At 36.2% G+C, this 230,686-nt stretch carries 210 protein-coding genes and 1 other RNA gene (2 of these 211 cut by a window edge); 86 read left to right on the forward strand and 125 right to left on the reverse strand.

Going from position 1 to position 230,686, the window contains the following annotated elements; translation table 11 throughout:
- From AC0L5Q_RS10620 to AC0L5Q_RS10630, 3 genes are all read left to right on the forward strand, one after another.
- Window positions 1-339 carry the 3' portion of a CvfB family protein gene (locus tag AC0L5Q_RS10620; protein ID WP_473607545.1) on the forward strand. 492 nt of this gene lie to the left of the window's left edge, so 339 of the gene's 831 nt are visible here — the last part of the coding sequence; its start codon lies beyond the left edge, outside the window; the stop codon is at window positions 337-339.
- A gap of 33 nt (window positions 340-372) precedes the next feature.
- Entirely contained in the window at window positions 373-1,278 is a 906-nt protein-coding gene (locus AC0L5Q_RS10625) for a mechanosensitive ion channel family protein (RefSeq protein ID WP_473607549.1), read from the forward strand.
- Between the two features lie 150 nt (window positions 1,279-1,428).
- The gene (locus AC0L5Q_RS10630) at window positions 1,429-2,751 is read left to right on the forward strand and encodes an IS4 family transposase (protein ID WP_473607552.1); all 1,323 of its coding nucleotides are present in this window, start codon (window positions 1,429-1,431) and stop codon (window positions 2,749-2,751) included.
- Window positions 2,752-2,803: 52 nt separating this feature from the next.
- Here the strand turns inward: AC0L5Q_RS10630 and tldD are convergent, their stop codons facing one another.
- The 31 genes from tldD to AC0L5Q_RS10785 all read right to left on the reverse strand — a co-directional run bounded on the left by tldD (window position 2,804) and on the right by AC0L5Q_RS10785 (window position 34,152).
- Window positions 2,804-4,243, reverse strand: a complete 1,440-nt coding sequence (gene tldD, locus AC0L5Q_RS10635) for a metalloprotease TldD (protein WP_473607555.1) — start codon at window positions 4,241-4,243, stop codon at window positions 2,804-2,806.
- The gene (locus tag AC0L5Q_RS10640) at window positions 4,236-5,105 is read right to left on the reverse strand and encodes a carbon-nitrogen hydrolase family protein (RefSeq protein WP_473607557.1); all 870 of its coding nucleotides are present in this window, start codon (window positions 5,103-5,105) and stop codon (window positions 4,236-4,238) included. The genes tldD and AC0L5Q_RS10640 overlap by 8 nt, the downstream gene beginning before the upstream one ends.
- Window positions 5,098-9,123, reverse strand: coding sequence for a YhdP family protein (locus tag AC0L5Q_RS10645; RefSeq protein ID WP_473607561.1), 4,026 nt, complete (start codon window positions 9,121-9,123; stop codon window positions 5,098-5,100). The genes AC0L5Q_RS10640 and AC0L5Q_RS10645 overlap by 8 nt, the downstream gene beginning before the upstream one ends.
- Before the next feature lie 345 nt (window positions 9,124-9,468).
- On the reverse strand, window positions 9,469-10,947 hold the full coding sequence (gene rng, locus AC0L5Q_RS10650) for a ribonuclease G (RefSeq protein ID WP_473607565.1): 1,479 nt from the start codon (window positions 10,945-10,947) through the stop codon (window positions 9,469-9,471).
- On the reverse strand, window positions 10,944-11,558 hold the full coding sequence (locus tag AC0L5Q_RS10655) for a Maf family protein (protein WP_473607567.1): 615 nt from the start codon (window positions 11,556-11,558) through the stop codon (window positions 10,944-10,946). Before AC0L5Q_RS10655 ends, rng begins: the two co-directional genes overlap by 4 nt.
- Window positions 11,559-11,581: 23 nt before the next feature.
- Window positions 11,582-12,061 carry a rod shape-determining protein MreD gene (gene mreD, locus AC0L5Q_RS10660; protein WP_473607572.1) on the reverse strand — a complete coding sequence of 160 codons (480 nt, stop codon included), beginning with the start codon at window positions 12,059-12,061 and terminating at the stop codon, window positions 11,582-11,584.
- Window positions 12,061-12,921: a rod shape-determining protein MreC gene (gene mreC / locus AC0L5Q_RS10665; RefSeq protein WP_473607576.1), complete on the reverse strand. Its 861-nt coding sequence runs from the start codon at window positions 12,919-12,921 to the stop codon at window positions 12,061-12,063. The genes mreD and mreC overlap by 1 nt, the downstream gene beginning before the upstream one ends.
- Window positions 12,922-12,982: 61 nt before the next feature.
- Entirely contained in the window at window positions 12,983-14,026 is a 1,044-nt protein-coding gene (locus tag AC0L5Q_RS10670) for a rod shape-determining protein (protein ID WP_473607579.1), read from the reverse strand.
- 322 nt (window positions 14,027-14,348) lie between these two features.
- A complete protein-coding gene (locus tag AC0L5Q_RS10675; protein ID WP_473607582.1) occupies window positions 14,349-14,783 on the reverse strand; it encodes a pilus assembly PilX family protein in 435 nt (144 codons plus the stop codon).
- Window positions 14,773-15,654 (reverse strand): PilW family protein, encoded by an 882-nt coding sequence (locus tag AC0L5Q_RS10680; RefSeq protein WP_473607586.1) that lies wholly within the window; start codon window positions 15,652-15,654, stop codon window positions 14,773-14,775. Before AC0L5Q_RS10680 ends, AC0L5Q_RS10675 begins: the two co-directional genes overlap by 11 nt.
- Complete coding sequence (locus tag AC0L5Q_RS10685; RefSeq protein WP_473607590.1) at window positions 15,654-16,223, reverse strand: prepilin-type N-terminal cleavage/methylation domain-containing protein; 570 nt, start codon at window positions 16,221-16,223, stop codon at window positions 15,654-15,656. Before AC0L5Q_RS10685 ends, AC0L5Q_RS10680 begins: the two co-directional genes overlap by 1 nt.
- Window positions 16,213-16,743, reverse strand: a complete 531-nt coding sequence (locus AC0L5Q_RS10690; RefSeq protein ID WP_473607594.1) for a type II secretion system protein — start codon at window positions 16,741-16,743, stop codon at window positions 16,213-16,215. Before AC0L5Q_RS10690 ends, AC0L5Q_RS10685 begins: the two co-directional genes overlap by 11 nt.
- Window positions 16,744-16,895: 152 nt before the next feature.
- Window positions 16,896-17,423 (reverse strand): prepilin-type N-terminal cleavage/methylation domain-containing protein, encoded by a 528-nt coding sequence (locus AC0L5Q_RS10695; protein ID WP_473607598.1) that lies wholly within the window; start codon window positions 17,421-17,423, stop codon window positions 16,896-16,898.
- Window positions 17,424-17,456: 33 nt separating this feature from the next.
- The gene (locus tag AC0L5Q_RS10700; protein WP_473607601.1) at window positions 17,457-18,080 is read right to left on the reverse strand and encodes a prepilin-type N-terminal cleavage/methylation domain-containing protein; all 624 of its coding nucleotides are present in this window, start codon (window positions 18,078-18,080) and stop codon (window positions 17,457-17,459) included.
- Between the two features lie 103 nt (window positions 18,081-18,183).
- A complete protein-coding gene (locus AC0L5Q_RS10705; protein ID WP_473607605.1) occupies window positions 18,184-18,684 on the reverse strand; it encodes a hypothetical protein in 501 nt (166 codons plus the stop codon).
- Between the two features lie 36 nt (window positions 18,685-18,720).
- On the reverse strand, window positions 18,721-19,959 hold the full coding sequence (locus AC0L5Q_RS10710; protein ID WP_473607609.1) for a type II secretion system F family protein: 1,239 nt from the start codon (window positions 19,957-19,959) through the stop codon (window positions 18,721-18,723).
- 8 nt (window positions 19,960-19,967) lie between these two features.
- Window positions 19,968-21,683 carry a GspE/PulE family protein gene (locus AC0L5Q_RS10715; protein ID WP_473607613.1) on the reverse strand — a complete coding sequence of 572 codons (1,716 nt, stop codon included), beginning with the start codon at window positions 21,681-21,683 and terminating at the stop codon, window positions 19,968-19,970.
- 2 nt (window positions 21,684-21,685) lie between these two features.
- Window positions 21,686-22,888 carry a tetratricopeptide repeat protein gene (locus AC0L5Q_RS10720; protein WP_473607617.1) on the reverse strand — a complete coding sequence of 401 codons (1,203 nt, stop codon included), beginning with the start codon at window positions 22,886-22,888 and terminating at the stop codon, window positions 21,686-21,688.
- The gene (locus AC0L5Q_RS10725) at window positions 22,885-23,787 is read right to left on the reverse strand and encodes an ExeA family protein (protein ID WP_473607621.1); all 903 of its coding nucleotides are present in this window, start codon (window positions 23,785-23,787) and stop codon (window positions 22,885-22,887) included. Before AC0L5Q_RS10725 ends, AC0L5Q_RS10720 begins: the two co-directional genes overlap by 4 nt.
- Window positions 23,788-23,789: 2 nt before the next feature.
- Window positions 23,790-25,511 carry a pilus (MSHA type) biogenesis protein MshL gene (gene mshL, locus AC0L5Q_RS10730; RefSeq protein ID WP_473607625.1) on the reverse strand — a complete coding sequence of 574 codons (1,722 nt, stop codon included), beginning with the start codon at window positions 25,509-25,511 and terminating at the stop codon, window positions 23,790-23,792.
- Between the two features lie 20 nt (window positions 25,512-25,531).
- A complete protein-coding gene (locus AC0L5Q_RS10735) occupies window positions 25,532-25,843 on the reverse strand; it encodes a hypothetical protein (RefSeq protein WP_473607629.1) in 312 nt (103 codons plus the stop codon).
- Entirely contained in the window at window positions 25,836-26,543 is a 708-nt protein-coding gene (locus AC0L5Q_RS10740) for a hypothetical protein (protein ID WP_473607632.1), read from the reverse strand. Before AC0L5Q_RS10740 ends, AC0L5Q_RS10735 begins: the two co-directional genes overlap by 8 nt.
- A complete protein-coding gene (locus AC0L5Q_RS10745; protein ID WP_473607636.1) occupies window positions 26,536-27,159 on the reverse strand; it encodes a PilN domain-containing protein in 624 nt (207 codons plus the stop codon). The genes AC0L5Q_RS10740 and AC0L5Q_RS10745 overlap by 8 nt, the downstream gene beginning before the upstream one ends.
- The gene (locus AC0L5Q_RS10750) at window positions 27,156-28,055 is read right to left on the reverse strand and encodes a hypothetical protein (RefSeq protein ID WP_473607640.1); all 900 of its coding nucleotides are present in this window, start codon (window positions 28,053-28,055) and stop codon (window positions 27,156-27,158) included. The genes AC0L5Q_RS10745 and AC0L5Q_RS10750 overlap by 4 nt, the downstream gene beginning before the upstream one ends.
- Window positions 28,056-28,415: 360 nt before the next feature.
- Window positions 28,416-28,868, reverse strand: coding sequence for a 50S ribosomal protein L9 (gene rplI, locus AC0L5Q_RS10755; RefSeq protein ID WP_473607644.1), 453 nt, complete (start codon window positions 28,866-28,868; stop codon window positions 28,416-28,418).
- Window positions 28,869-28,888: 20 nt separating this feature from the next.
- Window positions 28,889-29,116 (reverse strand): 30S ribosomal protein S18, encoded by a 228-nt coding sequence (gene rpsR / locus AC0L5Q_RS10760; protein ID WP_076417170.1) that lies wholly within the window; start codon window positions 29,114-29,116, stop codon window positions 28,889-28,891.
- A 9-nt stretch (window positions 29,117-29,125) separates the two neighbouring features.
- Window positions 29,126-29,446, reverse strand: a complete 321-nt coding sequence (gene priB / locus AC0L5Q_RS10765) for a primosomal replication protein N (protein ID WP_473607650.1) — start codon at window positions 29,444-29,446, stop codon at window positions 29,126-29,128.
- Between the two features lie 6 nt (window positions 29,447-29,452).
- A complete protein-coding gene (gene rpsF / locus AC0L5Q_RS10770) occupies window positions 29,453-29,863 on the reverse strand; it encodes a 30S ribosomal protein S6 (RefSeq protein WP_473607653.1) in 411 nt (136 codons plus the stop codon).
- Between the two features lie 339 nt (window positions 29,864-30,202).
- The gene (gene rlmB / locus AC0L5Q_RS10775) at window positions 30,203-30,964 is read right to left on the reverse strand and encodes a 23S rRNA (guanosine(2251)-2'-O)-methyltransferase RlmB (RefSeq protein ID WP_473607657.1); all 762 of its coding nucleotides are present in this window, start codon (window positions 30,962-30,964) and stop codon (window positions 30,203-30,205) included.
- 59 nt (window positions 30,965-31,023) lie between these two features.
- Window positions 31,024-33,432, reverse strand: a complete 2,409-nt coding sequence (gene rnr / locus AC0L5Q_RS10780; RefSeq protein WP_473607659.1) for a ribonuclease R — start codon at window positions 33,430-33,432, stop codon at window positions 31,024-31,026.
- Between the two features lie 102 nt (window positions 33,433-33,534).
- Window positions 33,535-34,152 (reverse strand): tetratricopeptide repeat protein, encoded by a 618-nt coding sequence (locus AC0L5Q_RS10785; protein WP_473607663.1) that lies wholly within the window; start codon window positions 34,150-34,152, stop codon window positions 33,535-33,537.
- Window positions 34,153-34,372: 220 nt separating this feature from the next.
- Between AC0L5Q_RS10785 and AC0L5Q_RS10790 the strand changes: the two genes are divergently transcribed.
- On the forward strand, window positions 34,373-35,389 hold the full coding sequence (locus AC0L5Q_RS10790) for a DUF484 family protein (protein ID WP_473607667.1): 1,017 nt from the start codon (window positions 34,373-34,375) through the stop codon (window positions 35,387-35,389).
- Between the two features lie 89 nt (window positions 35,390-35,478).
- On the opposite strand, the gene AC0L5Q_RS10795 is transcribed toward AC0L5Q_RS10790, so the two are convergent.
- The 3 genes from AC0L5Q_RS10795 to AC0L5Q_RS10805 form a co-directional block, all read right to left on the reverse strand.
- On the reverse strand, window positions 35,479-36,876 hold the full coding sequence (locus AC0L5Q_RS10795) for a M20/M25/M40 family metallo-hydrolase (protein ID WP_473607671.1): 1,398 nt from the start codon (window positions 36,874-36,876) through the stop codon (window positions 35,479-35,481).
- A 496-nt stretch (window positions 36,877-37,372) separates the two neighbouring features.
- On the reverse strand, window positions 37,373-37,714 hold the full coding sequence (gene erpA / locus AC0L5Q_RS10800) for an iron-sulfur cluster insertion protein ErpA (protein ID WP_076417178.1): 342 nt from the start codon (window positions 37,712-37,714) through the stop codon (window positions 37,373-37,375).
- A 54-nt stretch (window positions 37,715-37,768) separates the two neighbouring features.
- Window positions 37,769-38,524 (reverse strand): DUF6776 family protein, encoded by a 756-nt coding sequence (locus AC0L5Q_RS10805; protein ID WP_473607678.1) that lies wholly within the window; start codon window positions 38,522-38,524, stop codon window positions 37,769-37,771.
- A gap of 195 nt (window positions 38,525-38,719) precedes the next feature.
- Between AC0L5Q_RS10805 and AC0L5Q_RS10810 the strand changes: the two genes are divergently transcribed.
- The 4 genes from AC0L5Q_RS10810 (at window position 38,720) to hemL (ending at window position 43,215) form a co-directional block, all read left to right on the forward strand.
- A complete protein-coding gene (locus tag AC0L5Q_RS10810; protein ID WP_473607683.1) occupies window positions 38,720-40,345 on the forward strand; it encodes a chloride channel protein in 1,626 nt (541 codons plus the stop codon).
- Complete coding sequence (locus tag AC0L5Q_RS10815; protein ID WP_473607688.1) at window positions 40,345-40,776, forward strand: CopD family protein; 432 nt, start codon at window positions 40,345-40,347, stop codon at window positions 40,774-40,776. The genes AC0L5Q_RS10810 and AC0L5Q_RS10815 overlap by 1 nt, the downstream gene beginning before the upstream one ends.
- A 131-nt stretch (window positions 40,777-40,907) precedes the next feature.
- Complete coding sequence (locus tag AC0L5Q_RS10820) at window positions 40,908-41,915, forward strand: aspartate carbamoyltransferase (protein WP_473607692.1); 1,008 nt, start codon at window positions 40,908-40,910, stop codon at window positions 41,913-41,915.
- A 16-nt stretch (window positions 41,916-41,931) separates the two neighbouring features.
- Window positions 41,932-43,215, forward strand: coding sequence for a glutamate-1-semialdehyde 2,1-aminomutase (hemL, locus tag AC0L5Q_RS10825; protein ID WP_473607694.1), 1,284 nt, complete (start codon window positions 41,932-41,934; stop codon window positions 43,213-43,215).
- A 129-nt stretch (window positions 43,216-43,344) separates the two neighbouring features.
- On the opposite strand, the gene AC0L5Q_RS10830 is transcribed toward hemL, so the two are convergent.
- Window positions 43,345-43,758, reverse strand: coding sequence for a hypothetical protein (locus tag AC0L5Q_RS10830; RefSeq protein ID WP_473607697.1), 414 nt, complete (start codon window positions 43,756-43,758; stop codon window positions 43,345-43,347).
- A gap of 356 nt (window positions 43,759-44,114) precedes the next feature.
- Window positions 44,115-46,445 carry a penicillin-binding protein 1B gene (gene mrcB / locus AC0L5Q_RS10835; RefSeq protein ID WP_473607701.1) on the reverse strand — a complete coding sequence of 777 codons (2,331 nt, stop codon included), beginning with the start codon at window positions 46,443-46,445 and terminating at the stop codon, window positions 44,115-44,117.
- 144 nt (window positions 46,446-46,589) lie between these two features.
- On the opposite strand from mrcB, the gene miaA reads away from it, so the two are divergent.
- Window positions 46,590-47,495, forward strand: coding sequence for a tRNA (adenosine(37)-N6)-dimethylallyltransferase MiaA (miaA, locus tag AC0L5Q_RS10840; RefSeq protein WP_473607704.1), 906 nt, complete (start codon window positions 46,590-46,592; stop codon window positions 47,493-47,495).
- Between the two features lie 6 nt (window positions 47,496-47,501).
- Here the strand turns inward: miaA and hrpB are convergent, their stop codons facing one another.
- Complete coding sequence (gene hrpB / locus AC0L5Q_RS10845; RefSeq protein WP_473607707.1) at window positions 47,502-50,162, reverse strand: ATP-dependent helicase HrpB; 2,661 nt, start codon at window positions 50,160-50,162, stop codon at window positions 47,502-47,504.
- A 257-nt stretch (window positions 50,163-50,419) separates the two neighbouring features.
- Between hrpB and AC0L5Q_RS10850 the strand changes: the two genes are divergently transcribed.
- The 11 genes from AC0L5Q_RS10850 (at window position 50,420) to panC (ending at window position 62,999) form a co-directional block, all read left to right on the forward strand.
- Window positions 50,420-51,085 carry an RNA polymerase sigma factor gene (locus AC0L5Q_RS10850; RefSeq protein WP_473607712.1) on the forward strand — a complete coding sequence of 222 codons (666 nt, stop codon included), beginning with the start codon at window positions 50,420-50,422 and terminating at the stop codon, window positions 51,083-51,085.
- Window positions 51,086-51,104: 19 nt separating this feature from the next.
- Window positions 51,105-52,157 (forward strand): FecR family protein, encoded by a 1,053-nt coding sequence (locus AC0L5Q_RS10855; RefSeq protein ID WP_473607715.1) that lies wholly within the window; start codon window positions 51,105-51,107, stop codon window positions 52,155-52,157.
- Between the two features lie 237 nt (window positions 52,158-52,394).
- Window positions 52,395-54,884 (forward strand): TonB-dependent receptor, encoded by a 2,490-nt coding sequence (locus tag AC0L5Q_RS10860; RefSeq protein ID WP_473607720.1) that lies wholly within the window; start codon window positions 52,395-52,397, stop codon window positions 54,882-54,884.
- A 167-nt stretch (window positions 54,885-55,051) separates the two neighbouring features.
- Window positions 55,052-56,536: a purple acid phosphatase family protein gene (locus AC0L5Q_RS10865; RefSeq protein WP_473607724.1), complete on the forward strand. Its 1,485-nt coding sequence runs from the start codon at window positions 55,052-55,054 to the stop codon at window positions 56,534-56,536.
- A gap of 256 nt (window positions 56,537-56,792) precedes the next feature.
- On the forward strand, window positions 56,793-57,473 hold the full coding sequence (sfsA, locus tag AC0L5Q_RS10870; RefSeq protein WP_473607728.1) for a DNA/RNA nuclease SfsA: 681 nt from the start codon (window positions 56,793-56,795) through the stop codon (window positions 57,471-57,473).
- A gap of 393 nt (window positions 57,474-57,866) precedes the next feature.
- Window positions 57,867-58,313, forward strand: coding sequence for an RNA polymerase-binding protein DksA (gene dksA, locus AC0L5Q_RS10875; protein ID WP_473607732.1), 447 nt, complete (start codon window positions 57,867-57,869; stop codon window positions 58,311-58,313).
- 38 nt (window positions 58,314-58,351) lie between these two features.
- A complete protein-coding gene (gluQRS, locus tag AC0L5Q_RS10880; RefSeq protein ID WP_473607736.1) occupies window positions 58,352-59,251 on the forward strand; it encodes a tRNA glutamyl-Q(34) synthetase GluQRS in 900 nt (299 codons plus the stop codon).
- 124 nt (window positions 59,252-59,375) lie between these two features.
- Complete coding sequence (gene pcnB, locus AC0L5Q_RS10885) at window positions 59,376-60,803, forward strand: polynucleotide adenylyltransferase PcnB (protein ID WP_473618288.1); 1,428 nt, start codon at window positions 59,376-59,378, stop codon at window positions 60,801-60,803.
- A complete protein-coding gene (gene folK, locus AC0L5Q_RS10890; RefSeq protein WP_473607739.1) occupies window positions 60,804-61,295 on the forward strand; it encodes a 2-amino-4-hydroxy-6-hydroxymethyldihydropteridine diphosphokinase in 492 nt (163 codons plus the stop codon). It abuts the gene before it with no gap.
- Window positions 61,296-61,337: 42 nt separating this feature from the next.
- Window positions 61,338-62,132, forward strand: coding sequence for a 3-methyl-2-oxobutanoate hydroxymethyltransferase (panB, locus tag AC0L5Q_RS10895; protein WP_473607742.1), 795 nt, complete (start codon window positions 61,338-61,340; stop codon window positions 62,130-62,132).
- A 12-nt stretch (window positions 62,133-62,144) separates the two neighbouring features.
- Window positions 62,145-62,999 carry a pantoate--beta-alanine ligase gene (gene panC / locus AC0L5Q_RS10900; RefSeq protein WP_473607746.1) on the forward strand — a complete coding sequence of 285 codons (855 nt, stop codon included), beginning with the start codon at window positions 62,145-62,147 and terminating at the stop codon, window positions 62,997-62,999.
- A gap of 455 nt (window positions 63,000-63,454) precedes the next feature.
- Here panC and AC0L5Q_RS10905 read toward each other — a convergent pair whose 3' ends face one another.
- From AC0L5Q_RS10905 to AC0L5Q_RS10930, 6 genes are all read right to left on the reverse strand, one after another.
- The gene (locus tag AC0L5Q_RS10905) at window positions 63,455-63,604 is read right to left on the reverse strand and encodes a hypothetical protein (RefSeq protein ID WP_473607750.1); all 150 of its coding nucleotides are present in this window, start codon (window positions 63,602-63,604) and stop codon (window positions 63,455-63,457) included.
- A gap of 248 nt (window positions 63,605-63,852) precedes the next feature.
- A complete protein-coding gene (panP, locus tag AC0L5Q_RS10910) occupies window positions 63,853-65,484 on the reverse strand; it encodes a pyridoxal-dependent aspartate 1-decarboxylase PanP (protein ID WP_473607754.1) in 1,632 nt (543 codons plus the stop codon).
- Between the two features lie 423 nt (window positions 65,485-65,907).
- Window positions 65,908-66,603, reverse strand: a complete 696-nt coding sequence (gene trmB, locus AC0L5Q_RS10915; RefSeq protein ID WP_473607758.1) for a tRNA (guanine(46)-N(7))-methyltransferase TrmB — start codon at window positions 66,601-66,603, stop codon at window positions 65,908-65,910.
- A 15-nt stretch (window positions 66,604-66,618) separates the two neighbouring features.
- Window positions 66,619-67,392, reverse strand: coding sequence for an ABC transporter permease (locus AC0L5Q_RS10920; RefSeq protein ID WP_473607762.1), 774 nt, complete (start codon window positions 67,390-67,392; stop codon window positions 66,619-66,621).
- A gap of 1 nt (window position 67,393) precedes the next feature.
- Entirely contained in the window at window positions 67,394-68,341 is a 948-nt protein-coding gene (locus AC0L5Q_RS10925; protein ID WP_473607765.1) for an ABC transporter ATP-binding protein, read from the reverse strand.
- Window positions 68,342-68,417: 76 nt separating this feature from the next.
- Complete coding sequence (locus AC0L5Q_RS10930) at window positions 68,418-68,750, reverse strand: DUF2956 domain-containing protein (protein ID WP_473607768.1); 333 nt, start codon at window positions 68,748-68,750, stop codon at window positions 68,418-68,420.
- Between the two features lie 131 nt (window positions 68,751-68,881).
- Here AC0L5Q_RS10930 and AC0L5Q_RS10935 point away from each other — a divergent pair, with 131 nt between their 5' ends.
- Both AC0L5Q_RS10935 and AC0L5Q_RS10940 read left to right on the forward strand, forming a co-directional pair.
- Window positions 68,882-69,511 (forward strand): dUTP diphosphatase, encoded by a 630-nt coding sequence (locus AC0L5Q_RS10935; protein ID WP_473607772.1) that lies wholly within the window; start codon window positions 68,882-68,884, stop codon window positions 69,509-69,511.
- Window positions 69,512-69,707: 196 nt separating this feature from the next.
- The gene (locus AC0L5Q_RS10940) at window positions 69,708-70,364 is read left to right on the forward strand and encodes a response regulator (protein WP_473618289.1); all 657 of its coding nucleotides are present in this window, start codon (window positions 69,708-69,710) and stop codon (window positions 70,362-70,364) included.
- A 24-nt stretch (window positions 70,365-70,388) separates the two neighbouring features.
- Here the strand turns inward: AC0L5Q_RS10940 and AC0L5Q_RS10945 are convergent, their stop codons facing one another.
- The 10 genes from AC0L5Q_RS10945 to AC0L5Q_RS10990 form a co-directional block, all read right to left on the reverse strand.
- Entirely contained in the window at window positions 70,389-73,826 is a 3,438-nt protein-coding gene (locus AC0L5Q_RS10945) for a hybrid sensor histidine kinase/response regulator (RefSeq protein WP_473607776.1), read from the reverse strand.
- 129 nt (window positions 73,827-73,955) lie between these two features.
- A complete protein-coding gene (locus tag AC0L5Q_RS10950) occupies window positions 73,956-74,396 on the reverse strand; it encodes a hypothetical protein (protein ID WP_473607780.1) in 441 nt (146 codons plus the stop codon).
- A gap of 99 nt (window positions 74,397-74,495) precedes the next feature.
- Complete coding sequence (locus AC0L5Q_RS10955; protein ID WP_473607784.1) at window positions 74,496-76,235, reverse strand: sodium:solute symporter family protein; 1,740 nt, start codon at window positions 76,233-76,235, stop codon at window positions 74,496-74,498.
- Window positions 76,235-76,486: a DUF4212 domain-containing protein gene (locus AC0L5Q_RS10960; protein WP_473618290.1), complete on the reverse strand. Its 252-nt coding sequence runs from the start codon at window positions 76,484-76,486 to the stop codon at window positions 76,235-76,237. Before AC0L5Q_RS10960 ends, AC0L5Q_RS10955 begins: the two co-directional genes overlap by 1 nt.
- A gap of 427 nt (window positions 76,487-76,913) precedes the next feature.
- On the reverse strand, window positions 76,914-77,804 hold the full coding sequence (gene cyoE / locus AC0L5Q_RS10965; protein ID WP_473607786.1) for a heme o synthase: 891 nt from the start codon (window positions 77,802-77,804) through the stop codon (window positions 76,914-76,916).
- Window positions 77,805-77,940: 136 nt separating this feature from the next.
- Window positions 77,941-78,285, reverse strand: coding sequence for a cytochrome o ubiquinol oxidase subunit IV (gene cyoD, locus AC0L5Q_RS10970; RefSeq protein ID WP_473607790.1), 345 nt, complete (start codon window positions 78,283-78,285; stop codon window positions 77,941-77,943).
- The gene (gene cyoC / locus AC0L5Q_RS10975; RefSeq protein WP_473607793.1) at window positions 78,285-78,923 is read right to left on the reverse strand and encodes a cytochrome o ubiquinol oxidase subunit III; all 639 of its coding nucleotides are present in this window, start codon (window positions 78,921-78,923) and stop codon (window positions 78,285-78,287) included. Before cyoC ends, cyoD begins: the two co-directional genes overlap by 1 nt.
- Window positions 78,920-80,908, reverse strand: a complete 1,989-nt coding sequence (gene cyoB, locus AC0L5Q_RS10980; RefSeq protein ID WP_473607797.1) for a cytochrome o ubiquinol oxidase subunit I — start codon at window positions 80,906-80,908, stop codon at window positions 78,920-78,922. The genes cyoC and cyoB overlap by 4 nt, the downstream gene beginning before the upstream one ends.
- Window positions 80,909-80,910: 2 nt before the next feature.
- Window positions 80,911-81,885 (reverse strand): ubiquinol oxidase subunit II, encoded by a 975-nt coding sequence (gene cyoA / locus AC0L5Q_RS10985; protein ID WP_473607800.1) that lies wholly within the window; start codon window positions 81,883-81,885, stop codon window positions 80,911-80,913.
- A 294-nt stretch (window positions 81,886-82,179) separates the two neighbouring features.
- Window positions 82,180-82,593, reverse strand: coding sequence for a hypothetical protein (locus tag AC0L5Q_RS10990; protein WP_473607804.1), 414 nt, complete (start codon window positions 82,591-82,593; stop codon window positions 82,180-82,182).
- 504 nt (window positions 82,594-83,097) lie between these two features.
- Here AC0L5Q_RS10990 and AC0L5Q_RS10995 point away from each other — a divergent pair.
- The 4 genes from AC0L5Q_RS10995 (at window position 83,098) to AC0L5Q_RS11010 (ending at window position 88,906) form a co-directional block, all read left to right on the forward strand.
- Window positions 83,098-84,942: a putative nucleotidyltransferase substrate binding domain-containing protein gene (locus AC0L5Q_RS10995; protein WP_473607807.1), complete on the forward strand. Its 1,845-nt coding sequence runs from the start codon at window positions 83,098-83,100 to the stop codon at window positions 84,940-84,942.
- Window positions 84,943-84,954: 12 nt separating this feature from the next.
- On the forward strand, window positions 84,955-85,644 hold the full coding sequence (locus AC0L5Q_RS11000) for an exonuclease domain-containing protein (protein ID WP_473607809.1): 690 nt from the start codon (window positions 84,955-84,957) through the stop codon (window positions 85,642-85,644).
- Between the two features lie 154 nt (window positions 85,645-85,798).
- Entirely contained in the window at window positions 85,799-87,697 is a 1,899-nt protein-coding gene (gene acs, locus AC0L5Q_RS11005) for an acetate--CoA ligase (RefSeq protein WP_473607813.1), read from the forward strand.
- A 144-nt stretch (window positions 87,698-87,841) separates the two neighbouring features.
- Window positions 87,842-88,906: a DcaP family trimeric outer membrane transporter gene (locus AC0L5Q_RS11010; RefSeq protein ID WP_473607816.1), complete on the forward strand. Its 1,065-nt coding sequence runs from the start codon at window positions 87,842-87,844 to the stop codon at window positions 88,904-88,906.
- Window positions 88,907-89,026: 120 nt separating this feature from the next.
- Here the strand turns inward: AC0L5Q_RS11010 and AC0L5Q_RS11015 are convergent, their stop codons facing one another.
- On the reverse strand, window positions 89,027-89,662 hold the full coding sequence (locus AC0L5Q_RS11015) for a hypothetical protein (RefSeq protein ID WP_473607819.1): 636 nt from the start codon (window positions 89,660-89,662) through the stop codon (window positions 89,027-89,029).
- A gap of 165 nt (window positions 89,663-89,827) precedes the next feature.
- Between AC0L5Q_RS11015 and AC0L5Q_RS11020 the strand changes: the two genes are divergently transcribed.
- The 5 genes from AC0L5Q_RS11020 (at window position 89,828) to AC0L5Q_RS11040 (ending at window position 94,610) form a co-directional block, all read left to right on the forward strand.
- Window positions 89,828-90,493 (forward strand): DUF2726 domain-containing protein, encoded by a 666-nt coding sequence (locus AC0L5Q_RS11020; protein WP_473607822.1) that lies wholly within the window; start codon window positions 89,828-89,830, stop codon window positions 90,491-90,493.
- Window positions 90,494-90,696: 203 nt separating this feature from the next.
- Window positions 90,697-91,422, forward strand: coding sequence for a 5'-methylthioadenosine/S-adenosylhomocysteine nucleosidase (gene mtnN / locus AC0L5Q_RS11025; protein ID WP_473607825.1), 726 nt, complete (start codon window positions 90,697-90,699; stop codon window positions 91,420-91,422).
- Between the two features lie 122 nt (window positions 91,423-91,544).
- On the forward strand, window positions 91,545-92,408 hold the full coding sequence (locus AC0L5Q_RS11030) for a cobalamin biosynthesis protein CobD/CbiB (protein WP_473607829.1): 864 nt from the start codon (window positions 91,545-91,547) through the stop codon (window positions 92,406-92,408).
- A 401-nt stretch (window positions 92,409-92,809) separates the two neighbouring features.
- Window positions 92,810-94,060: a glycoside hydrolase family 16 protein gene (locus tag AC0L5Q_RS11035; RefSeq protein ID WP_473607831.1), complete on the forward strand. Its 1,251-nt coding sequence runs from the start codon at window positions 92,810-92,812 to the stop codon at window positions 94,058-94,060.
- Window positions 94,061-94,214: 154 nt separating this feature from the next.
- The gene (locus AC0L5Q_RS11040) at window positions 94,215-94,610 is read left to right on the forward strand and encodes a rhodanese-like domain-containing protein (RefSeq protein ID WP_473607835.1); all 396 of its coding nucleotides are present in this window, start codon (window positions 94,215-94,217) and stop codon (window positions 94,608-94,610) included.
- Window positions 94,611-94,673: 63 nt separating this feature from the next.
- Here the strand turns inward: AC0L5Q_RS11040 and AC0L5Q_RS11045 are convergent, their stop codons facing one another.
- Window positions 94,674-95,264 (reverse strand): outer membrane beta-barrel protein, encoded by a 591-nt coding sequence (locus AC0L5Q_RS11045; protein WP_473607839.1) that lies wholly within the window; start codon window positions 95,262-95,264, stop codon window positions 94,674-94,676.
- A 391-nt stretch (window positions 95,265-95,655) separates the two neighbouring features.
- Here AC0L5Q_RS11045 and AC0L5Q_RS11050 point away from each other — a divergent pair, with 391 nt between their 5' ends.
- Genes AC0L5Q_RS11050 through AC0L5Q_RS11060 form a run of 3 tightly spaced genes read left to right on the forward strand, consistent with a single transcriptional unit; the run spans window position 95,656 to window position 99,751 of the window.
- Window positions 95,656-96,105, forward strand: coding sequence for a hypothetical protein (locus AC0L5Q_RS11050; RefSeq protein ID WP_473607842.1), 450 nt, complete (start codon window positions 95,656-95,658; stop codon window positions 96,103-96,105).
- Window positions 96,083-97,282: a hypothetical protein gene (locus tag AC0L5Q_RS11055; protein WP_473607846.1), complete on the forward strand. Its 1,200-nt coding sequence runs from the start codon at window positions 96,083-96,085 to the stop codon at window positions 97,280-97,282. The genes AC0L5Q_RS11050 and AC0L5Q_RS11055 overlap by 23 nt, the downstream gene beginning before the upstream one ends.
- A gap of 48 nt (window positions 97,283-97,330) precedes the next feature.
- Window positions 97,331-99,751 (forward strand): putative bifunctional diguanylate cyclase/phosphodiesterase, encoded by a 2,421-nt coding sequence (locus tag AC0L5Q_RS11060; RefSeq protein WP_473607850.1) that lies wholly within the window; start codon window positions 97,331-97,333, stop codon window positions 99,749-99,751.
- A gap of 142 nt (window positions 99,752-99,893) precedes the next feature.
- On the opposite strand, the gene AC0L5Q_RS11065 is transcribed toward AC0L5Q_RS11060, so the two are convergent.
- The gene (locus AC0L5Q_RS11065) at window positions 99,894-100,499 is read right to left on the reverse strand and encodes a nitroreductase family protein (protein WP_473607853.1); all 606 of its coding nucleotides are present in this window, start codon (window positions 100,497-100,499) and stop codon (window positions 99,894-99,896) included.
- Between the two features lie 127 nt (window positions 100,500-100,626).
- On the opposite strand from AC0L5Q_RS11065, the gene AC0L5Q_RS11070 reads away from it, so the two are divergent.
- Complete coding sequence (locus AC0L5Q_RS11070; RefSeq protein WP_473607857.1) at window positions 100,627-101,523, forward strand: LysR family transcriptional regulator; 897 nt, start codon at window positions 100,627-100,629, stop codon at window positions 101,521-101,523.
- 7 nt (window positions 101,524-101,530) lie between these two features.
- Here the strand turns inward: AC0L5Q_RS11070 and AC0L5Q_RS11075 are convergent, their stop codons facing one another.
- A complete protein-coding gene (locus AC0L5Q_RS11075; protein WP_473607860.1) occupies window positions 101,531-101,854 on the reverse strand; it encodes a ribonuclease E inhibitor RraB in 324 nt (107 codons plus the stop codon).
- 93 nt (window positions 101,855-101,947) lie between these two features.
- Window positions 101,948-102,520: a TetR/AcrR family transcriptional regulator gene (locus AC0L5Q_RS11080; RefSeq protein WP_473607864.1), complete on the reverse strand. Its 573-nt coding sequence runs from the start codon at window positions 102,518-102,520 to the stop codon at window positions 101,948-101,950.
- Between the two features lie 135 nt (window positions 102,521-102,655).
- Here AC0L5Q_RS11080 and AC0L5Q_RS11085 point away from each other — a divergent pair, with 135 nt between their 5' ends.
- Complete coding sequence (locus tag AC0L5Q_RS11085; protein ID WP_473607868.1) at window positions 102,656-103,300, forward strand: peroxiredoxin-like family protein; 645 nt, start codon at window positions 102,656-102,658, stop codon at window positions 103,298-103,300.
- Between the two features lie 172 nt (window positions 103,301-103,472).
- Window positions 103,473-104,678 carry a hypothetical protein gene (locus tag AC0L5Q_RS11090; RefSeq protein ID WP_473607872.1) on the forward strand — a complete coding sequence of 402 codons (1,206 nt, stop codon included), beginning with the start codon at window positions 103,473-103,475 and terminating at the stop codon, window positions 104,676-104,678.
- Between the two features lie 260 nt (window positions 104,679-104,938).
- Here the strand turns inward: AC0L5Q_RS11090 and AC0L5Q_RS11095 are convergent, their stop codons facing one another.
- Entirely contained in the window at window positions 104,939-106,450 is a 1,512-nt protein-coding gene (locus AC0L5Q_RS11095) for a tryptophan halogenase family protein (RefSeq protein ID WP_473607876.1), read from the reverse strand.
- Window positions 106,451-106,569: 119 nt separating this feature from the next.
- Complete coding sequence (locus tag AC0L5Q_RS11100) at window positions 106,570-109,428, reverse strand: TonB-dependent receptor (protein WP_473607880.1); 2,859 nt, start codon at window positions 109,426-109,428, stop codon at window positions 106,570-106,572.
- A 480-nt stretch (window positions 109,429-109,908) separates the two neighbouring features.
- Here AC0L5Q_RS11100 and pulA point away from each other — a divergent pair, with 480 nt between their 5' ends.
- Window positions 109,909-112,686: a pullulanase-type alpha-1,6-glucosidase gene (gene pulA, locus AC0L5Q_RS11105; RefSeq protein ID WP_473607884.1), complete on the forward strand. Its 2,778-nt coding sequence runs from the start codon at window positions 109,909-109,911 to the stop codon at window positions 112,684-112,686.
- Window positions 112,687-112,976: 290 nt separating this feature from the next.
- On the opposite strand, the gene AC0L5Q_RS11110 is transcribed toward pulA, so the two are convergent.
- From AC0L5Q_RS11110 to AC0L5Q_RS11130, 5 genes are all read right to left on the reverse strand, one after another.
- A complete protein-coding gene (locus AC0L5Q_RS11110; protein ID WP_473607888.1) occupies window positions 112,977-113,657 on the reverse strand; it encodes a Fe2+-dependent dioxygenase in 681 nt (226 codons plus the stop codon).
- A 14-nt stretch (window positions 113,658-113,671) separates the two neighbouring features.
- Window positions 113,672-116,020 carry a TonB-dependent receptor gene (locus tag AC0L5Q_RS11115; protein ID WP_473607892.1) on the reverse strand — a complete coding sequence of 783 codons (2,349 nt, stop codon included), beginning with the start codon at window positions 116,018-116,020 and terminating at the stop codon, window positions 113,672-113,674.
- A gap of 388 nt (window positions 116,021-116,408) precedes the next feature.
- Entirely contained in the window at window positions 116,409-117,161 is a 753-nt protein-coding gene (locus AC0L5Q_RS11120) for a winged helix-turn-helix domain-containing protein (protein ID WP_473607895.1), read from the reverse strand.
- Between the two features lie 20 nt (window positions 117,162-117,181).
- The gene (locus tag AC0L5Q_RS11125) at window positions 117,182-118,690 is read right to left on the reverse strand and encodes a hypothetical protein (RefSeq protein WP_473607898.1); all 1,509 of its coding nucleotides are present in this window, start codon (window positions 118,688-118,690) and stop codon (window positions 117,182-117,184) included.
- 441 nt (window positions 118,691-119,131) lie between these two features.
- Window positions 119,132-120,091 carry a LysR family transcriptional regulator gene (locus AC0L5Q_RS11130; protein WP_473607902.1) on the reverse strand — a complete coding sequence of 320 codons (960 nt, stop codon included), beginning with the start codon at window positions 120,089-120,091 and terminating at the stop codon, window positions 119,132-119,134.
- A gap of 137 nt (window positions 120,092-120,228) precedes the next feature.
- Here AC0L5Q_RS11130 and AC0L5Q_RS11135 point away from each other — a divergent pair, with 137 nt between their 5' ends.
- From AC0L5Q_RS11135 to AC0L5Q_RS11150, 4 genes are all read left to right on the forward strand, one after another.
- A complete protein-coding gene (locus AC0L5Q_RS11135; RefSeq protein ID WP_473607905.1) occupies window positions 120,229-121,161 on the forward strand; it encodes a sodium-dependent bicarbonate transport family permease in 933 nt (310 codons plus the stop codon).
- 53 nt (window positions 121,162-121,214) lie between these two features.
- Complete coding sequence (ppc, locus tag AC0L5Q_RS11140; protein ID WP_473607908.1) at window positions 121,215-123,776, forward strand: phosphoenolpyruvate carboxylase; 2,562 nt, start codon at window positions 121,215-121,217, stop codon at window positions 123,774-123,776.
- A 119-nt stretch (window positions 123,777-123,895) separates the two neighbouring features.
- A complete protein-coding gene (locus AC0L5Q_RS11145) occupies window positions 123,896-125,644 on the forward strand; it encodes a CHASE domain-containing protein (protein ID WP_473607912.1) in 1,749 nt (582 codons plus the stop codon).
- A gap of 42 nt (window positions 125,645-125,686) precedes the next feature.
- Window positions 125,687-126,112 (forward strand): response regulator, encoded by a 426-nt coding sequence (locus AC0L5Q_RS11150; protein WP_473607915.1) that lies wholly within the window; start codon window positions 125,687-125,689, stop codon window positions 126,110-126,112.
- Window positions 126,113-126,146: 34 nt separating this feature from the next.
- On the opposite strand, the gene AC0L5Q_RS11155 is transcribed toward AC0L5Q_RS11150, so the two are convergent.
- Window positions 126,147-126,599: a hypothetical protein gene (locus tag AC0L5Q_RS11155; protein WP_473607918.1), complete on the reverse strand. Its 453-nt coding sequence runs from the start codon at window positions 126,597-126,599 to the stop codon at window positions 126,147-126,149.
- Between the two features lie 39 nt (window positions 126,600-126,638).
- Window positions 126,639-127,289 carry a class I SAM-dependent methyltransferase gene (locus AC0L5Q_RS11160; protein WP_473618291.1) on the reverse strand — a complete coding sequence of 217 codons (651 nt, stop codon included), beginning with the start codon at window positions 127,287-127,289 and terminating at the stop codon, window positions 126,639-126,641.
- A gap of 426 nt (window positions 127,290-127,715) precedes the next feature.
- Here AC0L5Q_RS11160 and AC0L5Q_RS11165 point away from each other — a divergent pair, with 426 nt between their 5' ends.
- Window positions 127,716-127,883 (forward strand): hypothetical protein, encoded by a 168-nt coding sequence (locus AC0L5Q_RS11165; protein WP_473607922.1) that lies wholly within the window; start codon window positions 127,716-127,718, stop codon window positions 127,881-127,883.
- Between the two features lie 167 nt (window positions 127,884-128,050).
- Here AC0L5Q_RS11165 and AC0L5Q_RS11170 read toward each other — a convergent pair whose 3' ends face one another.
- Window positions 128,051-130,330, reverse strand: a complete 2,280-nt coding sequence (locus AC0L5Q_RS11170) for an FAD-dependent oxidoreductase (RefSeq protein WP_473607925.1) — start codon at window positions 130,328-130,330, stop codon at window positions 128,051-128,053.
- 578 nt (window positions 130,331-130,908) lie between these two features.
- Here AC0L5Q_RS11170 and AC0L5Q_RS11175 point away from each other — a divergent pair.
- Together AC0L5Q_RS11175 and AC0L5Q_RS11180 are read left to right on the forward strand one after the other, a co-directional pair.
- On the forward strand, window positions 130,909-131,682 hold the full coding sequence (locus AC0L5Q_RS11175; protein ID WP_473607929.1) for a helix-turn-helix domain-containing protein: 774 nt from the start codon (window positions 130,909-130,911) through the stop codon (window positions 131,680-131,682).
- 666 nt (window positions 131,683-132,348) lie between these two features.
- On the forward strand, window positions 132,349-132,555 hold the full coding sequence (locus tag AC0L5Q_RS11180) for a cold-shock protein (protein ID WP_077341181.1): 207 nt from the start codon (window positions 132,349-132,351) through the stop codon (window positions 132,553-132,555).
- A 573-nt stretch (window positions 132,556-133,128) separates the two neighbouring features.
- On the opposite strand, the gene AC0L5Q_RS11185 is transcribed toward AC0L5Q_RS11180, so the two are convergent.
- Window positions 133,129-133,671 (reverse strand): type II secretion system protein, encoded by a 543-nt coding sequence (locus AC0L5Q_RS11185; RefSeq protein ID WP_473607936.1) that lies wholly within the window; start codon window positions 133,669-133,671, stop codon window positions 133,129-133,131.
- 191 nt (window positions 133,672-133,862) lie between these two features.
- On the opposite strand from AC0L5Q_RS11185, the gene AC0L5Q_RS11190 reads away from it, so the two are divergent.
- Genes AC0L5Q_RS11190 through AC0L5Q_RS11200 form a run of 3 tightly spaced genes read left to right on the forward strand, consistent with a single transcriptional unit; the run spans window position 133,863 to window position 139,022 of the window.
- A complete protein-coding gene (locus AC0L5Q_RS11190) occupies window positions 133,863-136,952 on the forward strand; it encodes a response regulator (RefSeq protein WP_473607939.1) in 3,090 nt (1,029 codons plus the stop codon).
- An 11-nt stretch (window positions 136,953-136,963) separates the two neighbouring features.
- Window positions 136,964-137,362, forward strand: coding sequence for a response regulator (locus AC0L5Q_RS11195; protein WP_473607941.1), 399 nt, complete (start codon window positions 136,964-136,966; stop codon window positions 137,360-137,362).
- Window positions 137,352-139,022, forward strand: a complete 1,671-nt coding sequence (locus AC0L5Q_RS11200) for a diguanylate cyclase (protein WP_473607945.1) — start codon at window positions 137,352-137,354, stop codon at window positions 139,020-139,022. The genes AC0L5Q_RS11195 and AC0L5Q_RS11200 overlap by 11 nt, the downstream gene beginning before the upstream one ends.
- A gap of 92 nt (window positions 139,023-139,114) precedes the next feature.
- Here the strand turns inward: AC0L5Q_RS11200 and AC0L5Q_RS11205 are convergent, their stop codons facing one another.
- Together AC0L5Q_RS11205 and AC0L5Q_RS11210 are read right to left on the reverse strand one after the other, a co-directional pair.
- The gene (locus tag AC0L5Q_RS11205; protein WP_473607949.1) at window positions 139,115-139,387 is read right to left on the reverse strand and encodes a TMEM165/GDT1 family protein; all 273 of its coding nucleotides are present in this window, start codon (window positions 139,385-139,387) and stop codon (window positions 139,115-139,117) included.
- 146 nt (window positions 139,388-139,533) lie between these two features.
- On the reverse strand, window positions 139,534-141,483 hold the full coding sequence (locus AC0L5Q_RS11210; RefSeq protein WP_473607950.1) for a BCCT family transporter: 1,950 nt from the start codon (window positions 141,481-141,483) through the stop codon (window positions 139,534-139,536).
- Between the two features lie 240 nt (window positions 141,484-141,723).
- Between AC0L5Q_RS11210 and AC0L5Q_RS11215 the strand changes: the two genes are divergently transcribed.
- From AC0L5Q_RS11215 to AC0L5Q_RS11235, 5 genes are all read left to right on the forward strand, one after another.
- The gene (locus tag AC0L5Q_RS11215; RefSeq protein ID WP_473607955.1) at window positions 141,724-144,411 is read left to right on the forward strand and encodes a TonB-dependent receptor; all 2,688 of its coding nucleotides are present in this window, start codon (window positions 141,724-141,726) and stop codon (window positions 144,409-144,411) included.
- 145 nt (window positions 144,412-144,556) lie between these two features.
- Entirely contained in the window at window positions 144,557-146,551 is a 1,995-nt protein-coding gene (locus tag AC0L5Q_RS11220) for a tetratricopeptide repeat-containing sulfotransferase family protein (protein WP_473607959.1), read from the forward strand.
- A gap of 222 nt (window positions 146,552-146,773) precedes the next feature.
- Complete coding sequence (locus AC0L5Q_RS11225; protein ID WP_473607964.1) at window positions 146,774-148,864, forward strand: putative bifunctional diguanylate cyclase/phosphodiesterase; 2,091 nt, start codon at window positions 146,774-146,776, stop codon at window positions 148,862-148,864.
- 225 nt (window positions 148,865-149,089) lie between these two features.
- Window positions 149,090-151,447 (forward strand): TonB-dependent receptor, encoded by a 2,358-nt coding sequence (locus AC0L5Q_RS11230; RefSeq protein WP_473607967.1) that lies wholly within the window; start codon window positions 149,090-149,092, stop codon window positions 151,445-151,447.
- A gap of 45 nt (window positions 151,448-151,492) precedes the next feature.
- On the forward strand, window positions 151,493-152,779 hold the full coding sequence (locus AC0L5Q_RS11235) for a hypothetical protein (RefSeq protein ID WP_473607971.1): 1,287 nt from the start codon (window positions 151,493-151,495) through the stop codon (window positions 152,777-152,779).
- 194 nt (window positions 152,780-152,973) lie between these two features.
- On the opposite strand, the gene AC0L5Q_RS11240 is transcribed toward AC0L5Q_RS11235, so the two are convergent.
- From AC0L5Q_RS11240 to AC0L5Q_RS11250, 3 genes are read right to left on the reverse strand one after another with little or no spacing between them, the layout of a single operon-like run.
- Window positions 152,974-153,729 carry a 3-keto-disaccharide hydrolase gene (locus AC0L5Q_RS11240; RefSeq protein ID WP_473607974.1) on the reverse strand — a complete coding sequence of 252 codons (756 nt, stop codon included), beginning with the start codon at window positions 153,727-153,729 and terminating at the stop codon, window positions 152,974-152,976.
- Window positions 153,730-153,731: 2 nt separating this feature from the next.
- Window positions 153,732-155,276 (reverse strand): DUF7133 domain-containing protein, encoded by a 1,545-nt coding sequence (locus AC0L5Q_RS11245; RefSeq protein ID WP_473607978.1) that lies wholly within the window; start codon window positions 155,274-155,276, stop codon window positions 153,732-153,734.
- Complete coding sequence (locus AC0L5Q_RS11250) at window positions 155,273-156,184, reverse strand: c-type cytochrome (protein WP_473607982.1); 912 nt, start codon at window positions 156,182-156,184, stop codon at window positions 155,273-155,275. The genes AC0L5Q_RS11245 and AC0L5Q_RS11250 overlap by 4 nt, the downstream gene beginning before the upstream one ends.
- A gap of 213 nt (window positions 156,185-156,397) precedes the next feature.
- Between AC0L5Q_RS11250 and AC0L5Q_RS11255 the strand changes: the two genes are divergently transcribed.
- On the forward strand, window positions 156,398-157,708 hold the full coding sequence (locus tag AC0L5Q_RS11255) for a helix-turn-helix domain-containing protein (RefSeq protein WP_473607984.1): 1,311 nt from the start codon (window positions 156,398-156,400) through the stop codon (window positions 157,706-157,708).
- 163 nt (window positions 157,709-157,871) lie between these two features.
- On the opposite strand, the gene rnpB is transcribed toward AC0L5Q_RS11255, so the two are convergent.
- Both rnpB and rsmI read right to left on the reverse strand, forming a co-directional pair.
- An RNA gene (gene rnpB / locus AC0L5Q_RS11260) (RNase P RNA component class A) lies at window positions 157,872-158,255 on the reverse strand.
- Window positions 158,256-158,312: 57 nt separating this feature from the next.
- Window positions 158,313-159,161: a 16S rRNA (cytidine(1402)-2'-O)-methyltransferase gene (gene rsmI / locus AC0L5Q_RS11265; protein ID WP_473607988.1), complete on the reverse strand. Its 849-nt coding sequence runs from the start codon at window positions 159,159-159,161 to the stop codon at window positions 158,313-158,315.
- 137 nt (window positions 159,162-159,298) lie between these two features.
- On the opposite strand from rsmI, the gene AC0L5Q_RS11270 reads away from it, so the two are divergent.
- The 4 genes from AC0L5Q_RS11270 to AC0L5Q_RS11285 are packed head-to-tail and all read left to right on the forward strand — an operon-like array spanning window position 159,299 to window position 162,635.
- Window positions 159,299-161,089, forward strand: coding sequence for a penicillin-binding protein activator (locus AC0L5Q_RS11270; protein ID WP_473607992.1), 1,791 nt, complete (start codon window positions 159,299-159,301; stop codon window positions 161,087-161,089).
- Window positions 161,058-161,450 (forward strand): YraN family protein, encoded by a 393-nt coding sequence (locus tag AC0L5Q_RS11275; protein ID WP_473607996.1) that lies wholly within the window; start codon window positions 161,058-161,060, stop codon window positions 161,448-161,450. Before AC0L5Q_RS11270 ends, AC0L5Q_RS11275 begins: the two co-directional genes overlap by 32 nt.
- A 23-nt stretch (window positions 161,451-161,473) precedes the next feature.
- Window positions 161,474-162,064, forward strand: coding sequence for a phosphoheptose isomerase (locus AC0L5Q_RS11280; protein WP_076417250.1), 591 nt, complete (start codon window positions 161,474-161,476; stop codon window positions 162,062-162,064).
- A gap of 1 nt (window position 162,065) precedes the next feature.
- Window positions 162,066-162,635 carry a BON domain-containing protein gene (locus AC0L5Q_RS11285; protein ID WP_473608003.1) on the forward strand — a complete coding sequence of 190 codons (570 nt, stop codon included), beginning with the start codon at window positions 162,066-162,068 and terminating at the stop codon, window positions 162,633-162,635.
- A gap of 70 nt (window positions 162,636-162,705) precedes the next feature.
- Here the strand turns inward: AC0L5Q_RS11285 and AC0L5Q_RS11290 are convergent, their stop codons facing one another.
- From AC0L5Q_RS11290 to zapE, 8 genes are all read right to left on the reverse strand, one after another.
- Window positions 162,706-163,146: a ClpXP protease specificity-enhancing factor gene (locus AC0L5Q_RS11290; protein ID WP_286133224.1), complete on the reverse strand. Its 441-nt coding sequence runs from the start codon at window positions 163,144-163,146 to the stop codon at window positions 162,706-162,708.
- Window positions 163,146-163,787 carry a stringent starvation protein SspA gene (gene sspA / locus AC0L5Q_RS11295; protein ID WP_473608009.1) on the reverse strand — a complete coding sequence of 214 codons (642 nt, stop codon included), beginning with the start codon at window positions 163,785-163,787 and terminating at the stop codon, window positions 163,146-163,148. The genes AC0L5Q_RS11290 and sspA overlap by 1 nt, the downstream gene beginning before the upstream one ends.
- Before the next feature lie 85 nt (window positions 163,788-163,872).
- Window positions 163,873-164,571 (reverse strand): cytochrome c1, encoded by a 699-nt coding sequence (locus AC0L5Q_RS11300; RefSeq protein WP_473608013.1) that lies wholly within the window; start codon window positions 164,569-164,571, stop codon window positions 163,873-163,875.
- Window positions 164,571-165,833, reverse strand: a complete 1,263-nt coding sequence (locus AC0L5Q_RS11305; protein WP_473608016.1) for a cytochrome b — start codon at window positions 165,831-165,833, stop codon at window positions 164,571-164,573. The genes AC0L5Q_RS11300 and AC0L5Q_RS11305 overlap by 1 nt, the downstream gene beginning before the upstream one ends.
- Entirely contained in the window at window positions 165,833-166,423 is a 591-nt protein-coding gene (gene petA, locus AC0L5Q_RS11310) for a ubiquinol-cytochrome c reductase iron-sulfur subunit (RefSeq protein ID WP_473608020.1), read from the reverse strand. Before petA ends, AC0L5Q_RS11305 begins: the two co-directional genes overlap by 1 nt.
- A 302-nt stretch (window positions 166,424-166,725) precedes the next feature.
- A complete protein-coding gene (gene rpsI, locus AC0L5Q_RS11315) occupies window positions 166,726-167,118 on the reverse strand; it encodes a 30S ribosomal protein S9 (protein ID WP_077342589.1) in 393 nt (130 codons plus the stop codon).
- Window positions 167,119-167,121: 3 nt separating this feature from the next.
- Entirely contained in the window at window positions 167,122-167,550 is a 429-nt protein-coding gene (rplM, locus tag AC0L5Q_RS11320; protein WP_473608026.1) for a 50S ribosomal protein L13, read from the reverse strand.
- 200 nt (window positions 167,551-167,750) lie between these two features.
- Window positions 167,751-168,866 carry a cell division protein ZapE gene (gene zapE / locus AC0L5Q_RS11325; RefSeq protein WP_473608029.1) on the reverse strand — a complete coding sequence of 372 codons (1,116 nt, stop codon included), beginning with the start codon at window positions 168,864-168,866 and terminating at the stop codon, window positions 167,751-167,753.
- A gap of 206 nt (window positions 168,867-169,072) precedes the next feature.
- Between zapE and AC0L5Q_RS11330 the strand changes: the two genes are divergently transcribed.
- Both AC0L5Q_RS11330 and AC0L5Q_RS11335 read left to right on the forward strand, forming a co-directional pair.
- Window positions 169,073-169,549 carry a Z-ring associated ZapG family protein gene (locus tag AC0L5Q_RS11330; RefSeq protein ID WP_473608034.1) on the forward strand — a complete coding sequence of 159 codons (477 nt, stop codon included), beginning with the start codon at window positions 169,073-169,075 and terminating at the stop codon, window positions 169,547-169,549.
- A gap of 71 nt (window positions 169,550-169,620) precedes the next feature.
- A complete protein-coding gene (locus AC0L5Q_RS11335) occupies window positions 169,621-170,982 on the forward strand; it encodes a Do family serine endopeptidase (protein WP_473608038.1) in 1,362 nt (453 codons plus the stop codon).
- Window positions 170,983-171,101: 119 nt separating this feature from the next.
- Here AC0L5Q_RS11335 and hemE read toward each other — a convergent pair whose 3' ends face one another.
- Window positions 171,102-172,169: a uroporphyrinogen decarboxylase gene (gene hemE / locus AC0L5Q_RS11340; RefSeq protein ID WP_473608042.1), complete on the reverse strand. Its 1,068-nt coding sequence runs from the start codon at window positions 172,167-172,169 to the stop codon at window positions 171,102-171,104.
- Between the two features lie 818 nt (window positions 172,170-172,987).
- On the opposite strand from hemE, the gene AC0L5Q_RS11345 reads away from it, so the two are divergent.
- Entirely contained in the window at window positions 172,988-173,467 is a 480-nt protein-coding gene (locus AC0L5Q_RS11345) for an LEA/WHy family protein (protein WP_473608046.1), read from the forward strand.
- Window positions 173,468-173,485: 18 nt separating this feature from the next.
- On the opposite strand, the gene AC0L5Q_RS11350 is transcribed toward AC0L5Q_RS11345, so the two are convergent.
- Window positions 173,486-175,549 (reverse strand): alkaline phosphatase D family protein, encoded by a 2,064-nt coding sequence (locus AC0L5Q_RS11350; RefSeq protein ID WP_473608051.1) that lies wholly within the window; start codon window positions 175,547-175,549, stop codon window positions 173,486-173,488.
- A 151-nt stretch (window positions 175,550-175,700) separates the two neighbouring features.
- On the opposite strand from AC0L5Q_RS11350, the gene AC0L5Q_RS11355 reads away from it, so the two are divergent.
- Both AC0L5Q_RS11355 and rsd read left to right on the forward strand, forming a co-directional pair.
- Complete coding sequence (locus AC0L5Q_RS11355; protein ID WP_473608055.1) at window positions 175,701-176,606, forward strand: S1/P1 nuclease; 906 nt, start codon at window positions 175,701-175,703, stop codon at window positions 176,604-176,606.
- A 106-nt stretch (window positions 176,607-176,712) separates the two neighbouring features.
- A complete protein-coding gene (rsd, locus tag AC0L5Q_RS11360; protein ID WP_473608058.1) occupies window positions 176,713-177,174 on the forward strand; it encodes a sigma D regulator in 462 nt (153 codons plus the stop codon).
- A gap of 126 nt (window positions 177,175-177,300) precedes the next feature.
- Here the strand turns inward: rsd and fkpA are convergent, their stop codons facing one another.
- On the reverse strand, window positions 177,301-178,053 hold the full coding sequence (gene fkpA, locus AC0L5Q_RS11365) for an FKBP-type peptidyl-prolyl cis-trans isomerase (protein ID WP_473608063.1): 753 nt from the start codon (window positions 178,051-178,053) through the stop codon (window positions 177,301-177,303).
- A gap of 164 nt (window positions 178,054-178,217) precedes the next feature.
- Here fkpA and AC0L5Q_RS11370 point away from each other — a divergent pair, with 164 nt between their 5' ends.
- Window positions 178,218-179,159: a WD40 repeat domain-containing protein gene (locus tag AC0L5Q_RS11370; protein ID WP_473608067.1), complete on the forward strand. Its 942-nt coding sequence runs from the start codon at window positions 178,218-178,220 to the stop codon at window positions 179,157-179,159.
- Window positions 179,144-179,383, forward strand: coding sequence for a SlyX family protein (locus AC0L5Q_RS11375; RefSeq protein ID WP_473608071.1), 240 nt, complete (start codon window positions 179,144-179,146; stop codon window positions 179,381-179,383). The genes AC0L5Q_RS11370 and AC0L5Q_RS11375 overlap by 16 nt, the downstream gene beginning before the upstream one ends.
- 6 nt (window positions 179,384-179,389) lie before the next feature.
- Here AC0L5Q_RS11375 and AC0L5Q_RS11380 read toward each other — a convergent pair whose 3' ends face one another.
- Entirely contained in the window at window positions 179,390-179,584 is a 195-nt protein-coding gene (locus AC0L5Q_RS11380; RefSeq protein ID WP_281253028.1) for a YheV family putative zinc ribbon protein, read from the reverse strand.
- A gap of 112 nt (window positions 179,585-179,696) precedes the next feature.
- On the opposite strand from AC0L5Q_RS11380, the gene AC0L5Q_RS11385 reads away from it, so the two are divergent.
- The 5 genes from AC0L5Q_RS11385 to AC0L5Q_RS11405 all read left to right on the forward strand — a co-directional run bounded on the left by AC0L5Q_RS11385 (window position 179,697) and on the right by AC0L5Q_RS11405 (window position 184,387).
- Window positions 179,697-181,616, forward strand: coding sequence for an ATP-binding cassette domain-containing protein (locus AC0L5Q_RS11385; RefSeq protein WP_473608077.1), 1,920 nt, complete (start codon window positions 179,697-179,699; stop codon window positions 181,614-181,616).
- A 152-nt stretch (window positions 181,617-181,768) separates the two neighbouring features.
- A complete protein-coding gene (locus tag AC0L5Q_RS11390) occupies window positions 181,769-182,509 on the forward strand; it encodes a tetratricopeptide repeat protein (protein ID WP_473608081.1) in 741 nt (246 codons plus the stop codon).
- Window positions 182,510-182,651: 142 nt separating this feature from the next.
- Window positions 182,652-182,780: a DUF3149 domain-containing protein gene (locus AC0L5Q_RS11395; RefSeq protein WP_076417271.1), complete on the forward strand. Its 129-nt coding sequence runs from the start codon at window positions 182,652-182,654 to the stop codon at window positions 182,778-182,780.
- A 393-nt stretch (window positions 182,781-183,173) separates the two neighbouring features.
- On the forward strand, window positions 183,174-184,154 hold the full coding sequence (locus tag AC0L5Q_RS11400) for a hydrolase (protein ID WP_473608088.1): 981 nt from the start codon (window positions 183,174-183,176) through the stop codon (window positions 184,152-184,154).
- Window positions 184,151-184,387: a YheU family protein gene (locus tag AC0L5Q_RS11405; protein WP_473608092.1), complete on the forward strand. Its 237-nt coding sequence runs from the start codon at window positions 184,151-184,153 to the stop codon at window positions 184,385-184,387. Before AC0L5Q_RS11400 ends, AC0L5Q_RS11405 begins: the two co-directional genes overlap by 4 nt.
- Window positions 184,388-184,415: 28 nt before the next feature.
- On the opposite strand, the gene cysQ is transcribed toward AC0L5Q_RS11405, so the two are convergent.
- Window positions 184,416-185,237 (reverse strand): 3'(2'),5'-bisphosphate nucleotidase CysQ, encoded by an 822-nt coding sequence (gene cysQ / locus AC0L5Q_RS11410; protein WP_473608096.1) that lies wholly within the window; start codon window positions 185,235-185,237, stop codon window positions 184,416-184,418.
- Window positions 185,230-185,784, reverse strand: coding sequence for an ADP compounds hydrolase NudE (gene nudE / locus AC0L5Q_RS11415; protein WP_473608100.1), 555 nt, complete (start codon window positions 185,782-185,784; stop codon window positions 185,230-185,232). The genes cysQ and nudE overlap by 8 nt, the downstream gene beginning before the upstream one ends.
- Window positions 185,785-185,881: 97 nt before the next feature.
- Here nudE and yrfG point away from each other — a divergent pair, with 97 nt between their 5' ends.
- Window positions 185,882-186,571 carry a GMP/IMP nucleotidase gene (yrfG, locus tag AC0L5Q_RS11420; protein WP_473608105.1) on the forward strand — a complete coding sequence of 230 codons (690 nt, stop codon included), beginning with the start codon at window positions 185,882-185,884 and terminating at the stop codon, window positions 186,569-186,571.
- Here the strand turns inward: yrfG and AC0L5Q_RS11425 are convergent.
- From AC0L5Q_RS11425 to gspC, 12 genes are read right to left on the reverse strand one after another with little or no spacing between them, the layout of a single operon-like run.
- The gene (locus AC0L5Q_RS11425) at window positions 186,568-187,311 is read right to left on the reverse strand and encodes a type II secretion system protein N (protein WP_473608109.1); all 744 of its coding nucleotides are present in this window, start codon (window positions 187,309-187,311) and stop codon (window positions 186,568-186,570) included. The two genes, yrfG and AC0L5Q_RS11425, sit on opposite strands and share 4 nt — an antisense overlap.
- The gene (gene gspM / locus AC0L5Q_RS11430) at window positions 187,311-187,781 is read right to left on the reverse strand and encodes a type II secretion system protein GspM (protein ID WP_473608112.1); all 471 of its coding nucleotides are present in this window, start codon (window positions 187,779-187,781) and stop codon (window positions 187,311-187,313) included. Before gspM ends, AC0L5Q_RS11425 begins: the two co-directional genes overlap by 1 nt.
- A complete protein-coding gene (gene gspL, locus AC0L5Q_RS11435) occupies window positions 187,781-189,061 on the reverse strand; it encodes a type II secretion system protein GspL (RefSeq protein WP_473608116.1) in 1,281 nt (426 codons plus the stop codon). Before gspL ends, gspM begins: the two co-directional genes overlap by 1 nt.
- Window positions 189,061-190,071 (reverse strand): type II secretion system minor pseudopilin GspK, encoded by a 1,011-nt coding sequence (gspK, locus tag AC0L5Q_RS11440; RefSeq protein WP_473608119.1) that lies wholly within the window; start codon window positions 190,069-190,071, stop codon window positions 189,061-189,063. Before gspK ends, gspL begins: the two co-directional genes overlap by 1 nt.
- 7 nt (window positions 190,072-190,078) lie before the next feature.
- Window positions 190,079-190,711 (reverse strand): type II secretion system minor pseudopilin GspJ, encoded by a 633-nt coding sequence (gene gspJ, locus AC0L5Q_RS11445; RefSeq protein ID WP_473608123.1) that lies wholly within the window; start codon window positions 190,709-190,711, stop codon window positions 190,079-190,081.
- The gene (gspI, locus tag AC0L5Q_RS11450; protein WP_473608127.1) at window positions 190,711-191,115 is read right to left on the reverse strand and encodes a type II secretion system minor pseudopilin GspI; all 405 of its coding nucleotides are present in this window, start codon (window positions 191,113-191,115) and stop codon (window positions 190,711-190,713) included. Before gspI ends, gspJ begins: the two co-directional genes overlap by 1 nt.
- Entirely contained in the window at window positions 191,108-191,728 is a 621-nt protein-coding gene (gene gspH, locus AC0L5Q_RS11455; protein WP_473608131.1) for a type II secretion system minor pseudopilin GspH, read from the reverse strand. Before gspH ends, gspI begins: the two co-directional genes overlap by 8 nt.
- Before the next feature lie 22 nt (window positions 191,729-191,750).
- On the reverse strand, window positions 191,751-192,206 hold the full coding sequence (gspG, locus tag AC0L5Q_RS11460) for a type II secretion system major pseudopilin GspG (protein WP_473608135.1): 456 nt from the start codon (window positions 192,204-192,206) through the stop codon (window positions 191,751-191,753).
- Window positions 192,207-192,261: 55 nt separating this feature from the next.
- Complete coding sequence (gspF, locus tag AC0L5Q_RS11465; protein ID WP_473608139.1) at window positions 192,262-193,485, reverse strand: type II secretion system inner membrane protein GspF; 1,224 nt, start codon at window positions 193,483-193,485, stop codon at window positions 192,262-192,264.
- A gap of 14 nt (window positions 193,486-193,499) precedes the next feature.
- Entirely contained in the window at window positions 193,500-195,029 is a 1,530-nt protein-coding gene (gene gspE / locus AC0L5Q_RS11470; RefSeq protein WP_473608141.1) for a type II secretion system ATPase GspE, read from the reverse strand.
- 2 nt (window positions 195,030-195,031) lie between these two features.
- Window positions 195,032-197,140: a type II secretion system secretin GspD gene (gspD, locus tag AC0L5Q_RS11475; protein ID WP_473608144.1), complete on the reverse strand. Its 2,109-nt coding sequence runs from the start codon at window positions 197,138-197,140 to the stop codon at window positions 195,032-195,034.
- A 44-nt stretch (window positions 197,141-197,184) separates the two neighbouring features.
- Window positions 197,185-198,144 carry a type II secretion system protein GspC gene (gene gspC, locus AC0L5Q_RS11480; protein ID WP_473608148.1) on the reverse strand — a complete coding sequence of 320 codons (960 nt, stop codon included), beginning with the start codon at window positions 198,142-198,144 and terminating at the stop codon, window positions 197,185-197,187.
- Window positions 198,145-198,347: 203 nt separating this feature from the next.
- Between gspC and hslR the strand changes: the two genes are divergently transcribed.
- Together hslR and hslO are read left to right on the forward strand one after the other, a co-directional pair.
- A complete protein-coding gene (gene hslR, locus AC0L5Q_RS11485) occupies window positions 198,348-198,755 on the forward strand; it encodes a ribosome-associated heat shock protein Hsp15 (RefSeq protein ID WP_473608151.1) in 408 nt (135 codons plus the stop codon).
- A 3-nt stretch (window positions 198,756-198,758) separates the two neighbouring features.
- Complete coding sequence (gene hslO, locus AC0L5Q_RS11490; RefSeq protein WP_473608155.1) at window positions 198,759-199,628, forward strand: Hsp33 family molecular chaperone HslO; 870 nt, start codon at window positions 198,759-198,761, stop codon at window positions 199,626-199,628.
- A 71-nt stretch (window positions 199,629-199,699) separates the two neighbouring features.
- Here hslO and AC0L5Q_RS11495 read toward each other — a convergent pair whose 3' ends face one another.
- A complete protein-coding gene (locus AC0L5Q_RS11495; RefSeq protein ID WP_077342532.1) occupies window positions 199,700-200,440 on the reverse strand; it encodes a TIGR04219 family outer membrane beta-barrel protein in 741 nt (246 codons plus the stop codon).
- Between the two features lie 11 nt (window positions 200,441-200,451).
- Complete coding sequence (locus AC0L5Q_RS11500; RefSeq protein ID WP_473608162.1) at window positions 200,452-201,444, reverse strand: DUF2333 family protein; 993 nt, start codon at window positions 201,442-201,444, stop codon at window positions 200,452-200,454.
- 167 nt (window positions 201,445-201,611) lie between these two features.
- Here AC0L5Q_RS11500 and AC0L5Q_RS11505 point away from each other — a divergent pair, with 167 nt between their 5' ends.
- Window positions 201,612-202,340 carry an enoyl-CoA hydratase-related protein gene (locus AC0L5Q_RS11505; RefSeq protein ID WP_473608165.1) on the forward strand — a complete coding sequence of 243 codons (729 nt, stop codon included), beginning with the start codon at window positions 201,612-201,614 and terminating at the stop codon, window positions 202,338-202,340.
- A 66-nt stretch (window positions 202,341-202,406) separates the two neighbouring features.
- On the opposite strand, the gene AC0L5Q_RS11510 is transcribed toward AC0L5Q_RS11505, so the two are convergent.
- The 4 genes from AC0L5Q_RS11510 to dusA all read right to left on the reverse strand — a co-directional run bounded on the left by AC0L5Q_RS11510 (window position 202,407) and on the right by dusA (window position 205,249).
- The gene (locus AC0L5Q_RS11510; protein ID WP_473608170.1) at window positions 202,407-202,754 is read right to left on the reverse strand and encodes a hypothetical protein; all 348 of its coding nucleotides are present in this window, start codon (window positions 202,752-202,754) and stop codon (window positions 202,407-202,409) included.
- Window positions 202,755-202,801: 47 nt separating this feature from the next.
- A complete protein-coding gene (locus AC0L5Q_RS11515) occupies window positions 202,802-203,011 on the reverse strand; it encodes a PspC domain-containing protein (RefSeq protein ID WP_077342524.1) in 210 nt (69 codons plus the stop codon).
- A gap of 154 nt (window positions 203,012-203,165) precedes the next feature.
- Window positions 203,166-203,828, reverse strand: coding sequence for a phage shock protein PspA (pspA, locus tag AC0L5Q_RS11520; RefSeq protein WP_473608176.1), 663 nt, complete (start codon window positions 203,826-203,828; stop codon window positions 203,166-203,168).
- A 404-nt stretch (window positions 203,829-204,232) separates the two neighbouring features.
- On the reverse strand, window positions 204,233-205,249 hold the full coding sequence (dusA, locus tag AC0L5Q_RS11525) for a tRNA dihydrouridine(20/20a) synthase DusA (protein ID WP_473608180.1): 1,017 nt from the start codon (window positions 205,247-205,249) through the stop codon (window positions 204,233-204,235).
- Between the two features lie 110 nt (window positions 205,250-205,359).
- Here dusA and AC0L5Q_RS11530 point away from each other — a divergent pair, with 110 nt between their 5' ends.
- Window positions 205,360-206,427, forward strand: coding sequence for a tyrosine-type recombinase/integrase (locus AC0L5Q_RS11530; protein WP_473608184.1), 1,068 nt, complete (start codon window positions 205,360-205,362; stop codon window positions 206,425-206,427).
- 47 nt (window positions 206,428-206,474) lie between these two features.
- Window positions 206,475-206,921, forward strand: coding sequence for a hypothetical protein (locus AC0L5Q_RS11535; protein WP_473608188.1), 447 nt, complete (start codon window positions 206,475-206,477; stop codon window positions 206,919-206,921).
- Between the two features lie 251 nt (window positions 206,922-207,172).
- On the opposite strand, the gene AC0L5Q_RS11540 is transcribed toward AC0L5Q_RS11535, so the two are convergent.
- The 10 genes from AC0L5Q_RS11540 to AC0L5Q_RS11585 all read right to left on the reverse strand — a co-directional run bounded on the left by AC0L5Q_RS11540 (window position 207,173) and on the right by AC0L5Q_RS11585 (window position 213,698).
- A complete protein-coding gene (locus AC0L5Q_RS11540; RefSeq protein WP_473608192.1) occupies window positions 207,173-208,540 on the reverse strand; it encodes a zonular occludens toxin family protein in 1,368 nt (455 codons plus the stop codon).
- Window positions 208,540-208,956, reverse strand: a complete 417-nt coding sequence (locus AC0L5Q_RS11545) for a DUF2523 family protein (protein ID WP_473608195.1) — start codon at window positions 208,954-208,956, stop codon at window positions 208,540-208,542. Before AC0L5Q_RS11545 ends, AC0L5Q_RS11540 begins: the two co-directional genes overlap by 1 nt.
- Window positions 208,953-210,572, reverse strand: a complete 1,620-nt coding sequence (locus AC0L5Q_RS11550; RefSeq protein ID WP_473608198.1) for a hypothetical protein — start codon at window positions 210,570-210,572, stop codon at window positions 208,953-208,955. Before AC0L5Q_RS11550 ends, AC0L5Q_RS11545 begins: the two co-directional genes overlap by 4 nt.
- 138 nt (window positions 210,573-210,710) lie before the next feature.
- Complete coding sequence (locus tag AC0L5Q_RS11555) at window positions 210,711-210,935, reverse strand: hypothetical protein (protein ID WP_473608203.1); 225 nt, start codon at window positions 210,933-210,935, stop codon at window positions 210,711-210,713.
- 30 nt (window positions 210,936-210,965) lie between these two features.
- The gene (locus tag AC0L5Q_RS11560; RefSeq protein WP_473608206.1) at window positions 210,966-211,325 is read right to left on the reverse strand and encodes a hypothetical protein; all 360 of its coding nucleotides are present in this window, start codon (window positions 211,323-211,325) and stop codon (window positions 210,966-210,968) included.
- Window positions 211,322-211,522 (reverse strand): hypothetical protein, encoded by a 201-nt coding sequence (locus AC0L5Q_RS11565; protein ID WP_473608210.1) that lies wholly within the window; start codon window positions 211,520-211,522, stop codon window positions 211,322-211,324. The genes AC0L5Q_RS11560 and AC0L5Q_RS11565 overlap by 4 nt, the downstream gene beginning before the upstream one ends.
- A 3-nt stretch (window positions 211,523-211,525) precedes the next feature.
- Window positions 211,526-211,855: a DNA-binding protein gene (locus AC0L5Q_RS11570; RefSeq protein WP_473608214.1), complete on the reverse strand. Its 330-nt coding sequence runs from the start codon at window positions 211,853-211,855 to the stop codon at window positions 211,526-211,528.
- A gap of 16 nt (window positions 211,856-211,871) precedes the next feature.
- Window positions 211,872-213,245: a replication initiation factor domain-containing protein gene (locus AC0L5Q_RS11575; protein WP_473608217.1), complete on the reverse strand. Its 1,374-nt coding sequence runs from the start codon at window positions 213,243-213,245 to the stop codon at window positions 211,872-211,874.
- Complete coding sequence (locus tag AC0L5Q_RS11580) at window positions 213,235-213,438, reverse strand: hypothetical protein (RefSeq protein ID WP_473608220.1); 204 nt, start codon at window positions 213,436-213,438, stop codon at window positions 213,235-213,237. The genes AC0L5Q_RS11575 and AC0L5Q_RS11580 overlap by 11 nt, the downstream gene beginning before the upstream one ends.
- Before the next feature lie 2 nt (window positions 213,439-213,440).
- Entirely contained in the window at window positions 213,441-213,698 is a 258-nt protein-coding gene (locus AC0L5Q_RS11585) for a pyocin activator PrtN family protein (protein ID WP_473608224.1), read from the reverse strand.
- A 69-nt stretch (window positions 213,699-213,767) separates the two neighbouring features.
- Here AC0L5Q_RS11585 and AC0L5Q_RS11590 point away from each other — a divergent pair, with 69 nt between their 5' ends.
- Together AC0L5Q_RS11590 and AC0L5Q_RS11595 are read left to right on the forward strand one after the other, a co-directional pair.
- The gene (locus AC0L5Q_RS11590; RefSeq protein WP_473608227.1) at window positions 213,768-214,472 is read left to right on the forward strand and encodes an XRE family transcriptional regulator; all 705 of its coding nucleotides are present in this window, start codon (window positions 213,768-213,770) and stop codon (window positions 214,470-214,472) included.
- Between the two features lie 118 nt (window positions 214,473-214,590).
- A complete protein-coding gene (locus AC0L5Q_RS11595; RefSeq protein ID WP_473608231.1) occupies window positions 214,591-215,310 on the forward strand; it encodes a DNA-methyltransferase in 720 nt (239 codons plus the stop codon).
- Here the strand turns inward: AC0L5Q_RS11595 and AC0L5Q_RS11600 are convergent.
- The 3 genes from AC0L5Q_RS11600 to AC0L5Q_RS11610 form a co-directional block, all read right to left on the reverse strand.
- On the reverse strand, window positions 215,303-216,562 hold the full coding sequence (locus tag AC0L5Q_RS11600) for a DUF6575 domain-containing protein (protein WP_473608235.1): 1,260 nt from the start codon (window positions 216,560-216,562) through the stop codon (window positions 215,303-215,305). The genes AC0L5Q_RS11595 and AC0L5Q_RS11600 overlap by 8 nt on opposite strands.
- Window positions 216,559-216,951 (reverse strand): hypothetical protein, encoded by a 393-nt coding sequence (locus AC0L5Q_RS11605; protein WP_473608238.1) that lies wholly within the window; start codon window positions 216,949-216,951, stop codon window positions 216,559-216,561. The genes AC0L5Q_RS11600 and AC0L5Q_RS11605 overlap by 4 nt, the downstream gene beginning before the upstream one ends.
- Before the next feature lie 463 nt (window positions 216,952-217,414).
- Window positions 217,415-217,837 (reverse strand): rhodanese-like domain-containing protein, encoded by a 423-nt coding sequence (locus tag AC0L5Q_RS11610; protein ID WP_473608243.1) that lies wholly within the window; start codon window positions 217,835-217,837, stop codon window positions 217,415-217,417.
- A gap of 278 nt (window positions 217,838-218,115) precedes the next feature.
- Here AC0L5Q_RS11610 and AC0L5Q_RS11615 point away from each other — a divergent pair, with 278 nt between their 5' ends.
- Entirely contained in the window at window positions 218,116-218,985 is an 870-nt protein-coding gene (locus AC0L5Q_RS11615) for a LysR family transcriptional regulator (RefSeq protein WP_473608247.1), read from the forward strand.
- 138 nt (window positions 218,986-219,123) lie between these two features.
- Here AC0L5Q_RS11615 and AC0L5Q_RS11620 read toward each other — a convergent pair whose 3' ends face one another.
- On the reverse strand, window positions 219,124-219,831 hold the full coding sequence (locus AC0L5Q_RS11620) for a choice-of-anchor E domain-containing protein (protein ID WP_473608252.1): 708 nt from the start codon (window positions 219,829-219,831) through the stop codon (window positions 219,124-219,126).
- Window positions 219,832-220,384: 553 nt separating this feature from the next.
- On the opposite strand from AC0L5Q_RS11620, the gene zur reads away from it, so the two are divergent.
- From zur to AC0L5Q_RS11645, 5 genes are all read left to right on the forward strand, one after another.
- On the forward strand, window positions 220,385-220,819 hold the full coding sequence (gene zur / locus AC0L5Q_RS11625) for a zinc uptake transcriptional repressor Zur (protein ID WP_473608256.1): 435 nt from the start codon (window positions 220,385-220,387) through the stop codon (window positions 220,817-220,819).
- 172 nt (window positions 220,820-220,991) lie between these two features.
- Window positions 220,992-223,361, forward strand: a complete 2,370-nt coding sequence (locus AC0L5Q_RS11630; protein ID WP_473608259.1) for a M1 family metallopeptidase — start codon at window positions 220,992-220,994, stop codon at window positions 223,359-223,361.
- A gap of 3 nt (window positions 223,362-223,364) precedes the next feature.
- A complete protein-coding gene (locus AC0L5Q_RS11635; protein WP_473608262.1) occupies window positions 223,365-223,865 on the forward strand; it encodes a DUF6702 family protein in 501 nt (166 codons plus the stop codon).
- 77 nt (window positions 223,866-223,942) lie between these two features.
- Window positions 223,943-224,407 carry a chemotaxis protein CheX gene (locus AC0L5Q_RS11640; protein WP_473608266.1) on the forward strand — a complete coding sequence of 155 codons (465 nt, stop codon included), beginning with the start codon at window positions 223,943-223,945 and terminating at the stop codon, window positions 224,405-224,407.
- 85 nt (window positions 224,408-224,492) lie between these two features.
- The gene (locus AC0L5Q_RS11645; RefSeq protein WP_473608270.1) at window positions 224,493-224,912 is read left to right on the forward strand and encodes a secondary thiamine-phosphate synthase enzyme YjbQ; all 420 of its coding nucleotides are present in this window, start codon (window positions 224,493-224,495) and stop codon (window positions 224,910-224,912) included.
- Window positions 224,913-224,942: 30 nt separating this feature from the next.
- Here the strand turns inward: AC0L5Q_RS11645 and alr are convergent, their stop codons facing one another.
- The 3 genes from alr to rpmE form a co-directional block, all read right to left on the reverse strand.
- Window positions 224,943-226,028 carry an alanine racemase gene (gene alr, locus AC0L5Q_RS11650; protein ID WP_473618292.1) on the reverse strand — a complete coding sequence of 362 codons (1,086 nt, stop codon included), beginning with the start codon at window positions 226,026-226,028 and terminating at the stop codon, window positions 224,943-224,945.
- Window positions 226,029-226,058: 30 nt separating this feature from the next.
- Window positions 226,059-227,477, reverse strand: a complete 1,419-nt coding sequence (gene dnaB / locus AC0L5Q_RS11655; RefSeq protein WP_473608273.1) for a replicative DNA helicase — start codon at window positions 227,475-227,477, stop codon at window positions 226,059-226,061.
- Between the two features lie 194 nt (window positions 227,478-227,671).
- Window positions 227,672-227,884, reverse strand: a complete 213-nt coding sequence (gene rpmE / locus AC0L5Q_RS11660; RefSeq protein ID WP_077342498.1) for a 50S ribosomal protein L31 — start codon at window positions 227,882-227,884, stop codon at window positions 227,672-227,674.
- A 253-nt stretch (window positions 227,885-228,137) separates the two neighbouring features.
- Between rpmE and priA the strand changes: the two genes are divergently transcribed.
- The gene (gene priA / locus AC0L5Q_RS11665; RefSeq protein ID WP_473608278.1) at window positions 228,138-230,354 is read left to right on the forward strand and encodes a primosomal protein N'; all 2,217 of its coding nucleotides are present in this window, start codon (window positions 228,138-228,140) and stop codon (window positions 230,352-230,354) included.
- 129 nt (window positions 230,355-230,483) lie between these two features.
- On the forward strand, window positions 230,484-230,686 hold the beginning of the coding sequence (locus AC0L5Q_RS11670) for an SPOR domain-containing protein (RefSeq protein WP_473608281.1). It continues 355 nt past the right edge of the window; 203 of the gene's 558 nt are visible here — the first part of the coding sequence; it begins with the start codon at window positions 230,484-230,486; its stop codon lies off the right edge, out of view.

The following is a 230,686-nucleotide window of genomic DNA, read 5'->3' on the forward strand; positions in this document are numbered from 1 at the left end:
ATTAATAATTTACATTGGGGTTTATTGTACGATAACGAAATTTTTCAGCCATTAAGAATTGGTAAAAAAATTACCGGTTATATCAAACAAGTACGTGAAGATGAACGTATTGATTTAAGCTTATCTCGTCCTGGCGAAGGCAAAGTAAAAGACTTTAGCCAAAAGCTTTTAGATTATATTGCTGAGCATAATGGTATAAGCCCGTTACACGATAAAAGCGCCCCTGAAGACATTCAAAAAGCATTGGGCGTCAGTAAAAAAACCTTTAAAGCAACCGTAGGTAATTTACTTAAAAAAGGTAAAGTAAAAATTACACCTGAAGGCATAACCCTTATTTAAATAGACCCCTAGTAACTGAAATAGACATAAATAATGACAGAACAAGTAACCGATACAGCAAGCACATCACAAAAAGTGGTAGAAGTTATTAATCCCGCTAATTTATTAAAAAATGAAATAGATCAAATGGCGCATATTTATCAAATCGTCATTGATTTCTTTACGAATTATAGCTTCCAAATAGTGGGCGCTATCATCATTTTTATTATCGGCTATATTTTAGCGGGTAAAGTAGCAGGCATGCTTTTACGCGTGTGCGAACGTCATAATCTTGATGTAACACTAAGCCGTTTTATTGCGAATAGTAGCCGTATGATACTTGTACTCATGATTGCTATTATCGCCTTAGGTAAATTAGGTATAAGTGTTACACCATTTATAGCCGCTATTGGTGCTGTGTCTTTAGGTGCAGGATTAGCGTTACAAGGTTTACTATCAAATTATGCAGCTGGGTTTAATATTATTATTACGCGCCCTTTTGTAGTTGGCGATACCATTATTGTAAAAGGTGTTACAGGCGTTGTTAAAGAAGTACTGCTCGCGCATACCATTATTTATGATGAAGATAATGTAAGAATAACGATCCCTAACAAACATATTGTAGGCGAAATATTACAAAACTCGCTTCATGATTCGTTATTAGAATTAAACGTAGGCATTGCCTATAGCGAAAATCCTATTGAAGTTATTGAGTTACTAAATAAAGTCATTTTATCTACAGGTGTCGTGAGTGAAACACGTGAACCACAAATAGGGATTGATGAATTTGCCGATAGCGCTATTAATATTTCTATTCGTTTATGGACACCTACAGTCAACTTATACACAGCCAAGTTTACCGCTTACAAAGCTATTTACTTAGCCCTTGATGAAGCTAACATTCAAATACCGTTCCCACAACGCGATGTTCATATGATTCAACCTGAAACTAAGGTTTAAGGCTTACCTAAAGTTGTTTTGTATTAAAATAATTCATTAAAAAAGGCGCTTTGGCGTAATGCCGATCAGTTAAGAAATGTTTAACGATCCATTGACCGATCTTCTGGTTAGTATATAAAGGCTTCTGAATTTATTCAGGAGCCTTTTCTTTTGCAACTCTCTACCGCCTTATCACAAGTTTCACAAAATAGTTTTACTGAATTTACAGGATTAAGTGAATTATTAGACCCAAGCATCGTTGATGAAGCGTTGGCTCAGTCAGGTATTGCGACCATAAGGAAGCGCAAGCTTCCTATGGAGCAAATGGTGTGGGCTGTTATTGGTATGGCTTTATTTCGTAAAATGTCTATCCGCCAATTAGTTAATCAGCTTGATATCATTCTACCTAACGGTGACCCCTATGTTGCACCTAGTGCCGTAACACAAGCAAGAAAGAAACTTGGTCATAAAGCAATAGAATCTATTTTTAATAAAACACAATCGCTATGGCATGAGGAGTCTACTCACCCAACATGGTGTGGGTTGACACTATTAGGTGTTGATGGCGTTGTATGGCGAACACCTGACTCAAAAGAAAATAATGAATATTTTGCACGTACAGGAAACTCTCATGGCAAGGCAAGTTACCCCCAAGTGCGCATGGTATGCCAGATGGAATTAACAAGTCATTTATTAACACAAAGTGCTTTTGATAGTGTTGATATTAACGAAATGAAATTAGCTGGCTCGCTAGTTGAAACAACACCAGATCATAGCTTGACACTATTTGATAGAGGCTTCTACTCGCTTGGATTACTTTATCGTTGGCAATCCACGGGAATATCACGTCATTGGCTGATACCGCTAAAAAAGAACGTACAATATGACATTGTTCGTTCATTAGGACGCCAAGATAAAATAGTTCGTTTAACCGCCTGTCCCCAAGCACGAAAGAAGTTTCCTGAATTACCTGAATCAATTGAAGCTCGATTAGTATCGAGAAAGGTTAATGGTAAAGCGTGCGAAGTGTTAACGTCTATGACGGATGCAATGAAGTTTCCTGTCGCTGATATTGTCGATTTATACGGACATCGGTGGGAGATAGAACTTGGTTTTAGAGAAATGAAGCAGTCACTACTTGATAGCCAATTTACCTTGCGTAGTAATCAACCTGAGCTTATAAAACAAGAGTTGTGGGGGATATTACTCGCTTATAATCTGATCCGTTATCAAATGGTATTAATGGCGAAGTCACTCGATTCAATACATCCAAACCAATTAAGTTTTCATGGTGCTTCAATGCACATAATTTATCAACTGACTATGTTGCCATTTTGTTCGCCAGGAAATGTGTCAAAATTTGTTATGGATATAACCAAAAGTGCCAAACAGTTTGTATTGCCAGCACGTAGAGAGCGGAGTTATCCGCGAGAATTGAAGTGTTCTAAGAATAGGTACCCTGTTAAAAAAAGAAATGCCGCTCACCTTAAGTGAACGGCATTACGCTTTGGCGCCTTTTTGTTATCTATAACTCAAGTTAATCGTATTACTGAGTTCCACCAACTGTCATTTCATCAACCTTTAATGTAGGTTGACCAACACCAACGGGTATACTTTGTCCGTCTTTACCACACACACCAACACCTGCATCAATAGCTAAGTCATTACCTACCATACTCACTTTCTTCATAGCTTCTGGTCCACTACCTATTAACGTTGCGCCTTTAACAGGAGAAGTAATTTCACCATTTTCAATTAAGTAAGCTTCTGAGCTGGTAAATACAAATTTACCTGAAGTAATATCTACTTGTCCGCCAGCAAAGTGTGGTGCATAAATCCCTCTTTTAACTGACTTAATAATATCTTTTGGATCATGCTCTCCGGCAAGCATATAAGTATTTGTCATTCTAGGCATAGGTAAGTGAGCGTATGACTCTCTTCGTCCGTTACCAGTAGGTTTAACACCCATGAGTGATGCATTATGCTTGTCTTGCATGTAACCTTTTAAAATGCCCTTTTCAATAAGCACATTATACTGACCTGGTGTACCCTCATCATCTATGTTGATAGATCCACGGCGATTAGCCATCGTGCCATCATCAACAATAGTACAATGCTCAGATGCTACTTTCTGTCCTACTTTGCCAGAAAATGCTGACGATCCTTTACGGTTAAAATCACCTTCTAAACCATGACCAACTGCTTCATGTAATAATACGCCCGGCCAACCTGCACCTAATACCACAGGGAAGTTTCCAGCTGGTGCTTCTAATGCTACAAGGTTAACTAAAGCTTGGCGTACGGCTTCTTCAGCATAATTTAAGTATCTAGCTTGTTTCCCTTCCACTTCAAAAAAGTAGCTATAATCGGTTCTTGCTCCGCCGCCAGAACTTGCTCGTTCGCGCTTACCGTTGTCTTCAACCAACACAGAGCAGTTAAGACGAATTAATGGGCGAATATCGGTTGCATAAGTACCGTCTGTTGCTGCAACAAGAATTTTTTCAAACACACCAGACAAGCTAACAATAACTTGTTTTACACGTTGGTCAATTGAACGCGCATGGGCTTCAACTTCGTGCAATAAATTGATTTTTTGCTCTTGCCCTAAGCTATCTAAAGGATCTACACCTAGATAAATTTCAGGTTGAGTTTGACGGCTAAAGGCTTTTACTGAGCCGCTTTGTTCTGCTTTAGTAATGCCTTTTGCGGCATCAGCTGCTTTTGTAAGAGCAGCGGGTGAAATATCATCAGAATAAGCAAAACCTGTTTTTTCACCTGAAATAGCTCTAACACCTACACCACGCTCTATATTGTAAGAACCTTCTTTTACAATACCGTCTTCTAACATCCAAGATTCGTGTCGACTTGATTGAAAGTATAAATCGGCAAAATCAACGTTTCGTTGCACCATGTTATGTAATGTTTGATTTAAAAAATCGGTGTCTATTTGGCTATCTGCCAAGAGCTCGCGCTCAATATTATTCATATGGGGTCAACTTAGATGTAAATTTATTATGTTCGGTTACTGGCATAGCTTGTCGCACTTTTGCCAGCGCTTCTGGTGAATAGGTTGTGGTAATTACGCCCTCACCATCAGGTGCACACGCTTGAATTTCACCCCAAGGTGAAATAATCATACTGTGCCCCCATGTTTCTCTTCCGTTTTCATGTGTACCTTGCTGACCTGCAGCAATAATATACACTTGATTTTCAATTGCTCTCGCTTGTAACAAGGCTTGCCAATGTGCTTTACCTGTAGTGGCAGTAAAAGCACTCGGCACAGTAATAATATCAGCGCCCAGTAATCTTAATTGGCGATATAATTCAGGAAAACGTAAATCATAGCAAATACTTAAACCAATATTAGCGTTTTTAGTTGCAGCAATGCTTAGTTTATCACCACCTTGAGTATGTGTTGACTCTAAATATTGCTTTTGACCATCGCTAACTTTCGCATCAAATAAATGGATTTTATCGTAACGTTGAATAAGCTCTCCTTCTGGAGAAAAGACCAAACAAGAGTTAGTGAATTTTTCGCTACTGCTGTTTTGCTTTTTGTTGTCCGAAATATCATTATCAACTAGCAGGGGTAAACTGCCAGCAACAAGACAAACATGATATTTTTTAGCTAAAGCTGATAAGCCATTTACGGCAAAGTTACTAATGTGATTTTCTTTAGCAAGGTTTAATTGATCTTTCTCTGTACCACCAAAAAACAAACAACATTCAGGTAATACCACAATATGCTCATCTGACTCAGGTAAGGCTTTAAGAAAAGCGTCAATTGTATTTAAATTATTTTCTACATTAGGTTTGGAGCATAACTGTATAGCTGACAAACTAACCATCTATTTCACTCTTTTTTGGTAATTCGCTCGATTCGGAATTGTTGTTTTGTGTTTCACTTGTAGGAGTAACGATAACATCTTCAACTATTTGAGGTGGTGTTGTTTTTCCAACACTGATATTGCGAGTTTTACGATTTACGTCTTTAAAAATAGGTTGAGACATGTTGCCTGTTAATTCAAAGTTCATTTCGTAATACACTTTTGAGGTGATCACTTCTTCAAGCGCAATACCCGCTAAAAATGCAACAGGGTTTAATGTAGCTATCCACGCAAGCGCTGGTAAGCTGGAAGTAACATTAGGTTTATAAGACATACGAAGATCAAGTAACTCTTTGCCTAAATCGGTATTTCCTTTAACTTCTAAATCTCCTGCTGCACCTTTCATAAACAAATTGTCGGTATACATAATACCGTCTTTGAGCTGAAAATCCCCGCTAATACTGCTGTAGAACATACCATCAGAAAAAATATCTCTAAAATCGAAGCTTAGTTTTCGTACCAATGATTGCAAACTCAATACCGAGAAAACCCTTGCTTGATCAGGTACTTCCGCTAAATAGCCATCGTCTAATTTTGCATTAAACTGGCCATTTAATTTGGCAACATCAAACTCGTAAGGACTTGCTTGCCAATTAAAAGCAAACTCGCTACGTAAACCACTGTCTTTAATTGTTGGAGTATAGCCAAGCTTTTCGGTTTCTTGTTCAAGATCTTTTGTATCAATAAAACCAGTAAAGCTACTTGTATCTATACCGTTTTTTTGACTCCAAGCCCCGTTTAACTCGATAGCAAATTTATCTCTTGATGCCTCAAATTTATTCAATAAAATTTGGTTTTCGCTATTTCGCTCAATAGCAAAGCTCACTTTGCCTAAATCTATATTATCAATAATACAGCTACCACACTGAAGCATCAGTGGAGGTAATTGTGTATACATTTTTTGGTTAAATAAATTGGCGTCTTGTTGCTCTGCTTGCAGTGTATCTTCAGAAGTTAGACTAGCTGCATCAAGGTTATCATCAGGTTCTTCTTTAGTGAGTTTAGCTAAGTGAATAAAGTCAGCATTTACCTCTATGCCTTTTTCAGCTATATCATTATGAATAGTGACCTGAGTTCTGACTTCTTTAGAATTAATATCGAGTAACCAAGACGTTTCATTACTATCTAAGTTAAAAATCATACTAGATAAAGAATAATCACCGTAAAGTAACGAACCTATTTCCCCTCTTATGCGCTCAGGTTTTTCTAATAAAGGCACTTTTTGAGGTTTACTATTATCGCTAACAGTATTCGCTACATTACCGGTTAATTTAATATCATCAGATGTATTAATCGATTCTATAATGTCAAAAATAAAAGGTTGCCACTCCTCAACATCAGCTTGAGCTAACTTAGTCGTGATATGAAAACCTTGAGTAGGTAAAAGCATTTCTTCAGCACCTAATACTAAATGCGCCTTTGAAAAAGAAATATTGTCATGATTAAGTACACCATAAAACTGCAACTGTTCGCCAACTGAAGCATTAATCGTCGTATTATATGTTTGACCTGTTACATGAGTTTTTAGCGCAAGCACTTCCCCTGCTTTTTTTGTATAAGGCGAAGGTAAATTAAGTTCTGTTTTATCTAAAGTTGAATTAATATCCAAATCATAAGTAAACCCACCTTCATGGTACATGTTTAGCGATAACAAGCCTTGCCACGCCAAATTACCCGAACCATATTCCTGCAAGACTTCAGGTAATTGTTTTAACCATTCTTTACTTTCCCAATTAGCTTCAAGACTAATATTGGTATCAAAAAACATAGCTTTATCTTTTGCATTAACGTCTAACTTTAAAGGCATACCACGCCACAACAAGGTTACGTTGTCAGCATTTATTTTATCGTTGTTATAGGCTAACTGGCCATTAACTTGAGTAAATAACATATTAGGTGTTTGTAAGTTAACGGTATTGTTTTTGAATTTAACCGTCCCTTTTGCCACCGCATTTTCAGGTTTATTTAAAGGTAAATCTAATGAAAACTCTCCTGAAATAGGTTTACTTATTACTAGTCGGTTTAAAGTATTGCCTACCGTTTTCTTAAGGGGACTTTTATTCATTAAACGAGTCACTAACCCCGGATTTGTTTGATTAAACGCGGCCTTTACCTTTAATACTTGTTCGTGTGATAAATCTTCAATTTGGGCTGTTACGCCTTTAACATCAATCCCATCTAAATCCCCTTTACGACCTGTAATGAGCATACTGTTATTATTAAAAGTTAGATTGGCATTAAAGTTTTTAATTGCGGGCCAGTAAGGATCAAACTTAAACTCGGCCTCACTTAATTCAGCATCTACATTAAAAACACCTTCATTGTTTTTAAAAGGAAACTTATTAAGAGGACCATTAAATAGCACTTGCGCTTGATCAATCTTGCCATTAACAATTGCTCCATTAAGATAATTAACTAAATCTTCTCCCATTAAAATATTCGGAAAATAATGATTCGCTAATTCAGCTTTACCATTAATAATACTGGCTAAAAGCGACATTTTGGTGTCTTCTTCTGGGGTTTTATCAACACTTATAGCCGCTGATAATGTTAGTTCATCTGAGGAAAACTCAATATTATCACTTTCTAGGTTCCATGCTCCTTCCCCAAAGTTAAACATTAAGTCGGTAGAAAGTACGCTATAAGGAATAGGTTTAATAAAATGTTCAGCAAAATCAAGTGCACCATTTTCAGACAGTAAACTCAGCTGAGTAGTATTGTTTTTAAAAACAAGTTCGCCATTTATATTTGAAACACCAGGAATTCCAACAAAGGGATGAGTCGTTATTCCTTTAATGTCTGCGACAACAGCTTGATTATTTTTTGACACCTGTAAAAATAGATCTTTAATAACGCCTACAGGGCTTGTTTGTTCTAATAATTGAGCAACATTTTTGTCGCTAGTAAATAAGGGCGCAATATCAGTTAACCCTTCGATACTCAAATCACTGATATAACCGCTTAAAATACCAGATACTTTTGAAAATTGAAGTTGAGTAGGTTGCCAAGACTTTTTATTAGTAATAAAAGTTAACGGGCTAGAAAGAATATTAAAGGCTTTCAAACCTTTATTATCTTGCTCTTTAACAAAGCGCGTTAATATTTGCCCTTGGTTAACACTAAAAAATTGATGCTGCTTACTATGAGTCCAACTGATTTCGTTATTGCCTAACGACACTTGTAATTCTGTAGGGAATCCATTATCAATGGTTAACCATCCATCAAAATTAATAGCTGAATGCGTGTCTTTATTATCGATAGCAAAAATAGTATCTAACCAAGGTGTTATATTTAACTGATTCGCTTGTAAGTACACTTGCCCATCAAGTTCTTCAATTTCGTCACCATGTAGATCTAATATCACTTTAATATTGTTAGAGGTTAGTCCATCAACAATAACGTAGCCTTTACCTCTATGGCTATCGCCTTCGTTTAGCCAATCAAGTTGATTGATAAGTAACAATTTTTCCGTTTGACTGGTTTGAAAAACAATTTGGCTATTCAATAAAGAAAATCTACCGATCCTATCTAAAAAGATTTCGGCTATTCGAGCAACAAGGGGAGCATCTTTATCTTCGTTTTTTGTTTTTGCTGAAGTGTTAAAATTTTTAATAAAAACTTGAGCACCATCGAGGGTTACATCTTGGGTGATAATTCGACCTTTAGCTAGGCTTTGCCAAAAATCTAAATGCACATGAATTTTATCGATGAAGATATCTGTAGACTGGGTTTCGAGCAGACTGACTTGTTTTATTACGATAGACGGACCCAGTTTTTCCCAGTCCATACTAAGTTCACCAATGGTTATTTGGCTATCATTAGTGGTGTTAATTAAATTTTGAACGTGCTCTCTATAATTATGTGCATAAGGTAATAACAAGCGAAAAGCACTAATTAATACAGCAAAAAGCACCAACAAAATGGCAATGCTTTTATAAACTCTGTTTAACCAACGGTTAATGACGCGAGAAGTACTCATTAATTTTTACAATATCACTTATTAATTAAATCATTATATACCCGTAACCATTCAAGATGCAGGTTTCAGTGGGAACTAAAAACAATTTAGGCGAGGCATTAAGTTTATGTCATGGTTATTCCCTTACTAAAGTTAATAACGCTGCATACATTGTTTTTAGACCCATCGAAGAAGCACTTGAGCAAAATCACTTCTTCGTTAATGCTTTTTATAAGGGAGCGACCATTATTACAAAGCATTGCCTTGAATTGATATCGCTCAAGTGCTCTGAAATAGCCTCTTGATTGGTAACGGGTATAAACCTGAACGTGTAACGGATTAATTCATTTCAATTAACCCAAAAACCTACATCATCACAACATCAAACTGTTCTTGATTATACATAAGTTCTGTTTGTATTTTAATGTCTTTACCAATAAAGACTTCAAGCTCAGCTAAATTATGATATTCATCATTAATTAACGCTTCGCTTACCGCTTTAGATGCATAAACAATAAATTTATCCGCATCATGCGCTCTGTTGACTCGCACTATTTCTCGTAATATTTCATAACATACACTTTCGCATGTTTTTAAATGACCACGTCCTGCACATACGGAACATTCGCCACATAAAATATGTTCAAGGCTTTCTCGTGTTCGCTTACGGGTCATTTCAACTAGGCCTAAAGCAGAAAAGCCACTGATGCTAAACTTAACGTTATCTTTCGCCATGGCGTGTTCTAAACTTGTTAATACACGACGTTGATGGTCTTTATCATTCATGTCGATAAAATCAACAATAATAATGCCACCTAAGTTTCTTAATCGTAACTGTCTTGCTATAGATTGCGTTGCTTCAATGTTGGTATTAAATATTGTTTCTTCGAGATTACGATGCCCTACAAAAGCTCCTGTATTAATATCAATTGTAGTCATAGCTTCAGTTTGATCAATAATTAAATAACCACCTGACTTCAAGTTGATTCTACGATGCAGCGCTCTTTGTATTTCGTTTTCAACATCAAACAGATCAAAAATAGGACGTTCGCCTGGATAGTACTCAAGTCCATGACTCAAATTAGGTGCAAACTCTTCAGTAAATTCAACAACTTGATCATAGGTTAATTTTGAATCAATGCGAATGCGCTCAAGATCAGTTCCAACAAAGTCTCTTAACACTCTAAAAATCAATGATAAATCTTGATATATTGCGGTTTTAGTTACTTTTCTTTTTTTTCTTTTTATAACTTTAGACCATACTCTACGTAAAAATTCAGCATCTTGCTTTAATTCTTGTTCGTCGGCACCTTCGGCAGCCGTTCTGACAATAAAACCATGCTCTTCATCGCAAAATGGCGAAATGATACGTTTTAGTCGGTTACGTTCTTTATCATCTTCAATACGTTGTGAAATACCAGCACGAGCAGCATTAGGCATTAAAACTAAATAGCGTGCAGCTATGGTAATATCTGTGGTTAATCTTGCCCCTTTCGTACCTAAAGGATCTTTCACCACTTGTACCATTAAATATTGACCTTCTCGTACTAAGGTTCGAATGTCAGGCACTTGATCATTTGACGAATCTTTTGTCGATTCATCTTCATTGAGAATAAGTTTAGAGTTAATATCGGAAGCATGAAGAAAAGCAGCTTTGTCTAAGCTAATGTCAACAAAAGCGGCTTGCATACCAGGTAATACTCTGATGATTTTTCCTAGGTAAATGTTACCCACAATGCCACGTTTTGCTTCGCGCTCTACATGCACTTCTTGTAGTGTGCCATTCTCAATTAACGCAACCCGAGTTTCGCTAGGTGTTACATTAACCAGTAATTCACCGCTCATAAATTTTCCTTCGAGTTAAGTTGTATTGGCGTATTAACCCCAAATTTTGAAAGTAATTGCGCAGTCTCGAACAAAGGTAAACCAACAACGGCTGAATAACTACCCATTATTTTAGTTACAAACTGCCCTGCAATTCCTTGAATACCGTAAGAACCTGCTTTATCTTGAGGTTCGCCCGTTTCCCAGTATCGCGTGATTTCGTCTAATGTAAGTGTTTTAAATGTAACTTCTGTTGTCACGACTTCAGATAAAACTCTATCTTTATCTATTACCGCTATAGATGTTAACACTTGATGAGTCTGTCCAGATAACATTTGCAGCTGAGCTATGCATTCATCGAGGTTAGCGGGCTTGCCTAAAATACAATGGTTATAAACCACACTAGTATCGGAACCAAGTACAACGACATCATTATTTTGAGGTGCCCCAATAGAGTGATACGTAACTTGTGCCTTTTCAATCGCTAATCTTTGTACGTAATCAACCGCACTTTCATTTTCTTTAATATCTTCATTGATATTGGCAGGTTTACAGGAAAAGACATAACCAATTTGAGCAAGTAACTCTTGCCTACGGGGCGATTGTGAAGCTAAAACCAAAGATAATGTCATAAAAATGCTTTTTTAATATAGGATTATTTAATTTGAAAATGCCGACGTATTTTTCTTAATAATAGCAATGCCCAAGGCCACAAAATAATAGTGGTAATTACAGGGTATAAATAACTAGGTAAAAACACCACGTCGCTTATAAAGCGCTGCATCCAAAAGACAAGCAAATGATATAAAGCGGCAAGTACTCCAACAATAATAGATTGTTGCCAAATAGAAAAGTTTCTAATTTTCTGAAAGTTTTCAGCAATAATAAAAACAGATATAGCTAAGGCTGCAGCATGCACACCCAATATAGAACCTAACAATACATCGAGTATGAAACCAATAACCCATGCAGTAATAACATTAACACGAGACGGTAATGCCAAACACCAGTAAATTAACACCACTAAAACCCAATCAGGTCGAAAAGCATCAACACTTAATGGCATAGGAATAATGGTTGCTATTAACGCTAACAATAAGGTTAATAAAATAATAATACCATTATGAGCTAACACTATTGTTGCTCCTCTTCATGAACAATAGGCTTAACATTCTTTGTGTTGGGCCATAAGAGTAACAAATAGCGTAAACGATCTATTTTTGCTACAGGTTCACTAATTACTTGAGCAAAAGCTCTTGATTCATCTTGATTAACTTTCAATATGGTTGAAACAGGATAACCTTCAGGGTATTTACCACCTAAACCTGAAGTCACTAGTACATCTCCAGGTACAACATCAGTACTATGCGGAACAAAGTTATTCACGAGCCTATCTATTTGCCCAGTACCTGTGGCAATCATTCTGATACCATTACGACTTACTCTTACTGGCACAGCATGAGTAACATCAGTAATCAAAATAACTCGACTACTTATTGTACCTACATGTTGAATTTGTCCTACAATACCTTGGTCATCTAAAACTGCTTGCCCTTCATAAACGCCATCATTCGCGCCTCTGTTAATCACTATTTGGTGAGTATAAGGATCACTATCAACAGCGATAACTTCTGCTACCATCTTCTTCGTTTCTTCACGTAAAGGAGAGGATAATAAAGAGCGTAGTCGATTATTTTCTTTTTCCAGATCAGAAAGATGCATTAACTGTTCGTGTAAAAGCAATTCATTAACTTTATAACTTTGATTTTGTTCGATTAAATCTTGGCGTGAGGTAAGGTTTTCAGCCGTCCAAATCATCATTCGTTTTGGTGCTGTCGCTAAGTACTGTAGTGGGCTTACAAAAGATTGAAGGTAGCCTCGAGCGGTTTCAAAACTGCCTATATGGTGGTCAAAAAAAATTAAAAGCACAGAACAAAACAGCACCAACAAGAGTCGGTGCTGTGCAGACGGGCCGTGTTTAAATATTGGGCTCATAAATATAGCTTTATTATTATCTAATGCTGCTTAATATTAAGGGGCTAGAATAATATAAATATTATTCGTAAGAAAATAAATCACCGCCGTGCATATCAATCATTTCTAATGCTTTTCCGCCGCCACGTGCAACACATGTTAGAGGATCATCAGCAACAACCACAGGAATACCTGTTTCTTCCATTAACAAACGGTCTAGATCTTTTAATAAAGCCCCGCCGCCTGTTAGTACCATACCTCTTTCTGAGATATCTGATGCTAATTCAGGTGGTGATTGCTCTAAGGCAACCATAATAGCACTTACAATTCCTGTTAAAGGCTCTTGTAGTGCTTCTAAAATTTCATTGCTGTTTAAGGTAAAACTACGTGGAACGCCTTCAGCTAAGTTGCGGCCTCTAACTTCTATTTCAATTAACTCTTCACCTGGGTAAGCTGAGCCAATTTCGTGTTTAATGCGCTCAGCCGTTGCTTCACCAATTAAGCTACCAAAATTACGACGTACGTAGTTGATAATAGCTTCATCAAATTTATCACCACCAATACGAACTGACGATGAATAAACAACACCATTTAGAGAAATAATACCAACTTCTGTCGTACCACCACCTATATCAACAACCATAGAGCCAGTAGCTTCTGATACAGGCATACCCGCACCAATTGCCGCAGCCATAGGTTCGTCGATTAAATACACTTCACGAGCACCAGCGCCTTCTGCTGACTCTTTAATTGCTCTACGCTCAACTTGTGTTGAACCACATGGAACACAAACCAGAACTCTTGGGCTTGGACGTAAAAAGTTATTACTGTGAATTTGTTTTATAAAATATTGCAACATCTTTTCAGTTACAAAGAAATTTGCAATAACTCCGTCTTTCATTGGACGAATAGCTTCTATATTACCAGGTGTTCTTCCTAGCATTTGTTTTGCAGCAGCACCTACTGCAGCAACACTTTTTGATCCACCGGATCTATCTTGTCTAATCGCAACAACTGACGGCTCGTTTAGCACGATGCCCTGATCTTTAACATATATCAGCGTGTTAGCTGTTCCCAGGTCTATTGATAAATCATTAGAAAACATGCCGCGTAATTTTTTAAACATACGATGAAAATGTCCTTTACAAATCGCATAAGAAAATACTTATGCCGTATTTACGTTTGTATTTTTAAACTCATATAAACATAAACAAATAGAATTAAATTTTTAGCTGCTAATCATACCGCAGTATAAGAGAAAGTGTCTTACCTTTTGTGAAAAAAACAGTATATTTTTACTTTTTTATAATATTTAAAAAGAGCTAGAGCTAAAACGGTAAAGATGATGTTTAAAAAGAGGAAGATAGTTACTATTTTTCACATCACATGTTAGATAAATCAAATTAGGTTAAATAATTGTTTTATGATTAGAACGATTAAAACCCAAATTAATTCATACTTTTCGCTTGTACTTCAACGACTCTAGAAGTCACCTCACCGTTGATTTCACATTGTCCTGTGCTGGTGATAGTAAAATAACTTACATTGTCATGTTTTACTTCTAAACAATCAACTTCCACTGAGCAGTAATCTAAACCTTCAATATTAGCCAAAGAAAAAGTATCGCCGATAGTACACATAGTACTATCTAGTCCAGTATTTAATGGAAAAAGTTGTTGTAATTTCCGTTGTGCACCTGTTTGTGCAGCATTATAGGCTCGAGTACCTAGCACTTCATAAGCGTAAGTTTCTTCATTAGTCGTCATCATTCTAAGTAAAGCGGCTCCAAGTAAAGACATAACCACTAAAATAAAAATAGCTAGAACGAGTGAGCTACCTTTCTGTGTATTTTTAGCTATTAAAAATTTTTGTTTAAGGAGCATTAGGAATATGAACCTCACTATTGAAAACAACAACTTCTTCGTTTTTGTTAAATCTTAACTTGATTAACGCTGTCGCATTTCTAAATTGGGTTGCTTGCGATACCTTAAAAGGAAAGTCATTACCTGAAAAATTCGTGGGGGTATAAGATAAATCTTCAGCCATTAATACACCGTCATCCCTAAATACAGCTATAGCACTGCTTAAATTATTTTGATCATTAGGATTGTCACCAACAAAACGTTTTAATTCATCTCCCTGTACACAATAACTCACTTTTGTATCAATAAAATATAATCTAGCTGTTGGTGAATCCGTAGGAAATGAAACATCATTAGTAAAGTTGATATCCCATCGGTTATTTGTTGGCGGAGTAACATGCGTAGTATTGTCGATAGTCGCATTTTCTAATGTTCTTATTCTTATATTTTGATATACATGATTGAGGCTAGTAGGATAAACCGCTACGCGATAATCAACTAAACCATTTAAAGCACTTGTATTAAAATCAACAACTGACAATGTTTTAGCTGTTTCATTTTCACTTTCCGTTGGAATATCTAAATAATTGGCTGTTGTTAAAATAGGAACATACTCAATACATTGAATATTAGTCAGATTGCCCGATTGATCTGTTAACGTAACTCTCACACTATTAGGTAAAGCAGTTCTTAATTCTCTATTTAATCGCTCTATCGCAAATCGGGCAGTAGCAACAATTTCAGAACGGTTTTTTACATCTACAAATATTTGAGAGCCTAACTTGAGGAAGCCGCTGATCCCTACCGATAATATGCCTAATAAAACAATAACAATAACTAATTCTACAAGCGTAAAACCTTTATCACCTTTATTGCTTAATAAGTACTTCATTAAAAGTTAGCCTTGTAACTTGCAAACGTTACCGATTCACCCTCAGCACTCGTAACAGTAACTTGGATCAACTTTGCGATGTTGTTCGTTGTATCGCACACACCGTCATAGTTACTATCGTTACAAACAAAAACATTCACACTAAAACCTATATATAACGAATCTAAATCTGCATCGTTATTATCATTAAGTGAATCTTCAACAATGGAATAATTATTATAGTCATCAACATCATTGTATAAGCTTCTATTGGTTTCTCCAGCATCAGAACCTAGGTCATTATTAGCAGTACACGTATCGATAGCGCCGTCTAAATCAGTATCTTTCCCCTCACCGCAACGATTCATTCCGCCCATCATATCTGAGTGTTCATCAAAAGCTTTACCCATAATTTCATTCATCATCGCTTGCCCTAGTTCTGCGGCTCTAACTTGATGAATTTGAACCGCACTTTGCGTTGCGGTAGGTAATATCATGGTAAAAATAATAGAAAAAGATAATGATAGAACCACAATACCAATAACAAGTTCTATTAAAGTAAAGCCTGAAGCTTTGCGATTAAATAGCATGAATATAACCTTGTGATTCGATTCTAACGGTAAGCGTATCACTACCTATAATTGTTATATTACAAGGGGGACTACAATTAGCAGGTATGCCATTTGAGTCGAAAATAAAAGAGTTACCCGTCATTCCTGATGTTACAAAAGTCACGTTATGATCTTCATCAATTTTAACGTCTAAATCATTTAAGGCTTGGTCATTGGCGTTTTTTTTGTTAACAGCGCAACTTCCTCCTACTGTCAAAAGTTTTGTTGAGACAATGACGGTATGACAAGCATTTCCTCCCACACTGGTTTGCTGCATCGCTCGTAATTGAATACTACGTAAAGTGGCAATAACTTCAGCTTGATAGGTATGCTCTTCAAAACCATCTGAACCGAACATTTTAGGGGCAACGGTAACAGCTAAAATACCCATAAGAACAATAACCAGCACCAACTCAATTATTGTAAAACCTCGCCCAGCTTTATAACTAAAGCTAGCTAAATGTTTACTTTTTAGTAGAGAATGCGTTTTATTATTCATTATAAAAGAGTACTTCAGTAGTTTTTAAAACACTATTAGTAGAATAGTACATAAATTATCATTTAAGATCAGCTAACTAATTTATTGTGTATCAACAGATAAAAAAAATGGAGAGCTAAAGCTCTCCATTATAAGATTGATTTTATCAAAAATTAACAACCATCTGGAATTACATCAATCACTGGTTTTATGTTAGAAGAGGAGCTTTCGTTATATATAACATAACAATTTTTAGCAATCGCTTGAGCAGTTGTTAAATCAGATGCTTCACGTGGGTACCATACAACAACACCATCAGTTCCTGTCGTTCCACTAGTGGCAATTGCAAATGGAGAAGTTGAAGTTACAACATCAACATCTAATATTTCTCCCCATGTAGCAGCTTCATTATTTGGCCAACCATTAGTTACACCAACATTATTAGTACCACCATTAACATTTAGATCTGCTTGTCCTACTTTCTCTCCTGCAATTAAAGCTTTAGCGTGAACAAGAGTAGTTGCACTTTCAACAGAAGCTCTAACAGCCTGAAAAGTAGAAGCTTTTGCATCACCCGTTAAATCAATAAATTTAGGTGCTGCGGTCGCGGCTAAAATACCTAAAATAACAATAACAACCACTAATTCAATGAGTGTAAAACCTTTTTGAGTATTCAGAGGTGATTTATTAATTTTTTTCATAAGATTACCTAAAGTTAATGTGCTAAATAAGGGTTAAATGTTTATATAAACTATAATTTGACTCGTTGCTGGTCGGTAAGTAAAGCTATTACCTACGCCTGTTAATGTGCCTGTTGGTGCAAGAAAGTCACCTGATGCATTTTTGTTTAACGTTTCTTTTAAAAAGTAATGACATAATGTAGTCGCTCCAGAACCTGAAGTCGTAGTGTAATAATCCATACCATTGGTATTGTTTAATACACTAATATCACTCGTTAACCCTGGTGGTTGTTGTAAAATACTATTCCATATATCAACACAATTACTTGCACCAAACCCACCACCTAAAGTTGCTCCATCATTATCACCTGTTAAAGATGCAACAATATAACCACCACGAATACCGTTGGCTTTATTTTCAGTGGTTAATAATACATCCGTGCCGTCATAATCAATAACGTTTCTATTAGTTGCGTCTGTAGGGCGTGCTTCGGCTTCCCATTGTGCACGCGCAAGGGATACACCTGTTGCAAACCCACCAGCCATACCTTCAATATTAGCTTGTTTTGCTTGGTCAGTTAAATTAATAAATTTTGGAATAGCGGTGACCGCTAAAAAACCCAAAATAACAACCACTATCACTAATTCTATTAGCGTAAAACCCGACTGTTTTCTCATAACAACACCATAACTTTCAAGATTATATTAATTGTAACAAGCATTTAGTTACAACACTACGTTACCTTAAAGTGAAACACTCTTACTTTCAACAACAAATAGTTTAAGGGTTAACGTTTTTTAATGATATTTGGCTTACTTTGCCATTTTCTGAACTGTATTCAAAATATTCACCTGACGGTAATTCAAAACGACAAACACGACCAACAACAATGTTGGCTGTTCTTATCTCCACTGCTGACACCGGGGAGTTCATAAAGTACATAGGCCCCATAATGACAGTTTTCCAAATATTGGCACAAGCATTTTCATTGTCTAAAGTATCAATCCAGCCACGTCGATTAACATGTATACGCTGGTTTTCTTGAGATAGCGATAAAACGATGTAATCAGGCTGTTTATCCATAAACCACTGTGCGTGCACTGCTGTAACTTTAGTAGAAAAATTTTGGGCTAAACGACTATAAGCAACCTCAGTAAATTTTTCTTCTTGCTTAAAAAACGAAACTATAAAACTCATCATTAATAGCGCTAATACTAAAACTATTATCACCATTTCAACTAATGATCTTTCTTTTTTATCAGACGCCTTAGGATTAAACATAACGTATAATTCAATTATTCGTTAATAAATTCATTATTATTTACCTTGAAATGCGGACATCATGTCCCACATTGGCGTGAAAATACCTAATGCTAATATAAGCACCATACCCGCAACAATTGATATCATTATAGGTTCAATTTTAGCGGTTAAATTACCTAGCTCGTAATCTACTTCACGTTCGTAGTATTCACCCACCTCTTCTAATAGTTCGTCAACTCTTCCCGTTTCTTCACCTACAGCCACCATTTGTAATACTAGAGAAGTAAACAACTTACTGGCCACTGCTGATCTAAGTAAGCTTTCACCACTTTCAATAGACTTCCGCATAGTGAGAATTTTTTCTTTCATGTAACTGTTATCAACGGCATCTGAAACTAAGTTTAGCCCCGATGTCATCGGTACACCTGCTCTTAATACTATAGCAAAGCTGTGGGAAAACCTTGAAAGAATAGAACGCTCAATAATACTGCCAACTATAGGTAAGTTCACTTTTCTTTTATCCCACCAATAGCGCCCTTTATCGGTTCTAACGTAATTACGTATAGCAAAGAAAGCAAATACACAACCAATCAACATATGAGGCCAAAACTCTAAGAAAAAATTTGAACTCGCAATAAGTATTTTAGTCGCTGCTGGTAAATCGGCACCTAATTTTGTAAACATATCAGCAAAGGTTGGAACAACAAATATGTTCAATATAACCATAGCGATAACGATAGCGCCAAGTACAAAAGATGGATAACGTAACGCTGTTTTTATTCGTTTTCGAGTTTCTTGTTCTCGGTCAAAATAACTCGCTAATTTAGCAAAAGCATCGTCTAATTTACCGGTATTTTCACCTACATGTATTAAAGAAACAAACAAAGGAGGAAATATTTTAGGGTACTGATTTAGCGCGGTTGATAGTGTATAACCACCTTCTAACTGACTTGAAACCCCAATCAAGGCTTCTTTTAATTTAACTGATGTCGTTGACTCAGCCATACCATTAATAGCTCGTAATATAGGTACGCCAGAACGCATTAGTGCATACATTTGACGACAAAAAATAATCAAGTCGTCTAATGTAACTAGAGCAAAACCTAACAGCTCGTTAATATCTATTTGAGCTAAATTGCTGTCTTTTTGATCACCTTTTAACGCTTCAATAGAAATGGGTATAATTTGTTGGCGAGAAAGTTGCTCTGCTGCCGCAGCCGAATTACTAGCTTCTAACTTTCCTTTAATTTGAGAGCCTTTGGTATCTCGTCCAATATAACTATACGCTGCCATTTTATTTATTACCCTGTAACGTCAACCGTTTCAACTAAGCGGAGTACTTCTTCTATACTTGTAATACCTTGAGTAGCATAATCAAATGCCGCTACGGCTAATGGCCTAAATGTAGGGTTAGCTTTGGCAAGCTTAGCAAACTCTTCAGGATCATCTCTTTTAAGTGCCGCCATCATGCCTTCATTCATTTCAAGTAATTCAAAAACACCAATTCGGCCTTTATATCCTGTATATTGACATGTTTGACAACCTTTACCTTGCTTAAATCGATGCGATGTTATCCCTTCACCCATCAAGTTTGTTAACCACAATTTTTCTTGGCTATTCGGTTCATGATCTATTGCACAACTCCCACAAACTTTTCTTACAAGTCGCTGAGCAATAACAGCCCTGAGCGAGCTACCTACTAAAAATCCAGCAGCCCCCATATCAATTAAACGAAGTGCACTCGTTATAGCGTCATTGGTATGTAGTGTTGATAACACCAAATGCCCCGTTAATGCGCCTCGTAAACCAATTTCAACCGTTTCTTTATCACGCATCTCACCAATCATAATAATATCGGGATCTTGACGTAATGCCGTTCTTAGCACTGAGGAAAAGGTAAGATTAATTTTACTGTTTACTTGAACTTGATTAACCCGTGGTAAACGATATTCGACAGGATCTTCTGCGGTAATAATTTTTTTGCTTGATTGATTTAATTCACTTAACGCTGCATATAAAGTCGTTGTTTTACCACTACCTGTAGGTCCTGTAACCAAAACCATACCATGTGGACGACTAATTTGATGGCGTATTCTTGCCACTAAATCGCTAGGCATACCTGTTTCATCTAAGGTAAGTAAGCCTTCAGTTTGATCAAGTAAACGCATAACAACAGATTCGCCATGCTGAACGGGCATGGTTGACATACGAACATCTACATTATGTCCACTAATTTGCAAATTAAAACGACCATCTTGAGGTAAGCGCTTTTCAGAAATATCTAGCCCTGCCATTAGCTTTAAACGTAACACCATAGCCGATGCAATTTTATTTTCTTTAAGAATATTTTCTTGTAAAACACCATCAATACGCTGACGAATACGGAGTTGATTTTCATCAGGTTCTATATGTATATCTGAAGCGCGCATTTGAATGGCATCTTCGAATACTGATTGTAATAATTTACCAACGGTTGCATCACCGCCCTCATCGCCAAATGAAGAGCCCAAGTCAAAATCAGCCGTTTGGTCGTATTCTTCTTCTAATTGACTTGCAAAAGACTCTATATCCGCTGTTTTTCGATACAAACCATCAAAAGCCTCAAAGAGTTGCGACTCCATAACAACAGCAAGTTTTAACTGCTTAGGGGCAAGCATTTGCTCAAGTTGATCTAAGCCGCCTAAGTCAGCAGGATCACTCATGCCAATAAGAACAGCATCACCTTGGTCTTCAATTATTAATGCTCTTAGGCGCCTTGCATGTACTTCAGGTAATAATGAGGCCACTTCTGAAGGTATGCGCCTTTGGCTAATATCAAGAAATGGCACACCAAGTTGTTGAGCTAAAAATTCGAGTAATTGCCTTTCACCAATATAGCCTAGCTCGATTAGCGTATCACCTAGCTTGCGTCCTGTAGATTTTTGACTATTTAATGCCTGCATTAACTGTTCGTTAGTTACAATGTGTTCATGCACTAACAAATCACCTAACCGCATTTTTAATTTAGGTGCTGCCATTATTATTCTCCTAACTCTGTCATTCTTTGTCTGATAAATTGCGCTGAATTACTAGATAAGCTTCCTTTAGACAAAGCCATTCTATATGCTGTTTTTGCTTCTTCAAATTGGCTATTTCGATCTAGAGCTACAGCTAATCCCATCCACCACTTACCTTTATAGTCTTCTATAGTGGTAAGTTGCTTATAAGCTAAAATAACACTGTTTACGTTTCCTAAAGATTGCGCAGTATTGGCTAATAACAGTTGATACTCTACGTTCTGTACAGTAGAAAAGTCATTTAATACATTAAATGCTTCTTTGCTGTTATTTTGACTAATTAAAATTCTGGCTTTCATCAGCCTGAAATCAATATCGTCAGGGTATATGTTCATGCCTTGTGATAATAAATTTAGTGCAGGCCTATAAAGTCTACGACCAAACCATAAAGCGGCTAATTGCTTGCGTGCGCCTTTATTTTCAGGCTGAATAAGTAAAATATCTTCAAACAAGCGCTCCGCTATAGGTATTTCATTATCAATTATAGCTCGTTCAGCTTTTTTCAGTTTATTTTGTACAACACGTTCGGGCGATAATTTACTTCTAGAAATACTAAGAGATGATTTTATTTCTGGTTCTTGAGTTACTTCAGCTTTCAAGTTTTCTTCTAAAATCTCAGGTTCCATCATATCATCAAGTGGTGTAACTACCGTATTGCTGTATTCCACAGTTTGCAGGTTTTGAGCTTGTTGACTACTTACTTTAGTTATCGTCTTAGGTTGTTCAATATTATTTTCGTGGACTAATATGAGTTGCTTATTTGTTACCGGACTTATAACTTTAATGGATTGTTGTTGCTCAGTAATTTGATGAATTGTAGGTGTGTTTTCTTTTTTAAATTCTGATATTGCTTCGACGGGCTGATTTTCTAATATTTGCTTAGTATTAACAGGTGTTTCAATTGTTGATTGATCATTCGAAGCATTTGTATTAGAAGAGTTATTACTCGTCACATTTACAGATGTTTTAAGCGCTTTATTTTCAGAATACAAATTCCATGTATAAATGCCCAATACATTAACAACAATAATAAGAAGAGCAATAAGCGCTATTTTAATAGCAGATAAGGGCTTATTATTTCCATAGCTAGTATCAAAGCGACTATTACCTGTCGATTGCTCATTTCGTTGTTCAAGCTCTTTTAGCATTTGATTAATAACACTCATCCTTGGAAACTCCAATAGAAATAAGCACCAACGAACAAAGTAACTAAAATGACACTTGTAAAAATCCATCGAAAATCAATTATGGGTAATTGTGTATCTTCGGTGTCTTTTATTGCGGCTTTTAAATGGCTTGTATTAATTTGAAAGTGTCCTTGACCATATGTGAGCATAAGCATTTTGTGGCATAAAATATTAACTAATCTTGGAATACCTTGAGTTGCTTTGGATATTTTTTTACAAAGACTAGTGTTAAATAATAAGGCACCTTTATAACCCGCTGTTTTTAAACGATGTTCAATGTAACGCTCAACTTCAGTGCTTGTCATTGCCCTTAACTTATAAGAAAAGGTGATCCGTTGCCTTAGTTGACGAAAATTAGTTTGGCTCAATCGTTCATCTAGTTCTGGTTGTGCGAACAACACAACCTGTAAAAGCTTTCTTGTTTCTGTTTCAAGGTTGGTAAATAATCGAAGAGCCTCTAAACTTTCTTCAGGTAAAGCTTGCGCTTCATCTAATATAAGTACAACCGAACGACCTTCTTTGTGTAAATCAATGAGCTTTTGTTGAATACGCTGTGTCAGTAGCTGAACCGACATTCGTTGTGCTTGTTTTACACCTAGTTCAATAGCTACAGCCCTTCTTAATTCATCTGGCTTTAAATAGGGGTTGGGAATATAAGCAGTAACAAAGTGTTTAGGTATTTCGTTTAATAATTTTCGGCATAACAAAGTTTTCCCTGTACCAACTTCACCAATGACTTTAATGAAACCCTCACCTGTTTGCAAAGCCGTAATCAGCACTGCTAAAGCCTCGTTATGAGGCTCTAGTCCTAAAAAAAAATGCGTATTTGGTGTCAGCGTAAAAGGTAATTCGCGTAAGCCAAAGTGGTACAAGTACATTTTTACTGTTCGCTAGTTGTGTTTTCAACTTCTTCAGGAAACCATTGCTTTAATAATGCTCTTGCGTCTTGTAATTGTGTTTTCCAGGTATTTTGATCAACAACAATCGGCTTAAGCATGATAATAAGTTCTTTCTTTTGGGTACTTTCCGTTTTACTTTTAAACAACTCACCAAATAAAGGAATGTCACCAAGTAGCGGGGTTTTAGATTCTTGATCAACCTTACGAGATTCAATCAAACCACCAATAACAACTATCTCTCCCGACTTAGCGCGAATAATGGTATCTGATTCACGAACGCTACTTTGCGCTAATGGTAATGAAAAGTTTTCATCGCCTAAACGTATCGTTTTAGTTTGCTCGTCGGTAATAGTAACTGACGGATGAACATGTAAAATAACTTCTCCATTTTTATCTATTTGCGCGGTAACATCTAATGCAATCCCAGAGAAAAAAGGCGTTAATTGAATTTCAGGAGTTGTTGTAGTTGCGGTGCCTGTAGTAGTAGTACTTGAAATTTCAGTAACAAAATACTCATCTTCACCTACTTTAATTACAGCTTTTTGATTATTTGTTGCTGTAATTCTAGGACTAGATAATATTTGGACATTACCTTGTGTCGAAAGTAAATCTATAACACCTGAAAAATCAGCATTTTTAAAACTAAGACCGGTTAATCCTCCCACAGATGCCGAAATAACATTACCCACAAGATTTCCTGTAGTTTGAAAATTAATATCTGTAGAGCCAACATGACCTAAAACATTTTCCCACTTAACCCCTTGTTGATAATCATCGTTAAGCGTAACTTCCATTATTTTTGCTTCAATAATAACTTGTCTACGTAAATGTTCTTGTGAATCAGATAAGAATTTTCTAACTGATGCTATTTCATTGGGTAATGCGCGTACGGTAACCAAGCCCGCTTGAGGAGAAACAATAACAGAGCGACCTTCACCACCTTCAGCCTTAACACCAATTAAAGAAGATAAATTTTCTTTTAATTCTTCCCAATAGTTAGATTCATTACTTGTGTAGATATTTGTGCCGCTACTACCATTACTGTTCTGGCTATTTTGATCATTATTATTTTGATTATTTGAATTACCAGAGTTTCGATTAGAGCTACCACTCGAGCGATTTCCTGAAGACCCTCCAGAATTTGGATCGTTTTCTGATACACCACCAGAATTAACCCGAGTGCTAGAAGATCCCCCTCGCTTAACAAAAAGGTAATCTAAAGGAATAGTTTCAGTACGCATACCTGCCGCATACACTTGAATAACATTTCCTTGGCGACGGATATCATAACCATACAATTCTGCTATAACATTAAGAGTTTCTTGAATAGTTACCTCTTTTAAATTCAATGTTATAGAGCCAGATACATCTGGATGTACTGCAATACTATAAGAAGAGTCTTCTACCAAGGCAGCAAAAAAGTCTTGCGCTTTTACATCACTAGCAGCAATTTCTAATCGCTTTTCAGCCAATAAACCATTTTTAGCCGTTTGTATGCTTTGTTGCATTAATTCTTGTTGAACAGCGTTAGGTAATTGAGTTAACGGCTTAGGAGTTTTGGGTTTTGTTGATTCTTCAATGGCTTTATCTAACTCATTATTAACAACTGTTGGTTGGTCAGGCACCGTTTGACAACCCACTACAGCGAGAGATAAAAAAGAAATTACACAGCTATTTATTAGACTCAATTTTGATAGTTTCATATGATTATTTCTTTTCATTATTATTTAGTTACAACATTAGAAAACATAGACAGCTTTAAACGTTCGTCGTCAGATCGTAATATAACACTTGAGGAGTTTACTGTGATTAACTCATGCTCTCCAATATAATCACCTACTTTCATAAGCTTACCACTTATAATTGCAGATTTATTTTTACTACTATAGATAATGGTTTCAAGCACTAGGCCCTTTTTAATATTTTCAATGCCTGCACTATTCGATATTGACAATGGTTTTGTAGGATCAACATCTTGCGCATAGTTATGAAGAGAAAATACCGATAACAATATGATTAATATAAATTTATACACCAATAAATTCCTCATTAGTACTTAAACTATACATCTCAATTTCTAATTCGCCCAATGGATATTTTTTAATTTTATATCTAAAATCTTTCCAAAAAAACTTCCATGGCATAGCCTCTAATTGTGATAAATAGTCACGTAATTGAAAATATTTACCCGTTAATTTTAATCGAATACCATGCTGGTATAGGTTTATATTCCCTTCAACTGTATCGGTGCTAGCTAATTTAGGTTCTTCTTTTGTATTTTTTTCATCATCGGCTAAATCTCCCTCTTCTCCCATTAAAGGCCTAGCACCTAGTAATTCGAATGAGATAAGTGAAACGCCTTTTTGAACTTTAAGCATATCAATCAATGCAAATCTCATTTGAATAGGATCAATGAGTTCTGAAGTTAATAACAATAGTTTATCGTCTATCTGTTTTAGCTGTTTCTCGTAAGCAGATATTTGTGTATTTAATGCTACATTAGGATCTTTAGCTAAAGCCTCTTCATAAATTGAAATAGAAGATCGAATCGATTTATTTTCTATTACTAGACTCGCTGATTGTTCTTTAATATTTTGGGTTTTTGCTAAGCTCGGATCAAGAAACAAGCTAAACGAAATAAAAACAACCGCAACTAATCCCGTAATTAAAATTAAGTATTGCTCTCTAGAACTGATATTTTGAAACTTATCTGAATACTCTTGCCATTTACTCATAAGAAAAGTCCTCAAGATTCACTTTAGAACTTACAGCAAATTGAATTTGTTGTTTTTCGTTTTCTTGCATAACAAAATTAATAAACTTTTTACCCGATAAAAAAGTAGAATTTTCAAAGCCAGCCAACCAAGAAGGAACTGCTTGAGGATTTTTAGTAACACCAGCAAAGGTCATATCGTCGTTATTAATTTGTACAATAGACAAACTAATACCTTTATGATGATTTTCAGATAATTCGGTCATTGATTGAGCAAAACCTGCAACCCGAGTTTTACTGGTATCGGTGAGTTCTGCATGCAATTGTGTTTTATTATTTAAAATTAACGCGAGTAAATCTATTTTTTCTTTCAGTCTATTATTCGGTTTATGAGCTTCTAGCTCATTTTCTAACTGAACGAGTTTTTCATTTAAAGCTATTTTTTCATTGTTCAATTGAGTAAAACGTTTATTTTCCTGTACAAGTTGATTTTGGCTTAGAATAATCCACGATAACATCGCTAAAAGAATTACGCCCCAAACAATAATCACTCTTTTTAAAGACCATAGTGGTTTTACTGGCGTTAGTTCAGGCTGCAATAAATTTATACTATGCTTACCTACCACTACCTCTGTCATACACTTACCCCCATGTTAGGTAACATAGAAGCACCAACCGCACATGGAAAATTACGATATTGTTCAAAACCTTCAGGCATTGATAAAAGATTTACAGGCACATTGGTATTTTCTGAAATTTTACGAACTAAAAAGGCTTCAGTTGCCATAGGAATAATGACCTGAATTTCTTTAATTGGTGCTTGTTTTAATTGTCGTTCAAAATAATCTGTTGAGCGTTGTATTTCTAGGCTCAACATATCTATCGAACCCATAGTTAACTCTTCTTCAGTTTTTTGTGATATTTGAGATAAGCCTCGAATACGACGCTGAAAAAAGATCTTACCTTGCTTAATAATAAGAATTAATAATTCTTCATTAGCATGCTGACAAACAAGTAAAATAGCTAATTCACTTTCTGGTATTAATTGAGCAAAAGCAAACTCTACCGTTGTAATTAATGCAATATCTAATTGCTTTTCACTCATATTTTCAACGATCGCTCTTAACTCAGTTAAGTCAGCACACACTACATTGATTTTTTCTACATTCATCGACAATTGAGGCACATCAAAATAATCAACCACCATATTGTCGGGTTTAAATGGTACTAGATCTTTCACTTGCCATTTTAATGCCGCATTAATTTCTGTATCAGGCACCTTGGGTTTATCTACTTGTACGATTTGATACTGACTCGAGGATAAAACAATATGACACAAGCCTTTCCCATTAACATTATCAGCTAATTTAGCAATAGATGCTGAGGTATTCGGTTTGGTGATTTTTTGACAATCTGGAGAGGCATTTATAGGTCGATAACAATAAGATAACGAGTCAGGCTGTAAACTCACACCAATAATGTCATTCGATTTTTTTTTAGAAAACAGTTTATTAATTTTAGGTATAAGTGACATATGTCTATTTTATTGTTTATTTATAACGAATTACCTAAATTCCATTATCCTCTATTAGTAAATTGACGCAAGTTTTTAATCAAAAATTTGTGTCTCTGTAAATAAGAATAATTAAAAGATAATTTACATGTAATTCAAAGAACTTACATTAACTGTAACGTAAATTCATCAAACAACCAGATATTTAATGAATAAAATTTAGATTTATACCAAACGCATTAATGAATTATCTATTTTGTACAGAGGAAATTACCACAGACAAGAGTTGGATACATACTTTTTTGTAGGCAATAAAAAACGCCGTATTATCAATTAATAATACGGCGTTTAAAAATTTATAACTAAATAATTAGTCTAAATTTATGCTTCAGCGATAACAACAACTTTGATGTTAGTATCAACATCATTGTGTAAGTGAATAACGATATCGAATTCACCTGTTTCACGGATAGCACCTAATGGTAAACGTACTTCAGCTTTAGTCACTTCAACACCAGCTTCAGTAATTGCATTAGCGATATCACGAGTACCAATTGAACCGAATAATTTACCTTCGTCACCCGCTTTTGATGCGATAGTAACTTCAGCTAATTCAGCTAATTTAGTAGCACGAGCTTCAGCTGCTGCTAAAGTTTTTGCTAATTGAGCTTCTAATTCAGCACGACGAGCTTCAAAGTGCTCAACGTTAGCCGCAGATGCAAATACAGCCTTACCTTTTGGTAATAAGTAGTTACGTGCATAGCCAGACTTAACTGACACCTTGTCACCAAGGCCGCCTAATTTGGCGATTTTATCAAGAAGGATTACTTCCATTTTCAAAACCCCTTATTAGGTTACTTATGTAAATCTGTATATGGTAACAATGCTAAATAACGAGCACGCTTGATCGCACGACCAAGTTGACGTTGATATTTAGCAGCTGTACCAGTAATACGGCTAGGAACGATTTTACCACTTTCAGTGATATAGTTTTTTAGTGTTGCAATATCTTTATAATCGATAGAAACAGCACCTTCTGCAGTAAAACGGCAGAACTTACGACGTCTAAAAAAACGAGACATGGATTTCTCCTAATTAATCATTTCAATCTGTTGAGCATGTAATACAAGAAGTGGATTACCATTTCTCGATTCGTGCCGGTTGATAAAACCAGTCACTTTTACATTACAGCCCTCAGTTAAATCACGAGTTAAGTTTTGTGACATATCACCTGTTGCTACTACTTGTATTCGAACAAACGCTTGTCTGTTCATGCCTGCTTCATTTTGAATAGAATGATGATCTATTGAAAACTGACAATGCTGAATACCCGCTGGGCTTGTTGATATTTTAGGTCGTTTAATAACCGTTCCTACCAACACAAGGCAATTCTCTGCTAAAGAGATTGTCACTGTTACTTATTCTTCGCCTGCAACTTCTTCAGCTGGAGCTTCTTCAGCAGCAGCTTTAGGCGCTTCTTCAGCAACATCTTTCTTAACTTCACGACGTTCTTCAGAAACAGCCATAACTGAAGCTTCAGTTACTGCATCTTTAGTACGCATGATCATGTTACGAATAATAACATCGTTGTAACGGAAAGAAGTTTCTAGTTCATCAATAACTGATTGAGGCGCTTCAATGTTAATTAAAACATAGTGTGCTTTGTGCAGTTTATTAATTGGGTATGCTAATTGGCGACGGCCCCAGTCTTCAAGACGGTGGATTTTGCCTTCAGCAGCATTGATCAAGTCAGTATAACGCTGGATCATGCCAGGTACTTGTTCACTCTGATCAGGGTGAACCATAAATACGATTTCGTAATGACGCATTACGAGCTCCCTACGGTTGTAGCCTCTTATCTGGCTCAGCCAACACCAGTGTTGAGACAAGGAACAAAAAGTTCTAGCTGAATTAAGGTCGCGTAGTGTAGATAAAATCGACATCAAAGGCAAGCGTTGATTGTAGGGTGGACTAAGGGGATTTTTTAAACTGTTATGGTTGTAAGTTTCAATAAATTATCTAAGACATTTACATATTCTGAACCTAGGTATAAACAAATACATTTTAACCTTTAAAATCAAAACATTGAATCAAACACAAGATGTAAAAAAAGAGCAATTAAAGCTCTTTTAAAAATGATGCTATAAAAATTATAACCGCAAAGGTATTTAATTTTTATTTAACCGCTGCCTAACTATTTCAAATAAACAAATACCTGTTGCTACTGAAACATTTAAACTTGAAACACTACCAGCCATGGGTAACTTAACTATTTGATCGCAATTTTCGCGCGTTAAACGGCGCATGCCTTTCCCTTCAGCGCCCATAACAAGAGCCATTGGGCCTTCAAACTTAACATCGTACAAATTGGTATCGGTTTCGCCAGCAGTACCTACAATCCAAACACCTAAATCTTGTAACTGTTTCATGGTTCGAGATAAGTTAGTTACTTGTACAAGAGGAACTGTATCTGCAGCACCTACAGCTACTTTTCTCACTGTTGCCGTGATGCGTGCAGCATTGTCTTTAGGTACAATTATCGCGTGTACACCTGCAGCGTCAGCATTACGCAAGCAAGCACCTAAGTTGTGTGGATCGGTTACACCATCCAGTATTAAGAAAAAAGGTAATTCTTCTTTTTTATTAGCCGCTGCAACTATGTCATCAAGATCAGATTCTGTATATATCTTGCCTGCTTTTACACGGGCTAATACACCTTGGTGTTGCTCACCTTCACTTTTCTCATCGAGTACTTTTCGATTCACTAATTGTGTTGGTATACCGTACTTTCTTGCTAAATTAATAATAGGTTTTAAACGTTCGTCTTCTCGACCTTTTAAAAACCACAATTCAACAAATAATTCAGGTGCTCTCTTTAACATTGAATTAATGGCATGAATGCCAAATACTACTTCGTCTTGCTTTGCCATGTTAGTTACTTATCTATTTATGTTTCAAATTTGTTTTAGCTATCTAATTAATGAGATAACTATTTAGCTTTTAAGCGTGCATTCTTTCCTGGGCGCGGCTTTTTCACTTTTTTCTTTTTAGACTTCGCTTTTGGTTTTGTTTTTTCAGATGATACCGCCCCAGCTTTTGCTTTAGGCCCTTTTTTCACGACTTTGTCACTCGCACTATTCTTTTTAATACCTTTGCGAGGAGAACGTGTACGTCGTTGATCTTTTTCGTCAACAACAACTCCGTCAATCATCAAGTCTATTTTTTTCTCGTCTAAGTTAACTGCTGCAACTTTAACTTCAATTGCATCACCTACTTTGTATTTAGTTCCGGTATTTTCACCCGTTAAACACAATCTGACTTCGTCGAATCGATAATAATCACGACCTAATGAGTTAATATGAATTAAACCTTCAATACCTAAATTAGCGAGTCTTACAAATAAACCAAAGTTAGTAACGGTTGAGATAACACCATTAAAACTATCACCAATATGATCTTGCATAAACTCACACTTCAGCCAGTCAGATACATCTCTTGTTGCATCGTCAGCTCTGCGCTCTGTCATAGAGCAATGTTCGCCAAGCTCGATAACTTGTTCCGATGTGTATGTATACTCACCATCGTTAGCGCCAGTTAATTTCTTATCTGCTTGCTTCTCTAAAATAGCTTTAATAACACGATGCACTACAAGATCAGGATAACGACGAATAGGTGAAGTAAAGTGACTATATGACTCAAGTGCTAAACCAAAATGACCTAAGTTATCACTTTGATACACGGCTTGTTTCATTGACCTTAACAGCATGGTTTGAATCAGCTCTTGATCGGGCCGGTCAGCAATACGTTTTAATATTTGGCCATAATCAGCAGGTGTTGGCTCTTCTTTTGCTGGAGTTTCAATACCTAACTCTCGTATATAGGTAACAAAATTATTGTATTTATCGCCACTTGGCTTTTCATGTACTCTGAATAAACCGTGAGCTTTATGCTTTTCAATAAACTTAGCAGTAGAAACGTTCGCTAAGATCATACATTCTTCAATAATTTTATGTGCGTCGTTACGTACGAGTGATTCGATAGAAGCGATTTTCTTATCAGCATTAAAAATGAATTTTGATTCTTCTGTTTCAAACGCAATAGCACCACGTTTTAAGCGTGAATCATTTAATGCTTGATACATGCTGTTTAAGTTTTCTAAATCAGGTACTAATGCTGCATATTCAGCTTTAAGTGCTTCGTCACCATCAAGAATGGCTGCCACTTTTGTATAAGTGAAACGTGCATGAGAACGCATTACAGCTGAGTAGAATGTTGAATCGACTAACTCACCTTGAGCATCAATCGACATCTCACATACCATACACAAACGATCTACATTTGGGTTTAAAGAACATAAACCATTAGAAAGTTTTTCAGGCAGCATAGGAATAACTTGGCTTGGGAAGTAAACAGAGTTACCTCTTGATATCGCTTCGTCATCTAACGCTGTTTTGTCTCGAACATAGTAGCTCACATCGGCTATAGCAACCCATAGTGTCCAACCACCCTTTTCGTTAGGGCGACAATACACTGCGTCATCAAAATCTCGAGCGTCTTCACCATCTATAGTAACTAGTGGTAAATCTCTCAAATCTTTCCTGCATGCTTTAGGCGCTTCTTCTACTTCATCAGAAAGAACACTGACTTCTTCCATAACCTCTGCAGAAAATTGATGGGGTAAGTCATGCTCTCTTAAGGCAATTTCAATTTCCATACCTGGGGCCATATGCTCGCCAAGTACTTCAACCACTTTACCTACAGCATTTGCACGTTTAGAAGGTCGCTGTGTTACCTCAACAACCACTACTTGACCGTGCCTAGCTCCCATACGTTCACTAGGTTCGATTAATATATCTATTTTAATTCGAGCATCATCTGGCTTCATATAAACAATGTGTTTTTCAACGAACAATCGCCCAACAATGCCGCTCTTTCTCGGTTGAATAACATCAAGTATACGAACTTCTTTGCGACCTTTACGGTCAGTTCTATCAACTAAAATAGCTTCTACAATATCGCCATGAATAACGCGCTTCATTTCATGAGCTGAGATGTATAAATCTTTACCCGGCTTTTCTCCTGAAGCAACATCAGGAATAAAGAAGCCAAAACCATCTCTATGGCCGCTCACTCTACCCGTTAGTACACTATTTTTAGGTGCAATCGCGTATTGCTTAAATTTATTAAATATTATCTGTCCACTGGTTTCCATTGCACGTAAACGTCGCTTCAAACCTACTTTGTTATTTTCATCGGTGTAGTTAAAGGTTTTGAGTAGTGCATTGAAAGTGGGCGGGATAGGAGCATCTTGAATTACAGATAAAATAAGCTCTCGGCTTGCGACCGGTTGTTCGTATTTTTCTGCTTCACGTTTTGAAAAAGGGTCTTTTAAAGTCACAGTATAAGTTCAATAATATTTTTGTTTATTATACGCAATTGCCCTAAATTAAGCGAATTAATGAGCATTAATTTCGCTTTCAACATAAAACCACACTATAAATCAATATTCGGTAACTTTTGCCGCATTAATCACTCGTTCTGGCATTTTATCGGCAAGTTTTAGTAGTAACATAGATATTTGTTTATGCTCTTTTTTATCGTCTGTAACGGCATGATGAAGTTGAGAATAAAGTGCGGGAAAATCTAACGGACTGCCAAAGCCTTGGTCATATATTTGCGCTAATCGAATTTGAGCTTTTAAGTTTTTTAGGGTTGCAGCTTCTTTTAGGTAACGAATCGCTTTATCTACATCCACCTGAACAAACTTTCCTACATGGTAATATCGGCCGAGTTGTTCAAGCCCTTCAGCTAAACCTTGGTCAGCAGCTTCTTGCATGTAGTAAAGTCCTAATTCAACGTCTTTTTTCACACAAACACCATAAGCCAGCATATCTCCCCATAAAAACTGGTAAGAAGGCATTTTTGATTTAATCGCCCTCGCTTCAATGTCTTGTACAAGCTGACAATCATCTAAAACAACTTGCCCTAAATGTTTATTTTCTTTAATTAGATCTAATAATTCATTATCCGTATATATTTGTACCACTTTTAATGTTTCAGCAGACGACAGAAAAGAAATAAATATGAAAAACAACAGTGAGAAAAAAGATAACTTCATAAGACAACCTATTAATATTTAAAAGTAGTATGACTTAGGTCAAACATTATGTTTATTATCGACCATTAAACAAAAATATTGAGCATACTAGTAAAACTTTATTTAACTATTACAACTAACAAAGCAATTTTAATACCATAAAATGGCCATTGAATGCTTGCACAATAGTTAGGTTCATATAACAATGTTCCTTTAAAGTATTTTTAAAAGAGTTAATTAAATGTCTGAACTAGAACAATTAATTGAAAATTCTAAAGCTAATGAAGCTATTTCTAAAAAACTATTTGAAATTGAAACAGAAGTTTTAACGTCAAATTCTAGTGATGAATTGCTACAACGTTTATTAAACTCTATCAAAACTAAATTCAATTTAACCAATATCCGTTTGTTGTTAGTTGACCCTACACCTATCTCATTTCTTATTAATGAAAATATAAAATCATATTGGTATCAACAAAACACAACCAGCGTTACTCACAACCAATTAAAAAAATATCACCTCAACAATCAACCTTTCTTAACTGACAATATTCAAGAGTTGTTAGTAAACTTTTCTCAAGAAACATTAGGTTCAGGACAATCTTTTGCGCTAACGCCTTTAATTCTTGAGAATAAGCTTTTTGGTAGCCTACTATTTACTGATATAGATAAAACACGCTTTACCCCAAGTTTAGGTACCTTTCATTTAGAACAACTCGCGGTAAAAGTAAGTTTATGTTTATCAAATGTATTGGCTAGAGAACAGTTAGAATATATTGCCAATTACGATAGGTTAACAGGCGTTGCTAATCGTAGATTAATGGAAGCATCAATTACTGAAGAGTTAATTAGGCAACAACGATATGGTGTTTCATTTGCCGTACTTTTTATTGATTGTAATAAATTTAAGAAAATTAATGATACCTATGGTCATGATTGTGGTGATCAAGTACTCATTTATGTTGCTCAACAACTTAAACACTTAATTAGAGAAAATGACCGTTGCTTTCGCTATGCAGGAGACGAGTTTGTCGTAACATTAGCAAGTCAAAACTATAATGAAGCATTGATGGCCGCTAAAAGGCTCTGTCAGCATTTTATCGACAACCCTATGCCATACGAAAATAAACTTTTACCTATTACAATAAGCTGTGGAGCAGCAGTCAGTGACGGTGAATCAAGTATGAATGAGTTATTAAAAAAAGCTGATCAGCAACTTTATATGAATAAGAAAATGAGTGAATTTGAAGCGGAGTAAATAACGTAATCAATAAATATCAGGTTCAACTTAAAAACAATAAACACTTTTAAATTGAACCCTACTCAAACTAAAAAAATCCCAACCACCTAATGGCTAAAGTCAACGCCAGATTGAGCCGCAAAGTAAGCAAACATAGTATAAATTGCAGTGTTATGCTTTAACGCTTTAGCATCTACCTTATCTAGCGTATCGTTTTCTGTGTGATGATAATCAAAATACAAGCTACCATCAGGCGCAAAATTTACACTAGGCATACCTGCTTCACTCATTAAACTCATATCAGATTGTGCTTTAGCTGTATTCGTTTTACTCACACCAACACCTAAAGGCTTAAGGTACTGTGCAAATTCATGTAACGCTGGCAGTGATTTTTTACCCACACCAGTTCTCATTTCATAAATAGGACCTACGCCAAAATCCCATTCAGCGCCAATAACATGGCCTGTCATATCACTTTTACGCTTTTCAACATACGTTTTTGCGCCAACTAATCCTATTTCTTCAGCCGCAAATAAAATAACGCGAATAGTACGCTTAGGTTTAACCGCTAATTGTGCAATATGATGCACTGTTGCCATCATCATACCGACACCAATACCATCATCAACAGCGCCTGTTCCAACATCCCAACTATCAAGGTGAGCACCAAGCGTTACATATTCATTTGGAAATTCACTACCCGTTAATTCACCAATAACGTTAGCTGTTTTGGCTACCACCTTAGGATCGCTATGAGAGGTTAGTTTTAAGAAAAATTCTACATCATCAGAACGTTTTAATTGATTAAGTAACATATCGGCGTCTGGATTTGAAATACTTGCTGCGGGTATTGCTTTACCACCTTCGTCATAACGTACAGACCCCGTATGAGCTAAACGATTGTTGTCTGTACCAATTGAGCGGATAATAATAGCTGAAGCGCCTTTTTTAGCGGCAACTGCTGCACCATTTTTACGTGCTGCCACTGCGGGTCCATATCCTTTACCATCAATATGTCTTTCCATACGGTATGAGATAAAAACAACTTTACCAGTTAAGCTATTATCTGCGGCAGCTTCTAAATCTTTGAATGTATTAAAGTGAGCTATTTTACCTTTAATACCCTTATCACCGGTACCTACGCTACCACCTAAGGCAATTGCAACGACTTTATGCGGATAAGGAGCAATAACTTTCGCTTCTACTTCTCCTCTATGCCAATAGGTTGCTGTTACATCTTCAGTCCACACTTTATCAAAACCGAGTGTTTTCATTTTATTAACAGCCCAAATTATTGATTTTTTATCGCCTTCAGATCCAACTAAGCGATGACCTACTTCGGTTGTTAAAGATTCAATTAAGTTATACGACAAATCAGACGTTAATGCCGTTTCTTGCAACGCCATGAGTTGCTTTTGTTCGTTAGTATTAAGCACATCAGCACTTACCGCTGTACTCAACAAAGTAATTGAAAACAGCCCTATTTTTAATAAATTATTAAACATTGAAGTTCCTAAACGTTAATTATATACCCGTTACCACTCAAGAGGCTATTTCAGAGTGCTTGAGCGATATCAATTCAAGGCAATGCTTTGCAATAATGGTCGTTTCCTTATAAAAAGCATTAACGACGAAGTGATTTTGCTCAAGCGCTTCTCCGATGGCTCTAAAAACAATTTATGCTTCGTTATTAACTTTAGTCAGGTTCCTACACGGATGTAGGACATTAGGGTAACGCAGGAGCAGTTACCGAGAATAACCATGACGTAAACTTAATGCCTTGCCTAAATTGTTTTTAGTTCCCACTGAAACCTGCATCTTGAATGATAACGGGTATAATTCTACAGTATTCATAATAACTAGACGACATGCAAACGTGTTGAACGAACAAAAGGGGCAATTAAACGCAGAAAAAATATTGAAGAGTAATGAGGTAAACTTTATTTTCAGTTTAGATAAAAGTTTACCTAAACTGAAAATAATACTGAAAAAGTCATGGTATTAGATAGAAAAAGAAGAACCACAGCCACACGTTGTAGTTGCATTAGGATTATTAACTAAGAATCGACTACCTTCTAAGCCTTCAACATAATCAACTTCACCGTCAACTAAATACTGAATACTCATTGGGTCAACTACCATAGTGACGCCTTTTTTCTCAATAGTCATATCCCCTTCATTTACTTTTTCGTCAAAAGTAAATCCATATTGAAAACCTGAACAGCCACCACCTGTTACATAAACACGTAACTTAAGCTCTGGATTTTCTTCTTCAGAAATTAAAGCAAGTACTTTGGTTGCTGCTGCGTCTGAAAATTTGATTGGTAATTCTGGGCTAGACATAATTCTCTACTTGATACATTGAAACTGTGGGTGATTATCTTAAACTTGACTGTTTTAGTCAAGTATTATAGGGATCGATTTAGCGAAACGACCTAATTTAATATTCCATTTATAACTTTCTTCTAAGCGGTGGTATTTCTGCCAACGCCCTTTCGGTAAAGTAATGATAATATTTATTTTTTCTGGCGAGAAATCTTCTGGCAAAGAGAATACACCTTCAAGCACTTGAAAAAACTTAAAACTAAAAGAAAGATCTTTCTGAGTGAGTTCTGATATATCGCTCAGGTTTAACACGATGGTTTTATTTTCCAAACTGCCTGAAATTTTAATATCAACAAAACCTTTGGCATATCTTTTTTGTAATAACTGGTGAACTAAAAATACTCTAAAATTATATCGATTTTCTGTTTCGGTTTTTGACACAATAAAGTCATCAAGCACAACACCATCAGCTTGCTTTTCAGGGGCCATAATTTTTTCATAAAAAGCCAATTCTTTTTTCAGCTGATAATGTTCATTTTCCACATCTTTAAGTAAAGCTAATGACCTTTTAGCCGCCATCTTTTCCACTTCTAATTCAGCTTCTAAGGTATTTATTCTTTTTATTTGTTCCGCTTCTTGTTTATACAAAAGCTCTAATCTTTTTTTATGATAAGATAAAGCTTGTGATTGATACCCATGAAAATAATTACCAATTCGATAACCAACAAAAATACACGTGATTATCAAGGTCATCAACAATAACGATGAACGAAAGACACCTAATTTATGCACAAAAGCATTAAGATTTATTTTTGCTAACCAATTCATTTAAAAAGTATTAATATGTTAAACATTATAAGGAACTATTTTTACATCATATGCTGTTAATGAATCTTTTACTAAGATTACTTTATCAATGCATATTAATGTAAATAACAACTACCGCTTTATGATTTATTAATAATGATATTATTTTCATTAAAAAAACGTTTATCGCTCCCAATAACCTCTTGGCAACTTTGCATGCTCGCAACTATAGGTGGCGCACTATCAGCGCTACTTATTGTTGGCTTTACAATCACAACAGACGCTTTACAGCTACTATATTTAAGCGAAAAGGACAACTATAACAGCTTAAGTAAAGCAAGTCGTTTCATAATGCCTATAATTGGCGCGATAATTATATTATTAGTTTCTTGGGTTACTGGGTATAAATACTTACGTACCGGCATCCCCTTTGTTTTGCACCGTTTAAAAGTCGCTTACGGTGAAATCCCCCTACGTAATACTATCAACCAATTTATTGGTAGTGCCGTTGCTTTAGCTTCAGGGTTTTCTGTAGGGCGCGAAGGCCCCGCTATCCACCTTGGCGCCGCATTTAGTAGCTATTTAGGTACATTATTAAAATTACCTCATAACAGTATTCGTACCTTATGTGCTTGTGGAATTGCAGCAGCAATTTCAGCAAGTTTTAATACACCACTTGCGGCCGTTATTTTTGTTATGGAGGTTATCCTTCGCGAATACAAAGTTCATATATTCATTCCTATAATGATGGCATCTCTTGTCGGCTCTATGATCACCAGTAGCACTTTAGGCCCAGCTCATGAATTAGAATATTTTAATAATATCGCCTTGGAGTTCGCACATTACCCTGTACTCATTGTATTTGCTATTGCAATTGGTATTGTGGCTTTTGTTTTTAATCGCTACTTAGTTTTAATTATTAAACACTCAGAAAAATTTCACATTGTTAAGCGCCTACTTTTAGCCGCAATAATTACGGGTGCTCTCAGCTATGTTATTCCTCAAGCAGTAGGCACCAATATAAATGCTATTAGCTTTTCTCTTGGAGAAAACTCTTCTCTAGTTCTCATTACGGGTTTGTTAGTTGCTAAAATAGTGATGACAATATCAGCGTTAGGTTTAGGGATACCAGGAGGCGCTATTGGCCCTATTTTAGGTATAGGGGCAATAGCTGGAAGTTGCGCCGCAATAATAGTGCAATTATATTTCCCCGAAGCTCATTTAACTAATGACTTAGCTTTAATGGGAATGGCAGGCATGATGGCTGCAACATTAAATGCGCCATTAGCCGCATTAATTACGGTTGTTGAGCTATCAAATCAATTAGAAATTATTGTACCGGCTATGGTAGTGATTGGAACTGCATGTGTAATCTCTGGACAATTTTTTGGTAATCGCTCTTTATTTGTCATGCAGCTTGAAGTTCAAAATCTGACTTACCGCAAACCTCCCTTAGAAAAGTCATTACAGCGCATCGGTGTTTTAGGATTAATGAACGAACATTTCACCATTAGTCACAAACTTTCAGAACAAGAAAAAGCAGAACATTTAGAGCAAGCCAACGAGTACGGTTTACTATTAGATAGAATTGATAATAACAACGCAGAAAATAGCTTATATTATTGGCTTCAAAGAGATGATTCAGACCCTAACAGTCAAGTAATTACTAATCACCTATTACTACCATTACATGCGCAATCAACTCTAGTAGAAGCCTATTTACTCTTGGTTAAAAAACGTAAAGGTGGTGTTTATATTTATGGTGAGAATATAGACGACGTTTTAGGAGTTATTACTTTTGAACAAATAAGACGCTTTTTAATTGAAGGAAAAATACGTTAATGACAACTTTATTATGGCTAAAGGCTTTTCATGTTGCTTTTATGACAGCATGGTTTGCTGGTGTATTTTATTTACCACGCCTTTTTGTAAATCATGCTGAAACACAATCAAAAGAAGTGGCTGAACACTTAAAAGGAATGGAAAAGAGATTACTCTATTTTATCACTCCTTTTGCTTTTCTCACTATCGGCTTAGGGATTGCGTTAATTAATTATTATGGAATAGATTGGTTTATTGCTTCCAAATGGCTGCACGTAAAACTTAGCTTAGTAATTTTAGTAGTTATTTATCACATATATTGTTTTAAGTTAGTTAACGACTTTCAAAATGATAAAAATACAAAGTCAGGCCGTTTTTATCGCTTGTTTAACGAATTACCTGTTTTCGCCTTATTTGGTATTATTATTCTTGCCTATGTGAAACCTTTTTAGTTCAAAAGCGGGACACGATTACCGTAATTTTCGTTATCTTCAATAGTCTTTTATGCTATATTCCCGCTCGTTCTTAATGAATGTACAAGCAAGCGCTCCTTACAAAACCAACTACATTTAGGTATATCAACATGATGAAATTTGAAGGAAGTCATATACTTTCTGTATCACAATTTGATCGCGATGCCATCTCTCGCATTTTAGAAATATCTTCTCTTATGGCGCCTTATGCTATGAGAAAAAAGCGTTGTACCGTGCTCGACGGGGCTATTTTAAATAACTTATTTTTTGAACCAAGCACACGTACTCGTGTAAGTTTTGGTGCGGCATTTAATTTATTAGGTGGTTTTGTTAGAGAAACTGTTGGTGAAGAAAACTCATCATTAAGCAAAGGCGAATCGCTATTTGACACCGCGAGAGTTATTAGCGGTTATTCCGATGTTATTGCCATGCGCCACCCTAAAATGCATTCGGTTGAAGAATTCGCACAAGGCAGTAGTGTTCCTGTAATCAATGGTGGTGACGGAGCAAATGAACACCCAACGCAAGCCTTACTTGACTTATTCACTATCAAGTCTGAAATGGCTCCGTTTAACAAAAATTTAGACAATTTAAATATTACCCTAATGGGTGATTTAAAACATGGCAGAACCGTGCATTCTTTATCTAAACTCTTAAGCTTATACAATAATGTAAAAGTGACTATGATATCGCCAGATGCTTTAAAAATGCCAGACAGTGTAATATCTACATTGACGAATGCGGGTCATGAAGTTATTCAAACAGACAAAATAGAAGGCAATCTCGCGTGCGATGTTATTTATCAAACACGTATTCAACAAGAGCGTTTTGCCAGTAAAGATGAGGCTGATTTATACCGAGGCCACTTTAGTTTAAATAAAGAAATTTATCTTCAGTATTGCAAAGAAAATACGGTAATTATGCACCCTCTACCAAGAGATTCTCGCCCTGATGCAAACGAACTTGATAACGACCTCAATGATCTAAACAACCTCGCCATTTTCAGACAAGCACAAAACGGTGTATTAGTGCGTATGGCGCTTTTTGCACTAACACTTGGTGTTGAAAATAACCTGACCAAATTTGAAAAGCCAGTGACTTGGCATACAGCGAAATAAATATTGGAACGACAAAATGAATAAATCTGAACAACTTTTTGAAAACGCACAACACATTATTCCTGGTGGCGTTAACTCTCCTGTAAGAGCTTTTAACGGCGTAGGCGGCACACCCTGTTTTATTAAACGCGCAGACGGCGCCTATATTTACGATGCCGACGATAATGCCTACATTGATTACGTAGGCTCATGGGGACCTATGATTTTAGGTCATAATCACCCTGCTATTTTAGAAGCTGTTATTTCAACAGCAAAAAATGGTTTAAGTTTTGGCGCCCCAACCGAACTTGAAATTACCATGGCTGAAAAAGTTAAAGAACTTGTGCCATCAATGGAAAAGCTTCGTATGGTAAGTTCAGGCACAGAAGCAACCATGAGCGCTATACGTTTAGCTCGTGGTTATACAGGCCGAGATAAAATATTAAAGTTTGAAGGTTGTTATCACGGTCATGCCGACTCGTTACTCGTTAAAGCGGGTTCTGGTGCATTAACCATGGGTGTACCTAACTCTCCTGGTATACCTGCTGATTTTGCTAAACATACACTGACCGTTAGCTTTAATAATATTGAAGAAGTAAAAGCAATTTTTACTGAATATAAAGACGAAATCGCCTGTATTATTGTGGAACCCGTGGCAGGAAACATGAACTGCATTCCTCCTGTAGAAGGATTTCTTGAAGGTTTAAGAGAAGTTTGCGATCAACACAACAGTGTCTTAATTTTTGATGAAGTTATGACTGGATTCAGAGTTGCACTCGGCGGTGCTCAAGCTCATTATAATATTGTTCCTGATCTTACAACGTTAGGTAAAGTTATTGGTGGCGGCATGCCTGTTGGCGCCTTTGGTGGTAAAACAGAAATAATGGATTATATCGCTCCTGTAGGCCCAGTTTATCAAGCAGGCACCCTATCAGGTAACCCAATAGCGATGGCAGCAGGTTTAGCGTCGTTAACTGAATTGTCTCAGGGCAATAAACACCAACAGTTATCTGAAGGCACTAAAAAACTAGCCCTTGGATTAAAAGCGATGGCTGAAAAAAATAATATTGCACTAAGCGTAAACTACGTAGGCGGCATGTTTGGATTTTTCTTTACTGATGCAAAGGAAACCATTACAACTTATGCGCAAGCAACGGCATGTGATAGCGAAAGATTTCAAAAATTCTTCCATTTAATGTTAAAAGAAGGTGTTTACTTAGCGCCATCAGCCTTTGAAACGGGCTTTTTATCAACGGCTCATACTGATGACATTATTGATAAAACATTAGCTGCAGCTGATAAGTGTTTTGCTCAATTATAATGAGAATTAATACCTGTCATTCGTGATATTGGTACGGCTCTCCTCAAAATAAAAAAGGTAGATATGCATAACATATCTACCTTTTTTATTAGCTAATTAATGTAATTGTTATAACTTGAACGATGCTTTTCAATCATCCGATAAATTTGATTTAGCTTTTAAGCTTTCCATTTCATGTGTAAGCCAACTATGCGCTTCTTGCCAGCCCATCTCTAATCCAGAAAATATTTTAACATTCCAATCATCAACTTTTCTTAATTCAATCAGCTTTTCAATTTCGGTTTTATTATTTTGATTATAATAAACAAACGCAATCGCTTTTAATTGTTCATGCGAGGCCATAGTTAACTTAGCCTCAAATGTCATTTCAAATTGGTGAATATTGTTAATCAATAACGCGAAACAACTCGTCATCGCCTCCTTCAAAACCTGATGGCTTTCTTCAACCATTTCTAAGGTTAGTTCGATACCATCATCAATAACCACTTCAATAATATTGTTTGGTAATACGGTAAGATATGCAAAATCTAAGCGTTGTTTCATATTTACCTCTGCGTGACTTTATTTTACGTCAACTTATAATCTGTATGAAATATGTAATAAATATAGCTTCCTGTGCTGAAGGTTTAGCTAACGCTTTACGTTAATTAAACCCTATAAAACATAAATAAATACGCGAAAAACTCATTTAATTTTCTATTCACAATTACTAACATAGAAATATCATAGGAGCAAAATGTATAAAGATCCGATATTGATGCTTAATTGTTAGAGTAAATTTTTTAAAACAGCGAGTTATATTTCCTCTTGTAATATAACACCCTATAAATAACTTATTATTAACAAATTGTATACAATTAAACAACAGCATTTAACATAAAAATTTGAATAAAATTTTTCTAATTCCCAAACAATTTATCCAGCCATGAGCGTTTTTTAGATGATGGACGAGTACACGTTTCCAGTTTTTGAAGATAGTTGCTATTCGCTGGCAAAGATATTGTTTCACTACAGTTATCTGATACAGCATTACCCGTTTCTTTTTCAAAAGTTACAAGCTCAATTCTGTCAGGCGGATTTAAGTGCTTATTGCTAACACCTTGTTTATTCATATAGTCAGCAAATAAAACCAAAGCTCCGCTGCTTCCTGTTAGCTTGGTCGGTTTATTATCATCTAAGCCAACCCAAGACGTAACAAGGTGTTGATTATCAAAACCAACAAACCAGCTGTCTCGTTGATCATTTGTTGTACCTGTTTTACCTAAAATCTCTTTACCTTTAAGGCGCCAAGTTAAGGATTTAGCTGTACCCTGTTTAGTTACTTTAGATAATGCATAATCAAGTAAGTAAGAGGCTTGCGACGAAAACAATTGTGTATCTACCGCTTCAAACTCCCATAACGTTACGTCTTGAGAAGAAATAATACGCGTAATAGCATGACCTTGCTTGCTAAAACCATTAGATGCAATAGGCAAGTAAAACTGGTTCACTTCTACTGGCGACATATTAATTGAGCCTAATAACATAGAAGGCCGTACGGTAATATCTTTATCAAATCCTAATACATGTAAAGTATCAGCAATATTAGTTAAGCCAATCGCCATACCTAAATTAACGGTAGGAATATTTAATGACTCAACCAGAGCATCAATTAAATTAACTTTTGTGCGATACTTGCCATCGTAGTTTTTAGGACTCCATTGTGTGCCTTCATCAGAAGTAAGTGTGATTGGTTTATCTTCTAATACCGTCGCTAAAGAATACTGTTCATAGCGTTCTAACGCCGCTAGATAAATGGCAGGCTTTACTAAAGAACCAATAGGTCTATTCGAATTTATCGCTCGGTTAAAACCGGCATAACCACTTTTTTTACCACCGACAATAGCTTTTATTTCACCCGATTTTATATCACTTACCACCATGGCGGCTTGTAGCTCTCCAGTAGTATCAAGTTTAGGGAGCCGCTCTTCCACTGTTTGTTCTAACAACTGTTGGCTATAATAAGAAAAACCAGTAAATACAGAAATACCTGACTTTTGATCGTATTCGGTCATCAATTCAGCAAGCTCTTGCTTAACCAACTGCACATAACTTGGAAATTTTTGACGAGAAAACCTGCGTGCTTCTCTAACCGTTAATGGCGATTCTATCGCTTTAACAAATTCAGGTTTTGTTAGAAACTCTTTTTCAAACATCAACTTTAAAACTAAATCGCGTCGAGCTTTTGTTTTATTAGGTTTACGCCATGGATCGTAATAACTCGGCCCTTTAACAATTCCTACCAACATAGCCATTTGTTCTGGGGTTAATTGTTCAATACGTTGGCCAAAATAAAACTCAGCGGCTAAACCAAAGCCATGAATTGCATTAGCGTAGTTTTGCCCCAAATACACTTCATTTATATAAGCCTCTAACAAAAGATCTTTGCTGTAGCGATACTCTAAAATTAACGACATTATGGCTTCATTTGCTTTGCGCCATAAGGTTTTATCTCGGGTTAAAAACATATTTTTAACCAACTGCTGCGTAAGTGTACTGCCCCCTTGAACCGTTCTACCCGCTAAAATATTACTGTAAAGTGCTCTTAATATACCTAACGGAGAAATACCTTTATGAAAATAAAAATTGCGGTCTTCAACTAATAGCAAGGTATCAAGCAATAACACCGGCACATCGCCTATAGGAGTAAGTACACGGTCTTCTTTACTTGAAGGTAAAATACGGTCCATTAATATAGGCTCCATTCGAACCAAACTTACCGACTGATTATCTATGTAAATTTTACTTACGCGACCATTACTTACATCAATTTGAACCTTATTTGCCGCCTGCATGTCATTATCAAAACTAAAAGCTCGACGATAAACCACAATACGTGAGCCCGACATAGCATATTCGCCAGCCTTAGTTACTTTACTCACTCGCTTATAGCCAGAAAACTGTAGTGATGAAGATAAAACCACTAAATTGATCGCTTGTGAACGTTTAAACGGTTCAGCTTTGCCATACACTTGAATAGGTACTTCCCAGCGTTGGCCTTCAAACTTGTTTCTTACTTTTCCATCAAGATAAATGCTATAAATCACAAGAAAAAACACAAGAATAAATAGCACTTTAGCAAACGTAATTGCGCCCCAAACTAGCACTCGCCTCGTTTTTGAAACGTTATTTTTTGCTTCAGATGTTGGTGATGATTCTGGTGTTTTATCTTTAGCTTTTTTTACAGACATAAATAGTTTGAATTACATGGTTATTTTTGGAGAAACTTAATATTCGCATTATATACATAACCCTCATCAAATGTAGTAAATTCTAGCCCTGACAATTGCTATACAGGTATAATAATCACGTTTATTATATTAATTGGAAACCCTATGTCAGCTTTCAACCTACTCGTTATTCTCGGCTCTACCGCTTCAGGTAAAACTAAACTTGCAGTGGATCTTGCTCGTTTACTTAATGGCGAAGTGATGTCGGCTGACTCAAGACAAGTATACAAAGGTCTTGATATTGGCAGCGGGAAAGATCTTCAAGAGTATCAAGAAATTCCCTATCATTTAATTGATATTGTAGAGCCGGGTTACGAATATAATATTTTTGATTTTCAACGCGACTTTATTCGCGCGTTTGAAGATATAACTAACAGAAATAAACTGCCTATTTTAGCGGGGGGATCAGCTTTATATGTTGATTCAATAATTAAAGGATACCGATTAGTTGAAGTACCTGAAAATCCTGAATTACGCGCAGAACTCGCAAATCAAAACCATGACATTTTAGTTGAACGACTCAAAACACTAAAACCTAACCTGCATAACACCACTGATTTAATTGATACTCAACGATTAATAAGAGCCATTGAAATTGCTGAAGGTGAAAAAAGCACACCTGAAAATATTGCTTACTTTCCCAAATTAACACCTTTTATTACCGCGATTAATTGGGAAAGAGAAATAGTTAAACAAAGAATAACTCTCCGCTTAAAAGAACGATTAGAACAAGGATTGATTGAAGAAGTAGAACGACTTCATCAACAAGGCGTATCGTGGGAAACATTAAACTTTTATGGTTTAGAATACCGTTTTGTGGCGCAATATCTACAAGGTCAACTCACCAAAAACGACATGTTTCAAAAGCTCAACAGCGCCATTCATTTATTCTCTAAGAAACAAGCTACATGGTTAAGACGATTAGAAAAAAATGGCACTAAAATTCATTGGCTTGATGGTAATCAACCAATCCTTGAGCAAGCCATGAAGAAAATAGCGCAAGCGACTTAAACTCACTTAGCTCAAATCTTCATCCTTCATCATGTGTCGTTTCGTTTGGCGTGTTGCCTTTGCATTCGCTGGGTCATCAGGCCAGAAATGGCGTGGATATTGCGATTTCATATCCTTTTGAACCGCCTTGTAACTCCCCTGCCAAAAAGCAGCTAAATCTTGAGTTACTTGAATAGGCCTTTTTGCTGGAGATAGAATTTCTAGCAATAGCGGAATACTATTCTGACCGCCTTGCTCGTTATTATCGGTGCCTATTGATGGCGTAACTGTTAAACCGTAAAGCTCTTGCATCGGCATAGACACAATGGGCGAACGCTCATCCGTATAGCGAATAGCACAACGCCTTTTTGTTGGGCCAATAAAATATTCAGGTGCGGCTTTCACTAAGGTTTGTTGCTGTTGATAGCTTAATAAGGATAAAAACATTTCAGAAAAGTCACATTTATCTAACTGTTTTTTACTTTTAATGTCGCCAACAAAAGGTAAAAACCAGGTATCTATATTTGCCAACAAATTAGCTTCATCACTACTTGGTAAATCTATCGCCTTACTGTGTAAAGTTAACCAACGCCATCTTAATAAAAGTGCTTGATCTTTCTCTTTTAAAGGCAAAAAACTTAAACCTTGTTTAGTTAATTCTTTTGCCCATAATTGCGCAACTAACTCGCTATTTAATTGTTCAGGGGAAGCTCGTTCATCAATCACTAAGGCGTTTATTTTAGTTAACTTTTGCGCTGTAATACGATCGACCTTGGCGTTGTAGGCCGTATCGATTTCAGTACTGGTTTGCACAATATTCCAATCGATAAGCTGTTCAATATCAACAGGTGCCGCAAGCTGGACTATTAACCCTTTTTGCCCAGCTCGAGATTCTCCAGTTCTCATTTGAACTTCGCTTACTTGAGCCGCAACAATATAAGTTTCTCCCAAGAGAGCATCGTCTTGATTTATAGTGATACCTTTTCCGGCTGTTGTTAGATACTCGCCTGTTTGCTGGTTGCTAGTCCCTTTGTTGCCGCTCTGGGTAATATCGTCATAACGATATTTAGCAACACGTTCAGGGTACGCTAAGGCAAGTAATACGCCAGTGTAATGAACGGGGAATTGGCTGCGTGCTTTTACGCTGCTACTAAATTTTTTAGCGAGTTGATCCGCTTGTTTAAATACTTGATGCGCAACATGACCACGAACTTTCTCATGTAATAACGCATCAATTCTATGGGTTAAATTACAATCAAAGCGACTTTGTTCGCGGGTAAATACATCTCGCTCTTCTAACAATACAGCAATTAAACACGCTAAAGATAATAGGCCTTTAACGCCATGCTTTTGTTCTAACGACTTTGCCATAATAATCATATGAGCAAAACGTGGATGAGATGCCACAACAGCAACCGCTTTACCGTGAGAAGTTAACTGATTTTGATCCGTAACAATATTTAACGAACGTAGCTCTTGCCAAGCTTGTTGTTCTTTAATTTCTGTGGGTAATTCAATTAGTGGTAAGTCAGATAGTTTAGTTACTCCCCAACGCGCAGCTTCAATTACAAAAGGTAATAAATCAGCCTGCTGAATTTCACTTTTACTGTTTTCATCGCGTCGGCTAAAGTCTTCTTGGCTGTATAAACGTAAACACTTACCTGCACTTAAACGCCCAGCACGGCCAGCTCGTTGTATAGCTGAAGCTTTTGAAATAACTTGTTGCTGTAATTTATTGGTTAAGGTTTTAGGATCATAAATGGCTGTTTTTTCGAAGCCACAATCAATCACTAAGGTTACACCTTCAATGGTTAAACTGGTTTCAGCAATATTAGTCGCCAATACCAATTTACGTTCGCCATTCGCTGATGGAGCAATCGCTTTTTGTTGTTCAGAGATAGAAAGCTCTCCATATAATGGACACAATTGAATAGCAGAATTGATGAGCTTATCGGCTAAGTTTTGACACAAGTATTTAATATCGGCAACACCCGGTAAAAACACAAGAATAGAACCATCATGTTCAACGGCTTGTTGTGCAATAACTTTTAAGGCATGTTCGCGCCATTGATTCGCTACTGAGTAATGTTGTTGTAAACGTTTTGAAGTTACATTGGGTACATACTCAACATCTACCGGAAAACTTCGTCCTTCACTCGCGAGTGTAATCGCATCAGGTAGCTTTTGTGTTAATGATTTAATCGCCAGCGTTGCCGACATAATTACTAGTTGTAAATCTTCTCTTAAAGCCTGCTGAACATCTCTTGCCAAAGCATAAGCGAGATCACCATGCAATGAACGCTCGTGAAACTCATCTAATATAACTAAACCACAATCACTCAGTTCAGCATCGTTTTGAATAATTTGCGTTAAAATACCTTCGGTTATCACTTCTAATCGTGTACTCCTGGAAACTTTCGATTCATTCTTTAATCGATAACCAATAGTTTGCCCTACAGGTTCGCCAATTTGCTGACTTAAATAACAGGCAATATTTTTAGCGGCGACGCGACGAGGCTGTAATAAATAGATTTTTTTATTTTTATATTGCGCTAACGACAACAACCACAAAGGCAAACGTGTTGATTTACCCGCACCAGGAGGAGCCGTTAATATCAAAGTATTATGTTGTTTTAAAGCAGAAAGAAATTCATCTTTAATCGCATCTATCGGAAAGTATTGGGTCATAAAAGTACAGCTAAAATAACGTTAAGGGCGTTATATCCTATTTAACCTAAGTTCTAGATAAGTCATTCTACCTGACATAGCCCTTAACGTCTTACATCTTGTTTAAGTAGAGCTTTAGATCATTTTTAATGACAAATTCTTGCTCATAATATTAAATTTTTATGAAACTTTATAATTTTAAGTTTGCTGTCATCTTAGTGTTGTGATCACTCGTTACTATTCGCCCGATTTTTCTAGTTGTTAGCGAGTGAATACCAATGAATAAAGTGGTACATAAAGCCCCATTGTTTTTTATTAATTCCTATTTGAAAGAATCAGCACCTAAATCAAATACAACTTATACACAAAATAACAATGTAACTCACCACCAAACTATCGATAAACTTTTTCGTAATCACTGGCGTGATGTTTGTCGCTTATTACATAAGTGTTATGGCTCAGGGCCACCTGAACCTGAAGATGTTGCCCAAGAAGCTTTTAGTCGATTTGCTCAAATGAAAGACACTTCTGAGGTACAAGATCCAAAAGCTTATATCATTAAAATAGCCATAAATATCACTTTAAAATCGATTGGCCAATTAACTAAGAATCGTAATTTTTTGGCTGAGCAACTTCAGCTCAATGAAGATCAGTTAGATGATGTGTGCCCTGAAACAATTTTACAAAATGAGCAACGCATTGCAGCTTTACAAAAAGGCACTGAGCAACTCACTGAAAAACAGCGCGATATTCTGATGCGAGTGCGTATTAAAGGACAAACCTATGTTCAAATATCTGCAGATACTGGCTGGAGCTTAGCCGATATTAGTCGTCAATTAAACTCAGCAATGGCAATTTTAGAAAGTGTCGATACCGATGCCCAATTTACACATACAAACACCAAAACACACTTAAACAAAACCAATTGTCGTACTGCCTACTAATTTCTTAAGAGTTGAATACATGAAGCAACAAAACCCAAACGCCAAAGGCGAACTAATTATTTTGCACCCTTCTAATAGTTCGACTAGTGATACGCCACAAGCACAAGCCAGAACTTGGTTAGCTTATTTTTATTCTGGTGATATAAGCCAAGAAAAACGTGAGCAATTTGTACAATGGCTAAACCACAAGAATGAAAATCGTCAAGCATTTAAACACTCACACCAAGTTTGGCAAACTATTGGCATGACAGACTCAGCTGTCGATTGGTTACAAAATCACGCAGATGAAGAGCAGGATCGAAGCAACAAAAACTTTTTCACTAAATCAGCCATGTATATTAGTGCTATGGCTTCATGTGTCGCGTTAATTGCAATATTCACTTTATTTCGTAATACCGCGCCCACCATCATTGCAACACCTGAAGTCGCATTTAACTCGCCCATTGGAGAAAACTCTTCATTCACTTTAGATGACGGCTCTAAAGTCACATTATCAGGTGGTTCCAGCATCCTTGTAGCCATTAACCAAGAAGAACGCAAAGTAAAACTGGAACAAGGCAGTGCTTATTTTGATGTAGCTCATGATCCATCACGCGTTTTTTCAGTAACCGCGCAGCAAACTCAAGTACGGGTAAGAGGAACCGCCTTTGAAGTTAAACAAGGAACGAATAACGCAATAAAAGTTTCAGTTGAGCGAGGTTTAGTGGACGTAGCTGATTTACCAGAGCAAGGAACAAAGGATGAACAAGTACAGCGCTTAACTGCTCATCAGCAAATACGGGCGAACATTCATGGCGAATTTACCTCTGCTGTTTCTCCCTTTGACCCTGAAGCTGAATTTTCTTGGTTAAACGAGCGCCTAATATACGATAACGTGCCATTACAAAGTGTCATCATGGATATTAATCGATACGCCAGTAAACCTGTGGTTATATTAAATGACAGTATTAATAACCTACCTATAACCGCTTCTTTTACTTTCAAGCAAATAGATCAAATGCTGGCTGGTTTAGCTGCCGCGTATTCAATTACCTTTATTGAAGAAGAAAATCGTAATGTGCTCACAAAGTAATCTATACATCTCAATTGTAAAAAAATTAACAAGCTTAATTTCGAGAAAAAATAATTTTATCGCTTTATTTTAGTTCAATAAATAAAACAAGGTAACAAACTGAATTTAAAAGATTTAAACAACAAAAAATGAACTATCAAATATTAAGCTTTTATTAAACAACCTATTTTCATGAAAAAAATTTTAACTCTATGACTCTTGTAGCGAACCCACATTAATTAACTTGGAAAATACAAAATGAAAACATTGAGTCGTTCTATCAAGTTCGCTTTATTTGGTGGAGCTGTTGCCACTTTGGCACCTGTTCATGTTCTAGCACAACAAACTGAAATCAATATTGCTATTCAGCCATTAGGCCAAGCATTAAATCAACTGTCTCAACAAACAGGTACAGTGATTATTGCACCGAGTCGTCTTGTTAGTAATAAACAAGCGGTTGCCACTACAGGTAAATTATCAACAATTAAAGCAGTTGAACAATTATTACAAGGTAGCGGATTAAAAGCTCACGAAGAGCCAAGCGGTGCCATTGTTATTAAAAAAATAGAAACAAGTTCGTTAACACAAAATAAGCGCGCTCCAAACTATCAAGCACCAATGGATGAGATTGTAGTAACCGCATTAAAACGAGACAGTAGTTTACAAGACGCACCTGTAGCAATTTCAGTATTAGGTGGTGAAGAGTTAAAAGCCCAAGGTGTTACAGATTTTACAGACTTGATTGATAGCTTGTCGGGCATTTCAATCAACTCAGCTTTTGGTGGCCCTGAAAACAGCTTTATTACCATTCGTGGTATTGGTGGAGCAGACGATTATAAACCCAATGGTAATCCTTCAGTTGCTTTACATGTAGATGGTATTTACCAAACATCTAACGCTTATTTAAGCATGCCACTTTTTGATTTAGCGCGTATCGAAGTATTAAAAGGTCCTCAAGGAACACTTTATGGACGCAATACAACAGCGGGCTCAATTAACGCTATAACAAACGCTCCAGGTGAGGAAGTTAATGGTTATGCTGATATTGAATATGGTTCTTACGATTACGTATCAGGAAGCGCAGCCATTGGCGGACCAGTATCTGACAACTTAGGTATTCGTGTTGCTGTTTTAATGAAGCAAGGCGGTGGGTTTATGGACGGAGCAGGTGCCGGTAACTTTGCTGGTTTTGTTCCTGAAGGTGGTGAAGGAATCGTTCCTCCGGTAGCAGATCCAGGTAAACGTGATGGCTTTGGCGATGCTGATTTATTCGCTTTTAGAGGTACAGCGGTTTATGACTTTGATGATGTAACCTCGTTAACGCTTCATTATTTTTCTAGCCAAGACCGTGGCGATACTCGCCAGTACGACCGTATTGCTTTTAGTGAAGATAACCCATCACGCAACGCAGGTGAAAACAACGACCCATACGAGTTTTATACTAGCGAATATTACTCACACGAAATTGATGTAAGTGGTTTTTCTGGTGACTTTAGCCGCCAGCTTAATCCTAATTTAAACCTAGATGTATTATTTGCTATGCAGAGTAGTGAACGCAATGTAAGTGGAAATGGTGACGGTACTTCGTTCCCTCGATACCAATACAATTTCGACGACAAACTCGACCAAAAGTCATTAGAAATTCGTTTAAGTGATGCAACCGGTGGTGATTTTGACTGGATAGCCGGAGCATTTTTTATTAGTGATTCAGTAGACTTTACCAGCAACTGGACAAGCTACGCTGTATTGTCGGAATATAGCTCTCCTTATAATCAACGTCGAGGCAGTGTTGCTACTTTTGCCAATGTAGATTGGAACATATCAAACGACTTAGTGATTAGCGGTGGTTTACGTTATACCAAAGACACAGCTAAATTCAGCGGTAAAAATATTGACTCAGATCCTTGGGGATTATCTAAATTTGAATCAACATTTAATACTCAAGCCAATTTTTCATGGGATCGTGAGTTTGATGACAGCAACGTTTCAGGAAAACTAGCTGTTCAGTACTTCTTAAACGATAACTTAAACGTATTTGCGTCAGTAAGTACTGCATATCGTGGTGGCGGATTCGATGGCACCTCTATCTTCTCAGAAGAAGAAACTTACTCTTTTGATTCTGAAGAAGTACTCGCTTATGAAGCTGGCTTACGTTACGTCACTGAAAACCTGAATCTAACATTCGACGTATTCTCTTATGATTTTGAAGAGCTACAAGCAACAGCTCGTTTAGCAAATGATACTAACGGTAGAACCAATGTTGGTGAAGCCACAGTTCAAGGTGCTGAAGCTTCAATCGCTGTAACCTTGCTAGAAACTAACAATCATAAAATAAGCTTAAATACCGCGGGTACATACCTAGATACTGAAATCACCGAATTTAGCTCAAACCGAGTGAATGATGTGATTAATACCATAGGTGATCCGTTACCAGGTTCGCCTGAATGGAGTCAAACAGCATCACTTAGCTACCAAACATCGTTAGCTAACAATACGCTAGTTGATGCCCGCCTTAACTATAGCTATCACGGTAAAGAGTCAAATCGTTTAAATGCAGGTGAAGGTAACACAGCACCTTCATACTCATTATTAGGTTTACGAGTAGATGTAACCTTTAACAATGGTTTGAATGTATATGCTTATGGTCGCAATATTACTGACGAAGTTTATTTTCTTGAACTAAACGATGGTGCTCGCTTAGTTGGCGCACCAGCTACATTTGGTGGCGGAGTAAGTTACGCGTTTTAAGTCATATAAAACAAACTAGGCACAACTTTAAAGTGCCTAGTTTTACCTTTTCATTACCCATGAAACTGCATTTAATTTAAGAATGCCAATTCAATGAAGTGGGAATGTAATATTTAAGATCTACATTGCTTATCTAGATCTTAACTTTTAACGTTTAGGAAATACCAATGAAAACATTTTGGATAATCTCTACATATCTACTTGTTATCTTTTCAGCTACGGTTCATAGCCATTCAGAAAAAGCAGCTATCACCCCATATTTTGATGCTTCTTCTTGGCCTGATCGCATCGTAGTTACAGCCACTGAAACACCCTACAATAGTTTTTCAGTTACTTGGCGAACAGACACTAGTGTAAATGAGCCTCTAGCTGAAATTGTAAAAAATACCGCTGATGCTCGCTTTGATATTAATGCGCAGTCATTTACTGCAAATACGGAAAACACACCACTACGTTATGGCTTCAATAAGCCTCAAACGACAAAATTTAGTTATCCTGCCAATGCAGAACTCAATCCTGTTAACTATCACTCCATAACCTTTAAAGGGTTAGAACCCGATACAGAATATAATTATCGCGTCAGTGGTAAGTCTGGCCACTGGTCTCCTTGGCAAAGAATAAAAACTTCCGCTGAAACACCAAGCGATGACTTTGAATTTCTCTATTTTGGCGATGCCCAAAACGGTATTTATTCGCACTGGCCTCTGGTATTAAAACGCGCTTGGCAACAATCTCCAAAAGCTGAATTTGCCATATACGCAGGCGATTTAGTTAACGAGGGAGCTAACGATCATCAATGGTCGAATTGGTTTAATGCCGGTCAATTTATTCATAGCATGTTACCGGCTATTGTCGTTCCGGGTAATCATGAATACGACTGGAAGATACAAAACAATAATGAAAAACAGTGGGCGCTTTCTGACCTTTGGCAAAAACAGTTTACTCTACCAGCAGTTGCCACTTTACCTATCGAATTGTCTGAAACCGTTTATAGCGCTAGCTACCCTGATTTAGATATTTTTGTTGTAGATTCAGAAGCTTTAGGTAGCCAAGAATTATTACAAGCACAGGCCAAATGGCTTGATGAAAAATTACAAAGCAGCAAAGCTAAGTGGCATATAGTAACTATGCACCACCCCATTTTTTCAAATTGCGGTATGCCTTTAAATACTGCAGGCCAAGATGAACCGGAAATTAGAAACGCCTTTTTACCCGTTTTGCTCAAACATAATGTCGATTTAGTATTACAAGGTCATGATCATAGCTATTCAAGAGGCAGCATAGGCACTAATAAAGACATAAATCTGATCGCTAGTCCTAATACAGCGAAAAAAGTAAAGTCGGTATTTATCACTTCGATAGCAGGGCCTAAAACCTATCCGCAAAAATTGACTCTTTGGCAAGAATACAAAAAGTATGGGGTAACTCTAGAAAGAACCGGAGAAAATACACCTACATATCAAGTTATTAAAAAAACAAAGAATCAACTGATTTATCAATCCTTTACAACAGACGGAAAACTATACGACAGTTTTAAGCTAAAGAAAAATGGCACAGGAGAAAAAACCTTAAAGGTTGAAGATAACTTACCGGAACAACGCACTTTTAAAAATACCGGTACTTATCAAAGTCATCATGATTTAGGAGAATAATGTAGCGAAATGATCATGATAGGTAGAAATTCATAATTCTAAAATTTTAACAATCGACTCAATTGGTTAACCTCTCACGACAAACTCATTACTTAGCATACTATGTGATTTCAAAGGTTAACCTATGAGCTTAAAGCTAGATCAATATTCAGCTTTGACTTCAATAAATTTCCCCATCAATAATCTAGATAAAAACTTTCATTACCATGGCCCTTAAGGCAGAATCGTTAACCTCTTTCAGTAAGCATCAAAAAATATGACCCAAAAAATATCATTACGTAAAGCCACATTAATTAAACGTTATAAGCGTTTTCTTGCTGATGTAATTTTAGAAAACGGTGAAGAAACTACCATGCATGTTGCAAATACAGGCGCTATGAGCGGTTGTGGTAGCCCAGGTGATACTGTTTGGTATAGCACGTCTGAAAACAAAAAAAGAAAATATCCCTTTAGCTGGGAGTTAACAGAAAAAGCTAATGGCGATCTTATATGCGTTAACACTCACCAAGCCAATGTGTTTGTACAGACAGCCATAGAAAAAAATGAGATCCCAGCTTTAGTTGGCTTTTCAGCGCTAAAAAGAGAAGTAAAATACGGCGAAGAAAACAGTAAAATTGATATTTTATTAACTTACACAGACAAACCTGATCACTACGTTGAAATAAAAAGCGCAACCCTATTAGAAGATGGGCAAGGTTATTTTCCCGATACTACAACAGTGCGCGGACAAAAACACTTAACAGAGCTAACAACAGTTGCAGCAAACGGTGAAAGAGCTGTTCTTATTTTTGCGGTAATGCATTCAGGTATCAAATCGGTGTTACCGGCAAAACACCTAGATGCAAAATATGCTGAGTTATTTGAACAAGCTAAACACAATGGCGTAACAATAATTGAATATCATGTACCTTTACTTGATTTTTATGAGTTTAATTAAGCTAATATCCCAAAAACACAAGATATTTACGATTAAATAAATAACAACATAGTGAATATTATTAGAATTTTTGAATAAACATCAAATTTCGTTTAAACCCCGTTTATATGGTATAAAAGGTGAAAAAGATTGACTCTGCACAGTAAAGGCTGCTACAAGGTCATGTTAAAAATTAGCTACAAGTATACAGTTTTCAACTTTTCTACCTTAAGTGTTTGATTAAATAAAATTATTTTTATTTTTTAGATAAAAACCTTGTTTTTACGCAAGTGAAACACCATATAGTTGGGATATTTAATGCCTACGAATAGGCAGTAATAATTTAAGTTGTTGTGAACTAATGCAAGTATTATTCACTTCAATATAAAGTTAAGTCGCATTAGGAGATAAAGCATGCCAAACAGCGCAAATAAAGCATTAGGAATTCTGGCATTAGCTGGCGTAAAGCCATACCAAGAAGAACCTAACGAAGAGTACATGGGTACGCCCCAACTTAAGCATTTTAAATTAATTTTAGAAGCTTGGCGTTCTCAATTGCGTCAAGAGGTCGATCGTACCGTTACTCACATGCAAGATGAAGCTGCGAACTTCCCTGATCCTGTAGATCGCGCAGCTCAAGAAGAAGAATTCAGTTTAGAACTACGTACACGTGACCGTGAACGTAAGCTTATTAAAAAAATTGAAAAAACATTACAACTAATTGAAGAAGACGATTTTGGTTTTTGTAAATCTTGTGGTATTGAGATTGGCATTCGCCGTTTAGAAGCTCGTCCTACTGCTGATTTATGTATTGAATGTAAAACCCTTCAAGAAATAAAAGAACGTCAAATGGCAGGCTAATCCCTGCTTAATTACTTGAAATATAGTTTGGTTTACTTATGGTAAATCTTGACAATAAACGACCACAGTCATTATATCGTGGTCGTTTTGCTCCTTCCCCCTCTGGTTTACTTCATTTTGGTTCTTTAGTTACTGCTCTTGCGAGTTATTTAGACGCAAAACATAATAACGGCACTTGGCTTGTACGTATTGAAGATATTGATCCACCAAGAGAATTGGCAGGTGCGAGTAGTGAAATTTTAAAAACCCTCGAGTCTTATGGATTACATTGGGACGAGAGTGTTTTATATCAAAGCCAACAAACACAAATTTATCATCAAACCCTAAACCAACTCGCAAAAAATCAACTTATTTATTACTGCCAATGTACTCGAGCACAAATTAAAAAGTTTGGCGGAATATATCCTTCAATTTGTAAAACCTTAAATTTACCTTCATTGAATAATGCCACTCGTCTTATAAACAATGCAGGTGTTTATGAATTTAACGATACAATTCAAGGTTTAATTACTGGCGATAAAAAAGTTGCGGCAGAAGATTTTACATTAGTAAGAAAAGACGGCTTATTTGCTTATCAATTAGCCGTAGTGGTTGACGACATTTTTCAAAACATTACCCATGTAGTAAGAGGCTGTGATTTATTAGAGCCCACTTTACGGCAATTAAGTTTTTTCGAAATATTAAATACTCAGGCGCCTATTTATAGTCATATTCCATTAGCGGTAACTAAAGAAGGCTATAAATTAAGTAAACAAAATAAAGCTCCAGCGATTAACAATCAAAAACCTCAACCCGCACTAATTTCCGCATTGCATTATTTAGGGCAAAATCCACCTGAAGAACTTAGGTTTGAATCAGTAGAAAACATTATAAGTTGGGCAATAAGTCATTGGTCGATGAGTAAAATCACCCAAAAGCAAGAAATAGTTATACAATAAGCGACTGAATGTTGGAAAATACACTGTTTTCATTCTATTTTTAAACACTGTGTTATATCATTAGCACTATAATCAAGAACTCAAATTTAATTATTTCCTTTATCCACTTTCTAAGGCCTGCACTATCAAAAGCGTTATCAATTTATGCAAACGAGTACTTAAAAAAAGTACGACTAAAAAATCTAAAACACCGCAAATAACAAAGCCGGTAGTATTAACGAGAGATCAGCATCCGGTATCACGCAAGCTGATGAGTACTAATGCCCTAAAGGTTCTGTATAGATTAAATAGTGGTGGTTACGATGCATACCTAGTCGGTGGTGGTGTTCGCGACATATTATTAGGTGTTATTCCAAAAGATTTCGATATTGTCACTAATGCTACGCCTGAAGAAATTAAGGGGTTATTTAGAAACTGTCGTTTGATCGGTCGTCGATTTAGATTAGCTCACATTGTTTTTGGCCGTGAAATTATAGAAGTTGCCACTTTTAGAGGACATCACGATTCGACTAAAGACGACAAAGCTTCCAAAGTGTCTAAGCAAAGTGACGAAGGTATGCTGCTTCGCGATAATATTTACGGTTCTATTGATGAAGATGCAGAGCGTAGAGATTTCACTATAAACGCACTTTATTATTCTGCTAAAGACTTTACCGTTCACGACTTTGCCAATGGTATTGCGGATATAAACGCGAAACAAATTAGATTAATTGGCGATCCAGAAACACGCTACCGAGAAGATCCGGTTCGCATGTTAAGAGCAATACGTTTTGCTACAAAACTTAATATGGAAATAAGTGCTGAAACGAAAGCGCCTATAAAAGCATTAGGTTCATTATTAGACAATATTCCTCCGGCTAGAATGTTTGAAGAGTTTTTAAAATTATTCATGTCAGGTAAAGCCGAAGCAAACTTCGAACTTTTGAGAGAATATGATTTATTTCAATATTTTTTCCCGTTAGTTGATCAAATACTGAATCAAAACTCTGAACCTTATTTATACCCGTTTATCAAGCAAGCATTAAAGAACACAGATAAACGCGTTAATAACGACCAAAGAGTTACCCCTGCATTTTTATTTGCAGCCATGCTTTGGTATCCATTACAAAAGCAAATAAAACAATTAAATGCAACCGCACAACTTACTCCACAAGATGCCTTTTTTGCTTGTATGAGCGAGATTATGGCTGAGCAACAACGTAGCATTGCTATACCTAAACGCTTCCAAGCAGTAATGAAAGATATTTTAATCCTGCAAGATAAGTTGTCTCGTAGAGAAGGCAAAAAGGCTTATAAAACTTTTGAACACCTTAAGTTTAGAGCCGGATACGACTTTTTAGTTTTACGTGCAGAAATAGAAGCAGCAAATTTAGATAAGTCGAATGGCCTGTCTGACTTAGAAGAATTAGCAAAATGGTGGACAGACTTTCAGGTTACTCCTCCAGAAACAAGAGAGCTGATGATAAAAAGCGTTATACATAACCGTTCAACGGCTAAGCGTTCACCTAGAAAAAAACGTAAACCTAGAATTAAAACAACAGAAAACTCATAAATGGTTACAGTTTACATTGGCTTAGGCAGTAATTTAGAAAACCCTAAGCAGCAAATTATAAATGCAGTAAAAGCAATAAAATCGATAGAAAGCACGGTGATGTCGGGTATTTCCTCTCTTTATTATAGTCGTCCTATGGGTCCTCAAGATCAACCTGATTATATGAATGCCGTTGCTGAGTTAACCACCACATTATCTCCACTTGCTTTACTTGATGAGCTTCAAAAAATTGAAAACCAAGCAGGCCGTGTAAGAAAGGATGATCGATGGGGACCACGTATTTTAGACCTCGACATACTTTTATTTGGTAATAGCATAATAGATTCAGAACGATTAACTGTTCCTCATTACGGACTAAAAAATAGAGAATTTGTACTATTACCTCTTCACGAAATAGCCCCAAAACTATGTCTTCCTGACGGCGACAGTATTGAAAATCTGAGCCAGAACATTCCTGCAAACGGGCTAAAAATCCATAGTCAATTAAGCTAATATTGTCTTAATTGTTCACTACTTATTTTACTGGAAAATCTTATGGCTAAGATCACAACTTCAACCTTGATCAAAATGAAACAGCAAGGCGAAAAAATTTCAACAATTACCGCTTACGATGCAAGTTTTGCTAAATTATTTGACCAAGCAGGTATTCACGCTATTTTAATAGGTGACTCACTAGGCATGGTTTTACAAGGCGAAGACGATACTCTACCGGTAAGCATTGACGATATGGCCTACCATACTAAATGTGTGCGTAATGGCGTTGAAAACACGCTTGTTATTGCCGACATGCCCTTTATGAGTTACGCCACAACCGAGCAAACTTATATAAACGCAACTAAACTTATGCAAGCGGGTGCTAGCATGGTTAAAATTGAAGGCGGAAGCTGGTTAGTTGACACCATTAAAGGTTTAGTTGAACGTGGTATTCCTGTTTGTGCTCATTTAGGCTTAACACCTCAATCAGTGAACGTGTTCGGTGGCTTTAGAGTACAAGGTCGTGATAAAACAAAAGCATTAGAAATGATTGAACACGCCAAACAATTAGAACAGGCAGGTGCGCAATTATTAGTATTAGAATGTATACCTGACAGCTTAGGTAAAGCGATTACGGAAGCCGTTACTATTCCAACTATAGGCATTGGCGCTGGTAAAGGTACTGATGGACAAATACTGGTAATGCACGATGCTTTAGGAATCTCATGTAGTTATATGCCTAAATTTTCGAGAAACTTTTTAATCGATACTGGCGACATAAAGAAAGCGATAGAGCTTTATATTAAAGAAGTATCTTTAGGTAACTTCCCTGGTCAAGAACACATTTTCGAATAGTTTGGGACTATAATGAAAACAGTTGATAACATAAATGATTTACGCCAAATAATTACAGATTGGCGTCAACAAGGTTTAAAAATTGGCTTTGTGCCAACTATGGGTAATTTACATGCTGGTCATATTTCCTTAGTGACTGAAGCTCATAAACATGCAGACAAAATTGTTGCTAGCATATTCATTAATCCAATGCAGTTTGGTGAAAACGAAGATGTTGATAGCTACCCAAGAACCATGAACGCTGATAAGCAAAAGCTTGAAGCAGAAGGTACTGACTTATTATTTACACCAACCCCTGAAATTATTTACCCTAAAGGGCTAGATAAACAAACCTACGTTGAAGTACCTAATGTATCTGAAGGTTATTGTGGTGAAAGCCGCCCTGGCCATTTTAGAGGTGTTTCAACCGTAGTGTGTAAGCTGTTCAACTTAGTACAACCAGACATTGCTTGTTTTGGTTTAAAAGATTATCAACAAGTACAAGTTATTGAAACTATGGTAGATGATTTATCAATGCCCATTGAGATTATTCCTGTTGATACGGTTAGAGAAGCTTCTGGTTTAGCATTAAGTTCTAGAAACGGTTATTTAACTGAAGAAGAGCTTAAAATAGCCCCCGCATTAAGCCAAAATATTCAATGGCTAGCTAATAAATTAAAAACCGATAATGACTTTATTGGTTTAGCTAAAACAGCTGCGTCGTATATAGATAATGCAGGATTAAAAACTGATTACATTCATGTTTGCCATGCAAAAACATTACAACCCGCCAGTGAAGATGATACAGATATTGTTATATTAGCCGCCGCTTTTTGTGGTAAAGCACGCCTAATAGACAACTTAAGATTTTCTTTAAAATCAGCGTAATACTCAAAAATTAAATAATTAAAATAAAAAAGCAGAAGTTTAAATAACTTCTGCTTTTTTATTTTCTTAAATATTACCTATTCTCTTAGTTTAATTAGCCTATATACCCGTAACCATTCAAGATGCAGGTTTCAGTGGGAACTAAAAACAATTTAGGCACAGATTTCACGTTCCAAACGAAATCTAAGTACATACATCCATGTATGCAAGGCATTAAGTTTACGTCATGGTTATTCCCTTACTAAAGTTAATAACGCAGCATAAATTGTTTTTAGACCCATCGAAGAAGCGCTTGAGCAAAATCACTTCGTCGTTAATGCTTTTTATAAGGGAACGACCATTATTACAAAGCATTGCCTTGAATTGATATCGCTCAAGTGCTCTGAAATACGCATCTTGATTGGTAACGGGTATATACACAAAGGAAAAATAAACAGATCCTAGTGAAATTGGTATTATTCGTAAGAACGAGTAGACCACTCAAGTTCATATTCTAATTCTTCAATTTTTTTATTCGCCTCAAGCAGCTGTTGCTCTATTAACGCATAATTTATTTGTTCATTGGCTACCGATTGCATTGCGACGCTGTTATTAAATTGTTCCATAAATCACCACCTAATATAATTGTAACTAGGACTGTATTATTACAGTATGGATTACATAAATCAACAAATAAAACACCAAAACGAAATAAAGTCGAAACATAATCGAAACAACTTCGTAAGACAAAAGTTAAACATTGAATGTGTAAATAACAAAAACAAAAAGACAATACCAGTAATATATTGTCTTTAAAGGATTTTAGGTTTATTTAGATAGGAGATGGAAATAAATAATTAATGGATATACAAAATCAACCACAAATACTATGTAACTCAGGAAGAAAGGTTACACTTTCATTTGCTAGAACAGCTTGTTCTTCAAGAATACTGTGCAATATTTTATTTGATGTGAGCGGATTTGCTAGTACCACTCTAAAAACCAAAATTTTCTTACCCTGATAGCGAGATACTTCTATACGTGTTCTTGAAACAAACGACTTACCATTTTCACGCTGACGTTTTTGAACAAACTTAGTTAACTTATCTAACAGATCATTTATTTTATCTTGCTGCTCAAGTGTTGCTGTAGCAAGATATTGTTGAATAATTTTAGGTACATAACGATAGGTTAACAAGCAAAGTTCAGGTCGTGTTATGAGCTCGAAATCATCATGTTCATCAATGGTATTAGCAAAATAATTAGCCTTTTCAATACTATGATTAATCAATAATTCATAACCTGGACGGCTAATAATATGTAAACTAGCATACACAAGCATAGCCATACCAGGACGTGAACCTTCAAGCGTATGACTACCTAAATCTTTAGATCCCTTACGAATGATATATTCAGCATGATGCTCAATAGAAGCAACAGCTTTAGGGTTTTTAAAAACAACCAACCCTGCCCCCATAGGAATATACATTTGCTTATGGGCATCAATAGTTACTGAGTCTGCACGCTCTATACCGCTAAGGATCTTACGGTATTTATTTGATAATAACGTGGCTCCACCCCATGCAGCATCAACATGAAAGTTACAAGAAAACTCTTGTGCAATATCAGCCATATCATTGAGAGGATCAACGTTACCAGTTTCTGTGGTACCTGCCACTCCAACAATACTAAGTACTTTAATATTTTTATTCGCGAGTTCTTGGCATTTTTCACGTAGTTTTACACAGTCAATTTTATTGTATTCATCGGTCGGAATTCTGATTACGCTTTCTTCACCAATACCTAAAATATCTGCTGATTTTTTGAGAGAGTAATGGCCACGATCTGAAACCAAAATGGCTAAGCCTTTATAAGCATAGTGGGTAAGCGCATTAAATAAACCTTCTTTTGCAACCCCTTTAAAATTACCATCAGGCTTTAAAAGGTTATTTCGAGCAACCCAAAGCGCGGTAATATTAGCAACAGTACCACCAGAACAAAAAGCGCCTAAAGAATGATTTGGGCTATGCATCCATTGCTCATAAAAAGATTCATCGTCTTGATAAACTAAACGATGCATCATACCTAACACTTGGCGTTCGAGCGGTGTAAATGCTTTAGATGTTTCAACTTTTACAAGGTTTTGATTTAATCCCACCATTAATTTAGACAATGGCAAAATAAAATAAGGTAAAGCTGAAGTCATATGCCCTATGAAACTAGGGCTTGACGTATGAACTGATTGAGAAACCAACTTATCTAATAAATGACGCATATGATCAGAAACAAAGCTAGGCTCTTCAGGAATAGTAGAACCAGCAAAATCTTTCTCAATATCGGTTAACGCTTGATTGGTTGCCACAATGTGGTTACCAAGAAAACCAGCAAGGTTTTGAGACATTTCTTTTTCAATAGCACCTAATGTTGAATCAGGGGCTTCAGGAATAGTAAAAATGCGGTGTAGAGATTTGTGAGTTGCTTTAGCTTTGCGCTTATTCGCTGTCATACTTATCACTTATTCTAAATATAACCTGAACTCTGGTTAATATAAGTTTGATTCTTTATTATTGCGGCACTTTAATAAATATTAACCTAAAAGTCTCTACTTTTTATAAGTGAGCTTTACGTTAAACCGCTAGATATGTACATAAAACTTAACTCTACAATCAAAACACAAATAAGAGAATAGAGGAAAACTTGTTTTTTTATCTTGCTAATCATACCGGATCCTATTTTTTATTATGAATAAGTAAATAGAATTCAAATATCGCACCAAAAATAACTAACTGATATTATTAAATAAAATATAATTGTTATTTCATAGAATATAAAAAATTGTTAATTTCGCCAATAAATGTAACTTTTCACAACGATATGAGTATAGAACAAAAATCAAAATGTAATAACAAATGGAAACATTCTTTTGTCATTACTTTATTTTAATGGTTAGTTGAAAACATTCTTGACCGCTTGCACGATATTTAGCTTCAAAAGGAGTTAATGGTTCACTGTCATCAACCGTAGCAAATTTTCCAGTTAAGTTTAAAAGAGATACAGCAAAATTAAATTCTTCTAAATATAAACGCCAATTGCTACGTAAGATCATGGTATCCCCTATTTTAAGCATATCAGGAAATACCGCACTACCGTGCCAACGACGTTGCACATGTTTAGATTTAGGCCAAGGGTTTGGATACAACACATAATGCTGAGTAACAGGCCATTTAGCTGCCAATACCAAACGATAAAAATCGTTCAAATCAGCTCGAATTAAATAGAAGTTATCAACCTTCTGACAACTGTCTTCGTTAACCAACTCATCAACATTGCGGTTGATACGATTAGCCGACTTATCTACCCCTATAACTAAAGCCTTGGGGTTTCGTTTTGCCAGCAATCGCGTACTTTGTCCAACACCACAGCAAGAATCTAAAATGATCTCACCATCAAATGCTTGCACCACTTTATCTATTTCATCGAAAGCGTCTTGTGTATGTTGTTGATACGGTTTTTTAAATGGATGTTTTATATGTTTTAAAACAATCTCTTCAAGCTTTTCATGAATACCGTTTTGATTAGTAACAATTGCTTTAGAGTCGCCCATTTTTTCTATTTGTTCTTTCATTAACTTCGCCATTTATTAACTTCGTAAGCCTACGCCTTTTGTAATTAACACCATAGCAATAGTAAATAAGCTAACAATAAAAATACCTAATACGGAAAAAGCTAAAGTTAAACTCACATCAGATATACCTAAAAAACCATATCTAAACGCATTTACCATATAAACAATAGGATTAACTTGTGATACGCCCTGCCAAAATTCAGGTAACAAGCTAATAGAATAAAATACCCCACCTAAGTAAGTTAAAGGAGTTAAAACAAAGGTAGGGATAATTGAAATATCATCAAAACTCCCGGCAAATATTGCGTTAATTAAACCACCTAAAGAAAACGTGGCTGATGTTAAACAAACGGTTGCAATAATAATCCAAATATTATGAATTTGAATATCAACAAATAATAACGAAATTAGCGTAACAATAAGGCCAACTAAGATACCGCGTATCATGCCGCCACCTACATAACCAGCAACAATAACCCAATTAGGTACAGGGGCTACTAGCATCTCTTCAACATTACGCTGCCATTTAGCACTAAAAAAAGATGACGCGACATTGGAGTAAGAATTAGTAATAACACTCATCATGATCAAACCTGGAACAATAAACGACATATAATCAAAGCCGCCCATTTCACCTATTCTTGATCCAATTAATTCGCCAAAAATAACAAAATATAAACTAATGGTTATTGCCGGTGGTACAAGTGTTTGTACCCATATGCGCATAAAACGGTGAACTTCTTTATATAAAATACTTTTTAACGCAATAAAGTTAACAGACGAACTCATGTTATTGCTCCTGTGTTTCTGTTTGAGGTTTTTTACCTATCAAGCTGACAAACAGCTCTTCTAAACGGTTACTTTTATTGCGCATACTTTTAACATTAATATTTAACGCAGATAATTGACTAAACACTTCGTTAATCGTTTGAGATTTATCAACGTCAACTTCTAACGTGTGTTCTCCCACTAATCGGCTGTTAAAGTCTTTAAGATCGATAGCTGCATTATCACCTAAGCTTTTAGCATCTAAATCGAGAATAAAAGTTTCAACATTTAACGTGGCTAATAATGATTTCATATCGGTATTTTTTACAATAATACCTTTATCAATAATCGCGATGTTTCTACATAGCATTTCAGCTTCTTCAAGGTAATGCGTGGTTAAAATAATCGTAATACCTTGTTGATTTAACTCTCTTAAAAACTCCCACATTGAACGGCGTAACTCAATATCTACGCCTGCTGTGGGTTCATCTAATATCAATACTTTAGGTTCATGCATTAAAGCGCGAGCGATCATCAAACGCCTTTTCATACCGCCAGACAACATACGAGATGCGTCGTTACGTTTATCCCAAAGCTCTAACTTTTTTAAATATTTTTCAGTTCTTTCGTGTGCTGTTTTACGATCAACACCATAATAACCCGCTTGATTAACCAAAATAGTGGTTAATGTTTCAAACATATTAAAGTTAAACTCTTGTGGTACTAAACCTAAATAACTTTTAGCGGCTTCTAGCTCTGTATCAATACTTTCACCAAAAACTTTCACCGTGCCCGATGATTTATTTACTAAGGAGGTAATAACCCCTATCGTTGTAGATTTGCCGGCACCATTAGGCCCAAGTAAAGCAAAAAAATCACCTTCATCAACCGTTAAATCAATGCCTTTAAGTGCTTCAAATCCGCCTTTGTATACTTTTTTCAAGTTAGATATTTCTAACGCTTTACGCATAATTTAATCCTGATTAAGTCCTGATTACCGATAATGATGATGCTATAGATGAGGGGGTTATTGGATTTTTCAATGATCATTTTAGAATATAAAATACAAAGAGTATCCAACTTACAATAAGTAAAAGCCAAGGAATTAGTACCTTACTTGTTACTTTGTTTAACTTTGTTGATTCATTTGCGTTTTCTTCACGATTATCTTCCGTAGCACTTTTAGCTTTAAGCTGCTGTTTTCGCTGTTTATCGCGTTCTCGCGCTTTTACTTTTTGCTGCTTCTTATATTCACTAATGCCTTTTTCGATACCTTGTGCAATAAGCTTGGTTTGCTCTTTAGTTTGCCCTGGCTTTTGAATAGATTTAGCCACTTTAAGTGCATCTTGTTGTGTTTCTTTGGAAGCTGTTTGATTCATAAATAGTTATCGTAAAATTGAAGAAAAATTATCGCGAATAATTAAACTATTATACTGATTTATCCAGTAAATACTTGTAGGATATCGCCTATACAACAGAATATTAATTAAAATCATTAAAGAGACAATGCATGAGCAACTTATCTACTGCAACTACACAAATTACACAAATGTTAACTATGCAAGATGCAATGAATTCTCGCGTTAGCGAAACGTGGAGAGATAATAACTACGAATGGTATCGCGCAATCTGGGTTGAATGTGCTGAAATGCTTGATCACCACGGTTGGAAATGGTGGAAACATCAAGAGATTGACGTACCTCAAGTACAATTAGAATTAGTCGATATTTTTCACTTTGGTTTAAGCCTACGCTTAATGACAGGCGCTTCAGTAGAAAGTATTACAGCTGAATTAGCTCAAGAGTTAACAGAAAAAACATCTGAAACAGATTTTAAAATAGCATTAGAAAATTTAGCCTCTGCGGCGGTTTCAAATAAAGCGTTTGATGCTGTTGCGCTTGCTGATTGTATGCGATTAATGAATATGGATTTAAACGAATTATTTCGCCAATACGTAGGTAAAAACACCTTAAACTTTTTCCGCCAAGATCATGGCTACAAAGAAGGCACATACATTAAAATATGGAATGGCGAGGAAGACAATGAAGTATTAGCCAATATTGTCACTACCCTTGATCCAAGCGCCGCTGACTTTCAACAACAATTATATGCAGCATTAGAAGCCAAATACCCTAAATAAACTGCATACAAATAAAAGAAAAAGCCAATCGTTAACTAGATTCACGATTGGCTTTTTCGTTTCTAAAAACTGTTAATTACTATTAAGTGAAATAAATGTAAAGTTTCACCACAATTTATTTTTTTTAGCCTAAAGTCTAATAAATACTTTCCTGAAAACCGTTTATACTGAATACGAGATATTTCTAAGGAACTCTATTATGATTCAGCCAGAAAAAATAATAATAGCTGATGATCATCCTTTATTTAGACAAGCTTTATTGGGGACATTAAAGTCAAAATTTATTACTACAGGTTGGTTAGAGGCACAAACGATCCCTGAACTCGAACAATTACTCACTAATCATAGTGACTGTGATTTGCTTCTACTTGATTTAAACATACCTGGCGCACATGGTTTTAACACCTTAATTCATGTAAGAACTCATTATCCACAAATACCTGTGGTTATTGTTTCAGCTCACGAAGATCAAGATACCATTAGTAAATCTATGGAGTATGGTGCAGCAGGTTTTATTCCTAAATCGACACCTATTGACCTTATTTTTACAGCAATACAGCAAGTTTTATTGGGTAATGTTTGGGTACCAGAAGCTTTTGAAGCCTCAGAAAATGATGATACGAGCATTGATATCTCTGAGCGTGTTGCCAGCTTAACCCAACAACAATATAAAATTTTATTAATGTTTGCCCAAGGCATGTTAAATAAGCAAATAGCGTATGATTTACATGTATCTGAAGCAACAATTAAAGCACATGCTACCGCTATTTTTCGTAAGTTAAATGTACGTAATCGTACGCAGGCAGTTATTGCTATTGGACAATTAGATATTCCAGAACTTAATTTAGATTAAGATCAGTTGACCCAGCTATAACCTCTAAGATAAATAATTATTTTGTAGGTTTTTTGATAACTTAGCACTCATCATTGCACGCAATGCTGCTGGTTTTACCAACTTTCTCATAAATCCTACATCCGCTTCAGCAGCCTTCAGGTCAACATCGCTTTCAGTGGCAGCAGTAATTAATATAGCAGGTAAATAATGCTGACATTGTTCACGTAACATTGCGATTAAGGTTAGTCCGTCTTCGTTATTGTTTAGTTGGTAATCCACTAATAATAATTGTATAACCTCCCCCTCCTTAGTAAATATTTTTTGTGCTGATGCATATGAATCAGCGGTTAGTACATGACAGTGCCAAGCTTCTAAAAGCGCCACCATTCCGGCTAATACGTCAGGGTCGTTATCAATACATAATACGGTTACATCTTTAAAGCCTGAGCTAACAATAGGGGCACTAATTTTTTTAGCATGCCCTTTAACTGCCTGAGCAACAGTCAATGTAAATTTACAACCTTGATTAACCTTCGATTGAAGCAATAATGTGTGTCCTAACAATTGTGCAAGACTTTGCGTTATATTTAAACCTAATCCTAAACCTTGATTAGGTTTTGTTGTTGCCGTATCCAATTGCGTAAATTGCTCAAAAACCAATATTTGTTTATCTTCAGGGATCCCAGGGCCATTATCTAACACTTGAATTTTTACCTCGCCTTTTACCACTCTAGCACCAAGCAGTACTTTACCTGAACTGGCATACCTGAAAGCATTGCCAATCAGGTTTTGCAATATACGTCGTAATAATCGCTTATCTGACTTTATCCATACTGAAGTAGAAACCACCCTAAAATCTACCTCAGCCTCTACCGCTGAAGCTGAAAATTCTTTTGCTAAATTATCAAATAACTCCTTCACTGAAAAAGTCTCTATTTGAGGTTTAATATTGCCACTTTCAATACGTGCAATTTCACTTAAATCAGACAACAAATCGCTAGCTACTTTTAATGAGTGATCAATATTATTAACTTGACGCTCTTGTAATTCATTAAGGTTTTTCTGGTCGGCCAGTGCTGAAGTAAAAAGCCTAGCAGCTTCTAATGGTTGCATTAAATCATGACTACAAGCCTTTAAATACTGACTTTTATTAACATGTGCTTGCTCAGCTTTATATCGAGCATTTGCTAAATCTTGATTGGCTTCTTCAAGCTTTTGAGTACGTTCTTGTACAATAGTTTCTAGATCTTGATTTGCCTCTTTTAATACCTGTTCGGCTTTTCTGTATGCTGTTACATCAGAAAACATCATGACAAAACCACCGTCAGGCAAAGGATTCCCCTCTATACGAATAGCTTGCCCATTATTGTATTGTCGTTCCGTTGAGTGAGGACTCCCCTGACGTAAATATTCGAGTCGTTTCGTTACTTCTTTATTTACATTACCCGTACCAAACAAACCTCGCTTAGCGTTATAGCGCAGTAAACTTTCTATAGGGCAACCTACGTAAACTAACTCTTCAGGGTAATTAAAAAAGTCGATATATTTTTTATTCCATGCCATTAGTTTTAAATCAGCATCAATCACTGAAAAGCCTTCACTGGCATTTTCTATCGCACTTTGTAATAAATTTTGGCTGTATTTTTGTCTATGGTTTGATGCTTCTTCAACTAACACCGTTAACTCATCAAGTGCGATATCGCGCCCTTCTAGCGCTGAATAAAGTACTAATCTGGCTGAAGATGCTCCCATAACACTGGCTAACGTATTTTCAGTATGTTCCAGCAATAGTTGATTATAGGTGTTATTGCCTACCTTCTTTTGAAGAGTTTTCTGCTGAAATTCACTAAAACTATGACTGGCTTTAGGTTCACCTACAAAACGTGAAACTAACAGTTCTAACTCACGAAAATCAAGATGACGATATTTTTGTGAGGTTAATACTTTAGGAGATTGCCATTCTAAAAATATGGATGCTTGCACACGTTCTTGCACACTTTGTCGGCTCACTTGCGACAAACTCCAAATCACAAATATATTAACCACTAAACTCAAAAGGGTTGCCATACTACTAGCCGGAATAATACCGTCAGAAAAAGGCGGAATATATAAACCAAATTGCGGTAAAAAGTTAAACATTAGCCACAACATAAAGCCAACTAATATACCGGCATACACTCCAGTTAATGTAGCCCGTCGCCAATAAAAGGCAGCAACCAATGCAGGCGTTAGCTGCGCAAAAGCGCCAAAAGCAACTTCACCTAATGAAGATAAAGTTTCTGACGGCAACATTAACGAAACACCAAAGCCTAGCAATATAACGCTAAAAACTAAAAATTTTCGGATATGAAGTAAGCGTAATCTGAAGCTGTCGTAATCAACATGACTTGATTTTTTAGTGCCATATAAATGAGGGAAAACAATTTCGTTACTCAACATGGTACTTAAAGCAATTGCAGCAATAATCACCATAGAGCTCGCAGACGAAATAGCACCAAGAAAAGTTAATAACGTTAGCCAAGTTTGATCTTTTAAGCTGGGTAAAAACAGTACGTAAGCGTCTGAAGGTACGCTATCACCTAATAATAATTGTCCCGCTAAACCTAATGGGATAGCAAAAACGGCAAATACAAATAAATATAAAGGAAATAAACGTCGGCTAAGATAGATGTTTTTTTCTTCTTTTAACTCTACCACCATCACTTGAAACTGGCGTGGTAAAGACAAAAAAGCCGCCATCGTAATCACTAACATAGCAAGCACTGACGCAATACTCGGTAAGCTGAATTGTTCTTCTAACTTAATAGTTACACTGGTTTGCTCCCATAAATCAGCAGGTGAATCGAAGAGGAAAAAGATAGTAAATAAACCAACAGCTAAAAATGCAAACAACTTAACTAACGACTCGAACGCTATCGCCAGCATAATACCTGGATGACGTTCAGTCACATCAATATTTCTAATACCAAATACTATGGTAAACCCCGCTAACACTAAGCTAATCGCTAAACCTAATTGCCAATCATTAAAGTTTTGTTCAGCTTGTAATTGTGTAAACGAATAAACAATAGCTTTTAACTGTAAAGCGATATACGGCATGGTGCCAACTAAAGCAACTAGAGTAACTAAAACAGCGAGCTTATGAGATTTACCATAACGAGCCGCCAACAAATCAGCAATAGAGGTTAAATTTAACTTTAAACTAACGCGAATAATGCGTTGTATAAAAGGCCAAGCAAAAAAGAAGAGAAAAATAGGACCTAAATAAATAGGTAAATGAGAAAATATATTATTGGCGGTTTGCCCTGTTGTTCCTAAAAAACTCCACGAAGTACAATAAACCCCAAGTGTTAAAGCGTAAATACTTGATTGGTAACGTTCAAGAAGTTTGTTGCGATATTTGTCTCCAACGTAAGCAATTAAAAATAATAAGCAAATGTAAAAAAAGCTTAATGTTGTTAATTGCCAATTGGGAAACATAGGTATTCTCTTGTAATTATCGGGGTAATATGTTTTTTAAACGCGTTCTAATCTTAATTGATTTAAAACCTTAATCTACTTTACTCGTTGTTACTACATCAGGGTATGTTTTGTATCAAAGTTCATCCGTTATTTAACGGTATGCGTTGTAAATTCACTAATGTATTGACCACCTTTAATATTAGCAATTAAGCGTAGCTTATATTGCGCACCTTGAGTTGATACAAGTTGGTGTAGTGCAGTAGAGCTTTTCCAATAATAAGCACTATCAAGCATACCTAGCGGATAAACGGTAACTTCTTCATTTTCACTCACCAAAAACAAGGTTGCGCTATCAAGCGGAAAAGTTGAATTAACCGTAGTAATTCCTTCTTCATCATAAATATTTACTTCAAATTCACCCGATTTCAAAATACAACTTTTGTTAATAACATCGCAATTACCTGTTGGCTCTAGTTGAAAAACACGTGTTTTTTCTGCTTGATTTTCAATGTATAAGTCAGAAGCAATATATCCGCCTAAAATAAGGAAAGGGGCAACTAATAAAGCAAGTTTAGTGTGTTTATTCATAAAATAATAATGCTCTTTATTTGAATATTAAAAGATTAAAAAGTTAAAAAATAAAAGGCTAGACGATAATATCGCCTAGCCTCATTTTAGCCTGAAACATTAGTGATCGTGTGCAGTTTCAATTTTACCATAAGGGCTACGGAAGTTATCAACCATATCCTGGATATGAGTTGGAGCTGGACCAGTAAATCTTACCACGATAAATGCTACCGCGAAGTTTACAAGAGCGCCAACAGCACCAAACGCATTAGGTGAAATACCGAAGAACCAATCTGGGCCCATATCACCTAAGAACGACGTACCCGGAATAAACATGATGCCTTTATGTTGGAATACATACAACATAGTTACACCGATACCAGAACACATCCCCCATACAGCAGCAGTACCACTCATTTTCTTAGCGAATATACCCATCATTAATGCAGGGAATATTGACGAGGCAGCCAAACCGAATGCTAAGGCGACGGTTCCGGCGGCGAAGCCAGGAGGATGCAGCCCGAGATAACCGGAGATCAGAATAGCAATTGTCATTACAATCCGCCCCGCGAGTAACTCGTTTTTATCAGACAAGTCTGGTGTTAACACCCCTTTCATTAAATCATGGGAGATAGAGGAGGATATCGCCAACAATAAACCTGCGGCGGTTGATAGTGCGGCAGCTAAACCACCAGCAGCGACTAGTGCAATAACCCAATTAGGTAAGTTAGCAATAGCTGGGTTAGCAAGTACCATAATGTCGCGGTCAACTTTAACCATTTCATTCTTTTCAGCGTCTGCTACATAAGTAATTTTGCCATCGCCGTTTTTATCTTCAAACTTCAATAAGCCCGTTGTTTCCCAATCTTTAAACCATTGTGGACGTGCTTCGTATTCAAGGTTTTGACCCGCAGCAGGTTCAATAGTATTCATTAGGTTTAAACGCGCCATTGCACCAACAGCTGGAGCAACTGTGTAAAGTAATGCGATAAATACTAACGCATAACCGGCTGATGAACGTGCAGCTTGCACAGACGGAACCGTGAAGAAACGCATGATTACATGAGGTAAACCCGCAGTACCGATCATTAACGACATAGTATAGGCGAACATGTTTAACGTGCCGCCCATGTTGTCAGTGGTGTATTCTTTAAAGCCTAAATCAGTAACAACCATATCAAGTTTATCAAGTAAATAAACACCACTACCGTCAGCAAGTGTAGAACCTAAACCTAATTGTGGAATGGGGTTACCTGTTAATTGTAATGAGATAAATACAGCAGGAATGGTATAAGCAAAAATTAATACACAGTATTGAGCAATCTGCGTGTAAGTAATACCTTTCATACCACCTAGTACCGCGTATACCCAAACTACAGCCATACCTATACCTAAGCCCAAGCCGTAATCAACTTCTAAAAAGCGAGAGAAAGCAACACCTACACCTTTCATTTGACCAATGATATAAGTTAACGAAGCGATAATTAAACAAATTACAGCAACAATACGTGCTGTTTTTGAGTAGTAACGATCTGAAATAAATTCTGGAACCGTAAACTTACCGTGCTTACGCATGTAAGGAGCTAAAAGCATGGCGAGTAATACATAACCGCCCGTCCAGCCCATTAAAAATACTGAACCACCGTACCCTAAAAAAGCAATTAAACCTGCCATTGAAATAAACGACGCGGCGCTCATCCAATCGGCACCAATTGCCATACCATTTTGTAACGGTGTTATGTCTCCCCCTGCAACATAAAAATCACTGGTAGAACCCGCTCGCGCCCACCAAGCAATAGCAAAATATAAAGCAAATGAGCCAAATACAGCGATATAGGTATATAGTTTTAACTCATCCATTACGACTCCTCCACCTTATATTTTTTATCAAGAGCATTCATTTTTGATGAATACCAAAAAACTAAAGCAACAAATGTATAAATTGATCCTTGTTGTGCAAACCAAAAACCTAGTTTGTATCCGCCTAATCGAAATTCATTTAACTGTTCGACAAGTAATATGCCCAAACCAAATGAGACGACAAACCAAATAACAAGACTAATAAATATTAAGCGCAGATTTTCCTGCCAATATGTAGTTTCACCTTCCATCATTTTCTCCTAGCGATTGAGCGTTTATTATTTTTGTACGCTTAGTTAACAGCTTATGTATGTTGAGAAAGGTCAAAGATTCATAATTAGCTCCTAATGAGTAACTCATTAAAGTCAGGTGAATACTAAGCCTATCTATGTTCAACACTAACAAGCTTTTTTCAATTGGAGTATTACACTTTAGTCTAAACCCTATGGATTACTGTTGGTGAGCGGATACCAATAAAACTCATTTATTGCCTAATACTGCGCTGCATGGCTAATAGACACGCTGATTTGCTTAATAAAAATAGACTTAAATACAAATGGAATTATTTGATAGGAAATAAAATATGAACAACAAATTAGCCGACATAGGGAGGTTGAGTTAAAAATGAAAGCTAAGAGCAGCCCCTCTAATTCAAAATAAGGGACTGTGAATCTTAATTTATGAAAATGTGATTAGGGCAATATTCGGTACCATTATTTGATAATCCACCGCCATCGCAATACTCAAGGCTGTAATATTTACAATCGAAAAAGCAAACACTTGTCGTGCCCAGCCAATAATATCAATATCACGGCGATAACCGCGTAATGCCATTAATAACCACCAAAAACTCGTGGTACAAGCAACCGCCATAAATGCCATTCCTGTATAACCACCAATTGGCAGCAACATTACAACTAGCGCGTAAATAGCAATGTAAAGTACGATATGACGTTTGGCTTTATCAATTCCCTTTGCCACAGGTAACACGGGAATATTAGCTGCCTGATAATCTTTAAAACGAAAAATAGCAATCGCATAAGAGTGTGGCATTTGCCATAAACTAAACATAACTAATAATATTAAAGCTTCCATATCAAATTGCCCCGTTACCGCACAGTAACCAACAACAGGCGGCACAGCACCAGATAAACTACCAATAAGCGTACCGTAAATAGAATGTCGTTTCATGTATAGACTATAAACTCCAACATAAATAACATATCCAAATAGGGCAAAAAATACCGCAGCTGATGTGGTATAAGCCATCAGTAAACCAAAACCGATTATCCCCAACACAATCCCGTAACATAAAGCCGTCATCCCAGATATTTCGCCAGTTACTGTCCCCCTCTTACGAGTACGCGCCATTTTAATATCGATATCTCTATCAATCACATTATTAATGACGCAACCCGAGGCAATCACAAAGGATAAACCTAATAAAGTAGCCACCATTAGCCATGTGTCGATCTCACCACGAGAAGCCAGTAAAAATCCCCCCGTAACACTAATAAGGTTCCCCATAATTATGCCGGGTTTGGTTACACTCCAATAACAACGAAACATCTTTAACCTCTTATTTACCAATGTATTAACAAGCATCGACCTTGCAAATATATTTTTATCGCAAGGTATATACCCGTAACCAATCAAGAGGCTATTTCAGAGCACTTGAATGGTTATGAGTATATTATCCATTAAATTAATACATCATCATTGCGTTTGATTCGTATATGATCCAAACCGATAAGCCAACGACCATAACAATAATCAAGGCACTGAATAAAAATGAAAAGCTACTTGCTCTCCCATCTTCAGTTATAAAATTAAGATGTAAAAAGTATTTTAAATGCACTCCAATTTGAACAATAGCTAAAGTTACAATACTCCATAGCGTTGTCATCTTCGAAAAGTCGCCACTCATTACCATATAAAATGGAATAGCCGTTAAAATCACAGATAAAACAAACCCAATGAGGTAAGTTTTTACACTACCGTGTGATGCGCTATGGTGTGCTTCATCATGGTGTATTTCGTTATAGCTCATTACATTGCTCCCATTAAATAAACAACAGTAAATACACAAATCCACACAATATCTAAGAAGTGCCAAAATAGGCTTAAGCAACTTAAACGCGTTACTGTTGCTTTGCCTAAGCCACGTTTAGAAACTTCTATCATCATTATGGTCATCCAAATTAGACCTGCTGTTACATGTAAGCCATGTAAGCCAACTAATGAGAAAAAAGAGGTTAAAAAAGCGCTTTGTTGCGGGCCATTCCCATGTACAATTAGGTGATGAAACTCGTACACTTCCATACCAATAAACACCGCACCTAAACAAAAAGTAATCACTAACCACATTAAGGTTAACGCTTTCTTTTGCCCTTGAGCGGCAATCATGGCAAAACCAAAAGTAATACTACTCACCAGTAATGCGGCTGTTTCTACTGCCACAAAATCGAGTTCAAAAATATCTTTGCCCGAAACACCACCCGCAGTATTCATAAACAACACAGCATAAGTAGCAAAAAATGAAGCAAACAATAAACAATCCGTCATGAGGTATAACCAAAAACCAAAAACGGTGTCACCAGAGGTATCATGGTGTTCATCATGAGTGAGTGACTGTGATTCGCCACTTACTATATTTACAATCTTTAAATCTGCAGCAAGTGTACTCATGCTTTTACTCCTTCACGACCACTTAAGTTATAGGCTTTTTCTGTTTCAGCTATCTCTTCAGGTTGCACATAATAATCAACATCATTGCAGTAACAACGTTTAATAAAAATACCAATAGCACTCACAAAGCCAACAATAGCTAACCACCATATATTCCAAATCATCGCAAAACAAAAAGCTGTTAAAGCCGCACCCATGAATACTCCTGCAGATGTATTTTTAGGCATATGAATTGCGCTATAGCTTTCTTTAGATTGGTAGGCTTGCCCTTTTTCTTTCATCTCAGTCCACATATCAATATCATCAACATGTGGAATTTGTGCGAAGTTATAAGCCTGTGGCGGTGACGATGTTGCCCATTCAAGGGTATGACCATTCCAAGGATCACCTGTTTTATCATCAAGCGCTTCACGATCTCTAAAGCTCACGTACAATTGAATAACTTGGCAAATAATACCGAACATAATGATCACTGCACCACCTGCTGCAATGTATAACCAAATATTCCAATCAGGGTTATTGGTTTGATTTAAACGACGTGTCATGCCTAAGAAGCCCAATACGTAAAGCGGCATAAACGCAACAAAAAAGCCAATAATCCAGAACCAGAAAGAGGCTTTCCCCCAACGTTCATTAAGTTTAAAACCCATTGCTTTAGGGAACCAGAATGCGAAACCAGCCAAGTAGCCAAATACAGCACCACCAATTATGGTGTTATGGAAATGCGCGATTAAGAACAAACTATTATGTAAAACATAATCAGCACCAGGAATTGCTAACAGTACACCAGTCATACCGCCTACGGTGAAAGTCACCATAAAACCTAATGTCCATAATACTGGGGCTGAAATACGTAATCGACCTCGATAAATAGTAAATAGCCAGTTAAATAGTTTCACACCAGTGGGTACGGCTATCACCATAGTCATCACACCAAAAAAGGCATTCACATTAGCGCTCGAACCCATGGTAAAGAAATGATGTAACCAAACAATAAAACCTAAAATTGAAATAGCGCCACTTGCATAAATCATTGATTTATAACCAAACAAACGTTTACCAGTGAAAGTAGAAATAACTTCAGAAAAAATTCCAAAAGCAGGTAAAACTAAAATATATACCTCAGGATGGCCCCATGCCCAAAACAAGTTGATATACATCATGGCATTACCGCCACCATCATTAGTAAAGAAGTGAAAACCAAGATAACGATCCAGCGTTAACATCGCCAATACAGCAGTTAAAATAGGGAAGGACGCAGCGATTAAAATGTTGGCCCAAGTACATGTCCAAGTAAAAATAGGCATTTTCATCAAGGTCATACCTGGCGCTCGCATTTTAAATACAGTCACTAAAAAGTTAACTGCCGTTAATAACGTACCAAGTCCAGATATTTGTAAGGCCCAAATATAATAATCGACACCAACCCCAGGGCTAAAAGAAAGCTCCGAAAGTGGTGGATAAGCAACCCAACCTGTTTTAGCAAACTCACCAAAAACAAGTGATATATTAATTAAAATGGCGCCACTGGCTGTTAACCAAAAGCTTAAATTATTTAAAAATGGAAAAGCAACATCACGCGCGCCAATTTGTAATGGCAGAACAATGTTCATTAAACCAATCATAAATGGCATCGCCATAAAAATAATCATGATAACGCCATGAGCGGTAAAGATTTGATCATAATGCTCTGGTGGTAAGTAACCTGCGGCACCATTAGTAGCCAGCGCTAATTGCGAACGCATCATAATAGCATCACTAAAACCACGGAATAACATGATTAACGCAAGTAATATGTACATAACACCTAAACGTTTATGATCAACAGAGGTGATCCAATCGCGCCACAATACTCCCCATTTTTTATACTTGGTAATTAACCCGAAAATAATAAGTCCGATTAATATAATGCCCGTTATAGTCACCATAAGAATCGGCTCATGGAATGGAATGGAATCTAAAGATAATTTGCCTAAAAATGACATTGTTATTCCTCGCCTTGAGTAAGAGATGATGTTGAATGTGCAGGCATTGCCATTGAATCCATTGATTGATGAGATATAGCTTTATGAGATTTAGATTCATGTGAAGTTAGCGCTTTAGGCATACCTTTCATCCCCGACATATCCTCCATATATTTCATCATAACGGTATGAAATAACCCTTCATCGACATCGCCATAATAAGTTACAGGATTATTTTTACTGGCTTTAGCTAGTTCGTAATAATTCTCTTTCGTTAATTTGTTGCCATGCGCTTTAATATTACTGACCCATTTATCGAAGTCTGCCTGAGTAGGTGTTGCAATAGCATCGAACTTCATTCCAGAGAAACCAGCACCACTATAATTTGCCGAAAACCCCTCAAAAGTACCGGCTTCATTAGCAATCAAATGCAACTTGGTTTGCATTCCAGCCATGGAATAAATTTGACTACCTAATTGCGGAATGAAAAACGAGTTCATTGTGCTTTCAGAGGTGATTTTATATTCCACAGGCACATTCGCTGGAAAAACCAATTCATTCACCGTTGCAATACCTTGCTCAGGATAAATAAATAACCACTTCCAGTTTAATGACACCACCTCAACAGTCAGATGCTTACCTTTACCTTCAATAGGTTTATAAGGATCCAAGCTATGCGTAGATTGCCAGGTAATCACACCTAAAATAACAACAATTACAATAGGAACAGCCCAAACAACAGCTTCAATTTTGCTGGAGTGAGCCCATTTTGGAGCATAAATTTCATGAGTTTGTGTGTCTCTGTATTTCCATGCGAAATATACAGTCATCACAATAACGGGGATCACGACAAGTAACATAAGCACAGTTGCTATGATGATTAAGTTTTTTTCATCAATGCCTATTTGTCCTTTTGGATCGAGTATTCCACCTTTACAGCCAGACAATGTCAGTACTGTACTAGCGATAGCAATATTACAAAAGTTTCGAATTAACAATGGACTATCCTATTAATACCCATTCACATAACAAGCAATCAGAACAGCTCATTACAATGAGCAATTCTTAATCTTTAATTAAGTAAATTGATATAACCTAAATTTAAAAATGTGTTGTTTTTAAATTTAAAAAAAAACAACAAGTTATAAAAAATTTTCAAATAAATCCCATCATTAACTACAAAGGTTAATGATTAAAAAAATAGAAAATTTAATTAGGTTGAGTAAATCGCAATAACACGAATATCAAAGTAAAGATATGCAGAAACTAAACAGCTAAGTGTCAGTTTGCGATTAACCCTTTATTTGAGGAGGGGCACGAGATCCATGAGGACTAAAAAAAATAAAAGATTGTAAGATTTCGCAGAAAGCAAAAACCGTTTTACGTAATACAATCCCAGCACGACGTGCGGGGAAAAATAAAAAGACTAACCAGCATAAACCAATGAGTAATTGGCTCGGCATTAATGAACTACCAAAAAAACTGACTATATTAACGAGAAGCGACTCAGATAAAGCCTCATCATTTAATAAGTGAGTTAATTCGTTAATATTTTCAAAAAAAATATTAAAAAACATCAAAGTAGAAATAAGCAAAATTGAAAAGGCAGATATTAATTTATCTTCAACAACAATTGAACGCATACTAAAACGTAATCCACTGCTCGTAGATTCCGATTTTCCTTGCAGATAATGTTGTAAACTCAAACGAGAAAACCTTAATGATTAGATAACCAGCCAAATATAATTCGTTCTATCGCATTCGTTAATGATTTTACACAATAAAGAACAATAAAAACGATGATAATGCAGTAAGCATAAAATTTGCTGCGATATTATAGCAAAGTCATTTTCAACAACAAGTAAAATAACCACCTTCAATACAAATAAATAAACGCCAAATTGGCGATAATATTGATGAAAATTGCTTTATCCAAAATACTAGGGTCTGTTGATCTTTCTACATCGTTATAGTGATTTTATGTGGAACGACCACACATCCATCACTATGTCTCGTATAAAAATAAAATCAAACAGACTGCTGCAAATCATATCTTAAAGGTCAACAGACCCTAATAAGAGCTTTGTACTATACAAACAAAGCTTTTTTCAATTGGAGTATTACACTTTAGTCTAAAGCGGGTGGATTATTGTTGACTACGTAGAGCTACTGCCCTAAAACATAGGTAACGTTATCTAGGATAGTATAATATGAGCAACGAACTCGCCGATATTTGCGGATTTATTAAAGCGATACCGCCCTTTGACTTACTACCTGACACTCAGTTAGAGATGGTCGTAAAAGAAATAGATATTTGTTATTTACGCAAGCAAGAAGACATAACACCCGATACGTTAGACACTGAAACCTTATTCGTTATAAGAAAAGGCGCTTTAAGTTATTACTCAGCCAGCAATGAACTACTCGGTATGTTTAGCGAAAGTGATATTTGTACGCTTTACTGCCATTCTCAAACCAGTATAAATATAAGACTATGCAGTAAAGAAGATACGTTATTGTATGCATTGTCATATCCTGTATTACAAGAAATGTTGCATGCGTTTCCTGATGTTATTGCTTTTTTTGAGCAAAGTGCCGAACAGCGTTTACACAAAAAAATGAGCCGAGTTAATGAAGACGCTATTATTTCTTCATCATTAACAAATACCCCTATAACACACTTTTATCACACGCCAGTGGCTAGTATTTCTCATAAAAGTACCATTCAACAAGCCGCAATTAAAATGACAGATCTCGGCTACTCTTGCTTGATCGTTTTAGATAACGACAATTTTATTGGCATAGTGACCGATAAAGATATTCGTCGGCGCTGTGTTGCTCAAGGGCTACCTTTTAGCCAACCTATTACCGATATTATTACCCAAAACCCAATCACTATTGATATAAATAGCAATGCCTACGACGCGTTAATGGTTATGACAAGTAAACATATCCATCACTTACCCGTAACCAATAAAGGCCAACTTGAAGGCATGGTAACCGTGACCGACTTAATGAATTACGAAGGCCAAAACGCCGTTAACTTAACCAGTATTATTCATAAAGCGACTACCGTAAGTGAACTGGCTAAAATAAGTAAAATGCTACCTAAACTACAAATACGTATGGCTAAACTAGGTACAACATCCGATCATGTGGGTAAAAGTATTAGTGCTATTACCATGGCTTTTACTATTCGTTTAATTGAAATGGCTGAAAAACTATTAGGTCCTCCTCCTGTTCCTTATGCATGGTTAGCGGCAGGTTCGCAAGCACGCCAAGAACAATTTGCTCATTCAGATCAAGACAATGCTTTGATCATTTCAGACAACATGAAGCACGAAGACGAATTCTGGTTTTTTGACTTAGCCACTTTTGTTTCTGATGGCTTAGCCGCCTGTGGCTTTATTTATTGCCCTGGCGATATAATGGCTACCAACCCAAAATGGCGGCAACCTCAAAAAATATGGCATCGTTATTTCGACAAATGGGTAAACACACCAAGTTCAGAAGCCTTATTAAACGCCAGCGTTTTTTTTGATTTAACCACAGTGTATGGCGATGCGTCGTTATTAGAAAGCGTGCGTAATAGCATGTTAGAACAAACCAAACGCAGCACCCTATTTATCGCTCATTTATCAAAAAATGCCTTAAGATTAAAACCACCTCTAGGTTTTTTTAGAGACTTTGTTTTAAAACATGACGGAGAAAATAAATCGGTACTTGATCTTAAACATAACGGCATAGCGCCTATTGTTGACCTTGCTAGAATTTATGCGTTAGCAGAAGGCGTTAGTGCAACAAACACCATAGAACGATTAAAAAAAGTAGCCGGTTCACGGTCATTAACAAAAGAATCTGCGGCAAACCTAATTGATGCTTACGAATTTATTTCTATGCTACGTATGCAAAACCAATCAACACGAATGCAAAATAACAAAAAACCTAATAACTTATTGCCACCCAAAGCGTTATCTAAATTAGAAAGAGAGCATCTTAAAGACGCATTTAAAGTCATAAAAACCATGCAAGACGTTAGACAAACGTCATATTAGGGGCTTGAGTTAATGATTTTCAACAACATATTTGGCTATGAAGCAAAAAGAAAACGCCTATTAAAACGCACGCCTGCAGGACCTTTGCATGATTTTTTATCTGTCCCCTTTCCTGATGAAAAACAATTATTTGTAGACACCCCTATTTTATCCGTCGACTTTGAAACAACCGGTTTACATACTAAAAAAGATAAATTATTAAGTGTTGGTTTTGTCGATTTATTTGCTAATAAAATTCCACTAAAAAGTAGTTATCATCAAATAGTTCGCAGCAAAGGTCGATTAAAATCAGACAATGTCACTATTCATCAAATTACCGATAGCCAAAAGGATCAAGGTGAGCCACTTAGAGTGGTTGTTGAAACATTATTAAAAGCACTTACAGGTAAAGTCATGTTGGTACACTTTGCCAGAATTGAACGTGAATTTTTACAACAAGCTTGCATAAACCTTTATGGCATCGCCCCCGTGTTTCCAATGATAGACACCTTAATGGTGGCAAAAAAACGATTAGATAACCGAGACGTTGCTTACGATCCTTCCACCTTACGTTTATCGGCATTACGATATCAATATCAACTACCTGAACACTATGCACATAATGCCTTAAACGATGCTATAGCCACTGCTGAACTACTTATGGCACAAGTTAATGCTATGGCAAGCCCCAATAAAGTAACACTGTCTGACCTATTACTTTAAACCCCCTAATTGATTTGCTATTAGACTAAAGTCATAGCCCCTTTTATGAAATTGTAGACTTAGGTCTAATATTCAATTGCCAAAGAAATGTTTAGTTTATTGGGTAATTTCAAACTATTCATTAGCTAAAATTTTAGCGGTAAAGGGGCAACTCATGAACGAGTTAAATAAATCTGACATTTTTTATCCAAGTGAAGAAGTTATCGCTCAAGCAAACGTAAGCGATTACGAAGCTATGTATAACTATTCAATTAACGATCGTGAAGGCTTTTGGGCTGAACAAGCAGAAACCCTAGACTGGTATAAAAAATGGGACAGCGTATTAGACGACAGCAACGCGCCTTTTTATAAATGGTTTGATGGCGGAGAAATAAACATTGTACATAACGCTGTAGACCGCCATCTTGAAAATGCTAACCGCAACAAAATGGCCATTATCTGGGAAGGCGAAAACGGCCAAGTACGTAACTATTCATACAATGGTTTAAACCGCGAAGTTTGTCAGTTTGCCAATGTATTAAAAAGTATGGGTGTAGAAAAAGGCGACATCGTCACTATCTATATGCCACAAATTCCAGAGCTTATTTTTGCTATGCTTGCTTGTGCCAAAATTGGCGCTATCCATTCAGTAGTTTATGGAGGATTTAGTACCGATGCTCTGGCATCTCGTATTGACGATGCTCATTCTCGCGTATTAATTACGGCTGATGGAGGCTGGCGCCGAGGTAAACAAATCAATCTTAAAAGCATTGCTAACGATGCAATGGAACGTACCCCATCAATTGAAGTATGTATTTGTGTAAAAAATAACAAACTTGATGTAGAAATGGAGCCTTCTCGCGATTTTTGGTTGCACGACTTACAAGCCTTACCTATCGCTAGCCCTAAATGTGAAACAGAAAAAACCTCAGCTGAAGATCCACTCTTTATCCTGTACACATCAGGCACAACAGGTAAACCTAAAGGTATGCAACACACTCATGGTGGTTACGCTGTTTATACCTCTACTACCCATCGCATGGCCTTTGATATAAAACCTCAAGATCGTTGGTGGTGTGCTGCAGATCCAGGTTGGATCACAGGTCATAGTTACATTGTGTATGGTCCATTAATTAATGGCGCAACCATCATGTTATACGAAGGAGCACCAAACTATCCTTACCCGAATCGTTGGTGGCAAATTGTTGAAAAATACGGCATCAATATTTTATATACATCACCAACAGCCATCCGTGGTTTGATGCGCTTTGGTGAGCGCTGGCCACAAAAACACGATCTATCAAGCTTACGTTTATTAGGTAGTGTGGGCGAACCCATTAACCCTGAAGCATGGCGCTGGTATCACCATGTTATTGGTCAAGACAAATGTCCTATTATTGATACTTGGTGGCAAACCGAAACAGGTGGTTTCATGATTTGTCCACTACCTATTACCCCTCTTAAACCGGGCTCTGCAACCAAACCTTTCTTTGGTAACGAAATATCAGTAATGGACGACGACGGTAATGAAGTTGCACCTAATGAAGAAGGTAAACTTATTATAAAAAACCCGTGGCCAGGTATGGCACGAACCATATTTAAAGATGATCAACGATATGCAGATTTGTACTGGACCCAAAAAGAAAATGGCGAATGGCATTACCTTGCGGGTGACAGCGCAAAAATAGATGAAGACGGCTATATCTGGGTTATTGGTCGAATGGACGAAGTACTCAAAGTCAGTGGCTACCGTTTAGGCACGTCTGAAATTGAAAGTGCTTTAGTGAGTCATCCAAAAGTTACCGAAGCAGCAGCCATTGGCCTACCGCACGAGCTAAAAGGTAACGCTATTCATACCTACGTAATTTTGCAAGAAGGTGTAATCGGTGATCAAGCCCTTGAACAAGAACTACGCGACCATGTTGGCACCGAAATGGGGAAAATCGCCATGCCTGAATGTGTCAAATTTATCGATTCTTTACCTAAAACACGCTCAGGTAAAATTATGCGTAGAGTTTTAAAAGCTCGTGCATTAGGACAAGACGAAGGTGATTTAAGTACCTTAGAAGAATAATTAATTAAACTGAGCACACCATGTGGAGCACTAGCTCCACATAAAACATAAACAGCAATACCTTTAAAATACAAAACATTACACATTATATAAATTAGCCAAAAGATACTAAGCATCGTCTTTAACGCTAAATAAGGGGATAAAATGTTCAACGTAAATAAAGTATTAATCATGAGTGGTTTATTAGCTATAACCAGCAGTGCAAATGCAAGTTATGAAATAAAAACAGGCGAAAATAGTAAGCTTATTTTTGGCGGTTATATCAAAGTAGATACGCGATATACTGATGGTAATATTCAAGCTACTGATTACTGGTATGGCGGTGGTACCGTATTGGCAGAAGATAGTTCTAATTTTGGTATTTCAGCAAACGAAACCCGTATTAATACGAAATATGTACACGGCGATGTTACCGGCTTTATTGAAATGGACTTTTACGGCAACGGTGTATCAGGTGGTGGTAATGAAATTATTTCTAACTCATCAAAACCACGCTTACGCCACGCGTTCATAAAATACAAAAACATTTTAGTTGGCCAATACTGGACAACATTTCAAAACACCAGCTCTTTAGCTGAAGCTGCTGACTTTGCTGGCCCTTTAGTTGCTTCTGCATTTATTCGCCAAGGACAAATTCGTTACACCATGGGTGGATTACAAGTTGCAATTGAAAACCCAGAAACCTACGGCGGTAATAACATTACCCAAGGTGGCACAGCAAATGATGGCACACCTGACGTTATCGCTAAATACACCTTCTCAGGTGACTGGGGTAATGTATCGGTGTCTGGTGTTGCTCGCCAGCTAGAATCAGCTACAGGTAATACCGAATCAGCATTAGGCTACGGGGTTGCGGGTCGTATAAACACCTATGGTAAAGACGATTTCCGCTTTCAACTTCATGGCGGTAATGTAGGTCGTTATGTAGGTGTAACCGCATCAACAGACATGGTGGGAGAAGAAGTAGAAGATACGACCTCGATTATGGTTGCTTATCGTCATTTCTGGACAGAAGACACACGTAGCTCAGTTTTTTATGGTAACACCACTACAGACGAGTCTGACCGTGATAGAACTCATTGGGGAGTTAATGTATTTAAAGACTACACCAAAGAGCTTTCTTTTGGCTTAGAGGTAGGTAATTTTGAAATGGAAGAACTAGATGCCGACTCAAATTACTTCCAGTTTTCAGCCAAATATACGTTGTAGTTAACGTTGTAATTAACAAATTAAGATAAAAAGTAAATTTATCTGCTCGTTTACTTAGCCAACCTCTTGATAGAGTTGTTTTTGGGAAGCTAACGCTTCCCTTTTTTTATTCTTTAATTTTTAATAAGTTGAACCGACTGAAATACCGAAAACCGTATCAATAGAATCACCACTAAGATACGTTTTAGCGTGAAATCCAATATTTACAATATCTGTATCTTTTACTAAACCTACTTTTAAAAATACACCGCCATCAACATCAATATCTTCAGAATAGCAGTCATCACAAAACCCAATTGAGCGTTCAGAATACACCATAAAATCAGCACCAAGTTGTCCATAAATAGCGACATCACTTGCTTCACCAAAAAAATGAATACGTCCTATCGCCGCACCTAATAAAACGCCGCTAGCATCTGAGGTTTCATTTGATTTATCGCCTCTATTTCCAAATCCTTTACCGACAACTTCTTGGCTAAATTCCCAATTATCATCATAGGCAAGGTAGCTTGCCGACAGAGTTGTTATCCAATTACTTTTAATATAATCAACATCAACACTAAATCCTAACGCTGAATCTTCAATGCCGTAAAACCTTACATTATTATCAAAATTTGTTTGATTAACTGAAATGCTCCATTCCCATTGGTTATCTACTACATAGATATTTTCTGCCTCGGTTACAATTTCTGTTTCTTCAAAAGCATGTAGTTGAAAAGATAAAACGAGTGATAAAGCAGCAATGATTTTTTTCATGAAAAGTCCTTTTATATTAAATATTAAGAAGCCTAGAGATATTTTCACAACAATATAAATTAAATGCCCTTTATTAGCAAAACAACAAGCTACTTTTTGGCATAAATAGTGCTTTAGTCAATACATAAAATAAACCGTCAAACATTTGAATTCTTGGAGAAGCTTATGGAATTAATATTATTTGCCATGGTAAGCCTTGTTGTTATTGTTGCCCTACTCGCTAGTCGATTAAATGATAATAGCTTTCCTTTTCCATTTGATCGTAAAAGTGCCATTTTTACGCCAGCCGAAAAAAACTTTCAAAACTTAGTTGAACAAGCCATGGGCTCAGATTACCGCGTACTTAATCGCGTTAAACTGTCTGATATTTTAACTATTCGAAATGGTGTATCGAGTAAAGCAAGTCAAGCAGCAGCTAAAAATGCTGACAAAAAATATTTAGACTTTGTTCTTTGTGACCGAAACTCAATGAAGCTTTTAGGTGCGATAGACTTAGTTGATACTCAAGGCAAAGGCTATAAAATTAAAAAAGACTGGTTTGTAAGTGGTGCGCTAGAAGCCGCTTCAATTCCTCATTTAAGGATTAAAGTAAAAGCCAATTACACCGTTGAAGAAATACGTTCATGCATCAACACACGTTTAATTGGTACACCTCAACCCGAGCCTAAAATGAAAGGCAGTGTGATCCCAGCCCCGATGGTACGCGTAAGATCTAAAAACACAGCAGGTGTATTAACTCCAGCGGCTGCTCGCTCTCAATTAGAAGCCATAAACAAACCTAAGTCAGCAAGACAAATACCCGCTCCCAACGTAGCTGCTTTACCTCACTAACTTTTTATATACCCGTTACCACTCAAGATGCGTATTTCAAAATCTTAAATGGTAACGGGTATAGATAACAACTCACCTGCTAAGTTGTTATCGCTATTTACCTGCTTGTATCTAATCTTCTCCCTTAAAAATACTCCCTGCTTTTCCTTAACATTACCGCTATAATTGCCCCAATATTTCGAAAAAATTAACGGAAACATCTAATGAAAGCAGGAATTATTGGCGCAATGGAGCCTGAAGTTGCCATTTTAAAAAGTAAGCTCGAAAACTGTGTAACCACTGAACACGCAAGTTATACATTCTACGAAGGTTCATTAAACGGTAACGATGTGGTTATTGTACAGTCAGGTATAGGTAAAGTTGCTGCAGCATTAGCCACGGCTTTTTTAATTGATAAATTCAAACCTGATTATATCGTCAATACGGGTTCTGCAGGTGGTTTTGAGCAGTCATTAAAAGTGGGCGACATTGTAATAAGTAACGAAGTTAGATATCACGATGTAGATGTTACTGCGTTTGGCTACGAAGTAGGTCAATTACCTTCTAACCCTCCGGCTTATATACCTCATACTACGCTAGTAGAAGCAGCGCAAGAAGGCGTAGAAGCACTAAGTTCAACATTAGAGACCCCCATACAAACCTTATTGGGTTTAATTACAACGGGTGATACTTTTATGACGGCGGAAAACGATATAGCTAAAGCGCGTAAAAACTTTCCAACCATGGCAGCCGTTGAAATGGAAGGTGCTGCTATAGCGCATACCTGTCATCAACTAAACGTTCCTTTTGTTGTTATTCGTTCAATGTCAGATATTGCAGGTAAAGAGTCTCCTTCGTCATTTGAAGCTTACTTAGAAACCGCATCAATCAACTCGTCTCAACTTGTTTTAAATATGCTAAACGTATTAAAAAATAAGTCATTAACTTAAATAAATAGATCGTATACATGAATCATTTTTTACTAGACAATCCTTTTGTTTATCCCCTAACAATATTTGTTGTGGTTGTTCTAGTAAAAATATGCCTCTCCATATTCTTTATTAAAGAACCCATGCACCTCTTTCGTTTTTTTTGCATTCAGTTCGCAAAAAAAGTGAATAATCAAAACAACAACGCAAACCAGCAAAAAATAGCTGGATTAATGGCAACATTAATCACCCTATCGCCTTTACTGATTATTCTCTGGTTATTTGAAAGTTTCATTGAAGTAGACTGGCTTTGGCAAGGATTTTTATTATATTTTGCTTTAGGATCCTTCGGTTTAACTCGCACCTCACTTAAAACAGCTAAAGCCTTGGTAGCCAAAAACACTTACGACGCTAAACAATTCATTGCACCTGTTACATTAAGAAACACCGACAAATTATCTTCTTTAGGTATAACCAAAACCTGCATTGAAATGCAGTTATTACAAACCATTCAACAATGTTTTACTGTAGCTTTTTTATATTTTTTATTAGGGCCTTATGTCGCATTAGCTTTCAGGTTACTACTCGAAATGCACTACAGTTGGAATATAAAACAGCCGCAATATAAAGCCTTTGGAGCCTTTGTAAATAAGTGTGTTCATTTATTGCAATGGTTACCTACTCGACTTTTTGTTTTCTTTTTTATGTTAGGCACTTTAGGGCAAAACTTTATTTTATTTTGGCGACTGATCACAAAACATTTCTTCGCCCTTAATAACTCAATTGCGGTTTACGCGCTAGCACTTGCTATAGGTAAAAAACTCGGTGGTGTTGCCATGTATAACGACACTAAGGTTAGGCGTTTAAGTTTTAACGACAGTGCATTAGAGCCAGAACCTAGTGATATTATTTATGCAACAAAACGTATTAACCAAGTACTTTATTTTTCGTTTTTATCTATTGTTTTTTCAATCACACTTTACTTAATTTTGACCATAAAAATTTAGGCTTTGGCTGATAACAAACCGTTAAAATTAAGATTAAAAAACGTACCTAGAATAAAAGCAATTATTACAATACACTTGTTCAACTCAACGATGTTATTTGTGCTTATTACTATTTTCTTATACAGCAACATGGATGAGCAACTTACCAAACCCACTGAAGTTTGTGAGAAAAAACAAACATGGAGATTAAGTAACCTCAGCTCGGGATAAGCAAAGTTACTCAACAAGCTATTTTTATGCCTAATATAACTTAGGAAAACAACGATACAGATTAAGATTTTGATAAATAAGAATTTTAATTCATTATCTAACATTCATTAACCCGAGTTGAGGTTAAGTAACCTGAACTCGGGTTAAGTAATCTCTTATAACAAAAATCATAGGATAGATAAGGTATAAAAATGAAAAAACTGATTATTAGTTGTTTATCAACCGCAGTTATCATAGGTTGTGTTTCAACTAAAAAAGAGTCACAAGTGACAACTGTTGATCTTCAACCTAATGTTGTTTCAGACAATTTTCAGCCGTCAAACTGGCAATTAGCATGGCATGATGAATTTGACTACGTTGGTGAAAGTGGTGCCAAAGAATTGGATAAACGCTGGGATGCTCACCACGGACCAAGCCATCATATTCTTTCTAGCCGCTGGCGTGAGAATGTTGAAGTAAATGAGGGCGCTTTATATCTTGTTAATCGTAAAGAAAAACGCGCTGGACAAGAATGGACATCAGGCAGTATTCGTACGAAAGAACAATTTAGTTACGGATATTATGAAGCACGATATAAATATGCCGCATCAAATGGTACGAATAACTCTTTCTGGTTAATGTCATATCCGCTGGGATCACAACCACCAAAAGGTAAGTTGTTTGAAATAGATATTAATGAAGGCCATTACCCCAATGAGGTGAATACCAATATTCATAATTGGAGCGATATTACGGTAAATGAAAAGGGTAAAAAAACACATCCATCTGATTCACGAACCTCTACTTACGGTGCAAAACATAAATATAATTATCCATTAGAAATTCCTGTTACTACTTCAAAAATACGCTTCAGTTCTAATAATTTTAAACCTTTTCATATCCGCGATTTTAATGTTTTTGGCACCCATTCATCAGCAACAGCCACAAGTAATTTATCACAAAGTAAAGACCTAAAATTAACAGGCTCAAAATCTAACAATTTACATAACTTGTTAGATAACAATATTAACAGCAGTTGGGTATCACAAACTGAAGGTGAAAAATGGTTTGAGCTTGAATGGAAAACACCGAAAACTATTTCTGAAATCGAGTTTATCAATGGTTGGTTGTATAAAGGTAAAAGTTGGTCTGGCTTAATTACCGATTTTAAAGTTCAATATGAAACACCCAACGGTTGGCGAGATATTGCGACTTTAGATATTACAAAATCAATTAACTTTGCTGAGCAATATCACACTTACGGTTTAGAGTGGAATGAAGATGAATTGATATTCTATTTTGATGGAGAAGAAATTCGTCGCGAGAAAAACGAAATAGCTCACAGCTTAACACCTATTTGGTTAAGCCTTGCCATTATTAAATGGGATGGTCCTGTAACAGATAAAATAGATGGAACCAGTATGAAAGTAGATTATGTTAGGTACTTTAAACCTAGCAAATAGCTTTACTATTCAAAAAACAATATTAAAGCCTGCACCATTTAGCAGGCTTTTTCTTTTTTATCTGCTATTATTTTAATCACAATTTATACCATAAAAAGCTAAGGTCTATTAAACTTTATAGGTATTAAATCAATCGCTTTCCATCGGAGCACTTATGTTTATTAAAAAATTATTATCCTTCGCTTTATTTAGCCTGCTGTCATTGAACGTATTTGCAGAGCAAACAGCTACAATTTCTCAAGCTGAACTTGTGAAATTATTAACGCAACCAAACGACTCTAGTTTTATTGTATTAGATGTAAGAACACCACAAGAATTTAACGAAGGACATATCAAAAATGCGATTAACATCAGCCACAATACCGTTAAAGATAACTTGTCTGTTTTAGATAAATACAAAGATAAAATGGTGGTTGTACATTGTCGTTCAGGTAAAAGAGCACTAATCGCTGAGCATGTACTGAAAGAAAATGGTTTTTCGAATCTTCGTCACCTTGATGGCGACATGTTAGGTTGGGTTGACGCTAAGTTACCTTTAGTTAAAGAGTAACCTAGCCCCTAAATTATATATCCAAACAACCAAACTTCGTTGCATAATACGCGCTTAAAAACATTAAAATGCGTAGCTTATTCCTACATTTAAGGTGCTTGATTTTAAGTCATTCATTTTATGATATTGCAAACCAGCATTCATACCAATTCCCATATCCCAACGATATTCCCAACCGGCTTCTAACATAAAGCCAACGCCATCTTCATCAGCAATTTTCTCTTTGTTTAACTCAATCTCATAGTTGTAATAACTTAAACCTGCTTTAGCATATAACTTGTTACGTTTTGATAAAGACAAGTCAGTTTTTAATGCAACCACTACAGCATTTAATTCAAGATCATCTGCTGCTAAATCAAACAAGTCGTGTCTGTCATCGTCAGAATAACATTCCCACTCACCCGACCTTTTTTTACAATCCCAATCCGCATCAGTGCCACCTAACAAACCCACTTCTACTGAATAAAAAGGTGCGAATTTGTAATTGTAAAATAAATAAGATGTGCCGTAAGCCTCTCCCTCTTCACCTTTATATTCCATATTACCACCACCGAGTTGAATACCTACACTGTGAGGTGTTTTAGTTTCAGCAAATACTGCTGTAGAAATGGTTAACGCTATAATGCTTGTTGCTAATGAAGTGAATAGTTTCATGTTTAATCCTTGTAAAATCATATTTATTTAAGATGAAACTATTATCGAGGATTAGTTCAAACTAAGCTGTTTGAGAAGTGTTTTCAAACTGTTTGAAAATGTAATAAATTGATAAAAAGATAAACACTCATATTAAACTTTGTAAGTATGACCGTTTTGAGAACTTCAATCAGCAATACCGCCATTAAACTTACGCTGAAATACATTTATTAGTGTATCAAACCCGTTAAATACTCAGTTCAAAAGCATAAATTAAATTCATCTAATTATTTTTTAATTTATATTACAATATGTTAACCATATTTTTTATAGGGAATTTTATCAATTAATTGGTGATTGATTTAAAGTGTGCCACACTACTATATATCTTAGCTCTCCGTATTTATTTAATATGAAACTTAGAAAACTCATCATTTACATGCTATTTCATCTAACATGTTGCTACACAACATACGCTGTAGCTGAAGATAAAAAACTTATTATACTAGCCAGTAATAACATTGAAACGATTAGCCTTGAAGCTATCAGTAACTTGTATACTTTTAGACAAAAATTGATGCCTAATAGCGAAAGAGTACAGCTGACCTCCTTACCCCTTAATTCAGAAGATACGATAGACTTTACACAAAAGTTTTTTAATTATTACCCATACCAATTAAAGCGTATTTGGGATCAGGCTATTTTTTCAGGTAAAGCAAGAAGGCCGAAGTCATTTGATAATGCAGAAGACCTATTATCTTTTATAAAAAATAATGATAACGCCATTGGTTATTTGATTATTAAAACCTCAGAACTGACACAATTAAAGGAGATGTATAATGTTATTGCGATTATTGGTTAACATTGTTTTTCTTCTGTTTTGCGTTAATGCTACAGGTAAAACTACAGATGATATTTATATTAATGCTTATGTAGGCATAGGTTATGTTTATGAATCAGATAACAATTTTATTCATTCAGAAAAAGATAGTAATAAATTAATTGAAAGTGCGTTAAATCTAACCTACGAATACAGCAATAATATTTCGTTTGCAGGACAAGTAGCTTATCGTGAATTTGGTGAATACTTTACGGATAAAACACTAAGAATTGACTACGCTAATTTAAACTATACCGATAGCTTTATTAGCGACTCTGAACAGTCGCTATCAATTGGTCGCATAAAGATACCCAGTGGTGTGTATAACTCGTCGCGAGACACACCCATTACACGTCCTAGTATTATTATGCCTCAATCAGCCTATTTAGATTTATTTCGTAATCTTTGGCTCAGTACTGACGGTGTAATGTTATCTTCTTCACACCAACTAACACAGGGCATCATTAATTTAACAGCAGGTTACGGTAAATTATATATTGATGATAATTTCAATGATGTTACTTTAGGTTCTGAAACTTCAGGTGATTGGGTAGAAGGTAACATAACAGTATTTGATCTACGTTATAATTCAGGCGACCTCTTATTTGGTCTTTCATATAATCATGTTCATCCTGAATACCTGAAAGTCTCTAGCGATACATTACCTATTTACCCTATAGGAAATAAAATACCTTCTATAAGTAATGGAGATGTAGAAGTAAGTACTTACGTTGCATTTATCCAGTACAACATAAATCGATTCGAGATAACGAGCGAATATACATATCGAGATGTTGTTGTTTCTGGTTTTACTCCAACCCCGCCTAATAGCCGCCCAATGGAAGGTTATTACGCACAACTAAAATATGCAGCAACTTCATCACTCAACCTTATGTTAAGACATGAGAAATTTTATCGCTTTGCTGAAAGCAAAAATGGCTTAGAAACACTAATAGGCATAGATCCAGCGTGGTATAATAATGCGACAACTTCCTCAGTAGGTTTTAATTACAATATTGACGAACATTGGAGTGTTATTGCAGATATACATTATGTAGAAGGCTCGGGGTGGCTTCCTCCTTTTTCATATCAAGTACCTGAATCCGTGGAGAAAAAGCACTGGACACTGGCTGCTTTTGAAGTTGTTTATGTATTTTAGTTTGATATTATAAATGTATATAAAAATAGATTATTGAAGGGCTAAATATTGAAAGGATTGTTCAAAGGGCTATTATTTAAATCCGTTACCGTATTTTTTTCAATTGCTTTGGCTACCTTTTATTTAAGCTATTTATATACGAATTACAGCCAAGAAATTGGTATTAAGAATGAACTTAATCACATAAAAAGCCAAGTTGACCAAGCGTTAAATGTATTACTTCACCAAAGAGTTGAACAATTAACATCTCTTGCTGAAGAAATGTTTTTATTAAAAGAAAATAGTACTAAGCAAACAAAAAGTTCGTTAGACCATTTAAAAAATATATGGCCAAAAGTAAAAATTAATCGTTCGCTTACCAGCCTTTATCTTGATTCAGAAAAAGAGTTATTACTTGGCAAACCTCTACCTGAATTTTTAATACAACAAGGGATGAAAGCCAGACAAAACCTGCAACCTTTTCATCAAATTTATTGTGGTTTGTCTTGCGAAATTGCAATATCTATTCCTATTTATATTCATGGTAAAACAGCCTCTCTCACCCTAACTTCAGAACTATTACCTGCAATTGTTTATGCCAGCGAATCTTTAGATCTTGATATTGGCCTTATTAACCAGACAGAATTATTTAAAAACAATGATATAAGTCAAACCTATCCTTTTGAAATATTAACAAACATCAAAGATAACGCGCCGATAATCAATCAAATGGCGAAGCAGAAAAAGGAGTTAGCAACACTTAAAACGGGTTACCTTTATCATAACGAAGTAACAGATAAAAACATTTACTTTTGGGGGAAAGCTTTTGGCGAAAAAGGCAATGAAGCCACTTTTATTTTCCTAAAAGATGTAACTCTCACTATGCACAAGTATCAAACTCAAAAAAAGAGCATACTATTTCACAGTGCTGCTATTTCATTTGGTATCATCATTGTTATTGTTATGTTAGTTTTTTTCCCTTTAAAAAGATTACACCTATTAACCGATGTGATTGAAGCCATTGGAGTTAAAAATTATAATCAAGCGAAAAAAATATTAGGAGACCTTAAAAGCTCAAACAGTAATGATGAATTAAGCACCTTATCATTCGCTATGAATAAAGCGCTACACCGTATTGAAGGTTACGAAAAAAAAATAGTCGCCAACCAAAAAGCATTTAAACAGCAAGCCACTGTAGATAGCCTCACAAAACTTTTAAATAGAAATGCTTTCATTCAAAATTTAACAGAATTACAAGAAGACCCACAACATAATGAAATTGCATTAGCCCTTATTGACTTAGACGGATTTAAACCCGTAAACGACAACCTAGGCCATGAAGCTGGCGATGATGTATTAAAACAAGTAGGTCAACGGCTAAATAACATTTCTATCGATAAGGTGGTTGCATACCGTTTAGGTGGCGACGAGTTTGTTGTGAGCATTGAAAACATAGCCAACAAACAACGTTTATATGACCAATTACTATCACTATTTAATGATAACTTTATTGTTAGCGGTACAACCATAAAAATAACGGCGAGTATTGGTATTGCAATAGGTCATTTATCAACATCATCCCATAGTGAATTACTTCGCCAAGCTGATATTGCAATGTACGAAGCTAAAAAACTCGGTAAAAATCGATTCTGCGTATTTGAATCTTCGATGATGGAGTATTCAAATTTACGTTTTACCATAACTAATGACTTTATAAGCTCCCTTAAAAATGGCGATATTTATCTTAATTTTCAGCCCATTATTGATCTGAAAACACAAAAAATAATGAAGTTAGAAGCACTGTCTCGCTGGAATCATTCACAAGTTGGTTTTATCAGACCCGATATTTTTGTTTCCATCATTGAGGGAACCTCTTATATTCAAGACTTAAGTTACTGGCTTATTAGGCAATGTATATTACAACTTGTTGAACTGAGAAATGGCGGCTTTGACGATATTATTATTTCAATAAATATCAGTGCCGCACAAATTTCTGATGATAACTCAATAGGATTTATTAAAAATGAATGTGATAAGCACACTGTGCCTTATCATTTAATCGAATTAGAAATAACAGAAACCTCACTAATTTCCAACTTTAAAGCCGCTAAAGACTGGATTAGTAATGCCCAAAACATAGGTTTTAAAGTATCTATTGATGATTTTGGTACCGGTTACTCATCACTATCCTATTTAACGCTTTTTCCTTTTAATACAGTAAAAATAGATCGTTCTTTAATTAAAAATATTCCTGAAGATTTAAACCAACAAAAAATAGCTAAATCGATTATTAGAATGCTACAAGAGCTTGAAGTTGACGTGGTTGTTGAAGGTGTTGAACATGAAGCTCAGTTTGATGTAATTAAAAAATTAGGCGCAGATATGGTACAAGGTTATTATTTCTCAAGACCATTAAACAAGAAAAGTTTAAATAAGGTTTTAGATGATTATAAAACTAACCAATGCATATTTCCTCCTTGTAAAGATTAAATTCAACGAGTAATACATTTTAGGTTTTACTTTATTCGTTTTACATAAAGTTAATACATGTAATAACTAAACAATCATAGTTTAAAAACGATGATTGTTTAGTATGAAGTAAGTAACCTGAACTTAGATAAGTAATAAAAATCTAAGTAAATGTGTTTTCAATAACCACTTGGTTTAAAGGTAACTGCCCGCCCCTTGGAAAAGCCGGTTTTTCAGCTTTACCAATCGCCACAAACATACTAATCACATGGTCTTCAGGTAACTTGATTAATTCAGCGACCTTATTAAAATCAAAACCATCCATAGGGACCGAGTCATATCCCATAGCTTTTGCACTCAGCATTAAAGTTTGTGCTGCCATACCACAAGACCTCATGGCTTCGTCACGCTGAACACTGTCTTTACCTTGATAATATTGCTCAATCATAGGCAATAAAAATTGCTGTGTTTCTACGGGCGCATTTACCCAATAACGTTCAGGTTGCTTTTTCCAAGCATTTAAATCAGCGCAAAGCACAATAAGTACCGACGCATCAGTCACTTGAGCTTGATCCCAAGCAGCAGCTCTTAACTGTTCACGCAAGGCTTTATCTTTTACCACCACAAACCGCCAATTTTGTATGTTATAGGCAGTTGGCGACAAAACAGCTAACGACAATAATTGCTCTAATTCATGATCAGGTATTTGATAATCTTTTTGATAATGTTTAATTGAACGTCGTGCAGTAATTGCTTCTAATGTATTCATAATAAAATCCTCATACTAAGTTGGACTTATTATCTACTATTGCAACCTTCAAGATAATAACTAAAATATAACAATATCTTTTGCATAAAGTGCAACAATAAAAATTCAATCTAAGTAGCTCATTCTCATGTTTAACAAATTAAAAATATTTGCCAAGGTTATTGAATGTGGAAACTTCTCAAAAGCAGCAAAAGCCCTTAATACCACTACCTCTTCCGTGTCTCGTCATATTGATGCATTAGAACGAGAATTAGAAATAACACTGCTAAACCGCAGTACTCGCCATATAGGTTTAACCGAAGCAGGTGAAAAGCTACTAGATAGATCTAAAAAGCTCATTGCTGATTTTGACGACACCATTAACATTATTAAACCCACAACAAGTGAACCTGAAGGGCATTTAAAAATATCGGTATTCGAAAGCTTTGGTCGACTTTGTATTTGCCCGTTGTTACCAAAATTTTTAGCTAAATACCCAAAAATTAGCATAGATATCGCGTTAGAAAATAAAATGACTAATTTGTACCGTGATGAAATTGATTTAGCCATACGCATTGGCGAACCAGAAGACTCAAGTTTGATCATGAAAAAGCTGGTAAATAACCGCGTGGTTATTTGTGCGACCCCAACATATTTTGAAACTCACACCTCACCTAAATCTCCTAACGACTTAACTAGTCATAATTGTTTAACGGTAAAAACTAACAATCATGGCAGGTTTTGGTATTTTAAAAAAGCAAAGCAATGGTTAAAAATCCCTATTGCTGGCAACTTAGTATCGCAAGGAGGATCTCCCTTATTAATAGCCGGAAAGCAAGGCGCTGGAATTTTATTATTATCACATTGGATGGTAAAAAATGAATTAGAACAGAACGAACTGATTGAAGTACTCGCCGACTGGCAAGCATCTTTGTATGAAAGTGGAAATGGTAATATTTATGCGGTTTTCAAAAGTAACAAATACATGAAACCCGCATTAAGAACGTTTATTGATTATATTGTAGAAGAGTTATCAGGAATGTAAGCTCACGCTAAGCTTCAATACCCCAGCCATCGTTATAACCGTTAAACTTCGTAGCTATTTGCTCAAACTGCGCTTCTTGAGCCACAATAGCATCGTAGATAGGTGTTATGTTTATTGAACAGTCTAAATCCCAAACATTAGGTGTTTCGTCAGGATGAATATCGCACGTAATGTCTGGTGCTACTTCAGCAAGATGAGCAGCCATCGCTTCTGCATCTTCTTTTTGTGCAAATAATTGAAAAAAAACAACGTTATGCACAATCGTTAAATCAATACCTGCTTCCTGCATTTCTGCCAATACTTGGCCTGTTTCATCGTTTGGAAAGGTCATGGTGCTACAAAGCTCTATAAAATATGGCTATCGCCTGAAATAATTAAAAGCATTATAAACGCCAATATTTTAAATGGATATAAAACTCATCAATTAATGATCAAAGTTACTCCACGGTAACCAATGTAAACCTAAGCGTAAGCTATTAACTATTTGTGCTTCGCTGTTTGAATGATATCCGTAAACACGCAGTCCAAAAATATGAAGCATAATACTTGCGGCTCTTTGATTAGCTTCATCTTCGCTATAAATGGTTGCAAGCTGCTCCGCATATATACCTTCAATAGTTGCTAAATAGTTTGAAATATATTCTCTCAAATCGCTTTGTTCATCTAACTCGAGTTGGCTTTTTAATAAAAAACAACTGCAATAACCAGCTTGTGCTGACTCTTCTACAAACGAAAGCAAAATCTCACAAATGGTTTGTTCAACACCTTGTTTTTGATTAAATTTATCCTTTAAGTTATCGATTGAACTTTGAGCATAAAAATCAATAGACTCTTTAAATAAACCTTCTTTGTTACCAAAAGCTAAATAAACACTCCCAGGTTTTAAGCCGGTTACTTCAAACAAAGCCTGCATCGACGTTGCACTATAACCTACTCGCCAAAAAAGAGATGTGGCTTTATCTAAAACGCTTTGTCGATCAAATTGTATTTTTGCCATGTTCCAAGTTACTCACACTTTGCACTATGAAGAGCATATTACAATAAATTGAATATTTGTTCAAAAACAACTTGAACGATCATTCAAAAGATGATTGAATGAACATTCAAGATGAATTAACGCTTAGGATCAATCATGTCTTTAACTGAAACAATTAACGAATATAAAGTGGGCTTTAAAGAAAAAGCACCAAAAAATGTACAAGAACTTATGCAGCAAGCTACACAAGCACTTGCTGACTCAGGTATTACTTTAAAATCACCTAAAACAAACGACACTATGCCAGCATTTACTTTACCTAATGCTCAAGGCGATAACGTTTCATTATCAAGTTTATTAGAAAGTGGCCCAGTGGTTGTTACTTTTTATCGTGGTGGCTGGTGTCCGTACTGCAACTTTGAATTACGTGAATATCAAAAATCATTAGCAGAAATAAAAGCATTAGGCGCAACCTTAGTTGCTATTACTCCTGAACTACCTGATGCATCGCTTACAACCTCAGAAAAAAATGAGCTAGAGTTTGAAGTACTAACAGACGTAAATGCAGAATACGCAAAAAGCTTAGGCTTAGTGTTCTCTCTACCTGAAGCATTAAGACCTATTTATTTATCATTTGGTATTGATGTAGAAGCACACAATGGTGAAGGTCAATTCGATTTACCACTGGCTGCAACGTTTGTAATAGCAAAAGACGGCACAATAGCCAGCGCTTTTGTTGATGCAGACTACACAGCAAGACAAGAACCAAGCGACGTAATAAACACGTTAAAAAGTTTGTAAGCTTACTAACTAAAACTAAACAAGGCGCGGCAATAGCGCCTTTTTTTGTGTTTGATGATGTATAACTATCACCGTGAACAAAATTTGACAATCTAAAATCATTTTTTGTATTCGCATACTTTGTCAGATAAAGTAATGACGTTTATTTAAAGGAATAAAATAAAGAATATATATGCTCTCAGTAACCTACCCTCAAATATTAGCTTTAGTCGAAAGTTTTCCTATTGGTATAATGCCTGTGTGGTTAAATGTCGATAATATTCCAAAGCTAGTTGTAAAAGCTCCAAAAGAGGCTATTTTAGCAGCCAAGTTAGATAAAGGATTTAGTATTTATACGGTACCGTTAAACAGCAACGGAATCCTGACATATGCTTTAATATCGGCATTTTTTGATGATGCTGATGAACCTTTAGTTATTTATACACCTATGTTTAAAGAGCCTGGTGTAGAAACCCTTAAGGATACTATTCTTACTAAAAAGTTAGATGTTTATTTTTTTGATGACTTAAATCGAGAATTACTTGGTTATAAGGCAACTTTAGAATGTGATCCGATAACACAAAAATTTATCAAAGATACTCCGCTAGCACCATTTAGTAATGAAACTGCAAAAATTCTACATACAAAAATGAGTAATTGGTTTGGTCGTAGGACTGAAAAAGACGACTCATTAGCAATCAAAGTAACGTTTAATGAAGCATTATTCACAGAAGATTTGTTTATTCAAGATATGAGACCTGAAAATCACAGCTATCAAGGGAGTAATTCAAGTAGCTATAGCCAACTAGTTAGAGATGAGCCGGGAGAGTTTCAAGAACGAGATATAGCCCAATCACTCCGTAGAATATTTCGATCTAATTGTATCTATTTAAATCCATTACGAGTTCAAGATAAAGAAGAAATTGCTGACTTATTAGTAATCACAAATAAAAATATTCTCTTTATCCAAGCAAAGGATAGTCCAAATATAGAGCGGGTATTGAAAAACTCAATATCTCGAAAAAAATCGACTACTCAAAAATCACTAAAAAAGGCTTGTAAACAATCTAAAGGCGCTATTAAGTATGCTAAATCAACTTCTTCAATGAAGATGATTATAGGAGGAGATGAAAAAAGTATTTCACTGGAAGGCCGAGAGATAAGAGTCTTGATTGTTGTTAAAGAGCTATTTAATGATGAATATCCAGTTTATAGTGAAATCCTTTTAGCATTAGCCAACGAGATTAGGACTCCCTGTATTGCAATTGACTATAATGAACTATTGATGTGGACATCAAATTTAGAAAGTGAAAATGCATTTTATTCAACTTTTGATCAAGTTTTTATTCGTGGAGTTAAAGATGGTAAATTCACAAGATTACCTCGTGGACTCATATAAATACCTGGATATTAAAATAGGTTAGTTGATTAACTATCTTTTGACTAATAGTTAATACTCCAATAAATAACACTAGATTATTAGTTCATAGTTAATGACAGCAAAACAATAAAAATTAGCCTTCATAAAAATAATAATTACAGTTTTTAGCTTTTCATGTCTATCTAGACGTTATTCAATTAAAGTCGGATACTCACCCAAAATTCAACGCACAACCCTGTAAAAACTGCTGAATCTTTTTCTCTTTATAAAGGTCGCCTTTATTGGGCTGATTTTGAGCGAGATGAGGAAATAAGCGCTGCTTTTAAGAATTCATCGTGGCTAGGTAAAGACGATACGGGTTCATGCTTTGCGTGTTTAACTTTAGCCAACATCTCGTTTAACGCGGCTTCTGAAACACTGTTTGCTATAGGGTGATAGTCTTTAGGTATTATGCCCTGCCCTACCATAACTTGTAACCAAGAACTGTCTTGAAAAAGACCCTCTTGCTCTTTAAATAATCGACCATTTTCTGCAAACAATTCAATTTTATGAGCTAGGCTGTCAGGTACATTCATCGTTCTCATGTCTTGCCAAAAACGACTGTCGGTACGTTGATTAACGTGGTAATGCAAAATAATAAAGTCTCGAACTTGTTCAAACTCTACTTTTGATTGCTTGTTGTATTCACTCACTAAAACATCGCTAATTCCTTGATGTGGAAACAAGTGTATTAAACGCGTAATAGCTGATTGAATAAGGTGAATGCTAGTTGATTCAAGCGGCTCTAAAAAGCCACTTGATAAACCGATAGCGACTACGTTTTTATTCCATTGCTGGCGTCTGCGCCCGGTGTTAAAACGTAATAACTTAGGATCAGCTAAAGGTTTAGTGTCTAAATTAGCAAGCAGTAAGTCTTGCGCCTGTTGGTCGCTATAATAACGGCTGCTATACACTAAGCCATTGCCGTTACGATGCTGTAAAGGTATGCGCCATTGCCAACCAGCAGAATGTGCAATTGAGCGAGTGTAAGGTAAGGTGCTTTCTAAGCGTTCTGAGGGAACAGCAATAGCGCGATCGCACTGTAACCAATGACTCCAATCTTCGTAACCGGTAGCAAGTTTTTCTTGAATCAATAAACCTTTAAAGCCTGAACAATCAATAAATAAGTCGCCTGCTATTTGGCGGCCGTCGGTTAGCTGTAATGCTTGAATATAACCTGACTCTTGGCACTGTTGCACATGCTGAACCATGCCTTCAGTTCTTTTTACGCCTACTTTTTCGCTAAACTTTCTTAAAAACTGAGCATATAATCCTGCGTCAAAGTGATACGCGTATGGCATGTCGTAAATAGGATCTTGGCTGTTTATTTTGGCGAACTTGCCCGCTTCAGCGCACAGGTAATTTAAATCGTATTGCCACAGATGTTGGTCGTTTTCTAATTGATTAACGCGCTTTAATAAATGATGAAATTGGCAAAAAGCTAAACTGCGATTAGCAGCACCAAAGGTGTGGTAATAACTGTCACCTTGGCTTTTCCAGTTTTCAAATTTAATAGCAAGCTTGATGGTGGCTTTGGTTTCACGTAGAAACTCAGCCTCATCAATGCCTAACACACTGTTAAAAAGTTTAATGGGTGGAATAGTCGCTTCACCAACGCCTACCGTACCTATTTGTTCTGACTCAACTAATTCAATTTCAACAGCACCAATAAGCCTTTTAATCATAGCTGCCGACATCCAACCCGCTGTGCCACCACCTAAAATTACAACTTTTTTGATTACTTTATCCACTTTATTGCCCACTCGTTATTGATTTATAAAAAAACAAAACATATTCAGGTAAAAAAAAACCTGCCAGTTAATCTGACAGGTTTTATTTTACTTGCTAACTACATAACAATGCATACGGCTTAAAATTTATAATGCATGCCTAACTGATAAGTAGCACCAAAGCTCTGATACTGATTAATATTGCCGTTTGCATCAAGTTGAACGGTATCTTCACCTGTAATGTTTTGCCCAGAGAAGAATAAACTTAAACCTTCAAGCTGTTCAAAACCACCTTTACCAAAGTCATAACCTACTTGTGCATCCCAAAGTTCTGCACCCTCATCATCAATTTGTGTAAGAGCTAAACTTAAACCACGAGTTTCTGTTGCGAAACGGTCACGTTTAGTACCAGTAATACGGGCTTCAAAGCCGTTCATTTCATAATACCCAGTAAAAGAGTAACTTTCCTTAGAAAGACCTGGAACATCCGTACCGTCTTCAAATTCACCATCAATAAATGTTGCACTACCAGTAAAGCCAAAGCCTTCTAACATGTCGTCTATTAAACGAAGAGGAACACTTGCTTGTATTTCATATCCACGTACAAATCCAGTTAACCCATCTTCACGAAATGTTGTAGCACCTGTGAATTGAACAGGAGGTAATGGACCATCAGCAATACCATCATTATCTAAGTCATGTTCACCATTTGATTGGTGGTATCCTGGGACATAAAATTCACTAAAGTCAGTTGCGACGATACCGTTACGATGCCAGTTAGTTAAATCTTTATAATAAAAGCTTGTTGCAAAAAAACCATCATCTGCAAAGTAGTATTCAAAAGATAAATCAAATTGATTAGCTTCTAATGGTTTTAATTTTGCGTTCCCTGAAGACCCCGACCAAGGGCTTCGATCAATTTGATTACTCAGTACAAAACTATTGTTGAAATTGAATGACACTTGATTGTTTGAACGCATATCATCTAATCGAGCTCTACTCATAACTTTTGACGCGGCTGTACGAATAAATACGTCTTCTGCAATTTCAAAACTTAAGTTAAGTGTAGGTAATACATCAGTATAAGTATCTCCATCAATCACTTCAGAAGAAACTACAGTAGTATCTTGACCAATATAAACATCATATCCAGCAGATTGCTGATCTACGTCTATAACTTGAAGTCCAAAGTTACCAGTAACGTATACATCACCAATTTCACCTTCAATATCTAACTTAACAAATGCCGTTATAATTTCTTCTTTAACAGTCCAACTAGTACCTAAACGATCTGTTTGAAGCTCTGAGGCATCGTGAGCTGTATAAAATCCATTTTCAAACAATGAAATAGCGTTATAAGCTAGTATTCCGTTAATACCAATAAAGTCTAAATTTGCTACACCTAAAGGATTGTCAATTGGAGCTGATGCAGGCCAATTAGGAGCCGTTAGGTAATACCCTGTATTAGAACGTGTTTTTTCGCGGTCTGAAAAGTTTACGCCAGCAGATATACCTTTCACATATTCGTAATCAAGTACACCTTGTACTTCTAAACGAAGACTATTTAATTTCTCGTCAGTAATCGGTTTGTTTATAAAACCATCTTGGGCATGATTAAAGTTTAAGTTGTCATCAACAAATCTATCTGCGATTGGTGCCAGACCACCACCCCACGCTTGTGGGCCAGCTAATTGAATAACACTAGGATCAGTCAAATCTACGCCTGATATACTTGGGTGGTCGCTAAACATTACACCTTTAGATGTCATTTCCCATGAACGAGCGGCTAAAGGACGTCCATCAATACCAGCACGACCAACGCCCGAATATGATTCCATATTCGTTATAGAACGCTCTACATCACCTGTTGAAAAGTCAGCAATACCAATCCAGTTATCAGAAATTTGGTACTCTAAGTTAAGCCCAAATGTTGTTAGCTTAGCATCGGTGTTGTTTACATCGTTACGAACAATAGAGTGGAAACCGTCTGTATAACCTGAAGTCACAACACCGTTTTCTACACCTGTAATGTTGTAATCGCCAGTGCCCCATTCAGCCATACCTTCTTCAATACCACGACGATTATCTTCCTCTTGGAAATCTATATACAATGCATCAAACTGAAATTTTAAATCATTGCTTGGTGCCCATTCAATAACTGCTGCAATAGAATCACGTTTCAGTAATCCCGAACGTACATATGAATCATGTCCACCTAATACAACGGTACCAGCTGGAACATCAACAGTATCAGTAGCTCTTCGCGCTGAATCAGTATTTACATTCGCGTAACCCCATGAACGAAATTGCTCTTCTTGAGCCGGAGATTCTATAGAGGAAATAACCAACGCGACACCTAATGTATCGTCAGCAAACTTTTCAACCATGTTGAATGCTAATTTATGACCTTTATTGTCATAATCTGGATTAGCTGAATCCATAGAGTTTTTTTCAAATACAGCATTAATTGCCATAGACTCTTCTGTAACTAACGGACTTACTGTTTGTAAGTCGATGCTACCACCAATACCCTGAGTAATCATTCCTGCCACAGGTGTTTTAGCGACTATAAGATTGGTAATAATTTCTGCTGGATATAAATCGAATTCAACACCGCGGTTTTCACCCATTCCGAGTAATTCACGGCCGTTTAATGTAGTACCAATGTAGTTTTCGTTAAAACCACGAATAGAAAGGCCACTTACACGCCCGTTACGGCGTTCACCTGTAACACCAGGTAAACGAGCTAAGGATTCTGCGATACTTGTCGATGGTAATTTACCAATATCTTCTGCTGAAATAGCTTCTACGATAGAGCTAGAGCTCATTTTAATTGCTTGAGATTTTATTAAGCTGCCTCGAATACCGGTAACTTGAATAACTTCTACTTCTTTTTCTACCGCTTTTTCTGTTTCTGCCGCATATGTTGGGCTGCTTAGTGCAACAAGTCCCGTTGACAATATAGCTAACGCAACTTTACTTGGTTTAAAATTTAACATAATTATTTATCTCCCCCATTCGTCCCTGCTTTAATTATTGTCAGTATTCCTTAACTGATGCATTAAGTGTATGTTCATGATCCGCGCTTTTCATCGGATGAAACTAATATAGAGTGCTGTTTTACCGATGAACATATGCTGCATACGTATTCATACACGGAGAGAATTTTGGCTTTTGCATAACTTATCTATACAAAAAATGATGGATAGATCATAATAGCTTAAGTAATTAGACACAAAAAAACCACCAACAAAATTATTTATTTTTCTTTTAAAAACAATAATTAAAAATAAAATCAACGTATAAAATATTGGCAATAATTTATACGTTTTTAAACTGTGAATTTAAAAAGCTTAATCCATCTTCACCTATAAATCCCAGTGTTGAATACGTATGTATTGGTATGTTTAAAAACCCAAAAACAAGTAAATTTAGCTCATCTATAATGTAACGACCTGAATTGGGTATACGGATGAATAATGGTTAAATTGATCACCACGGTATTGTGCTTGTTGCTAATATTATCTTGCCAAAAAAATAACAACATACCTGCCACAGTTAATATTTCACTTGCAGAGGCTTCAACGATACCATCAGACTATTCAAGCCACTGGATATCTCCAAATCTTATTTTAATACCTAAAATCAACGCGTTATTTAGTTATAAACTCGGTGTTTTAAATGATGAAAAAATAGAATATATCCCTTTAAGCAAGATTGCAGTACCAGAGTCGGTAATAGCAAAACATCCCCATTTAGCGTCTTTTCAAGGCCTTTCGTTTGTTAATAAAGCCAATATAAACCAAGCAAAAATAAAGCAGTGGTTAAAGGCACCGCTTGCTGTATTGGCTTTTGACTCAAAATCAAAACTTGTACATAAGGCTTATGTACAAACAGGCGTGTTACTTGATGTTTTATATACCTCATCAGAAAACGATGCTAACGAAGTGACTGACTTAGGTGCTACACTTTCACACACAAAAACCACATTCAAAATTTGGGCGCCTACAGCCAAATCCGTAGAATTACTGCTATTTAATGATGATAAATCACCTTATAAAACCGAAAAAATTAACCTAATCGAAGATAAAATTTCAGGTATATGGTTTGCTACCGTAAATGAAGACTTAACAGAAAAGTTCTATCAATATACCCTAAATGTATTTCATCCCAAAACCAATAAACAGGAGCAAATTACCACAACAGATCCGTATTCTTTAAGCCTTTCAACAAATAGCGAATATTCTCAAGTAGTTAACTTAAATGCCGCTAATACCAAACCTACACATTGGGAGTTACAGCAAGATGTTGTTATTGGCGCTCCGGAAAACAATATTTTTTATGAAACTCATATTCGCGATTTTAGTGCTTCTGATAAAGCCATTACAAATAAAGCGATTAGAGGTAAGTACATAGCATTTACCCTTGATGACTCTTTTGGTATTCAGCATTTAAAAGCTCTAAACGCCGCAGGTATTAACAACATTCATTTACTGCCAACGTTCGATATTGGCACCGTAAACGAAAACAGTAACGAAGTGATCAGTTTAGATAACAGCCTAGCTGAAGCTTGTAAAAAAACATCAATAATGGCTATTTGTGAAATTGATGCCGATAAAAGCATGAGTATTGGCAGCTATTTAACAACACTGTCACCTTCCAGCGATAAAGCCCAAGCTATTGTTTCAGCATTGAGAGAATACGACAATTACAATTGGGGTTACGACCCATTTCATTACACGGTTCCTGAAGGAAGCTACGCCTTAAACCCTGATGGTGTTAGCCGTATTATTGAGTTTAGAGAAATGGTGCAAAGCATTCATAACCTTGGCTTTAGAGTAATTATGGACGTAGTTTATAACCATACCCATAAAGCAGGATTAGCGCCTACTTCCGTACTCGACAAAATAGTACCTAACTACTATCAACGTTTACATCCGTACACCGGTGAAATAGAGCAATCTACCTGTTGCGACAATACCGCAACTGAACGAACAATGATGGCAAAGTTGATGACAGATTCGTTAGTTGTATGGGCAAGAGACTATAAAATAGATGGCTTTCGGTTTGATTTAATGGCGCATCAACCCAAAGCTTTAATGCTAGCCGCAAGAGAAGCCGTTAAAACAGTTGACCCTGATACTTATTTTTATGGTGAAGGTTGGAATTTTGGTGAAGTTGCGAATAATCAACAATTTGTACAAGCCAGCCAGCTTGAACTAGCAGGCACTGAAATAGGCACTTTTACCGATAGATTACGTGATGCTGTTCGCGGTGGCGCCTTTAACGCCGTTGGTGAAGGACACAGAAAAAGTCAAGGAATTGGCAACGGCCTTGCTAGCATTCCTAACGAGTTACAAACTAACGACCTTGCACAATACTATGTAATGATGGACCAACTCCGAATTGGTTTAGCGGGCAATTTAGCAAACTATCCTCTTATTAATCGCCATGGAGATACAGTTATTGGGAAAGATATTCCTTACGGAGATCAACCCACAGGCTACGCTTTAGATCCTGCCGACACCATTAATTACGTTTCTAAACACGATAATCAAGCCTTATGGGACAACAACCAATATCGTATCGCCTACCATGTTTCAACTGATGATCGCGTTCGTATGCAACTACAAAGTCTTTCATTTACTATATTAGCGCAAGGCATACCCTTTTTGCATATGGGCAGTGAGTTACTCAGATCAAAATCATTTTTACGCGATAGTTACGATTATAGTGACTGGTTTAACCGTGTAGATTTTAGTAAAGCAACAAACTTTTATAATGTTGGACTGCCACCAAAAGACAAAGATGAAGAAAATTGGAGCATGATCACCCAGCTATTAAAACAAAACGATGGTAAAGATCACGTATCAGCTAAGCATATTAAATTTAGTGCTAACGTATTTATGGATTTTATTAAACTGAGAATGAGCACGCCATTATTTAGATTAACCTCTGCACATGACATTATCGATAGGTTAACTTTTCATAATACCGGTAAAGAGCAAAAAATTGGCTTAGTGGTAATGCAAATTTCAGATGATGATAACCCTGTTCAGCTAGACGAAAACATTAATAACCTTATGGTAGTTTTCAATACAAACTCAACTGAGCAATTCGTTCCTTTTGAAGCAGCAAACACCTATCAACTTCACCCTATTCAACAGAGTGGTGCTGACAAAGCAGTGAAACAAAGTCGTTCAAATACCAATGGTTTTTATGTACCAGCATTAACAACTGCTGTGTTTATTAATTAACCTCAGCTCGGGATAAGCAAAGTTACTCAACAAGCTATTTTTATGCCTAACTTCGTTGAATTTATTACTAATAGCCAGCTATTAGATAGAAAAATTAGCCTTGTTATACACAAAAATATCAATGTTGAGAGACTAATATAACTTAGGAAAACAACGATACAGATTAAGGTTTTGATAAATAAGATTTTTAATTCATTATCTAACATTCATTAACCCGAGTTGAGGTTAATTAACTGTAGGTTTTAATATGAAATGGGTAGCTTTATTTTTTTCAACGCTAAAGGGATACTTTACAGCTGAGTAAACTGGCGTATTAAGTTGTGATAAACGTTATGTAGGTTATCTAACTCTGTTCTTGAGGTTTTACCTTCTTGAATAAGCGTTTGAATAGTTTGATCTAGCTGATACAAATTTTGACGTATGCTCGATTCTGAGATCATACTTTGCATCCAAGTAATCGCAGCTACGCGCTGGCCTTTAGTTACAGCGGTTACTTTATGTAAACTGCTTGACGGATAAACAACGGCATAACCTGCAGGAAGCTTGATTGATTGTTGACCAAATTCAGTAGAAATAATGAGTTCGCCGCCTTCGTATTCATCAGGCTCACTTAAAAATGTGGTCATTGATATGTCGCTACGAATTACTTCATTAGTATCTGGAATTCGCATTACTGCGGCATCTACATGATAACCATACTCTTCAGTTTCACTATAACGATTAAAACAAGGTGGAAATATTTTGTGAGGTAAAGCAGCTGATACCAGTTTGGGTGTTTCGCCAATGCGCGACAATAGCTGATTAGCTAATTGACGCACATGAGTATTACTGGCATCAGCTTGATTGTTATTTTTTACCGAAGCTGCCATTCCCATAGCTGTTTTACTACCGTCGTTCCAAGGAGCGTTGGCGAGTATCTCTCTATAAGTATTTACTTCTTCAGTTGATAAAATTTTATCAATAACAATCATTTATTTTCTCTAAATTAAAATTCGTATGTTGCTGTTAGTTTAGTATTAGCAGCATTACCAAGATACATAAACGAACCAGAGCGATATGCTGCAGTGTAGTATGTTTCATCGAATGCATTACCAATATTTAATCTAAACGTTAACGCTTCAGTGGCATAGTAGTTAGCAAATAAGTTAACAACTTGGTAGCTAGGAACAACAATGCTGTATTGGTTGTTAACAAAATCGTAACCAGCAGCAGTATCAGGTTGACCAGCATACATTTCGCTTTGGTAAGCGTAATCACCACCTACTACAAATGAGTCGTTTATTTCATAACGTAACTGTAAGTAAACACTCTTTTCAGCAAAGTTACTTAATGCTAAACCAACATTACTATTCTCTGTAGGATCTGCAATTTCTGGATATTCAGTATAAGAGTCTGTTACTTCAGAATCCATAATTGTTGCAGAAAATTGTACGCTTAATGCATCAGTAATGTTACCAACTAAACCTACTTCAATACCTTTTACTTTGTTTTCACCCGTATTTAATGAACCTAGAGCAGAATAGTCATCTTCACCTAAGCTTTCCATTACGTCAGATTTAGTAATTTGGAAAATTGACGCTGAAAGTAAGTAATTGTCATCAATCATTACTTTAGTACCAATTTCAAAGTTTTGTACACGCTCTGGTTTTGAATCTTTTACTTGTGAAGGGTCACCACAGATACCACCGTAACCACAGTTTGCACCTAAGTCTGACTCGCCACCGTTAATGTTAGTTGCAGTACTGTAGTTTACATAAACGTTAACATCTTCAGAGAAGTCGTAAATTACGCCGATGTTACCATTGTACATAGTGTCTGAATAAACATAAGGAGTTGCAACACCATCACTTATCGTTTGACCATCAAAATCAAAGCTATCAGCTCTAAGTCCGTAATATACGTCAAGTTTATTAGTTACATGTAAAGTATCGATCATATAGAAAGAAACCGTTTCAATATCGTTAATTGAATCAAGACCTTTATCTTCGTATGTTCTACCCATTACTTGATTAATGTTTTCTATGAAATCACCTGCACCATCAACAATACAGAAACTATCAGATGCCCCACGACGACCATTTGTTACACAATTAGTTGCGTTTGAGTAACCTAGGTTATACGCACCGTTTTTAACTGTTTCATCTGTATATTCAAAACCAAAAACAAAGTTATTCTCTAAACCAAATAGTTCAGTGTTTAAAAGTAAGTTGAACTGAGTGCTAACATAATGAACATCTTGGTAACCATTATGAGAACTTAAAGATACAGTCTCTGCACCTGGAGCAACTGGGTCAGAATCCGCACGCGAAGTGCCACTTGCACCTGTAGTAATGTAACCATTACTTGTTTCGCCATAACGCGTTGCATTGTAGATTGAAACATTATCGTTTACTTCATATTCAGTTCTTAACGTAAATGTTTTTACTTTAGATTTTAAGAAATCTTCGTCTTGAGCATAAACAGGAATATCTTCAACAGGTTCACGCGTATCACGATTAAAGTAGCTACCTAAGTCAGAAATATCTTCAGCGTCTAAATAGTAACCATCAGCAATAAACGATAAGTTAGCTGTTGGTAAATATACACCTGATAATTGCACACCATTTCGTTCACTTGATGCACCTTCACGACCTGGCTTATCTTTATCTGATGTTAATGCATTAATACGAACAGCAGAGTTTTCAGAAAGTGGTAAGTTATAATCTAACGTTACACGTTGGTATTCATCTGTACCTAAACCTGCATCTACACGACCAAAGTTATAGTTTACAGAAGCTTTTTTAGTAACACTGTTTACAGCACCACCAGAAGAACCACGACCAGCAAATGTTGAGCTTGGACCTTTAGTAATTTCAACACGTTCAGTGGCGAAACTTTCACGCGTGCTCATACCTGGATCACGTAAACCATCAACAAACACATCACTACGCGCTTCGTGACCACGAATAATGTAACGGTCACCAAACGCATTACCGTTCTCACCTGTACCTAATGTAATACCCGCTTGTGCTGATAAAATATCTTTAAGGTCAGTTTTACCTGCTTCTAACAATTGATCTTGTGTTAATACCGTGATCATTTGAGGCGTGTCGACAAGTGGTAGCGTACGGCGTAAATCACCTGACTCATCGTGTAAATAAACTGAAGTTCTTACTCCGTGAACTTCCATTAATTCAATCGCTTTTTTAGACTGATTTAATTCACATTTAGTTGATCCATCATCTTTACAATTATCCTTAACATCTTCTGCGTATAAACTACCGCTAGAAAAAACGAGTGCAGCTGTAATTGCTTGAGCACCTAGCGTTAATTTATTATTTTGGTTTGCTTTCATGATTTGAGAGATCCTGTATTTCATTAATGTTTTATTTTTAATTGCGCGCATTTTAGAGCAACATTAATCTAAATGCAAACCAATATCATTTAGATTGTAGTAATTATTTATTTATATAAGCGATTTTTAAAAAAAATATATTAATGGGTCTATACAACTCTATGTATATCAAACGAAAGGCTGATGAAGGAGCGTTAATTAATGAATAAATTGTGGTAATAAATAATGCTAAATACGTTAATGAATTCAGCTATTTTATAGGGAGAATAAAGGATAGTAACGATGTGGTTGGTCATTAAAGCGGCTATAAATGACTAACTGGTTAATGTGAGTAAAATAAGAAGTAATATCTAAACCTTACCTCTTATTTTATTCTACTCACTTTTTATTATGTAACTTCTAGATTTGTATTCGGTAGGTCATTGTTCGTAATTGAATCATTAATTAACACAAGAATGTATCCGTTACCGCGTATACTTTTAATGGTAGCGCTGTTATTTAAAGTACGTAGCTTGCGCCTAATATTAGAAATATGCATATTAATACTTTGGCTACAATACAAGACATTACGTTTAAAAACACTCTGTGCTATGTCTTCTCGAGAAACAATTTCACCATGATTCGTCATTAATAGATTCAATAAATCAAATTCTATCCCTGTTGTTACAACTAAATTGCCGTGATAATAAAGTTCACGTTTATCACGGCATAATAGAAAAGGTTGTAACTGCAGTTGATTTTTTCCACCTATTATCAGGTCAAGCTGTTTTCGTCGAAAAAAAGCTTCAATTCGCGTTAATATTTCCTCTTTATGAAGACTTCTTCTTAAACAGTTATCAGCCCCAGCTTTAAATATCACTAAGGCATCTTCTTTCACGCCATCAATCAAGGCCCATATAACTAGAGGTGTTTTTTTCCGAATATACTTAATTACATCAACTAAGTAGTCACTTGATTTCTGTATATCAATAAAAATCAAATCAAACGAATTAGCCATCACCTGTTTAGCTAGTTCAACCAATGAAGAACAGTGAATTAACTCGGTGTACCTTGCTTTTAAACAATGAAACAATATTGACTGCTCTCGCGTTTCATCAGTTATATTATCGCTTAAAATCAAGATACGTTTATGAAAATTCATAGTTACTAAACCTATATTAATTACTGTTCAGCAAATGTAGCTCGGTAACCTGAAGGCGTAGAGTCATCATTTTCTAACACTAAAAATTGAGGTTTAGAGTCTTCATTTAACACAACTTCAAAACTAGTTAAAATCAATTCACTTGTATCATCTTGTGCAACGACATACACAGTATACGTATTATTTAATAAGGTAATTGAACCTGAAAGGCCATAAGAAACAAGTTGACTATTAGGAGTAGAACTAATCATTTCATTATTTCTTACGAAATACACCTTCACAAAACTAAAGTCATCTGATTCGATGAAATTAATAGTCGTTATTTTATGATCATAAATATTACTAACATTTGTATTATTAATTGCTAACGAATGAATAGAAACTTCAACCTCATCAACAATACCATCGTTATTTTCATCAACGTCACCGTCACCGTCATCATCAACATTCGTTTCTTGTAAATAAAAGAATACTGTTTTATCCGAGTTTTCTGGCAAGGTTAATAAATGATTTTCAATAATAACGCTGTTCGTTTCAGGAGTTGTTAGCGATATGCTGTAGTCTCCATTTTCTTGTACAAGCTCTTCACTAAACGTACCGTAAGAAAAAGAATTGATAGTGGCCGAGTGAGTAAGGTTTTCAATGTGAAATATTAAATCACCTTGATAATCAGGTAATAAATCATGCGTTTTAATTGCGTTAAATGCTTTAAAAGTACTTTGAGTATTTACATCAATATATTCTGTAATAGAAGAGTTAGAGATCAAATCAACAACATAAGGAGAACCGTTGTCTGTAGTACTTTTTCTTATTGAAAGAATGTATTGAGATGGAAAAGCAAAGTCGATTTCGTCTGATTCAAATACCACTTCATTAGTATCAGTATCAACCAAATACATAATGTAAGAATCTTGATCAAACTTTTGATTATCTAGCAACGCTTTATAACTAACTTGCCCTACTAATACAGCTTCGTTGAAGGTTTCATCGTCTTTAGAGAAATACATACTAATATCTTTATCACTTTCAAACATATTCAACACTTGTATGTTAAATAAATCATCATCGATATCATCTTCATCGTCAATTACAGCAACGTCATAAGAGAGTAATTCAGGCGCATTAACATCACCATTCAACACTAATAATTTCGTTGACTCTTCAATAATGTTTACATTTCCTTCTAATAAAATTTCTAAGTCATCCCTAGATTTTCCATCATCATTTTGAAAAGCGATTTCATAAGCATAATTTCCAGTGTCAACACTTGAAATACCACTTAAAGACTTAAAACTAACACCTGAGTATGTTTTTTCATAAGCATCTTCATCTTCATCGGTTAAGTCTTCATCAATCGTTAAATATATAGCCGGAGAATTAGCCGACAAGTTATAAAATCTTAAATTACCAATTGTATCCTCTTCATCACTTGAACCACATGCAGAAAGTAAAATTACACTTATAAAAACGATAGACACTGAGTGAAACCAAGACCTAACACTCAAATTAAAACTTTTTTCTATATTCATTAATAAACCTTATAAAATAGCAACAAAACAACGAATGGATAGCTAAAACGACATACTTTTAGCTTAACGACGTAGACGTTATTAATATCTTTTAAGTTCTTTGTAAAAGTAAAAATTTATAATTCTTTACTTTTATTTACATAATAAACAGGCCTTAAAAAACAGTAATTTTGTTTAAAATCAACAAATTAAAATAGTTGCACACGTTGTAAATAAATTTCACATTAATGTAAAAATTTATTTCATTGAGTTATGCTAGCTACCTATCAATTGTTGCTATGACTTTTCATGAATGTGATTAAAATTTGATGAAAAAAAAAGATAATTTACTGAAAATCAAATACAACTAGAGCGTGTTATTTGCTTTAACTCAAAGAGAACCTAATTGAATGATTGAAGAAAAACCTAAATAACATGAGGGTTATTATCCAACGAATACACTTACCTAACGCCTTTATCGATACTTGCTCCATTTTTCCTGTTAGCCGCTATTTTCTTCTGCAATAAGGTTAAACCTTCTTCTTGTAAATACTGATAAAACAGCTCAGCCAATACTGTTTGGTTTCTGTTTTTGGTGCGCGCTAAATACCAATGGCTTTGTATTGGAAAATGCTCAACATCTAATCGAGCTAAGCTCACCTCTTGCATATAGTCTAAGGTGTGACTACTTAAAATAGACAAACCTAAATCAGAAGCTACTGAATGCTTAATGGCTTCGTTACTTTCAATAGTCATTTTAGCTTTAAGCTTTAACTTATGGAGTTTGCAAAAGTCGTCAATACAACGTCGTGTACTTGACCCTAATTCCCGCAATAAAAAAGGATAATGAGACAATCGATTTAAACTAATAGGCATTTTTTGCGTTAATTCGTGATTAACTGGCGCAACAACCACTAGCGGGTTATCTAGAAAAGGTTCGGCTATTAAATTGTCTGAATCTGGGCATTGGCTAAATACGTAATAATCATCTTTATTTTGATTAAAGCGTTGAATGATTTTTTGACGATTACCTACATTTAATTCAACATCAATTAGCGGATAACGCTTACAAAATTGCCCCAGTAAAATAGGTAAGAAGTATTTAGCGGTAGACACTACCCCCAGCTTTAAAACACCTGATTTTATCCCTTTTAAGTTATCTAATTCAATTTGTAGCTTATTCAAGCCAAAAAACATTTCGCGTGCTGTGCTCAAGGCCGCTTCGCCCGCTTCAGTCAACTCAATACTTCGGCCATTAACGTGATACAACTGCAACTCAAGCACTTCAGTTAAGTTTTTTAATTGAATAGATACCGAAGGCTGAGATATATGCAAGGCTTCAGCAACTTTAGAAATATTTTTATGTTCGGCTAACGCTAAAAATATTTGCAGTTGGCGCAATGTGGGCATTCTATTCGACATAATATTCCTTAAAAAGGTTTTACACCCAAAAGTATAGACATATGTATATACTTTCAATAAAAATTATATATTTTTTATTATTAATAAAGCAAATTATGATACGCCTACATTTATATTAATGAATAGTTTTTACGGTTATGGCTCAATTTCTCCCTGACATATTAGCCTTCTTTTTTATAACAGCATTCATAGCACAACGTTTTTCAGTTGACTTAAGGCTACCTGATGCCGCTTACCAACTAATCACTTATATTCTATTAATAACGATTGGTTTAAAAGGCGGGCAAGCAATTTCGTCAAACGCGAGTTTAACGTTAATAGGAGAAAGTAGCTTAGTTATAGTCATGGGGTTGGTTATAACATTCGCCGCATTAATGTTTATTAAAATCGGTTCAAAATTAAATAAAAATGATTCTGTAACACTCGCGGCTCATTATGGTTCAGTGAGTGTGGGTACTTTTGCTGTAGCAGTAAGCTTTCTAGAAATGCAAGGTATTAGCTATGAACTAACCCTTAACTTATTTGTTGCTTTACTTGAATTACCCGCAATTATTCTGGGTTTATATTTACTCAGCGACAAGCAACATAAATTAGATGTTAAAACGATATTAGCTCACAAAAGCTTAGTGTTAATTGTAATAGGTATGCTGATTGGTACTTTATATGGCGATATTTCTCAGCCTATGACAAACAATTTAAAGCCTATGTTTAGCGTAATGCTAGCCTTATATTTAGTGCATATGGGCGCATTAGCAGGTAGCAAAATTTCAGATATTGGCCCAAATAAATATTTCATTATTTGCTTTGGGATCGCAATGCCTATAATTGGCGCAAGTATTGCGTTATTTGTGGCATGGCTAATTGGTTTAAGTCATGGTGGTGCCGCTTTATTAACAGTATTGGGTGCAAGTGCCTCATACATTGCAGTACCAGCAGTGTTTGAGCAAGCCCACCCTGAAGCCAATGTTGCTCAGGCTTTATTTGCTTCACTGGCTATTAGCTTTAGTTTCAACGTTATTTGGGGCATCGAGCTTTATACTGGTGCAGCCAAATATATAACAAATATATAAATTAAATTCTTATTCATCGCTGTATAAATTAAAATTTTTTTAAAGGAGCTGGTATGTTAGAAAACATTCAACAAAATGTGCGCGAATTAGGTACATTACTAGGACAAACCATAGCTGATGAGCAAGGCGCTCAATGGCTTGAAAATATTGAAAAAATGCGACTGCAAGGTCGAGACATAACCGCGGGTGATGCCAGTATAGTTGAGCAATTACAACAAACTATTTCAAACTGCTCAGAAGCTGACTTATTAATTTATGCCCGAGCTTTTAGCCAATTTTTAAATTTAGCGAATGTGGCTGAGCAACAGTACACCACTAGCCCACAAGGGTTAGATGAGCTAGATCATGCACATCCGCTAGAAGATTTAAAAGAAAAGCTTGGCAACGTATCGGCTGAAAAATTTACCCAAGCGTTAGAAAAGCTTCACATAGAGTTGGTATTAACTGCGCACCCTACCGAAGTTAATCGCAGAACCTTTATTCATAAATATAATCAAATTGCTCATGAACTTGATCATAATAACAACGCGTCGTCTCCTCGTATTACTGAGCTAGTAGAACAAGCTTGGTACACAGATGAAATTCGCCAGCAACGCCCTACTCCGTTAGACGAATCGCGTTGGGGTTTAAACACTATTGCTAATAGTTTTTGGTTTGCTGTGCCTCAGTTTTTAAAAGAGTTAAACCAATTAAGCCAAGACTTAACCCAAAAAGACTTACCTATTGATTACAACCCAATCACTATGGCGAGTTGGATGGCGGGCGACAGAGACGGCAACCCATTTGTTACCGCTAAATTAAGTGAACAAGCTTTACTGAATGCTAGGCTAACGGCAGCAAAACTTTACCTTATTGATTTTGAACGCTTATATTTAGAGCTTTCAATGCGTAAAGCATCAGAAGAATTACTTGAAGCAGACGTAAATGGTGTAGGACCTTACCGTACTCAGTTAAAACACGTTATCGAATTATTAAAACTGAGTATCGAGCAGCTAAACAAAGGCGAAACTCAAGGTATTCTAAATAGCTCTGATCAACTTAGATTACCTCTCATTGCTTGTCGCGATAGCTTATTGTCTGTTGGCTTAAAAAACGTAGCCAACTCTTTAGTTGTAGACATGATACGTAAAGTAAATTGTTTTGGTATTTCTCTGGTTAGGTTAGATATTCGCCAACACAGCGAGCGCCATGAAGCTGCTGTTGCAGAAATAACCCAAGCATTAAACATGGGCGACTTTGCAGCATGGGATGAGAAAAAGCGTCAAGCCTTTTTAGTTGACGAGATACAAAACCCTCGCCCATTACTTCCTAAAAAACAGTGGTCTGCCGATACTCAAGAAGTGTTAGACACTTACGCGATGATTGCATCACAACCTGCTGAGTTATTTGGTATTTATATTATTTCAATGGCGAGTCAAGTTAGTGATATTTTAACGGTAAATTTATTACTAAAAGCTTCTGGCGTAAGCTGGAAAATGCCAATAGCACCATTATTTGAAACGTTAGAAGATTTAAATAATGCGCCAGCAGTAATGGCCGAGCTATTTACATTAGAGAGCTATAAAGAATATTGTGAACAACAACATCACGTAATGATAGGTTACAGTGATTCAGCTAAAGACGCAGGTGTATTGGCAGCAACTTGGGGGCAATACCAATGTCAAGAAAAGCTGGTTGAAGTATTTGCAGAAAAAGACATTAAGCTAAAATTATTTCATGGCCGTGGCGGCACAATTGGCCGTGGCGGCGGACCTGCACATGCCGCTATTGCCTCGCAACCTCCAGGTTCTTTAGATGGTGGTTTACGTGTTACTGAACAAGGTGAAACCATACGTTATAAGTTTGGCTTACCTAACTTAGCAACTCGTAGCTTGCATTTGTATGCATCAGCTATTTTAGAATGTTTAGTAACACCACCACCTGCGCCAACGGCAGAATGGCGAAAGCTAATGGACGAAATGGCAAACGATAGCTGTGATATTTATCGCTCTTATGTACAAACCAATAAAAACTTTGTTAAATACTTTAGACAAGCAACGCCAGAGCAAGAGCTAGCGTCATTGCCTTTAGGTTCACGTCCTAGTAAACGTAAATCAGACGGCGGCATAGAGTCACTTCGCGCAATTCCTTGGATATTTGCATGGAGTCAAAATCGTCTTGTTGTACCTAGCTGGTTAGGTTTAGGTGGCGCTATAGAAAAAGCCTATCAAGATAATTCAAGCGTAATTCACGACATGTTAGAAAGCTGGCCTTACTTTAAGTCGCGTATTTCGCTTACCGAAATGCTTTATACCAAGTCTGACGAACAAGTTTCAGCCTTATATGATGAGGCACTTGTTGACGATGACTTGAAATACATGGGTGCAGAGTTACGTGAACAACTTGCTGCCGATAAAAAAACATTATTGAATTTATTAGCACAAGATACATTGCTGCAAAACGATCAATGGAATTTCAGCTCGTTTGAATTACGTAGAGGTTATTTAGCGCCGTTACATTTAATACAAATAGAAGCATTGAAACGTTTACGCCAACAACCTGAACATCCTGATAACGAACAGTTATTGATGGTAACGATGGCGGGCATAGCAACAGGTATGAGAAATACAGGTTAATATTGGATTAACCCAATTTGAATAATCAATTGTTTAGCCTAGAGCTACATTAATGAATCAAATGGGTGTAAATGTACTATATTACAGGGAAGTAATATTGTTTTTTGTAGGAATATATAATGGAAGAAGCACCAATCAATGGTGATCAAAGAGAAAAATTAGTTAATGCTGGAAAAATGAATTTTGTTCATTGGTTAATTGTCGCTATTTCTGTCGCTTTAACCTTCACAGCATGGCACTTCACAAAATCACAGTTAAATCAAAAGCTTGAGTTGAAATTCCAAAGATATGCTGAACAAGCAATTGATTTAGTCAAAGAAAGAATGGGGTTATACGAAAATGCCCTTTGGGGAGGTGTAGCCTATATTGACGCCACAAATACAGACATTACACATACCGACTGGCTAACTTATGCCAACAGTTTAAAAATTGATACTACTTACCCCGGCATCAATGGCATAGGTATCATCTATAATGTACAAGCAAACCAGTTTAATAGTTACATGGAAAAACAACGCGATCTTAGGCCCAATTATAAAGTTCACCCTAGTCATAACGAATCGGAATATTGGCCAATAACTTATATTGAGCCTGTTGAGCACAATAAAAAAGCTGTTGGCCTTGATATCGCTTTTGAAATTAATCGATATTCATCTATTAAAAAAGCACGTGATTCAGGTAAGGCTCAACTAACAGGGCCGATCATCTTAGTGCAAGATGATAAACAAACACCCGGTTTTTTGTTTTATACGCCCTTTTATAAAAATGGCCAAAAACCAGAAACAACGGCAGCTAGAAGAGACACTATTGTAGGCGTTGTTTATGCTCCTTTTATTATGAAAAAACTCATGCTAGGAACTTTAGCGAAACAAAACAGACATGTAAGTATTAGAATAAGTGATAACGATAGTTTACTTTTTGACGATAATACCTATGGAACTTCTAACGATTATGATCCTAATCCTTTATTTTCAAAAAAAGTGGATACTTATTTATATGGTCGAGTATGGACATTTGATATTCAATCAAATATCGACTTCAGAGAAGAGTCTAACGCAGATCAGTCTTTTTTCATTTTAATTGGTGGTTTAACTGTTGATGCATTTTTACTTGGGGTTTTTATTTTTCTCACAAGAGCTAATAGAAAAGCATTAGCCTACGCAGATAAAATGACTACGGTATTACAAGATAAAACTCAAGATTTAGTGAAATCTAATCGCGATTTAGAAAAATTTTCTTACGTTGCTTCACACGACCTCAAATCCCCCCTTAATTCAATTAAACAATTGGCTCATTGGATTAATGAAGATTGCGGAGAAATATTACCTAAAGAATCGCAAAAACATTTAAATATGCTCATACTACGTTGTGATCGGATGATGAAGCTATTGACTGATTTGCTTGATTACTCTCGAATTAATCGTACCGAATTTAAAAAAGAACGTGTCAATTTATACGATATGAATCAAGATATAATATCTTTAGTGGATATTCCTTTAGGGTTTACTTGCACCGCTCCAGATGTTGAAATTAATATTCCAGCTTCCCCATTAGAAATAGTACTGAGAAATTTAATTTCTAATGCAATAAAACATCATGACAAAGACAGCGGTAAAATCAGTATATTATATAATAGTAATAGCGACTCACACATTATTAGCGTAGAAGATGATGGTCCTGGTATTCCAGCCGAGTTTCATGACCAAGTCATGCTAATGTTTCAAACCCTAAAGCCAAGAGATAAAGTAGAAGGCAGTGGAATGGGGTTAGCTATGGTGAAACAAATAGTAGAACATTATGGTGGCAATATAAGCATAGTTTCAGACGGTAAACACGGAACAAAATTCGTTATAAAATGGAAAAAATAAGATCAATTCCCCCTATACAGTTAATTAAATTTTGGAGCTCTAATGACATCATCAAAACCCAGTGACGTAACATTATTTTTAATCGAAGACGACGATGTTGATGCAATGACAATAGAACGAAGCTTTATTAAACAACGTATTGCGAACCCTATTATTAGAGCTTATGACGGTATTGAAGCTTTAGAGTTATTACGAAACAATACCGTTCCTCGCCCTATGGTGATATTGCTCGATTTACAAATGCCACGTATGGGCGGAATAGAGTTTTTAAAAGAATTACGTGCTGATGAAGCTTTGTCTGATCTTGTGGTATTTGTTTTAACAACATCTAAATCTGAAAGCGATGTTGAGCAAAGCTATCACCAACACATAGCTGGTTATTTTACAAAAGGTGAAGTAGGAGAGAAATTACTAGGCGTTGTTAATACATTAGATAGTTATTGGAAGATAGTACATCTTCCTGAGTAAACGACACGTTGATTTTTACTCATTCATTTAGCGGTTAAAAATCAAAACTTTTAATAATAAAATACTCCGGCCAAGTTTCTCTCACTTGGCTTTCCCATTGTTTATCGTTTTCACCATTTGGCAGTTTTCGTAACCAATATTTAGCCCACTTACTCACGCTTTTTCCTGATTTACTCAACTTTAATGGAGAGAATCGGCATTCGTAGTTACAGCCATTATATTCAACCATTTGATGATTTTTAGTTCGTCGGTATAAAGCCATTAACTTAGCGCTAATAATTTCTGCTTCTGTAAAAGCGATTAGTCCTTTGTTTTTTAAATCATTTAAAATGGCTGCTTTTTTTATACAAATCTCGTTATGGGCATCTATATGAGGGGTATATACCATGCCAGACAAGCCATAAATAGATTGTAGCTCTCTAACCGCAAGTGCTTTTAGAGGCTTTAATGTTTCGTTAATTTCATTTAAATCATTAATGGAATACATGTATACCTCCTTAAAAAACTAACTTGCCAGATAAATATTTTAACGTTCAAACGTTAAAATATGTCCTTTAAATTCATGCTCTAGGTAATCGGTATGAACAGGTTTTTTATGGGAAGAGGTAAAACCAAATTCAATCATTTTGGTACTTAATTTACTCTTACGCCCTCTACCCGGATCAACAAGAATAACTTCACATTTAGGCTTTGAATGGTTTTCAATGAAATTGGCTAATAAGTCAATGTGGCTATCTTCATAAAGTAAATCGCTACCAATAATTAAATCGAAAAGACCCAGTTTGTCTATTTTACTTGTCCAATCAACTTGCTCAAATGAAATGTCGCTATCACCATTAAGTAGGGTGTTTCTTTGTAAAAAAGTTTTAACTTCAGGATGGTAATCGGTTGCAGTTATATCAGCACATTGTTTATTCAATAACAAACTAGATAAAGCCATACCACAGCCTATCTCTAATATACGTTTTGACTGTGTTTTGTAATCAACAATATAATGCGCAAGTACCAAACTCGATGGCCAAATAACACCAAAAATAGGCCATGAAGCAGACGATATACCTAATTTTTCAGCAACACCAACAGGATCATGAAACTCTTGTTTATCACGTAAGGTACACAGGTGAATATCTGTTTTACCAAATTCGACGGTTTGGTAGCATAAGCGGAGGTTTGTAATTAGCTTGCCTCAATAATTGAGCGCTGAGCCAATTATCAAGGATAGTGACAAAACGAAGGTATGTATTCTGTTAGATTACAGCAGTGAGCAATAAAGACAATATATTTGCATAATTATAAAACTTTAAGCGCTATTTTCAGTTATTTACTAATAATGCTTGTTTATTATTTGTTCGTACTATAGACTCTCCTCCGTTCAAGTGCTGTATTATCATAAAAAAGAAAACTTCACTCGAATTTAATAAATATCTTATTGCTCTGCCTTTCCTTGACCACGTCAGTTATCTTTAGATTTTTTTACTTAGTTATTGTTTTATCTTCAACGAATTATTTCCTGTAAATCTTTATATTTGAACCAAAACAATAATAACACTTTGTTTATATTAGGTACTTTTACCAATACAAACGCTTATATTAGAGTTTTATAATGTCTTATACATATAACGGACAACAGATCCGTGTAATGCAACCAGTGCATTCAATTTCTGTTAATCAAAACCGAGTTGCGATCAAAGATGATCACGGATTAAGTTATGTTACTTTTTCAAATTCATCTGACTTTAAACAATTTCTTTCTTGGTTATCTCAAAGCTAGTATTTAAGTAACTCGAATTCGTGATAATTACCTTGAATTGATATCGCTCAAGTGCTCTGAAATAGCTTCTTGATTGGTAACGGGTATATAAATAATAAGCGATTTCAACAATAACGCATCTGAGTTTGAAACAGACCTCTGTATCAAACTCAGATTAACAATATTGACTAACTTACAATGACAGAAAATACAGATACAGGAATATCTTCCTCTGTTTTTTCAAATTGAAAAGTTAAACTCTGCGCTTTAATTGACTGTTCAAAGGTTATTTTATTAACCGTTTGATAATTTCCAACCACCTCGTGAAGTAAAGTTCCGTCTTCTTTTAATATTTTATAGTTTGCAACACAAAACGGTATCCGTTGCTCTGGATGACCCATTAAAGAAGATTCAAGTGGATGATCAAAGTCGCTATCAAAATGAATAACAACTGAGTTAATCTCTTTTTCTTCAGACCACTTAAGTGCCAACGTTGGATTACGATCATTAATATCAGCAACCCAAGCATTACTGCTAAACCAAGGTCTTGTGTAGCCATTAATAATATTCGCGGCTGAAAAGTCTTGTATGGCTGGCGTGATTTCTAGCGCAAGGTTTTTTCCACCAGGACGTCTTTCAGGGATCCAAAATTCAAACTCGTCTACACCCAGATCTTTATCTACCGTTTGTTTACCGTTATTAGATACCGCTTTGTTAGTACCATTAAATACTGAAACAACACCTGTTATTCTTTCATTTGAGTATTCAACTTCTATATTTTCGTTTTTCAGTAGGCACATAAATGCATAGTGAGAATCAAGAAGCGTGGCGTCAAAATCAAGCGTCACTTTATGTTCACCTTCTGTTAGCGCAATTTCCTTTTCGGCTAAAGTCACATTAGGCGTGTAGTTTTCTTGTTTATCGCTCACTCGTAATTGGCTAACTAAGGTTGTATTACATTTCGCTTTAACATTAATCGTAAAGGTATATTTAACATTGGCTGTAAGCGGCAATAATTGTGCGGCACTAATGACTAAGGGTTTAAATTCGCCGTTTGACTTTATGTGAGTTAAAGACAATTCACTACTTGCTGATATTTCAGCTGAACTAGCAATATTATTACTTTTTACTAGAGGTATATGAGGAATAAAGTGGCCTATTTCATTGAGCTCTTGTTGAAGTTTCCCTAAGCTAGGCTGCGCTAATAAGTCTTGAGGTAATAAGTTATCTTTAATACACAAAGCTGCTGCTGCACCAACGACTTGTCCGCCATGACCTGAAGTTGCCATAACGCGCGTTGAACCAAAAGCGATATGTGAAGCACTGATAATACGGCCAGCGATAAATAAGTTATCAATACCTTGGCTCATAAAACAACCTAATGGTATTTGATAAATACCTTTAGCATGGTATTGCTCACAAGGACTTTCATCACTAAACACACCTCCACTTGGGTGAAGGTCAATCGCCCATCCGCCATAAGAAATAGCGTCTTCGTGAGATCTTTGTTCAACTATATCTTTTTGGGTTAGCATTTTATGGCCGATAAAACGTCTGCTTTCACGCTTACCGGGAATTGTTCCTACCCACTCTAGCGATAAGTTTTCTACACCATCAAATTTACCGCTGTTTTTTATGTGATCCCAAATCATGTAAACAACAGACCATAAAGCCCATTTTATTTCTTCGGTTCCATGAATAGTGTCTTCTGTTCCACCGTATTCTATCCACCATAAACGAATACCGTCTTCACCTTTATTAACACGTGATAAACGTTCTTCAGAAATTTTGGTATTTTTAGCATACTCAGGTGGTATAAAGTCGACAGGCTTTCCTACGTCTTTACTGTAGAAAAACAAGGTGTGACCCAATAACTCTGTTTGTTCTTCATCAGGAGCCATTTTTTCATCAAATTCATTTTTAGATTCAGCGCCAATAACAAATGGTGCTCCTGACATAAAACCTAAAATACCGTCACCTGAAGCATCACAAAACAATGGCGCGTCGATTAAATATTCTGTGCTGTTTTGTGAACAAAAAGCTTTAACCGATTTTATTTTAGTCGCACTCGACTTTGTTGCATCATAAACGGCAGTATTAAGTAACAAGGTTATGTTTTTTTCTGCTTTAACTTTATCAAGTAAAATGGTGTCAAAAATAACCGTGTTACCTTCTTTATTTTTATAAAGGTTTTCAATTAAAAGCTCATCAATAATGCCGCCTTCTCTTGACCAGCGGTTATTATTACCTAAATGAGAAGTTGCGCCTAAAATCCAAACACGAATCTCGCTTGATGCACATCCGCCTAATACAGGGCGATCTTGAACTAAACATACTTTAATACCTGAACGCGCTGCATTTATGGCACAACAAACCCCCGCCATTCCTCCACCAACAACAACTAATTCGCTTTGCAAAGAAACTTGTTTATTTTTACGAGAACCGGACTCTAAAGCCATTCTTAACATAGTGGTAAGCTCCTAATATTTGTAATTTTTTTGGCAATTGATTAAAAAGATTTTCATATAACTAACAGGCTTAAGAATAACCCTTCTCGTCAATCAATATATTGCTGACATGGATCTAGTACTTAGATTTCGTTGAAAACGCGAAACCTTTGCCTAAAAACATTTATTGTTCCAGCTCTGTTCTCTACCTTGAAATGGTATAAGAGTTAAAATAACAAACGCATTATGTATCTATAATAGATACCACTCAAGTTTTAAATAAATATAAATAATTAAATTAAGAATAGCTACCTTAATATATACCCGTTACCACTCAAGATACGTATTTCAGAGCACTTGAGCGATATCAATTCAAGACAATGCTTTGTAATAATGGTCGTTCCCTTATAAAAAGCATTAACGAAGAAGTGATTTTGCTCAAGCGCTTCTTCGATGGGTCTAAAAATAGGTAAATTATAAAGTGCACTAAGCGCTAAAATACGAAACCCCTTGCATTCAATTGAACCATAGCTTTATTAGATATAAAATATGATTTATACCCTCCCTATTCTCTTACACACATAAAATAAGGATTTGGCATGACACGCTCTGTACCCTCAGTCGTTAATAATGAAAAGCTTGGTAAATACGGTAGTCAATTAAACCAAGGTCTTATTCATGGAATAGAAGCGTTGCAAGGTATTGCCTCTAGCGATCACCCTTTGGGGAGTCGAGAACTATCTAGGATATTAGGATTAGATATTACTAAAGTTAATCGTATGCTCAGAACTTTGGCGTACCTTGGCTTAGTAAGACAAACCCCTGATAGAAAATATACCTCTGGTCCAGGCATGCACGTTCTAGCGGCGCAAAGTTTATACGCTACTGGCTATGTTAGACATGCCATTAAGCCATTAGAGTCATTAAAAGAGTTAGGTTTAATTGTTGCTATGGGCGTTTTATGGCAAGACAAGGTGACGTATTTATATCACGCTCTACCTGGTATGGATTCTGTTGATGCTATGGGCAGATTAAGTTATTACCCTGCAACATTAAGTGGTGTGGGTTTATCTTTATTATCTGAATTAGACGATAACGAAATATCTCATTTATACGAAGGTAAAAATATTGATGGGTTTGATGACTTTGATTTACTAATGGAGAAAATAACCGAAATAAGAACACTGGGTTACGCAAGAGTAGAAACAACAGGCTCCTCTCTTAAAACCAGTAAAACTTATACTCTTGCAGTAAATTTAGGACAACCCGTATATAGCGCCATTGCCTTGTCGGGCTGGTTACCCGAAGCGTCTACAGAAGAACTTATTGCCGTGTTAAACGAAAAAGCAAAAGAAATTGAACAAACTAAATAACCAGAGTTCAGGTTAAATAATATTTTAGGCAAAAAAAAAGCGTTTACCTAAAAAAGTAAACGCACTATAAACACATGAAACACTAAGGGAGTAAAGTCTCTCGTATAGTAAGAGCACTTAATTGCAGTAAAGTTCCTTTTTTGTGAAAAAAACTTCATTTTTTATTTAAAATAACATAGCTCTTTCCTACCAAATAACAATAAAATATTGTAAATCAAATAAATAAAGATATTAATTTCACCAATAATTAATATTAACCCTGATTAAAATTTATATTAATTATATATTCAAGCTAATAAGAATAGATGGTGTTACACTGACAAGCTTATTTTTATTTCCCTTCTCTTTTAAGGTAAGCAGCTTTACTGTTTATCGATCTTTGGTTGTGATTCGTAATGTTTGTATTCATTTGTTTAGAACAACTTTTGAGTCTAATAGATCTTCAGATTATAAATTTAAAATAAAACATTAAAGCAGTTAAAAATAATACCTAAAGCATTAATAAATTGCGCCAACTTATATGAAGAATAAATGGTCAATCGGTTATTGTGATTAGTATAAGATCCCATTTAATATTTTAGGGTTAAACAATTTCAAGCGATTGTCGTAATGGTGATAACAACAATGGCTTTTTTAAAACTCACCATAAGATAAAGAAAATACAATATGAGTAAAGGTATAGTTAAGTGGTTCAACGCCGATAAAGGTTTCGGTTTTATTACACCAGAAGACGGTAGTAAAGATCTTTTTGTTCATCATTCAGAAATCCAATCGGGTGGCGAATATGCAACATTAGCTGACGGTCAAGCGGTTGAATTTGAAGTTGGACAAGGTCAGAAAGGACCATGTGCTAACAAAGTAAGCGCTGTATAATTACTAGCTAACTTATTCATTTGAGCGGGTTATTTCTTTTAATATAAAAAAATAGCTTTAGCTCAAATATTAACACTAAAAAATGTACACTCGTATAATCCCCCCCTTCATTACTCGTGTTTAAATGTTAAATCCCCACTACCTTATATTAAGTTAACTAACATCTCCTCCGTTCTACCGACCTTTATCGATTAATAGCTAACCTCAGCTCGGGATAAGCAAAGTTACTCAACAAGCTATTTTTATGTCTAACTTCGTTGAATTTATTACTAATAGCCAGCTATTAGATAGAAAAATTCGCCTTGTTATACACAAAAACATCAATGTTGAGAGACTAATATAGCTTAAGAAAATAACGATATATATTAAATTGTTGTTAAGTAATAGTTTTAATTCATTCGCTAACATTCATTAACCCGAGTTGAGGTTAGCTAAATTTTAAGCAAAAAAAAGCGTTTACTTAAAAAAGTAAACGCACTATAAAACATGAAATACTAAGGGGAAATAAAAGTCTCTCGTATAGTAAGAGCATAACAATTCAATTAAGTTCATTTCTTTTTAAATTATTTTTAATTAACAACCTGTATTAACCGTTGTTAATACAGGTTCACCTAAAGCTTTCCAGTGATATTCAAAATAACAGTTAGTGGCTTTAACTTCATCTTGAGTGGGTTGGTCTTTAGAAAGTACATTTCTCGGAGCAGCCGCAACAGCATAACTACCATTTAATACATAAATACGGTATGCCCAATCGTTAACATTCAGGCCAGCTCCTTCGAATATTTCAGGGGGCGAAGTATAATCAGCAGAAAAACTAGTTGCTGTCGCCATTGCTGCCCACGGCTGATAATTACTGCCTTTTACACCTGAAAACTCAACTACATCCTCAAAACTGCTTCTTGATGTAATTGTTTTAGTTTTAAATAAAGAAACTGAAGATTTAATTGCTCCTACAGCACCTTTTATAATAGCGGTATTAGCATCTGATGTTAGATTAATAAATTTAGGGAATGCTGTAACAGACAAGATACCTAAAATAACAATAACAACAACGAGCTCAATTAAAGTAAAACCTGTATTATCCGATGGCAATAAATTACTTTTTATTGTATTCATTAATATCTTCTCTTTTTAAAAGCCACTATTTTCCCTATTCAAATAATAGCTTATATACCCGTTATCATTCAACATACTGTTCCACTGAAAGCTAAAAACACCTTTATACCCAAAGAATATCGCTATTTGTGATCCTCCATACTAAACTAAATTCATAATAATCATTAAAAATAATGTTTTTGGGACTGAATGTGTTAGGTAAATACAAATTAGGTTTACGATTTAAGGTGGCTTTTGCGTTAAATACGTTGTTATTTATATCTTTATTTACAACAGGTTACACTAGCTATCAACAGTCACAAAAAATTGCCGAAAATAAAGCGATTGAAGTACAACAAAGCCAACTAAAACTACTCAAACTTAAAATAAAATCAGCATTAAATGAACATCAAAATATTTTAATGTCGTTACGTGATACACCTCCAATACAAGCAATTATTGATGCTATTAACAATAACGGTACAGACTCTAAAAGTAATGAATCTTTAAAAGTATGGCAGCAGCGGCTTAATACCATATTTTTTTCCTTTGTAAATAATCACTCACAATATCTTCAAATTCGTTATATAAAAAGTAACGGTGAAGAATTAGTGAGGGTGGAAAGAAAAGCCAATAATCGCATTAACATCGCAAGCCAGGGTGAATTACAAAACAAATCGACTGAAAAATACGTTGTGGAAACCATAAAAATGCTTCCTGGGCAGGTTTATTATTCTGATGTAAACCTCAATAAAGAATACGGTAAAATTCAAATCCCGCATGTTCCTGTACTACGTATAGCCACGCCTGTGCACAATGCTTTAGGAGAAGTTAAAGCACTAGTAATCATTAACCTATCTACAGACGTATTATTCAATAATGTGGTTTCAACTGACCACGGCATACGTAGCTATATTGTGGATCAATCGGGAAATTACATTAAGCATAAAGATAAAAGTAAATCATTTGCTAAAGAACAAGGGCTTGATTACAACTTTTACGATGTAGAACCACAATGGGCAGAGCAAACAAAAAACAATGAAGAATTAATGCAATTAGCTAAAAATTCAACTGAACTTTTTGGTTTTCAGAAAATATTCTTTGCTCCTTATGATCATGACCGATATTGGCTATTAGCGATACACATTCCCGAAGAGATTGTTTTTTCTGAAATCAAGCAAGCGCTTGATCGTATGATACTTATACATATATTTATTGCTATTTTATCTGTAATCCTTATTTTCTGGTTTGTCTCCAAAAAAATTCTCTACCCTATATTAACGTTAGCCAGTAGCGCAAAAAAATTACATCACGGTGATTTATCAATACGCCTTGATCCTAAGTCAGTAAAAGATGAATTTAGATTACTATATTATTTAATGAACAACTTTGCTGAAAACCAACAAAACAGTACCTTAAAATTAGAGCAAAAAATTGCCGCGCAAAACAAAAGACTCTCTGCGGTTATTGATAATGTAGTAGATGCTATTATTACCATTGATGCCTATGGAAAAATAGAATCATTTAATCGCGCAGCCACAACTATTTTTGGTTACTCTGAAGATGAAGTAATAGGCAAAAATGTAAAGATGCTTATGCCTGATCCCTATCAAAAAGAACATGACGGTTATCTTGCACACCATAATAAAACTGGTGAAAAGAAAATCATAGGTATTGGTCGTGAAGTCACAGGCAAAAGAAAAAACAATAGTACTTTCCCCATGGAATTAGCAGTTAGTGAAGTTTCATTAGATGATACTAAGTACTTTGTTGGTATTGTGCGAGATATCACTGAACGTAAGCGCATTGAGCTTATGCAAAAAGAATTTATTTCTACTGTAAGTCATGAACTACGCACCCCACTAACCTCAATCAGTGGTTCACTCGGCTTAATGCTTGGCGGTGTAACGGGTGAGTTACCTGAGAAAGCCAAAGAACTACTGGTTATTGCTAATAATAATAGCGAAAATTTAATACACCTGATTAACGATATTTTAGATATTGAAAAAATGTCAGCGGGAAAAATGTCATTTGATCTAAATGTAACCGATATAACTCCCGTAATTCTCAATGCAATTGAAGCGAATAAAGGTTACGGAGAAAAACTGAATGTATCATTTACATTCAGTTCAACACTTACAGCTCCATTGATGGTCAATATTGATGAAAAGCGTATTGAGCAAGTTATGTCTAATTTACTCTCAAATGCTGCCAAGTATTCACCGACTCATGAAGTGGTAACGATTACGCTAGAAGTTATTGCAGATGAAGTGCATATTTCAGTACATGATCAAGGAAAAGGCATACCCAAAGCATTTAGAACACATATATTCGATAAGTTTTCACAAGCCGATAGCTCAGACACTCGCCAAAAAGGTGGCACTGGATTAGGACTACACATCACTAAAGCCATTGTTAATGAACATAATGGACGAATTGATTTTAGCTGTGATAAAGGTAATGGGACAACGTTTAGATTCACGCTTCCTGTATACAAAGAAGCACCGCTAATGGCTGATAACAATGAAATTATAAATCAAAAAGCATTAATTTTGATTATTGAAGACAATATCGATATTGCTCGCCTATTAAGCATGATGATCAAAGATGCAGGCTATAATTGTCACCATGCTTATGACTATCAACAAGCAAAAGACCTCATCGCGACCAATCAATACGATGCAGTCACCTTAGATCTTATTATTCCGGGTGGCAACGGGCTTACCCTATTGAAAGAGCTACGCAGTAAAGAAGAAACAAGACAGTTACCCGTTATTATCGTTGCGTCACCTAATGAAGATAGCGATAAAGTTAAAGCAGGCGACAGTATAGAACTTGTAGATTGGCTAGAAAAACCAATACAACCTGAGCAATTGGTTAAATCAATTCGAACAAGTTTAGCCATTGAAAAACAACAAAAACATCATATTTTACATGTTGAAGATAATTCAGATATCATCACAATTGTGAACTCTCTACTGATCGATAATTATCAAATAAAACAAGCACCAACTTTAGCTGAAGCAAAGCAATTAATTGCACAAGAAAAGTTCGATTTAATATTACTTGATATAGGCTTACCTGACGGTTCAGGCTTAGACTTATTACACCAGTTAAATGATAACGATAAAAATATTCCTGTGGTGATCTTTTCTGCTCATGATATTCCAGTAAATATTGCTCGTCAGGTTGTAGCAACATTGACTAAATCTAAAACAGACAACAATAAGCTTATTCAAAAAATACATGCTGTTATTCACAGAAAACATGAAAAACATGAAAAACATGAAAAGTTGAACTAGGATTAATAACTATGCAAGAACTTATTCGAATTCTTTATGCTGAAGATCAAGTCGATATCCAACAAGTGGCTACGCTAGCACTGGAAACTGTCGGTGGTTTAACCCTAAAAACATGTAACACGGGTTTAGAAGCTGTTGATGCTATTCACCCTTTTAAGCCACAGTTACTTCTTTTTGATGTAATGATGCCCGATATGGATGGTCCAACGGCTTTAGCAAGAATTCGTGAAATTGATCAATATAAAAATATCCCAGCCATTTTTATGACAGCTAAAGTACAGAGTAAAGAAATACAAAACTATCTTGATATGGGCGCACTTGCTGTTATAGCAAAACCTTTTGATCCTATGACTCTTGCCAATCAAATTAAAGAAATATGGCAACGGAACCAGCAATTACATGACACCTAACAACACAATAGACATCCAAGCTGAACTTGAGCAATTAAAATTATCATTTATAGATAAAATTCCTGCTTATGTTACTGAAATTAAAGATGTTTGGCATTCATTAAAATTATCACCTCAAAATCATGAACAGGCTGAGTTATTGCACCGTTTAGCTCATACATTAACGGGTACTGCAGCCACCTTTGAACTAGAGTCCTTAGCTATAGCCGCTAGAGAAATAGAGCAGTTACTACGAAACTTTTCTTCTCCTCCTTCTACAAAACTTCCTGTAAAAGAAATAGAAATCGTACTTAAAAAACTCTGTGATGCCTCAGCATTAGTAGATAAAAACGCAGTATCTAACCAACCTGTTTATGTTACAGCAGAAGGTCAACCAATAAGCGTTATTCCTAATGACAGCAATAACCTTATTTATATTATTGATGAGGACAAATACTTCACTCACACTATAAAGTTACAAATACAAGCTTTTGGTTATCAGGTAGAAACGTTTAACTGTATAAATTTATTTAAACACGCACTCAAACATCAAGACCCTACAGCGGTGATCATGGATGCAATGTTTGATAACACTAAAACAGCAGGCATTGATTATATAGCTGAAATTAATAGTGAGCGTGAAATACCTCTACAAACCATTTTTATTACAGAGAGTAATGATCTAAAAACACGTTTAAGTGCAGTACGCGCCAATGGCTTTGCTTATTTTACCAAACCCGTACTAATAACATCATTAGTAAGTGCACTCGACAAGATCAGTTATAAAGTGCAAGAGAGTCCTTACCGAGTATTAATCGTTGATGATTCACCAACACAAACTGAATACGCCGCGCTAACATTGCAACAAGCAGGCATGAAAACTCGCGAAGTAAACGATCCCTTTCTATTACTAGATGCATTAAATGAGTTTTCACCTGATATTATCCTCATGGATATATACATGCCTAAATGTACGGGAATTGAATTAAGCCAAGTGATACGCCAAATGGAAAACTATATGAGTACGCCTATCATGTTTGTGTCTTCTGAAGATAATTTAGGCAAAAAACTCGGGGCGTTAAGCATAGGTGGCGATGACTTTTTGACAAAACCCGTTAAACCTTGGCATTTAGTTTCAGTTGTTTCTAACCGAGCACTACGCGCACGATTAATGCGAAGACTTGCTGAAACCGATGGCCTCACAGGGTTACTCAATCATACTAAAAGTAAAGAGTGTTTAAAAAATGAGTTAGATCGAGCAAAACGCGATAACACTCCCCTTTCTTTTGCCATGTTAGATTTAGATTTTTTTAAAACAATTAATGACAATTATGGGCACCCCGCTGGTGATCGCGTATTAAAAAGCATCTCAAATATATTTAAACAACGTTTACGTAAATACGATATTGTTGGCCGTTATGGCGGTGAAGAATTTATTGTTATTTTACCTAATACTGACGCAAAAACAGCAGAAGCTATTATTAATACTTTAAGAACACGTTTCAGTGAACTTACCCATTACAGTAAAGATAAAGAATTTCAATGTACTTTTAGTGGGGGAATTGCTGCTTTTCCTGATTTTGATAGCGAAAAATCGATTAGTAACGCAGCAGACCAAGCCCTTTATCAAGCAAAACAAATAGGACGAAATCAGGTAGTCATAGCAAAGAAAAAAGAATGAATTAACCTGAGTTCTGGAAGGTAAAGCGCTCATTCTAATAAGAATTGATAAGGTACAAATACCTTCCCTTTATTTCATTGTTAACCTTATTTTTATGCTTTATATAATGTAAAAACGCCTATAACAATAAAACCAATACCTGCAGCATAATGAAGGTATTTTTCATTAATATACTCTGACATTAAACTCCCCGCTAAAACACCAATAGCTGAAGCCACAATTAAAGCTGCTGATGCTGCCAAAAATACCGTATATTTACTCACTTCTTTATCTGCTGCAAAAAGCATTGTCGCTAATTGAGTTTTATCACCAAGCTCGGCAATAAACACCGATGCAAAAATTGTTAAAAATATCTTCCAATCCATACCTAAATAAAACCTGTAAAATTAAAATCGCAATAATACCAGTTTTTCGCATGAGTTGATCTGTTTTATACAAAAGCTCATTTGTATATTAAGCGCCAGCAGACCACTAGCGCACAATATTTGTTATGAAAAATAAAGAACAAGTATTACCGAATTAAATGTAAAAAGTGTCTATGTTTGTGGTATTGGTCAATAATATTGTCGATCACTGCCGTTTTCGACCATCCCATAATATCGTAGTCTTGACCACCTTCAACTAAATGAACTTCAACACGGTAATAACTTTGTTCGTCGTCATCGTCTTCAGTAACAAAATCAGGTTGCGAATATTTTCGAGCAACAACACGATAAATAAATTCTTGTTCCTCACCGTGATCAACAATCAGGCTCAAACCATCGTTATCTGAAATTTTTACATTAATTTGGCTTTCTTGTAATTCCTTAGTTACTAGTTCAAAAGCAGGTAATACCGTCTGGTTAATAAATTTATTCGCGTTAGCTTTGTTTGGAAAATCAACAATATTTTTTAATCGCATTCGCCAGTTATCATCACCTCCACCACTAGACTGAGGCAGCGTTGTTACGAGTTGGCTTTCTTGTTTAAAGGCTTCCACCCTCAGTGCTTTAATCAGGCCAATAATGGCAAGTATTAGCACAATAGCAAAAGGTAAAGCGCTTGCGATTGTCATGGTTTGTAAAGCATTAAGACCACCCACTAATAATAATATGGCAGCAACCACACCAATACCCACAGCCCAATAAACTCGTTGCCATAATGGCGTGTCATTTTTACCATACGAACACAGCATATCAACAACCATAGCGCCAGAATCACATGACGTGACAAAAAATATCACGATCATTAACACACTAAGAAAAGACAATACGGAGGTAAAAGGGAAGTTTTCAAGGAAAACAAATAACGCGACTGATGAATCTTTACTGACCATGTCACCTAAAGCGACAACGCCTTGGTTATACACTAAATCAATAGCGCTATTTCCAAAAATAGTCATCCATAATAAGGTAAACAATGTGGGTATAAACATAACCCCTAAAATAAATTCTCTAATCGTACGGCCGCGAGATATTCTGGCAATAAATAATCCTACAAAAGGCGCCCATGCAAGCCACCAGCCCCAATAAAATATTGTCCATCCTCCTATCCAATTTGTTTTCTTGTAAGCAAAAAGGTTAAAAGTGTTATGCACAATATCCGATAAATAATCGCCCACATTTTGTAAATAGGCTTGTAATAAAAATACCGTTGGACCTAATACAAAAATGAGTACTAACAAACCTACAGCTAAAGCCATGTTAGTTTCAGAGAGTATTTTAATACCTTTATCTAATCCTGTAGCAACCGAGGCCACCGCAAGTGCAGTTATCACACACATAATAATGATTTGATTGGTTACTGAAACATCGATATCAAACAAATAACTAAAACCAGCATTAACTTGTGACGCTCCTAAACCAAGCGAAGTTGCAACACCAAACACCGTACTAACTACAGCAAAAACATCCACTAAATGACCTGGCCATTGATAAATTCGCTCCCCTATTAAAGGATATAACGCCGAACGTAAGGTTAAAGGTAAATTATGTCGAAAACTAAAGTAGGCCAGCACCAAAGCTACAATGGTATATATAGCCCATGCATGAAGACCCCAATGGAAAAAAGTCATCTTCATAGCTTCTTGAACAGCTTCAACCGTACCCGCTTCAGCCGTAGGTGGAGACAAAAAATGCATTAAAGGTTCAGCGACCCCAAAAAACATTAAACCTATTCCCATACCTGCTGCAAAAAGCATAGAAAGCCAAGTAACTAATGAGTAATCAGGTAATGAATGATCTGGCCCTAATCGAATATCTCCATAACGAGAAAAACCTAAAAAAATCACAAAAAAGAAAATGAAGGCCACGGTAAAAACATAAAACCAGCTGCCATTATCAACAATACTGGTTTGCATAAGTGCAAATAAACTTTGTGCTTCTTTAGGTAGTACAACGGTATAAAGCAAAAGCGCGACAATAATGAATGAGGCACTAAAAAACACAGTTTTATTTAGTTGACTCTTAACAGATGTAGACAATACTTTCCCCTAAAATTAATTTGTATTGATATCACATTGATTAATAACAATCTGTAAATAATAACACATATTGCAAGCTCTCAAAATACAACAAAGTATAAAAACAAGAAGAAATAAGCTAATAACATATACTTATTAAAAACAGATTATTACATGTTAAGCTATAATAGAGCTCAAATATAATTAGCACTCTAATCATATCAGCTCGAATTATTATTAAAACATTAAGGGATAATCAATATGAAACTTACTAAGCTGCATTGCGCTGTCTTAACTGCTTTAGCAGCATCAGGTAATATCTATGCAGAAGAGGCAAAAAAACAACCCAAAGCACAAATAGAGACGATTGAAGTTACTGCTACAAAACGCTCAGAATCTATCCAAGCCGTTCCTGTTACCGTGACCGCATTAACAGGCGATAGCCTAGAAAAATTAGGTGTGGCTAACTTTGACGAATACGTAGAGTTTTTACCTAATGTAATTTTTCAGGGCACAGGCCCTGGACAAAACGAAATATACATTCGTGGTGCAGCAACATCACAAACCAATATTGCCGTTTCATCCGTTCAAGCCTTACAACCTTCTGTGGCTTTTTATTTAGATGAACAACCCGTTTCAATGCAAGGCCGTAACTTAGATGTTTACGCCACCGATGTTCAACGAGTAGAAGTTTTACCGGGGCCACAAGGCACACTTTTTGGTGCAAGCTCTCAATCAGGCACGGTACGTTTAATTACCAACAAACCTACTCATGACGGTTTTGCTGCTGGTTTTGATACAGGCGTTAGCTCTACCAAAGGTGGCGATATGAGCAACTCGGTTGAAGCATATTTTAATATGTCTTTAAGCGACTCTGTTGCAGTACGTGTTGCCGCTTATAATGATCACCAAGGTGGTTGGATCGACAACATTTTAAATGTACCTGGCCAAGGTGGGTATCAAGGTAGTGCCGTTGTTATTAGTAGAATTTCAGGCGGCGCTTTAGCCGATCCAGAAAATACACCAGTAACGGCACCCAAAAATGATGCATTAGTTGAAGACAACTTTAATACAGCAAACTATGCAGGCGCACGCTTTGGTTTATCGTATTTAATTAATAACGAATGGGAACTACTTGTTCAGCATACTCAACAGTCTTTAGATACTGAAGGTGTGTTTGCGTACGATCCAAACCTTGAAGGTGAAACATCAACCAATCGCTTTATACCAGAAAATAACAATGATGATTTTGGTTTAACCACATGGACATTAGAAGGTCGTCTTGACCATCTTGATATTGTTTACACCGGCGGTTATTTAGATAGAGACATCAACTCAACTATTGATTACACCGGCTATACTAATGGTGGTTCATTTTCGGCATATTATGTGTGTAATTACGCTGGCGTACCTGCAGGCGAACAATCATGTGCTGATCCAACTAAATTCTATAAAGAGCAAACAAACACATCGCGAACGACTCATGAGCTGCGTTTAAATACTTCAGCTGAAAACCGCTGGAGACTTACTGCGGGTGTTTTTTACGACTCACAAGAATTATCAACCGTTGGCCAATTTAATATTGCCAATACCAGCCTAGACGGTGCTTACGATTTTACTAATTTACAAACAAAGCTTAAAGGTAATGACGGTATAAACAGTGACGGTTTTAATACTCCTTTCTCATCTGAAATTAGCTTTGTTAATGATGTAACTCATATCATAGACCAAGTAGCTGTATTTGGTCAGTTAGAGTTTGATATAACAGACACAGTTACAGCTGGCTTGGGTGCACGTTGGTATCAAATTGAAGATTCGTTTAAAGGTGCAACCTCAACGGTTGATGTAAGTAGTCGATTAAAAGCCTTTGGTGATGGTAGCGACGCGGCATTAACAGAATACTTTGCAACCACCACTACATCAGCAAGCGAAGTGGCAGCCATTAAAGCAGCAGTTGCTAGTGGCCAATTAGAAACTGACCTACTTGATGCTGATGGCACGTTAACGGTAGACGATATCATTATTAAAGCCTCAATTGATTGGAAAGTATCAAACGACATCATGATTTTTGCATCATACTCTGAAGGTTTTAGACCTCCAGTTACCAACCGTGTAGGCGGCGGTAAAGCTAAAAATCCCGAAGGAGCTTTTGAAAGCTTTCACATTCCGGTTTATTCAACAACAGATAGTTTAGACAATTATGAGTTAGGTTTTAAATCAACCTTATTCGACCAAGCCTTACGATTTAACGCAACAGCCTATTATTCAAAAATATCTGATTTACAAACATCACGATACGACCCAACCAATATCAGCTTTTTAGTATTTACTGATAACGTAGGCGATGCTGAAATTAAAGGGATTGACGGTGACTTCAGCTGGGTAGCAAGTGATAACTTAATTATATCAGGTGCATTTAGTGTTATTGATACCGAGTTAACTTCAGTAAACGATGAACTTGCAGGTATTGCGCCAGCAGTAGGTAGCAGATTACCTTACTCCGCTGAGTTTTCTGGTAACTTACAAGCACAGTACTTTTACCCACTAAAAGGCGACTTAACAGGTTATGTTAACGGTTCAATTAGTTATACCGGCGAACGCTTAGCCAGCATGACAATGGACGCTTATGTAAACGAAGACGCCACGCGAGAAATTTACGGCACAGGTTCTGGCTTAAAGATTGAAAAAGAAGCCGATGTTTATGCTGGTGTTAATTACAAAGACAGCAATGGTAACACTTTTGCTGGTGGTCGTTACATACAAGAAAGCTACGTACTAGCCAACTTAAGCTTTGGTGTAACCAACGACGAATGGAAAGCAGAGCTCTTTATCGATAACGTAACAGATGAACACGCTACGTTATATATTGATACACAGCAGTTTACGCCAAAAGTGGTATCGAATAGACCTCGTACCATCGGCTTTAGATTTTCTTACGATTTTTATTAAATCTTAGAAAGCTTGTAAGTTAAAAATTGCCGCTTGAGAAATATATCCATATCACCTCAAGCGGCTTTTTATTACTAAAATAAGTTATAACAAGTAAAATAAGCAAAGTATTTCATTATTCATTATATTTCGTGGAGTTAAATCGTTGAACAACACATCACCTCTCTCATTTGAAGCGCAGTTAAAATCAATTCAACAGTTAATTCAAACCGCAAAATTTAATGATGCCATCAAACAAAGTAAACAATTGCTTGAACAAACCTCGAATCAGGAAGAGCAGGCTGAACTGTGGTATTTACTAGCCGTAGCCCAACGTTATAGTAAAGATTATTCCAACGCCTTAATCAGTATTACTGAATTACTAAAATGCAACAATACACACAGCAGAGCGCACCAAGAGCAAGGCTATAATCACCTCGCATTAAATCATTCTGAACAAGCAAAAAATTCATTTGAAAAAGCCGTAGAACTTAACCCGAGCTTAGTCGCTAGTTGGCAAGAATTAATTGAAATTTACCGAGATACAAATCAACCACAAAATGTACAAAAAGCAGCCAATCATTTAGCTAAATTAAAAAGCTTACCGCCAGCGTTACTGGCAGTAACCGAGTTTATGCATGAAGGTAAACTCCTAAAAGCAGAACAAGTTTGCCGACATTTTTTACAAAATAACAAACATCATGTGGATGGTATGTGCATGCTGGCTGAAATAGGCATAGAACTTAAAATATACGACGATGCCGAGTTTCTTCTCGCCAGTGCGATTGAAATAGCACCTACTCATATTAACGCTAGATCTCAATACCTCAATTTACTTATTCGTTTAGGTAAATACAAAATGGCGGAACAGCAGGTAAATACCTTACTTGCAAAGCAGCCAGATAACTTAAGTTATAACATTGCTAAAGCAAGTGTTTTAACAGGTTTAGGGGAAATAGAAGAAGCCATCGCCTTATTTGAAAAAATTATAAGTAAAGACGATAAAATTGCTGGCTTACATTTACAACTAGGCCACGCACTAAAAGCCAAAGGCGATATAAAGAAAGCGGTGCAAGCTTACCAAAAAGCTTATCAAATCAACCCCAATTACGGTGATGCCTATTGGAGTTTAGCCAATACTAAAACCTATCGTTTTAGTGATGAAGAAATTGCGCAAATGCAGGCTAAGCGAGAAGATGAAAGTTTAGCAATAATCGATAAAGTACAATTACATTTTGCCACGGGTAAAGCCTTTGAAGACAAAAAAGATTTCCCACAAGCATTTCAAGCTTACCAGCAAGGCAACCAATTACAACGATCCAACAATGGCTTCGACATCAATAAAATTGAACAACAAGTAGATGAACAAATTAAATATTGCACTGCTGAGCTTTTTGAAAAATACGCACATATAGGGTTCGACACCCCCGATCCTATTTTTATTGTGGGCTTACCTCGTGCAGGCTCTACCTTACTTGAACAAATATTAGCATCGCATAGCCAAGTAGACGGTACCATGGAGCTACATAATATTTTAGGCTTAGCCTCTCGTTTGCGTGGTCGTGTTCAAACTAAAGATAATCAAGAAAGTCCATACCCTAAAAATTTACACGAAATAAACAGTGATTACTTTAAACGTTTCGGCCAACAGTTTATTGATGAAACACGTGTGTATCGAGATAACGCGCCGTTCTTTATCGATAAAATGCCTAATAACTTTCTCCATTTAGGCCTGATCAAACTGATTTTACCTAATGCAAAAATTATTGACGCCAGACGCTCACCAATGGCCTGTTGTTTTAGTGGTTTTAAACAGTTATTTGCCGAAGGGCAAGACTTTAGCTACAGCCTTGAAGACATAGGTCGTTACTATCAAGCGTATTTAAAATTAATGGCACATTGGAAACAAGTACTCCCCAACTTTATTTTAACGGTAAATCATGAAGATGTAGTCGAAGACTTAGATAAAGAAGTTCACAGAATGCTTGATTTTTGTGGTTTAGCATTTGAGCAATCCTGTATCGATTTTCATAAAACTCAACGCGCAATTAAAACCCCTAGTTCAGAGCAAGTTCGCCAACCTATTTATAAAAGTGCAACAGAACAATGGCGCTACTTTGAAGAATATTTAACGCCTTTGAAAAAAGTACTCAATGTATAATACCAATCGCTTATTGCGTTTGGTATAACGAAACAGTTGCTATTTAATTAACTCATTACTTTAATGAATAAAACACAAACCCATCAACAAGATAAGTCTGTTCCCCCCTCTAAAATAGAGTAAACATACAATATAAAAACTAACTAAAATCACATCTAAAATATGCAAAAAATAGGTTCTAGGTCTACTATAAAAGTAACGTAACTGCCCATTTCCTCTATTATGAAGAATAAGAAGAAAAATAATAATTTAGTAGCTGAGAAAACTATTGTAAATGATCCACTGCATCAGTTGTTTGATGCAGTGGATGCTATTTCAGTGCAAGGATATGACGAAGAAAGACGAGTTATCTATTGGAATATAGGTAGTCAATTACTTTATGGCTACTCTAAAGAAGAAGCTTTAGGGGCTAAGATAGAAGAACTTATTATTCCTAAGGCAATGTGTGAATTGGTTATTAATGCGCACAAGAATTGGGTAAAAAATGACATAGAAATTCCCGCTTCAGAAATTACCCTTTGTAATAAAAGCGGCGAAGATGTGAATGTTTTTTCAAGCCATGTCATGCTTACTAATCAATACAATAAAAAACAAATGTATTGTATTGATATTAATTTAACTGATATTAGAGACGCTCAAGCTCAAGCTGAGTTTAAAGAACATATGCTTGAGGCTGTATTTGAGGCAACACCTGATTTATTTTTCTTGATGGAAGAAAGTGGAACCATCATTGATTATCATGCAAGTAATAAAAAAAACCTATACGCTTCACCACAACAATTTATAGGTCAACCTATAATAGATGTATTACCTAAAGAAGTTGCTAGTAAATTTCAATTTCATATTGAGCAAGTATTAAAACAAGAAGGTATATCAAGTTTTGAATATGAGTTAAAAATGCCTCATGGCTTAGTCTACTTTGAAGCAAGAATTAGCCACCTGCCAGAATATCAACAAGTAGTAACCATTGTTCGTGATATTACAGAGCAACACAAATCTTCTGAAATTATTCGTCAACATGCCTATTTTGATGCATTAACCTCATTACCTAATCGCTTTTTAGCCCTAGACCGTTTATCACAAATGCTTAATGAAGCCGAAAGGAACAATGAAAAAACAGCTGTGTTTTTTCTAGATTTAGACGATTTCAAAAAAGTTAACGATTCATTAGGTCATGAAGTAGGCGATAAACTGCTCATAGAGTCAGCCCACAGATTAAAACAAGCGATACGAAAAGAAGACACGGTTGGTCGCTTAGGTGGTGATGAATTTATTGTATTATTACGAGGTTTAACTGACGATAATAATGCGTTAGTTATTGCTGAAACTTTACTTGATACCTTTAGAGAACCTTTTCAAATTGATGGTAGAGAATTAATTTTAACATTAAGTATCGGTATTGCTATCTATCCTGATAATGGCTGTTGTGCCTCTGATTTGCTACGCAATGCAGATACCGCTATGTACCAAGCTAAAGCTTTAGGGCGTAATTCACATTCGTTTTTTACTAAAGAAATGAATGTAACCATGATACGTCGCTTTGAAATTGAAGAACAAATGCGTGGCGCATTAGAGCGCAATGAATTTGAAGTTTATTATCAACCGCAATTCGATGTTAAAAGTAAAAAAATTGTAGCCGCCGAAGCCTTACTTCGCTGGCATAACAATACTTTAGGCAATGTAACGCCAGATGAATTTATTCCAATTGCTGAACATACTGGCTTAATAGTACCTATTGGACAATATGTTGTTAAGCAAGCATTAAACTTTTTAAGTCACTGGCAAATTGTTGATCAAAAAAAATATACTATCGCGGTTAATTTATCTCCTCGACAGTTCAGAGATAAAGAGTTACTCAACATTATTAAACAATCATTAAAAGACGCGAATGTTCATGCTAATAGTCTCGAATTTGAAATTACAGAAGGCGTGCTAATGACAGGCCAATCTTACATCGATGAGGCATTGGTTGAACTTAATAAATTAGGAACTAAATTATCCATGGATGACTTTGGTACTGGCTATTCATCATTAAGTTATTTAAGACAATACGCTTTTGACGTAATAAAAATAGACCGCTCATTTATTCATGATATAACTATTAACAAAGAAGATCGTGTTCTAGTAAAAGCAACAATAGCAATGGCACATAGCTTAGGTTTAGTTGTTGTTGCTGAAGGAGTAGAAATGCATGAGCAACTAACCATATTAGATGAGTTGGGATGTGACTACGTACAAGGATATTATTTTAGTAAACCAGTACCTGCTCAACAACTTCTAGCATTATCGGCCCACTATAAATTACCTAGCTAACATCACGGTATCAATCTCAGATTAACCATTTAATACACAAAAGTTTCTCATTTAAATCAAAAATCCCCCGTTACTCTTTCTCATTAACCTTAAATCATTCGTCAGCTAACACCTCTTTTTTACTGCAAAACATTTCTTCATTGATAAAAACGCCTTGCGAAGTGTTATGTTATAACATAACATTTATACGAATTGTTATATTATAACACTTATAAACGAGGAATCATGAAAAAACTATCCAAAATCATCAGCGTGCTACTTGCCGTTTCAGCAAGTGCAGAGCTAAACGCTGAACAAATTCAAGGCGTCATCAAAAACAGTCAAGGCCAAGCTGTTTCAGGGGCTACCGTTAAAATAATGGGAACGAATAATACGTCTGTCACCAATGAGAAAGGCCTATTTACCTTAGAAGTACAACCAGGACGTTATGAACTGCACGTTGTTGCAGACAATTTTGTTCATAGAAATGTCGACGTAAATGTTAACGAAAATAAACAAGCTAACGTAAGTGTATCTCTTGATAAATCAGCCATTGAAATTATAGATATTCATGCAACCCCCTTTCATAGCTCAAACATTGAATCAGCTTTACCTATTACTGTATTACACGGTGAAAATTTACGCATGCGTCAAGAAAACACACTGGGTGATAGCCTAAGCAAAGAAGTAGGCGTACATAGTAATTTTCATGGTGGTGTAGCCAGTACGCCTATAATTCGTGGCCTAGACGGACCTCGAGTATTAGTGACTCAAAATGGTTTAGATGCTGGTGATGCATCACGTATCGGTCCTGATCATGCGGTATCTACCGAAACATCCACTTCAGAACGCATTGAAGTTTTACGCGGACCAGCCACCTTATTTTATGGGAGCGGAGCTATCGGCGGTGTGGTTAACCTTGTTGATGAAAGAGTGCCTCGTAGTATAGACACCAAAGGAGAGTGGCTGGTTGAGCACAATAGTAATAACGAACAATCTTTAGCGTCAGGCTCGTTCAATAGTGGCATAGGTAATGTTGCTGTACATGCCGATGCTTTTTACCGTGATAGCGAAAACTACCAAATACCTGAAAAAAACAGCATCGACGAAGTAGAAAATTCAGCCGCAGAATCAAGTGGTTTTACTCTTGGTACTAGCTATTTACTCGACAATGGTTTTGTCGGTATGTCTTATCAAACTTTAGATCAAGAATATGGTATTCCAGGGCATAGCCATGGCGATGAAAACATAGAAGTACTTGCAGATTTAAAACAAAAACGTTGGCAATTATTAAGTGAATTAAATTTTGATAATAAATATATCAAATCGGTTAACACTAAGGTGGCGTATACCGATTACCTACATAGTGAACTAGAAGTTGGTGTTGTTGGTACAACATTCGACAATGAAACCATAGAAGCACGCACCGAAATATTACACCAAAACATTTGGGATTGGCGTGGCGGTTTAAGTATCCACTATAAACAAAGTGACTTTACTGCTGTAGGTGAAGAAGCATTTACTCCACCATCAAAAACTGACTCAATTGCATTAGCGTTAATGGAAGAGCGTCATTTTGGCGAAGTATTATTACAGCTTGGTGCACGTATTGAGCGTACCGAAATTAGCGCAGCAACCGTGCATTTACCCGAAGTTGAACTATTACATGAGTTAAGTGAAGAAGATCCTCATGCCGGACACAATCATGGTTCTGAAGAAATCACGCGTAACTTTAATGTTAAACATGTATTTACACCCGTCAGCCTTTCAGCAGGTTTAGTATGGGACTTTAGTGATAGCTACAATCTAGCCTTATCATTATCGCATTCTCAAAGAGCCCCTTCAGCCTCTGAACTCTTATCTTTTGGCCCTCATATCGGTACAGGTTCATATGAAGTAGGCGCACTATTTTCATTACAAACACCTAACGGAGAAACACCTTATTTTGATTTAAATCATCAAGCTTTAAAAATGGAAACAGCTAACAACATTGATTTGAGTTTACGTAAATTCAAAGGCGATTTTGGCTTTATTCTTAATGCTTTTTACAACCAAATAGACGATTACTATTACGAGCAAGCTACGGGTTTATATACCGAAAGTGCACATGAGCATGAACACGACCATGCAGAAGAGGCGGAAGAAGAAAGCACCTTACCTCTATTCATTTTCACAGCACAAGATGTCACTTTATATGGTTTTGAAGCACAAGCCGTTTGGCAAGTTACTGACGAATTTTCATGGAAAATTCAAGGCGATATTATTCGATCAAGTTTAGATACAGGTGGAGACTTACCACGTACACCACCCGCACGAATCGCCACCGAGTTTAGCTATCAAGGAGAAAACCTTTCTGCTGACTTATTTATCAATAATTACTTCAAGCAAACACATACCGCAGCACTAGAAAGCCCAACTGATGGTTACGTGATGGTTGATGCCAATGTTAATTACCATTTTAGTTTAGGCCAGCACGACCTCGCTGTTTATTTAAAAGGTAAAAACTTAACCGATGAATACGCACAAGTGCACACCTCATTCTTAAAAGACTTAACACCATTGGCAGGCCGCTCTTTTGCTATTGGCATTCGTGGCACATTTTAATTTTTATTCGATCTACGGATCTACCCCATTTAACCAAGGAATATCATGAAAAAGTTTACTCTAAATACCTTAGCCTTAGTTTGTGCAGCAACTTTAGTAGGTTGTGGCGATGCTGAAACAAATATTGTCGAATTACCACCAACAGTAATAGACGATACTGATGATCATAACGAAGAAATAGGAAAAGGTCGTTTAGCTATTGCAGAAGCAGACCAAGCCGTTGTTCATATTTTTAATTTAGAAGACAACAGCTTAGTTGAAACTATAACGCTAACCAACCCTGCTGAATATTTGTACGCAAGTCCAGAAAACCGTTATGCGGTAGCTGTACAACGTTCATTTGATACAGTTGAATTTATCGATGGTGGTTTATGGCAAGAACTCCATGGCGATCATTACGACCAACACACTGATGAGCCTGTATTAACAAGTTTTACTTTGCACGACGTAAAACCAACTCACTACGTGCCACGTGGTGATAAAACCGTAATATTTTTTGATGGTAATAAAGATACCGGTGCTAACGCTAGCTTGAGTGTATTAAGTGATCAAAGTATCAGTGCAGAAAAAACAATTGCAGACCATGATTTTGATACTTATATGCACGGCACAGCAGAAATTCGCGGCGATTATGTTTTAACAACATTACGCGACAGTAATACTGAGAGCAGCTTGCCAGAACACATTAGCTTACTAGAATTACATAATGATCACTTTCATCAAGAGCAAACCTTTGAAACGGCATGTCCCGCTTTACATGGCAGCTTTCAAAATGAAACACACATCGCCTTTGCCTGTGGTGACGGTGTTTTAGCAATTGAACAACAAGGTAATGTTTTTACCGACTATAAAATTCCTAATCCAGCAGGTTTAGCTGAAGGCGTACGTATTGGCTCGTTAAAAGGTAGCGCAGAAAGCAATGTAATGATTGGCACCGCTTCCTCTGACTTCTATCTAATTGATTTAGCAGCACAAGATATCACTCAGTTTAACTGGCAATCAGAAGACGATTTAACCTCTGTCACATATGCTTTTGATGGTCACAATGAACACCTATTAATACTTGATAATAACGGGTATTTAAATGTATTCCCTGCTGAAGATAACTGGCAATTAGAAGAACGATTTAAAGTATTTGATAACTTAGCCGTAGGTGCACAACCTTCAATTATCGCCTCTAAAGCCAATGAGTTAATATATATTATCAACGAACAAAAAGTCACAACCCTTGATTTACATGAAGGTGAAATAATAAACAGCTTTGAATTAAACTTTACTCCAGGCAGCGCAACATGGCTTGGTATAGCTGGAGAGGAAGAGCATAATCACTAGTTATATACCCGTTATCATTCATCCATGTAGGAACCTGACTAAAGTTAATAACGAAGCATAAATTTTAGACCCATCGAAGAAGCGCTTGAGTGGTGACGGGTATAACAATGAATTAGAGTCGTATCGGAGCTGGCTTTCCCTGCCAGCTCTTTAACTAGAGCGTGTTGACCATACATTCACTCGTTAACGTCAACCTACAACTCTCTCACCCAAATATTTTTGAAGCTAATTTCACCATCGTGATCTTGTAACAATATAGGTTTACAGCCATGAGCATTGAAGTATTTCGCTTTACCATTGTACATAGTTGTCCCTTGTATTTCGAAATGTTCTTGTACCAATACACCATTATGTAACACGGTAATATATGCCGCTTTAGTTAATTCGCCGGCCTGATCAAACTGAGGTGCACGGTAAATAATATCGTAAATATTCCACTCACCACTAGGTGATAACGCATCAACCAAAGGAGCCGATTGCTTATAAATAGAACCTGACTGACCATTTACATAAACTTTAGTGTTATACGTGTCGAGTATTTGAACCTCATACCGCCCTTGTATTTTAATACCGCTATTAGCGTGCTTGGGAGCATCTTTACGTCGCTCACTCGCTATAGGAGCACGCCACTCTACATGCAACTGCATGTCACAAAAACTTTGCTTTGTAATAATAGACCCACTTTTCGGCTTGATCGTTAAGCTGTCGTTTTTGTAAATCCAATTAACTGATTTGCCATTTGTATGCTGCCAATGTTTGTTTACATCGCTTGCTTGTTGAAGCAAAGGGATAGCATCTGATGGAATAGGTTTTACCTGTATTTTTTTAGGTATAGGTTCCCAAATTTCAGTTAATTTAGGATCTGGCTTATTTGCATATGCACCTGTAGCCGTAATGAATCCCACTAAAATAAGACTGGCTTTACTGATATTTTGAGTTTTATTAATCATTATTATTTACTTCTTTTAAATGTAGTTATTTGAGGTAACTTATTTACATTGTATCTGAGTATATCTCCCATGAGAGGACGACTCTTACTATCGTTTAAGCCACTTAAATTGATGGTGTATAACTGACCTGCTAATAAATTCGGGATGATAACTTTTATGCTTTTTTTATCTTTAGCTAAGCTGATATTGCCCTCATTAACTTTTTGTAGGTCGACTTTCTCTGAGCCATATGCCGCGTGATAATGGTAACTGTGCCGAGTGATCTCTATTTGTGGAGGTATATTAACCAGTGTTTGATTAAAGCTAATTTCAAAACCGTCGTGTAATAATTTAACTTGGTTAACAATAAAAATGTCTTTCGGCTTTTTGCTAATTTTCAGTAAGCCTTCATCGCCCGCCCAACCTAAATGCACTTTACCTACCCACAAACTGCCATCGGGAGAGAAATCTAATCGGAAGTTACCAATACCAAGTTCATCACCGCTAATAAAAGGAATGAGCGTACCTTGCATCGCGCCGCCAGTTGGATCAGGTAAAAAGCGGATCAAATTATTAATATTCATATCTCCGACTATTAATTCGCCTTCAGGTAAGCCAAAGAGTTCAGGTTTAATCGTCGACAACGGTTGAGTGGGCGAATTTGCTAATTCACCTTGTGGAAATAAGCCCGCTGCGGGTTTACGTATTTTGAGTAAGTCATCTGTTGTCACGTCTTGATGTTTTATTTTCCAATCTTTCAACCAATGTAACGAGGCAGGATGACCAGCAAAGTCACCTTTGTTTATTTGATGGAGTGGGCTTGTACCAATCCAGTCACCTTGATTATCGGTAACCCAAAGTTTATCTTGCGGATCAATATGTATACCGGCTGGAGAACGAAAACCAGATGCATAAGGTTCAGCTGTGCCATCGGGTGATATTTTTATTACCCAGCCACGATAAGGCACACAAGAAAACATGCGCGTAACGTTTTTTCTATAACCAGCTAACCACGCTTTAAAGTCATGCCATTCACGCATTTTATCTTCTGGGGGACACATGTCGCTATATTCACCGCGAATATATTCATTGATACCATTAAAGTTAGAGGCAATATTAAGCGAGATATAATAATTCCCTTTGCTATCGACCGCTGGTCCAAAGGCAAATTCATGGTAATTACCCGTCATACCAAAATCACTGTAAAGAGTTTGATAAAGATCGGCTTTTCCATCGTTGTTTTTATCAACTAGGCGAGTAAGCTCCGGCTTTTGCATCACCACAAAACTGTTATCGCTGTCTTGAACAATTCCTAATGGCTGATCTAAACCTGTCGCAAAGGTTTTCCATGTTTGTTTTTTAGGGTGATACAAAACCAAATCGCCACTGATAGTCGTCAAGGCAATTCTGCCGTCTTTTAATGCACTTAGACCACTGATTTGTGGGTCTATCGTCTTTGGATATTCAACTCGTTCAATATCATAATAATCTAACCATGTGTTTTTTTCGGCGTAAACGGTTGAGCTAAGTGTTAACCCTAAAGTTAATAAGCTTGTTAATATTCTCATGGTAATACTACCTCAACACTAAAGTCTGCAGCTTCTGCTGCCGTTAAATGTAAACTGTTGTTCATTAAGCGCCCATGGCTAGCAATAATTTGGCTTGATGAGCTTTCTTGACTTTTATGGGATAAATTTAGGCTGATCGGCTCGCTCTCTTTTGTCATTCCGCTAATTTGAAAGCTGCGTTTAAAACTGTTGGTTTTTGAGCCTATCGTGATTTTTTCTTTTACTTTAATCTTGCCTATTTGGTAATAAAACTCTGGGTAGCCTCCGATCAATTCATAACCTTTAAAGTTAACGGCTTGTCCTTCAGCAAAAGAAAAGCCTGTATTATCGTTTTCTCTGTATAAAATTTGTTTGCTATTTTTTTCTCGGTTTTTCTCACCATGAAATGGCGCAAACGTAGGAAATGCATAGCGCACTTTACCAATATAACTATCCCATACGATTGAGACTTTAGGGGTTAAACTCACGACAATTGATGCTGGACTGGTAAAAGGTAAAACGCCTCGAGTAACATAGGGGAATTTTCGTTCTGGGCGTTTAAAAGGTGGAAATTTAGGTTTATCTTGCTTTTCTTTAACATGTTCGCTGACGGTTAGTATGTACTCGTGTATTTGACTAATAACCCTTTCGCTTAAATGTCCCATTGGCGGCATTTGAATCGTGTCAGGATTTTTTTTACCTGGAGATTTTACCCACGCTAAAAAAGCCTTATTATTATCTTCTGGATAATTATCTCTAATGTAAACTAAAGAGGGCCCAGTGCTAAATCTATCTAGCGCATGACAGGCTTTACAGTTTTCATCAAATGCTAATTTACCTTCATCAATAGCCAATACATTTGTTGAAATGAGGCCACTTGATATCAACAATACAGTGTGAAACAAAACCGACTTACTTTTAAAATACATAATTTACTCTTAAAACTGTTAAAGCTCAGTGAAATTCAATAGACTAGCTAATTACTAGCAAGGTACATGCAAATTTCTATCTTTTTTGTTACATGTTTTTTCGTAACACGCTAACTAAGCAACAGACTAAAAGCTTACACTCCTTGCTTAAATAAATAAGTAAAAACTGACACTTAACCGTAACCTGGACAGTTAACTTAACTGTTATATAACATGAATATTCAAAAAAAATCAGCTGACAACCCTAGTAAAAGTGCCATTATCGAGCAACTTGAACGCATAAAGCGCAGCAAGCTATTTGAACGTTCTAAAATTAATTGTAAATTACTAAGTTTCTTGGTGAACTACCATTTGAATTCGTTAGAAAATAATGACGATGCTAAAGCCCCAAAAGAATTTGAAATAGCGATGGGAGCTTTAGATAAAGCGAACGATTTCAACCCCGCTGAAGATGCTTCAATTCGAGTTTATATTTCAAATTTGCGTAAAAAATTAGAAACCTATTATCAAACAGAAGGCACAAACGAAGCGTTTCAGATTAGCATTCCAACAGGCGCTTATGGGTTAGAATTTAATTGGGTATCAAAGCAAGAACCCCCCATTAAAAACAACAAGAAAAATGTTAAAAATAATTATTTTTTGATTGCTGCAATTACGCTATCGGTGTTACTTAACTTAGTTTTAGTTGCAAGTTATTTATTAGAAAAGCGTGTTACCAAACCAGAAAAAAATACAGAAATCAGTCAGTTTAAAAGCCTTAAGCAACACGCCCTTTGGCAACCTTTGCTTTCAAACCCAAAAGCCACCTTAATTGTGATTGGCGATCTATACATGCTAACTGAACTAGATCCTCAAACTCAGCTCCTTAGAGCTATACGTGAATTTGGTATCAATTCCGACCTTCAATTTGAAGATTATTTAAATAAACATCCAGAAAAGCGCACCAAAATAAATAAAGCATCAAGCGCCTTTTTACTTAAGAATAGTGTGTACGCGCTGCAGCATATACTCCCTTTGTTTACAGAGGAGTCACCAGCCACTATCCGATTGGCCTCTGAGCTGACCGCAAGTGATTTACGTGACTACAATATTGTTTATCTGGGGTTATATAAATCACTTGGGTTATTAGACTCTTATTTAGAAGGCTCCAATTTTCAAATTAAAGCAGCCCCCCCTTCGCTTAAACACAACAGCTCGGGGCGAGTTTACAGTGTTACTGGTGATTTAGAGCAAGAATATACGGACTATGGTACTTTTGCCCAGTTTTCAGGGCCAAGCGGTAACCTCTTTTACATTTTCGCTGGTTTTTCCGATGCCTCAGTTATTCAGATGGCTAAATATTTAACCAATCAAACACGATTGTCATCTAACGAGTTTAAACAGCATTTCGAGTCATTGGGAAATGCTAATTCCAATTTTGAGCTAATATTTTCCGCATCCAGTTTTAATAGAACAGACCTAGATTCAAACCTAGTTGATACCGGCTTATTAGATATTAAATCTATTTGGGCAATGCCGAAATAATATTGATATTTCCACACAAGCTGGAATTATAAATAACTTTAGGCATGTACTGATTGGCGATAAAAGCTTACGAATAGGACAATCATTCGTCTCGTTTAATTAACTGTATTTTAAACACAAAAAAGCCCCAGTATCTCTACTGAGGCTTTCCGTATTTCTAGATTTAGTGAGCTGACCGTAAGCCGGGTTTTGTCTAGGACAATCATTCGTCTAGGCCTTAAATCACTCTAAGGCTCAAGCAACCTACCCGGTTTCAACGCGAGCCACGCCATATGAAACCCTATTTGGTCTTGCTCCGGGTGGAGTTTACCCTGCAACCAACTGTTACCAGTGGTCCGGTGCGCTCTTACCGCACCCTTTCAGCCTTACCTGTTCCGCAAGCGGTCATCGGCGGTCTTCTCTCTGCTGCACTTGTCGTCGGCTTGCGCCGCCCAGGCGTTACCTGGCACCCTGCTCATTGGAGCCCGGACTTTCCTCCCCTCTACCCGTATACCTAATGTCGAAACATGAAATACAACGATAAAGCAGCGATTGTCTGGTCAACTCGCGCCGCATTCTACAGTAAAGCGTCGCTATCACCAATAACAAAATAGTTTATTTACGCTTAGTCCTTTAACGACAAAACAATATCGTAAAGTGCATTTTTCTTCACACCATAAATTTCTGCCGTTATGGCGCATGCTGTTTTAGGTTTCATTTCTTTTAACAAAAGCTTTAAGGTATCAATAACTTTAGGAGATATCGCATTAGGGTCAACTTTATACCCTTCAATAATTAATACCATTTCACCTTTTAATTGATTTGGGTCTTCACTCAACCATGCTAGTAAATTTTCAGCTGTATCTGAATAAATCGTTTCAAACGTTTTAGTTAACTCGCGCGCAATAACAACATAACGCTCTCCACCTAAAACAGTCACAATGTCTGATACGGTATCAATCGCTCGTCTGGGTGCATCATAAAACACCATGGTTCGTTCTTCATTCGCTAGCTCTGATAATGTTGCTTGTCGAGCACCTGATTTAGACGGTAAAAAACCTTCAAATGAAAATCTGTCTGTAGGTAAGCCAGCTACAGACAAGGCTGCAATAGCCGCACATGCTCCAGGAATAGGAGATACTTTTAATTTTTGCTGACGACAGTACCTAACTAGATGAAAGCCTGGGTCACTGATCAGGGGGGTACCTGCATCAGAAACAAGCGCAATACTTTTTCCTTCAGATAACAAATTGCCAATATGCTCTTGTCGTTGACGTTCGTTATGATCATGCATCGACATAGTTCTATTTTTAATACTATACGCCGACAATAACTTTTGTGTATGACGGGTATCTTCACATGCGATTAAATCTACTTGGCTAAGAATATCTAAAGCTCGTTGAGAAATATCGGCTAAGTTGCCAATTGGAGTGGCTACAATATACAAAGTGCCTGCGTCGATAGATGTTTGCATGTAATATGTTCGCTTTAGTTGAGACTAACGTGGATGACGTTTATTATAAGGGTATATTATAAAGCATGGATTGATGATAAGTGACCCAAACAACATTATATTTTTTTTCAAAGCGGATTTTATCAGTTTTTATAACCGTGCTGATAGTTTCAAGTTGTGCTACACCTAAAAAAGTAAGCAAATCAACTCAGCCAGTTACGGTAAATAAAATATCAGAAGTAACTGAACAAACGGTTGCGGCTAGCGATTATTTACGCCAAGCAGAAAAGACATCCCCACAAGCAGCTATAGCGTTAATGCTAAAAGCAGCTAACACCTATATTACCGAGAAAAACCCAGTAAAATCGTTATGGCTAGCGGGCGAACTCCACAAGTTACCTTTGAGTGACTCACAAAACTTTGAAACGCTTTTAGTAAAAACAGAAAGCTTACTCGCTTTAAATAAATTTAAAGATGCAGAAGAACAGCTATTACTTGCAAGCAAGCTTATAGACGAAAATCAAATCGCAGCTAACTACCAATATTACCGCTTAGCTTCTCTTATCGAAAAAAATAAAAACAACCCTATTCGTTCAAACTCTGCGGCTTTACTTGCCTTTAGTTTAAACAATAATGTAGTTACCGATGACATAATGAATTTATGGAGCAACTTAAGCACTCTATCTAGCTGGGAATTACAGCAACTAAAAAAACAGCAACTTCCTTATTTTGATGGCTGGTTAGATTTAATTACCAAAGCGAATAAATGGGGAGACAACAAATTTATACTCGATCAACAAATAGTTAAATTTCAATCAAAATTCCCTAATCACCCTGCAAACTTTATTGCTGAGCAACTACTACTTGTAAGTGAAATTGAGGCCCCTTTAATTAAAAATATTGCCGTATTACTCCCTCTTTCAGGGCAACACAAAAGTATTGGTGAAATAATTCAACAAGGTGTTTTAGCTGCATACACAAATAACGACATTAGCTTAACTTTTATTGATACCAACAAGCTAGACTTCACTACACTCGGTTTACGTTTTACTGACGAAGAAATAGATCATGTTATTGGGCCTATTCTCAAGCCCAACGTAGATCAATATATTGCACAACCCGATATTGAACTTCCTTCATTATTATTGAATATTCCCACCTTAGACATTTTGGGTGCGAATCACTTTGCCTTTTCAATGAAAAGAGAAGACGAAGCGATTCAAGCCGCAACGGTACTATCAAACAAACACTACAAACACCCTGTATTATTTTCAACACAAGATAATGTTAGTAGAAAAATAGCGACCTCGTTTGCAAATAAATGGCAGTCTTTAACAGGTACTATGCTTGAGGTTGTAATACTTGAAGCGAATGAAAACATGCAAAAGTCACTCAAAATCAGTTTAGACGTTGATGTTAGTAAAGCTCGAATTAGAAACCTTGAAGCGCAAATAAGACAAAAAATAGAAACTGAAAATCGTAACAGACGTGATATCGACATGATTTTTATTGCCGCGCCCACTACGCATACACGCTTAATAAAACCGTTTATTGATGTGAACACTAGTACTTATTCAAACACTATACCTATGTTTGCAAGCTCATTAAGCTATGACGGTTCAAACGACGACGCAGAGATCAGGGATTTAGTAGGGTTAACTTTTTCAGAAATCCCTTGGCTTCTAGATAGCCCATGGCAAAATAAAGAAGCCAACATAACAAGTCAAAACTTATGGCCTAATCGCTCTGAAAGCTTACAACGAATTTATGCGTTAGGTTACGATAGCTTATTTGTTATATCTAAGCTAAAACAACTAAAAGAACTCCCATATTTAAGACATTATGGACAAACAGGAGAGTTAAAAATGGGAGCCGATAATATTATTTCGCGAAGCCTTCTCTGGGGACAATATACTAATGGAACAGTTAAAGAAGTGGATATGGAATAAAAAGCAAACCACTACAGATACAGGTAGAATAACGGAAGATTTTGCATCTCAATATTTAATTTTACAAAATTTAACATTATTGGATCAAAATTTTCATAGCAAGTACGGTGAGATTGATCTTATTATGCTTGATAACAACATGTATGTGTTTGTAGAAGTAAAATATCGCAAAAATAATCAGTTTGGTGGGAGCTTAGTTGCAGTAAGCCATAGCAAACAACAAAAATTACGCCTTTGTGCTAAATATTACCTGCAACAAAAGCAATTAAATGAATATAATACACCTTGTAGATTCGATATAGTCGCATTAGAAGGTGACATAAAAAACCCTAATATTAACTGGCTTAAAAATGCCTTTTAACACCTACGGAACTTAATAACGCCATGTTAGAAAGAATAAAAAGTAACTTTACACAAAGTATTCAAACAAAAATTGCAGCGAGTGAAGTGCTTGCAGGGCCTATTGAACAAGCAAGTACAATTATGGTTCAAAGCCTTTTGGCTGGTAACAAGATCCTTTCTTGTGGTAATGGTGGTTCAGCAGGCGATGCACAACACTTTTCAGCTGAATTGCTTAACCGATACGAAACTGAACGTCCTCCCTTACCAGCCATAGCATTATCTACTGACACATCAACATTAACATCAATAGCAAATGACTATCATTACGATGAAGTATTCTCAAAGCAGCTAAGAGCATTAGGAAATAGTGGTGATGTATTATTAGCTATTTCAACCAGCGGTAACTCTCGTAATGTCATTAAAGCAATAGAAGTTGCCGTGTCTAAAGATATTCCTATTATCGCACTTACAGGTAAAGACGGTGGCGATATAGCAGGTTTATTGGGTGAAAACGATGTTGAAATACGTGTTCCTTCAGCACGAACAGCACGTATTCAAGAAGTACATTTATTAGTTATACATTGTCTATGTGACATTATAGATACAACGTTATTTCCACAAGCGGAAGATTAATATGCAATTTAAACAAACCTTACTCGTATTAACTTGTATAGGTGTTTTACAAGGCTGCGCTGCGGCCGCCATCGTTGCTGTTGTTGGTGGTGCAAGTGTTGCCGCTGACAACAGAACTTTAGGTAAACAAATTGATGATCAACGCATTGAGCTTGTTGCCCACAACGAGCTCACTAAACTTACCGAGGTGCATGAGCACACTAATATTCAAGTTGTTAGCGTGAATGGCAGCGTATTAGCCGTAGGCCAATCACCTAATACAAGATTACGTGATTTAGCCATGCAAACGTTAAGTAACATTAATGGCGTTTTAAAAGTTCATAACCAAATAAGAATTGGTAACACCGTTTCTGCAACAACAAAAAGTAACGACTTATGGCTAACGTCTAAAGTAAAGGCTGCTCTGCTTGCTAATGAAAAAATAAGTGCTGCAGATGTTAAAGTCGTCACAGAAAACGGGGAAGTATTTTTGATGGGGTTATTACCAGAAAATCATGCCGATATCGCCGTTAATGTTGCACGTAATATCAGTGGTGTAAGCAGAGTATATAAAATGTTTGAATATTTATAGCTGCCTTTCATAATTTTTAGACACAAAAAAAGCAAGCGAGTAGCTTGCTTTTTTATTACGCATAAATAGACTATTTAATGACTTTTAGCGTAGCGCCACCTTTCGGCTTAGCTTTAGATGAAGTGTTCTGCGTAGAATTATCAACACTTTTTAGCGTTGTTCTTGGCTCTTCTTCTACATGAACTGGATGCTCAATAGGTAATGATGTACCTGCACCCGTTTCTTTCGCATAAATGGCACCTATTGCACCGTAAGGCACAACAATATGCTCAAGCTTACCACCAAATCTAGCACTAAACTCAATAGCTTCTTTGCCTAATGAAATAACACCTATAGCACCACCAGATATATTAAGTACTATTTGGCCGTCAGTAACGTAACCCATAGGAACCAATACACCGTAAACGTTTACGTCTACCATGATATAAGGTGTTAATTCATTATCAGAAATCCAATCATAATAAGCCTTAACGATATAAGGCTTATTAGATGTCATTTTAACGTCAGACACTATACTGGATTTCCAAAGCGTAATTCACGCTCAGACTCAGTTAAAGATGCTTGGAAAGATTCACGTTCAAATACTTTTAACATGTATGTTTTCAATTCTTTTGAACCTTGACCGTCAAGTTCAATACCTAAAACAGGTAATCTCCATAATAACGGAGCTAAGTAACAATCCACTAAGCTAAACTCTTCGCTCATAAAATATGGCGCTTCATTTAAAATAGGAGCAACACTTAATAAGCTTTCTTTAAGTTCTTGGCGTGCTTTAGTCGCCGCTTCAGCAGGACCATTATAAATAGTTTTAGCTAAGCTATACCAATCTTGCTCAACTCTATGCATCATTAAACGGCTTCTACCACGAGAAACAGGATAAACAGGCATTAATGGTGGATGAGGAAAACGCTCATCTAAATATTCAATAATAATACTTGCTTCATATAACGCTAATTCTCTATCAATAAGCGTAGGAACAGTACCGTATGGATTTAGGTCTAATAAGTCTTCCGGCAGATTTGCCAAATCAACTAGGTGTATGTCAACGCCAACACCTTTTTCTGCTAATACGATGCGTGTTTGATGACTATACATATCATCAGCATGTGAATATAAATTCATAACAGAGCGTTTGTTTGCAGTTACGGCCATTTTGACTCCCAAAATTCTATAAATAAAAACTAACAAAGGGGGCACAAAGCCCCCAATCAAGAAAGATACAATACACAGCTATTAACTAGTGTACATCTCTCCAATATTCTTTCTTCAATAAGTACGCAAAGATCAAGAAGATAAATAGAAAACCGATAACCCAGTAACCTAAGCTCTTACGCTCAAGTTTGTTTGGTTCAGCAGTATATTCTAAAAAGTTGGTTAAATCTCGAACAAAAGCATCATACTCTTCTTCCGTCATTGATCCACCTTTTGCTTCACTTAGCTCACCATGTTCATTAACGGTACGAACACCTTGCAAACCTTGTAAAACATGTGGCATACCAACATCAGGGAATACCTTATTATTTACACCAAACGGACGATTTTCATCAACATAAAAAGAACGTAAATAAGTATAAATATATTCCGGACTTCTAAAACGAGCTTCTAATGTTAAATCAGGCGGTGTGCTACCAAACCATGCTGCAGCATCTTTTGCTGGCATCGTATTTAAAATATGGTCGCCTGCTTTTTCACCGGTAGGCATCCACTTTTTAACACCTTCAGCTTCATCAATACCTAAGTCTTTAAAGGTACGATTATAACGTTGGTACTGTAACTGGTGACAGCCTAAACAATAATTTAAGTAAGACTCAAAACCACGCTTAAGTGATTCTTTATCTGACAAATCATTCTCTGGTTTATCTAAATGTAAGCTAGGGCCTGAAGCTATAGCTAGCATAGGAAAAATTGCTAATAAAGCTAAAATAAACTTTTTCATTATCCTGTTACCCTCTCTGGAACTGGCTTAGTTTTCTCACCCTTACTATAAAACCATAAGAAGATGAAGAAACCAAAATAGCCTAAAGTTGCAAGTCTACCAATTAGGTTAGCTAGATCAGAAGCTGGCATAGTACCTAAAACACCTAACGCAACAAAACAAATTGCAAATTGAGTTAAGTTTAAAAGATGTAGTTTACTACGGTAGCGGAATGAACGAACAACACCACGGTCAAACCAAGGTAAAGCGAATAGCATACCAATTGCAGCAAACATCGCAATCATCCCTAATAACTTATCAGGAATAACACGTAGTACTGTGTAGAAAGGTCCAAAGTACCAAACAGGAGCAATATGCTCAGGAGTTTTTAAACCATTAGCAGGCGTAAAGTTTGGCGGCTCAAGGAAATATCCACCACCTTCAGGGAAGAAAAACATTACCCAAGAAAATAAAATCAAGAAAATAACAACCGCTACTAAATCTTTAACCGTGTAGTAAGGGTGGAAAGGTATCGCATCAACAATATCGTACTTCTTAGTGTACTGTTCATGGAAAGTAAATTTAGATAATTCTTCAGGTTTCACACTTCCTTTTGGTTTCTTAATATCAGAACCATCAGGGTTGTTAGAACCTACTTCATGTAATGCTAAAATATGTAAGAACACAAGGATTACAAGAACAAGTGGTAAAGCGATAACGTGTAATGCGAAGAAACGGTTTAACGTAGCACCAGAGATAACATAGTCACCTTTGATCCAAATGGTTAAGTCTTCTCCAATACCAGGAATAGCACCGAATAGTGAAATAATTACCTGAGCGCCCCAGTAACTCATATTACCCCAAGGTAATAAATACCCCATGAAAGCTTCAGCCATTAATACTAAGTAAATTAGCATGCCGAAGATCCATAGTAATTCACGTGGTTTCTGGTAAGAACCATACATAACACCACGGAACATATGTAAATAAATGACAATGAAGAAAGCTGAAGCACCTGTAGAATGCATATAACGTAGCAACCAACCGTAGTCGACGTCACGCATAATATATTCAACAGAAGCAAAAGCACCATCGCCTGATGGTTCGTAATTCATTGTTAACCAAACACCTGTAAGTATTTGGTTGACTAAAACAACTGTCGCTAAAATACCAAACACATACCAAAAGTTGAAATTTTTAGGTGCTGGGTATTGGATAGCATGTTTATTCATGGCATCCATGAATGGTAAACGTTTCTCGATCCAAGCCATAAAGCTATTCATTATGCTTCTCCTGGTGCAACACCAATAAGTAAGGTGTCTTCAGTTGGGAAAGAGTGATCAGGAACTACCAAGTTTAACGGTGCAGGAACGCCTTGGAATACTCGACCAGCCATATCAAATTTAGAACCATGACACGGACAGAAAAAGCCGTCTTTAACACCAGAAACAAACTCTTCAAAATCACCTTTATGATGAGTAGGAGCACAACCTAAATGAGTACAAACACCTAAAGCTACCATAAACTCAGGTTTAATTGAGCGAGTAGCATTTGTGGCGTATGCAGGTTGTTGAGCTTCACTTGACTCAGGATCTCGTAACTGATCGTTATGATTAGGTAAAGCATTTATAATTTCATCAGTACGACGAATAATATAAACAGGCTTGCCGCGCCATTCAGCACGGATCATTTGGCCTAACTCGATTTTACTTACATTAACTTCAACCGGAGCACCAGCAGCTTTCGCTCTAGCACTTGGGTTCCACGAGCCAATGAAAGGCACAGCTACACCAACTACGCCTACACCACCAACTACAGAAGTAGCAGCAGTTAAAAAGCGTCGTCGGCCGTTATTAACGGGAACATTGCTCATTCAGAATCTCCAATTAGTATTCAATTACTACAACGATAATTTTTATTATTTCAACAAAAATTTAATCTCGGTTGTTTAATTAAACTAGCGACAAAAAAATTTTTACGATCATAAAGAAATCAGTGTTTTTTTACAAGGTAAATCAACAGTTATAGCCAATCAATTTACTTTTTTAGTGCTTTATTGTTAATGGTTCTTATTCAAAGGCAAGAGTGGTTTTTATAGAAGAAAAAAAAGCCTTAAAATTAGGTATAAAAAAACCAGCATAAGCTGGTTTTTTGAATATAACGTATAGGTAAATATTAACGTTTTGAAAATTGTGGCTTTTTACGAGCCTTGTGTAGACCAACTTTCTTACGTTCAACTTTACGAGCATCACGAGTAACGAAACCAGCTTTACGTAATTCACCACGTAAAGTTTCATCGAACTCCATTAATGCACGAGTAATACCGTGACGAATTGCGCCCGCTTGACCAGAAATACCACCGCCTACAACAGAGATATTGAAGTCAAACTTCTCAAGCATTTCTACTAATTCTAATGGTTGACGAACAACCATACGAGCCGTTTCACGACCAAAGTAAACAGAAATGTCACGCTTGTTAATTGTAATTGCACCGTTACCAGCTTTCATAAACACACGAGCAGTTGAGCTCTTGCGACGACCAGTACCGTAATATTGATTATCAGCCATTGCTTACAGCTCCAAAAGTTGTGGTTGTTGTGCAGTATGTTTGTGCTCAGCACCAGCATACACTTTAAGCTTGCGGTACATTTCACGACCTAAAGGACCTTTAGGTAACATACCTTTAACCGCTAATTCGATAACACGCTCAGGAGCTTTTTCAATTAGTTGTTCAAAACTAATTTGCTTTAAGCCACCAACATATTCAGTATGCGAGTAGTAAATTTTACCTTTCGCTTTGTTACCAGTTACACGTACTTTCTCAGCATTGATAACAACGATGTAATCACCTGTATCAACATGAGGAGTATATTCTGGCTTGTGCTTTCCGCGTAAACGGCTAGCAATTTCAGTAGCGATACGACCTAAAGTTTTATCTTCGGCGTCCACTAAGAACCATTCGCGTACAACGCTCTCTGGTTTAGCTACAAAAGTTTTCATTAAGAAACCCAATTATATAAATGTTACTTTAAATAGTGATTAAAAAATTCAATCACTGGTTAAAAGACTACGCTGTACCCCTTCGAGTATCGAGTCCGTGCCTGATATTCAAAAACACCAGGCCTTTGTAACGCAGGGAGCGCGGATTATACAGAAGTTTGTTAAGAATAAAAAGGTTATTTTTTAAACTTTTCCATAATTTACGGAATATGTTCACTCGCCAGATACGTTTGAGACTGCATCTCTTGTAATCGACTCAAACAACGTTTGAATTCAAAGCTTAAGCGTTCGCCACTATATAACTCTTCTAAAGCAACTTCGGCAGAGATGATCAGCTTAACGTTTCTTTCATAAAACTCATCTACAAGCGCAATAAAGCGTCTTGTTGTATCGTCGTGATCTGTTGTCATTTGCGTAACATTAGCCATTAATACGGTATGATATAGCTTACTAATTTCCATATAGTCACCTTGGCTACGCGCACTTTCACATAAAACTGAAAATTCAAAATGAATTACACCTTCAGATTCTTGTACTGTAGCTAAGTCGCGATGATTAATATTCACATGTTTACCCATCACTCCATCTTCACATGATAGCTGTTTAAAATATTGATTTAAGTTAATCGCCGCTTGTTCATCTAACGGACAGTGATAAATTTCTGCTTGCTCTAACGTTCTTAAGCGATAATCAACGCCACTATCAACATTCACAATTTCACAATGTTCATTAATTAAATCAATAGCAGGAATAAATCGAGCCCGTTGCAAACCATTTCGATATAAATCGTCAGGCACAATATTAGAGGTTGCAACTAAAATAACTTTTCTTGCAAAAAGCTCTTCAAATAAAGTACCTAAAATCATGGCATCAGTAATGTCTGATACAAAAAACTCATCAAAACAAATAATGCATGTTTCTTTTGAAAAACGTTCAGCTATTACTTTGAGGGGATCAGATTGGCCATGAAGTGTTTTTAACTCTTCATGTACACGATGCATAAAACGATGAAAATGAACTCGCATTTTGTTGTTAAAAGGTAAGCAATCGTAAAAAGTGTCTACTAAATAGGTTTTACCACGCCCTACACCGCCCCAAAAATATAAACCTTTAATGGTTACTGGTTTTTGTTTGCTATAGGTCTTTTTCCAACCACTTAATACTTTTTTAAAGCCAGAAACAGGGATCGGCTTATTTTGTAAATCTTCAAATAACCGTTGTAAGCAATTTACCGCATGTTCTTGTGCAGCGTCATATTGAAATCCTTCTTGCTTCAAATCTGCGTTATATTTTTCTATAGGGGAGCTTTTTATCATACAATGGCCATTCATTATTACTAATATTGCTTTTAAGACATATTTTTAGCTAAAAATGCTTGAAAATTAATTTTTAGTAAACATATTCAATATATAAAGAAAGATCAGTATAACAAGGCAAAACAATAATTTTAAACTAATCTCACAACTTTCGTGATGAGGGTAACGTTTAAATTTTCATTTCATTTATCTAAGGTAGTTTTTGTATGACAGTTATAATCGGTTTAGCAATTTTTATTGGTGGTGCAATACTAGGATTTATTTTAAATAAAACCATGAGCAACACTTCACAAGAAAACAAAGAATTAACCAACAAAGTAAACCAAAGCGAACAAGCCTTAGAACAATACAAAGCTAATGTAGCTGAACACCTCGAAAGCTCAGCAAAATTACTTGAGCAAATGCACTCAACATGCAAAGACGCTATGGTGCAAATGGCACAAAGTACTAAGTTATTACAAGAAGCCACTCCAGAAGAGTCTTCTGCAATGCCTTTTTTCTCACAAGAAACACAAGAACAATTAGCCCAAACAGTGCAATTAAGGCATAAAGAATCAGCTCGTAGAAGCGATGTAGAAATTACTGAAGCCCCCCTTGATTACTCAGGTAATCCAAGCGGTTTGTTTGAAGATAAAACACAAAGTGTTACAAATCCTGAACAGAATAAAAAGGAACTTAGTTAGATAATAATTACTCTGACTGTACATATTTTTTATTTAATATTTCATTTAATATTTTAGGAGCTATTCGATATATGAAAAAACTTTCTCTTATTATTAGTACTGCTTTGCTTTCAAGCTCTATCGCGTTAACAGCCTTGCCTGCAAACGCAAACTTACCCTTTGCTGTTAGTGGAGAAGCGTTACCCAGTCTTGCACCTATGCTTGAAGGAGTAACACCAGCTGTTGTACTTATTTCAGTAAAAGGCACACATGAAGTAAAAAACAATGTACCTGAAGCATTCAAATTTTTCTTTGGTAAACCCGGAGGAAGAGGAGCCCCACAACATGAGCAAGAATTTAGAGGGTTAGGTTCTGGCGTTATAATTGACGCAAGTGAAGGTTACATAGTAACCAACAATCACGTTATTTCAGAAGCCGATGAAATTATTGTTACCTTAAAAGATGGTCGCCAATTAGAAGCTAAAAAAATTGGTAGTGATGAATACAGCGACATTGCTCTTTTACAAATAGACCACAAAGATTTAACTGAAATAAAGCTAGCCAATTCAGACAACATTCGCGTAGGTGACTTTGCCATAGCCATAGGTAGCCCATTCGGACTAGGTCAAACGGTAACATCGGGTATTGTTAGTGCACTAGGTCGTACGGGTTTAAACAGCGAAAACTATGAAGACTTCATTCAAACCGATGCTGCAATCAACAGTGGTAACTCGGGTGGCGCATTGGTAAACCTTAGAGGCGAACTGATTGGTATTAACACCGCTATTTTAGGTCCAAGTGGTGGCAACGTTGGTATCGGCTTTGCAATACCTAGCTCAATGGTTAATAACCTAGTAAGCCAAATTATTGAATTTGGTGAAGTTCGCCGTGGCATGTTGGGTGTACAAGGTCGAAGTGTAACCAGCGACATTGCCAAAGCAATGGAACTAGAAACCAACCAAGGTGGTTTTGTTGAGCAAGTAACTCCAGGTTCAGCTGCTGAAGAAGCAGGCATTAAAGCCGGCGACGTTATTACTAAAGTAAATGGCCAAATGGTTAAATCATTTAGCGAATTACGTGGAAAAATTGGTTCTATCGGCGCAGGTAAAAAAGTAAAAATTACCGTAGTACGTAAAGACGGTAAAGAAAAAACCTACAAAGTTACCCTTAAAAAGTCTGAAACCGCAAATGTTGAAGCTGAAAGTATCCACCGTATGCTAGAAGGTGCTGAATTAGAAAACAGCACAAACGGTAAAGGTGTAGACATTGCAGAAGTTGAGAAAAACAGCCCTGCAGCTATTGCCGGATTACGTTCAGGCGACATGATTATTGGTGTTAACCGCCTACGTGTTACCAACATTGCAGAGCTAAGAGCTATTCTGAAAAAACAAGATAGCGTATTTGCTTTAAACATTATTAGAGGTAACTCAAGCTTATACTTGATGATCCGTTAATAACGTTAGTAGCGGTTAGTACCTAAAACTGCCAACATTAAAAAAGGAGCCTCGGCTCCTTTTTTGTTTCACACAACAACATAAAAATAAATTGTGTTATTAAATAATTTTACATCAGCTTACTTATGGTAAGGCTTACTTAAACGATGAACCGACTCAATAAAGTGACCCGCATGTTCAGGGTTTACATCTGGGTGTATGCCATGCCCTAAATTAAATACATGACCTGTACCACCATTACCAAAGCCAGCTAAAATCTTAGCAACTTCTTCCTCAATACGCTCAACCGGAGCATAAAGCATTGAAGGATCCATATTACCTTGTAAAGCAACCTTATCGCCTATTCTCGCTTTCGCTGATTCAATATCAATAGTCCAATCTAAACCAACACCATCACAACCTGTAGCAGCAATATCTTCTAACCACATACCGCCATTTTTAGTAAATAATGTAACAGGAACTTGTCGACCGTCAGCATAACGCGTTAAACCATCAACAATTTTAGCCATATATTGTAAAGAGAAATCTTTATAATCACGAGGAGACAACACACCGCCCCACGTGTCAAATACCATTACAGATTGAGCACCCGCAGCAATTTGAGCATTCAAATAACTAATAACAGAATCAGCTAACTTATCTAACAATAGGTGTAATGATTGCGGGTCTGAAAACATCATTTTTTTGATTTTAGTAAAAGCTTTAGAACTTCCACCTTCAATCATATAAGTTGCTAATGTCCATGGGCTACCCGAAAAGCCAATCAACGGCACACTACCGTTTAATTCTTTTCTAATAGTACGTACGGCATTCATTACATAACCTAATTCATCTTCCGGATCGGGCACGCCAATTTTTTCTATATCAGCTCTACAGGTAATGGGACGTTCAAACTTAGGACCTTCGCCCGTTTCAAAATATAAACCTAAACCCATAGCATCAGGAATAGTTAAAATATCACTAAATAAAATAGCCGCATCTAATTTAAATCGACGAAGCGGTTGAATAGTTACTTCACATGCTAACTCGGCATTACGACAAACCGACATAAAATCACCAGCACCTTTACGCACTTCTCTGTATTCAGGTAAATAACGTCCAGCTTGCCTCATCATCCATACGGGAGTGTAATCTACTGGTTGGCGTAATAATGCACGTAAATAATTGTCGTTTTGTAATTCAGTCATCAAAGAAATTCTCTATTATTAAGTGCTAATATTCTAACACTACAATTTTTTTTCTTCTATATTCACAATAAAAACAAATCATAATTTACGTTATTGACCTAACTGGTTTTTTATTAAACGGCTGTAATTATTGAAATTAATTAATTAACAATAATTTAACGAATAAAAAACGCACCAATGTACGAAAATAGTCGTGGTGTATATACTCTATTAAAGTTGTTGCATAGCCTAGATCCCTTTGCTATAAATTGTTCCGTGCTAACAAATAACAACAATAAATAGTAACAAATAATAACAATAATAAAGTAGTATCAATAATAAGAAGCTTGATTTACAAGCCAATACAGCGAGCATTTATGGCCTTACCTTTGGTAAGGCCTTTTTATTTGTAACAGCTTATTTTTAACGTTGAAAAATAAAATCAGTAATCACTTTTTATTGTAAAAAGGTGAGAAAATAGCATAAACAAAACATTTAATTCTATCTAAATATCACGTATTAAATTTCCAATATGTTAATAAGAATTAACATAAACTAAAAGGTTCAATTTTACTTCACCCTCGTGTTTACAAAAACAAGAAACATCGACACGTCTTAGTCTCATGTCGATACCGTAAACATGACGACTAAAATTAGAATTCTGATCACAAACTTAACTTTACAACTTACATACACTTCCACACAAAAGCCTCCAAACTTATATCAACAGTAAAATCATCTCTATTGATCCTCTCACAATACTTATTCTCGAATTTAAAAAGGCTGCGTGCTACATTAGCTTTTTGATTAACACACTATTTACCTTAAGGAATTATATAATGCGTACATGGAGTATGTTTTTCGCTTTATTTTGTATATTGCTTACCAGTTGCGCCAGCATTAGCCCTATTAAAACCCCTGAAGTAAGCTTGCTGAGTATTGAACCGTCTAAAACAAAAGGGTTTTCTCAATACTTTACGTTAAAGTTATTAGTGACTAACCCTAACAGTTTTGATTTAGCGATTGATGACGTGATGTTTAACTTAACTGTGGCAGATAAAAAGGTGATGACGGGTTCGTCTAGCTCAGTACCTTTATTAAAAGCCAATAGTGAAACAGCTGTTGCGTTAAGTGCCAATGTCGGTTTATTTGATTTACTCAAGTTGCTGGCTTATTTTAGCGAACATCATCAGCAAGAAATACGCTACAACTTAGCGACTACAATCGACCCAAGTGGTTTTATTCCGTTAACAGTGAATCGTGAAGGCGTGTTAAGCGATGAGTTGTTGTCAGGCATTAAACGAGCTAAAAAAAGATAGGTAAGCTTTGTTTAACCGCTAATCTTCATCTGAATCGTATTCGATAAACTCGATAGTTCTACCTTGCGAAGTGATAAATTCTGTTATCACTTCGTCATTTTCTTTATTCAACCTTAATACACCAATACCACTACCGTTAAATAAATGCCTATTAGTTTTGGTGTTTGGTTTTCGGACACGTATTTTCATGCGTCTACGTTTAGTAAACCAGTTAAGTGGCGAGTAAGTTGAATACAGTACTTTGTTTAGTTTTTCTAATACCGTGAGTAAAGTATCAGGAAAAGTATTTTTAATGCCGCTGCAGGTTACTTGTATTATTTTAGCGCTGTTTTTTCTGAATCGGTGAGTTACTTCGTATACAAACGAATAATGTACATCGCCTGATAAAATAATAAAGTTAGGTGGTGTTTTAGGGTTTCGGAATATGTTTAATATTACATTGGCAGTACCTGAGTGGGCCATCCAGTTTTCAGCATCAACCGCTAGTGGCTTGCCACATAAGGTAAATATACGTTGTACGGTTTCAATAAGCTTTACGCCGTAAATAGGCGCAGGAGAAACTACAATAACACTCGGTTCTTTTATAAGTTCTTGCTGAAAGTCTGACAGTGTTTCCCAATCCATTAATCCTGAAGGTTTGTTCTCATTACTTTCTGATCGCCAGCGTTGTGTGCGTGTGTCTAACACTACAATTTTAGGTGTGGTGTTTAGGTTGTAGTTCCACTGTTCAAAATCAAATAAAGCGTCTATTAATTCGGTTTTATGCTCACGTTTTTTAGAGCTAAAGTATTGCGTTTGATTTGTCAGCAGGTCTGTAAATTTATCGGGCGCGTTGCCCCAACCTTGGCATAACCAATAGCCGATAAGGGCGTTCCCAATAATTTGTTTAGCAAATGGGTTAGTGTAAGCGGCCTCTTCCCAGCCACGCGTTAGGTTCCAATCATCGGTAATGTCGTGATCATCAAATATCATATATACCGGTACATGCGCCATTGCCCTTCTTACTTCGTACAGTCCTTGATGAAAATCTGTGATCACCTCAAGCTCTTTGCTATAAACCGCTTGTAGTGCTTGCGATAAATTAGGCGGCGGTGTGGCTAACTTTACTTTTTCCCATAGTTCTGGCGACCACGTTAACAAATACATCGCCATAACTTCTGATAAGGTCATTAAATGATTGTTTACATGTACTGAAGTAAAAATGAGCTGTATTTTTTCACCAAACAGTGTGCGCTTTGTATATGTGGGTAAAAGATGTTGTCGTTGATAATAACAATGCTGATGTTTAAACAATGATTCGCTATTAGTTACTGTGCCCTTATTTAGCTCGGCATCTAACTCAAACTCTTCGTTGTACAAACCTAACATCTCGATAACTTGATGAATAGCGTTAAGTGTTGGCCCAGCCACATCGTCGGCATAGATTTGATCGCCCGACATAATGAGCATTGAAGGTCTATTATCAACGTCAGACGCTTGTAAAACACAATCAACTTGTTTTAAACCGTCTTCACTTTTGTAATGGGGTTTTCTACAAGAACCATGTAAAAGGTTTTCAATGCTTGGCTTAATAACCAAGTGAGGCAGCTTTTGATCTGGGTATAACAAATGAGATAACTCGGTAATACTTTCTGTTTTACCGTTAAGTGCCGAAGTTATAATGTCGTACGATAACAAGGTGTTTTCTGGAAAAGCATATTCAGAACAATGTTCTTCAGCCACTATAGTAATTAAGTTAATAAATGCTGATTCACCTATTTGGATTTGCTGTAACTGGCTAGCATTTACTTTTTTATTGGGGGTTGTACTCGTTGATTCTGTTTTAGATGAATCTGTTTTTGAAGCGCTTAGTTTAGTTTCAAGTAATAACTGGTGTGAGTGTTCACTTACACCTTCAACATTCTCTGTTTTTACTTCATTACTACGATACAGCTTAAACTTAAAATCGTAAGCTTGCGTGGTTACCAACCAAAAGTTAAGCTGCGATACATTACAATGTCGTACAACAGGGCCAGCGATAATTGAAGAGTTCAATTGCGTAGGTTCAGTAGTTAAAGGTTCTGGTATAGAAGAAGCAGCCAAGTTATTCACTTTGTAAAATTTAGTTCATCATATAAGGTTAACTTTAGCTATATTACGTTCGATATAAATTTTGTCTACGTAAGCTAACGGTTTTCTTGTAATATTTAATCCATTAACTGTTCTCAATTAAGATCGTAAAGGAATATACCCCATGCAAGTTCGTTCAAAAATCAACTTACCTGTAACACTAGTATTAAGTTTTTTCTTATTATTTACTCAACAGGCTTTTGCGTTAGGTAAAGTTGGCCATAAAGTTATTTGTCAGGTGGCTTTCGATCATTTGTCGCCTAGTACACAGGGTAGAGTTAATGCTTTATTAGAAGAACTACCCAAGCATGATCAAAAGCTGATTAATAAGTACAATTATAAAAGTGCAAATTCTGCTATTTCATTTGCAGACACATGTACTTGGGCTGATGCGATTAAAAAAGACAAGTCTTACGACAAATACAAAAAATGGCATTACGTGAATGTGGCCCGAAATCAAACCAAGGTTACGCCTGAAACTTGCCAAACAAACTGTGTTACTTCAGCCGTAACACTACATACAAAACAGTTAAAAGAACTACCTACCTCGTGGAGAAAGCTACAAGCCCTTATGTTTTTAGGCCATTGGCTTGGCGATATTCATCAGCCTATGCATGTTAACTTTGCGAGTGATATGGGCGGTAATCGCACTAAAATTTCAATCGAACATGCTAAATGTAATAACATGCATTGGTTATGGGATGAATGTTTACTGTATCCAAAATCAAAGGCAAATAATGCAGCGCTATTTACGCGCTTACATAATAGCTTGTCTAACCAATGGGAAAAGTCGCCTATTGCTACATGGCAAAAAGATTCGGTTTATACATGGGCAACTGAATCGTTAACCATTACTCGTTTACCGAGTGTTTTATATTGCGCCATAGATGAAAATAACTATTGTACAGCGACAACTAAAGGCACTATAAAGTTACCTAATAATTATCAACAAAAGCATAAAATAATATTAGAAACTAGAATGTTACAAGCCTCTGCTCGCTTAGTGAATGTATTAGAACAATCTTTGTAATAAAGATTGTTCCTCTATTCACTCATCTGATCAGATGTTATTTTGTTGCTTTTTTCAACTATGTGAACAATGCTTACTTTTCTATGGCAATAGTTAAGGACGAAGTATGCAAATTAAAACAGAGATTATTAATCAGGTTTTGGAGCTAAATGAGCAAACAATTAATAACTGGCTATTAGAAAGACATAAAGTACTAATAGCATATTGTGACCTCGCTGGACTTACTCCTAATGAACAAAATGAGGGCGCGTTACCACAAAGCTTTTACATTAAACATTTTTGTCAAATATTGATGGACTACATTTCAGCGGGCCATTTTGATATTTTTGAGAAAATAATAAGCGCGTATCAGTATTCCGCTTACGACAGCTCTCCTTATTTACATGAAATTTATCCTAAAATACTTGTATCAACTGATTTAGCCTTACAGTTTAACGATAAATACGCCGAAACCATTCTAGAAGAACACCTGAATGCGTTTGACGACAATTTATCACTTTTAGGTAAACATTTAGAACAACGGTTTGAATTAGAAGACAGTCTTTTACAAAGTGCTTCAAGAAGCTAAATATCAATAAAGCATGTATTAATGCATTTGGTATAAAATAAGTAAAAGCGCACAAAAAAACGAGCTATTAAAGCTCGTTTTTTATTGTAGAACATAATCTTAAAGCATTATGTTTACACTACAGAATTACTCACCTACTTGCGCTGGAGCTTCTGCTTTTTGAATTTCTAATAATTCAATTTCAAATTCTAATACTGAGTTACCAGGAATACGTGGAGGGCTACCTGCTGGTCCGTATGCTAAGTCTGACGGAATAGTAAATTTGTATTTAGAACCTACAGTCATTAATTGTACGCCTTCAGTCCAACCTGGAATTACACGGTTTAATGGGAATACAGCTGGTTCGCCACGGTCGTATGAACTATCAAACTGTTCGCCATTAATTAACGTACCTTTGTAATGAACTTTTACAGTATCTGTAGCTGCTGGCTTATCGCCTTCACCTTCAGTGATTACGCTGTATTGAATACCTGATTCAGTAACCATTACGCCTTCTTTTTTAGCGTTGGCTTCTAAGTAAGCCACACCTTCAGCTTTGCTTGCTTCAGCTTCTTTAGTTGCAAGTTCTTGCTGTTTAGCTTTCATCTGTTGATCTAAGCCCATCAAAATAGTTTGAATTTCTTCTTTTTCTATTTGAGATTTACCCGCTAAGCTATCAGTAAAACCTTTTAAGATAATTTCTTGGTCTAACGTAACACCCATTTTAGTTTGTTCTTCAAGGTTACGATCCATGTACATACCAATTGAAGCACCTAAGCTGTACGCTTGTTTTTGTACATCAGTATCAAGTACTAATTCTTTTTCTACAGGTGCCTTTTCTTGACAACCCATTACAGCAACAAGTGCAACAGCGACTAAAGTCGGTTTAAAAAATCTCATGTATTTCTCCATATACTTGTCCAGTGGGGATTAATCCTTCAAGACAACGTTTTTAGTTATGTATTGTTAATCATTGCGGCTTATACTAACCATAAATACCGACAGTGAAAAGTATTAATATTTTGTATAAATGTAACAGATGGTATCTATCGACGATATTGATAATGATATTGAGTGCCTGCCAACCAAATTCAAGTACACCTATTGAACGTTGGCAACATTCAGTTGAAGGTGCTTATGCGGCAAATATTTCAAATAATGGTCAATATAGCGCGGTATCTTCTATTCATCATGGTATTAGTTTATGGGACTTAGAAAAAAACGCATTAAAGTTTAACTGGTCTCAGCAACAAGACAGTGCCGACAATTTAGTACTGGCTATCGATATTGCAAACGACAATCGCTATGTATTAACAGCAAGTAGCAAAAACTTTGCTTTATGGAATATAACTAATGGTCAGTCTGAAGGTTATTGGCAAGTACGAGACTCCACCATAAGAGATATCGCCCTATCAAATAACGGTGAACACGTACTTGTAGGAAAAACTAACGGTACAGTTTTACATGTAACGATTGATTCAGGTAGACGATTAGAATTTTTAGGCCATACAGAAAAAGTAAACTCTGTTGATATGCTACCCAATGGCAGAATAGCACTTTCGGGCGCGAACGATTTTGTTGCTTATGTATGGGACACTTTGTCAGGCCAAGTTATTTATCGTTTTAATCACCCAAGTAGAGTCACCAAAGTGGCTTTAGATCCTAAAGGTAGATATGCCTTTACTGCAGACAGTAAAAAAGACGCTAATATTTGGGATTTAAAAACAGGGAAGCTCATCAGTCAATTACAATATACCAATAGACAAGAAGTATTTAGCTCCATTCAGTTTTCTGACGATGGCACTCAATTACTCACCGGAGCACCTTCGCGTAAAGTCAGTTTATGGGATATAAAAACCGGTAAACGTAAAGAAAGTTGGCATGTAACACCAAGAGATGACATTAGACCTGCCGGCGCAGTTGTTTACAGCGTCGCTTTTCGGGATAATAGCCACATTATTACTGAAAGCTCTTCTGGATATGCCGAATTATGGCAAATAAAATAATTATGCCTGAAACAAATTTAGAACAACGTATTGAAGCATTAGAATCACGTAACGCTTTTCAAGACGACGTAATTGAACAACTCAATGACGAGATAACCGTTCATCAATCACAAATAGCTGAATTACAGCACCAATTAACCTTAATTGCTGCTCGTATTAAAGATTCTTCTGCTCCTCAACAATCTGGCGAACAAGACATTGAGCCACCGCCACCTCATTATTAGTAGAGCTTAATCTTGCTTGAACACACCTATAACCTGTTCATAAGGTCTAACTTCTTTGGCAACTTGCTCTTCTGGTTGTGTCATGGTTTCGCCACAAGTAACACACGTTACTTTTTCAACACCTTGTTCTTTCGTTAAAGACAAGGTGTCCATAGCTTTACACTTTGGACAAATTGCACCCGCAATAAAACGTTTTTTCAAAATAGAAACTCTTTTATTAAATTAAGTTTATTCAAGACACGTATTTTACCTTGAATAACACCTATAGGAAAAGCGACAATACCCATCTTAACTTTAAAGAAGGAATAATACATTGATTACTGCCAACGATTTGGGCTTAGACCGAGGTACAAAAAACCTCATTGCAGGGTCTAGCTTTACTATTCATCCTAATCATAAAGTAGGATTAGTTGGTGCGAATGGATGTGGTAAGTCTTCTTTATTTGCAGCATTGCTTGGCGATCTTCAACCGGATACTGGTGATTTGTCTATGCCAAGTAGTTGGAGCATAGCTACCGTAAAACAAGACACGCCTGCTTTAGAACAGTCTGCCCTTGATTACGTAATGGATGGCGATAAAGAATTTCGTCAGCTTGAAGCAAAATTAGAACAAGCACGAGCAGACGATAACGGTGCACTTGAAGCTACCATTATTAACCAAATAGATACCATTAACGGTTACAGCTTACCCGCAAGAGCTGGGGAGTTATTACACGGTTTAGGTTTTTTACAGCCACAACTGGCAAACCCAGTAAAAGCCTTTTCAGGTGGTTGGCGAATGCGTTTAAACTTAGCGCAAGCCTTGATCAGCCGAGCGGATCTGTTATTACTTGATGAACCCACTAACCATTTAGATTTAGACGCAGTCATTTGGTTACAGCGTTGGCTAAAACGTTTTACTGGCACCTTAGTACTTATTTCTCATGATCGTGATTTTCTTGATGATGTTATTGGCCAAATACTTCATATAGAACACAAACAAGCTAAACTATACGCTGGTAACTACACCGCTTTTGAAAGACAACGTGCCGAGCATTTAGCCCAGCAAGATGCTCAATACCAAAAGCAACAAAAAGAAGTGGCTCACCTTACCTCGTTTGTAGATCGCTTTAGAGCAAAAGCCAGTAAAGCCAAACAAGCACAAAGTCGCTTAAAACGATTACAAAAATTACCTGATTTAGCGCCAGCACATGTAGACAGCCAATTTACGTTTAGCTTCGAAAAGCCTGATAGCTTGCCTTACCCGTTACTTTCATTAACAGATAGTGACTGTGGTTATAATCAAGAAACCATTATTTTAAGCTCAGTAAATATGACCTTAGTACCAGGTAGCCGTATAGGATTATTAGGGCGAAACGGTGCAGGTAAGTCAACGTTAATCAAATCTTTAGCAGGCGAACTTGCGCTAATGCAAGGCGAACGTTACTGCGCACAAGAACTTAAAGTCGGTTATTTTTCGCAGCATCAGCTTGAACAATTACATATGGCTAGCTCGGCTATCGATCACATATTACGTGCTAAACCTGAAAAAACATTATTAGAAGCTCGCTCGTTTTTAGGACGTTTTGGTTTTAGTGGCGATCAAGCTTTGGATTCTGTTGGTACTATGTCAGGCGGTGAAAAAGCACGCTTAGTGTTAGCGCTTATCGTATTAGAAAAGCCACAATTACTATTACTTGATGAACCCACCAACCATTTAGATTTAGAAATGCGTCAAGCCTTAGTGCTTGCACTGCAAGACTTTGATGGCGCTATTATATTAATTGCCCATGACAGGTATTTGCTTGAGTCGTGTGTTGACGAATTTTATATCGTTGCCAATAATGCTGTGCAAGATTTTGACGGCGATATTGATGATTACCAACAATGGCTAAACGACGAAAAAAAGCTCACCCTTAAAAATGCTAAAACAAACACAAGTAACAGTGATAACGATTCAAGCGTTGATAAAAAACAACAGCGCAGAGAACAAGCTGAACTAAGAAAAAAAGCAGCACCACTAAAAAAACAAGCCGATAAATTTGAAAAAAAGGTTACACAGTTTCAAGCTGAATTAGACGAGGTTGAAGCCATATTAGCCGACCCTGATATTTACCAAGCTGAACATAAAGCACGTTTAAATGAACTCATTAAAAAACAAGCCCATTTAAAATCTGAAATTGAAGAAAACGAAATGCAATGGCTTGACTTAGAAGAACAAATTGAAGCAGTTATGTCAGATATACCGGAATAGATGACTTAAAAAATGTCACAAGATTAATGTCAATATTGTTGCTACACTGTAATTAATACGTAAAATCAATAATACATTAACCATAATGGTTCATTTAACTATTTATTGTATATAAACTTTATAAGTATATGCACATAAATAAGGAGTAAATAATGAAAACGCGCTCACTACTATGTATCTTTTTCAGTTTAGCCACCAGTTTTTCAGCTTTTAGTTATGATGGCGATTTAGAATTAGGTATTTTTCAATTAAACCGCGGAGAATTTAAAGCGGCAATAAAAGAATTTGAACCTCTTGTAAAAGAAGGTTACTCGCCTGCACAGTATCAAATGGCATTAATTTACCAAAACGGTTACGGCGTTCAAAAAAACGCAACCAAAGCATTTGAATTATTTTCGTTAGCGGCTTCACAAAACTACCCTGATGCGCTATTTAGCCTTGCTCTTATGTATTCAGCAGGTGAAGGTGTAACTAAAGATTTAAAAACCGCATTTACGTTAACTGAAAAAGCCGCGAATAAAGATCTAGCAAGAGCTCAGTTTAATTTAGGCGTTATGTATTACAACGGCGAAGGTGTAAGCCGCGATTACTTAAAAGCTTCTCGTTGGTATGAAAAAGCCGCAGACCAGAACTATGCTTTAGCACAATTTAACTTAGCATTAATGTACTTTGAAGGTAAAGGCGTACCTAAAAGTAACGAAAAATCATATCTTTGGAATATTATCGCTTATCGAAATGGTTATGCTTTAGCGAAAAAAAGCTTAGAAATGGATGAACGTAATTTAGGTTCAGACGCAATTAAAGAAATAAGAGAAGAAGCCGAAACTATACGTGCACAAATTGTGAGACGTGAAGAAATAAAAGCTAAAATAGCCAATCAAAAAGCTTATTAAAGATTCGTTTTATTACCCGTAACCATTCATACGCATATTGATTGGTTACGAGTATAATTAAAAGACTCTTGATCTACATCATCATATAAACCAGTTGCGTTAGTTAAAATGTGTTTAAGCTTTTAACTAACGAGAGGTTCTTATGAACGTTTTCAGCCTATTATTGAGTGACCCTGTTGCCGTATATTCACTTGTTGGCCTACTGATTTTATTCGGTATTTGTGGATTTTATGTTTTCTATTTCATGAAAAAAATTCATGATAATGGATGAATTTACACTAACTCTATTAATCAACAAGCAAACTACACGAATCAATTGAGGAGAGCTTAACTTCTCTCCTTAGTTTAAATGACCTCAAATCTATTGCGTAAATTCATTCCCTCTTACATATCATAAAAACTAAATAACCTAAACTCGGTTTAATAAATACTTCTCTAGCAGCTATTTTTCCTAACTTCTGCGTTAAATTTACTTGCAATAGACTACTATTGACGCGAAATTTGCCTTAAATTAAGAAAAACTAGCAAGCTAGAGGCTCAATAAAACTATTTTTTCTTGTATTTCAATACATTAAGAGTCTCTTAAACCAAGTTTAGGTTAAATACAGTTTTCGCTGCTGTTTTTCATTACAATAACGTAACTTTGTTCAACCCGTGCTATTTCATGTTTCAATCGAGTAACTTCAAACCTGCTAAATGGTTATCAAACCCTCATGTACAAACGATGCTGGCTAAATATCTTAATCGTAAAGAGATGACCTCAACGGTTAATGAAGTACTTGAGTTACCTGATGGCGACTTCGTTGATTTAGCATGGACAGAAATACCACAGGCCAATAACACTAAGCCTATTATTGTTTTATTACATGGCTTGCAGGGCTCGCAGCACAGTCATTATATAAAAAGTATGTTTAAGGCAATTAAACAACAAGGCTGGATTGCGGTGTTAATTCATTTTCGGGGTTGTGGTAGCAAACCTAACCGATTAGCACATTCGTATCACTCGGGTTATACCTGCGATATTCATTATTTTTCTGAACAACTAAGAACACGTTATCAACAATGTAAATTAGCTATTGTTGGTTATTCATTAGGAGGTAATGTATTAACTAAATATTTAGCTGAAGCTGAAAACTCTCCTTATGTTTGCGCTACCGTTATTTGTGCACCATTACATTTAGCGAGTTGCAGCGCAAAAATCAATAAAGGCTCTTCTAAAATATATCAAAAGTATTTGATTGATATGTTAAAACACAGCACCGAAGAAAAAATTAAACTAGGTCTCATTAAACATATTTCGTTAAACGCGCTAAAACAACTAAAAACAATGCGTGACTTTGATAATAGCGTAACAGCCCCATTAAATGGCTTTACCAGCGCAGAACATTACTACAATGAGTCGAGCGGCATTAACGTACTCAGTGCGATAACTCAACCTTGTTTAATTATTCACGCAGAAGACGATCCTTTTTTATCTCATGAACATATTACCCATATAGACTCTTTGCCAGAAAACATAACATTCGAAGTTTCAACTCATGGCGGACATGTTGGTTTTCTTTCAAGTAACACAGCTCACAAAGGCTTTAAACCTATATATTGGTTAGAGACTAGAGTTCCCAAATTTTTACAGGACTATTTATGATTATTCCCTTTAAAGACTTAAATTCAGAAACATTATTTAGCATTATTAAAGAATTTGTTTTACGAGAAGGTACAGAGTACGGCGCTGAAGATGTTTCTATTGAAGAAAAAGTAGAACAAGTACGTAAACAGTTAACATTAGGCACTGCAGTTTTGGTGTATTCAGAGCTTCATGAAACAGTGAATATAATACCTGCAGATCAATTTGAAGAAGAAAAAGAAGAGTTAGAGTAGCTCTTCTTCATTATTAGGGGGATAGTAATTAATCGCGACGAGCCGAATGAGGTTTTACTATTTTATCCCAAGGAATATCAGCAGAGCCTAATGACATAAAGTCAGGATTAAGTAGACTGTCTCTTTTGTTATAACTTAATGGAATAAATTCACTGTCGATAATTGAGCCACCCGCTTGCTCTAAAATGCAATGGCTTGCCCCCGTATCCCATTCACCAGTTGGTCCAATGCGTAAATAACAATCGGCTAAACCTTCTGCTATTAATGCATTTTTTAACGAACAACTTCCTAATGGCACATACTCATAGTCAAATTCATTATTAAGGTATTGCCCCATTAAATTTAACTTTTGTCTTCGGCTAACCGCAACCTTTATCGGACGGTTATCGTCGTATTCAGCCACCTGAATTTTAGTGGTACCTTCCGATGTTTCTTTAAACGCACCTACACCACTTTGTGCGTAGTAGGTCATATTATGATCGGGCGCATGTATAACACCAATACTTGGCCAACCATTTTCAACTAAAGCCACATTTACCGCAAAATCGCCACTGGCTAAAATAAATTCGCCAGTGCCATCAATAGGATCTAACAACCAATATTGTTTCCACTGACTACGCTGCTCAAGTGTTAACGCACCTATTTCTTCAGAAATAATAGGAATATTAGGGGTACGTTTTTGCAACTCAGCCATTAACACATCGTTAGCGGCTATATCAGCGCTAGTTACGGGGCTATTATCTTCCTTAATTTCAGAGGTGTAATCTCCGTTTTGGTAATGTTTAGTTACTTCTACACCTGCTTTTTTCGCGCTTTCTATTGCGATAGAAAGAAGTTCTTCGTTATTCATGGGATCCACTTAAATAATCTTTTACTAACATAAGTGCTGCGATGCTTCGTGCCTCGTTAAAATCGGGTTGAGCAAGTAACGACTTATATTCACTGAGTTTCCAAGGTACTACGTCTAGTTCTTCTGGTTCATCACCTTCTAAACGTTCTTCATAAAGGTGAGTTGCGATAAAAATGTTCATACTTGCTGCAAAAAAACCGGGTGCCATTGCAACTTTTTTAATTTCGGTAAGATCTTCACTGCCAAAACCTATTTCTTCTTTTAGCTCTCGGTTTGCAGCTACTTCAGGGCTTTCTCCTGGGTCAATCAACCCTTTAGGAAAACCAAGCTCATAAGTATGTGTACCTGCACAATACTCACGTACCAACAATACGGTATCTTCATCTTGCATAGCGACTATCATAACAGCCCCTCTGCCAGCACCTTGCATGCGCTCGTACTGTCTTTTGACACCATTACTAAAGGTAAGTTCTAGCTGTTCAATTGAGAATAATCGACTTTTTGCGACCAATTTTCGGTCATCAATAGTGGGGAGCTTTTTTCCCATTGTAATAAGTACCTTACTCGATAGCGCTAATTCATTTAGAATAGCATGATAACTTTATATATAATCCTATAATAAACGGGTTATTAGGAAAAAATCTATGCTTGATTGGTCAAATATTTCAACTGTTTTACTGGATATGGATGGCACCATACTCGATCTTCATTTTGACAATCATTTTTGGCTTCATCATTTACCGCTTCGATATAGCGAATCGGCTCAAATAAGTATAGACGAAGCTAAGCATAAATTAACCTGCCATTATAAAAAAGTTGAAGGAACAATAGATTGGTATTGTTTAGACTACTGGGCTGAACAAACACAATTATCTATTACTGACTTAAAAAAAGAGGTTCAACACCTTATAAAATTACGCGAGGATGCTCATCACTTTTTAGTTGCTTTAAAAGAAACCGGCAGAAACGTTGTACTTGTAACAAATGCTCATCCAGATAGCTTAGCGCTTAAAATAGAACGCACTCAATTAGATAAGTACTTTAATACCTTATATTCAACTCATGAGTTTGGTGTAACAAAAGAGTCGCAATTATTATGGCAAAGGTTACAAGCTAAAGAAGGCTTTGAATTAAGTAACACTTTATTTGTTGACGATAGTTTACCTATATTAAAATCGGCCCAACAATATGGTATTCAACATCTATTGGCGATTGCCAATCCTGATAGTAAACAACCTGAAAAAGTGATCACTGAGTTTCCTGCTATCACAAACTATGATGTACTTTTACATGATATAAAAGCACATCCATTTTTGAATAAACCTAATAACTAAAAGTTAAGCTTATACCTACCTCTATTATCAGGTGAACCAAGGAAAGGTAAAGCTTCATTTAATACAGTAGGAAACTTACTACCCGGCTCTAAATAACCACTCCCCGAAATACGTTCAGGCGAATGAATATAAGCGCTAAAAGTTAAGCCTAAATTATTTTTAGGATCAATGGTGAATTTAGCGATCCCCTTTTCACATTCAAGTTTACCGCTTAACGTACCAAAATTAATTTTTTCATCTAATGCTTTTATACTTGCTGTATCCCACGTAACGGTACCATTTAATTGCTGACAAAGTGGTTTACCCATTACAAAGGTTTCAATATTTACATCAATAAATTTTTGTGCGGTTAATGGAATAGGTAATGTTAATTGTTGAGCAATGTCATTCGCTGCAACTAAAGCATGTCCATTACTTACTTCAATATCACCAAATAAATGACTTAAGCTTACTTTACCTTCAGGCCCGTTAACTAAAGCTCCACCAAAAGTTGCATCAACACTTGGGTTAAACATTAAGAGTGAAAGCAAGCTAACTTCAATATTTACGTCATTAATACTATAACCGTCTACAATAATACGTTTGATACTTCCTTGCCAAATAGAGCCTTTAACACCTTGCAAGGCAATGTTTTTAGGCAATGATATTTGATTAACAACCCACTGAGCCGGCGTTTGCGACACCATAAAAAATAGGTAAACTAAAATAAAAACTGCCGTACCTATAAACCATTTTTTCATTAACTTCTTCCTAATTGCAATCGTCTTACTTTAACAACGCCTGCTTTTTGTGCGTGAGTAATATCTATAGATTTTACTGTTACACCTTCTTTATCTGATAGTTTTTCTAACCATGTAAGTAAGTTGTTAAAGGGAACTTCATCAATCCATACTTGTAAATCGTCACCTTGTGGCTGCATACGAGCTATCGTAATTTGGCTGCGCCCTGCTGTTTTATTAACAATACTTGATAAACTTGCATTACGATTGTGCGACTTTCCTGCACCTACTGCACTTTTGTATTTAGCTGTGCCTTCGTGCACTAAGGTTAATAGTTTTTGTTGACGCTCTACTTTCTTAGTCGCTAAATCAATATTTTTATTTAAAGGGGCCCAAATAGCGCTATATAAAATAAAAAATAATACAACGCTCGCCATAGCAATAACTAATCTTTGCTCGCGAATATTCAGTTGTAACCAACGTTCTTTCATTATCGACTCCCTTTAGCAGAAATAGTAAATGAACCAGAAACTTGATCATCTAAGTTATTCTGCGCACCTTGAGATACACTCAAGTCTTGTTTTTCTAAAGCAAGTTTAAACTTTTCAAATGACTGATAATTAGTCGATACCGCTTGAACTCTTAATTCATTTCTTTTCGCGTCAAACTTCATTGACTCTGGTTTTAATACAGTAACTTCGCTAAATGCAGGCTCTACTTTATTAAGCATAACTAAAAAATCACCTTGAGATGATGCTGTTCCACCTACTTCAGATAATTTACGATTAAGCTGGGATTTAATGGTTGAGATACGCACTTTTTTTGTTAAAGGAAAAGCGTCTTTATATACCTGTATAATTTCTTTTTCTATCGCTGCCGTTTGATTATTTAATTTAATTAACTCAGCACCTTTTAAAGCAACATTGGTTACTAAAGCGATAGCTGCAATTCCTGCTACCCATAACCAAGTACTGTAGTTAGCTGAACGCTTTTCTTTAACTTGAAATTCGCCTTGTAGCAAATTAACTAATTTAGTATCAACATGCTGAGCAAGTAAAGCTAACGGAAGCTCTTCAGGCATGGCGTTAACGTCAATATTTAACGTTTCAGGTAAAGTAGCATAAGCGTTAATAGATATGTTTATTGGATCTTCGTTCTCATCATCAACTTGCTCTAATTCGCTTGCATCTAACTCTTTTGTTTTGGTATTAACCCATTGCTGACTTATGAGCGCCCAGACGTTAGCTTCAACCACTAAACCTTGCCATATCCCTTGTCTAAGAAGGATTTGGTTGTTTAACGTGATTGCACTCCATTGACCCTCAGTAAATGGCATAGCGAGTACGTCAGGAATTAAGGTTTTACATTTGATGTCGGCTTGGCTTAACCATGTTTTCCAACGTATAAGCTGTTCACGATCAACTGCAGCCGTAAAACAATTATTATCGTCTTTATCTTTGCTGACGTTGCCATAAGCAAAAAACAGCGACTCTACATCTTGCGCAAGATCATCTTCAAGCATATAAGGAGCAGCTGCTTGCATTGCTCGTGTCGATTTAGCCGGTACTTTTAAACGTTTTAGAGCAATAGCACTGGCAGGCACAAAACCAACAACTTTACGTTGTTCTGCTTTTTCCGTTAAATGTGTTAAGTCGCTAGCATGATGTAAATCACCACTGGCAATAACTTCGTGTTGTTGATCCGACCATATCAACCATTGAATGGGATCATGCTCTTGGCTACCCAGTCGAATAAATAGAGTTTCTGACATTAGTCACGTCCTATGGTGCGGCTAATAATATTAATTTGATTATTTTTTTCAACTTTCATAATACTGTTTAAAAAGAAATAACTATCGTTAAAGGTTGTTTTAGTTTTCAGTTTAAAATATTCGCTATCAACAACCAGCTGATCTTTTTGTTCTTGGGTTAACTTATGTTTAGCTATTTGCGGTAATAAAAACACATCGTCAACTTTTTTATACCCTTCATCACCACGCCCTGAAATAATTTCTTCAGCTTCGCTACTCGATATATCAAATAAAGCTGACAGTATTTCAGAATGATCGGCGTTTATCGTATTCACATTAATTTTATGTAAGTTAGAGTTAGGTATTACACATACATAAGGCTTCAATTCTTCTATTGCCTCTAAGGTAAAATGCTCAACTACACGTAGCTCGTTAAAACTACCTAAAAAGTTATTAGCAGACAAATAAGGATACTCTTTTGATGAGTATTCGCTGTCTTCAGCTCCACCACTATTTGTAACTATGCCATTCTCGTCTACCCAATCGGTTAAGGCAGACACCATATCTTTAGCTTCAAAACTACTTACGTTTTCAATGCCAATAGCCAATATAAGCCTTTCAAGTGCTTCAGCAGGCAAGTTTTTACCACTACTAACATTGGTTGGTGAAGGCGATGTTGCAACACTATCCGTTATGCGTAACGCATTTAAATTGAAACAAGACTGTAGATCTGTAATTTCACCCGTTATTTCGCCATATTCTACTGGGTAGGTATTTTCACCTTGTGCCCATAGTTGCCCTAAATGAGTAACGCTTTCGTCACCATCAAACGACATAATAAGTACGCGTTTTGCAAAAGCTTCAGCTCCCATAGCTAACCAATAAGCTTGTTGGTTAGCTTCTATATTGGCGCTACGTTGAAGCTGGAGTTGGAGTTTGGCTGTCATTTGCGTAGCAAGTATTGCCGCAAGAGCAACCACTAGCATAACCGTAATAAGCGCCACACCTCGATGACACGATATTTTTTTCATGTCATTCTCAATTAACTTTTTCTTTCTGTAGAACACCAGCGACTAAAAACTTACGTTTGATTAACCCAAACTCTTTGGTATCAAGTTCTACCGCTATTGCCAAAGGTAAGTCGCTGCCTTCGTATGTTTTTTTCCATTGTTTACCGTCATAAAACTCGAAACTAATATCGTTAACACCTGTTAATAATTTTCTTATTTTAGGTTCTTCACCTAAGGTTGCGTCAACAAAGTTAAAATGAACACGCTCTAATGTTTCTTCATTGACTTGGTAGGCCACTGATTGCATATCACCACGAGGTAATAGTAAACCGGGATTTGACCAACCACCTCGAACAAAACCAATTGCTTGCGATGTAGATTCAAATGCATTGCTGTCGGTATGAATAAAATCTTTTAATGGTTCGTCACCATCCATTCGTACACTACGCCTTGATATTTGTAAAAAATCACGTTCTATCAAAAGAAAAGCTCGTTGAATGTCGTTCATGTTATTTAATCTAACGGTAGATTTTTCTTCACTGGTAATAACGGTGTCAAACAGGCTAAAACTGGCTAAGCTAATAATAGCGAAAATAGAGATAGCAATTAATACTTCAAGTAAGGTAAAGCCTTTTTGCTTGGTATTGCTATATCTAGTCACTATTTACGTTCCTTAGCGACATAAGTTGTTAAGCTTGAAAGTGAAAATTTATCTGCTTGGTTTAGTCGAACTTCAATAGAGACTTCACTCATATTTTGGTCGGTAGTTTTAGCGACTTTTTGTATCCAAAACCATTCGCGACCAGCAAGTTCAACTTTACCTTTTTTGTTATTTCTTAATGGCCAACTTGTGTCTAACCTTGCTTCAACCAGCTGATTTGATGCTACCCAACTTGCCATCATTTTAGTTTCTAAGTGACTCAAGTTTCTAAAATGTGTTTCGGTACTTGACACTAAAGCAACTCCTGCAATAGCAAAAACAGCCATTGCAAGCATCACTTCTATTAAAGTAAATCCTTTATTTTTCAGTTTTGTATATTGTTGAAAATTCCATTCTTTACTCATCAAAGATTGGTCCTTCAATGGTTAATGGTGTGCTATACAAGCCACTAACCAGATAGCTTGTTGCTATGTAAGCATCGTAAGTTTCTGTAAATTTAAAACGAAGTGTAAAAGGCGTTAAGTCTCCACCTGACAAAATATACACCTGCGGAAGTAGTTTCTTTTCTTCTTCAAGTTCAGATCCTGAAAAAGACAAATCACTCTCTTCTTCTTCACGTAAAACATTGATAAGAGCAGGTTCATCTAAAGGTAGGTCATCTAACTCCAAAACTAATTCCATGTCTTCAGGTAAAGCGTGAGGTGCTAGTAATTTATTTCCTGATGCTGGGGCCCATTTTTCACCGTCAAAGCCTAAGAATTGATAAGTGTTATCTTCTGTATCAATAACAAGACCCAATTCAACATTATTTAACATTGAATATTCAGCAGCCATGTTGAATATTGCACTAAATCGCTGACTTTCTTTTTCTAGTAATTTTTCGGGTTCATTACCACCAAAACTAAATTGTACAACAGAAGCCATTAAGCCAATTAAAACAATAACAACCATAACTTCAATTAACGTAAAGCCTTTTAACAAAGGCTTATTCGGTAATTTTTTAGTATGCTGGCACATAGGCAAAATGACTTGGGTTAGTTTATTGGTAATCAGCTAAGTTCCAGTTACCAATATCATCTTCAGTACCGGCTTCACCGTCTGGTCCCATTGAAAATATATCGTACTTACCATTTTCACCTGGATTTAATAATTGATACTCGTTGCCCCACGGATCTTTTGGAAGACGTTTGATATAACCTTCTTCTGGAAAACGGCGCGGTAAAGGCTCAATATCAGTTTCAGTTGTTAAAGCTTCTAGGCCTTGTTCTGTTGTTGGGAAATTGTAATTATCTAATTTGTACATGCTTAAAGACGTTTCCAGTGCATTAACGTCTGATACTGCTTTTTGCATATTAGCTCGGTCTTGGCTGCCAATTAAGTTAGGTACAACCATGCTGGCTAATACGCCCAATATTACAATAACAACCATAACTTCTAATAACGTAAAGCCTTTGGTTTTAGTGATAACTTTTGATGAATTTTGAAACGTTTTCATTTGATCTTTCCTGATTTAAGTCTGTAATAATTCGATTAAATAAGAGCTACTTAGTTCAACTACCTATTAAAGTATTTAACTGTAATATGGGTTGTAATATCGCCATAACAATGAACAAAACAACACCTGCCATTGTTATCATTAATATAGGCTCGAAAGCTTTAAGTGAAATACTCATTAAGGCTTCAAACTCTCTATCTTGGTTATCTGCGGCTCTGCCTAGCATATGTTCTAGCTGACCACTTTTTTCTCCACTGGCGATCATATGAAGCATCATAGGCGGAAATAATTTTGTTTGCTCTAAAGAAACCCGTAAACTGGTGCCTTCTCTTACTTTGTCTGCGGCTTCTTTAACTTTTTGTTTAATGTATAAGTTATCAAGTACTTCCCCCGAAATGGTCATACTTTCTAATAAGGGTACGGCACTTGCGGTTAAAATACTTAACGTTCGCGCAAATCGTGCAGTATTTACCCCTTTAGCAACTTTACCTATACCGGGAATTTTAATAAGCCGTTCATGGGTATTAAACCTAAACTTAGGTTTTTGCATTAATCGTGAAAAACCAACAATAAGCCCCATAATTAGCAACACAATAAACAAACCATAAGATTTTAAAAAGTCGCTACTAGCAATCAAAAATTGTGTTGTTGCTGGTAAATTAGCGCCCATGTGTTCAAATTGCCCGACAATTTTAGGTACTACGGCAGTCAGTAAAATCGCCACAACACCTACAGCAACTACCGTCATAATAACGGGATAAACCAGTGCTTGGATCATTTCTGAACGTAATTTTTGACGTTGCTCGGTGTAATCAGCTAATCGATTAAGTACTTTGTCTAAATGTCCTGATTTTTCACCTGCAGCAACCATAGCACGGAATAAATGATTAAATATGTGAGGGTATTCAGACATACTTTCGGCTAAACCATAACCTTCGGTGACCTTGGTTCGTACCGCCATGATCATACTTTTCAAGCTGTTTTTGTCACACTGTTCAGCTACGGCAATCAAAGACTCTTCTAACGGAAGGCCTGATTCAACCAGTGTAGCAAGTTGACGCGTTATTAAGGCAAGTTCTGACGCTGAGACCTTTTTACTAGCGCCAAACTTACCTTTGCTTGACGACTTTTTGTTTCTTTGTAAGCTAGGGCTAACCTCTGTGGGCATTAAACCTTGATCACGTAATAAACTTCTAACGTGTCTTGCGGTATCGCCTTCTATAACACCTTTTTTAGTTTTACCTCGGCTATCAACGGCTTGATAATCAAATGCTGCCATATACTATGTTTACCTTATCCTTCTCTGGTAACACGTAAAACTTCTTCAAGTGTTGTTATACCTAACATCACTTTATTAAAGCCGTCGCGTCTTATGCTTCGAGTGCTTTTACGGATAAATTTCTCAATAGCCTGCTCTCCTTGGCCATTATGAATAAGTTCTCTTACGGTATCGTCTACGTATAACAATTCGTGAATACCTGTTCGGCCTTTATAGCCTTTAAAATTACACTCACCACAGCCTTTTGCTCTATAAATAGGTTGAGTATTGTTATCAGGTAGATCAAGTAATTTTTGTTCTTCGATGTCAGGTAAATGACTTTCACGACAATGCGGACATAAGGTACGCACTAATCGTTGCGCTAATACACCCAATAAACTTGAAGATAAAAGGAAAGGTTCAACCCCCATATCTTCCATACGCGTAACAGCACCTGCGGCTGTATTGGTATGCAGTGTAGATAAAACAAGGTGACCGGTTAAACTGGCTTGTACTGATATTTGCGCGGTTTCTAAGTCGCGAATTTCACCTACCATAACTACATCAGGATCTTGTCTTAAAATAGCTCGTAAACCTCGGGCGAAGGTCATGTCTACTTTAGTATTAACTTGTGTTTGCCCTATTCCTTCAATGGCAAATTCAATAGGATCTTCAACCGTTAGAATATTACGTTCTTTACTGTCAATTTGTGATAAACCAGCATAAAGCGTGGTACTTTTACCTGAACCCGTAGGGCCGGTAACTAGGATAATACCGTGTGGTTTTTCAATTATTTTTGAAAAGCTCTCGCGCGTATCTTCTGCCATCCCTAAATCTTTTAGGTTTAAGCGAGCTGCATTTTTATCTAACAAACGTAAAACTACACGTTCTCCATGTCCCGTAGGCATAGTAGATACACGTACATCTACCGCACGACCACCAATTCTTAATGAAATACGGCCATCTTGCGGAATACGTTTTTCTGCGATATCAAGCTTCGCCATAACTTTAATACGAGAAACTAGCAGAGAAGCGAGTTTTTTATTAGGTTTTAAAACTTCGCGTAAAACGCCATCAACTCTAAAGCGAATTAACAAAGCATTTTCAAACGTTTCGATATGAATATCTGACGCACTTTCTTTGATCGCTTCACTTAACATAGCGTTGATCAGCTTGATGATTGGTGCATCATCTTCGTTTTCAAGTAAATCTTCACTTTCCGTCATTTCATCAGCAAGAGAATATAAGTTAACTTCGTTACCTATATCTTCCATCATCTGTTTTGCTTCCGATGAATCTCTTTGGTATGCGACAGTTAACGCTAATTCAAACTGACTAGAGCTTTCTACTTGAATGCTAAAAGGCGCTTTAAGTACTCGGCGTACTTCTAATAAAATTTCGGCATCGACATTTTCTAAACAATGTAAAACATAGCCTTTTTCTTTTTGAGAAATAAGTACGCTATGTCGTTTAGCAAAGCCAAAGGGAAGCTGGTGTTGCTCAAGAATATGCTCAACATCAGCTTCATCTGCAATTAACGCAGCTTGTGTATCAAGTTCGCTCATTACTATTGTTCTTGCTTTGTGTTAGATGTATCTATGATATCGATAGGACCAACTTCTTTATTATTCATGTATTCATCAAAAGAAGGTGGTAATTCAAGTTCGTCATTCCACTTAGGTAGTAAAGGTAATTTAGAGTCATCCATTAGTTCTAAACCTTCTTCTTGCTTACGCATTTCATCAGCACGAATATAGTTATATTTATCTTTACTAATTTTACTCATCGACTCGCCATCACGAATAATGGTGGCCTTTAAAAACACCATTAAATTACGTTTACGCTTAGTATTACTGGTTGATTTAAATAATGCTCCTATAATAGGAATATCACCTAACAGTGGTACTTTTTGTTCGCTTTCTTGCACATCTTCATCAATCAAACCACCAAGTACGATAGTGCTGCCACTATCCGCCATTATGGTTGTTTTAATTTCACGTTTGTTAATAGCAATATCGACACCTGTTGCACCACTTACTGATGATACTTCTTGCTCTATAGTAAGCTGTACTGCATTACCTTCATTAACTTGTGGGGTTACTTTTAGTTTTATACCTACTTCTTGACGGTCAACCGTTTGAAATGGATTAGCATTATTACTACCTGTTGCAGAACCAGTAATAATTGGAATTTCTTGTCCCACTAAAAAGTAAGCTTCTTCGTTATCCAGCGTGGTTATACTGGGTGTTGACAATATGTTTGAGTTGGTATCAGAGCTTACCGCTTGTAACACGGCTCCAATGTCACCTCTTAAAAAGCCTGTAACTAAACCACTGGCTGAACCTAAGACTTGGCCAAGAACGCTGTAATCCCCAACAATATCAGGTTGATCAGGATTAACGGTGGTAGTGCCATCACTGTTAGTAACAGTTGAACCTTTCTCTCCGTCTGTTGGTTCAGCAGCCAATATACCTGCAGCAACTTGCCCTAAAGGTGCTGGACCATTAGTAAACTGCGTAAAGCCAGCTTGAGGTGAAAACCATTGAATACCTAAATTAATACCGTCAGCTTCAAATACCTCAACAATAATAGCTTCAACATGTACTTGTGCTCGGCGTATATCTAGTTGACGAATAACGGCTTCTAACGAGCGAAGCATATCGGGTTCTGCGGTAATAACAAGCGTGTTTGTATCATCATGAGCATCAATACTGACTTCACGACTTTGACTACCACGGGAAGACGTTTTAGACGTGGTTTTTGTTTCAGATTCTATTGACTTACTAACACCTTGAAGTACTTTAACTAGGTCTTCAGCTTTAGCATATTTCAAATAATAAACACGGGTATTACCATTAGATTCAAGTTCGCTATCTAAGCGTGATATAAGTTTTGCAATACGTTTACGTGCTTGAGACTCACCACTAACAATGACACTATTGGTTCTATCGTCAGCAACAATTTTAGGAATTAAAAACGTGGGTGTACCTGGCTTACCCTGTTCGTTTTTATTCATGGCTTCAATAATACGTACCATTTCACCTGCTGAAGCATATTGAAGTTTAATAATTTGTACATCTTGATCACCGGCTCTATCAACACGCTCAATAACTTGTACTAAACGATTAACGGTAGCAGCAGTACCGGTTAATAAAATAACATTGGCTGGATCGTAGTTAACTACGTTACCACCACCTGACTGATCAGATAATTGGCGTAATAAAGGTACTAACTCACGAACGGTTACGTTTTTTACTTCAACAACCCGTGTAACCATAATATCGCCAACACCTGGATTTTCATCACCAACAACCGGTATAGATGCTGTTTTAGCGTCTTTATTACGAATAATCTTTATTATATTGTTTTCCATTTCAACCGCTGAAAAACCATAAACTTCTATAACATTAAGGAAAACCTGATAATACTGTTCTTCCGTTAACGAATCGTAACTGCGAAGGTTAACCTTTCCCCTAACATTAGGATCTACGATCATGGTTTTATTGAGGTTTTTACCAACAATATTAATAAACTCTGTTATTTCAGTATTTTTAAAATTTGGTGAGTACTTAGCGGCTTGCACTTGCGAGCAAAAAAGTAAAATATTGAATAAAATAGCAGTAGTAAATAAAGTGATAACTCTTTTATACCAAGGCGCAGTAGAAGTCTTGCGCATGAAAAATACCTCATTTGTCATTTATATATCGTCCATTAATACTATTAGTCAATACTATTATCAATACTGAAAAGAATTTCTGTTATGTCACCGTTTCTATCAAGTAGAAGCGATACTTCCCGTTCTTGTTTTAACGCTCTTAGTGCCTGAGCAGCCTCAGATGGCTGGCTTAAGTCGTAACCATTCATTTGAATAGCAACATCACCACTTTTTAAACCTGAAGATTTAAAAAACTCAGGATTTTTTCCTGGCATTAACTGATAACCCACAATTTGTCCATTAGCTCGTTTAGGGCCAATCTTTAAATAGTCGGTAATTTTCCCTGGGTCTTCACTAATGTCATCTCTTAGTGCTTGTGCCTGTTTAGTTAACTCAGCGTTGTCACGTTGGTCTACACGTTGTGGACTATTACTTGGCAGTAAAGGACCACTAATAGTGGTTTTTTCTTTTCTTTTACTTACCTTTATTGGTTTTTTTGATTCGTTATAATCAAAACCATCAAGCATTAAGGTTTCTAATCGACCAGAATGCCTTATATGAACTCTGTCGTTAAAAACACCTTTTAGAACGGCTCGCGTGCCATTAATGGTTTCATCAATCACGTAAATTTCTTGAGCGCCATTATTTTCAATAATTGCCGCAGATCTATCTTCTTGGCTACTAGGAACAACTCCTGTTAGAGTTAAATTTAAACTCGTTTCAGGTGCATCTTCTACCTCTTCAGCTTCTTCAACAGTGGTTGATTCATTATAAAGACCAAATAAATTAAGAGAATGAATACCTGACAAGCTGATGCTTCGAGTAGCGGACTTACTTTGAGTGACATTTCCATTACCGACACTTTGATTATTTTGAGGTAAGTCATCCAAAAATAACCAAGTGATTTTAGCTAATAAATAGGCAATATAAATGAATAAGACTAAACTTATAAGTTTAGCTATTTTAGCGTGAGGTAGCTTTAAAAGTGTTTCCGCGATAGGCGAAAAACGTTGGGATAACTGCATTATATTTTTACGTTATTGGTAACTTCAATTAGCATGCACACGATAATACGTCAGCAAAGCGCTTGCAACAAGCCATCTACACACATTGTAACGATTATTTAATAGCAACATGAACAAAATAAGGTGTTCAATACGCAAAAAGTAGCGAAAAAATTAGCGTTATGATACCTTGCGCGCATTAAAAATAGGGGGTCTATATTATTATGAATAAAAATAATAAAACACAAGAAAATTTATCCGCTCGATTAGATAAATGGCTGTGGGCAGCCCGATTTTATAAAACACGAGCAATAGCTAAACAAATGATTGATGGTGGTAAGGTTTTCTATAACGGCCAAAGAACAAAATCGAGTAAAGCCGTAAATATTGGTGATATTATTAGAGTAAGACAAGGCCATGAAGAAAAAGAAGTACTCGTTATTGCTATTGCAGAAACAAGAAAAGACGCAACTTTTGCTCAAACCCTCTATAACGAAACGAAAGAAAGTATAGAAGTAAGAGAAAAAAATAGCTTAGCTCGACAACAAGGTATTTTATTAAGTCCTGCCAGCGATACTAAGCCAGATAAAAAGCAGCGCCGTAAGTTAAGAGAATTTAAAGAGAGGATATAAACAATGACCATAAATGCAGATGTTCTAAATCGTTACTTATTTGATGACATGCATGTTCGTGGCGAACTTGTGCAACTAAGTAAAACATATCAAGACATTGTTGCCCTCCACGACTATCCAAAAGGTGTAAGTGAGTTATTAGGTGAGCTTGTTGCTGCGACTTGTTTACTAACGGCCACCTTAAAATTTGATGGAGAAATAGCCGTTCAACTGCAAGGCAATGGCCCCGTTGGTTACTTAGCAGTAAACGGTAATCATAATCAAGAAATGCGCGCAATTGCTCGCTCGTTCGACGACGCTACAGGATCAGGCCTAAAAGAACTTATTGGTAAAGGTACGATGGTAATTACCATTCGCCCTACTGATGGTGAACCTTATCAAGGTGTGGTTGCTTTAGAAAAAGATACTTTAGCGGAGTGTTTAGCTCATTATTTTGAAGTGTCTGAACAAATACCAACAAAAATCTGGTTATTTATCGACGAAGTCAATAAACAGATTGCTGGTAGCTTAGTTCAGCTATTACCTGATGCTGACACCAAAGAAAATCAATTAGCTGATTTCGAACATTTATGCCAGCTAACCAATACGATTAAGTCTGAAGAAATATTTACACTCAATGCCGAAGATTTATTGTATCGTTTATATCATCAAGAAAACGTAAGATTATTTGAACCACAAGCGGTTACATATAAGTGCACTTGCTCAGAAGAAAAATGCTTAAATGCTATTGCTCAAGTTGAACCAGTAGAGCTTAAAAGTATTATTGAAGAGCAAGGCAAAGTATCGATGACCTGTGATTACTGCCGAACCACTTACGATTTTGATGAAAAAAAATTAGCCTTGTTTTTAAGTGATGAGCAACAAAGTCATTAATTTGCATTTATTAAAACAAAAACGGGCTGAATATTATCCAGCCCGTTTTTTATATTTATTAGTAGTTATTATTAGAAATGTATCACTGCACCAGCAAATACACCTTTAAAATCAAGCGCTGAATGTAAATCGTCTAAGTCTTCTATTTCAAGTTGAACCGCTCGGTAACCTAAAGTTAAGTTTACATCTACAGCTAAGTTTTCTATCAACTCATAGCTTATACCGACTTGAAAATCGTAAAGAGAGTTGTCATCAAAAGACAAAAAGTTACCTTCACCAAACACGTTAAATCCCGTCCAAGGTAAACCAACATTAGTGTATGCATAAAGCATTGGAACAATACCTGACGCACCTAACCTAGATGAACTTGAACCTTGGCTTAATACAATATCGGTATCAAAGTCTCGGCCAGTTAAACCAAAATCAATAGAGATTAAATCATTATCAAATATTTCATAATATAGCGTGTAATCTGTATAGGTTAAATCAAACGTAGTACTTACTTCGCCATTATAATTTACATCTTGAAACTCAAAGTTAGATAATGTTGTAGCACCATCAGTATCAAGGGTTGTACGAGCTATTTTAATATTGGGTATAAGTGGTAATGGATGTTCAAAAGCAGCATAAAAACTGCCTTGTTCTTGATCAGCTAAATTAAAATCTGCTTGGCTATTATCATTATCACCAAAAGTACCTGATGCTTCGGTTGCCCAAATTTGCCCACCAACGTATAAACCTAATAATGTATCTGCTTGAGCTGACGTTGATAGCACAGCAGAAATAGCTGTCGCTAAAAGTATTTTTTTCATGTTATCCCTTATTATCCTTGGCTTAATAAATCGTTTAAATCAATGAGTGCAGCATTCGCTCGAGAAATGTAGTTAGCCATAACTAATGAGTGATTAGCTAAAACACCAAAGCCACTACCGTTTAATACCATAGGGCTCCAAATAGCTTCTTGGCTAGCCTCTAATTCTCTTATTATTTGTTGTAAACTAACACGAGCATTTTTCTTTTCGAGCACATCGTTAAAATCAATTTCTACCGCTTTTAAAAAATGAAGTAGTGCCCAACAAGCACCTCGAGCTTCGTAAAATTCATTATCAATCGTCCACCAACTTGTTTTTAATTCAACATTAGACGCTGAAAAAGTTGACTGTTGCGCTACACTATCTCCGGCTAAATCAACATTTACTTGCTCACGGCCAACACTTGCACTTAAACGTTGTGAATAACTGCCTAAACGCTTGGTTACTTCACTTATCCAATCGCGCAAGTTATCTGCTCTTGCATAAAATTGAGCTGACTGACTATTTACTTCAGTTAATGCTGTACGATATTTATATAACTCAACCAATGCTTTACCGTACTCGCCTTCTGCACTTGGCATAGCCCAACTTTTGCTGTCTATATTAAATTGTGGTTGAGCGACTTTCAAATATTCATTTTCAATAGATTGAGATTGAGAGCGACTAAACTCTTGGCGCATAACTAACGCCATATCACGTACCATTTCTAATGCACCAAACTCCCAAGACGGAATATTGTCTAAAAATACTGATGGCGGAAGTGCATCGTTTGATAAGTAACCACCAGGTTTTGTTAATAAGGTTTCTGTTACTTTAATTAAAGCAGTTGTGGTTGTATAACCTACGACCGGTGCAACGTTTTCAGCTTTAGCTGCTTTGGTTACTTCTTCTTTAATGTCAAAAGTATCTGGTTCAAAACTCCAGTACACCCCTAATAAATATAAAACGAAAGCAACACCTAAAAACAACGCTATAAACGTTTTGCTAGAAAACTTGGTTATCATGAACAGCTCCTGATACTGGTGATGAATCATAACGATATACCACTAAAAATAGAGTATACACTGGTTAAATAATGATTATTGAATATACACCTCTGTATTTCAGGTATACATTTTCCATATAAAATACTAAGGTTATTGTACTCTAATTTTTACTAAGCTAGAACAAAATGGATAACTTAATTATAACGAACGAAAACCGTAATATTTTAACTATTACAATGAATCGTTTCGACAAAAAAAATGCATTAACCTCTAACATGTATCGCCAACTTGCTACAGCGTTATCTCATTCAAATACAACAAAGAGTATTCATTGTGTAGTAATACAAGGAGATGAAAACTGCTTTTGCGCTGGCAACGATTTACAAGACTTTTTAGAACACCCCGATGATTTTGCTGCCCTTGATTTTATAGCGGCTTTAAATGCACTGAACAAACCTTTAATTGCTGCTGTGGCAGGCCATGCTGTGGGTATTGGTACAACCTTGTTACTACATTGTGACATGGTATTTGCGGCTAACAATAGTAAATTCAAGCTTCCTTTCACCCAATTAGGTTTATGTCCTGAAGCGGGTTCAAGTTCATTGCTGCCAGCTAAAATTGGTCATGTACGTGCATTTGAATTACTGGTTTTAGGTAAAACATTTAACGCTGAACAAGCTTATGATTACGGCCTAATTAATGAAATATGTGATCCACAAGTATTACTTTCTTTAGCTCAAGAAGCTGCACATGCTATTTCAGCCTTACCTACCGATGCGGTTTTAACCAGTAAAAGGCTCATCAAAAAAGAACATTCTTCATTAGAAAACGCAATAATAGAAGAAGGTGATGAATTTAAACGACTTATGAAAAGTGAAGATTGTAAGAACATACTGTCACAATTTTTTAAGTAATCGCCCTTTATTTAAAACACTAAAAAGAAAGGCCATATTAAATGATATGGCTTATCTCCACTCACATTAAGAATGTACTTCTCTATCACCTTTGTTGTCTCTTGCCATTAACCAAACCACAAATGCAACCAATAAAATAGGCCAAAACACGCCCACCATAAACATTACAGCAGCACCTACCCCTAATAAAACAATAAATATAATGGTTCCAAAAACACTCAAAATAATAGCTAAAGCTGCTACAACTAATAAAACAATAACTAATGCAGATACACTTATCGCTTGTATAGGTTCTATTAATTTATCGTGCATATAAATATCGACATCGAGCAACTCTACAAGACTAGTACCCAGCACATAAGTTAAAAATAATGTGGCAACGATAGCTAATAATAGTGATTTAAAAAAAGACATGACAAACTCCCTAATTTCAATAAAAGCATAACTTAACTATTAATAGCTTAACGATTAGGAATAAGTAACGCCGCTACAACATAAGCAACACCCACTACCACAGGAAAAACAAACATAGAAACAACCGCGGCTAACCGCACACCAAAGCGAGGCAAACCATAGTATCTTGCTAAACCACCACATACACCTGACAATTTTTTATGTACGTTATCTTTATAAAGTGTTCTTTTAATTAAATATTCTTGTTCGTATTTCATTATTATCTCCTACAGGCCACTTAACGTAAGCCGATCACCTTGTTAAACGTATACATCAGCCCTGCACTTATAAAAAAGATCATTGCAGGACCAAAACAAATAACAAAAAACATATTCCCAAACATCACAAGCTTCCTTTAAATCAAGTTCAGTTTTAGCCGTTAACTACCTTCTTTTTAAGTTGATCTAATTCATCTTCTATGCGAGCTTGTGCTTCTAGTTCTCTGAACTCGCTTTCTAAGTTTTTAGGTTGAGATAAATCGTAGGCTTCTACTTGTGCTTCAACGCGATCTATTTTTTGTTGGAAGCGTTCAAAACGTGTAATGGCTTCATCAATATTGTGTACAACAGCTTGTGTACGAACTTTTAACCTCACTTCTGCAGACTGCTGACGTAACACATAAGACTGTTGCTTACGTTTGGCTTCAGTTAGTTTTTCTTGTAAGCGATTACCATCATCTTGCACCGCCAGCAAAAACTCATCTAATTTAGCCATATCATCCGTTAAATGAGTTAATTGCTCAGTCGCTTTATGTTTTTCTTTCAAAGCTAATTTGGCTAAATCTTCTCGGTCTTTTTGAATCGCAATTTCAGCTTTGTTATTCCAACCAGCGATACTTTTTTCAACAGTAATAATGTTACGTTGAACTACTTTTTTCTCTGCAATATATTTTGCCGCATTTGCTCGAACTTCACCTAAAGTTTCGTCCATTTCTTGAATGATAAGTTTGATCATTTTTTCTGGATCTTCAGCCTTATCTAACATGCTATTAATATTTGCATTAATAATATCGGTAAACCTTGTAAATAAACCCATGCTTTTATCTCCTATTGTATAAATATGCATTAAATAATTAGCTAAAACCACAACACATTGCGTTGCGCTTCGTTATTACTACAAAGTGTTATTACAAGGTATGTGCCAACTTACAAAAAACACATAACCAACTATTTATTAAAGATTTATTTAAAAAATCAAAACACAAACCATAAAGACATATTATGTCTAAAATTATTTTTTAGTTAAAATAACCATAAAATTAGTTAAATTGACCACAGAGTAAAATCATAAAAGGGAGAGACTAAAGTAATTTAAAAAAGGAAGGTAAAAACAAAAAAGGCCACAATAATTGCAGCCTCATATATACCCGTTATCACTCAAGACGCGTATTTCAGAGCATCTTGAATGGTAACGGGTATAAACAACATCACGAATAAAAATTAGTTACCCACATCACTATCAATAGACACATAGGAATAAGCTTCAAACAACGATTTACTATCAGCTCCTTGCTTACCCGAACAATCACTTAAATGACGCCTAAACTGCCTAGCCCCCGGTAAACCGTTACATAACCCCAACATATGTCGAATTACATGCCATGCTCTACCACCTTCAGCAACATAACGGTCTATATACTCAGCCATATTTTCGAGTACTTCAAGTCTGCTCAATATAGGTGTTTGAGATTGCCATAGCGTTTGATCTACATTACTCAAAAAATAAGGCGATTGATAAATTTCGCGCCCGATCATAACGCCATCAACATGTTCTAAATGAGTTTGAGCTTCTTCTAACGACTTAATACCGCCATTAATAGAAATGGCTACGTTAGAAAAGTCAGACTTAATTTGATAGACACGCTCGTAATCTAATGGCGGTACATCTCTATTTTGTTTAGGGCTTAAACCACTTAACCAAGCTTTACGGGCATGAATAATAAAATGCTCGCATCCCGCTTGCGAAACCGTATCAATAAATTGATGCAAAAACTCGTAACTGTCTTGATCGTCAATACCAATACGAGATTTAACCGTAACAGGAATGTTTACTTGAGCTTGCATGCTTGAAACACACTCAGCAACTAAAGCAGGTTCTCCCATTAAACAGGCACCAAAACGGCCATTTTGAACACGGTCTGACGGACAACCTACGTTAATGTTAATTTCATCGTAACCTAACTGCTCAGCTTTAATAGCACACTCAACCATAGCTTTAGGATCGCTACCACCCAACTGTAGCACAACAGGGTGTTCCGCATCGTTATACGAAAGGTAGTCACCTTTTCCGAAGATAATCGCCCCAGTAGTCACCATTTCGGTATACAAAACCGTATGTTTTGACATAACACGATAAAAATAACGGCAGTGACGATCAGTCCAATCGAGCATGGGTGCAACAGATAAACGATGACTTATTGAATTAACTGGTTTTGTTGGGTTTGCTGGGCTAGACACTTAAAAACACCTTAAACAAATACTGTATAAATAAACATGAATTACCTTCAATTACCCTGAGTTTCAATATACAGTACACCATATGTACACCATAAAAAGTAGGATTAGAGATGGCCTCATTTACAATTACAAAAAGAGCTAAAGTAAACGGCGACTTTAGTTATCGTTGTGCGATTGTAGTTAAAAAAAACAGCGCGATTATACACCGAGAATCAAAAACATTCCGTAAAAAAGAATTAGCGCGTACTTATGGTAAGAGACGTATAGAAGAAATTGAAAATAATGAACTAGGTATTAGAAAAACAGTGTCATTAAGTACGTTACTTGATCTCTATATTGAAGATATTCATTTATGGGATAAAACAGGACGAACAAAACGATACGTTATTCAAATGCTAAGAGATTGTGAAATAGCAAAGATTCAAAGTAACAGACTAAAAACTAGTGATTTAATACAACATTGTAAGTTACGACTGAATGCAGGAGCCAAACCAGCAACAATTTATCATGATGTTTGTTATTTACGTGCAGTTATGAAAAAAGCACAGCCAGTATTTGATATTGATGCTAACGAAATTATATTCAATGAAGCTATACCTACTCTAATTGATATGGGATTAATCGGTAAGAGTGACCGACGAACTAGACGACCTACACTTATAGAACTAGACAAACTTAAAGAAGGTTTAGCGCTTAGACAAAATCAAAAACCTAACGGTAATGTAAGAATCCCATACTTAGACATTTTAGAATTTAGTATATTAACTTGTATGCGTATTGGTGAAGTATGTAAATTAAAATGGGTAGATTTAAACGAAGAACATAAAACAATTATTGTTCGTGATAGAAAAGATCCAAGGAAGAAAGAAGGTAATCATATGATCGCACCTTTGCTTGGTGGTTCATTCGATATAGTAATAAAGCAAAATAAAGCAAATGAATTAATATTTCCGTACAATTCAAGAAGCGTCACCGCTGGATTTCAACGTGTAAGAAATGAATTAGGTATAGAAGATTTAAGGTATCATGATTTAAGGCGAGAAGGTGCAAGTCGTTTATTTGAACAAGGCTACTCCATCGAAGAAGTAGCCCAAGTTACTGGCCACAGAAATTTGAATGTTTTATGGCAAGTTTATACTCAATTATTTCCGCATAAGCTACATTATAAATTTAAATAACAAAAAAGGTTACACTAAAACCTTCACTACCATTAAAAGGATAATAAATGGAAAAATCTACAGAAAAAAATAAAAAATGCATACAAATATTACTAGTAATTAGAAGCGTAACATTTCTAATAGCATCTTCTACATTAGTTATAGCACACCTTGCATGGTGTATACTTTATTTTAAAGACCTAGGTAACCTTACACTTGAAATACCAAAATTCTTAATTTTTATAAATCCAACTTTATATGTACTACTAATAGTATTTATAAATTTAATGTGCCTGTTATTTACTTTCTACGAACTATCTTATTTTCTCCACCTCGCAGACAACAAAATAAAGTCAAAAGTAAAAATGATAGTAGCTGCAGGAATAGTAATAATTTCTGTTTTAGGAGGCTTATTAGCTTACGCATTACCAACGGTAGGTATATTACTTACCCTACTAGCATTGGTTCTATCATATATACTCGATATAAAAATAAAAAAAAGTGAGTCTAAATAAAACCTTTACCCCCGTATTACTAAACGGGGGCCTATTAAAATCAAAGACTTACTAACGCACTTCGTTTGTTCAACAACGTTCTTTAACGACGAAGAGAAATCGTTAAAGCTGCGATTGTTCTCTATTTAATCTTATTAATAGGTATAAAAAAAACGAGCAGACGGTAAACCGCTTGCTCGCTTTCGTTGTCGTTGCTCAGGCTTCGCCCTCCGCCTCAGTGCTCTCGCGCTGGTTTACTTTGACTTTATTATTTAAATCAAACTTACATTAGGTGCAGCAGTCTGTTGAAGCCCATCATCATGTGTTTCAATCTTATTAGGTTCACAAAAAATATAGTTACTTACAGACTCGTACCGAAGCTCTAAGAGACATTCACTTTTATAAAAAATCTTATATCCCATCTTTTTAAAGAAATCAGAATCAACCGTAAATTGTTGCTCACCTGAATACATAGTAAATACATAATCACGCTCTACCCTATTATGGTCATATATAACGGTACTAATGCCATTCACATAAATAGAAGTAACACCGAAATGCTTTATTAAAGAACGGCTAGACGTAAACATAGTCTCAAAACTATCATGACGGAAAGAAATAGGATCACGTTTATCAGGAACTTCTTTACCAGATTTAGCAACTTGCTTTTGACTCTCAGGTACTTTCGATAACGCTTTCTTATCTTTGACCTCTTGAACAGATGAATTTTTAAGAGTCTCTTTAGGAGCGTCAGCGCTTGTTTTATCGAGTATAAAATAAAATAGATAAACAAAAACGGCGAGAACAGCAATAAAGCCGAATATAACAGTACTCGTAAAAGGCGATTGACCAGCGCCAGACTTAGTGCTTTTTCCAGTTGCGGTTGATTTATAAAGTTTAAAGACATCGAGAGGAACCTTTTTATATGAAGTTATATCGTTTTTTCCAACCGTAATACCGTTAGATTTTGGTGAATGCTCTAGTATTCTAGGTCGTCGTTTAAAGTACGGTAACGGCATTGCATCTTTGCTCACATGCGCATAAGCCACTTCGCACACAGAGCGAACAAACGTAGACACCTCTTTAATATCAGGCGTAGCGATTAAAATATCCCAGTTGTAATGACGGTGACGCATAAAACATTCACGTAATGTTCTTGGATAACGTAAATAATCACGTTCATCAAAAAGGGATTCGCCTATATCATCAAGATAGTCTTCAATGTTAATAGAACCTTTTATGGCCCTTTGTTCTTGGTGGTATATCTCTTTAAATTCATTTGGTAAATGCTCATCAAAAGCCCCTTCCTGAACATAATCATAATCTGATGCTTTGAACGATTTATCGTTTGGATAGATGTCTTGTATTTCATCTAAGAAAATTAACGCCCCAATCGGTAACCAATGATAAAAATTACGCATTAACGTCATACCTAAATCATTACCTATTGAGATACGTAATAATCTAGCGGTATTAGGAAAAATCTCATCTAATTCCTTTTGTATAACCTCAAGTGTTTTTATACCTTGTAAATTGGTAACAACAACACGGCCAGCACGTAAAGCCGGTACTATTTCAAACCACATGGCCGTTGATGATTTATAAGAACCTGGAGCACCATGAAATATTTTAGTCGCCATTAGTTAAACCCCGAGTAAACAAGTCGTGTAACCCAAGCTTCAACTACTAAGGTTAATGCTTCAAAAAATCGTAAATCAACGGCCAGTTGTTTCATATCCTGAGGCAATGCAGAAATCGCGCTATTAATAAAAGATGAAATATCTATCATGCTTAAAAAAGTTAACGCGACCTCATGAGAGAACTTCAAAGATTCATACATAGCAAAAAACTGAAGTTTTAAGTAAAACGAAGTCACCCAAACAAAGAAGTTATTTATAAGCTCAGGTATTGTTACAAAGATAAAATTATTAATATCGGCAAGGATATTCGAGACAAACGTAAAGAAGCCTGACAGGCCATCAACTGAGCCGCTTGTAACCTCTTGAGCCAATACAGAAAACGAAAAAAGACAACAAACTACAATGATTAATCTCATACTTTAATCCCCGACAGCACTATCGTTAAAGCCATTAAAGATGCTAAAAAATAAATAATATTAGCGAGTCCGCCAAAATGTTGAGTAATACGCGAAATAGAAATGTCATGTTGCCCCCATTGACCTAAATCAAGATTACGAGACTCATAACCGCTAGAAGAAGCATTAAACGTAAATTTCCCTTTTATAACGTCATGAAAAGTTGAGTTTTCACGTTTAATAAGCTCTTTATAATTACCGACCGCTATATCATTGTTTAAAATCGATTCAGCAGTAAAGAAGCCGTTATAAGCTTCAGAATTAGAAACACTCGAAGAAAAATTATAAGGTGATTTAATATAACCAAAACCGTCATTAATAGAGTCAGCAACCGCTTGCAGATTCAACACAGAGCCATCTTGTCCATTAACACCAACAGCCCCATCTTTACCGTCTACACCATCACGGCCATTTTCAATCGAGCTACTAGATTCACCGCAAATAACTTGTGTTACGTGACTGGTTGATGTTGTTGTATAACAACCTTCTCCATCTGCCCCATCTACACCGTCTTTTCCGTCAACGCCATCAACACCATCTTTTCCATCAACTCCGTCAATTCCATCTGTCCCATCTACACCGTCTGAAGTATCAACGGCCTGTATAGCAACCTCTAACATTGAAATTTGTTGGTCCTGTAACGTGTTATCCTGAGTTAATAAACTTATCTCCTGATTGTTACGAACCACATCATTAACAACCATATTCATGGATTGGTCTAAAAAAGAAAGATCATCAAATAAATCTGAAATGTTATTTTCATTAGACTGCACTTGTTGAAGAACAAGGGGATCAACAACACCATCTTTACCGTCTTTTCCATCTGTGCCATTAATTCCATCGACACCATTTATTCCATCTGTTCCATCAACACCATTGGTTCCATTTGTTCCATCAACACCGTCTTTTCCATTTATTCCATTAGCGCCATTGAGACCATTCAAACCATCAGTCCCATTTACACCATCAGTACCATCAGTACCATTAGTACCGTTTTCTCCATCTTCACCATCGATTCCATCAATACCGTCTTTTCCATCAGCACCATCTTGACCCGCTTGTCCTTGTAACCCCCTATCACCTTTCAAGGTAGATGTTAATATTGCTTCATCAGGTAACTGACTGATATCAGAAATAGACCCCGTATCTTCAAAGCTACCGCAGGAATGGACCCAATTAGCAACATTGGTAAACTCAAATTGACTGACATATCCAGAGGGGCATCCCTGAGAAGCAAAAGCAAGACAAGAATCAGAAGAGTTGCAATCTAAACCACAAACCATACCTATCTCTGAAGACATATAACAATCAGAAGATATATTAAAAGAAGCAGAGAAAACCCTTAAATCTCCATTAGGTCGACGATACGTCGCTTTAACTAAATCTGGATAACTTATTTGAAATTCCCCCGTTAACACATAACCATCTAAGTTATGAAATAAACCTGCACATGATTCAAAATCAGTACAAGTTGCCCCTGTAGGGATTTGAGGTTGAAGACCACTTCTTACACTAAAAGCCGCATAACTAGAAAATGAAGCGGTAAAAAAGATAATAATAAAAATTAATGATTTCATAGGAAAAACCTTAAAAAAAAGGAGGCTTAAAAAGCCCCCTATTTTGATAACAACTATATTACGAGGCTCTAATACCCGATGTGAATCCCTCGAACATTGCGTAATACAACGCACAAGCTAAAAATATAGTTGTCACCATTACTTTTTAAACCAGCCCGTTAAGGCGTTAACACCAAAACCAAGAATTGCTATACCGATAACCGCTAAAATTACCGCTGTTACGTTTGCTGAACCTTCAGTCGAAGCCGTTGCAATTTCAGTTGTATAATCAGCCGCAAAAGCACCACCAGAAACAAGAGCAGTAGTAACTGCTGAGGCAACAAAAGTGCGACCTTTTTTAATCATATTGATAGTTTTTGACATAATAATTTCCCCTTCAGGAATGATTTTAAATTAAGATTTACCGAACCAGCGAACAATACGTCCGCCAAAGTGTGACGTTAAAAAAGCCATAATTAGCGCTAATTCAACTATTGCAAATAACTCTGCATCAAAAGCAAAAAGCTTATTGAGAGTTACTTCCAAATTTCCAGACGAGGCGCTTGCCCCGCCAATTAATGCTTCAAAATCGGGCTTTGTGAGTATTATCATTCCAGTACATTGCTCTACTGAAGTGCTTGTTAATCCCACTGTCCCATCGTTAAGTTCTCTTGCACAAAATGCTGCATTTGCGGTTTGCGAAATAACGAGCAAAAGAAAGATAATGATTAAAAAATACAACGCCCTAAATTGAATTAATTTAAATCCGTTCATGACGTAATACTCAGTAATTTATCTTTAACCCGTACATCATATTCATGGCATATAGGGCAACATGAAAAATCGTTCAAAATAGCCAGAAATTCAGGAAAACCAACCCAGTTACATGAGGTACATTCAAAAGCCACATTGTCTAAAACGCGCTCTGTTATGTTCATTGGTTTGTTATGAATAACGACTATTTGAACCATGCGTTAAGCGACCTTTGATTGTTCTAATACAGATAAAACGGCGTTTCTATCGGTATAGATACTTTGAAAGTTACCTAACTGAACGGGTAGCTCTACAATGGCAAAATGATTGTCGTTAAGTGATTTCATAAAGGCAGAATCTTTTTCTTTTTCTGCTGATATACGAACGTTATTTACAAACGGTCTAACACCGCCGTAACCATCACTTCCGTATGTTTCAATACCTATTTCAGTAAAGTTAGTTGTCTTTTCTTCACCGTTAGCATTTGTATATTTGCGAACGGTAGGTCGAACGCCTAGTAACTTGCCACGTAAAATAATTCCAGTTTCCATTTGATTAACCTCTCATTTAAATTGATTGTGTTTGTTCTAAAAATTGTTGTTCTGTTATGGGTATAAGTAGCCGTTTAGGGAAAGCTTCCTTGCTCAATGGATTTTTGATACCAACTAAAAATTTATCGACTATTTCACTGTCAGACATATCGCATAAATGGCGCATCATGTTGATAGCTTTACGCGTTGAAACAACTTGATTCTCAATGATTTTTTCAACCGTCATAAGTGCTTTTTTAACCACTGTTTTTATGACTGATTGCTCTTCATTTAAAAAATGAAGGGCTGGATAAGCACCTGCTAAAAATTCACTGGGTTTAATCATTGTTTCTAATGGGATCACACGTTGACTTGAATGCAGTTCAAGTTCCCAGCGAACCCATTTATCTTTTGGGTCCCCCATCTGTATGCCTTTTTCATATACACGAAGAAGTTTTCCAGATTCACGACTGCCTACATATAAGGTTCTTCCCTTGTCAGGAACGAATGCAAATTGGCGTTTGTATGTTTGTTTCATGGCTTTGCATAAGTGGCCTGATTCAACATACATGTAAGAAGAAGGACGTCCGCCACAATTAAAAGCGCCTTGTTCAGCTAATCTTTTAGCTGATTTAATAGAACGAGTACCTGAAAAATCGTCATAGGCTAAATCGATACGGGTAATTTTGATTTCTGGAATATGCTGTATTTCTTGATACAGTCTTTGAAAGTCTATGGCTTCACAGCCCGTTCCCATGAATGACACGTAACAGCCGAGGTTTTTACCGCCCCAACAAATAACACCCGCTTGTTCTCCTTCAGCAAATATATTGGCTGAGTAGGTGTAATTAAAACGACCTGATGGATTGTTTTTGATGGTCCACATGTAGTTGTTTTTTGAAAAGACTTTGTTAAGTAAACAAACGAAACGTTCTGACTCTCCACAACACAGTGTGTCGAGCATGTTAACGCCAATGTTCTCTAATAAATTGTTTAATCGGTCACCGTATTTTTTTGAGGTATCGACTTCGAGTTCGCCTTTAAACATTTGGCGCAGTTCGTAACGTGCAGCGACTTCATTTTCTGCTAGTCTAAAACTTTCAGAACTCAGCCCTTTAAATTTACGCTCGTTGTATTCACGCGTAATACCTTCAGCGGTTTCTTTGTAGCTTTCTAGAATGTCGTTATATGCAACATGGTTAAATGTTTCAGCCGCAGCTAAGTCGATGTTCTTTTTTATTTCTAAATTAGACAGTTTACGTAGTAGTGCATTACCTTGAATTTCTTCTATGTCGCTCTTTTTGATGCAAGCGCCAACTTTAGCGAGTTGTTTTATATGGAGAAGTTCTTGCGGTGACCAGGTAAGTGATAACGCATCAACTTTACAAAAAAGTGCTTTTTTATTGTTCATCAAACACCCCTTGTTCATAAAGTTGTTGCCAATTTTCATCTGTTACTTCAATTAAGTTGAAGTCTTCACCGTAGATAGGTTGAAGAAATGAGATTAATGACATTAGATTTGTAAAGTGGTGCACTTGGCCTTTGTGTTGAATACACACATCGCCCCATTGCTCTACTTGAAAATAAATGTCTTTGATTGTCATAGTTAGGCCAAGTTAACTCGTTGCCATTGGTGACTAGCTTCTGCATATTGCTTGTCGATATAATTTGCTAAGTCTTCTACTTTTATAAATACTGGTGAACGCTCTGACTTAATTAGGCTAAAAGTAGGCACGGGGAAATCTTCACCTTTGATTTTTTGTTTAGCTGTTTTAACCGTGATACCAAAGAATTCTTGGCATACATCTTTTAGCTCAATCACAGGAGATTCAAAGCGTGCCAAAAGTGCAAAATTTGTATTCATATGTCACCTATGTGATTATTCAGGGTTAAAGCAATTCAAAGCGATTAGAGTCGACACAAGGTTCGATAAATGGAACCTGTGACAATCATAAATCCATATATGGAACCATGTCAAATGAATTATGGCAAAAAAATAAAAATCCTCCGTGAATCAATGAATAAAACTCAAGCCGAATTTTCAGAAATTACTGGCATATCATTGAGTACATTGAAAAAAATCGAAGGAGGGTTCTCTAACGTTGGTGTTTCAGTAATTGATAAAATAATTACCACACCAACCCTTGAAGAACATGTTTTATGGTTTATGACTGGAAAAGGAAATCTAGAGGTGGAACCAACAAAAAATGTCATAGAAGGCCATATAAAATTACCTTTTTATGAAGTAAAAGCATCAGCTGGTGAAGGATTATTAGTTGAAGCTGAAGAACAAACACACTTAATAAGCTTTGAGCCAAAATGGCTAAATAAAGAAATAGGTGTAAACCCAAATGATGTATTTTTGATGTTAGTTGACGGTGACAGCATGTACCCAACATTAAAGAACGGTGCCATGATAATGGTAAATAAACACTTTAATGGCTTGAATGATGGGATTTATGTAATAAGACATGACAATAATTTACTAGTCAAAAGATTACAGGTCTTACCTAAAGGTATTATAAAGGTGAAATCAGATAACCATATGTACGAGCCTTGGGAAATAAATAAAGAAGACATTAATGGAACAGATATAGAGTTAATTGGCCGAGTTGTTTGGTCAGGTCAAAGAATGTAGGAAGTGCCTAAGTGTTATACAACGGTATTGTTATTATATAAATTCCAATTCATTGCATTGCTAGGATAAAACATGACACAATACACTGTATAAATTAACATAACTTTTAGAGAGTAAAATGGACGCTTCAAAAGAAGATATAATTAATAAAAATATCGAAACGGAATTTGACATAAGTAATAAAGATGCTATTGATTGGTTAAAATCTCAAGATGATAACTCTATAAACCTCTTTATAACCGACCCTCCTTATGAATCTCTAGAAAAGCACAGAAAAATTGGAACTACAACAAGATTAAAAAAAAGTAAATCATCAAGCAACCAATGGTTTGAGATATTTCCAAACTCTAGATTTGAAGAACTTTTCAAAGAAGTCTATCGTGTTTTAGCTAAAAATAGCCACTTCTATCTCTTTTGCGATCAAGAAACAGCATTTATAGCAAAACCAATTGCTGAAAACGCTGGTTTTAAATTTTGGAAACCAATTATTTGGGACAAAATGGCTATTGGGATGGGTTATCATTATAGAGCAAGATATGAATTTATTTTATTTTTTGAAAAAGGAAAGCGTAAGTTAAATGACTTATCGATACCGGACATACTTCAAGAAAAAAGAATTTGGCGTGGTTATCCAACAGAAAAACCGACAAACCTAGCTAAGACATTAATAATACAAAGCTCTGAAGAAGGCGATGTTGTAGCTGATGCTTTTTGTGGAGCGGGATTTGTAGGTTGTGCTTCAGCCGAATTAAAACGAAATTTTAAAGGTAACGATTTAAGTGCTAAAGCTGTTGAAATAACTAACCAAAGATTAAATAAAATTAAAAATCCTATTTAAACTCCTTAAAGTTTCTAACCCAAGACTTTAAGGTTTGAGCTCTTCTTTTAGCTGTTCCTTCACTCAAACCATTACAAAATTGAATAAGGAAATCAGTGGCTGATTCCCCATTTATATCTAACAAGTCTTTAACTCCCTGATTAAGCATCCAAATACTTCCACACTCTGTATGCATAAATTGGGTTTTGATTATACTTACAAAATCCTTATTTGACGAACTTACAGCATCTAAACCAAGTGGTGTTAACTTTGAATAATCATGCACTAAAGCAAGTAACTCACATGCATCTCGATAATAACTGACTTGTCTTTGATGGACTCCGAGATCGCTAGCAGTAACAAAACCTTTATTCTTTGTTAAAGTTAAAAAAAGCCTGAGAGTTTCAAAATTATCAGCTTGAGGCACCATGCTACTATCTAGATAAGTACCAAGCCTATCATCAACAATATCAATGAGCTCATATACATATGCCTCAGTTAATTCAATAATAATGTCTGTAGATTCTTCATCAATTAATTGAATAGTTAATCTATGCGAGAGAACCTCGTCAAACAATCTTTTTACTAACCTTAAATCAAGCTCTTTTTCATCAATAGCATGAATGAAATCATCTTTATTGGAAAGCCTATTTAGTATCTCATGAACCTCTTCTTTATCAGTATCTTTATTTTGAACCTCAACACGGTATATAAAAGAACCTGGGATAGCATCGTGTAGCAATATTTTTGAAGGAATATCATGTTTTTTCCAAACATTTTTACAAAAATAACCAAAACTATCATTTGCCCCGTTAAGAATAGACGAATCAATTGCTTTACTATTTGGCTTATTAATTCTTATTTTATGAGTATGCTTTCGTCTATTATCATAATTAATATTTTCATGTATAAAAACATCCAGATTCGGCCACTGATAAGGTAAATCTTTCACTAAACATAAAGATTCTTTTGCTGGAGAGTCATCAAATGGCTCCATATACAAAATCGCTTTATAATTTTTATTTTGAATAAGTGCGCTGACAATTGGAATATCTTTATTTTCCAATTTCCTTACTTTTTCTTCAGAAATAGGGGCAAAAATCCACAATTCATTACTTTCATCAACACCTAAGTCATAACAAAAGAATAATTGATCATTCTCATTATATGCAGTAAAAATTAAAGGCTGTTCATAGAAACTATATACATTGTGATAGTACAAATCTCCATAAATTGAAGACGTTTTGAAAAGTAAATCAGATTTCTTACTCATAATACTTCAAACCCATCAGGGAAAACATTTTGATAAAACCAAACAGTAACATGAGTTTTAGAGTCTTTTTCTCCAACTCCCATATCTCTAGTTATAGCTCCTTTAGCCACTTTTTTCGAACCAAATTTATTTGGATTACCTTTAATAACACTAACCAGTTTAGATTTATCCAAAGAAAATGAAGTGCCGTAATAACCCGCGGAATCTCTAAATTTAGACTGTTTGATCATATGAGATTGTAAAGGGTCTTTATTGCTAGGCACGAAATCATCTCTTAAAGGAGGATTATTTCCTACCATTCTATAAAGTTCTATATTTATAGGTGCCGCTTTTTCACTAGGAACTTGAATATGAGTAGGGTAATCACTGGGGAATTTTTTATTTACCACTTAATATCTTCCATGACAATTTTACTTCTTTGATAACCGCGATTCTAATGAAAAAATGTCCAAATTTCAATAAAATGATTAAATAGTATAAAGTTTAAACAATTAAAGCTTGACTCAGCAGGTAAAAAATAGAGGAAGTACGCCTATTGTACACCTAGCAGTGCATCAAGCCTTTGTTTTCAAATAAGTCAGTCCAATCGAGCATGGGTGCAACGGAAAGTTTATGAGAAATCATAAAGCATTAAAACCTTTCAAATACGCAATAAGTTAGTTATTAGTGATAACTGCTAAAATTTGCGCGAATTATACGGGGTTTATATACGCCACACAAAATAAATGAAAATTTAATACACATTTATTCATTTGTACTTTACTCATTTAGTTCAGCTGTTAGTGATTGACTCTTCATCCTGTTAAAAACTTACGATCTAAAGTAATAACTTAAATCAATATTTTAGAAAAATCACACTTGGGCATTAGCTTGATATCTATTTACTGGGTAACGTTCAAAATCTTCCCAGTAATGTATGCCGCCAATCATCTCCTTAACAGCAAAGCCTAGAGCAGATATTTTTTTAGCCGCTTTTGTTGCTCCGTTACAACCAGGTCCCCAGCAATAAACAACAAATATCGTATTTTTAGGATACTTCGCGAAAGATTCAGCTGTTATCTGTGCATGAGGCATACTGATGGCTGTAATAGCATGGCTTTTATCAAAAGCTTCTTTAGAACGCACATCAAGTAATAAATAGTCATTAGCGCCTGCTTTTATATCTGCGTACACATCAGAGCAATCAGTTTCAAAACTTAATTTGTTAGAAAAAAATGTATTAGCAACTTTGCTATTCGCGGGTGAAAATTCAAGCACATTAGATGATGAAGGCATAATTAATTTCCTTTATTTGTTACTTTAATAGGCGATTTAAAATCGTAAGTGGTTTTCGATATATACACGTAATCATTCAAGATGCGGGTTTCAGTGGGAACTTGATTGGTTACGGCTATAAAGTAAAACGATTCACAAAACTTCGCTATTCATAAAATATGAAGTGAGTATTCATGATTTATGAATGCTATTAAAAGTCTATTTTAGGTATAGTGCAAAGGTTAAAAAACAAGTTAATAGTTTAACTTTCTCGCTTTTATTAATACGAAGAGACATGCATGGAATTTTATCATTTACGCTCATTTGTTGTTGTTGCAAAAACAGGTAATCTTACCGCCGCAGCTAAACAGTTATGTACAACACCGCCAGCAATTAGTGCTCATATTAAAAGTCTTGAAGAAGAATTAAAAACACCTTTATTTGATCGTTCAAGTAAAGGTATGGCCCTTACCGAGAAAGGTAAACTACTATTACCTAAAGCTGAAAAAACTTTAAATTCGGCTATTGATATGGTTAATTTAGCGGTAGAAAATCAAAGTGAAATAATAGGCGAATTTAAACTCTCGATTAATCAATCACCTAATCTGCTCAATTTACCCCTTTTATTAGAAAACATAACGGAAAACTGCCAAGGCATTCATTTAAATATTGAAACGCTTTCTAGCGGAGCTGCTTTATCCGCATTGCAAAGCAATATCATTGACGGTGCATATATTTATGGTGAAGTTCCTAATGAGCTATTTGCATTGCCTATCAAACAGCAAAATATTACAACTATTGCTCCGGCTACCACGCTTTTAACTCATGAAAGCTTGATCACTGATTTAGCACAAGCCCCTTGGATAACGATGGGAAAATACTGTCCCTTTGATGACAAATTAAAATCTACACTAAAACAGTTTACTACCGCAAATATAAATACAAGTAGCGACGAAACAAGATTACAACTAGTAAAAGCAGGTTATGGTCTGAGCTTTTTAGAATACGATGAAGCACAAGAAGCTGAAAGGTTACAATACGTAAAACGACTCCCGCAATTAGATTTTGAGATCCCGTTATTTTTTGCGATTAATAAAAACAGATCAGATGAACCCGTTATTAAAGCTGTATTACAAGAAATAAAAATACTTTGGAATATTAAACTGTAAACACTGACAACAATAAACAACATACTTCCCAGCGAGTGTCAGAATATTTTACACAATAAAAAAGCACCATAAATATGGTGCTTTTATTAGAGATATTTATTTAAAATTAAATAAACATTAATTTATTAACATAATAAATTAAGCAGATTTTTTAGCTTTACGGCTTAAAGCAAAACCAGCAAGACCTAAACCAAAAATAGCTAAAGAACCAGTTTCTGGAACAGAAGTTGTTACTTTATCAGTGAAGTTATATGTAACATTTAAAATAGCAGAAGCCGAAGTATTAACGTTAACATCAACATTACCGCCACCACCAGCTACAGCATAACCACCGAAAGTACCTAAACCTACTGTAGAAACAGTACCAGCACCGATAAAGTTTAAGAAATCAGCATTTGAAGCGTCGATAGTAATGTTCATCATATCAGAACCAGTTAAACCTAAACCGGCATACTCATCTGCACCACCAGCTCCTGGGATATCTGTATCACCTGAATCATCAGCAGCTAAAGCTTGAAACCCTGTATCAGCTGATAAAGCAATGTTAAGTGCGCCTAAGCCTAAAAATGAACCAATAGTATCAACAGATACAGTACCACGTGCTGTAGTTGCTGAAACATTGTCATTATCTAAAATCATGTCTGATAACATAGCTGCAGAAAAAGAGATATCTACGGTATTAAGTGTACCCATGCTGCTGTCGAATTGTGATACTGTTAATGTATCAAACCAATCGGTAGTTGAAGAAATGTGGTTATCTGAATAAGAAATTACACCAGCTTGTGCTAATGGAGATAATGCGACAACAGCAACAGCCGATAATAATTTTTTCTTAAAATTTTTCATTTTTATTCCTTTCGTTTTAATAAAAGCTGTTCTTATTATGAACAGCCATACTGAATTAATTTAGTTTGTTCGACTCGTTACTCAAACAACACACAAAGAGTTAACAAAATGTTAATACAACTAACATTTCCGAACACAAACGCAGTCAGCAAGCTAAATGCCAACTTTATAACACATTGAATTAAAACAAATAAAACAACTTGTTAATATAATGTTAAATAAACCTGTAAATTTTAATGACACAAAAACCTTTAAGAAACAACATATTGAATACATTATTTAATATATACGATCACCATCCTCATTAATATTAACAAATATTTAACATAATTCTAGCGACATAGCTGCAACAATTCCTCCTGATCGCTTTTTGATAAATATTTACCTAGCAATTCTATTGAAAACATCGAAATTTCGATGTTCATTTATTAAAAATTCATACATTTTGTATGACTAAGGTTATAAATTGAATTGCAATAGTGGCGAATTCATCTAGACGCATAGGATCACTATGATAAACTTGAAGAGTCATTTACCCTGAATAATGAAAAATATGCTTACTGAAAAACTATTAGAACAAGCGAAACACGTTTGCCAAACTCGTGGAGCTAGATTTACCCCAGCGCGTGAACAAGTATTTAAAATTCTTGCTCAACATGATGGCGCAATAGGTGCTTATGATTTATTAGATCAATTAAAGAAAGTTGACGCTTCAGCTAAACCCGCCACTATATATAGAGCATTAGATTTTTTGGGTAAACAAGGCTTTGTTCATAAAATTGAATCTATTAATTCATTTGTTATGTGTCATCACTTCAGTGAATGTAGTCACCCAGTTCAGTTACTTATTTGTGACATTTGTGGATACGTTGAAGAAATTCAATCAAATGACTTAGACTCGTCACTAAGAATAATGGCCGATACGCATGGATTTTCAATTAGCCATCAAATTGTTGAAGCACACGGTACCTGTAAAAATTGTCAATAATGGCTCCCAATTAATCACTTTGTAACTCCAATTTGACAATTGATCTGCTATTAATCTTATCTTTATGTATTCTTATCGCATACTTATAGCTACCCCTTAACGGACTGAAGCAGGTTATGTTATAAAGCTATGAAGAATAAAAAACATATTAAAAATGCATAATGGGAATATTATGAAATACACGCTAAAACTTATACTCAGCTCTGCGGTAGTTTGTTTATGTATCGCAACATCAAATACTGTATTAGCTAAGAGTACAATTAACGATGACAAATTTCGTCAATTAGAAGAAATCCTGCCTACCCCAAACATTTATCGAACAGCTTCTGGCGCTCCAGGCCATAAATATTGGCAACAAGAAGTTGATTATGAAATAGAAATAAAATTAGATGATAAAACGCAGCAATTAACAGGCAGCGAAACACTAAACTACAAAAACAACTCTCCCGACACGCTACGCTATATTTGGTTACAACTCGATCAAAATAGAATGGGAAGAGCCTCAGATTTTAAGTTAACGCGTACCGCCCCCGCTAAAAAAATAACTTACAGTGGCTTCCGAAATGTCATTGAAACGGAAACGTTTGATGGCGGAAACCGTATTTTAAAAGTAACGGACAAAAGCAATAAAGCATTACCGTATACTATTAGCGGCACCATGATGCGTATTGACCTAGACAAGCCACTCAGAACAGGCGCAAATATAGAATTTAATATTGAATGGACATACACCTTACAAGAACAAAAAGTATTGGGTGGCCGTTCAGGCTATGAGTATTTTAAAGAAGACGATAACTACCTATACGAAGTGGCAAGCTGGTTTCCTAGAGCTGTAGCATATTACGATGCAGTCGGTTGGCAAAATAAGCAATTTTTAGGTAACGGCGAATTTACTTTAGAATTTGGTGATTATGATGTGAAAATCACCGTACCTGCCGATCATATTGTTGCTTCAACAGGTGAACTACAAAACCCTAAAAATGTTTTAACCAAAACACAACGCCAACGTTTAGACAAAGCAAAAACAGCCAAAAAACCTGTTTTAATCGTAACGCCAGATGAAGCCTTAGAGAATGAGAAATCTCGTTCTAGCAAAGAAAAAACATGGCACTTCAAAGCTGAAAATGTAAGAGATTTTGCATTTGCGTCAAGCCGTAAATTTATTTGGGACGCACAAGGATATAAAAAAGGTGCTACTGACACTATGGCCATGTCTTTCTACCCAAATGAAGGTAACCCTTTATGGGAAAGATATTCTACTGAAGCCATTATCCATACGATGGAGCAATACAATAAATATACTTTTGCATATCCTTACCCTGTTTCTATCTCAGTAAACGGCCCTGTAGGTGGTATGGAGTATCCGATGATCACCTTCAATGGCCCTCGCCCAACACTTGACAAAAAAACAGGTGAAAAAACCTATTCACGCCGAACTAAGTACGGCTTAATTGGTGTAATTATCCATGAAGTGGGTCATAACTACTTTCCTATGATCATTAACTCTGACGAACGCCAATGGACATGGATGGATGAAGGTTTAAATACTTTCGTACAATTTTTAGCTGAACAATCATGGGAAGAAAACTATCCTTCGCGTCGAGGTCACGCTGCAGATATTACTGAGTATATGAAAAGTAACAACCAAGTACCGATTATGACCAACTCAGAGTCTATTTTACAGTTTGGTAATAATGCTTACGGTAAGCCTGCTACAGCATTAAATATATTACGTGAAACTATTATGGGCCGTGAATTATTTGACTTTGCATTCAGAGAATATGCTCAACGTTGGATGTTTAAACGCCCTACCCCAGCCGATTTTTTCAGAACAATGGAAGATGCTTCAGCCGTTGATTTAGATTGGTTCTGGCGTGGTTGGTTTTACACTACAGATCATGTTGATATTGCGTTAGGCGACATTCATTTATACCGTCCAAATAGCCAAAATCCAGATACTGAAGAAGCATGGGAACGTGCATTAGAAAACGAAAAACCCGAGTTTATTTCAAACTTACGTAATAAAGGTCAGTGGTTACGTACTCAAGATAAACCTGAGCTATTAGATTTTTATAACGAACATGACAAATTTACCGCAACAAATGCTGATCGTAATAAATATAATAGTGCTAATAAAAAACTAGAAGATTGGGAAAAAACCTTATTAACCAATGAAAGTAACTTCTACATTATCGATTTTAATAATATTGGCGGTTTAGTTATGCCGATATTATTAGAAGTCACTTATGCTGATAACAGCAAAGAAAACATTAGAATTCCGGCTGAAATTTGGCGTAAAAATAGCAGTAAAGTATCAAAGTTACTGATTAGAGATAAAGAGATAACAGCCATTGCCGTTGATCCAAACTGGGAAACAGCAGATGTAAATGTAAATAACAATTACTGGCCTGCACGCCCTATAAAATCTCGCTTTGATTTATACAAACGCAAAAAAGAAGACATGATGCGTGACTATAATAAAAAACTAAAGTCTCTTGACGAAAAAGAGTCAGATACCGATGCGGCTGATGAAGATAAGTAATTAATGATTAAGCACTTATTTAAATCAATTATTATATTACTGTTTTGGGGAGTAGCAGCAACCGCTGCTGCTCATAGTTATTTTTTTGGAATTACAGATTTAACACTAAATGAATCGTCTAAAAAAATCGAAATAATTCATCAGTTTACTGCTCACGATTTTGAAAATGCTATTTCAGAACTTAAACAAATAAATTTTTCTCCTGAACATAAACAGTACGAAGCCTTTATACAAGAATATGTAGAAAAACACTTCACCTTGAGCTTTGCAAACCAAGAACTTAAATTAAATTTTATTGGCATTGAAGTTAAACGAGGAAATATATTTATCTACCAAGAAGTTGGTTTTAAAAATTATTTACCCGGATTATTGGTAAAAAATGACTTACTCGTTAATACTTATCCTAAACAAATAAATACTTTAAATTTTCAAGATAGTACAATAGAAGGAAGTTTAACTTTTACCGCCTCACAAACAATCGTGAAAATTGATGGTATTAAATAGCAAGTACTGATTTACATTTATGCGTTTTCCATGCAAAATCAGTACTAGAGAATTCAATTAAGGCCTTGGAAACATTCATGAATGTAGAGTTTATCAACCCGTTTTTGTCATCAATGCTTAACGTTATGTCAACAATGGCACAAATGGATTTAACCCCAGAAAAGCCCATTTTAAAGAAAAGCAACATCGCTATGGGTGATGTTTCTGGATTAATCGGCATGGTGAGTGAGCAAACTAAAGGCTCTCTCTCAATAACTTTTCAAGCTGGATTAGCCCTCGCTACTATGAAAAACATGGTGGGCGAAGCACCTGACGAAATTAATGACGAAATTACTGATTTGGTCGGTGAAATTACCAATATGGTTACTGGCGGCGCTAAACGCATGCTGAGTGAAAAAGGCTTCGAGTTTGATATGGCTACACCAGTAGTAGTTTCAGGTAAAGATCATACTATCAGCCATAAAGCTGACGGACCTATTGTGATCATTCCATTATCATCTCCTTTAGGTAAAGCTTTTATAGAATTCAGTTTCGATAAATAATCTTTGCTAAATCCAAAAACCTCATTTTTCAATGGGGTTTTTTAATACCTAAAATTTAGCAATGCCAACAGAAAGGTTTTATATCATGTGGCAACAAATTGAGTTTTCATTAAAAGCTAGAAAACGTGGGTTTCATTTAATAACAGACGAAGTTATTACCCACTTACCTGAAATTTCAGCAATTGATATTGGTGTTATCCACTTATTTATTAAACACTCTTCCGCTTCTTTAACATTAAACGAAAATGCAGATCCGACAGTACGATCTGATATGGAAAAACACTTTAATGTTATGGTGCCGGAAAATGCTCCGTACTATCAGCATACTTATGAGGGTAGCGACGATATGCCTGCTCATATAAAAACGAGTCTTCTGGGAAATAACATTACGATCCCTATTACTGCTGGAAGGCTTAACATGGGAATATGGCAAGGAATATATTTAGGCGAGCACAGAAACTATGCAAGCTCTAGAGAGGTAGTAGCGACTATTCAAGGTGAATAAACATAATAATGACCTTAAAAAATAGTACGGCTATTTTTTGATAGTGATATGTACTCTTCTACTGATATTACACAAAAGCTCGTAAGGAATGGTAGTCGCATATTTAGCAACTCGTTCAATAGGTAAATCAGCTCCCCATAGCGTGGCTTCATCACCGACTTTATCTTTTAAGTCTCCGCCTAAATCTACCGTGATCATATCCATAGACACTCTTCCTACTAAAGGTACTATTCTGCCGTTTACATAGACAGGCGTACCATTTTCAGCATGACGAGGATAACCATCACCATAACCTATAGCGATAACAGCAATATGAGTTGGTTGATTGCTTGTCCAAGTACTTCCGTAACCTACAGAGTCGCCTTTGGCTATTTTTCGAATAGAGATAATACTCGATTTTAGTGTCATAACTGGCTGTAGCGCTTTTTTTTCATTACTTAAGGTTAGCATAGGCGATACACCATACAACATTAAACCAGGCCTAACCCAATCAAAATGCGTTTCAGGCCACGCGCATATACCTGCAGAGTTAGCTAAAGAACATTCATTTTTATTTTCACGGCCGAGTCTAGTAAGCTGCTGAAATAAGTTAAGCTGAATGGCGGTTGTTTTATCATTTACATCATCAGCACAGCCTAAATGACTCATTAAAACAATGCCTTTTTGAACATTTTTACATTGCTCTAATGTTTGATAAAAAGTCGTTAAGTCATTAGGGGCAATACCTAATCGATGCATTCCTGTATCAATTTTCAGCCAAACCTTAATAGGAGTATCAATACTGGCGTGTGTTATTGCATTAAGCTGTTCTTTATTATGAATAATAGTGTCTAGGTTATATTCAGATAATAAAAAAAGCTCATCCGGTGAAAAGAAACCTTCTAATAAAACGATTGGCTGAACTATTCCTGCTTTACGCAAGGCAATAGCTTCGCCAATACGTGCAACACCAAAGGCATCAGCTTGCGGCAAAGCTTGTGCTATGCGCTCTAAACCATGTCCATAGGCATTCGCCTTTAATACAGCTAACACTTTACTGTTAGGCGCATAGGATTTAATGGTTTGATAGTTATTAGCAAGCGCTTGGAAATCAATAATCGCCGTCGCGGTACGTATACTCATTAATTATTCACTACACAAAAAGAGTTAATCTTCTTCAAGTACATGAGAACCCGCATAGTTATCAAAACGAGAGAATTGACCTTGGAAAGTCAGCGGTACACGGCCAATTGGGCCGTTACGTTGCTTACCAATAATAATTTCTGCCATACCTTTAAATTCAGAATCGTCGTGATATACCTCGTCACGATAAATAAACATGATCAAATCGGCATCTTGCTCTATTGAACCTGATTCACGTAAATCGGAGTTGATCGGGCGTTTATCTGAACGCTGCTCCAAGCTACGGTTTAGCTGAGATAGTGCAACAACCGGTACTTCTAATTCTTTCGCTAGTGCTTTTAGCGAGCGTGAAATTTCAGCAATTTCTAAAGTACGATTATCTGAAAACTGAGGTGCGCGCATCAACTGAAGGTAATCAATCATGATCATACTAATACCACCATGATCACGATGAATACGTCTTGCTCTTGAACGAACTTCAGTAGGTGTTAAACCTGCGGCGTCATCAATGTACATTTTACCTTTTTCCATGAGTAATCCCATGGTAGAAGAAAGTCGAGCCCAATCTTCATCTTGTAATTGACCGGTACGAATTTTAGTTTGGTCAATACGGCCTAAAGACGCCAGCATCCTCATCATTATTTGATCAGCAGGCATCTCTAAACTAAATATAAGTGCAGGCTTGTCTGATGTCATTGCTGCATTTTCGGCCAAGTTCATCGCGAAGGTTGTTTTACCCATAGATGGACGTGCCGCAATAATGATCAAATCTGATTTTTGTAAGCCAGCAGTCATTTTATCTAAATCGGCAAAACCTGTAGAAACACCTGTAACACCATTCGTTGGCGATGAACACAACTTCTCAATACGATCTACCGTTTTCTCTAGTACAGAATTAAGTGATGCAGGACCTTCAGATTTATTGGTTCTTTTCTCTGCAATAGCAAATACTTTGGTTTCAGCAAAATCAAGTAAGTCAGCACTTGTACGACCTTGAGTGTCATAACCAGCTTCAGCGATTTCATTGGCAACGCTGATCATCTCACGCGTTACGGCTCGCTCTCTTACAATTTCAGCGTAAGCAACAATGTTGGCAGCACTTGGCGTGTTTTTCATCATTTCAGCAAGATAAACAAAACCGCCAGCAGCATCTAATTTTTGATCGTTTTCTAAGCTTTCAGACAGGGTAATTAAATCTACAGGTTCGCCTAGCTCAATCAACACGGCAATACATTCAAAAACAATACGATGAGAGCGGCTATAAAAATCTTCGGCAACCACCTTTTCACTCACTCTATCCCAAGTATCATTGTCTAGTAACAAACCACCTAAAACAGACTGCTCCGCTTCTAACGAATGAGGGGGAACCTTTAGCTCGTCCATTTGAGTATCAGTTTTAAATTTTCTGTCTTTAAAAAATTTATCGGGCTTACGATCGGCCATTTACGTACCTTGCTGAATGAGGGAATGGGTAAAATTGAATGGGGACTAATGTAGCAGAAATAGATAAAAAGAAGAATAAAAGAAAGCCAACATTAACGAAAATATAGCCTATATTTTAAAAGCTAAACTTAAATTGCGAACATAAAAAAAGCGCACAAGGCGCTTTTTTCAATAATGTTATCTTTAAAGAAGATTTACTTCTTAGAAAGAGCACCAAAACGTTTGTTGAATTTATCAACACGACCACCAGTTTCAGCAGCTTTTTGCTTACCAGTGTAGAATGGGTGACACTCTGAACATACGTCTAAGTAAAGATCTTTACCTACTGTTGAACGAGTTGTAATAACATTACCACAAGAACAAGTTGCCTTGAACTCTGCATAATTAGGATGAATACCGTCTTTCATGGGGGTTACCTCTGTAAGGCCGTATCGCCACTTGATCAGTCAAATTGCTGCCAAGCACCATACGAGTTAAATAATTTGGAGGCGCATAGTAATTTAATTAATGCTATTAAGCAATATATATTGGCGTAAAAACCACCAAATTTAATGAGTTTTTACTTATTTTATCTTTAATCACTTTTATCGTGTTTTCAAACTTGGCAAGTTAACGTTTAAACGTCAAAATAAGTCATCATTCATTTATAAGTTGTAACAAGTGACGCAATCAGGAAATCCTCTTTTTGTACAAATAGCTATTCCCGTTCCTTTGCGACAATTGTTTACTTATGTTGTTCCACCTAACTTATTAGACAAACCGCTTAAAATTGGTGAACGTGTGGCGGTTTCCTTTGGACCAAGACAAGTTATTGGCGTTGTATTGTCAGTGAGCGAACAAACCGAACTACCACTGAACAAGCTCAAAAACATTACCAGCCGAGTCGTTGATAATTTTCATTTTGATGCGCCACTATTACAATTTTTACAGCGCTGTGCTGACTACTATCACCACCCTATAGGTGATGTTTTGCAACAAGCCCTACCGGTACTTTTACGACAAGTAAAACAACCTGACGTATCACTTCCTCTCATTTGGGTATCGGCTAAAAATATCGATCGCACTTTATTAGAAAAGTTGAAAACTAAAGCGGCTAAACAATACGCTTTACATCAATTAATTGATAAACACTTGTCAATTACATGGGCAGAGTTACGTACCTTAGGTTATACAAAGTCGCAGTTAACCGCATTAGAAACAAAAGGTTTTATTGAACAAGAAGAGAGACAGCCAACCCTATTTAAATGGACTGAATCTTCATTAAATAGCGAGAACAAACTTACTTTGTCTACTGAGCAAGCGGTTGTATTGTCAGCCATTGAACAAACCAACGAGTGTTTTTCTTGCCACTTAATTGATGGTATTACAGGTAGTGGTAAAACCGAAGTTTACTTACAAGCCATGGAAACAATATTGGCAGCCAATAAACAAGTACTTGTGCTTGTACCTGAAATAGGCCTAACTCCGCAAACCCTTAACCGTTTTGAACAGCGTTTTAATGTGCCGACTTGTTTGCATCATTCTGGCTTAAATAATAATGAAAGATTACAAACATGGCTTGAAGCGCAACGCGGTAGTTCAGCTATTGTAATAGGTACCCGCTCTGCTATTTTCACCCCCTTGCATCAACTCGGTATGATTATTATTGATGAAGAACACGACGGCTCGTTCAAGCAACAAGACAGCTTTAGATATAATGCTCGAGACATGGCTATTTTAAGAGCCCGCCAGCTAGACATTCCTATTATATTAGGCAGTGCGACACCTAGCCTAGAGTCTTTGCATAATGCACTTTCAGGTAAATATCATTACCATCAATTACTCAATCGGGCGGGTAATAGTAGTACATCGAAAATTCACTTGATCAACATTGCTCAACATCAAATGGAACATGGTTTATCCGACACTTTAAAAAGTGAAATTAAGAAAACCATTGAGCGAGGCGAACAAGTATTAATATTTTTAAACCGTAGAGGTTACGCGCCAGCCATTAATTGCCAAGAATGCCATTGGATCCCTGAATGCAAACGTTGTAATAAACCATATACCTTGCATCAAAGTAAACAACTACTCATGTGTCATCATTGCGGTAGTCAAAGACGTGTACCCGCGCAATGTGATAGTTGTGGTAGTGTTCGTATCAAACCTTTAGGACAAGGTACTGAACAGCTTGAACAACGCATTAGTGAGCTGTTTCCAGACGCAAGTAGTGTCAGAATAGATAGAGACAGCACACGAAAAAAAGGAGAGCTAGCCAAGTTACTGCAAGAGGTCACAGAAAAGAAACATCAAATATTATTAGGCACTCAAATGCTCGCTAAAGGACATCACTTTCCTGATGTTACCTTAGTTGCGATGCTGGATATTGATGGAGCACTGTTCAGTTTCGATTTCAGAGCTGCAGAACACATGGCCCAATTACTGGTTCAGGTGGCTGGTCGAGCAGGTAGGGAAAGTAAGCCAGGGAAAGTATTAGTACAAACCGCTTATCCCGAGCACCCATTATTACAAGATCTTGTTAATAATGGTTATAAACACTTTGCAGAATATGCGTTGACTGAACGTAAGCAAGCTTATTTACCTCCATTTGGTTTTCAAGCACTATTTAGAGCCGAAGCAAATTACCCTTCTTACCCTGATAAATTTTTACGTGAAATATGTGCGACTTCATACGAAGGATGTGAACTTGCTGGTCCCTTACCTGCAGCAATGGAAAAGCGAGGTGGTAAATATCGCTTTCATCTTATTGTGCAATCAAAAACCCGTAAGCATTTACATCAAGCCATTTACCAAATGTTACAATTGATCCCAAACAACGAATGGCAGTCAAAAGTACGTTGGTCTGTCGACATAGATCCAATAGATTTAAGTTGGTAACAACACCACTACTTAGTTGAAAATTCACTCTGATCTTATCTTGTATAAATGATATGAATAAAAACAGTATCATTTATTAACAAGTTCGTTAAAATTACTTCTTATTTTTTCCTGTAAAATTAGTTTCCCATGGCACATCAAGATTACGTTTCTCGCCCACGCAATACAAAAAAGAGTCCTTACAAAAAGGGCTCTAAAGAACTACCTAAAGGTTTACCGGTAAAAGTTAAACTTATCGGCTTATTTACCCTAATTATTATTTGTGCTTTCACGTATTTTTTATGGAGCATTAAAGATAATGATACTTCTCCACAAGAGACTACGGCACCTTT

This window comes from Pseudocolwellia sp. G5-9 (assembly GCF_055808995.1).

What these genes read in the sequence shown, in the direction of transcription:
- AC0L5Q_RS10625 (WP_473607549.1), top strand. Translation starts at nt 373, where the DNA reads ATGACAGAACAAGTAACCGATACAGCAAGCACATCACAAAAAGTGGTA.
- tldD (WP_473607555.1), bottom strand. Translation starts at nt 4,243, where the DNA reads ATGAATAATATTGAGCGCGAGCTCTTGGCAGATAGCCAAATAGACACC.
- AC0L5Q_RS10640 (WP_473607557.1), bottom strand. Translation starts at nt 5,105, where the DNA reads ATGGTTAGTTTGTCAGCTATACAGTTATGCTCCAAACCTAATGTAGAA.
- AC0L5Q_RS10645 (WP_473607561.1), bottom strand. Translation starts at nt 9,123, where the DNA reads ATGAGTACTTCTCGCGTCATTAACCGTTGGTTAAACAGAGTTTATAAA.
- rng (WP_473607565.1), bottom strand. Translation starts at nt 10,947, where the DNA reads ATGAGCGGTGAATTACTGGTTAATGTAACACCTAGCGAAACTCGGGTT.
- AC0L5Q_RS10655 (WP_473607567.1), bottom strand. Translation starts at nt 11,558, where the DNA reads ATGACATTATCTTTGGTTTTAGCTTCACAATCGCCCCGTAGGCAAGAG.
- mreC (WP_473607576.1), bottom strand. Translation starts at nt 12,921, where the DNA reads ATGAGCCCAATATTTAAACACGGCCCGTCTGCACAGCACCGACTCTTG.
- AC0L5Q_RS10670 (WP_473607579.1), bottom strand. Translation starts at nt 14,026, where the DNA reads ATGTTTAAAAAATTACGCGGCATGTTTTCTAATGATTTATCAATAGAC.
- AC0L5Q_RS10675 (WP_473607582.1), bottom strand. Translation starts at nt 14,783, where the DNA reads ATGCTCCTTAAACAAAAATTTTTAATAGCTAAAAATACACAGAAAGGT.
- AC0L5Q_RS10680 (WP_473607586.1), bottom strand. Translation starts at nt 15,654, where the DNA reads ATGAAGTACTTATTAAGCAATAAAGGTGATAAAGGTTTTACGCTTGTA.
- AC0L5Q_RS10685 (WP_473607590.1), bottom strand. Translation starts at nt 16,223, where the DNA reads ATGCTATTTAATCGCAAAGCTTCAGGCTTTACTTTAATAGAACTTGTT.
- AC0L5Q_RS10690 (WP_473607594.1), bottom strand. Translation starts at nt 16,743, where the DNA reads ATGAATAATAAAACGCATTCTCTACTAAAAAGTAAACATTTAGCTAGC.
- AC0L5Q_RS10695 (WP_473607598.1), bottom strand. Translation starts at nt 17,423, where the DNA reads ATGAAAAAAATTAATAAATCACCTCTGAATACTCAAAAAGGTTTTACA.
- AC0L5Q_RS10700 (WP_473607601.1), bottom strand. Translation starts at nt 18,080, where the DNA reads ATGAGAAAACAGTCGGGTTTTACGCTAATAGAATTAGTGATAGTGGTT.
- AC0L5Q_RS10705 (WP_473607605.1), bottom strand. Translation starts at nt 18,684, where the DNA reads ATGTTTAATCCTAAGGCGTCTGATAAAAAAGAAAGATCATTAGTTGAA.
- AC0L5Q_RS10710 (WP_473607609.1), bottom strand. Translation starts at nt 19,959, where the DNA reads ATGGCAGCGTATAGTTATATTGGACGAGATACCAAAGGCTCTCAAATT.
- AC0L5Q_RS10715 (WP_473607613.1), bottom strand. Translation starts at nt 21,683, where the DNA reads ATGGCAGCACCTAAATTAAAAATGCGGTTAGGTGATTTGTTAGTGCAT.
- AC0L5Q_RS10720 (WP_473607617.1), bottom strand. Translation starts at nt 22,888, where the DNA reads ATGAGTGTTATTAATCAAATGCTAAAAGAGCTTGAACAACGAAATGAG.
- AC0L5Q_RS10725 (WP_473607621.1), bottom strand. Translation starts at nt 23,787, where the DNA reads ATGTACTTGTACCACTTTGGCTTACGCGAATTACCTTTTACGCTGACA.
- mshL (WP_473607625.1), bottom strand. Translation starts at nt 25,511, where the DNA reads ATGAAACTATCAAAATTGAGTCTAATAAATAGCTGTGTAATTTCTTTT.
- AC0L5Q_RS10740 (WP_473607632.1), bottom strand. Translation starts at nt 26,543, where the DNA reads ATGAGTAAATGGCAAGAGTATTCAGATAAGTTTCAAAATATCAGTTCT.
- AC0L5Q_RS10745 (WP_473607636.1), bottom strand. Translation starts at nt 27,159, where the DNA reads ATGACAGAGGTAGTGGTAGGTAAGCATAGTATAAATTTATTGCAGCCT.
- AC0L5Q_RS10750 (WP_473607640.1), bottom strand. Translation starts at nt 28,055, where the DNA reads ATGTCACTTATACCTAAAATTAATAAACTGTTTTCTAAAAAAAAATCG.
- rplI (WP_473607644.1), bottom strand. Translation starts at nt 28,868, where the DNA reads ATGGAAGTAATCCTTCTTGATAAAATCGCCAAATTAGGCGGCCTTGGT.
- rpsR (WP_076417170.1), bottom strand. Translation starts at nt 29,116, where the DNA reads ATGTCTCGTTTTTTTAGACGTCGTAAGTTCTGCCGTTTTACTGCAGAA.
- rpsF (WP_473607653.1), bottom strand. Translation starts at nt 29,863, where the DNA reads ATGCGTCATTACGAAATCGTATTTATGGTTCACCCTGATCAGAGTGAA.
- rlmB (WP_473607657.1), bottom strand. Translation starts at nt 30,964, where the DNA reads ATGGCAAAGCAAGACGAAGTAGTATTTGGCATTCATGCCATTAATTCA.
- AC0L5Q_RS10785 (WP_473607663.1), bottom strand. Translation starts at nt 34,152, where the DNA reads ATGAAGTTATCTTTTTTCTCACTGTTGTTTTTCATATTTATTTCTTTT.
- AC0L5Q_RS10790 (WP_473607667.1), top strand. Translation starts at nt 34,373, where the DNA reads ATGTCTGAACTAGAACAATTAATTGAAAATTCTAAAGCTAATGAAGCT.
- AC0L5Q_RS10795 (WP_473607671.1), bottom strand. Translation starts at nt 36,876, where the DNA reads ATGTTTAATAATTTATTAAAAATAGGGCTGTTTTCAATTACTTTGTTG.
- erpA (WP_076417178.1), bottom strand. Translation starts at nt 37,714, where the DNA reads ATGTCTAGCCCAGAATTACCAATCAAATTTTCAGACGCAGCAGCAACC.
- AC0L5Q_RS10805 (WP_473607678.1), bottom strand. Translation starts at nt 38,524, where the DNA reads ATGAATTGGTTAGCAAAAATAAATCTTAATGCTTTTGTGCATAAATTA.
- AC0L5Q_RS10810 (WP_473607683.1), top strand. Translation starts at nt 38,720, where the DNA reads ATGCTCGCAACTATAGGTGGCGCACTATCAGCGCTACTTATTGTTGGC.
- AC0L5Q_RS10815 (WP_473607688.1), top strand. Translation starts at nt 40,345, where the DNA reads ATGACAACTTTATTATGGCTAAAGGCTTTTCATGTTGCTTTTATGACA.
- AC0L5Q_RS10820 (WP_473607692.1), top strand. Translation starts at nt 40,908, where the DNA reads ATGATGAAATTTGAAGGAAGTCATATACTTTCTGTATCACAATTTGAT.
- hemL (WP_473607694.1), top strand. Translation starts at nt 41,932, where the DNA reads ATGAATAAATCTGAACAACTTTTTGAAAACGCACAACACATTATTCCT.
- AC0L5Q_RS10830 (WP_473607697.1), bottom strand. Translation starts at nt 43,758, where the DNA reads ATGAAACAACGCTTAGATTTTGCATATCTTACCGTATTACCAAACAAT.
- mrcB (WP_473607701.1), bottom strand. Translation starts at nt 46,445, where the DNA reads ATGTCTGTAAAAAAAGCTAAAGATAAAACACCAGAATCATCACCAACA.
- miaA (WP_473607704.1), top strand. Translation starts at nt 46,590, where the DNA reads ATGTCAGCTTTCAACCTACTCGTTATTCTCGGCTCTACCGCTTCAGGT.
- hrpB (WP_473607707.1), bottom strand. Translation starts at nt 50,162, where the DNA reads ATGACCCAATACTTTCCGATAGATGCGATTAAAGATGAATTTCTTTCT.
- AC0L5Q_RS10850 (WP_473607712.1), top strand. Translation starts at nt 50,420, where the DNA reads ATGAATAAAGTGGTACATAAAGCCCCATTGTTTTTTATTAATTCCTAT.
- AC0L5Q_RS10855 (WP_473607715.1), top strand. Translation starts at nt 51,105, where the DNA reads ATGAAGCAACAAAACCCAAACGCCAAAGGCGAACTAATTATTTTGCAC.
- AC0L5Q_RS10860 (WP_473607720.1), top strand. Translation starts at nt 52,395, where the DNA reads ATGAAAACATTGAGTCGTTCTATCAAGTTCGCTTTATTTGGTGGAGCT.
- AC0L5Q_RS10865 (WP_473607724.1), top strand. Translation starts at nt 55,052, where the DNA reads ATGAAAACATTTTGGATAATCTCTACATATCTACTTGTTATCTTTTCA.
- sfsA (WP_473607728.1), top strand. Translation starts at nt 56,793, where the DNA reads ATGACCCAAAAAATATCATTACGTAAAGCCACATTAATTAAACGTTAT.
- dksA (WP_473607732.1), top strand. Translation starts at nt 57,867, where the DNA reads ATGCCAAACAGCGCAAATAAAGCATTAGGAATTCTGGCATTAGCTGGC.
- gluQRS (WP_473607736.1), top strand. Translation starts at nt 58,352, where the DNA reads ATGGTAAATCTTGACAATAAACGACCACAGTCATTATATCGTGGTCGT.
- folK (WP_473607739.1), top strand. Translation starts at nt 60,804, where the DNA reads ATGGTTACAGTTTACATTGGCTTAGGCAGTAATTTAGAAAACCCTAAG.
- panB (WP_473607742.1), top strand. Translation starts at nt 61,338, where the DNA reads ATGGCTAAGATCACAACTTCAACCTTGATCAAAATGAAACAGCAAGGC.
- panC (WP_473607746.1), top strand. Translation starts at nt 62,145, where the DNA reads ATGAAAACAGTTGATAACATAAATGATTTACGCCAAATAATTACAGAT.
- AC0L5Q_RS10905 (WP_473607750.1), bottom strand. Translation starts at nt 63,604, where the DNA reads ATGGAACAATTTAATAACAGCGTCGCAATGCAATCGGTAGCCAATGAA.
- panP (WP_473607754.1), bottom strand. Translation starts at nt 65,484, where the DNA reads ATGACAGCGAATAAGCGCAAAGCTAAAGCAACTCACAAATCTCTACAC.
- trmB (WP_473607758.1), bottom strand. Translation starts at nt 66,603, where the DNA reads ATGAAAGAACAAATAGAAAAAATGGGCGACTCTAAAGCAATTGTTACT.
- AC0L5Q_RS10920 (WP_473607762.1), bottom strand. Translation starts at nt 67,392, where the DNA reads ATGAGTTCGTCTGTTAACTTTATTGCGTTAAAAAGTATTTTATATAAA.
- AC0L5Q_RS10925 (WP_473607765.1), bottom strand. Translation starts at nt 68,341, where the DNA reads ATGCGTAAAGCGTTAGAAATATCTAACTTGAAAAAAGTATACAAAGGC.
- AC0L5Q_RS10930 (WP_473607768.1), bottom strand. Translation starts at nt 68,750, where the DNA reads ATGAATCAAACAGCTTCCAAAGAAACACAACAAGATGCACTTAAAGTG.
- AC0L5Q_RS10935 (WP_473607772.1), top strand. Translation starts at nt 68,882, where the DNA reads ATGAGCAACTTATCTACTGCAACTACACAAATTACACAAATGTTAACT.
- AC0L5Q_RS10945 (WP_473607776.1), bottom strand. Translation starts at nt 73,826, where the DNA reads ATGTTTCCCAATTGGCAATTAACAACATTAAGCTTTTTTTACATTTGC.
- AC0L5Q_RS10950 (WP_473607780.1), bottom strand. Translation starts at nt 74,396, where the DNA reads ATGAATAAACACACTAAACTTGCTTTATTAGTTGCCCCTTTCCTTATT.
- AC0L5Q_RS10955 (WP_473607784.1), bottom strand. Translation starts at nt 76,235, where the DNA reads ATGGATGAGTTAAAACTATATACCTATATCGCTGTATTTGGCTCATTT.
- AC0L5Q_RS10960 (WP_473618290.1), bottom strand. Translation starts at nt 76,486, where the DNA reads ATGGAAGGTGAAACTACATATTGGCAGGAAAATCTGCGCTTAATATTT.
- cyoE (WP_473607786.1), bottom strand. Translation starts at nt 77,804, where the DNA reads ATGTTTCGTTGTTATTGGAGTGTAACCAAACCCGGCATAATTATGGGG.
- cyoD (WP_473607790.1), bottom strand. Translation starts at nt 78,285, where the DNA reads ATGAGCTATAACGAAATACACCATGATGAAGCACACCATAGCGCATCA.
- cyoC (WP_473607793.1), bottom strand. Translation starts at nt 78,923, where the DNA reads ATGAGTACACTTGCTGCAGATTTAAAGATTGTAAATATAGTAAGTGGC.
- cyoB (WP_473607797.1), bottom strand. Translation starts at nt 80,908, where the DNA reads ATGTCATTTTTAGGCAAATTATCTTTAGATTCCATTCCATTCCATGAG.
- AC0L5Q_RS10995 (WP_473607807.1), top strand. Translation starts at nt 83,098, where the DNA reads ATGAGCAACGAACTCGCCGATATTTGCGGATTTATTAAAGCGATACCG.
- AC0L5Q_RS11000 (WP_473607809.1), top strand. Translation starts at nt 84,955, where the DNA reads ATGATTTTCAACAACATATTTGGCTATGAAGCAAAAAGAAAACGCCTA.
- acs (WP_473607813.1), top strand. Translation starts at nt 85,799, where the DNA reads ATGAACGAGTTAAATAAATCTGACATTTTTTATCCAAGTGAAGAAGTT.
- AC0L5Q_RS11010 (WP_473607816.1), top strand. Translation starts at nt 87,842, where the DNA reads ATGTTCAACGTAAATAAAGTATTAATCATGAGTGGTTTATTAGCTATA.
- AC0L5Q_RS11015 (WP_473607819.1), bottom strand. Translation starts at nt 89,662, where the DNA reads ATGAAAAAAATCATTGCTGCTTTATCACTCGTTTTATCTTTTCAACTA.
- AC0L5Q_RS11020 (WP_473607822.1), top strand. Translation starts at nt 89,828, where the DNA reads ATGGAATTAATATTATTTGCCATGGTAAGCCTTGTTGTTATTGTTGCC.
- mtnN (WP_473607825.1), top strand. Translation starts at nt 90,697, where the DNA reads ATGAAAGCAGGAATTATTGGCGCAATGGAGCCTGAAGTTGCCATTTTA.
- AC0L5Q_RS11030 (WP_473607829.1), top strand. Translation starts at nt 91,545, where the DNA reads ATGCACCTCTTTCGTTTTTTTTGCATTCAGTTCGCAAAAAAAGTGAAT.
- AC0L5Q_RS11035 (WP_473607831.1), top strand. Translation starts at nt 92,810, where the DNA reads ATGAAAAAACTGATTATTAGTTGTTTATCAACCGCAGTTATCATAGGT.
- AC0L5Q_RS11040 (WP_473607835.1), top strand. Translation starts at nt 94,215, where the DNA reads ATGTTTATTAAAAAATTATTATCCTTCGCTTTATTTAGCCTGCTGTCA.
- AC0L5Q_RS11045 (WP_473607839.1), bottom strand. Translation starts at nt 95,264, where the DNA reads ATGAAACTATTCACTTCATTAGCAACAAGCATTATAGCGTTAACCATT.
- AC0L5Q_RS11050 (WP_473607842.1), top strand. Translation starts at nt 95,656, where the DNA reads ATGAAACTTAGAAAACTCATCATTTACATGCTATTTCATCTAACATGT.
- AC0L5Q_RS11055 (WP_473607846.1), top strand. Translation starts at nt 96,083, where the DNA reads ATGTTATTGCGATTATTGGTTAACATTGTTTTTCTTCTGTTTTGCGTT.
- AC0L5Q_RS11065 (WP_473607853.1), bottom strand. Translation starts at nt 100,499, where the DNA reads ATGAATACATTAGAAGCAATTACTGCACGACGTTCAATTAAACATTAT.
- AC0L5Q_RS11070 (WP_473607857.1), top strand. Translation starts at nt 100,627, where the DNA reads ATGTTTAACAAATTAAAAATATTTGCCAAGGTTATTGAATGTGGAAAC.
- AC0L5Q_RS11075 (WP_473607860.1), bottom strand. Translation starts at nt 101,854, where the DNA reads ATGACCTTTCCAAACGATGAAACAGGCCAAGTATTGGCAGAAATGCAG.
- AC0L5Q_RS11080 (WP_473607864.1), bottom strand. Translation starts at nt 102,520, where the DNA reads ATGGCAAAAATACAATTTGATCGACAAAGCGTTTTAGATAAAGCCACA.
- AC0L5Q_RS11085 (WP_473607868.1), top strand. Translation starts at nt 102,656, where the DNA reads ATGTCTTTAACTGAAACAATTAACGAATATAAAGTGGGCTTTAAAGAA.
- AC0L5Q_RS11090 (WP_473607872.1), top strand. Translation starts at nt 103,473, where the DNA reads ATGCTCTCAGTAACCTACCCTCAAATATTAGCTTTAGTCGAAAGTTTT.
- AC0L5Q_RS11100 (WP_473607880.1), bottom strand. Translation starts at nt 109,428, where the DNA reads ATGTTAAATTTTAAACCAAGTAAAGTTGCGTTAGCTATATTGTCAACG.
- pulA (WP_473607884.1), top strand. Translation starts at nt 109,909, where the DNA reads ATGGTTAAATTGATCACCACGGTATTGTGCTTGTTGCTAATATTATCT.
- AC0L5Q_RS11110 (WP_473607888.1), bottom strand. Translation starts at nt 113,657, where the DNA reads ATGATTGTTATTGATAAAATTTTATCAACTGAAGAAGTAAATACTTAT.
- AC0L5Q_RS11115 (WP_473607892.1), bottom strand. Translation starts at nt 116,020, where the DNA reads ATGAAAGCAAACCAAAATAATAAATTAACGCTAGGTGCTCAAGCAATT.
- AC0L5Q_RS11120 (WP_473607895.1), bottom strand. Translation starts at nt 117,161, where the DNA reads ATGAATTTTCATAAACGTATCTTGATTTTAAGCGATAATATAACTGAT.
- AC0L5Q_RS11125 (WP_473607898.1), bottom strand. Translation starts at nt 118,690, where the DNA reads ATGAATATAGAAAAAAGTTTTAATTTGAGTGTTAGGTCTTGGTTTCAC.
- AC0L5Q_RS11130 (WP_473607902.1), bottom strand. Translation starts at nt 120,091, where the DNA reads ATGTCGAATAGAATGCCCACATTGCGCCAACTGCAAATATTTTTAGCG.
- AC0L5Q_RS11135 (WP_473607905.1), top strand. Translation starts at nt 120,229, where the DNA reads ATGGCTCAATTTCTCCCTGACATATTAGCCTTCTTTTTTATAACAGCA.
- ppc (WP_473607908.1), top strand. Translation starts at nt 121,215, where the DNA reads ATGTTAGAAAACATTCAACAAAATGTGCGCGAATTAGGTACATTACTA.
- AC0L5Q_RS11145 (WP_473607912.1), top strand. Translation starts at nt 123,896, where the DNA reads ATGGAAGAAGCACCAATCAATGGTGATCAAAGAGAAAAATTAGTTAAT.
- AC0L5Q_RS11150 (WP_473607915.1), top strand. Translation starts at nt 125,687, where the DNA reads ATGACATCATCAAAACCCAGTGACGTAACATTATTTTTAATCGAAGAC.
- AC0L5Q_RS11155 (WP_473607918.1), bottom strand. Translation starts at nt 126,599, where the DNA reads ATGTATTCCATTAATGATTTAAATGAAATTAACGAAACATTAAAGCCT.
- AC0L5Q_RS11165 (WP_473607922.1), top strand. Translation starts at nt 127,716, where the DNA reads ATGTCTTATACATATAACGGACAACAGATCCGTGTAATGCAACCAGTG.
- AC0L5Q_RS11170 (WP_473607925.1), bottom strand. Translation starts at nt 130,330, where the DNA reads ATGTTAAGAATGGCTTTAGAGTCCGGTTCTCGTAAAAATAAACAAGTT.
- AC0L5Q_RS11175 (WP_473607929.1), top strand. Translation starts at nt 130,909, where the DNA reads ATGACACGCTCTGTACCCTCAGTCGTTAATAATGAAAAGCTTGGTAAA.
- AC0L5Q_RS11180 (WP_077341181.1), top strand. Translation starts at nt 132,349, where the DNA reads ATGAGTAAAGGTATAGTTAAGTGGTTCAACGCCGATAAAGGTTTCGGT.
- AC0L5Q_RS11185 (WP_473607936.1), bottom strand. Translation starts at nt 133,671, where the DNA reads ATGAATACAATAAAAAGTAATTTATTGCCATCGGATAATACAGGTTTT.
- AC0L5Q_RS11195 (WP_473607941.1), top strand. Translation starts at nt 136,964, where the DNA reads ATGCAAGAACTTATTCGAATTCTTTATGCTGAAGATCAAGTCGATATC.
- AC0L5Q_RS11200 (WP_473607945.1), top strand. Translation starts at nt 137,352, where the DNA reads ATGACACCTAACAACACAATAGACATCCAAGCTGAACTTGAGCAATTA.
- AC0L5Q_RS11205 (WP_473607949.1), bottom strand. Translation starts at nt 139,387, where the DNA reads ATGGATTGGAAGATATTTTTAACAATTTTTGCATCGGTGTTTATTGCC.
- AC0L5Q_RS11215 (WP_473607955.1), top strand. Translation starts at nt 141,724, where the DNA reads ATGAAACTTACTAAGCTGCATTGCGCTGTCTTAACTGCTTTAGCAGCA.
- AC0L5Q_RS11225 (WP_473607964.1), top strand. Translation starts at nt 146,774, where the DNA reads ATGAAGAATAAGAAGAAAAATAATAATTTAGTAGCTGAGAAAACTATT.
- AC0L5Q_RS11230 (WP_473607967.1), top strand. Translation starts at nt 149,090, where the DNA reads ATGAAAAAACTATCCAAAATCATCAGCGTGCTACTTGCCGTTTCAGCA.
- AC0L5Q_RS11235 (WP_473607971.1), top strand. Translation starts at nt 151,493, where the DNA reads ATGAAAAAGTTTACTCTAAATACCTTAGCCTTAGTTTGTGCAGCAACT.
- AC0L5Q_RS11240 (WP_473607974.1), bottom strand. Translation starts at nt 153,729, where the DNA reads ATGATTAATAAAACTCAAAATATCAGTAAAGCCAGTCTTATTTTAGTG.
- AC0L5Q_RS11245 (WP_473607978.1), bottom strand. Translation starts at nt 155,276, where the DNA reads ATGAGAATATTAACAAGCTTATTAACTTTAGGGTTAACACTTAGCTCA.
- AC0L5Q_RS11250 (WP_473607982.1), bottom strand. Translation starts at nt 156,184, where the DNA reads ATGTATTTTAAAAGTAAGTCGGTTTTGTTTCACACTGTATTGTTGATA.
- AC0L5Q_RS11255 (WP_473607984.1), top strand. Translation starts at nt 156,398, where the DNA reads ATGAATATTCAAAAAAAATCAGCTGACAACCCTAGTAAAAGTGCCATT.
- rsmI (WP_473607988.1), bottom strand. Translation starts at nt 159,161, where the DNA reads ATGCAAACATCTATCGACGCAGGCACTTTGTATATTGTAGCCACTCCA.
- AC0L5Q_RS11275 (WP_473607996.1), top strand. Translation starts at nt 161,058, where the DNA reads ATGGAACAGTTAAAGAAGTGGATATGGAATAAAAAGCAAACCACTACA.
- AC0L5Q_RS11280 (WP_076417250.1), top strand. Translation starts at nt 161,474, where the DNA reads ATGTTAGAAAGAATAAAAAGTAACTTTACACAAAGTATTCAAACAAAA.
- AC0L5Q_RS11285 (WP_473608003.1), top strand. Translation starts at nt 162,066, where the DNA reads ATGCAATTTAAACAAACCTTACTCGTATTAACTTGTATAGGTGTTTTA.
- sspA (WP_473608009.1), bottom strand. Translation starts at nt 163,787, where the DNA reads ATGGCCGTAACTGCAAACAAACGCTCTGTTATGAATTTATATTCACAT.
- AC0L5Q_RS11300 (WP_473608013.1), bottom strand. Translation starts at nt 164,571, where the DNA reads ATGAAAAAGTTTATTTTAGCTTTATTAGCAATTTTTCCTATGCTAGCT.
- AC0L5Q_RS11305 (WP_473608016.1), bottom strand. Translation starts at nt 165,833, where the DNA reads ATGAATAGCTTTATGGCTTGGATCGAGAAACGTTTACCATTCATGGAT.
- petA (WP_473608020.1), bottom strand. Translation starts at nt 166,423, where the DNA reads ATGAGCAATGTTCCCGTTAATAACGGCCGACGACGCTTTTTAACTGCT.
- rpsI (WP_077342589.1), bottom strand. Translation starts at nt 167,118, where the DNA reads ATGGCTGATAATCAATATTACGGTACTGGTCGTCGCAAGAGCTCAACT.
- rplM (WP_473608026.1), bottom strand. Translation starts at nt 167,550, where the DNA reads ATGAAAACTTTTGTAGCTAAACCAGAGAGCGTTGTACGCGAATGGTTC.
- zapE (WP_473608029.1), bottom strand. Translation starts at nt 168,866, where the DNA reads ATGATAAAAAGCTCCCCTATAGAAAAATATAACGCAGATTTGAAGCAA.
- AC0L5Q_RS11330 (WP_473608034.1), top strand. Translation starts at nt 169,073, where the DNA reads ATGACAGTTATAATCGGTTTAGCAATTTTTATTGGTGGTGCAATACTA.
- AC0L5Q_RS11335 (WP_473608038.1), top strand. Translation starts at nt 169,621, where the DNA reads ATGAAAAAACTTTCTCTTATTATTAGTACTGCTTTGCTTTCAAGCTCT.
- hemE (WP_473608042.1), bottom strand. Translation starts at nt 172,169, where the DNA reads ATGACTGAATTACAAAACGACAATTATTTACGTGCATTATTACGCCAA.
- AC0L5Q_RS11345 (WP_473608046.1), top strand. Translation starts at nt 172,988, where the DNA reads ATGCGTACATGGAGTATGTTTTTCGCTTTATTTTGTATATTGCTTACC.
- AC0L5Q_RS11355 (WP_473608055.1), top strand. Translation starts at nt 175,701, where the DNA reads ATGCAAGTTCGTTCAAAAATCAACTTACCTGTAACACTAGTATTAAGT.
- rsd (WP_473608058.1), top strand. Translation starts at nt 176,713, where the DNA reads ATGCAAATTAAAACAGAGATTATTAATCAGGTTTTGGAGCTAAATGAG.
- fkpA (WP_473608063.1), bottom strand. Translation starts at nt 178,053, where the DNA reads ATGAGATTTTTTAAACCGACTTTAGTCGCTGTTGCACTTGTTGCTGTA.
- AC0L5Q_RS11370 (WP_473608067.1), top strand. Translation starts at nt 178,218, where the DNA reads ATGATATTGAGTGCCTGCCAACCAAATTCAAGTACACCTATTGAACGT.
- AC0L5Q_RS11375 (WP_473608071.1), top strand. Translation starts at nt 179,144, where the DNA reads ATGGCAAATAAAATAATTATGCCTGAAACAAATTTAGAACAACGTATT.
- AC0L5Q_RS11390 (WP_473608081.1), top strand. Translation starts at nt 181,769, where the DNA reads ATGAAAACGCGCTCACTACTATGTATCTTTTTCAGTTTAGCCACCAGT.
- AC0L5Q_RS11395 (WP_076417271.1), top strand. Translation starts at nt 182,652, where the DNA reads ATGAACGTTTTCAGCCTATTATTGAGTGACCCTGTTGCCGTATATTCA.
- AC0L5Q_RS11400 (WP_473608088.1), top strand. Translation starts at nt 183,174, where the DNA reads ATGTTTCAATCGAGTAACTTCAAACCTGCTAAATGGTTATCAAACCCT.
- AC0L5Q_RS11405 (WP_473608092.1), top strand. Translation starts at nt 184,151, where the DNA reads ATGATTATTCCCTTTAAAGACTTAAATTCAGAAACATTATTTAGCATT.
- cysQ (WP_473608096.1), bottom strand. Translation starts at nt 185,237, where the DNA reads ATGAATAACGAAGAACTTCTTTCTATCGCAATAGAAAGCGCGAAAAAA.
- nudE (WP_473608100.1), bottom strand. Translation starts at nt 185,784, where the DNA reads ATGGGAAAAAAGCTCCCCACTATTGATGACCGAAAATTGGTCGCAAAA.
- yrfG (WP_473608105.1), top strand. Translation starts at nt 185,882, where the DNA reads ATGCTTGATTGGTCAAATATTTCAACTGTTTTACTGGATATGGATGGC.
- AC0L5Q_RS11425 (WP_473608109.1), bottom strand. Translation starts at nt 187,311, where the DNA reads ATGAAAAAATGGTTTATAGGTACGGCAGTTTTTATTTTAGTTTACCTA.
- gspM (WP_473608112.1), bottom strand. Translation starts at nt 187,781, where the DNA reads ATGAAAGAACGTTGGTTACAACTGAATATTCGCGAGCAAAGATTAGTT.
- gspL (WP_473608116.1), bottom strand. Translation starts at nt 189,061, where the DNA reads ATGTCAGAAACTCTATTTATTCGACTGGGTAGCCAAGAGCATGATCCC.
- gspK (WP_473608119.1), bottom strand. Translation starts at nt 190,071, where the DNA reads ATGAAAAAAATATCGTGTCATCGAGGTGTGGCGCTTATTACGGTTATG.
- gspI (WP_473608127.1), bottom strand. Translation starts at nt 191,115, where the DNA reads ATGAGTAAAGAATGGAATTTTCAACAATATACAAAACTGAAAAATAAA.
- gspH (WP_473608131.1), bottom strand. Translation starts at nt 191,728, where the DNA reads ATGTGCCAGCATACTAAAAAATTACCGAATAAGCCTTTGTTAAAAGGC.
- gspG (WP_473608135.1), bottom strand. Translation starts at nt 192,206, where the DNA reads ATGAAAACGTTTCAAAATTCATCAAAAGTTATCACTAAAACCAAAGGC.
- gspF (WP_473608139.1), bottom strand. Translation starts at nt 193,485, where the DNA reads ATGGCAGCATTTGATTATCAAGCCGTTGATAGCCGAGGTAAAACTAAA.
- gspE (WP_473608141.1), bottom strand. Translation starts at nt 195,029, where the DNA reads ATGAGCGAACTTGATACACAAGCTGCGTTAATTGCAGATGAAGCTGAT.
- gspD (WP_473608144.1), bottom strand. Translation starts at nt 197,140, where the DNA reads ATGCGCAAGACTTCTACTGCGCCTTGGTATAAAAGAGTTATCACTTTA.
- gspC (WP_473608148.1), bottom strand. Translation starts at nt 198,144, where the DNA reads ATGCAGTTATCCCAACGTTTTTCGCCTATCGCGGAAACACTTTTAAAG.
- hslR (WP_473608151.1), top strand. Translation starts at nt 198,348, where the DNA reads ATGAATAAAAATAATAAAACACAAGAAAATTTATCCGCTCGATTAGAT.
- hslO (WP_473608155.1), top strand. Translation starts at nt 198,759, where the DNA reads ATGACCATAAATGCAGATGTTCTAAATCGTTACTTATTTGATGACATG.
- AC0L5Q_RS11495 (WP_077342532.1), bottom strand. Translation starts at nt 200,440, where the DNA reads ATGAAAAAAATACTTTTAGCGACAGCTATTTCTGCTGTGCTATCAACG.
- AC0L5Q_RS11500 (WP_473608162.1), bottom strand. Translation starts at nt 201,444, where the DNA reads ATGATAACCAAGTTTTCTAGCAAAACGTTTATAGCGTTGTTTTTAGGT.
- AC0L5Q_RS11505 (WP_473608165.1), top strand. Translation starts at nt 201,612, where the DNA reads ATGGATAACTTAATTATAACGAACGAAAACCGTAATATTTTAACTATT.
- AC0L5Q_RS11510 (WP_473608170.1), bottom strand. Translation starts at nt 202,754, where the DNA reads ATGTCTTTTTTTAAATCACTATTATTAGCTATCGTTGCCACATTATTT.
- AC0L5Q_RS11515 (WP_077342524.1), bottom strand. Translation starts at nt 203,011, where the DNA reads ATGAAATACGAACAAGAATATTTAATTAAAAGAACACTTTATAAAGAT.
- pspA (WP_473608176.1), bottom strand. Translation starts at nt 203,828, where the DNA reads ATGGGTTTATTTACAAGGTTTACCGATATTATTAATGCAAATATTAAT.
- AC0L5Q_RS11530 (WP_473608184.1), top strand. Translation starts at nt 205,360, where the DNA reads ATGGCCTCATTTACAATTACAAAAAGAGCTAAAGTAAACGGCGACTTT.
- AC0L5Q_RS11535 (WP_473608188.1), top strand. Translation starts at nt 206,475, where the DNA reads ATGGAAAAATCTACAGAAAAAAATAAAAAATGCATACAAATATTACTA.
- AC0L5Q_RS11540 (WP_473608192.1), bottom strand. Translation starts at nt 208,540, where the DNA reads ATGGCGACTAAAATATTTCATGGTGCTCCAGGTTCTTATAAATCATCA.
- AC0L5Q_RS11545 (WP_473608195.1), bottom strand. Translation starts at nt 208,956, where the DNA reads ATGAGATTAATCATTGTAGTTTGTTGTCTTTTTTCGTTTTCTGTATTG.
- AC0L5Q_RS11550 (WP_473608198.1), bottom strand. Translation starts at nt 210,572, where the DNA reads ATGAAATCATTAATTTTTATTATTATCTTTTTTACCGCTTCATTTTCT.
- AC0L5Q_RS11555 (WP_473608203.1), bottom strand. Translation starts at nt 210,935, where the DNA reads ATGTCAAAAACTATCAATATGATTAAAAAAGGTCGCACTTTTGTTGCC.
- AC0L5Q_RS11560 (WP_473608206.1), bottom strand. Translation starts at nt 211,325, where the DNA reads ATGAACGGATTTAAATTAATTCAATTTAGGGCGTTGTATTTTTTAATC.
- AC0L5Q_RS11565 (WP_473608210.1), bottom strand. Translation starts at nt 211,522, where the DNA reads ATGGTTCAAATAGTCGTTATTCATAACAAACCAATGAACATAACAGAG.
- AC0L5Q_RS11570 (WP_473608214.1), bottom strand. Translation starts at nt 211,855, where the DNA reads ATGGAAACTGGAATTATTTTACGTGGCAAGTTACTAGGCGTTCGACCT.
- AC0L5Q_RS11575 (WP_473608217.1), bottom strand. Translation starts at nt 213,245, where the DNA reads ATGAACAATAAAAAAGCACTTTTTTGTAAAGTTGATGCGTTATCACTT.
- AC0L5Q_RS11580 (WP_473608220.1), bottom strand. Translation starts at nt 213,438, where the DNA reads ATGACAATCAAAGACATTTATTTTCAAGTAGAGCAATGGGGCGATGTG.
- AC0L5Q_RS11585 (WP_473608224.1), bottom strand. Translation starts at nt 213,698, where the DNA reads ATGAATACAAATTTTGCACTTTTGGCACGCTTTGAATCTCCTGTGATT.
- AC0L5Q_RS11590 (WP_473608227.1), top strand. Translation starts at nt 213,768, where the DNA reads ATGGAACCTGTGACAATCATAAATCCATATATGGAACCATGTCAAATG.
- AC0L5Q_RS11595 (WP_473608231.1), top strand. Translation starts at nt 214,591, where the DNA reads ATGGACGCTTCAAAAGAAGATATAATTAATAAAAATATCGAAACGGAA.
- AC0L5Q_RS11600 (WP_473608235.1), bottom strand. Translation starts at nt 216,562, where the DNA reads ATGAGTAAGAAATCTGATTTACTTTTCAAAACGTCTTCAATTTATGGA.
- AC0L5Q_RS11610 (WP_473608243.1), bottom strand. Translation starts at nt 217,837, where the DNA reads ATGCCTTCATCATCTAATGTGCTTGAATTTTCACCCGCGAATAGCAAA.
- AC0L5Q_RS11615 (WP_473608247.1), top strand. Translation starts at nt 218,116, where the DNA reads ATGGAATTTTATCATTTACGCTCATTTGTTGTTGTTGCAAAAACAGGT.
- AC0L5Q_RS11620 (WP_473608252.1), bottom strand. Translation starts at nt 219,831, where the DNA reads ATGAAAAATTTTAAGAAAAAATTATTATCGGCTGTTGCTGTTGTCGCA.
- zur (WP_473608256.1), top strand. Translation starts at nt 220,385, where the DNA reads ATGCTTACTGAAAAACTATTAGAACAAGCGAAACACGTTTGCCAAACT.
- AC0L5Q_RS11630 (WP_473608259.1), top strand. Translation starts at nt 220,992, where the DNA reads ATGAAATACACGCTAAAACTTATACTCAGCTCTGCGGTAGTTTGTTTA.
- AC0L5Q_RS11635 (WP_473608262.1), top strand. Translation starts at nt 223,365, where the DNA reads ATGATTAAGCACTTATTTAAATCAATTATTATATTACTGTTTTGGGGA.
- AC0L5Q_RS11640 (WP_473608266.1), top strand. Translation starts at nt 223,943, where the DNA reads ATGAATGTAGAGTTTATCAACCCGTTTTTGTCATCAATGCTTAACGTT.
- AC0L5Q_RS11645 (WP_473608270.1), top strand. Translation starts at nt 224,493, where the DNA reads ATGTGGCAACAAATTGAGTTTTCATTAAAAGCTAGAAAACGTGGGTTT.
- dnaB (WP_473608273.1), bottom strand. Translation starts at nt 227,477, where the DNA reads ATGGCCGATCGTAAGCCCGATAAATTTTTTAAAGACAGAAAATTTAAA.
- rpmE (WP_077342498.1), bottom strand. Translation starts at nt 227,884, where the DNA reads ATGAAAGACGGTATTCATCCTAATTATGCAGAGTTCAAGGCAACTTGT.